Source organism: Nocardia sp. NPDC057663, from assembly GCF_042799895.1.
Taxonomy (GTDB): domain Bacteria; phylum Actinomycetota; class Actinomycetes; order Mycobacteriales; family Mycobacteriaceae; genus Nocardia.
The window spans coordinates 1-227,375 of record NZ_JBHVHX010000005.1 but is presented as its reverse complement, the minus strand read 5'-3'; the positions used below and the strand labels follow the sequence as shown (position 1 = coordinate 227,375).

Annotated in this window: 219 protein-coding genes, 5 pseudogenes and 1 riboswitch (1 of these 225 running past the window's edge); of the genes and pseudogenes, 111 read left to right on the top strand and 113 right to left on the bottom strand. The window is 68.2% G+C overall.

Features of this window, described 5'->3' with window-relative positions; genetic code table 11:
* Both ACFVAV_RS14680 and ACFVAV_RS14675 read left to right on the top strand, forming a co-directional pair.
* Positions 1-745: the 3' portion of an NADPH:quinone reductase gene (locus ACFVAV_RS14680; RefSeq protein WP_379035000.1), read on the top strand. Its footprint begins 296 nt before the window's first position; only the last 745 of its 1,041 coding nucleotides appear in the window; its start codon lies beyond the left edge, outside the window; it ends in the stop codon at positions 743-745.
* Between the two features lie 39 nt (positions 746-784).
* On the top strand, positions 785-1,093 hold the full coding sequence (locus tag ACFVAV_RS14675; protein WP_379034998.1) for a hypothetical protein: 309 nt from the start codon (positions 785-787) through the stop codon (positions 1,091-1,093).
* Here the strand turns inward: ACFVAV_RS14675 and ACFVAV_RS14670 are convergent.
* Both ACFVAV_RS14670 and ACFVAV_RS14665 read right to left on the bottom strand, forming a co-directional pair.
* Positions 1,039-1,650: a class I SAM-dependent methyltransferase gene (locus ACFVAV_RS14670; protein ID WP_379034995.1), complete on the bottom strand. Its 612-nt coding sequence runs from the start codon at positions 1,648-1,650 to the stop codon at positions 1,039-1,041. The genes ACFVAV_RS14675 and ACFVAV_RS14670 overlap by 55 nt on opposite strands.
* Before the next feature lie 39 nt (positions 1,651-1,689).
* The gene (locus ACFVAV_RS14665) at positions 1,690-2,775 is read right to left on the bottom strand and encodes a metallophosphoesterase (RefSeq protein ID WP_379034993.1); all 1,086 of its coding nucleotides are present in this window, start codon (positions 2,773-2,775) and stop codon (positions 1,690-1,692) included.
* Positions 2,776-2,851: 76 nt separating this feature from the next.
* Between ACFVAV_RS14665 and ACFVAV_RS14660 the strand changes: the two genes are divergently transcribed.
* A complete protein-coding gene (locus ACFVAV_RS14660) occupies positions 2,852-3,793 on the top strand; it encodes an AraC family transcriptional regulator (RefSeq protein WP_379034991.1) in 942 nt (313 codons plus the stop codon).
* A gap of 4 nt (positions 3,794-3,797) precedes the next feature.
* Here the strand turns inward: ACFVAV_RS14660 and ACFVAV_RS14655 are convergent, their stop codons facing one another.
* A complete protein-coding gene (locus tag ACFVAV_RS14655) occupies positions 3,798-5,276 on the bottom strand; it encodes a sugar porter family MFS transporter (RefSeq protein ID WP_379034989.1) in 1,479 nt (492 codons plus the stop codon).
* Between the two features lie 193 nt (positions 5,277-5,469).
* Between ACFVAV_RS14655 and ppk2 the strand changes: the two genes are divergently transcribed.
* Complete coding sequence (ppk2, locus tag ACFVAV_RS14650) at positions 5,470-6,405, top strand: polyphosphate kinase 2 (RefSeq protein WP_379034987.1); 936 nt, start codon at positions 5,470-5,472, stop codon at positions 6,403-6,405.
* Positions 6,406-6,410: 5 nt separating this feature from the next.
* Here the strand turns inward: ppk2 and ACFVAV_RS14645 are convergent, their stop codons facing one another.
* Positions 6,411-7,148: a hypothetical protein gene (locus tag ACFVAV_RS14645; protein ID WP_379034985.1), complete on the bottom strand. Its 738-nt coding sequence runs from the start codon at positions 7,146-7,148 to the stop codon at positions 6,411-6,413.
* A 203-nt stretch (positions 7,149-7,351) separates the two neighbouring features.
* On the opposite strand from ACFVAV_RS14645, the gene ACFVAV_RS14640 reads away from it, so the two are divergent.
* Positions 7,352-8,008, top strand: coding sequence for a CPBP family intramembrane glutamic endopeptidase (locus ACFVAV_RS14640; RefSeq protein ID WP_379034983.1), 657 nt, complete (start codon positions 7,352-7,354; stop codon positions 8,006-8,008).
* Between the two features lie 51 nt (positions 8,009-8,059).
* Here ACFVAV_RS14640 and ACFVAV_RS14635 read toward each other — a convergent pair whose 3' ends face one another.
* Positions 8,060-8,944, bottom strand: a complete 885-nt coding sequence (locus ACFVAV_RS14635) for an NAD(P)-dependent oxidoreductase (protein ID WP_379034981.1) — start codon at positions 8,942-8,944, stop codon at positions 8,060-8,062.
* 50 nt (positions 8,945-8,994) lie between these two features.
* On the opposite strand from ACFVAV_RS14635, the gene ACFVAV_RS14630 reads away from it, so the two are divergent.
* Complete coding sequence (locus ACFVAV_RS14630) at positions 8,995-9,402, top strand: MerR family transcriptional regulator (protein ID WP_379034979.1); 408 nt, start codon at positions 8,995-8,997, stop codon at positions 9,400-9,402.
* Here ACFVAV_RS14630 and ACFVAV_RS14625 read toward each other — a convergent pair.
* From ACFVAV_RS14625 to ACFVAV_RS14590, 8 genes are all read right to left on the bottom strand, one after another.
* Positions 9,357-9,848: a DUF5990 family protein gene (locus ACFVAV_RS14625; RefSeq protein ID WP_379034977.1), complete on the bottom strand. Its 492-nt coding sequence runs from the start codon at positions 9,846-9,848 to the stop codon at positions 9,357-9,359. The two genes, ACFVAV_RS14630 and ACFVAV_RS14625, sit on opposite strands and share 46 nt — an antisense overlap.
* A gap of 27 nt (positions 9,849-9,875) precedes the next feature.
* Positions 9,876-11,363 carry a hypothetical protein gene (locus ACFVAV_RS14620; protein WP_379034975.1) on the bottom strand — a complete coding sequence of 496 codons (1,488 nt, stop codon included), beginning with the start codon at positions 11,361-11,363 and terminating at the stop codon, positions 9,876-9,878.
* A gap of 91 nt (positions 11,364-11,454) precedes the next feature.
* Positions 11,455-11,646, bottom strand: a complete 192-nt coding sequence (locus ACFVAV_RS14615; RefSeq protein ID WP_379034973.1) for a hypothetical protein — start codon at positions 11,644-11,646, stop codon at positions 11,455-11,457.
* A 153-nt stretch (positions 11,647-11,799) separates the two neighbouring features.
* Positions 11,800-12,102, bottom strand: a complete 303-nt coding sequence (locus tag ACFVAV_RS14610) for a hypothetical protein (protein ID WP_379034971.1) — start codon at positions 12,100-12,102, stop codon at positions 11,800-11,802.
* Positions 12,103-12,178: 76 nt separating this feature from the next.
* Complete coding sequence (locus ACFVAV_RS14605; RefSeq protein WP_379034969.1) at positions 12,179-12,712, bottom strand: DUF4334 domain-containing protein; 534 nt, start codon at positions 12,710-12,712, stop codon at positions 12,179-12,181.
* A gap of 20 nt (positions 12,713-12,732) precedes the next feature.
* A complete protein-coding gene (locus ACFVAV_RS14600) occupies positions 12,733-14,397 on the bottom strand; it encodes a GMC oxidoreductase (RefSeq protein WP_379034967.1) in 1,665 nt (554 codons plus the stop codon).
* On the bottom strand, positions 14,394-15,842 hold the full coding sequence (locus tag ACFVAV_RS14595; protein ID WP_379034965.1) for a flavin-containing monooxygenase: 1,449 nt from the start codon (positions 15,840-15,842) through the stop codon (positions 14,394-14,396). The genes ACFVAV_RS14600 and ACFVAV_RS14595 overlap by 4 nt, the downstream gene beginning before the upstream one ends.
* Positions 15,839-16,639 (bottom strand): alpha/beta fold hydrolase, encoded by an 801-nt coding sequence (locus ACFVAV_RS14590; RefSeq protein WP_379034963.1) that lies wholly within the window; start codon positions 16,637-16,639, stop codon positions 15,839-15,841. The genes ACFVAV_RS14595 and ACFVAV_RS14590 overlap by 4 nt, the downstream gene beginning before the upstream one ends.
* A 131-nt stretch (positions 16,640-16,770) precedes the next feature.
* Between ACFVAV_RS14590 and ACFVAV_RS14585 the strand changes: the two genes are divergently transcribed.
* Entirely contained in the window at positions 16,771-17,430 is a 660-nt protein-coding gene (locus ACFVAV_RS14585) for a TetR/AcrR family transcriptional regulator (protein WP_379034961.1), read from the top strand.
* 12 nt (positions 17,431-17,442) lie between these two features.
* Here ACFVAV_RS14585 and ACFVAV_RS14580 read toward each other — a convergent pair whose 3' ends face one another.
* From ACFVAV_RS14580 to ACFVAV_RS14570, 3 genes are read right to left on the bottom strand one after another with little or no spacing between them, the layout of a single operon-like run.
* On the bottom strand, positions 17,443-18,081 hold the full coding sequence (locus ACFVAV_RS14580) for a TetR/AcrR family transcriptional regulator (protein WP_379034959.1): 639 nt from the start codon (positions 18,079-18,081) through the stop codon (positions 17,443-17,445).
* 31 nt (positions 18,082-18,112) lie between these two features.
* A complete protein-coding gene (locus ACFVAV_RS14575) occupies positions 18,113-19,201 on the bottom strand; it encodes an NAD(P)-dependent alcohol dehydrogenase (protein WP_379034957.1) in 1,089 nt (362 codons plus the stop codon).
* Positions 19,201-19,671 carry a DUF4334 domain-containing protein gene (locus ACFVAV_RS14570; RefSeq protein ID WP_379034955.1) on the bottom strand — a complete coding sequence of 157 codons (471 nt, stop codon included), beginning with the start codon at positions 19,669-19,671 and terminating at the stop codon, positions 19,201-19,203. Before ACFVAV_RS14570 ends, ACFVAV_RS14575 begins: the two co-directional genes overlap by 1 nt.
* 92 nt (positions 19,672-19,763) lie before the next feature.
* Between ACFVAV_RS14570 and ACFVAV_RS14565 the strand changes: the two genes are divergently transcribed.
* A complete protein-coding gene (locus tag ACFVAV_RS14565) occupies positions 19,764-20,327 on the top strand; it encodes a TetR family transcriptional regulator (protein ID WP_379034953.1) in 564 nt (187 codons plus the stop codon).
* A gap of 36 nt (positions 20,328-20,363) precedes the next feature.
* Positions 20,364-20,972, top strand: coding sequence for a GDSL-type esterase/lipase family protein (locus ACFVAV_RS14560; RefSeq protein WP_379034951.1), 609 nt, complete (start codon positions 20,364-20,366; stop codon positions 20,970-20,972).
* Between the two features lie 2 nt (positions 20,973-20,974).
* Here the strand turns inward: ACFVAV_RS14560 and ACFVAV_RS14555 are convergent, their stop codons facing one another.
* Positions 20,975-21,646 (bottom strand): TetR/AcrR family transcriptional regulator, encoded by a 672-nt coding sequence (locus ACFVAV_RS14555; RefSeq protein WP_379034949.1) that lies wholly within the window; start codon positions 21,644-21,646, stop codon positions 20,975-20,977.
* A gap of 118 nt (positions 21,647-21,764) precedes the next feature.
* Here ACFVAV_RS14555 and ACFVAV_RS14550 point away from each other — a divergent pair, with 118 nt between their 5' ends.
* Positions 21,765-22,691 (top strand): oxygenase MpaB family protein, encoded by a 927-nt coding sequence (locus tag ACFVAV_RS14550; RefSeq protein WP_379034947.1) that lies wholly within the window; start codon positions 21,765-21,767, stop codon positions 22,689-22,691.
* Positions 22,692-22,788: 97 nt separating this feature from the next.
* Entirely contained in the window at positions 22,789-24,231 is a 1,443-nt protein-coding gene (locus tag ACFVAV_RS14545; protein ID WP_379034945.1) for an NAD(P)/FAD-dependent oxidoreductase, read from the top strand.
* Here the strand turns inward: ACFVAV_RS14545 and car are convergent.
* Both car and ACFVAV_RS14535 read right to left on the bottom strand, forming a co-directional pair.
* Positions 24,173-27,682, bottom strand: coding sequence for a carboxylic acid reductase (gene car, locus ACFVAV_RS14540; protein WP_379034942.1), 3,510 nt, complete (start codon positions 27,680-27,682; stop codon positions 24,173-24,175). The genes ACFVAV_RS14545 and car overlap by 59 nt on opposite strands.
* The gene (locus ACFVAV_RS14535) at positions 27,679-29,205 is read right to left on the bottom strand and encodes a carboxylesterase/lipase family protein (RefSeq protein ID WP_379034940.1); all 1,527 of its coding nucleotides are present in this window, start codon (positions 29,203-29,205) and stop codon (positions 27,679-27,681) included. The genes car and ACFVAV_RS14535 overlap by 4 nt, the downstream gene beginning before the upstream one ends.
* Positions 29,206-29,284: 79 nt before the next feature.
* On the opposite strand from ACFVAV_RS14535, the gene ACFVAV_RS14530 reads away from it, so the two are divergent.
* Positions 29,285-30,043 carry a uracil-DNA glycosylase gene (locus tag ACFVAV_RS14530; RefSeq protein WP_379034937.1) on the top strand — a complete coding sequence of 253 codons (759 nt, stop codon included), beginning with the start codon at positions 29,285-29,287 and terminating at the stop codon, positions 30,041-30,043.
* 461 nt (positions 30,044-30,504) lie between these two features.
* On the top strand, positions 30,505-32,286 hold the full coding sequence (locus tag ACFVAV_RS14525; RefSeq protein WP_379034935.1) for a thiamine pyrophosphate-requiring protein: 1,782 nt from the start codon (positions 30,505-30,507) through the stop codon (positions 32,284-32,286).
* Between the two features lie 442 nt (positions 32,287-32,728).
* Here ACFVAV_RS14525 and ACFVAV_RS14520 read toward each other — a convergent pair.
* Both ACFVAV_RS14520 and ACFVAV_RS14515 read right to left on the bottom strand, forming a co-directional pair.
* A pseudogene (locus tag ACFVAV_RS14520) lies at positions 32,729-33,028 on the bottom strand (TetR/AcrR family transcriptional regulator); the annotation flags it as partial.
* Positions 33,029-33,075: 47 nt separating this feature from the next.
* Positions 33,076-33,732 carry a class I SAM-dependent methyltransferase gene (locus ACFVAV_RS14515; protein WP_379034933.1) on the bottom strand — a complete coding sequence of 219 codons (657 nt, stop codon included), beginning with the start codon at positions 33,730-33,732 and terminating at the stop codon, positions 33,076-33,078.
* A gap of 86 nt (positions 33,733-33,818) precedes the next feature.
* On the opposite strand from ACFVAV_RS14515, the gene ACFVAV_RS14510 reads away from it, so the two are divergent.
* On the top strand, positions 33,819-33,965 hold the full coding sequence (locus tag ACFVAV_RS14510; RefSeq protein ID WP_379034931.1) for a DUF1059 domain-containing protein: 147 nt from the start codon (positions 33,819-33,821) through the stop codon (positions 33,963-33,965).
* Positions 33,966-33,970: 5 nt separating this feature from the next.
* Here the strand turns inward: ACFVAV_RS14510 and ACFVAV_RS14505 are convergent, their stop codons facing one another.
* Positions 33,971-34,096, bottom strand: coding sequence for a hypothetical protein (locus ACFVAV_RS14505; RefSeq protein ID WP_379035367.1), 126 nt, complete (start codon positions 34,094-34,096; stop codon positions 33,971-33,973).
* 110 nt (positions 34,097-34,206) lie between these two features.
* On the opposite strand from ACFVAV_RS14505, the gene ACFVAV_RS14500 reads away from it, so the two are divergent.
* Entirely contained in the window at positions 34,207-34,470 is a 264-nt protein-coding gene (locus ACFVAV_RS14500; protein ID WP_379035365.1) for a hypothetical protein, read from the top strand.
* Positions 34,471-34,505: 35 nt separating this feature from the next.
* Here the strand turns inward: ACFVAV_RS14500 and ACFVAV_RS14495 are convergent, their stop codons facing one another.
* Entirely contained in the window at positions 34,506-35,600 is a 1,095-nt protein-coding gene (locus ACFVAV_RS14495) for a CapA family protein (protein WP_379034929.1), read from the bottom strand.
* Positions 35,601-35,658: 58 nt separating this feature from the next.
* On the opposite strand from ACFVAV_RS14495, the pseudogene ACFVAV_RS14490 reads away from it, so the two are divergent.
* Positions 35,659-36,412: pseudogene (locus ACFVAV_RS14490) on the top strand (Mut7-C RNAse domain-containing protein).
* Positions 36,413-36,414: 2 nt separating this feature from the next.
* Here the strand turns inward: ACFVAV_RS14490 and ACFVAV_RS14485 are convergent.
* The 3 genes from ACFVAV_RS14485 to ACFVAV_RS14475 form a co-directional block, all read right to left on the bottom strand.
* Complete coding sequence (locus ACFVAV_RS14485; RefSeq protein ID WP_379034927.1) at positions 36,415-36,570, bottom strand: hypothetical protein; 156 nt, start codon at positions 36,568-36,570, stop codon at positions 36,415-36,417.
* Positions 36,534-36,677 (bottom strand): nuclear transport factor 2 family protein, encoded by a 144-nt coding sequence (locus ACFVAV_RS14480; RefSeq protein ID WP_379034925.1) that lies wholly within the window; start codon positions 36,675-36,677, stop codon positions 36,534-36,536. Before ACFVAV_RS14480 ends, ACFVAV_RS14485 begins: the two co-directional genes overlap by 37 nt.
* Before the next feature lie 178 nt (positions 36,678-36,855).
* On the bottom strand, positions 36,856-37,326 hold the full coding sequence (locus ACFVAV_RS14475; RefSeq protein ID WP_379034923.1) for a hypothetical protein: 471 nt from the start codon (positions 37,324-37,326) through the stop codon (positions 36,856-36,858).
* 43 nt (positions 37,327-37,369) lie between these two features.
* On the opposite strand from ACFVAV_RS14475, the gene ACFVAV_RS14470 reads away from it, so the two are divergent.
* On the top strand, positions 37,370-38,035 hold the full coding sequence (locus tag ACFVAV_RS14470) for a cyclase family protein (protein WP_379034921.1): 666 nt from the start codon (positions 37,370-37,372) through the stop codon (positions 38,033-38,035).
* A gap of 42 nt (positions 38,036-38,077) precedes the next feature.
* Here ACFVAV_RS14470 and ACFVAV_RS14465 read toward each other — a convergent pair whose 3' ends face one another.
* From ACFVAV_RS14465 to ACFVAV_RS14455, 3 genes are all read right to left on the bottom strand, one after another.
* The gene (locus ACFVAV_RS14465; protein ID WP_379034919.1) at positions 38,078-38,437 is read right to left on the bottom strand and encodes a hypothetical protein; all 360 of its coding nucleotides are present in this window, start codon (positions 38,435-38,437) and stop codon (positions 38,078-38,080) included.
* Between the two features lie 46 nt (positions 38,438-38,483).
* Positions 38,484-39,443, bottom strand: coding sequence for a hypothetical protein (locus tag ACFVAV_RS14460; protein WP_379034917.1), 960 nt, complete (start codon positions 39,441-39,443; stop codon positions 38,484-38,486).
* Between the two features lie 248 nt (positions 39,444-39,691).
* Entirely contained in the window at positions 39,692-40,648 is a 957-nt protein-coding gene (locus tag ACFVAV_RS14455; protein ID WP_379034915.1) for a LysR family transcriptional regulator, read from the bottom strand.
* Positions 40,649-40,710: 62 nt separating this feature from the next.
* Between ACFVAV_RS14455 and ACFVAV_RS14450 the strand changes: the two genes are divergently transcribed.
* From ACFVAV_RS14450 to ACFVAV_RS14410, 9 genes are read left to right on the top strand one after another with little or no spacing between them, the layout of a single operon-like run.
* Positions 40,711-41,871, top strand: a complete 1,161-nt coding sequence (locus tag ACFVAV_RS14450) for an XdhC family protein (RefSeq protein WP_379034913.1) — start codon at positions 40,711-40,713, stop codon at positions 41,869-41,871.
* Between the two features lie 57 nt (positions 41,872-41,928).
* A complete protein-coding gene (locus ACFVAV_RS14445; RefSeq protein ID WP_379034911.1) occupies positions 41,929-42,819 on the top strand; it encodes an FAD binding domain-containing protein in 891 nt (296 codons plus the stop codon).
* Between the two features lie 2 nt (positions 42,820-42,821).
* A complete protein-coding gene (locus tag ACFVAV_RS14440; RefSeq protein WP_379034909.1) occupies positions 42,822-43,340 on the top strand; it encodes a (2Fe-2S)-binding protein in 519 nt (172 codons plus the stop codon).
* On the top strand, positions 43,337-45,727 hold the full coding sequence (locus ACFVAV_RS14435) for an aerobic carbon-monoxide dehydrogenase large subunit (protein WP_379034907.1): 2,391 nt from the start codon (positions 43,337-43,339) through the stop codon (positions 45,725-45,727). The genes ACFVAV_RS14440 and ACFVAV_RS14435 overlap by 4 nt, the downstream gene beginning before the upstream one ends.
* 25 nt (positions 45,728-45,752) lie before the next feature.
* Positions 45,753-46,646: an XdhC family protein gene (locus tag ACFVAV_RS14430; protein ID WP_379034905.1), complete on the top strand. Its 894-nt coding sequence runs from the start codon at positions 45,753-45,755 to the stop codon at positions 46,644-46,646.
* Positions 46,643-47,236 carry an NTP transferase domain-containing protein gene (locus tag ACFVAV_RS14425; RefSeq protein ID WP_379034903.1) on the top strand — a complete coding sequence of 198 codons (594 nt, stop codon included), beginning with the start codon at positions 46,643-46,645 and terminating at the stop codon, positions 47,234-47,236. The genes ACFVAV_RS14430 and ACFVAV_RS14425 overlap by 4 nt, the downstream gene beginning before the upstream one ends.
* A complete protein-coding gene (locus ACFVAV_RS14420; RefSeq protein WP_379034901.1) occupies positions 47,233-48,120 on the top strand; it encodes an AAA family ATPase in 888 nt (295 codons plus the stop codon). The genes ACFVAV_RS14425 and ACFVAV_RS14420 overlap by 4 nt, the downstream gene beginning before the upstream one ends.
* A 13-nt stretch (positions 48,121-48,133) precedes the next feature.
* Positions 48,134-48,784, top strand: a complete 651-nt coding sequence (locus ACFVAV_RS14415) for an SRPBCC family protein (protein ID WP_379034899.1) — start codon at positions 48,134-48,136, stop codon at positions 48,782-48,784.
* Positions 48,781-49,980 (top strand): VWA domain-containing protein, encoded by a 1,200-nt coding sequence (locus ACFVAV_RS14410; RefSeq protein ID WP_379034897.1) that lies wholly within the window; start codon positions 48,781-48,783, stop codon positions 49,978-49,980. Before ACFVAV_RS14415 ends, ACFVAV_RS14410 begins: the two co-directional genes overlap by 4 nt.
* Before the next feature lie 229 nt (positions 49,981-50,209).
* Here the strand turns inward: ACFVAV_RS14410 and ACFVAV_RS14405 are convergent, their stop codons facing one another.
* On the bottom strand, positions 50,210-50,437 hold the full coding sequence (locus tag ACFVAV_RS14405; protein ID WP_379034895.1) for a hypothetical protein: 228 nt from the start codon (positions 50,435-50,437) through the stop codon (positions 50,210-50,212).
* Positions 50,438-50,547: 110 nt separating this feature from the next.
* Here ACFVAV_RS14405 and ACFVAV_RS14400 point away from each other — a divergent pair, with 110 nt between their 5' ends.
* Positions 50,548-50,775 (top strand): hypothetical protein, encoded by a 228-nt coding sequence (locus ACFVAV_RS14400; RefSeq protein WP_379034893.1) that lies wholly within the window; start codon positions 50,548-50,550, stop codon positions 50,773-50,775.
* A 219-nt stretch (positions 50,776-50,994) separates the two neighbouring features.
* On the opposite strand, the gene ACFVAV_RS14395 is transcribed toward ACFVAV_RS14400, so the two are convergent.
* Positions 50,995-51,744 carry a helix-hairpin-helix domain-containing protein gene (locus tag ACFVAV_RS14395; RefSeq protein WP_379034891.1) on the bottom strand — a complete coding sequence of 250 codons (750 nt, stop codon included), beginning with the start codon at positions 51,742-51,744 and terminating at the stop codon, positions 50,995-50,997.
* 263 nt (positions 51,745-52,007) lie between these two features.
* Here ACFVAV_RS14395 and ACFVAV_RS14390 point away from each other — a divergent pair, with 263 nt between their 5' ends.
* The 3 genes from ACFVAV_RS14390 (at position 52,008) to ACFVAV_RS14380 (ending at position 55,994) form a co-directional block, all read left to right on the top strand.
* Positions 52,008-53,717 (top strand): glycoside hydrolase domain-containing protein, encoded by a 1,710-nt coding sequence (locus tag ACFVAV_RS14390; RefSeq protein WP_379034889.1) that lies wholly within the window; start codon positions 52,008-52,010, stop codon positions 53,715-53,717.
* 89 nt (positions 53,718-53,806) lie between these two features.
* Positions 53,807-54,280: a hypothetical protein gene (locus ACFVAV_RS14385; RefSeq protein ID WP_379034887.1), complete on the top strand. Its 474-nt coding sequence runs from the start codon at positions 53,807-53,809 to the stop codon at positions 54,278-54,280.
* A gap of 88 nt (positions 54,281-54,368) precedes the next feature.
* On the top strand, positions 54,369-55,994 hold the full coding sequence (locus tag ACFVAV_RS14380; RefSeq protein ID WP_379034885.1) for an FAD-dependent monooxygenase: 1,626 nt from the start codon (positions 54,369-54,371) through the stop codon (positions 55,992-55,994).
* A gap of 158 nt (positions 55,995-56,152) precedes the next feature.
* On the opposite strand, the gene ACFVAV_RS14375 is transcribed toward ACFVAV_RS14380, so the two are convergent.
* From ACFVAV_RS14375 to ACFVAV_RS14365, 3 genes are read right to left on the bottom strand one after another with little or no spacing between them, the layout of a single operon-like run.
* Positions 56,153-56,386: a hypothetical protein gene (locus tag ACFVAV_RS14375; RefSeq protein ID WP_379034883.1), complete on the bottom strand. Its 234-nt coding sequence runs from the start codon at positions 56,384-56,386 to the stop codon at positions 56,153-56,155.
* A 26-nt stretch (positions 56,387-56,412) separates the two neighbouring features.
* The gene (locus tag ACFVAV_RS14370) at positions 56,413-57,138 is read right to left on the bottom strand and encodes a hypothetical protein (RefSeq protein ID WP_379034881.1); all 726 of its coding nucleotides are present in this window, start codon (positions 57,136-57,138) and stop codon (positions 56,413-56,415) included.
* Positions 57,139-57,155: 17 nt separating this feature from the next.
* The gene (locus ACFVAV_RS14365) at positions 57,156-57,653 is read right to left on the bottom strand and encodes an anti-sigma factor antagonist (RefSeq protein WP_379034879.1); all 498 of its coding nucleotides are present in this window, start codon (positions 57,651-57,653) and stop codon (positions 57,156-57,158) included.
* A gap of 183 nt (positions 57,654-57,836) precedes the next feature.
* Between ACFVAV_RS14365 and ACFVAV_RS14360 the strand changes: the two genes are divergently transcribed.
* Entirely contained in the window at positions 57,837-58,622 is a 786-nt protein-coding gene (locus tag ACFVAV_RS14360; RefSeq protein ID WP_379034877.1) for an alpha/beta fold hydrolase, read from the top strand.
* Between the two features lie 12 nt (positions 58,623-58,634).
* Here the strand turns inward: ACFVAV_RS14360 and ACFVAV_RS14355 are convergent, their stop codons facing one another.
* A complete protein-coding gene (locus tag ACFVAV_RS14355) occupies positions 58,635-59,273 on the bottom strand; it encodes a TetR/AcrR family transcriptional regulator (RefSeq protein ID WP_379034875.1) in 639 nt (212 codons plus the stop codon).
* Between the two features lie 202 nt (positions 59,274-59,475).
* Between ACFVAV_RS14355 and ACFVAV_RS14350 the strand changes: the two genes are divergently transcribed.
* The 3 genes from ACFVAV_RS14350 to ACFVAV_RS14340 all read left to right on the top strand — a co-directional run bounded on the left by ACFVAV_RS14350 (position 59,476) and on the right by ACFVAV_RS14340 (position 64,497).
* Positions 59,476-60,891, top strand: a complete 1,416-nt coding sequence (locus tag ACFVAV_RS14350; RefSeq protein ID WP_379034873.1) for an NAD(P)/FAD-dependent oxidoreductase — start codon at positions 59,476-59,478, stop codon at positions 60,889-60,891.
* Positions 60,884-62,665, top strand: coding sequence for an FAD-dependent oxidoreductase (locus ACFVAV_RS14345; protein ID WP_379034871.1), 1,782 nt, complete (start codon positions 60,884-60,886; stop codon positions 62,663-62,665). The genes ACFVAV_RS14350 and ACFVAV_RS14345 overlap by 8 nt, the downstream gene beginning before the upstream one ends.
* A 287-nt stretch (positions 62,666-62,952) precedes the next feature.
* Complete coding sequence (locus ACFVAV_RS14340) at positions 62,953-64,497, top strand: acyl-CoA carboxylase subunit beta (protein WP_379034869.1); 1,545 nt, start codon at positions 62,953-62,955, stop codon at positions 64,495-64,497.
* Positions 64,498-64,552: 55 nt separating this feature from the next.
* On the opposite strand, the gene ACFVAV_RS14335 is transcribed toward ACFVAV_RS14340, so the two are convergent.
* Positions 64,553-66,157, bottom strand: coding sequence for an FAD-binding protein (locus ACFVAV_RS14335; RefSeq protein WP_379034867.1), 1,605 nt, complete (start codon positions 66,155-66,157; stop codon positions 64,553-64,555).
* 198 nt (positions 66,158-66,355) lie between these two features.
* On the opposite strand from ACFVAV_RS14335, the gene ACFVAV_RS14330 reads away from it, so the two are divergent.
* Positions 66,356-67,501: an AI-2E family transporter gene (locus ACFVAV_RS14330; protein WP_379034865.1), complete on the top strand. Its 1,146-nt coding sequence runs from the start codon at positions 66,356-66,358 to the stop codon at positions 67,499-67,501.
* A gap of 23 nt (positions 67,502-67,524) precedes the next feature.
* Here the strand turns inward: ACFVAV_RS14330 and ACFVAV_RS14325 are convergent, their stop codons facing one another.
* Positions 67,525-68,535: an alpha/beta hydrolase gene (locus tag ACFVAV_RS14325; RefSeq protein WP_379034862.1), complete on the bottom strand. Its 1,011-nt coding sequence runs from the start codon at positions 68,533-68,535 to the stop codon at positions 67,525-67,527.
* A gap of 244 nt (positions 68,536-68,779) precedes the next feature.
* On the opposite strand from ACFVAV_RS14325, the gene ACFVAV_RS14320 reads away from it, so the two are divergent.
* Positions 68,780-69,622 carry an acyl-CoA thioesterase domain-containing protein gene (locus ACFVAV_RS14320; protein WP_379034860.1) on the top strand — a complete coding sequence of 281 codons (843 nt, stop codon included), beginning with the start codon at positions 68,780-68,782 and terminating at the stop codon, positions 69,620-69,622.
* Between the two features lie 235 nt (positions 69,623-69,857).
* Here ACFVAV_RS14320 and ACFVAV_RS14315 read toward each other — a convergent pair whose 3' ends face one another.
* Positions 69,858-70,010 carry a hypothetical protein gene (locus tag ACFVAV_RS14315; RefSeq protein ID WP_379034858.1) on the bottom strand — a complete coding sequence of 51 codons (153 nt, stop codon included), beginning with the start codon at positions 70,008-70,010 and terminating at the stop codon, positions 69,858-69,860.
* A gap of 65 nt (positions 70,011-70,075) precedes the next feature.
* The gene (locus tag ACFVAV_RS14310; RefSeq protein WP_379034856.1) at positions 70,076-70,939 is read right to left on the bottom strand and encodes a DNA/RNA non-specific endonuclease; all 864 of its coding nucleotides are present in this window, start codon (positions 70,937-70,939) and stop codon (positions 70,076-70,078) included.
* A gap of 184 nt (positions 70,940-71,123) precedes the next feature.
* Here ACFVAV_RS14310 and ACFVAV_RS14305 point away from each other — a divergent pair, with 184 nt between their 5' ends.
* On the top strand, positions 71,124-71,507 hold the full coding sequence (locus tag ACFVAV_RS14305) for a VOC family protein (protein WP_379034854.1): 384 nt from the start codon (positions 71,124-71,126) through the stop codon (positions 71,505-71,507).
* A 21-nt stretch (positions 71,508-71,528) separates the two neighbouring features.
* Here the strand turns inward: ACFVAV_RS14305 and ACFVAV_RS14300 are convergent, their stop codons facing one another.
* Entirely contained in the window at positions 71,529-71,696 is a 168-nt protein-coding gene (locus ACFVAV_RS14300; RefSeq protein ID WP_189029076.1) for a DUF4236 domain-containing protein, read from the bottom strand.
* 204 nt (positions 71,697-71,900) lie between these two features.
* Here ACFVAV_RS14300 and ACFVAV_RS14295 point away from each other — a divergent pair, with 204 nt between their 5' ends.
* The 3 genes from ACFVAV_RS14295 to ACFVAV_RS14285 all read left to right on the top strand — a co-directional run bounded on the left by ACFVAV_RS14295 (position 71,901) and on the right by ACFVAV_RS14285 (position 73,289).
* Positions 71,901-72,050 (top strand): hypothetical protein, encoded by a 150-nt coding sequence (locus ACFVAV_RS14295; RefSeq protein WP_379034851.1) that lies wholly within the window; start codon positions 71,901-71,903, stop codon positions 72,048-72,050.
* A 115-nt stretch (positions 72,051-72,165) separates the two neighbouring features.
* Positions 72,166-72,540, top strand: a complete 375-nt coding sequence (locus ACFVAV_RS14290) for a hypothetical protein (protein WP_379034849.1) — start codon at positions 72,166-72,168, stop codon at positions 72,538-72,540.
* Positions 72,541-72,641: 101 nt separating this feature from the next.
* The gene (locus ACFVAV_RS14285) at positions 72,642-73,289 is read left to right on the top strand and encodes a TetR/AcrR family transcriptional regulator (protein ID WP_379034847.1); all 648 of its coding nucleotides are present in this window, start codon (positions 72,642-72,644) and stop codon (positions 73,287-73,289) included.
* Positions 73,290-73,304: 15 nt separating this feature from the next.
* Here ACFVAV_RS14285 and ACFVAV_RS14280 read toward each other — a convergent pair whose 3' ends face one another.
* The 3 genes from ACFVAV_RS14280 to ACFVAV_RS14270 form a co-directional block, all read right to left on the bottom strand.
* A complete protein-coding gene (locus ACFVAV_RS14280; protein WP_379034845.1) occupies positions 73,305-74,369 on the bottom strand; it encodes a lipocalin-like domain-containing protein in 1,065 nt (354 codons plus the stop codon).
* A gap of 17 nt (positions 74,370-74,386) precedes the next feature.
* Entirely contained in the window at positions 74,387-75,661 is a 1,275-nt protein-coding gene (locus ACFVAV_RS14275; RefSeq protein ID WP_379034843.1) for an oxygenase MpaB family protein, read from the bottom strand.
* A 123-nt stretch (positions 75,662-75,784) separates the two neighbouring features.
* Positions 75,785-77,596, bottom strand: coding sequence for a multicopper oxidase family protein (locus ACFVAV_RS14270; RefSeq protein WP_379034841.1), 1,812 nt, complete (start codon positions 77,594-77,596; stop codon positions 75,785-75,787).
* A gap of 123 nt (positions 77,597-77,719) precedes the next feature.
* Here ACFVAV_RS14270 and ACFVAV_RS14265 point away from each other — a divergent pair, with 123 nt between their 5' ends.
* A complete protein-coding gene (locus tag ACFVAV_RS14265) occupies positions 77,720-79,087 on the top strand; it encodes a TIGR01777 family oxidoreductase (protein ID WP_379034839.1) in 1,368 nt (455 codons plus the stop codon).
* Between the two features lie 236 nt (positions 79,088-79,323).
* Here the strand turns inward: ACFVAV_RS14265 and ACFVAV_RS14260 are convergent, their stop codons facing one another.
* The gene (locus tag ACFVAV_RS14260) at positions 79,324-80,160 is read right to left on the bottom strand and encodes a MerR family transcriptional regulator (protein ID WP_379034837.1); all 837 of its coding nucleotides are present in this window, start codon (positions 80,158-80,160) and stop codon (positions 79,324-79,326) included.
* A 181-nt stretch (positions 80,161-80,341) separates the two neighbouring features.
* Here ACFVAV_RS14260 and ACFVAV_RS14255 point away from each other — a divergent pair, with 181 nt between their 5' ends.
* The 3 genes from ACFVAV_RS14255 (at position 80,342) to ACFVAV_RS14245 (ending at position 83,009) form a co-directional block, all read left to right on the top strand.
* Complete coding sequence (locus ACFVAV_RS14255) at positions 80,342-80,935, top strand: lipocalin family protein (RefSeq protein ID WP_379034835.1); 594 nt, start codon at positions 80,342-80,344, stop codon at positions 80,933-80,935.
* Complete coding sequence (locus ACFVAV_RS14250; RefSeq protein ID WP_379034832.1) at positions 80,932-82,242, top strand: cryptochrome/photolyase family protein; 1,311 nt, start codon at positions 80,932-80,934, stop codon at positions 82,240-82,242. The genes ACFVAV_RS14255 and ACFVAV_RS14250 overlap by 4 nt, the downstream gene beginning before the upstream one ends.
* Positions 82,243-82,394: 152 nt before the next feature.
* A complete protein-coding gene (locus ACFVAV_RS14245; protein ID WP_379035351.1) occupies positions 82,395-83,009 on the top strand; it encodes a fasciclin domain-containing protein in 615 nt (204 codons plus the stop codon).
* Positions 83,010-83,092: 83 nt separating this feature from the next.
* Here ACFVAV_RS14245 and ACFVAV_RS14240 read toward each other — a convergent pair whose 3' ends face one another.
* The gene (locus tag ACFVAV_RS14240; RefSeq protein ID WP_379034830.1) at positions 83,093-83,638 is read right to left on the bottom strand and encodes a nitroreductase/quinone reductase family protein; all 546 of its coding nucleotides are present in this window, start codon (positions 83,636-83,638) and stop codon (positions 83,093-83,095) included.
* A gap of 135 nt (positions 83,639-83,773) precedes the next feature.
* On the opposite strand from ACFVAV_RS14240, the gene ACFVAV_RS14235 reads away from it, so the two are divergent.
* A complete protein-coding gene (locus tag ACFVAV_RS14235) occupies positions 83,774-84,727 on the top strand; it encodes an enoyl-CoA hydratase/isomerase family protein (RefSeq protein ID WP_379034828.1) in 954 nt (317 codons plus the stop codon).
* A gap of 120 nt (positions 84,728-84,847) precedes the next feature.
* On the top strand, positions 84,848-86,053 hold the full coding sequence (locus tag ACFVAV_RS14230) for a glycoside hydrolase family 76 protein (protein ID WP_379034826.1): 1,206 nt from the start codon (positions 84,848-84,850) through the stop codon (positions 86,051-86,053).
* A 50-nt stretch (positions 86,054-86,103) separates the two neighbouring features.
* Here ACFVAV_RS14230 and ACFVAV_RS14225 read toward each other — a convergent pair whose 3' ends face one another.
* Positions 86,104-86,499 carry a hypothetical protein gene (locus tag ACFVAV_RS14225; protein WP_379034824.1) on the bottom strand — a complete coding sequence of 132 codons (396 nt, stop codon included), beginning with the start codon at positions 86,497-86,499 and terminating at the stop codon, positions 86,104-86,106.
* 57 nt (positions 86,500-86,556) lie between these two features.
* Between ACFVAV_RS14225 and ACFVAV_RS14220 the strand changes: the two genes are divergently transcribed.
* On the top strand, positions 86,557-87,018 hold the full coding sequence (locus tag ACFVAV_RS14220; protein ID WP_379034821.1) for a MarR family winged helix-turn-helix transcriptional regulator: 462 nt from the start codon (positions 86,557-86,559) through the stop codon (positions 87,016-87,018).
* Between the two features lie 42 nt (positions 87,019-87,060).
* Here ACFVAV_RS14220 and ACFVAV_RS14215 read toward each other — a convergent pair whose 3' ends face one another.
* From ACFVAV_RS14215 to ACFVAV_RS14200, 4 genes are all read right to left on the bottom strand, one after another.
* Entirely contained in the window at positions 87,061-87,966 is a 906-nt protein-coding gene (locus ACFVAV_RS14215; protein ID WP_379034819.1) for a D-alanyl-D-alanine carboxypeptidase family protein, read from the bottom strand.
* Positions 87,967-88,152: 186 nt separating this feature from the next.
* Positions 88,153-89,826, bottom strand: coding sequence for an alpha/beta hydrolase (locus ACFVAV_RS14210; RefSeq protein WP_379034817.1), 1,674 nt, complete (start codon positions 89,824-89,826; stop codon positions 88,153-88,155).
* 86 nt (positions 89,827-89,912) lie between these two features.
* Positions 89,913-90,707 carry a helix-turn-helix transcriptional regulator gene (locus ACFVAV_RS14205; protein WP_379035349.1) on the bottom strand — a complete coding sequence of 265 codons (795 nt, stop codon included), beginning with the start codon at positions 90,705-90,707 and terminating at the stop codon, positions 89,913-89,915.
* Between the two features lie 234 nt (positions 90,708-90,941).
* Complete coding sequence (locus tag ACFVAV_RS14200) at positions 90,942-91,358, bottom strand: nuclear transport factor 2 family protein (RefSeq protein WP_379034815.1); 417 nt, start codon at positions 91,356-91,358, stop codon at positions 90,942-90,944.
* Positions 91,359-91,742: 384 nt separating this feature from the next.
* Between ACFVAV_RS14200 and ACFVAV_RS14195 the strand changes: the two genes are divergently transcribed.
* The 5 genes from ACFVAV_RS14195 (at position 91,743) to ACFVAV_RS14175 (ending at position 96,709) form a co-directional block, all read left to right on the top strand.
* Complete coding sequence (locus ACFVAV_RS14195) at positions 91,743-93,281, top strand: FAD-dependent oxidoreductase (protein WP_379034813.1); 1,539 nt, start codon at positions 91,743-91,745, stop codon at positions 93,279-93,281.
* Between the two features lie 10 nt (positions 93,282-93,291).
* A complete protein-coding gene (locus tag ACFVAV_RS14190; protein WP_379034811.1) occupies positions 93,292-93,915 on the top strand; it encodes a carbonic anhydrase in 624 nt (207 codons plus the stop codon).
* A gap of 165 nt (positions 93,916-94,080) precedes the next feature.
* Positions 94,081-95,121 (top strand): multicopper oxidase domain-containing protein, encoded by a 1,041-nt coding sequence (locus ACFVAV_RS14185; RefSeq protein ID WP_379034809.1) that lies wholly within the window; start codon positions 94,081-94,083, stop codon positions 95,119-95,121.
* Positions 95,121-96,302, top strand: a complete 1,182-nt coding sequence (locus ACFVAV_RS14180; RefSeq protein WP_379034807.1) for a ZIP family metal transporter — start codon at positions 95,121-95,123, stop codon at positions 96,300-96,302. Before ACFVAV_RS14185 ends, ACFVAV_RS14180 begins: the two co-directional genes overlap by 1 nt.
* On the top strand, positions 96,299-96,709 hold the full coding sequence (locus ACFVAV_RS14175; RefSeq protein WP_379034805.1) for a Rieske (2Fe-2S) protein: 411 nt from the start codon (positions 96,299-96,301) through the stop codon (positions 96,707-96,709). The genes ACFVAV_RS14180 and ACFVAV_RS14175 overlap by 4 nt, the downstream gene beginning before the upstream one ends.
* 71 nt (positions 96,710-96,780) lie before the next feature.
* On the opposite strand, the pseudogene ACFVAV_RS14170 reads toward ACFVAV_RS14175, so the two are convergent.
* From ACFVAV_RS14170 to ACFVAV_RS14160, 3 genes and pseudogenes are all read right to left on the bottom strand, one after another.
* Positions 96,781-98,167: pseudogene (locus ACFVAV_RS14170) on the bottom strand (styrene monooxygenase/indole monooxygenase family protein).
* A gap of 44 nt (positions 98,168-98,211) precedes the next feature.
* Positions 98,212-99,294, bottom strand: a pseudogene (locus ACFVAV_RS14165) (NtaA/DmoA family FMN-dependent monooxygenase); the annotation flags it as partial.
* 45 nt (positions 99,295-99,339) lie between these two features.
* Positions 99,340-100,563 (bottom strand): acyl-CoA dehydrogenase family protein, encoded by a 1,224-nt coding sequence (locus ACFVAV_RS14160; protein ID WP_379034803.1) that lies wholly within the window; start codon positions 100,561-100,563, stop codon positions 99,340-99,342.
* Between the two features lie 96 nt (positions 100,564-100,659).
* Here ACFVAV_RS14160 and ACFVAV_RS14155 point away from each other — a divergent pair, with 96 nt between their 5' ends.
* The 3 genes from ACFVAV_RS14155 (at position 100,660) to rph (ending at position 105,761) form a co-directional block, all read left to right on the top strand.
* Positions 100,660-101,955, top strand: coding sequence for an MFS transporter (locus ACFVAV_RS14155; RefSeq protein WP_379034801.1), 1,296 nt, complete (start codon positions 100,660-100,662; stop codon positions 101,953-101,955).
* 4 nt (positions 101,956-101,959) lie between these two features.
* Complete coding sequence (locus ACFVAV_RS14150; protein WP_379034799.1) at positions 101,960-102,970, top strand: glutathione S-transferase family protein; 1,011 nt, start codon at positions 101,960-101,962, stop codon at positions 102,968-102,970.
* 112 nt (positions 102,971-103,082) lie between these two features.
* Positions 103,083-105,761 carry a rifamycin-inactivating phosphotransferase gene (rph, locus tag ACFVAV_RS14145; RefSeq protein WP_379034797.1) on the top strand — a complete coding sequence of 893 codons (2,679 nt, stop codon included), beginning with the start codon at positions 103,083-103,085 and terminating at the stop codon, positions 105,759-105,761.
* Here rph and ACFVAV_RS14140 read toward each other — a convergent pair.
* On the bottom strand, positions 105,695-106,612 hold the full coding sequence (locus ACFVAV_RS14140; RefSeq protein ID WP_379034795.1) for an SDR family NAD(P)-dependent oxidoreductase: 918 nt from the start codon (positions 106,610-106,612) through the stop codon (positions 105,695-105,697). The genes rph and ACFVAV_RS14140 overlap by 67 nt on opposite strands.
* Before the next feature lie 136 nt (positions 106,613-106,748).
* Between ACFVAV_RS14140 and ACFVAV_RS14135 the strand changes: the two genes are divergently transcribed.
* Positions 106,749-107,636 carry a helix-turn-helix transcriptional regulator gene (locus tag ACFVAV_RS14135; RefSeq protein ID WP_379034793.1) on the top strand — a complete coding sequence of 296 codons (888 nt, stop codon included), beginning with the start codon at positions 106,749-106,751 and terminating at the stop codon, positions 107,634-107,636.
* A gap of 31 nt (positions 107,637-107,667) precedes the next feature.
* Complete coding sequence (locus ACFVAV_RS14130; RefSeq protein ID WP_379034791.1) at positions 107,668-108,024, top strand: hypothetical protein; 357 nt, start codon at positions 107,668-107,670, stop codon at positions 108,022-108,024.
* Between the two features lie 99 nt (positions 108,025-108,123).
* Here the strand turns inward: ACFVAV_RS14130 and ACFVAV_RS14125 are convergent, their stop codons facing one another.
* Positions 108,124-108,420, bottom strand: a complete 297-nt coding sequence (locus tag ACFVAV_RS14125; RefSeq protein WP_379034789.1) for a hypothetical protein — start codon at positions 108,418-108,420, stop codon at positions 108,124-108,126.
* 201 nt (positions 108,421-108,621) lie between these two features.
* Between ACFVAV_RS14125 and ACFVAV_RS14120 the strand changes: the two genes are divergently transcribed.
* The 4 genes from ACFVAV_RS14120 (at position 108,622) to ACFVAV_RS14105 (ending at position 111,439) form a co-directional block, all read left to right on the top strand.
* The gene (locus ACFVAV_RS14120) at positions 108,622-109,317 is read left to right on the top strand and encodes a DUF2993 domain-containing protein (protein WP_379034787.1); all 696 of its coding nucleotides are present in this window, start codon (positions 108,622-108,624) and stop codon (positions 109,315-109,317) included.
* A gap of 63 nt (positions 109,318-109,380) precedes the next feature.
* Positions 109,381-109,447, top strand: a riboswitch (guanidine-III (ykkC-III) riboswitch).
* Positions 109,448-109,457: 10 nt separating this feature from the next.
* The gene (locus ACFVAV_RS14115; RefSeq protein WP_379034785.1) at positions 109,458-109,772 is read left to right on the top strand and encodes a DMT family transporter; all 315 of its coding nucleotides are present in this window, start codon (positions 109,458-109,460) and stop codon (positions 109,770-109,772) included.
* A 300-nt stretch (positions 109,773-110,072) separates the two neighbouring features.
* Positions 110,073-110,729, top strand: a complete 657-nt coding sequence (locus ACFVAV_RS14110) for a cyclase family protein (RefSeq protein ID WP_379034783.1) — start codon at positions 110,073-110,075, stop codon at positions 110,727-110,729.
* A gap of 41 nt (positions 110,730-110,770) precedes the next feature.
* A complete protein-coding gene (locus ACFVAV_RS14105) occupies positions 110,771-111,439 on the top strand; it encodes a hypothetical protein (protein WP_379034781.1) in 669 nt (222 codons plus the stop codon).
* A 95-nt stretch (positions 111,440-111,534) separates the two neighbouring features.
* On the opposite strand, the gene ACFVAV_RS14100 is transcribed toward ACFVAV_RS14105, so the two are convergent.
* From ACFVAV_RS14100 to ACFVAV_RS14075, 6 genes are read right to left on the bottom strand one after another with little or no spacing between them, the layout of a single operon-like run.
* Entirely contained in the window at positions 111,535-112,779 is a 1,245-nt protein-coding gene (locus ACFVAV_RS14100; RefSeq protein WP_379034779.1) for a cytochrome P450, read from the bottom strand.
* 15 nt (positions 112,780-112,794) lie between these two features.
* Positions 112,795-113,919: a hypothetical protein gene (locus tag ACFVAV_RS14095; RefSeq protein WP_379034777.1), complete on the bottom strand. Its 1,125-nt coding sequence runs from the start codon at positions 113,917-113,919 to the stop codon at positions 112,795-112,797.
* 37 nt (positions 113,920-113,956) lie between these two features.
* Positions 113,957-114,736 (bottom strand): acetoacetate decarboxylase family protein, encoded by a 780-nt coding sequence (locus ACFVAV_RS14090; protein WP_379034775.1) that lies wholly within the window; start codon positions 114,734-114,736, stop codon positions 113,957-113,959.
* A 2-nt stretch (positions 114,737-114,738) separates the two neighbouring features.
* Positions 114,739-115,539 carry an SDR family NAD(P)-dependent oxidoreductase gene (locus ACFVAV_RS14085; protein ID WP_379034773.1) on the bottom strand — a complete coding sequence of 267 codons (801 nt, stop codon included), beginning with the start codon at positions 115,537-115,539 and terminating at the stop codon, positions 114,739-114,741.
* 17 nt (positions 115,540-115,556) lie between these two features.
* Positions 115,557-116,801, bottom strand: a complete 1,245-nt coding sequence (locus ACFVAV_RS14080; protein WP_379034771.1) for an NADH:flavin oxidoreductase/NADH oxidase family protein — start codon at positions 116,799-116,801, stop codon at positions 115,557-115,559.
* Between the two features lie 34 nt (positions 116,802-116,835).
* Positions 116,836-118,218, bottom strand: a complete 1,383-nt coding sequence (locus ACFVAV_RS14075) for a flavin-containing monooxygenase (protein WP_379034769.1) — start codon at positions 118,216-118,218, stop codon at positions 116,836-116,838.
* A gap of 110 nt (positions 118,219-118,328) precedes the next feature.
* Here ACFVAV_RS14075 and ACFVAV_RS14070 point away from each other — a divergent pair, with 110 nt between their 5' ends.
* Positions 118,329-118,967 (top strand): TetR/AcrR family transcriptional regulator, encoded by a 639-nt coding sequence (locus tag ACFVAV_RS14070; protein ID WP_379034767.1) that lies wholly within the window; start codon positions 118,329-118,331, stop codon positions 118,965-118,967.
* Between the two features lie 33 nt (positions 118,968-119,000).
* Here ACFVAV_RS14070 and ACFVAV_RS14065 read toward each other — a convergent pair whose 3' ends face one another.
* Positions 119,001-119,879 carry a helix-turn-helix domain-containing protein gene (locus tag ACFVAV_RS14065; protein WP_379034765.1) on the bottom strand — a complete coding sequence of 293 codons (879 nt, stop codon included), beginning with the start codon at positions 119,877-119,879 and terminating at the stop codon, positions 119,001-119,003.
* Positions 119,880-119,967: 88 nt separating this feature from the next.
* Between ACFVAV_RS14065 and ACFVAV_RS14060 the strand changes: the two genes are divergently transcribed.
* The 4 genes from ACFVAV_RS14060 to ACFVAV_RS14045 all read left to right on the top strand — a co-directional run bounded on the left by ACFVAV_RS14060 (position 119,968) and on the right by ACFVAV_RS14045 (position 124,514).
* Positions 119,968-120,759, top strand: a complete 792-nt coding sequence (locus ACFVAV_RS14060) for an SDR family oxidoreductase (protein ID WP_379034763.1) — start codon at positions 119,968-119,970, stop codon at positions 120,757-120,759.
* Positions 120,760-120,769: 10 nt separating this feature from the next.
* Positions 120,770-121,879: a diacylglycerol kinase gene (locus tag ACFVAV_RS14055; RefSeq protein ID WP_379034761.1), complete on the top strand. Its 1,110-nt coding sequence runs from the start codon at positions 120,770-120,772 to the stop codon at positions 121,877-121,879.
* Positions 121,880-122,004: 125 nt separating this feature from the next.
* Positions 122,005-123,315: a DUF1254 domain-containing protein gene (locus ACFVAV_RS14050; protein WP_379034759.1), complete on the top strand. Its 1,311-nt coding sequence runs from the start codon at positions 122,005-122,007 to the stop codon at positions 123,313-123,315.
* Positions 123,316-123,449: 134 nt separating this feature from the next.
* Positions 123,450-124,514, top strand: a complete 1,065-nt coding sequence (locus ACFVAV_RS14045) for a fatty acid desaturase family protein (protein WP_379034757.1) — start codon at positions 123,450-123,452, stop codon at positions 124,512-124,514.
* A 37-nt stretch (positions 124,515-124,551) separates the two neighbouring features.
* On the opposite strand, the gene ACFVAV_RS14040 is transcribed toward ACFVAV_RS14045, so the two are convergent.
* Together ACFVAV_RS14040 and ACFVAV_RS14035 are read right to left on the bottom strand one after the other, a co-directional pair.
* Positions 124,552-125,706: a DUF2254 family protein gene (locus tag ACFVAV_RS14040; protein WP_379035347.1), complete on the bottom strand. Its 1,155-nt coding sequence runs from the start codon at positions 125,704-125,706 to the stop codon at positions 124,552-124,554.
* A gap of 36 nt (positions 125,707-125,742) precedes the next feature.
* Positions 125,743-128,100, bottom strand: coding sequence for an arylsulfatase (locus ACFVAV_RS14035; protein ID WP_379034755.1), 2,358 nt, complete (start codon positions 128,098-128,100; stop codon positions 125,743-125,745).
* Positions 128,101-128,229: 129 nt separating this feature from the next.
* On the opposite strand from ACFVAV_RS14035, the gene ACFVAV_RS14030 reads away from it, so the two are divergent.
* The gene (locus ACFVAV_RS14030) at positions 128,230-129,186 is read left to right on the top strand and encodes a formylglycine-generating enzyme family protein (protein ID WP_379034753.1); all 957 of its coding nucleotides are present in this window, start codon (positions 128,230-128,232) and stop codon (positions 129,184-129,186) included.
* Between the two features lie 27 nt (positions 129,187-129,213).
* Here the strand turns inward: ACFVAV_RS14030 and ACFVAV_RS14025 are convergent, their stop codons facing one another.
* Both ACFVAV_RS14025 and ACFVAV_RS14020 read right to left on the bottom strand, forming a co-directional pair.
* Complete coding sequence (locus ACFVAV_RS14025) at positions 129,214-129,597, bottom strand: hypothetical protein (protein WP_379034751.1); 384 nt, start codon at positions 129,595-129,597, stop codon at positions 129,214-129,216.
* On the bottom strand, positions 129,594-130,178 hold the full coding sequence (locus tag ACFVAV_RS14020; protein WP_379034749.1) for a TetR/AcrR family transcriptional regulator: 585 nt from the start codon (positions 130,176-130,178) through the stop codon (positions 129,594-129,596). The genes ACFVAV_RS14025 and ACFVAV_RS14020 overlap by 4 nt, the downstream gene beginning before the upstream one ends.
* Before the next feature lie 174 nt (positions 130,179-130,352).
* Here ACFVAV_RS14020 and ACFVAV_RS14015 point away from each other — a divergent pair, with 174 nt between their 5' ends.
* The gene (locus tag ACFVAV_RS14015) at positions 130,353-131,561 is read left to right on the top strand and encodes an amidohydrolase family protein (RefSeq protein WP_379035345.1); all 1,209 of its coding nucleotides are present in this window, start codon (positions 130,353-130,355) and stop codon (positions 131,559-131,561) included.
* A gap of 77 nt (positions 131,562-131,638) precedes the next feature.
* Here the strand turns inward: ACFVAV_RS14015 and ACFVAV_RS14010 are convergent, their stop codons facing one another.
* Together ACFVAV_RS14010 and ACFVAV_RS14005 are read right to left on the bottom strand one after the other, a co-directional pair.
* Positions 131,639-132,019, bottom strand: a complete 381-nt coding sequence (locus ACFVAV_RS14010) for a pyridoxamine 5'-phosphate oxidase family protein (RefSeq protein WP_379034747.1) — start codon at positions 132,017-132,019, stop codon at positions 131,639-131,641.
* Positions 132,020-132,076: 57 nt separating this feature from the next.
* Positions 132,077-132,988, bottom strand: coding sequence for a TIGR03619 family F420-dependent LLM class oxidoreductase (locus ACFVAV_RS14005; protein WP_379034745.1), 912 nt, complete (start codon positions 132,986-132,988; stop codon positions 132,077-132,079).
* Between the two features lie 155 nt (positions 132,989-133,143).
* On the opposite strand from ACFVAV_RS14005, the gene ACFVAV_RS14000 reads away from it, so the two are divergent.
* The 6 genes and pseudogenes from ACFVAV_RS14000 to ACFVAV_RS13975 all read left to right on the top strand — a co-directional run bounded on the left by ACFVAV_RS14000 (position 133,144) and on the right by ACFVAV_RS13975 (position 139,911).
* Positions 133,144-134,397, top strand: a complete 1,254-nt coding sequence (locus tag ACFVAV_RS14000; RefSeq protein WP_379034743.1) for a CaiB/BaiF CoA transferase family protein — start codon at positions 133,144-133,146, stop codon at positions 134,395-134,397.
* Complete coding sequence (locus tag ACFVAV_RS13995; RefSeq protein WP_379034741.1) at positions 134,394-135,194, top strand: enoyl-CoA hydratase/isomerase family protein; 801 nt, start codon at positions 134,394-134,396, stop codon at positions 135,192-135,194. Before ACFVAV_RS14000 ends, ACFVAV_RS13995 begins: the two co-directional genes overlap by 4 nt.
* A complete protein-coding gene (locus tag ACFVAV_RS13990) occupies positions 135,191-135,907 on the top strand; it encodes a TetR/AcrR family transcriptional regulator C-terminal domain-containing protein (RefSeq protein WP_379034739.1) in 717 nt (238 codons plus the stop codon). Before ACFVAV_RS13995 ends, ACFVAV_RS13990 begins: the two co-directional genes overlap by 4 nt.
* Positions 135,908-135,919: 12 nt before the next feature.
* Positions 135,920-136,972 (top strand): annotated as a pseudogene (locus tag ACFVAV_RS13985) (AMP-binding protein); the annotation flags it as partial.
* 162 nt (positions 136,973-137,134) lie between these two features.
* A complete protein-coding gene (locus tag ACFVAV_RS13980) occupies positions 137,135-138,685 on the top strand; it encodes an AMP-binding protein (RefSeq protein WP_379035343.1) in 1,551 nt (516 codons plus the stop codon).
* On the top strand, positions 138,682-139,911 hold the full coding sequence (locus tag ACFVAV_RS13975; protein ID WP_379034737.1) for a CoA transferase: 1,230 nt from the start codon (positions 138,682-138,684) through the stop codon (positions 139,909-139,911). Before ACFVAV_RS13980 ends, ACFVAV_RS13975 begins: the two co-directional genes overlap by 4 nt.
* A 25-nt stretch (positions 139,912-139,936) precedes the next feature.
* On the opposite strand, the gene ACFVAV_RS13970 is transcribed toward ACFVAV_RS13975, so the two are convergent.
* Positions 139,937-140,845 carry an HpcH/HpaI aldolase/citrate lyase family protein gene (locus ACFVAV_RS13970; protein ID WP_379034735.1) on the bottom strand — a complete coding sequence of 303 codons (909 nt, stop codon included), beginning with the start codon at positions 140,843-140,845 and terminating at the stop codon, positions 139,937-139,939.
* A 161-nt stretch (positions 140,846-141,006) separates the two neighbouring features.
* On the opposite strand from ACFVAV_RS13970, the gene ACFVAV_RS13965 reads away from it, so the two are divergent.
* Complete coding sequence (locus ACFVAV_RS13965) at positions 141,007-141,834, top strand: TetR/AcrR family transcriptional regulator C-terminal domain-containing protein (RefSeq protein ID WP_379034733.1); 828 nt, start codon at positions 141,007-141,009, stop codon at positions 141,832-141,834.
* Positions 141,835-141,847: 13 nt separating this feature from the next.
* Here ACFVAV_RS13965 and ACFVAV_RS13960 read toward each other — a convergent pair whose 3' ends face one another.
* Both ACFVAV_RS13960 and ACFVAV_RS13955 read right to left on the bottom strand, forming a co-directional pair.
* Positions 141,848-142,648, bottom strand: a complete 801-nt coding sequence (locus ACFVAV_RS13960; RefSeq protein ID WP_379034731.1) for an enoyl-CoA hydratase/isomerase family protein — start codon at positions 142,646-142,648, stop codon at positions 141,848-141,850.
* 40 nt (positions 142,649-142,688) lie between these two features.
* Positions 142,689-143,537, bottom strand: a complete 849-nt coding sequence (locus ACFVAV_RS13955) for an SDR family oxidoreductase (protein WP_379034729.1) — start codon at positions 143,535-143,537, stop codon at positions 142,689-142,691.
* A 202-nt stretch (positions 143,538-143,739) separates the two neighbouring features.
* Between ACFVAV_RS13955 and ACFVAV_RS13950 the strand changes: the two genes are divergently transcribed.
* Entirely contained in the window at positions 143,740-145,425 is a 1,686-nt protein-coding gene (locus ACFVAV_RS13950) for an FAD-dependent oxidoreductase (protein ID WP_379034727.1), read from the top strand.
* 69 nt (positions 145,426-145,494) lie between these two features.
* Here the strand turns inward: ACFVAV_RS13950 and ACFVAV_RS13945 are convergent, their stop codons facing one another.
* The 7 genes from ACFVAV_RS13945 to ACFVAV_RS13915 form a co-directional block, all read right to left on the bottom strand.
* Positions 145,495-146,265 (bottom strand): SDR family NAD(P)-dependent oxidoreductase, encoded by a 771-nt coding sequence (locus ACFVAV_RS13945; RefSeq protein ID WP_379034725.1) that lies wholly within the window; start codon positions 146,263-146,265, stop codon positions 145,495-145,497.
* Positions 146,266-146,315: 50 nt separating this feature from the next.
* Positions 146,316-147,077, bottom strand: a complete 762-nt coding sequence (locus ACFVAV_RS13940) for a crotonase/enoyl-CoA hydratase family protein (RefSeq protein WP_379034723.1) — start codon at positions 147,075-147,077, stop codon at positions 146,316-146,318.
* A gap of 37 nt (positions 147,078-147,114) precedes the next feature.
* On the bottom strand, positions 147,115-148,296 hold the full coding sequence (locus tag ACFVAV_RS13935; protein WP_365011428.1) for a thiolase family protein: 1,182 nt from the start codon (positions 148,294-148,296) through the stop codon (positions 147,115-147,117).
* Positions 148,297-148,378: 82 nt separating this feature from the next.
* Complete coding sequence (locus ACFVAV_RS13930) at positions 148,379-149,650, bottom strand: NAD(P)/FAD-dependent oxidoreductase (RefSeq protein WP_379034721.1); 1,272 nt, start codon at positions 149,648-149,650, stop codon at positions 148,379-148,381.
* Positions 149,647-149,838: a rubredoxin gene (locus ACFVAV_RS13925; protein ID WP_379034719.1), complete on the bottom strand. Its 192-nt coding sequence runs from the start codon at positions 149,836-149,838 to the stop codon at positions 149,647-149,649. The genes ACFVAV_RS13930 and ACFVAV_RS13925 overlap by 4 nt, the downstream gene beginning before the upstream one ends.
* A gap of 3 nt (positions 149,839-149,841) precedes the next feature.
* On the bottom strand, positions 149,842-150,690 hold the full coding sequence (locus tag ACFVAV_RS13920) for a mycofactocin-coupled SDR family oxidoreductase (RefSeq protein WP_379034717.1): 849 nt from the start codon (positions 150,688-150,690) through the stop codon (positions 149,842-149,844).
* A gap of 49 nt (positions 150,691-150,739) precedes the next feature.
* Complete coding sequence (locus tag ACFVAV_RS13915; RefSeq protein WP_379035341.1) at positions 150,740-152,203, bottom strand: aldehyde dehydrogenase family protein; 1,464 nt, start codon at positions 152,201-152,203, stop codon at positions 150,740-150,742.
* A gap of 169 nt (positions 152,204-152,372) precedes the next feature.
* Between ACFVAV_RS13915 and ACFVAV_RS13910 the strand changes: the two genes are divergently transcribed.
* The 5 genes from ACFVAV_RS13910 (at position 152,373) to ACFVAV_RS13890 (ending at position 156,990) form a co-directional block, all read left to right on the top strand.
* Positions 152,373-153,593 (top strand): CaiB/BaiF CoA transferase family protein, encoded by a 1,221-nt coding sequence (locus tag ACFVAV_RS13910; protein WP_379034715.1) that lies wholly within the window; start codon positions 152,373-152,375, stop codon positions 153,591-153,593.
* Complete coding sequence (locus ACFVAV_RS13905) at positions 153,590-153,748, top strand: DUF1059 domain-containing protein (protein WP_379034713.1); 159 nt, start codon at positions 153,590-153,592, stop codon at positions 153,746-153,748. The genes ACFVAV_RS13910 and ACFVAV_RS13905 overlap by 4 nt, the downstream gene beginning before the upstream one ends.
* Positions 153,749-153,800: 52 nt before the next feature.
* A complete protein-coding gene (locus tag ACFVAV_RS13900) occupies positions 153,801-155,099 on the top strand; it encodes an amidohydrolase family protein (RefSeq protein WP_379034711.1) in 1,299 nt (432 codons plus the stop codon).
* A gap of 74 nt (positions 155,100-155,173) precedes the next feature.
* The gene (locus tag ACFVAV_RS13895) at positions 155,174-156,691 is read left to right on the top strand and encodes a class I adenylate-forming enzyme family protein (protein WP_379034709.1); all 1,518 of its coding nucleotides are present in this window, start codon (positions 155,174-155,176) and stop codon (positions 156,689-156,691) included.
* Positions 156,688-156,990 (top strand): hypothetical protein, encoded by a 303-nt coding sequence (locus tag ACFVAV_RS13890; protein ID WP_379034707.1) that lies wholly within the window; start codon positions 156,688-156,690, stop codon positions 156,988-156,990. The genes ACFVAV_RS13895 and ACFVAV_RS13890 overlap by 4 nt, the downstream gene beginning before the upstream one ends.
* 74 nt (positions 156,991-157,064) lie before the next feature.
* Here ACFVAV_RS13890 and ACFVAV_RS13885 read toward each other — a convergent pair whose 3' ends face one another.
* From ACFVAV_RS13885 to ACFVAV_RS13835, 11 genes are all read right to left on the bottom strand, one after another.
* Entirely contained in the window at positions 157,065-157,682 is a 618-nt protein-coding gene (locus ACFVAV_RS13885) for an isochorismatase family protein (protein ID WP_379034705.1), read from the bottom strand.
* Between the two features lie 25 nt (positions 157,683-157,707).
* On the bottom strand, positions 157,708-158,718 hold the full coding sequence (locus ACFVAV_RS13880) for an aromatic ring-hydroxylating dioxygenase subunit alpha (RefSeq protein WP_379034703.1): 1,011 nt from the start codon (positions 158,716-158,718) through the stop codon (positions 157,708-157,710).
* Between the two features lie 61 nt (positions 158,719-158,779).
* Positions 158,780-159,928 carry a thiolase family protein gene (locus tag ACFVAV_RS13875; RefSeq protein ID WP_379034701.1) on the bottom strand — a complete coding sequence of 383 codons (1,149 nt, stop codon included), beginning with the start codon at positions 159,926-159,928 and terminating at the stop codon, positions 158,780-158,782.
* Between the two features lie 18 nt (positions 159,929-159,946).
* Entirely contained in the window at positions 159,947-160,363 is a 417-nt protein-coding gene (locus ACFVAV_RS13870) for a Zn-ribbon domain-containing OB-fold protein (protein WP_379034699.1), read from the bottom strand.
* Positions 160,363-161,277: an alpha/beta hydrolase gene (locus tag ACFVAV_RS13865; protein WP_379034698.1), complete on the bottom strand. Its 915-nt coding sequence runs from the start codon at positions 161,275-161,277 to the stop codon at positions 160,363-160,365. The genes ACFVAV_RS13870 and ACFVAV_RS13865 overlap by 1 nt, the downstream gene beginning before the upstream one ends.
* Positions 161,274-162,938 carry a zinc ribbon domain-containing protein gene (locus ACFVAV_RS13860; RefSeq protein WP_379034697.1) on the bottom strand — a complete coding sequence of 555 codons (1,665 nt, stop codon included), beginning with the start codon at positions 162,936-162,938 and terminating at the stop codon, positions 161,274-161,276. Before ACFVAV_RS13860 ends, ACFVAV_RS13865 begins: the two co-directional genes overlap by 4 nt.
* A gap of 20 nt (positions 162,939-162,958) precedes the next feature.
* Positions 162,959-164,161, bottom strand: coding sequence for an acyl-CoA dehydrogenase family protein (locus tag ACFVAV_RS13855; protein WP_379034695.1), 1,203 nt, complete (start codon positions 164,159-164,161; stop codon positions 162,959-162,961).
* A gap of 15 nt (positions 164,162-164,176) precedes the next feature.
* Positions 164,177-165,223, bottom strand: coding sequence for an acyl-CoA dehydrogenase family protein (locus tag ACFVAV_RS13850; protein ID WP_379034693.1), 1,047 nt, complete (start codon positions 165,221-165,223; stop codon positions 164,177-164,179).
* 27 nt (positions 165,224-165,250) lie between these two features.
* Positions 165,251-166,090 (bottom strand): amidohydrolase family protein, encoded by an 840-nt coding sequence (locus tag ACFVAV_RS13845; RefSeq protein ID WP_379034691.1) that lies wholly within the window; start codon positions 166,088-166,090, stop codon positions 165,251-165,253.
* Positions 166,087-167,712, bottom strand: coding sequence for an AMP-binding protein (locus ACFVAV_RS13840; protein WP_379034689.1), 1,626 nt, complete (start codon positions 167,710-167,712; stop codon positions 166,087-166,089). Before ACFVAV_RS13840 ends, ACFVAV_RS13845 begins: the two co-directional genes overlap by 4 nt.
* Entirely contained in the window at positions 167,709-167,861 is a 153-nt protein-coding gene (locus tag ACFVAV_RS13835; protein ID WP_379034687.1) for a hypothetical protein, read from the bottom strand. The genes ACFVAV_RS13840 and ACFVAV_RS13835 overlap by 4 nt, the downstream gene beginning before the upstream one ends.
* 255 nt (positions 167,862-168,116) lie before the next feature.
* Between ACFVAV_RS13835 and ACFVAV_RS13830 the strand changes: the two genes are divergently transcribed.
* A complete protein-coding gene (locus ACFVAV_RS13830) occupies positions 168,117-168,926 on the top strand; it encodes an enoyl-CoA hydratase/isomerase family protein (protein ID WP_379034685.1) in 810 nt (269 codons plus the stop codon).
* Positions 168,927-168,971: 45 nt separating this feature from the next.
* Positions 168,972-170,099: an NDMA-dependent alcohol dehydrogenase gene (locus tag ACFVAV_RS13825; protein ID WP_379034683.1), complete on the top strand. Its 1,128-nt coding sequence runs from the start codon at positions 168,972-168,974 to the stop codon at positions 170,097-170,099.
* 50 nt (positions 170,100-170,149) lie between these two features.
* On the opposite strand, the gene ACFVAV_RS13820 is transcribed toward ACFVAV_RS13825, so the two are convergent.
* Positions 170,150-171,646 (bottom strand): acyl-CoA carboxylase subunit beta, encoded by a 1,497-nt coding sequence (locus ACFVAV_RS13820; RefSeq protein WP_379034681.1) that lies wholly within the window; start codon positions 171,644-171,646, stop codon positions 170,150-170,152.
* A gap of 74 nt (positions 171,647-171,720) precedes the next feature.
* A complete protein-coding gene (locus ACFVAV_RS13815) occupies positions 171,721-172,956 on the bottom strand; it encodes a cytochrome P450 (RefSeq protein ID WP_379034679.1) in 1,236 nt (411 codons plus the stop codon).
* Positions 172,957-173,114: 158 nt separating this feature from the next.
* Between ACFVAV_RS13815 and ACFVAV_RS13810 the strand changes: the two genes are divergently transcribed.
* The 3 genes from ACFVAV_RS13810 (at position 173,115) to ACFVAV_RS13800 (ending at position 176,034) form a co-directional block, all read left to right on the top strand.
* On the top strand, positions 173,115-173,900 hold the full coding sequence (locus tag ACFVAV_RS13810) for an SDR family oxidoreductase (RefSeq protein WP_379034677.1): 786 nt from the start codon (positions 173,115-173,117) through the stop codon (positions 173,898-173,900).
* 163 nt (positions 173,901-174,063) lie between these two features.
* Positions 174,064-175,230 carry a cytochrome P450 gene (locus tag ACFVAV_RS13805; protein WP_379034675.1) on the top strand — a complete coding sequence of 389 codons (1,167 nt, stop codon included), beginning with the start codon at positions 174,064-174,066 and terminating at the stop codon, positions 175,228-175,230.
* Between the two features lie 39 nt (positions 175,231-175,269).
* The gene (locus ACFVAV_RS13800) at positions 175,270-176,034 is read left to right on the top strand and encodes an SDR family NAD(P)-dependent oxidoreductase (protein ID WP_379034673.1); all 765 of its coding nucleotides are present in this window, start codon (positions 175,270-175,272) and stop codon (positions 176,032-176,034) included.
* 60 nt (positions 176,035-176,094) lie between these two features.
* Here ACFVAV_RS13800 and ACFVAV_RS13795 read toward each other — a convergent pair whose 3' ends face one another.
* Positions 176,095-176,994, bottom strand: coding sequence for an enoyl-CoA hydratase/isomerase family protein (locus ACFVAV_RS13795; protein WP_379034671.1), 900 nt, complete (start codon positions 176,992-176,994; stop codon positions 176,095-176,097).
* A 56-nt stretch (positions 176,995-177,050) separates the two neighbouring features.
* Positions 177,051-177,743, bottom strand: coding sequence for a hypothetical protein (locus ACFVAV_RS13790; protein ID WP_379034669.1), 693 nt, complete (start codon positions 177,741-177,743; stop codon positions 177,051-177,053).
* 111 nt (positions 177,744-177,854) lie between these two features.
* Between ACFVAV_RS13790 and ACFVAV_RS13785 the strand changes: the two genes are divergently transcribed.
* The 6 genes from ACFVAV_RS13785 to ACFVAV_RS13760 are packed head-to-tail and all read left to right on the top strand — an operon-like array spanning position 177,855 to position 183,670.
* Positions 177,855-178,658, top strand: coding sequence for an enoyl-CoA hydratase/isomerase family protein (locus ACFVAV_RS13785; RefSeq protein ID WP_379034667.1), 804 nt, complete (start codon positions 177,855-177,857; stop codon positions 178,656-178,658).
* Positions 178,655-179,452, top strand: a complete 798-nt coding sequence (locus ACFVAV_RS13780) for an enoyl-CoA hydratase/isomerase family protein (RefSeq protein ID WP_379034665.1) — start codon at positions 178,655-178,657, stop codon at positions 179,450-179,452. The genes ACFVAV_RS13785 and ACFVAV_RS13780 overlap by 4 nt, the downstream gene beginning before the upstream one ends.
* Complete coding sequence (locus ACFVAV_RS13775) at positions 179,452-180,924, top strand: class I adenylate-forming enzyme family protein (RefSeq protein ID WP_379034663.1); 1,473 nt, start codon at positions 179,452-179,454, stop codon at positions 180,922-180,924. Before ACFVAV_RS13780 ends, ACFVAV_RS13775 begins: the two co-directional genes overlap by 1 nt.
* Positions 180,925-180,929: 5 nt before the next feature.
* Positions 180,930-181,352, top strand: a complete 423-nt coding sequence (locus ACFVAV_RS13770) for a PaaI family thioesterase (RefSeq protein WP_379034661.1) — start codon at positions 180,930-180,932, stop codon at positions 181,350-181,352.
* Positions 181,353-181,355: 3 nt separating this feature from the next.
* Positions 181,356-182,879 (top strand): nitric oxide reductase activation protein NorD, encoded by a 1,524-nt coding sequence (locus tag ACFVAV_RS13765; RefSeq protein WP_379034659.1) that lies wholly within the window; start codon positions 181,356-181,358, stop codon positions 182,877-182,879.
* Complete coding sequence (locus tag ACFVAV_RS13760; RefSeq protein ID WP_379034657.1) at positions 182,876-183,670, top strand: AAA family ATPase; 795 nt, start codon at positions 182,876-182,878, stop codon at positions 183,668-183,670. The genes ACFVAV_RS13765 and ACFVAV_RS13760 overlap by 4 nt, the downstream gene beginning before the upstream one ends.
* A 25-nt stretch (positions 183,671-183,695) precedes the next feature.
* Here the strand turns inward: ACFVAV_RS13760 and ACFVAV_RS13755 are convergent, their stop codons facing one another.
* Entirely contained in the window at positions 183,696-184,205 is a 510-nt protein-coding gene (locus ACFVAV_RS13755; RefSeq protein ID WP_379034655.1) for a DoxX family protein, read from the bottom strand.
* A 151-nt stretch (positions 184,206-184,356) separates the two neighbouring features.
* Between ACFVAV_RS13755 and ACFVAV_RS13750 the strand changes: the two genes are divergently transcribed.
* Positions 184,357-185,538 carry an acyl-CoA dehydrogenase family protein gene (locus tag ACFVAV_RS13750; protein WP_379034653.1) on the top strand — a complete coding sequence of 394 codons (1,182 nt, stop codon included), beginning with the start codon at positions 184,357-184,359 and terminating at the stop codon, positions 185,536-185,538.
* Positions 185,539-185,593: 55 nt separating this feature from the next.
* Here ACFVAV_RS13750 and ACFVAV_RS13745 read toward each other — a convergent pair whose 3' ends face one another.
* From ACFVAV_RS13745 to ACFVAV_RS13735, 3 genes are all read right to left on the bottom strand, one after another.
* Entirely contained in the window at positions 185,594-187,267 is a 1,674-nt protein-coding gene (locus ACFVAV_RS13745; RefSeq protein ID WP_379034651.1) for an acyl-CoA synthetase, read from the bottom strand.
* A gap of 64 nt (positions 187,268-187,331) precedes the next feature.
* Positions 187,332-188,864, bottom strand: coding sequence for a coniferyl aldehyde dehydrogenase (locus tag ACFVAV_RS13740; protein WP_379034649.1), 1,533 nt, complete (start codon positions 188,862-188,864; stop codon positions 187,332-187,334).
* Positions 188,865-188,888: 24 nt separating this feature from the next.
* Positions 188,889-189,698 (bottom strand): NAD(P)-dependent oxidoreductase, encoded by an 810-nt coding sequence (locus ACFVAV_RS13735; RefSeq protein ID WP_379034647.1) that lies wholly within the window; start codon positions 189,696-189,698, stop codon positions 188,889-188,891.
* A gap of 265 nt (positions 189,699-189,963) precedes the next feature.
* On the opposite strand from ACFVAV_RS13735, the gene ACFVAV_RS13730 reads away from it, so the two are divergent.
* Genes ACFVAV_RS13730 through ACFVAV_RS13705 form a run of 6 tightly spaced genes read left to right on the top strand, consistent with a single transcriptional unit; the run spans position 189,964 to position 195,338 of the window.
* Entirely contained in the window at positions 189,964-190,785 is an 822-nt protein-coding gene (locus ACFVAV_RS13730; protein WP_379034645.1) for a mycofactocin-coupled SDR family oxidoreductase, read from the top strand.
* Positions 190,786-190,806: 21 nt separating this feature from the next.
* Complete coding sequence (fabG, locus tag ACFVAV_RS13725) at positions 190,807-191,535, top strand: 3-oxoacyl-ACP reductase FabG (protein ID WP_379034643.1); 729 nt, start codon at positions 190,807-190,809, stop codon at positions 191,533-191,535.
* Entirely contained in the window at positions 191,532-192,422 is an 891-nt protein-coding gene (locus tag ACFVAV_RS13720; protein ID WP_379034641.1) for a hypothetical protein, read from the top strand. The genes fabG and ACFVAV_RS13720 overlap by 4 nt, the downstream gene beginning before the upstream one ends.
* Positions 192,415-193,626, top strand: coding sequence for an acetyl-CoA C-acetyltransferase (locus tag ACFVAV_RS13715; protein WP_379034639.1), 1,212 nt, complete (start codon positions 192,415-192,417; stop codon positions 193,624-193,626). The genes ACFVAV_RS13720 and ACFVAV_RS13715 overlap by 8 nt, the downstream gene beginning before the upstream one ends.
* A 2-nt stretch (positions 193,627-193,628) precedes the next feature.
* On the top strand, positions 193,629-194,087 hold the full coding sequence (locus ACFVAV_RS13710) for a MaoC family dehydratase (RefSeq protein WP_379034637.1): 459 nt from the start codon (positions 193,629-193,631) through the stop codon (positions 194,085-194,087).
* A 60-nt stretch (positions 194,088-194,147) separates the two neighbouring features.
* Entirely contained in the window at positions 194,148-195,338 is a 1,191-nt protein-coding gene (locus ACFVAV_RS13705) for an acyl-CoA dehydrogenase family protein (protein ID WP_379034635.1), read from the top strand.
* 9 nt (positions 195,339-195,347) lie between these two features.
* Here the strand turns inward: ACFVAV_RS13705 and ACFVAV_RS13700 are convergent, their stop codons facing one another.
* The 10 genes from ACFVAV_RS13700 to ACFVAV_RS13655 all read right to left on the bottom strand — a co-directional run bounded on the left by ACFVAV_RS13700 (position 195,348) and on the right by ACFVAV_RS13655 (position 205,782).
* A complete protein-coding gene (locus ACFVAV_RS13700; protein WP_379034633.1) occupies positions 195,348-196,013 on the bottom strand; it encodes a hypothetical protein in 666 nt (221 codons plus the stop codon).
* 42 nt (positions 196,014-196,055) lie between these two features.
* Positions 196,056-197,354, bottom strand: coding sequence for an MlaD family protein (locus tag ACFVAV_RS13695; protein ID WP_379034631.1), 1,299 nt, complete (start codon positions 197,352-197,354; stop codon positions 196,056-196,058).
* Positions 197,351-198,457 (bottom strand): MCE family protein, encoded by a 1,107-nt coding sequence (locus ACFVAV_RS13690; protein WP_379034629.1) that lies wholly within the window; start codon positions 198,455-198,457, stop codon positions 197,351-197,353. Before ACFVAV_RS13690 ends, ACFVAV_RS13695 begins: the two co-directional genes overlap by 4 nt.
* The gene (locus ACFVAV_RS13685; protein WP_379034627.1) at positions 198,454-199,560 is read right to left on the bottom strand and encodes an MCE family protein; all 1,107 of its coding nucleotides are present in this window, start codon (positions 199,558-199,560) and stop codon (positions 198,454-198,456) included. The genes ACFVAV_RS13690 and ACFVAV_RS13685 overlap by 4 nt, the downstream gene beginning before the upstream one ends.
* A complete protein-coding gene (locus ACFVAV_RS13680; protein ID WP_379034625.1) occupies positions 199,557-200,609 on the bottom strand; it encodes an MCE family protein in 1,053 nt (350 codons plus the stop codon). The genes ACFVAV_RS13685 and ACFVAV_RS13680 overlap by 4 nt, the downstream gene beginning before the upstream one ends.
* Before the next feature lie 8 nt (positions 200,610-200,617).
* Positions 200,618-201,655 (bottom strand): MCE family protein, encoded by a 1,038-nt coding sequence (locus ACFVAV_RS13675; RefSeq protein WP_379034623.1) that lies wholly within the window; start codon positions 201,653-201,655, stop codon positions 200,618-200,620.
* A complete protein-coding gene (locus ACFVAV_RS13670; RefSeq protein ID WP_379035339.1) occupies positions 201,652-202,908 on the bottom strand; it encodes an MlaD family protein in 1,257 nt (418 codons plus the stop codon). The genes ACFVAV_RS13675 and ACFVAV_RS13670 overlap by 4 nt, the downstream gene beginning before the upstream one ends.
* A 10-nt stretch (positions 202,909-202,918) precedes the next feature.
* Entirely contained in the window at positions 202,919-203,773 is an 855-nt protein-coding gene (locus tag ACFVAV_RS13665) for an ABC transporter permease (RefSeq protein WP_379034621.1), read from the bottom strand.
* A complete protein-coding gene (locus tag ACFVAV_RS13660) occupies positions 203,773-204,603 on the bottom strand; it encodes an MlaE family ABC transporter permease (RefSeq protein ID WP_379035336.1) in 831 nt (276 codons plus the stop codon). The genes ACFVAV_RS13665 and ACFVAV_RS13660 overlap by 1 nt, the downstream gene beginning before the upstream one ends.
* A gap of 381 nt (positions 204,604-204,984) precedes the next feature.
* Positions 204,985-205,782 (bottom strand): SDR family NAD(P)-dependent oxidoreductase, encoded by a 798-nt coding sequence (locus ACFVAV_RS13655; RefSeq protein WP_379034619.1) that lies wholly within the window; start codon positions 205,780-205,782, stop codon positions 204,985-204,987.
* A gap of 387 nt (positions 205,783-206,169) precedes the next feature.
* Between ACFVAV_RS13655 and ACFVAV_RS13650 the strand changes: the two genes are divergently transcribed.
* The 4 genes from ACFVAV_RS13650 to ACFVAV_RS13635 all read left to right on the top strand — a co-directional run bounded on the left by ACFVAV_RS13650 (position 206,170) and on the right by ACFVAV_RS13635 (position 209,410).
* Complete coding sequence (locus ACFVAV_RS13650; RefSeq protein WP_379034617.1) at positions 206,170-206,778, top strand: TetR/AcrR family transcriptional regulator; 609 nt, start codon at positions 206,170-206,172, stop codon at positions 206,776-206,778.
* A gap of 340 nt (positions 206,779-207,118) precedes the next feature.
* On the top strand, positions 207,119-207,796 hold the full coding sequence (locus ACFVAV_RS13645) for a hypothetical protein (protein WP_379034615.1): 678 nt from the start codon (positions 207,119-207,121) through the stop codon (positions 207,794-207,796).
* A 28-nt stretch (positions 207,797-207,824) separates the two neighbouring features.
* Positions 207,825-208,247, top strand: coding sequence for a hypothetical protein (locus ACFVAV_RS13640; protein WP_379034613.1), 423 nt, complete (start codon positions 207,825-207,827; stop codon positions 208,245-208,247).
* Positions 208,244-209,410, top strand: a complete 1,167-nt coding sequence (locus tag ACFVAV_RS13635; protein WP_379034612.1) for a phosphotransferase family protein — start codon at positions 208,244-208,246, stop codon at positions 209,408-209,410. The genes ACFVAV_RS13640 and ACFVAV_RS13635 overlap by 4 nt, the downstream gene beginning before the upstream one ends.
* Positions 209,411-209,425: 15 nt before the next feature.
* On the opposite strand, the gene ACFVAV_RS13630 is transcribed toward ACFVAV_RS13635, so the two are convergent.
* Positions 209,426-210,502: an enoyl-CoA hydratase/isomerase family protein gene (locus tag ACFVAV_RS13630; RefSeq protein ID WP_379034609.1), complete on the bottom strand. Its 1,077-nt coding sequence runs from the start codon at positions 210,500-210,502 to the stop codon at positions 209,426-209,428.
* Between the two features lie 250 nt (positions 210,503-210,752).
* Here ACFVAV_RS13630 and ACFVAV_RS13625 point away from each other — a divergent pair, with 250 nt between their 5' ends.
* A complete protein-coding gene (locus tag ACFVAV_RS13625) occupies positions 210,753-211,964 on the top strand; it encodes a CoA transferase (RefSeq protein WP_379035333.1) in 1,212 nt (403 codons plus the stop codon).
* Positions 211,961-213,358 carry an amidohydrolase family protein gene (locus tag ACFVAV_RS13620; RefSeq protein WP_379034607.1) on the top strand — a complete coding sequence of 466 codons (1,398 nt, stop codon included), beginning with the start codon at positions 211,961-211,963 and terminating at the stop codon, positions 213,356-213,358. Before ACFVAV_RS13625 ends, ACFVAV_RS13620 begins: the two co-directional genes overlap by 4 nt.
* Here ACFVAV_RS13620 and ACFVAV_RS13615 read toward each other — a convergent pair.
* Together ACFVAV_RS13615 and ACFVAV_RS13610 are read right to left on the bottom strand one after the other, a co-directional pair.
* On the bottom strand, positions 213,339-213,662 hold the full coding sequence (locus ACFVAV_RS13615) for a hypothetical protein (RefSeq protein ID WP_379034605.1): 324 nt from the start codon (positions 213,660-213,662) through the stop codon (positions 213,339-213,341). The genes ACFVAV_RS13620 and ACFVAV_RS13615 overlap by 20 nt on opposite strands.
* A 48-nt stretch (positions 213,663-213,710) precedes the next feature.
* Positions 213,711-215,327 carry an MFS transporter gene (locus tag ACFVAV_RS13610; protein WP_379034603.1) on the bottom strand — a complete coding sequence of 539 codons (1,617 nt, stop codon included), beginning with the start codon at positions 215,325-215,327 and terminating at the stop codon, positions 213,711-213,713.
* Between the two features lie 68 nt (positions 215,328-215,395).
* Here ACFVAV_RS13610 and ACFVAV_RS13605 point away from each other — a divergent pair, with 68 nt between their 5' ends.
* From ACFVAV_RS13605 to ACFVAV_RS13595, 3 genes are all read left to right on the top strand, one after another.
* Positions 215,396-216,262: an acyl-CoA thioesterase gene (locus ACFVAV_RS13605; protein WP_379034601.1), complete on the top strand. Its 867-nt coding sequence runs from the start codon at positions 215,396-215,398 to the stop codon at positions 216,260-216,262.
* Between the two features lie 187 nt (positions 216,263-216,449).
* Entirely contained in the window at positions 216,450-217,655 is a 1,206-nt protein-coding gene (locus ACFVAV_RS13600) for an amidohydrolase family protein (RefSeq protein ID WP_379035331.1), read from the top strand.
* Between the two features lie 197 nt (positions 217,656-217,852).
* A complete protein-coding gene (locus ACFVAV_RS13595; protein WP_379035329.1) occupies positions 217,853-218,719 on the top strand; it encodes an alpha/beta hydrolase in 867 nt (288 codons plus the stop codon).
* 70 nt (positions 218,720-218,789) lie between these two features.
* Here the strand turns inward: ACFVAV_RS13595 and ACFVAV_RS13590 are convergent, their stop codons facing one another.
* The 3 genes from ACFVAV_RS13590 to ACFVAV_RS13580 all read right to left on the bottom strand — a co-directional run bounded on the left by ACFVAV_RS13590 (position 218,790) and on the right by ACFVAV_RS13580 (position 223,688).
* Positions 218,790-220,295: an aldehyde dehydrogenase family protein gene (locus tag ACFVAV_RS13590; protein WP_379034599.1), complete on the bottom strand. Its 1,506-nt coding sequence runs from the start codon at positions 220,293-220,295 to the stop codon at positions 218,790-218,792.
* Positions 220,296-220,365: 70 nt separating this feature from the next.
* Positions 220,366-222,153 (bottom strand): AMP-dependent synthetase/ligase, encoded by a 1,788-nt coding sequence (locus tag ACFVAV_RS13585; protein WP_379034597.1) that lies wholly within the window; start codon positions 222,151-222,153, stop codon positions 220,366-220,368.
* 50 nt (positions 222,154-222,203) lie between these two features.
* Entirely contained in the window at positions 222,204-223,688 is a 1,485-nt protein-coding gene (locus tag ACFVAV_RS13580; protein WP_379034595.1) for a flavin-containing monooxygenase, read from the bottom strand.
* Between the two features lie 108 nt (positions 223,689-223,796).
* Between ACFVAV_RS13580 and ACFVAV_RS13575 the strand changes: the two genes are divergently transcribed.
* The 3 genes from ACFVAV_RS13575 to ACFVAV_RS13565 form a co-directional block, all read left to right on the top strand.
* Positions 223,797-224,864, top strand: coding sequence for an AraC family transcriptional regulator (locus ACFVAV_RS13575; protein WP_379034593.1), 1,068 nt, complete (start codon positions 223,797-223,799; stop codon positions 224,862-224,864).
* 127 nt (positions 224,865-224,991) lie between these two features.
* The gene (locus ACFVAV_RS13570) at positions 224,992-226,215 is read left to right on the top strand and encodes a TetR/AcrR family transcriptional regulator (RefSeq protein ID WP_379034591.1); all 1,224 of its coding nucleotides are present in this window, start codon (positions 224,992-224,994) and stop codon (positions 226,213-226,215) included.
* A gap of 220 nt (positions 226,216-226,435) precedes the next feature.
* On the top strand, positions 226,436-227,375 hold a 940-nt coding region (locus ACFVAV_RS13565), incomplete at its 3' end, for an acyl-CoA dehydrogenase family protein (RefSeq protein WP_379034589.1).

Here is a 227,375-nt window from a genome sequence, read left to right as displayed (position 1 = left end):
GTTCACCGTTGTGCCGGCCGGGCAGGCCGTGCCGCTGCCGGACGAGGCCGGTTTCGATGTCGGCGCCGCCCTCGGTGTTCCCGCGCTCACCGCGCACCGTGCACTCACCGTCGCCGAGGACGGGCCGCGCCGGCTGCGGCCCGGCGCGCTGGCGGGCAAGGTGGTACTCGCCGCGGGCGGGGCCGGGGCGGTCGGGCACGCGGTGATCCAGCTCGGCCGCTGGGCCGGTGCCACTGTGATCAGCACGGTCAGCAGCCCGGAGAAGGCCCGGCTGGCCACCGCCGCCGGCGCTCACCACGTGGTCAACTACCGCGAGGGTGATCCCGGCGCCGAGATCCGTGCGATCGCGGCTGACGGCGTGGACATCGTCGCCGAGGTGGCGCTGGGCGTGAATCTGGCCCTGGACCTGGCCGTGCTGCGGCCGCGCGGCACGATCTCGACCTACGCCAACGACGGTGGTCATCCGGTCGAATTGAACGTGCCGCAGAACATGGTGCGCAACACCCGCCTGCAGTTCCTGGTGCTCTACACCGCCGGTCCTGACGTCCGCGCCGCGGCCGTCGCAGACGTCGCCGCCGCCGTCGGTGATGGAGCCCTACCGGTTGGTGAGGAGCATGGCCTGCCGCTGGTCCGCTTTCGACTCCACCGCACCGCGGATGCCCACCGGGCAGTCGAGGGCGGCGCGGTCGGCAAGGTCCTGGTCGACATCATGTCGCGACGGTCCTCCAGCCCGCTCGTTATGTAGGTCCGTCTCGATGACGACGGGGACCTGGTGATCTCACCGTTGACTGCCGAAGATGCGCCGGCCGAGGCGGCCGAACTCGAGGCGGAGCTGACCGAGATGCTGCCGTTCTTCACCGCCGCTGCGGACGCTTCCACCGGCCCGGTCGCAAGCCACCGCAATCGCGACATCTTCAGCGAGACATCGGTGACCAGCAACCCGTCCAGCTCCTTGAAGAACCGGTACAGCGATTACTACCGGAACCCCTGGAATCCCGGGCGCACCGCGTCGTCGACGCCGAAGAAGCCGCGGACATGTCAGCACGCGACACCCAACGACAACGCGGCGAAGGCCTTCGGCACGCCGGGGTGATAGAACCGGTCGAGTTCGACGGTCTCGAAACCGGCGTCGCTGATCATTCCGGGAATGTCGCGAACGAGGTGGCAGCCGCCTGCGATCCGCTGCTGGATCGGATCGAGCCGGTGCTGCCAGGTCCGGACCGACGCGTCGGGAGCGAGGCCGTGTTCGACGAAGTGGAACGTTCCGCCGGGCTTGAGCACTCGGCGGATCTCGGCCAGCGCGGTCGCGACGTCGGGGATGGTGCACAACGTGAATGTCGACAGCGCGGTATCGAAGGTCGCGTCCGGAAACGGCAGCGACTGACCGTCCAGCCCGGCCCGCTCGATCGGGACCTGGCTCGCCGCGACCCGCTTCGCCGCGATCTTCCATGCGGTGTCCGCGGGTTCGACACCGCTGACCCGCTCCACCGCAGCCGGGTAGAACTCGACATTGGTCCCGGACCCGAATCCGACTTCGAGCACCGCGCCGTGCAGACCCGCGCAGGTGCGGCGGCGCAGGGGATCGTTGTTGGCCACCCCGCAGACGATGTCGACGATGTGGGGCAGGATCCGGTCGGTGTAGAAGCCCATCCCCCGATCATCCTCCTGTGCGCAGCGAATCGCCGACTGTCAGGCCAGGCGGCGGTCGAAGACCTGGGTGCCCGCGCCCGAGCCCGGGTCGACCGTGACCACGCGCAGGTTCACCTTGTCCGGGGTGAGATCCATGACCATGAAGCCCAGTTCGTGCTGGGTCTCGTACAGAGCGGGGTGTCCCGATCCGGCCGCAGCGTGACCGCTCGCGGTCTTGCCCGCCGCACCCGAGATGATCTGGCGCGTGCCCTTCGACGAGGCGGTCGGTTCGAGCACCTGCAGGGTGTGGTCGTGGCCCGAGAGCAGGAACGACACCTTGCCCAGCACGTGGTCTTCGAAGAACCGCTTGGCGTGCACACCGTTGAGCGGCTCGATCGGCAGACCCTCGTAGTTGCCCGCGTCGCCGTGCGGCCCGTTGCTGAGGTACGGGTGGTGGGTGCAGGCGATCTTCCACTGCGCGGTGGATTCGGCGAGGGCCCGGTCGAGCCAGGCGCGCTGTTCGTTCATGTACTGCCCGTCCACCGACCAGTACGGGTGGAGCAGCGGCGGGATGTAGGCCGCGAGCGGGTTGACGTCGAGGACGAAGAACTCGACCACCGGGTTTTCCTCGGGCACCCGCACCGAGTAGTAGCGGCTCGGCATCCACCACCGCGACGATTTCGCGTGGTATTCGACCTCGTGGTTGCCGCGGACCAGCCAGCCGCCGTCGCCGGGGAACACCCCGGAGGTGTCGTGGTTGCCGAGCACCATCGCCCACGGAAAGTCCAGTCCCGCATTGGGATCCTCGAACTTCGTGGCGAACTGGACGTCGTCGGGTCCGTTGGGGCCGGACTCGTAGATGTTGTCACCGAGGCCGACGGCCATCGTGAACGGCTCGCGGGCATGGAACGCGCGGGCGGCGTCGGCGACCGCCCACTGGGTGCGGCTGCCCGTTCCGGCGTCACCGGTGATCAGGATCCGGGCGTTGCGGCCCGCCCGTGGCGCGAACTTCGGCACCTCGGCGGGGACGGCCGCCGCCGGCGTCAGCCCGACGAGCGTGATGCCCGCGACGACGCCCGCCGCGCCGGCCAGAACTTCCCGTCGGCCGAGCCCGGCCGGGATGGAATCGGTGGTGGAGTGCGACACGTGGGGGAAACTTACACCGCCGTGGTGATGACCCCGATCGGGGGACAACAACGATTGCTCGTTGGATACTGGGCCCATGTCCGACCGGATGTCTCCCCTCGTGCTGAGCACCGAGAGCGTTTCCGCCCGCGAGGCTTTCGATTATTGGCGCGACAGCGTGTGCGCGATGTACTTCCGGATGCAGGTCGATCCGATGACCGCCGCGGACTTCAATGCCCGCATCGAGTACGCCACGCTGGAGAACTCCGTCGGGCTGTCGCGGGTCCGCGCCGACGCCCAGCGGGCGCGGCGGCGTCCCGTCGACCTGCGCGCGGATACCGAGGAGTGCGTGCTCGGCGTCATCACCCTCGACGGGCACGCGGTGCTCGAGCAGGACGGCCGTATCGCTGATGCCAGGCCGGGCAATCTGGTTTTCCTCGACAGCTCCCGCCCGTATTCGGCGACCTGGACGGCGACGTACGAGGAGCTGGTGGTGCAGGTGCCGACGCGCACTCTCTCGGTCGCCGACACCCGGTCACTGACCGCCCAGTCGTTCGGGCCGGGCACGGTCGCACCGGTCGTGACTTCGTGCTTCACTTCGCTTTTCGATCTCGTCACCACCGACCCGGCGCAGGCCGCTCCCCTGATCCCCCATGCGCTCGGCTTGTTCGGCGCCGCCGTCACGGCCGCAGCTCGCCGCAAGAGCGAGCCCGAGGAGATCACGGCGGTCCTGCGACAGCAGGTGTTCGACTTCCTGCACGCCCACGCCTGCGACCCCGAACTCAGCGCCGACACCGTCGCCGCAGCGTGTGGGGTCTCCCGGCGCACGCTGTACCGGATCGTCGGCGGCGGCATCGCCGGGCACATCCGGATGATCCGGATCGACCGCGCCAAGAAACTGCTCCAGCGGGAGCGCTACCAGTCGATGGGGGCGATCGCCGCGGCCTGCGGTTTCGGCAGCGAGTCCGGGTTCCACCGCGCGTTCCGGGAGTCGGTCGGCGTGACACCGGCCGACTACCGGCAGATGGTGCGTCCCTAGGCGATCAGTCGGCCGACGCGGGCCGCCCGACCCCGGTCGCGGCATCCATGTCCTCGAGTGACATACCCTTGGTCTCGGGCACGAACCGGGCCACGAACAGCAGCGACAGCAGCGCGAACGCCGCGTACATGCCGTAGCCGAAGCCGAGCGAGAAGGTCTTCAGGCTCGGGAACGACACGGTGATCGCCCAGTTCGCGGCCCACTGCCCGGCCGCGGCGAGCGAGAGCGCGGCACCGCGGATCCGGTTCGGGAACATCTCACCGAGCAGCACCCACACCACCGGGCCCCAGCTCATACCGAAGAACACGACGAACAGATTCGCCGCGACCAGCGCGATCGGACCACTCGCACCGGTCAACTGCGGCTCCAGGGTGCCCTCGGCATTCGGCACCTGGTCGGCGGTGCCGAAGCACACCGCCATCGTGGCCAACGTGATGGTCATGCCGATCGAACCGATCAACAGCAGCGGCCTGCGCCCGATCCGATCGATGAGCATGATCGCGACGATGGTGGTGGCGATATTGACCACCGAGGTGAACACGCTGATCTGGAACGACCGGGACTCCTCGAATCCGACGGCCTCCCAGAGCACATTCGAGTAATAGAAGATCACGTTGATGCCGACGGCCTGCTGGAACACCGACAGCAACAGACCGACCCACACGATCGGATAGATCCCCCCGGCGGGGCGGCGCAGGTCCTTCCACGACGGCTGCACCTCGCCCACGAGACTGGCCTCGATCCGGCCGATGGTGAGTTCGAGGTTCTTCTCGCCGAACAGCAGCGTCAGCACCGTGCGCGCTTCGGGGATGCGGTGCGTCGCGACGAGGTAGCGCGGTGATTCCGGAATCGTCGAGGCCAGTACGCCGTACACGACCGCGGGCACCATCATCGACAGGAACATCCACCGCCAGGCGTCGAGACCGAACCACAGTGTCTCGCTGGCACCGCCCGCGATCTCGGCGAGGACGTAGTCGACGAGCAGTGCCAGGAAGATGCCGAGCACGATCGCGAGCTGCTGCAGCGATCCGAGTCTGCCGCGGATGCGCGCCGGTGAGGTCTCGGCGATGTAGGCGGGGGCGATGACCGAGGCGACACCGACACCGAGGCCGCCGATGATGCGGCCGATCACCAGGATCCAGACGCTGGGCGCGAACGCGGTCACCACCGCGCTGAGGAAGAACAGCACGGCCGCGATCTTCATGACCTTGATGCGGCCGATCCGGTCGGCGATGCGGCCCGCGGTCATCGCGCCCGCGGCGGCACCGAGCAGGGCCGAGGCCACCGCGAAGCCGAGTACCGCGTCGTCGACACCGAATTCGTCCTGGATCGCGGCGACCGCGCCGTTGATGACCGCACTGTCGAAGCCGAACAGCAAACCACCCAGCGCCGCGACGGAAGCGATCCGGATGATGTGGCTGCCCGGTGCGCCTTCTTCGTCGGGAGCAGCGGACTGATCGGTGCAGGAACCTCCGTCGGACATCGGCGTCGTCCTCTCCGCGGCGCGGCACCAGATGCCACGCTGATCGCTGGTGGGTCAGGTCGCAGTATGCCCTGACCTGCGGACCGATGTCGTCGAGGACACGCACGCGAGCGCCGCGCCGGCCGCACCGGGCGTCGGCGGCCCACACCACGTGTTCATCTGGGCGACACGGTCATCGGTTAGCGTCCGGCAGATGACCGATGTCGAGACGCGCACGATCCCCCGTGATCTCAGCGAGATCGCCGATCTGGCCACCGCAGTGAATCTTGCCGACACCACGGCGTTCTCCGTCGATGACAGCGACGACGACGATCCCCTGCTGCTCACCGAGCCCGGCGGCCTGATCGTCGACACCTGGCGGGAGGGCTACCCGTACGACGAACGCCTGTCGCGCACCGGCTACGAGCTCGACAAGCGGCTGCTGCAGATCGAGTTGCTGAAGCTGCAGAACTGGACCAAGGCGACCGGCCGGCGCATCGTCATCGTCTTCGAGGGCCGCGACGCCGCGGGCAAGGGCGGCACCATCAAACGCTTCATGGAGCATCTGAATCCGCGCGGTGCGCGGGTGGTGGCGCTGGAGAAACCCTCGGCCCGCGAATCCACCCAGTGGTACTTCCAGCGTTATGTCGAGCACCTACCCGCGGCGGGTGAGATCGTGCTGTTCGACCGCTCCTGGTACAACCGTGCCGGTGTCGAGCGGGTGATGGGTTTCTGCACGCCCGAACAGCATCGGCGCTTCCTCGCGCAGGCGCCGTTGTTCGAGCGGATGCTCGTCGACGACGGCATCGATCTGGTGAAGTTCTGGTTCTCGGTGTCCCCGCTGGAACAGCGCACCCGCTTCGCGATCCGCCAGGTCGACCCCGTCCGGCAGTGGAAGCTCTCGCCGATGGATCTGGCCTCGCTGGACAAATGGGACCAGTACACCGCGGCCAAGGAAGAGAACTTCGAGCACACCGACACCGACCACGCGCCGTGGATCGTGGTCAAGAGCAACGACAAGAAGCGGGCGCGCCTGAACGCGATGCGCCACGTGCTCAACCTTTTCGACTACGAGAACAAGGACGACGAGATCGTCGGCACCGCGGACCCGCTGATCGTGGGCCGCGGTCGCGACGTCCTCGGTTCCTGACCGGGTCAGCGCACCAGAACCACCCGGTGGGCCGCGGTCAGCAGCGTCGCCAGCTCGTCGCGCTCGCCGGCGTCGAGTACCTCGAAGCAGGGGGCGATGAGCTCGTCGGTCAACGCCTCGGCGGCCTCCCATCGGGTCCGCATCTCCTCGGTGACCTCCTCGAACGGCTCGGACCACCCGAGCATGCGCGCGTGGGTCGGCCCGTCCGACATCGGTGAGCCCGCGATCAGGATCGCCTGGAGCGGGGTCAACCCGTTGGCGGTCACGGCGATGAAATGCAGACCACCGCGCAGTTCCCGCAGGACGTGGCTCAGCTGCACGACCGCGGCTCTGGCGTCGTCGGGCAGCGGCATCGCGCGCCAGCCGGCGAACAACGGCAGGCCCGCCGACGACGCGGCGTCGACGACGCGGCGCAGCAGGTGCGCGAGGCGTTCGGCGTCGTCGAAGGCGGCGAGCTTGCGGCGACCGAAGTCGTGACAGGCGGCCAGGTAGGCGACGGCCGCGTCGGCGGCGGGCAGCGGCACCGATTCCCATGCGGCACGGATACCTTCGGGTTCGAAGAAGCCGAAGGACGCCGAGACCACATCGGCGTCGACGTCACCGAGGACGCCGCCGCGCCCGCGCGTGTAGGTGCCGTGGAATCCGGGCACCCCGACCGTGTTTCCGAGGTCCCTGACTTCGCGCGAGAACATGAACGCCCCACCGAGTTCGAGCACCTGCTGTTTGACCGCTGTCGCCGTCATCGTCTGTCACCTTCCGCTGTTGTCTACTCCAGGCAGACTTTAGCGTGCCATAGCCAGATTGGGCAGCCCCCCGGCTGCCCTACGCTGAATCCATGGCCGTCACCGCCTTGGCTGCCACCGGGGTCGCGGTGCGAGTGATCACCTGGCCACGCTCGCCTGACTCGACAACGGCACGATCCGGGCGGCGCGGCTAGTCTCGGGGTATGACCGTCGATACCGGCCTCGGCAGCCGGAAGACATGGCTCACAGTCGAATTCGTTGCCCTGTTCTTCGGGGTCGCCGGCGTGTACGCGGTGTTCCTGCGCGGTGTCGGCCCGCTGCCGTTCCTGCTCGTGGTGGCCGGGTGCGTGGTGGTCTATCTGTGCCGGACCGGGTTCGACCGTCGCGATTTCTGGCGCGCCGATGCTCTGCGCGCCGCGTTGCCCGGCATGCTCGGGTTGTGGGCGGTGGCGGCGGTCGTGCTCGGTGTCGCGGTCGCGGTGCTGCGCCCGGCGGCACTGTTCGAGCTGCCGCGCGAGCGCCCGCTGATCTGGCTGCTTGTCCTGGTGTTCTATCCACTGATCAGCGTGTATCCGCAGGAATTGTTGTTCCGCGCGTTCCTGTTCCAGCGCTACGCCCCGGTGTTCGGCGACGGTGTGCGGATGGTCGCCGCCAGTGCGGCCGCGTTCGGGTTCGTGCATCTGATGTTCGGCAGCTGGTTGTCGGTGGCGCTCAGCGCGGCAGCCGGATGGCTGTTCGCCGAACGCTACCGCCGCACCCGTTCGCTGCTGACCGCCTCCGTCGAGCACGCGCTCTACGGCTGCCTGGTGTTCACCATCGGCCTCGGCGACTTCTTCTATCACGGCGCGGCGGCCACCTGATCCGCGAATCAGGCTGCCGCCCAGCCGATCTCGACGGCACACCGACCGCGATCAGCTGCCGTGGGGCTTGACGAACTCCTCGATCAGCACGGGATACTGCTCCCCACCGTGTCCGGCGGCGATCGACCGGTCGGCCATCGCCTTGATCAGCCTCGGCAGCTCGGCGTTGACACCGAGTGCCTCGCTCTCCTCGACCAGGTGTGCCATCGCCCGCGCATCGGTCGCCAGCGCCGACACCTCGGCGGGAAACGCCCCACGGTCGATCTGCTCGGCATAGCCGGGCAGCCACTCGGCCACACCGGTGGCGATCAGCTGCGCGAACGGCGCATAGGTCGCGGCGTCGACACTGGCGGTCCGCAGCATCGCGGTGCCCTGCAGCCAGGCGTTGAGCACGCTCCACATCATGGCCAGGCCCGCCACGTCGTACAGGGACGCGAGCCCGTGGTCGGCACCGAGGTAGCTGACGCCACCGAGCGCTTCGAGTGCCGGCCGGTGTGCGTCGAAGTCCGCCTGCGGCCCGCTGTGCAGGATCACGGCCTCGGCGGTTCCGATCGTCGACGGGATGGCCATGACGGCGCCGTCGAGGTAGCCGGCGCCGCGCTGCTCGGCCCACCGCGCGGCGTCCCTGGCCTGGGCCGAATCTCCCGAGGTCAGGTTGACAACGGTCGTGCCGTCGAGCGGAACGTCGCTCGCGCCGAGCAGTTCGCGCACTGCGTCGTAATCGGTGACGCAGACGATGGTCAGCGGACTCGCTGCGAGCGCGTCGCCGACCGTCGGCGCCAGTCGGGCACCCTGCGCCACCAGGTGGTCGGCCTTGGCGCTGGTGCGGTTCCAGACGGTGGTGAGATGCCCGGCCGCGAGGAAGGCGCCGGCGAGTGCCTGGCCCATCAGGCCGAGTCCGATGACGGTCACAGGTGTGTCGGTGGTGTCGTTCATGGGAGCATCGTCAACGTTGATACCGGTGTGAAGGTCAAGTGAGGGGTTCGATGCGGATCGGGGAACTGAGTCATCGCACGGGCGTCAACGCCCATCAGCTGCGCTACTACGAGGCCCAGGGGCTGCTCGAGGCCGACCGCAGCGCCAACGGCTATCGCGACTACGCCGAACATTCCGTGCTGCGGGTGACGCAGATCCGGCATCTGCTCGGCGCGGGCCTGTCCTCGGAGGACATCGCCTACCTGCTGCCCTGCGCCCAGGGCGAAGTTCCCGAACTACCCGGCTGCCCCGAACTCCTGGCCGCCATGCAGTCACGGATGCAGCGCCTCACCGACCAGATCGACCGGCTCGCGCGGTCCCGGGACGCGCTGGCGGCCTATATCGCGGCGGCCGAGCAGACCGGCGCTGACAGCTATCCGCCGTTCGACGGCGCCGACCGCGAACCCGTTCCGGCCTGAGGCTTCACCGGCGCGGAGGTCCACCGGATAGCAGGGGGTTTCACTCTCGCGCACACCGGGTTTCCGGTGGCGTCGGTGAGTCCGAGTCGGGCCTCGAGGACACCGGACACCGTCGCCGCCGTCATGACCTCGGTGGGCACGTCGGCGAGCATCAGCTTCGCCCGGCGGAACATCGCGAAGGTTCCGGCATCGTCGACGGTGCCCCAGCTGAGGTAGACGAACCGCGCACCGGGGCGACCCTGCACATACGGTCCCCGCACGTCGGCGCCGTCGACCGAGCACTCCAGCGTCCAGGTGACCGACTCCGCGTCACCGCGCTGTAGATCGAGCAATTCCTCCGGCCGGTTCCTGCGCTGCACGCCGACATGGATGTTCGTGTAGGCCGGGGCTCCGGCGGGTTGACAGGACGAGCCGGGCAACCCGGTCCCCACGATGCGGATCAGCACCAGGCCATCCTCTCGCACCGGCGGAGCTCACGGCTGGAACTGTGTCGCCCCGATCCGCAGCAGCGACCAGACCAGCAGTGCGCCGACACCGATCGTGAAGAACACGATCATCGGAAGATCGCCGTCGTCACGGGCTTTCGTCATGATCTTCACCGCACCCGACTCGACGAAGAAGGCCAGCACGATCACCGCGTTCACCGCCACCGCGGCCCACATCGCGCCGGGCTGGTACGCCCAGTAGCCGAGGATCCAGCCGAGCAGCAAGGTGATCGGTAGCCCGAACAGCATCCAGCCGAAGCCGAGGACCACCAGGTTCTCGCCGTGCGCCTTCGGGTCGGTCTCGGGCGCGTCGTCCATCGATGCACCGGGCACCGGCCGGATCCGGCCGATCTGCACGACAGCGTGCCCGAGGCAGGCCACCGCGCACGCGATGACCAGGGCGAAGTATCCGTCGGCAGCGTCGAGTGGGGGTTCCCACGCCCATCGCATCGGCAGCCACCCGGCCCACACCATCAGCACGACCGCCGCCAGGGCGGATCGCCGCGCCCGCAGCCGTCTCCGCGCATACCCCGCGGGGAACAGGCGCTTCTCCCGGCCGTACAGCCAGCCGGCCCACATCGGAGCCATCACACCGACGACGACGGTGAGCCAACGCCACTGCGCGGGCGCCAGGAACATCGACACCATCGCGAGCAGCCAGCTCGCCACCACGATCAACACCGCGGGCCGAGCGAGGGCCGTCCACAGCGTGTCGGCGCGCGCACGCAGCGCGACCACGGGGTCGGGCACCGGATCCGGTGGCGTGACAGTCTGTTCCGGCTCCCACCAGTCAGCCGTCACCTCGTGGGACGGCTGCTCCCACTCCCCTTCGAACGCCGATCCCGGACACAGCACGGGGCTGTCGTCGTCGCGATAGTCGTAGTCGACATCCACCTCGCCGTAGGTGCGCATCTGTTCCATGTGCGTGGTGATCGCGAGCCCGTGCCAGGGCTCGTCGCAGTAGGGGTTCGGGCAGTCCGGGTAGGTCGGATCGTCGTAGTAGTGCCCGACTCGCGGCTCACCGTCACGCATGCTCTCCTCGACGAGCTCGTCGATCTCGTCCAGCAGCCGCTGCACCGGTTCCCCGGCCGTGACAGGTTCGGCGGGAACAGATTCCGGCGCGACACCGCCCGCCGAGACCAGGGCGTAGTCGACCATCCTGACGTCGGCATCCACCACCTCGACCGGCGCGGGCCGTCGCCAGACTCGGCGAAACCACAAGTGCCGCACCAGCACCGCGTGCACGGTGCCACCGACCATCAGCAGGAACAAGCTGATGTCGAACACGGTCTCGTGCGTCCGGAACGTGCACAACTCCAGGACGAACAACCCCAGATATCCGAGTGCGGCGCCTGCCACCGGCCACGACCGCGCCCGCACGGCCAGGACCGCGAACAGCGGCCACGTCAGGAAACCGAGCGAGAGCAGCGGGACGAAGGAGACGACCCAGCTCGAGCCCCTGAGTACGGTTGACACGACAAATCCCCCCACTGCCCGGACCATGATCCGCCGATCCTAGGGTCGGCCCCGCACCGAGTCCAGGCGTTTGCGCTCGTCTCGCGCGCGCTCAGGACCTCGGTTCGGGATCAGGCGTCTCGGCGCCACGGCGGCGGTCCCGGACGACGAGGACCACGGCGGCTACAGACCAGATGACACCGTAAGCGACGGCACGCATCGGGCTCCAGTTGGTGATCAGCAGCAGGACAGCGACGCCACCGAGTAAGCCGAGCAGCCGCGGGGTGTTCGCTTGACCTTTCATGCGGCAGATCATCGCACGATCGCCGGTCCCACCACAGGTCAGCTCGAGAGGGGGTGACGCGGTCCATCCGGTGTGACAACCAGGCGCCGGACCCGACGCAACGACTATCGCCCGGGCAGACGTTCCTGCCCGGGCGCGGACCAGCCGGTCACCTCAGTGGCCGCCCGGGTCACTCAGATGCAGTCCCTCACCCAACTTGATCCGGCGATGCTCCGCGAGCACGATCATCACTCCCGACAGCAAGCACGCACCGCAGATCAGGCCTGCGATCACTGCCCACCCGACGAAGCCGGATCCCGCGGCGGTCAGCGTCGCGGCGAGAAAGACGATGCCGACACCGATGAGGAACAGTCCGGGCCAGTTGAGCGAGTCCTGGATGGACTCACCCGCGTGGGAGCGGAACGTGCGCTCGGTGTCGGGGAACTTGTGTACATGCGGATCGTGGTGTGTAGCCATGGCCTGCCGTCCTTTCGACCAGCCGTTCCCTATTCCATGAGTACCCCCGATCGCGGCGAAGCACCACCCCTGACCGTCAGTCGCGGGCCAGGACGAAGAAATACGGCTCCGGTAGGTCACGGAAGTCCATCAGACCGAGCACGGTATCGTCGTCGACCCGGCGGAAGACGTCGATGATCGCCAAGTGGTCGTAGACCATCGCCGCCGTCACGACCCCACGGTGTTCCACCGCGCGCAATCGCGCCCGGTACCTGCGCGTGCGCAGGACTGGTTTGAGCACCCCGAGCAGGCCACGCCCGCGCTCGACGAGCGCGGGCGGCACCTTGTCGGCCACACCGAGCGGCACCTTCTTCGGGTCGACGGCGAAGATCTCGCCGTCGGGGTCACAGAACAGCAGCGGATGCACGCTGTCGACGCCGTCGAACTGTTTGCCGTACCAGCCCGACGCCGCGAGCAGCCCGTCGAGCGGGTGGCCGGTGGCCAGTTCGCGCCCGTGCCAGCGGCCGGTGAGCTCGGTCGCCGATACGGGCGGGAGGCTGTCGAACAGCGCCAGCGCCGCGTCCCGGCCACAGGCGGGCTCGAGAAGGGTGAGCTGAGCGGTGGCGGTCATGGATTCCTCTTTCGGAGATGTCAGGCAGGCAGGCGCAGCGCGCCGGGCGCGGACGCGGGCACCGCGGGCTGGGCAGGGGCGACCGGGCTGATCCGCCGGTAGGGGGCACCGAGGTCAGGACGCGGATCCGCCTCGCCCTTGTTGGGCCAGAACGCCATCGCCCGTTCCGCCTGCGCGGTGATGGTGAGCGACGGGTTCACGCCGAGATTCGCGGTGATGGCGCTGCCGTCGGCGATGTGCAAACCGGGGTAGCCGTAGACCCGCTGGTAGGGATCGATCACCCCGGTCTCGCGAGAGTCACCGATCGTGCAGCCGCCGATGTAGTGGGCGGTCGCGGGGATGTTGAAGATATCGGTGGCGACATTGCCGCTGATGCCGTCGATCTCGGACGCGTACTTGCGGGCGATGTCGTGCGCCAGCGGAATCCACGCCGGATTCGGTTCCCCACTGCCCTGTTTGGTGACCAGCCTGCGCCCCTTCAGATACGAAGTGAGCGAGTTGTCCAGCGACTGCATGACGAGCAGGATCACCGACCGGTCCGAGGCGCCGTGCGCGTTCTGCGAGCGCAGGAACTGCACCGGATGCAACAGGATCGTCAGCAGCAGCCGCAGGAACCGGAACGCCCCACCGTCGACCATCGGCACCGTCTGCAGGAACAGTGCGTTCTGCCCCGACCCGTAGGTGCACACCTCCACGTGGGTGTGCGGTTCCGGGTGAATGGAGGAGGTGATCGCCACGCCCTGGGCGAAGTCCTTGCGGGACTTGCTGGTGACGCCGATGATCGCCTCGGAATTGCTGCGGGTCAGCTCGCCGACGCGCGGCGACAGCTGCGGCAGAGTGCCGTCGGCGCGCAGCGTGTGCAACAGCTTCTGGGTGCCGAGCGCGGCCGCCGCGAACACCACCTGCCCGGCGGTGAACGTGCGCCGCTCCTTACGCAACCAGCCGTTCGACGCGACGGTCTCGACCCGGTACCCGCCCACGCCGTCGGGCGCCACCGAGGTGACGGTGGTCAGCGGATGCACCTGCGCCCCGCGGCTTTCCGCCAGATGCAGGTAGTTCACCGTCGTGGTGTTCTTCGCGTTGTGCTTGCAGCCGGTGAAACAATCCGAGCAGTGGATGCAGCCGGCGCGGCGCGGTCCGGCGCCGCCGAAGTAGGGGTCGTCGACCTCGGTGCCCTCGTTGCCCTCGTTGAAGAAGACCCCGACCTGGGTGCGGTGGAAGGTGTCGGCGACGTTCAGGCCACGCGCGACATCCAGCAGCACTTCGTCTTTCGGGCCGATCCGCGGGTTCTCGACGACGCCGAGCATCCGCTTGGCCTGGTCGTAGTACGGCGCCAGCTCGGTCTTCCAGTCGGTGATGTGCGCCCACGCGCGGTCGCGATAGAACTCGGGCAGCGGCTCGTAGAGGGTGTTGCCGTAGATCAGCGAACCACCGCCGACACCGGAGCCACTGAACACCAGGCACTTGCCGAGCACGCTGATCCGCTGCGGCCCGGTCAGCCCGAGGCGCGGCGCCCAGATCGCCTTGGGGATGTTCCAGTTGGTCTTCGGGTAGTCCTCGGCGTTCCAGCGCCTGCCGGATTCCAGAACACCCACCCGGTAGCCCTTTTCGGTCAGGCGCAGCGCGGTGACGCTGCCGCCGAATCCGGAGCCGACGACGATCACGTCGTAGTCGTACGCAGTCATGCAGAGATCACCTCGTAGTCGGCGGGGTCGAACCGCGCCTGTTTCTTGTATTGGAATCCGAGCAGTGGCCAGTTGGTGGTGATCCGGCCGTCGGCCTGCCGGTACCAGGACGTGCACTGGCTCCACACACTGTTGGTCAGGTGTGCCTGGATCTGTGTGTCGTAGGCCTGCTCCACCTCCGGGCGCACCGTCAGCGGTTTCCCGGTCGCGGCGAGATGGTCGACATAGTCGCCGAGGTATTCGGCCTGGGCCTCGAGGAAGTAGATGATCGAGCCACCACCGGTATTGGTGTTGGGCCCGTACATGATGAACAGGTTCGGGAACCGCGGCACCGTCATGCCGTAATAGGCGTGCGCCCCGGTCTTCCACTCCTGCTCGAGCGGGTGCCCTTCCGCGCCGGTGATCGTCATCGGCGCCAGGAATTCGGTCGTCTTGAACCCGGTGCCCCAGATGATGACGTCGACCTCGTGTTCACGCCCGTCGGCGGTGCGCACCCCCGCCGGGGTGATCCCGGTGATCTTCTCGCCGGTGACCTCCACATTCGGCTCGGCCAGCGCGGGGAGATAGTCGTCGGAGAACAGGATTCGCTTGCAGCCGATCGGATAGTCGGGCCACACCTGCTCGAACAGGCCGGGCTTGGCCTTGGTCTGTCGGCGCATGTGCTGCTTGGACATCGACTTGACCACGGCAGCGAGCGATTTGGAATACACCCAGGCGACGCTGAGGCCCTCGGTCACGCCGTACCAGGTGCCCCGTTCGGCGAGTGCGGTCACCGGCAGTTTCTCGAACACCCGATGGTGGAACGCGGAGAACTCACGGTCGGGCCGCGGGATGATGTAGGGCGCGCTGCGCTGGAAGACGGTCAGTTTCGCGACCTTGGGCTGGATCTCGGGGACGAACTGGACCGCGCTCGCCCCGGTCCCGATCACGGCGACCCGCTTGCCCGTCAGGTCGACGTCGTGATTCCACTCGGCGGAGTGGAAACTGTCCCCCGCGAACGTGTCCCGGCCCTCGATGGCGGGCAGCGCCGGCCGCGAGAGCTGGCCGACCGCCGACACCACGACATCGACCACCACGGTGTCCCCGGTGCTCAACCGCACGGTCCACCTACCGGTCGCGTCGTCGAACTCCGCGGCGGTGACCTCGGTGCCGAAGCGGATGTGGCGGCGCACATCGTATTTGTCGGCGACGGTGCGGATGTAGTCCAGAATCGCCGGTTGCCGGGAGAACCGGTGCGGCCAGCGCGGATTCGGTTCGAACGAGTACGAGTAGAACGGTGAGGGCACATCGCAGGCGGCGCCGGGATAGGTGTTCTCCCGCCAGACGCCGCCGACCTCGTCGGCCTTCTCGAAGACGACGATGTCGTCGAACCCCCGCTTCTTCAGCGCGATGACAGCGGCCAATCCGCCGAAACCGCTCCCGATGACCGCGATCGACGGTGTCATGAGGTCCTCCGGTTCTCGAGGATGATCCGAGTGCACAGCTGCGGGTCGTCACTGAACGGCAGGTGACCGCAGCCGGGGAGATCCAGGTGCCGCGCGAACGGCAGGACTTCCCGCGCGCGAGCGCTCTGGGTGCGATGGATGAGCACGACGTCGCGGGTACCCCAGGCGATCGTCACCGGGATATCGCGCAGTGACCCGGAGTCGTCGTCGGGAGCGAGGATGTAGGTGGCGAAGTCGTCGCGCGCGTCGGTGAACGAGGTCGCGCCCGCCAGACCGGCCAGCGCGACGCGCGCGGCGTCCGGGTCCACGCGCTTCGGGCGACCGAACATGACCGACAGCAGCGCGGCCCGGCCGAGGGGATGCTCGACCGCGCGGTCGAGCGCCGGACCCACCTGCCGCGCTGCTGCGCGCATCGCGGTCAGCGAACCCTGGACCCAGCGCAGGCCCGGCCTGCCGTAGAAGCCGACGGGCGAGAACGCGGTGACGGCGGAGGCGACGCCGGTGCGGCCCAATTCGATGCCGATACCGCCGCCCATCGAGCTACCGACGACATGCGGCCGTCGAATCTCGTTGTCGTGCAGCCATTGCGCGAGCCAGCTCGCGTACCCGCGTGGTCCGGGCCGGATGCCGGGCAGCGGCGGTGACGCGCCGAATCCGGGGAGGTCGACGGCGATCACCTCGTGCTGTTCGGCCAGCAGGTCGATGACCGGCGCGAAGATCTGCCAGCGACTGCCGAGCCCGTGCACGAGCACGATCGGCGAGCCGGTGCCCCGGCGAACATGAGAGATCTGCGTCATCGCAGCCCTTCATCCAGAAGAAACAGTTACTGCGTACGGTTTGTTGATTGCATCAGGTCATTGCTGCTGCGTCAATAGTCAAAGTACGCGGCATTCACCGATCTTTACCGTCACGGCGTACGATTTCTTGAGTGACCGTGCAACAACCGCGCCGTACCCAGGCCGAACGCCGGGCCTCCACCAGGGCCCTCATCCTCGACTGCACCGCGCAATGCCTGCTCGAACGCGGCTACGCGGCGACCACCGTCAGTGCCGTCCAGGAACGCGCCGGACTCGCGCGCGGCACCGTGCAGCACCACTTCCCCACCCGAACCGACCTGCTCATCGCGGCCACCACCCGGGTCGTCGACCTGCGGCTCGAACAGTTCCGCCGCGAGGCCGAACTCCTGCCACCCGGCCGCGACCGGCTGCAATCGGTCGTCGACCTCGCCTGGCGCGACCTCAACAGCCCCGCCTTCTTCACCGCGCTCGACCTGTGGGTCGCGGCACGCACCGACACCGAACTGCGCGAGCGCCTCGTCCACGAGGAACGGCGGGTGTTCACCGAGATGCGCAGGCTCTACCTCTCCGTCGTCGGCGAACCGTACGCCTCCGACCCGCGTGCCGAGATCCTGGTCGAATTCACCATCGACCTGCTGACCGGCCTGTCGATGACGGCCATGCTCACCGGAACGCTCGGTGAGCGCGAAGCGGTCGTGCGCCGCTGGAAGCGCGCGCTCGCCGTACTGATCGGCAGACTACCCAGCGACGAACTGCTCGACGGCAGCCCGCTGCCCGCAGTCGCCGGCTGAGCGAACCCGGCGTCAGCCGATCCCGGACAATCCGTGCCAGCACAGCGCGACCGTCGTTTCCACGGCGACGCGCTTGGGGATCGGACGGCCCGCGTCCAGCCACTGACGGGCCGCCAGATGACTGGCCCCGACCACACCGAACGCACACGTGTACGCCCGGGCGTCGTCCATGCCCGCCGCCCGCAACTCGGCACTGACCAGCACCGCGCACTCACCGAACGCGTGCCGCGACCGCCAGCGCACGCTGGGTTCACTCGGCACCGGCGACTCGAAGATCAGGACGTGGCCGTCCGGGTCCTCGTCGACGAAGTCGAAATAGGCCTGCACCGCCCGCCGCACCTTGTCCTCCTGCCCGGTCGCACCGGCCAGCGCGTCGCGGATGCCGCGCACCATCCGGTCCAGATGGTGTTGCAGGACAGCGAGATACAGATCCAGCTTGTTCGCGTAGAGGGTGTAGATGACCGGCTTGCTCATCCCGGCCCGCGCGCTGATCTGATCCATACTCGCGCCGTGATAACCGTGCGCGACGAACACCTCGCGCGCCGCGTTCAGCGCCGCCAGGAGCCGTTCCGCGCGGGCCGCGACAGTGCCGCCGGTCTCGTTGGCGTCGTCATCCTCGGGGAGCAGGATGTCGCTGTGCAGGACTGTCATGAGACCAGCCCTCCTTCGCAGGGTCGTTCGGTCACCATGTCAACACCGGCTTCACCACGCGTCCGGCCCGCTGATCGGCCAGTGCGGCAGCGATCTCGGTGTGCGGGTACCGGCCGATGAGCCGCTCGACCGGGAACCGGCCGTTCGCGTACAGGTCGAGCAGCTGCGGAATGAAGGTGGCGGGCACACTGTCACCTTCGAGACACCCGCGAATCGTCTTGCCGCGCAGCACGATATCGCTGACATCCACCGGCGGGGCGCCCGCACCGAGACCGACCGCGACCACCGTCGCCCCGGTGGTGAGCGCTGCCACCGCATCCGCCAGGACCGCCGGGACACCCGTGGTGTCCAGCGCGTGGGTGACGCCACCGCCGGTGAGGTCACGAATCCGCGGCACCGTCGGCCCCTCGGCTGGATCCAGCGCGACCTCGGCACCCAGCTCGAGCGCGAGTTCCCGCCGGGCAGCCGACGTTTCGACCACCACCACACGCACTCCGGCCACGCTGCGGGCAGCCAGCAGCGCGGCCATCCCGACCGCGCCCGCACCGTACACCGCCAGCCAGGCGCCCGATTCGGGGCGCAAAGCGTTGAGCACCGCGCCCGCGCCGGTCTGGAATCCGCACCCGAACGGCGCAGCCGCCGCCAGGTCGATCGCGGGATCGACGACGATGGTGTTGTCCTCGGTCGTCAGCGCGTAGCCGGCGAAACTCGACTGGCCGAAGAATCCGTCCAGCACCGGGGTGCCGTCGAGCAGCACGCGCGGTGTGTCGTGGGCACGGCGACCGAACTGGTTGAGCGCGATCGAGCGATGACAGTACGCGGGGCGACCGGCCAGGCAGGTCGCGCACGCGCCACAATGCCGGAAGGTCAGCACGACATGATCACCGGGCGAGACCGTGCCGACGCCGGGCCCGACCGCGGCCACCACGCCCGCGCCCTCGTGGCCGAGCAGGATCGGCCGGTCCGCCGCACCTGCGCGCCGGGTCACCAGGTCGGTGTGACAGATCCCGGCGGCGGCGATCCGCACCAGGATCTCCCCGGCCCGCGGCTCGTCGATCTCGACCGGTTCGATCGAGAACGCCGCGGCCGGGTCGCGCGACAGGACCGCCGTGGTACGCATCAGGACACCCGTTCCAGCAGGAAGTAGAAGTGTTCGCCGCGCGACAGCACCAGCTCCGGTCGACCGTTCATGATGCCCATCAGGGTCCGCTCGTCGAGCCACTTGAAGTGGTCGAACACGGCGCGACCGTCGTAGACCATCGTCGCGGTGACCTCACCGCGGAACTCGATGTTCCACAGCGTCGCCTCGCCCTGTCCCAGTTCGACATTGGAGAACAGGGTGCCGTCCTCGGCCCGGCAGATCAGCGGTTTGGCATCGTCGAGGGCGAGGAAGGTCTTGCCGTACCAGCGGCTGGCGGGCAGCGCCCGGCACAGCGGGTGTCCGGTCTGGAAGGCGCCGCCGCGCCATTCGCCGAAGATGTCCTCGGCGCGGGCAGGCCGTAGCCGGGTCCAGAGCGCGTCCAGTTCCTCGGGGGAGACGCCGTCGGTCTCGTCCCGCAGTTGCTGCCAGCGTGGCTTGTCCGCGCCCATGATGTCCTCGTCTCGCCGATTTCAGAACCATCCGGTTCCAGAACGGACCATAGTTCCGAACCAGATGGTTCGGCAAGGGGTACGATCCGGCCATGCGGGCAGCAGGTGAGGCGACCAGGGAACGAATACTCGCCGCCGCCAAGGCCGAGTTCGCCGAATTCGGCATCGCCGGAGCCAGGATCAACCGCATCGCGGACGCCGCCCACGCCAGCAAAGACCGGCTCTACGCCTACTTCCCCGGCAAGAACGAGCTCTATGCGGCCGTCACCGAACGCTGGACCAGCGAAACCGCCGTCGAAACCGCCCTGAGCGCCGACGACCTCCCCGCCTATGTCGGACGCCTCTTCGACCATTTCGTCGCCCACCCCGACAACGCGCGCCTGCAGGCCTGGTCCGATCTCGAACCGGCGGGCGCCTTCTTCGGCGCGATCCTGCGCGACACGATCGACGCGAAACTCACCGAACTCCGCCGCGGACAGCGCGAAGGCCTGATCACCGCCGAGATCCCGGCGCCGATCCTGCTCCGGATGCTCTCCGACCTGGCTCGCACCAACGCGATGCGGGCCGGGCTCGCCGCCGAGAAGGGCGACACCGACCAACTGGCATCGCGCCGCGCGGCAACCGTCTGCGCGGCCGCCCGCATCGTCGCGCCTTGATCGAGCGCCGTCTTCGTCTCCTCGTACTGTCGTCCGGTGAACGAAAACCTGCGCATCTTCTTCCTCGGCGATTCCTTCGTCCAAGGCATTGGTGATCCCGAGTACCGGGGCTGGGCCGGGCGGGTCCTCGCCGAAACCGGCACGGGGATGACGGCATTCAATCTCGGGGTCCGTCGCAACACCTCCGACGATGTCCTGCGACGCTGCTGGACCGAGATCGAGACCCGTATAGCGCCCGACGCCGACCATCGGCTGGTTTTGTCCTTCGGCAGCAACGACGCGGTCGAACAGGACGGTGTGGTCCGGGTCGATCCGGACCGCTGCCTGGCCAATCTCGCGACCATCCTGGACGGGGCACGGCACCGCGCGATCGCGCCGCTGATCGTCGGCCCACCACCGGTTGTCGACGCAGGCGAAACCCACCTGCGCAGAACAACCACGCTCGCCGAACGAATGGCGGCCCTGTGCCGCACCCACGACGTGCCGTTCATCGCCACGACAACGACCTTGGCCGAGGACCCGACCTGGCGGGCCGAGGCGCTCGCCGGCGACGGCGCCCATCCTGGTAGCGGCGGCTACCGGCGACTGGCCGACATCGTTCTCGTCGGCGGGTGGCACGAGTGGATCGCCCAGCCGCGCCGGTGACCTCAGCGAGCGGGCGTCGCGCGGGGGCTTTCGGTGCGCGGGACCTGGAGTAGCTGGCGGGCGATGAGGTCGGTGAGGTGTTCGCGCGTGGTGTCGAATTCCCCGCGCATCCACGCCGCGACCAGCTCGAGGGTGCCACTGACCACGACGTAGGCAGACATCGCCGAGTCGAGCACGTCGTCCGAGGAATCCGGGAGGAGTTCCCGGGCGACCGCGGCCATGGCTGTGGCGATCGCGTGCTGGGTGGACAGCCGCGCGGTTTGCAGCGCTTCGGTGCTGTGGGCAGTCAGCAGCAGCGCGTGCCTGCGGGGGTCGGCGATCAGGAACCCCAGCGCGGCGCCGGCGGCGGCATGGACCTGGCTGTGGATATCGGGCGCCGCCGCGTGGGTCGCCGCGACGACGGTCGCGATGCCTTCCGCGGTGAGTTCGTCGACCAGCGCCGACAGCAGGGTGTCGCGGTCGGTGAACTGCTCGTAGAAATAGCGGTCGTTGAGCCGCGCGCGGGTGCAGACCGCCCGCTTGGTGACCGCGGGCGCGCCGCCCTCGGCAAGGAGGTCCAGCGCCGCGTCGAACAGTGCGGCACGGCGCCGGGATCGACGCTCGTCGGCAGCCACCCCCGCGTAGGCGCGGGACGTCGCCGTGCTGTCGGAGTGCTCACCCGTGCTCTTGACCATCCCACCATTCTGGTGCACTCTGACACCATACGAGTTTTTGGTGTCACTTGGCACCAGATTGGCGCCGAGGCGGCGCCCGTGCCCGTATGTCCTCGACGCTGGAACAAAGGAGTTCCCGATGACCTGTCCCGTGCCTCACATCACCGAATCGACCGCACCCGAACACCTTTCCGGTGCCGTCGCGCGATTCGAGCGAGTGGGCGGATCGGTACTGTTCGGCCTGTTCGCGGTAGGCCTGTTCGATCAGACGATGCTGCCGCCGGTCTCCGCCGCACTGGAAGACACCGGACGTTCGCGGAATCAGCCCTGGGCGCGAGCGATCCGCACCGCCGCCGCCGACCAGCTGATCTACCACGGCGAAGACCCCGAACGTGCCACCGAAGCACACCGGCTGATGGTGCTGCACCGCGATGTCAAAGGCGTCGGCCCGGACGGCGAACGGTACTCCGCGCTCAACCCGCAGGCATGGAACTGGATCCTCTACTCGACGTTCTTCGTCCAGCGCGGCGCCTACATCGCCCTCACCGGCACCGAACCCTCACCCGCCGAGAACCAGGCGATCTGGGACCACTACCGGCACAAGACCGACGGTTTGCACCTGCCCGGCAAGTCCCGGCCGATCGAGGACTACACCGAACTGGTCGCCCACTACGAGCGTATGGCCGCCGACGAACTCCGCTGCACACCCGCACTCGCCGCCGCCACCACCTCGGTCCGGCAGGCGCCGCTACCGGACTTCTTCCCCGCCGCGGCAGGCCCGCTGTGGCGGCTGGGGTCCCCCGCACTCGGCCACGTGGTGATGGTGCTCGGCTGCGGCATCATGCATCCCGACGTGCGCGCCCGCATGCCCATCACCTGGACCCGCCGCCACGACCGCGAATTCGCGGCGATCACCGCCGTGCTGCGAGTCGCCTTCGACCGGCTGCCCGCCTCGGTCACCGACTCCCCGATGGCGCGCAACCGGCGCAAATACCGCAAGCTGGTGACGCAGTATCGCGATCTCGGACTGACCTCGTTCGCGCCCGACCCCGCCGTCAGGTCCTGAGCGAAGGGCCCGAATCAGGCCCTGTTGACAGCATTCGACCCCCACCGGATCATCTTCTCGGACACTTGTCCGAGACTCGATGCCAGAGGCGGTACCCATGCTCGATTCCCCCGTCACCTCGGCCGAACAGGCCGACGTCGTCGTAGTCGGCGCACGCTGCGCCGGCTCCGCGACGGCCGTGACGCTGGCACGAGCAGGACACCGGGTCGTCGTCCTGGACGCCGCTCCCCTGCCCTCGGACACGCTGTCCACCCATCTGCTGTGGCCGGCCGGACTCGCCGAATTGCAGCGGCTGGGTGTACTCGCCGAAGTCGAGGAACTCGGTGCGCCCCGGCTGACCCAGGCCTACGCCGAAGGCGCCGGATACGGCATCGAATCGCCGTTCCCCACCGTCGACGGGATCGACTACGCGATGTGCGTGCGGCGCACCGGCCTCGACGGCGTCCTCGTGCGCGCCGCCATCGCGGCGGGCGCCGACGTCCGCCCGCGATGCCGGGTCACCTCCGTCGTCTGGGCGCAGAACCGTTGTGCCGGTGTGCGATACACCGACCAGTCCGGTGCCGTCGTCGAAATCACCGCAGCGCTGGTCGTCGGCGCGGACGGCCGCAACAGCACCGTCGCCCGATCGGTGGGCGCCGACCAACCGTTCCTCACCACGCCCAGCGGACGCGACTGCTACTACGCGTACTGGCGTGACAACACCGGCAACCCACGCCACACCGCCGCCCAATGGCGCCACGGCGCCGACCTCGGCACCGCGTTCCCCTGCGACGACGGCCTCATCCTGAGCCTCGTGCAACCACCCGCGGAACCGGGCCGATCCGGTCCGGCCGAAGCCGAACGGCGCTATGCCGAAGCGGTCGAACGGATTCCCGCGCTCGCCGCCCGGCTCCACGGATGCGAACGCGTCGGCCGGGTCCGCGCGGCGACCGGCATCGCCTCCTACTTCCGGCGATCCGCAGGCCCCGGCTGGGCACTCCCCGGCGACGCCGGACACTTCAAAGATCCCGTCACCGCCCAGGGCATCCGCGACGCCCTGCACTACGGACGACTACTCGCCGAAGCCGTCACCGAGGTCATCGACGATCCGCGCGCGCTCGACCGGACACTGCTGGAATGGGAGCACCGGCGCACCATAGAATGCCGCGACATCTTCCACTGGACCAACCGGCTCGCTCGCGGAGAAGCCATGCGCCCCTTGGAGATCGAGCTGTACCGCAGCGCCATCGCCGACCCGGAACTGGCCCGCATCACCACCGGCATCTTCTCCCGCACCCGCAAACCCGCCGAGCTGTGCGCCCCGCCGCGCGCAGCACGGCTGGTCCTCGGCGCCCTGCACCACCAGCGCGCGAACGCCCTCGCCGTTCTCCTCGATCTCGCCCGCGAGATCCGCGAGGGCACCCGCAACTGGTTCACGAACCGAACCGCCCTGCGCGGCAACATGCCCCACTCGACCACACCGGCCAAGCCGCCTCGGCAGCCTACGCCGAGCCCGCCTGTTCTCGAAGGTCCAGCAACCCGAGGCCGACGAGGTCACTGACGTACTTCTCGATCAGTTCCGGGCGCAGGTGCGGGATATCGTGCTCGGCCCCGATCCGTGCCGCCCGCACCGCCGCCTGGAAACCGTCGGCGGGCAACGCGGAACCGGGTAGCGGCCGACCCGGACGGCGGTGTGCGTGCAACAGCGGAAGCAGGGTGTGTTTGCGCTGCTCCTCGGGCAGAGCCCGCAACGCGGTCCCGAAACGCGCGAACCATTCGCCGTAGTCGTCGATGCGGTCCACCCGATGACCCGCCTCGATCAGCCAGTCGACGAACACATCGAGCGAAATGCCGTCGTCGTGCGGGTTGACGACATCGTAGGTGCGATACCCCTCGGTCGCCGCCGCACCGAGCCCGGTCACAGCGGCAGCGACGAAGTCGGCAGGCAGCCCGTCGTAGTGTGCGCGTTGCCGGCGACCACGGGAATCGGTGACGTAGAACGACATCGGCGCGAGACCGGTCACCAGCACACTCAGCAGCAAACGGGTGAACACGTCGGGCACATTCAGCTGACCCGGATACCCGCTGTGCGCGAGGATCATGTCCGAACGGAACACCACCACCGGCAACCCGAAACGGTCCGACGCCTCCCGCAGCAGCACCTCGCCCGCCCACTTGCTGTTGCCGTACCCGTTGGCATAGGTCTGGTCGAGGCGGCGCACGGGACTCATGGTCCGCACGTCACCGTCCTCGGCGAAGGACACCCCCTGTGCCGCGACCGCCACCGTCGACAGATAGCTCACCGGCTTGCGTGTCGACGTCAGCGCGAGCCGGATGACTTCCGCGGTACCGACCACATTCGGGCCGAACAGTTGCGCATAGGGCAGCACGTGATTCACCAGCGCCGCCGAGTGCGCGATCAGGTCGACCTCCTCTGCCAAGCGCTGCCAACTCGACGAGTCGAGACCGAAATTCGGTTCCCCGATATCGCCGGGCACCACCTCCAGCGCGCCGGCGGCGAGCGCGCGGAAACGCTCGCGCAGGTCGCTGTCGGTATCGAAGGCCGCGTCGAGTCGCGCCCGGGCGGCACCGGCATCGCCGCCCCTGACCACGCAGATCACCCGGCCGCCGACCGGCGCCAGCCGTTCCAGCCAGGTCAGCAGCAGAAACCGGCCGAGATAGCCGTTCGCGCCCGTGATCAGCACCGTGTTCGCCGGCGTCGGCGCCGCCCGAACGCCCGGCGCCTCGGCCAACGTCTCAGCGTCGAGAAACTGTGCCAAAGTCAGGTCGGTGGCACGGATCGTGGTCGCGTGTGCGCCGTGCACCGCGTCGATATCGATTCTGCGCGTGCCCGGTTCGCGTTCGCGACGGACATAATCGGCGATCCGGGTCAGGTCACTGTCAGGTCCGAGCAGCACGCTCACCGGAACGTCGACATCCAGGAGTTCCCGCAGCAGTGTCGAATACGACAGGGCTGCCAGCGAATCCCCACCCAGATCACCGAACCGCATGTCCGGGCGCAGGTCGGAAGCCGCGCAGCCGAGCACCGCCCGCGCGGCACGAGCGACCGTGTCGAACAGCGGAAGGCCCGCGGCGTCGCGGCGCAAACTCGCCAGCTCCGTCTCCTGATCCCGCGCCACCTCGTCGTACAGCGCTTCCAGACGCTCGTCGTAATGCTGCTTCAGCTTGGGCCGCAACAGCTTCCCGACACCCGAGAGCAGGCCGTTGGCGATCGAGAACGGTTCCGGCTCGATCAGGAAGTCACGCGGGATCTCATACGGCTCCAACTCCGCGATGGCGGCGGCACGCTGCAAGGACGCACCCACCGCGGCCCGCAACCCGTCGGCCGGTCCGGCGAGCGCCGCCTCGGTCGGCACGACAACGGCCAGCAGATACGCGCGTTCACTGCTGCCGTACACATAGATCTGGCGCACCAGGTCGGCACCGGCGAAGATCGCCTCCAGCCGCGACACCGTCACGAACTCACCCTGCGACAGCTTCAGCACGTTGTTGCGGCGATCGACATAGGCCAGCCGGTCGGGCGCCAGCTCGGCGACCACATCCCCCGTACGGCAGAAACCGTCCTCGTCGAACACCTCGGCCGTGACCTCGGGACGCCGGTAGTAGCCGGCGATCATGGTCGTCGTCTTCAACAGCAGCTCACCACGCGGATACGGCTTGTCGGTGCGGAAATAGCCGAGCTCCGGCACATCGACGAGCTTGTAGTCCAGCACCGGCGGCCGCATCACCTTGGTATCGAAGATGACGCCCCCACCGGTCTCGGTGGAGCCGTATCCGTCGTGCAGCCGCAGCTGCAATACCGACTCCACGAAACTGCGCAGATCCGGCGCGATCGGCGCGCTCCCGCACAGCACCGTCATCAGCCGGCCACCCAGGAACTGTTCACGCAGTTCGGTTTTCACCTCGTCACCGAGCGCGTCCAGGTCGACACCCGGCCGCGAACGCCGACCGACCTCGCGCCGGAACCGCTGCAGGATCATGTCGCACACCCGCGGCACCAGGAAGATCTCCGTCGGCCGCACCAATTCGATGTCCTCGAACAGGGTCGACATATCCGCTGCCGCGGCGAAATACGCGGTCCCGCCACGGGCGAGCACACCGGTCAGCGTCAGCCGGGCCGCGATATGGCTCATCGGCAGAAAATTCACATTGATGACGGCGTTCGGCCGGGCAACCTGCCACCCCACCGCGACGAGGCGATGGGTATACATCGCGCCCTTGGGTGTGCCGGTGCTACCGGAGGTGTAGATCAGCATCGCCAGCGGATCCTCGCCGACCGCAGGCACTGCCAACGGTGCGGGATCGAGCGCCCGGCCTCGGTCGACCGTCTCGTCGACGGTGTGTAGCGCGACCATGGAACCTGCCGCGGACAGCCGCGCGCGAGCCGCGGCGAGTGCGTCGCGATGATCGTCGTCGTCGGCGTGACAGTCGAACACCATCAGCGTGTGTGGTGACGCACCGCCGAGAACAGCATCGACCGCGATCGCCAGGTGCGCGGTGTCCACCGCGAACACCCGCGGCGCCGTCTCGTCCAGGATCGAGCGCAGTTGCGCCAGACCCGCACCCGCCTGCAACGGAACCGCGACCGCACCCAGGTGGATCGTCGCCAGATCGAGCACGGTGTAGTCGGCGCCGGTGAACCCGAGGGTCGCGACGAAGTCGTCCGCCGCGACACCGGCTGTGTGCCAGGCAGCTGCGAGAGCACAGGCCCGCTCCCACACCTCGCGGTAGGTCAGCAGTTCGAACTCCGGCAGCAGACGCCGGGTCGCGCGACCACCCTCGGACACCAGTTCGGTGCGCCGGACGCCGAGCGCGGGCCGGTCCGCGTACGCGGTCATCACCGTCGACACGATCTCGGCCAGTGGGAGACCGGGAGTGGTGACCGCCGCGTGGACGTCCTCGTCGGGTGCCGCCGCGTGGATCTGCGCGTCTTCGGCGTAGAGCGTCCTGATGCGATGAGCCAGCCGCTCGGCGTCGAAATCGACCGTCATGCCTCGGTCTTCCGATCGGCAGTGCCCGGCAGCGAGATCCGAACCCCGTGCCACGCTTCCCGTTTCGCGGCATCGGGGTCGATCAGCACGCGGGACGGATGGTCGATGATGCAGGTTGCCCTGCGCTCGGCCGTGTAGGGCGACCAGGTCGGCAGCGGTCGGCCGGTACGGGCGAAACTCAGCCAATTGTCCTGGACCAGATCCTGCACGGACCGGAACGCGCGCCGCCCGCCCGCCGACGTCATCGCCCGGCCGACCGGAGTATCGACCCACCCGAACACCGGAACCAGGTCGAGCGCGTGGGTCGCACCGAAACCGGCCAGCCGCACCGCGCGCGGCGCGAAATCGAAGCGGTAAGCGTAGGTCGGCGCGAACCGGCTGTGACCTTCCAGCACGGCCAGCGTCGGACGCCAGAACATGAAATCACCACCGATCCGCACCGCGGTCCTGGCCGCGGGATAGCCGGGGTAACTCCTGATCACGCGCTGCTCGGCGCCGGGATCGCAGCGCCCGAACGCAGTCGCCAGCTGCTCAGGTGTATGCGGGACCGACTTCATGAACCGCTGGAACAGCGTCGCCTCGTCCCGGTTGGTGCCGATGATCAGCGGCACCGGGTGGGCACGACCCGCGGTGATCGCATCGATCGGCGCCTCGGGCAGGAAGCCGCCGTCGACCACCGGCGTGTACGGGAAACTGCCGGGCTGCTCACGCAGGGACCGGCCCAGCGCACGGTCGGCCGCCCGGCACAGCTCACTCGCCCGTGCCGTAGTCAGGACGGTCGCGGCGCCGGCGGGATCGGCGCCCAGCCGTTGCAGGCAACTGCGGGCGAACCGGCGCGCCTCCTCCGGTTGTGCCGTCCAATCCGCCGGTGCACTCTGCGCGATCCCCCGGTGGAACAAGCCTCGTGCCGCAGGGGTCGCCAGCAGCGTGACCACCGCGTTCGCGCCCGCCGATTCACCGAAGACGGTGACATTGCCGGGATCGCCGCCGAACGCGGCGATATTGCGCTGCACCCACTCGAGCGCCGCGACCTGATCGCGCAGGCCCAGATTCGACTCGAACGGCCTTTCCGGCGTGGAGAACTCGCTGAAGTCGACATAGCCGAGCGCGCCGAGCCGGTAGGTCACCGACACCACCACGACATCACCGCGCACCGCCAGCCGCGCACCGGAATACATGCTGGCCGCGCCGATGACATACCCGCCGCCGTGAATGAACACCATCACCGGCCGCGGGCTCGCCGACGGCGTCGCCGGGGCGGTCACATTCAGGGTGAGACAGTCCTCGCCCGTGGGCTGCCAGGTGCGCGGCCCGGTGCGGGCACCGTTGGGATGCTGCGTCGCGGCGAAACCGAACTCCGTCGCCGAGCGCACCCCCGTCCACGGTTGTACTGGTTGAGGGGCGCGGAACCTCAGTTCCCCGACGGGCGGGGCCGCATAGGGCAGGGCACGCCAGCTGACGACTCGACGGCCCGCACGACCGCGCACGACTCCGTCGGCGGTCACGATCTCGGTGGACACCATTCCTTCACAGTACGTGGTACCAGCGGTACCGCGCAGGCGGTTCGGTCGTCTAACGGTTTCGGCGGATTAGACTGGGCCGATGGCCGGCGACGACCCGGAAAACGCTCCACTCGCAGCAGGGAACGCCCAGACCATCGCCGAACTCGACTGCCTGGTCTCCACCTGCCGCGCCTGCCCGCGCCTCGTGGCATGGCGGGAAGAAGCCGCCCGCGTGAAACGAGCCGCCTACCGCGACGAAGAGTATTGGGCCCGGCCGGTTCCCGGATTCGGACCCGACGATGCCGAGATACTCGTGGTCGGCCTGGCGCCTGCCGCCAACGGCGGCAATCGCACCGGACGGATGTTCACCGGCGATCGCAGCGGCGATGTCCTGTTCGCCGCGCTGCACGCCGTCGGCCTGGCGACCGGCGCGCATCCGGTCAGCGTCGACGACGGCATCGAACTCGTGAACACCCGTTTGACCGCACCGGTGCACTGCGCACCACCGGAGAACAAGCCGACCAGCGAGGAACGACACCGGTGCGCGCCGTACCTGAGCCGCGAACTGGAACTACTCGGACCGTCGGCGAAGGTGATCGTCGTACTCGGCGGATTCGGATGGCAGGCACTGTTCACCGTCCTGGGCGAAGGCGGCTGGAACATCCCCCGGCCCCGGCCGCGCTTCGCCCACGGCGCGCAGGTCACCATCACTCATTCGGACGGACGCGCAATCACCGTCCTGGGCTGCTATCACGTGAGCCCACACAACACCTTCACCGGACGGCTCACCCCCGCCATGCTGGAGACCGTCCTCCTGGCCGCGAAACAGATCGCCGAATCCGCACGCACAGTCGCCTAGGCTCGACGAGCGCCGACTGCGTAGACGATCGGCCATTCGCCCCTGTCGTCCTGAGCTTGTCTTTTGTGCTGGTTGTTTTGTTGTTGGTGACCTAGGTTGAGGGAGATTCATTAGTAGATGCGCATATCTACGTATCAAGATGTCTTTTGTTCCCTCTGCCGGGTCACCCAAGTGATTCAGCCTCTCAGTGCCAACGAGTCACTGCACGTGCGCGCCTCCCTGACCCACGACCGCCGCGCACCGCGCCCTCCCCCGGAGTTGAGTGCCCGCCGCCACTCTCCCACTCCCCCAGGGGTTCTGGGATGCGCAAGCGGCGCTGCGGTGCGGCCACCACCCCGGTCGCGTAACTGCGGTTTCGACGACGCCGACCTGGGCATATCGGCACCAGGAGGCATGCCGATCCGTAGACGGCCGACGGGTCCCCCGTCGACGCGGCGGCTCCCGAACAGCTGGAGGTGGTCATGGGTATCGAAGTGGGCGACCACATCGTCGCGCGGCTCCAGGAGTGGGGAATCGAGCAGGTGTTCGGCTATCCCGGTGACGGAATCGGCGGCCTCATCGCCGCGTTCGGGCGGGCGGGCAGGCCGACGTTCGTGCAGACCCGGCACGAGGAGATGGCGGCGTTCGCCGCGACCGGGTTCGCCAAGTTCAGTGGCCGGATCGGCGTCTGCGCGGCCACCTCGGGAGCAGGTGCCGTCCACCTGCTCAACGGCCTCTACGACGCCAAACTCGATCACGCACCGGTGCTGGCGCTGGTCGGCCAGACCGCACGCAGCGCCCGCGGGGTCGGTTTCCAGCAGGAGATCGACCTGCAGAGCCTGTTCAAGGATGTCGCTTCCGAATACCTCGTGGAAATCGACGTGCCGGACCAGCTGCCCGCCGCGCTCGACCGCGCGATCCGGGTCGCCACCACCCGCTCCGCGCCCGCGGTGATGATCGTGCCCGCCGATGTGCAGCGGGAACAGTTCCGCCCGCCGGAAGTCGGCTTCGGGCATGTGGGTTCGAGCCCGCCCGACGCCGTGCACCGGCCCCGCGTCCTGCCACCGAAGGAAGACATCGCCGCAGCCGCGCAGCTGCTGAACCACTGCACCCGGCCCGCGATCCTGATCGGCCAGGGCGCACACGGCGCGGCCGACGAGGTGTTCGCCGTCGCCGAGCGACTCGGTGCAGGTGTCGCGAAAGCCTTGCTGGGCAAGGACGTCCTGCCCGACGACATCCCCTTCGTCACCGGCGCGATCGGCCTGCTGGGTACCCGGCCGAGCTACGAGCTGATGCGCGACTGCGACGCCCTGCTCATCGTCGGCTCCAACTTCCCGTACACCCAGTTCCTGCCCGAGCCAGGATCCGCCAGGGCCGTGCAGATCGACGCCGACGGGACCCGCATCGGCATGCGCTATCCCACGGAGGTGAATCTGATCGGCGACGCCGCCTCGACCCTGTCCGCACTGACCGAACAGCTCTCCAGCGATCGCGACCCGAGCTGGCGCGACCAGATCGAGAAGAACGTGGCGAGCTGGTGGGAGACCGTAGAACGCCAGGCCATGCTCGACGCCGACCCCGTCAATCCGATGCGGGTGGTGTGGGAACTGTCGAGCCGGCTGCCCGAGGGCGCGATCGTCACGGCGGACTCCGGCTCCTCGACCACCTGGTACGCCCGCTGTCTGCGGTTTCGGCACGGGATGCGCGGATCACTGTCAGGCACCCTGGCCTCGATGGGGTCGGCGGTGCCCTATGCGGTCGGCGCGAAATTCGCCCATCCGGATCGCCCGGCGATCGCCCTCGTCGGTGACGGCGCGATGCAGATGAACGGACTGGCCGAGCTGCTGACCATACGCCGCTACCGGGACCGATGGCCCGACCCGCGGCTGGTGGTGTGCGTCTTCCACAACAACAACCTCAGCCAGGTCACCTGGGAGCTGCGCGGCATGTCGGGAGCACCGAAGTTCACTGATGCACAGGAGATTCCGGATGTGCCGTATGCCGAGATCGCCAGCACGGAGGGACTGACCGCGATCGCGGTGGACCGTCCGGAGAATGTCGGACCGGCGTGGGACCAGGCGCTCGCCGCACGGGAACCGGTTCTGCTGGACGTGCGCTGCGACCCCGAAGTGCCCCCGATCCCGCCGCACGCCACCCTCGAACAGATCGAGCACACCGCGGCGGCCGCCCTGCGCGGCGACCCCAATGCCTGGCACCAATTGGTCCAGGGCGCGAAAACCACAGCGCGAGAACTTTTCCGCTGACCGCCCACCATCCGAAGGAGGCCGATGTCGATGACCCAACCCCCACTCCCCAACCCACCGGAACCCATTCCACCGACCCCACCGGAGCCCGCCCAGCCTCCCCCACCCCGGCCCGAACCGATCCCCCCTGTACCGGCCCCACCCGGACCCGAGCCTGATCCGCCCCCGCCCGGCCCGAGCCCTGACCCTGTTCCCCCGATCACCACCATGGCTCCGCCGCTGGAGTAACCGACCGCATACAGCGGCTGCCACGACAGGGTCGCGACAGCCGTGCCGATCGGCTTACATCGGCATATTCGGGAACATCATGTTCCACATTCCGCGAAGCATCTGCATCATCTCCATACACATCGGCATCGGCACCTCACCTCCTCTACCCTTGCCGCACTATGCGCATGCCCGGTATGGAGGACGCCAACCGCAGAGCGGCCGCAGGATCAGGTCAGCCGGCAGCCGCCGGCGGGCGCTGCAGAATCCGCAGGGCAGCACGCTCGATCCGGTCGGCGATCTTCGAATACGACTCGTAGCCCATCCCCGCACGCACCAGCGCCCCCGCGTAGATCATTTCGAGCCATTCGATCACTTCCTCGTCGGCGTCCGGACCGAGCGCTCGGGCGATCCTGCCGCGGATCTCGACCCCGATGCGGGTCCGCAGGTGCTCGACATCCGGGTCACCACCGAGCAGCGCGCTGGTCACCGCGCCCGACAACGCCTGCTCGTCGGCCACCAGCAAGGCGATATTTCCGCCGCCAACGGCATCTTCCGCGACGGCGTCTCCGACTGAGGCGGTCAGGTGCAGGCGGCGGTGCGCTGCAGGATCCGCAGGGAACCGGTCATCGAGAGTTCGCGGAACTTTCCGCTGTCGAGGGCACGGCGATAGATGTCGAACGGGGCGCGGCCACCGTCGGCAGGATCGGGGAAGACATCGTGGATCGCCAGCAACCCACCTCCTGCCACCCAGTGCACCCAATTGTCGTAGTCGCGCTGGGCCGCCTCCTCGGTGTGGCCGCCGTCGATGAAGAGCATGCGCAGTGGCGTCCGCCAGATGCGTGCGGCGGCCGAGGAGGACCCGATGATCGCGATGACGGTATCGGTCAGGCCGGCACGAATCATGGTGCGCCGGAATGCCGTCACGGTGTCGAAGACGCCGGTCTCCGGGTCGACCAACGTGGTGTCGTGATACTCCCAGCCCGGCTGATGCTCCTCGGAGCCGCGATGGTGATCGACGGTGAAGACGGTGGCGCCGGTCTCCCGGGCGGCGGCGCCCAGGTAGATCGCCGACTTGCCACAGTAGGTGCCGATTTCCATGATGGTTCCGGTGCCCGCGTAGTCGCGGGCGGCCGCGTACAGCGCGCGCCCCTCGTCTGCCGGCATGAATCCGGTGACCCGCTCGGCGAGGGCGAACAGCTCACCGGCCTCGGCGGAGATCTCGTCAACAGGTCCCATGCCTCACGCTAACACAGAAACTGGAATACACTCCGGGCTACTGTCCAGCAGGCCGCCGGCCGCCCGAACCTCACAGGAGAACACCGATGAAGACCCGCCTCAACTGCCCGTGCGGAGCCCATATCAACGGCGTCGACGAAGACGATCTGGTCACGCAGACTCAGGCGCACCTCGCCGCGAACCATCCCGACCACGACTACACCCGCGACGAGATCCTCTTCATCGCCTACTGACCCGGCTACTTCGTCGGCAGTGTGTTCTGCAGCCCGCCGACCTCGGCGATCCGCCACCCCGCGGTGCGGTCGATGTACACCGGCGGCACCACCGGCATGCCCAAGGGCGTCATGTGGCGCCAAGAGGACATGTGGCGCGTTCCGGGCCGTGGTTTCGACTTCTACAGAAGTTCCCCTCGACGATGGTCTCGGACGCGCGGCCGATCACACGGCCGACTGATTCAACGCGCCGGGTTGCCGTGTGGACCCGGCCTATCGGACTCGCGGCACCGCTCACCACAGCCAGGCGAAGACCGGTGCGCTCGCCACCGCTCCCGGCGGCGGACCCGGGGCGCCGCTGCCACCCGGTCAGCACCCGCCACCGGGGGCGCCCCCAGCACCGCAATCCCCGCCGCCGGTCGATCCGGCGAAGCTCGCTGAACTCAACGCGCAGATCGAGGCGATGCGCGTGGCTCTCGAACGTCTCCAGCAGCAGCTGAACGAACTCGGCATTCCCGGTCGATAATCGTTGTCCCCGACGACATTCACGCGGTCACCTACTCATCGATCCCCGAATCGGTACACCACAGGAAGCTCGTCGGCTCGCGCGGCGACGCGGGTGTCGAATCCACGGCTGATGTGCGCGATCGTCTCGCACAGCCAACGGGATTCGTCGTGTCCGGCCGATTCGAGGCGCATGCGCCGCATCCGCAGCGGGATCATGCGCAGCTCGACCCCGGAGTCGACCGAGACGAGGAACAACAGACGAAGATGCTTGCGGTATCGCTCATAGCCGTGGATGCCCTCGTAGTCGTCGACGACATCGCCGCACCCGTACAGGATCGGTTTGCCACGGTAGATCTCGATCGGCCGCGGATGGTGTGCGGAATGCCCGTGCACCACATCGACCCCGGTATCGATCAACCGATGCGCGAACCGTCGTTCGCTCGGCGTCACCCGGTAACCCCAATTGGGTCCCCAATGGATGGAGACGATCGCGATATCCCGCTCGCGGGCGCACGCCGACACCACCGCCGACACCTCGTCGGCCGCGGCGATACTCGGGTCCTCACCGATTCGCCACAGTCCCGGCCGGTCGCGCTGTGCTGCCCAGTACTCCGGAACCCCACTTGATCCCGCGGCGACCGAGACGATCACCACCCGCCGCCCGTCGTCGAGTTCGGCTGTCGCGGGCACCCTCGCGCCGTCGAGATCCGTGCCCGCTCCCGCGTGGTGGATGTCCGCCGCATCGAGCGTCTCCAGCGTGTCGGTCAGCCCGTGCACGCCGAAATCCAGCACGTGATTGTTGGCCAGCGCGCAAACCACCGGGGCGATGACGATCAACACCGGCACATTGTCCGGGTGCATCCGATAGTGGATGCCCTTGGCGGGGGCGAAGGTACCGTCGGCCGTGATCGCGGTTTCCAGGTTGATCAGTCGCACATCGGCCCGGGTGAGAAATGGGAGGGCATCACCCCACGGCGCGCGGAATTCCACGGGACGTGCGAACGCGCCGTTGGCATCCTCGGCCAACTCCACATACGTCCGCGCATCGTCGACATATCGTTCGCGCAGCGCCGGATCGCCGGGATGCGGCAGGATCTGATCCACCCCGCGGCCCAGCATGACGTCGCCGCCGAGCAGCACCGTCGCCATACCACCATTGTCGATCACCGATCCGCCGCCCGCCTCGGCCCGGGACGACAATGGTCGTATGACCGCCGGTGTCGAACTGCGCGTGTACGCCGAACTGAACGATTTCCTGCCTTCAGATGTCCGGTTCACGGCGCAGCGGCGGCCGGTGCGACCGCACCAGACCGTGAAGGACATCGTGGAGGCCGCGGGCATCCCGCATACCGAGGTCGATCTGCTGCTGGTGAACGGCGCATCCGTCGATTTCGGCCACCACCCGCGCCCCGGCGATCGGCTCGCCGCGTACCCGATGTTCGAGACGCTGGACGTCGGGCCGCTGACCCGGGTGCGCGCCCGCCCGCTGCGCGATCCGCGTTTCGTCGTCGACGTCAATCTGGGCGGGCTCGCGCGGCTGCTGCGGCTGCTGGGACTGGACGTGCGCTGCGAGTGGGATGCCGAGGACGCCGTGCTGGCCGAGATCGCGGCCGCCGAGCATCGCATCCTGCTGACCCGCGACCGCGGACTGCTCGAACGCCGCAACGTCACCCACGGCGTGTTCGTGCACGCGGATCGTCCGTTCGAGCAGATCGTCGAGGTGATCCGCCGTCTCGATCTGACCGATCGGCTCGCGCCGTTCAGTCGCTGCCTTCGCTGCGGCGGCGTCGTCACCGACGTGGCTAAGAACGACGTCTTCGACCGGCTCCCGCCGCTACTACGACACCTTCCGCCGATGCACGGCGTGCGACCGCATCTACTGGGCGGGCTCGCATCAGCGGCGGCTCGACGACCTGGTCGCCCGGATCCGCGCCGCGACCGCCGCCGGATCGGCGCGCTGAGATCAGCGGGCGTTCGCCTGGCCCGCGAGGAACATGTAGCTCTTCTCCTCGACGCGCCACCGAATGCGCGACTCCCCATCGACGCGGGCGAAGGCGTCGAGGTACCACAGCTCGCACAGCATCAGCGTCTGCGTGCCGTTCTCTCCTGTGACGAGCATATCGGGTTGCGGCACATCGTGCGGGCGGTCGCGGTGTCGCCGTCCACCGAGATGGCGGAGTTGCTGATCAAGTGCTGGAAGGCGGGGAAGCCCTCCAAGGGGCTCATCGAGCGATAGTCGCTACGACAGTGGCCGAGCGTAAGTCCGATTCGACGTCGGCCCGCGGCTGTCCGATCGGCGGCATCGCACAGAGCACTCGACGAAGTGCGCCGACCGGACGGATCACTCGAATGATGACGCCAGATCCGGCCGTGCCGGAACATGTCGCGTGACCGCGCTAATCGCTCAACGCGAAACGCGATGCGCGCGAAGGATATTCCAGCAACCGGGCGAGCTCGTCGCAGCCCGGTCGGCGTGGTCGCGGGCCAGCGCACCGGTCACGTCGAACGCGCCGCTCTCCTCGACGATCCCGACGACCTCGTCGACATCGGCGTCCGTCAGGCGCTCGCGACGAATCAGGTTCGCCAACCGGCCTTCCGGAGTGTGGCGCAGCGCGCCCAGCACCGAATGCGACAGCGCGCCGTCGCGCAGCCCCGCAGTCGCCGCGTCGTCCGCTGGTTGCGCGGCCCGGGCGAGCCTGCTCATGTCCTCGGTCAGCCGGAACGCGGCGCCGAGCGCACGGCTGTAATCCGCGAGAGCCGCGACATGTTCTCGATCGAGTCCGGCCAAGTGGGCGGGTCGGATGTCGAGGATCTTCCGCTGCAGCCCAGCATCGAGCTTCGCCCAGACATCCGGCGGTATCGGTGGGGACATCATTTGAACGAGCGCGACGACCTTCCCTGCCGGTACGGTCCCTAGCATGAGCAAGGCGATCGTGGAACTTTCTCATCCGATCTCGGACGGCATGCTCACCTACCCGGGCCTGCCGCGGCCGCGAGTCACCACGGATGTTTCGCGGGAGCAGTCGCCGCTGATCGACATGACGTACGACATCGGACGCATAGATATGGTCGGCAACACCGGGACCTATATCGAGGCGCCCTTCCATTTCCATGCCGAGGGCGCCGATGTCGCCGAGCTGCCGCTGGAACGGCTGTTGAACGTGCGGATCGTGATGATCCGTGCGGCGGGGATCGGCGCGGTGGGACCGGATGTGCTCGGCGACCCGGCTCGGCTGTGGGGCAAGGCGGTGCTCGTGCACACCGGGTGGTCGGCGCGGTGGGGTTCGTCGGCGTATCTGGGCCCCGGGCATCCGTTCCTGGTCGGTGAGGTCGCGGATGCGCTGGTCGCGGCAAATGTGGCGCTGGTCGGCATCGACTCGCTCGACGTCGACGACACCTCGCTGCCGACGCGGCCGTGCCACCACACTCTGCTCGGTGCGGGAATCCCGATCATCGAGCATCTGACCAATCTGGACGCGGTCCCCGACACCGGCGCCCGGCTGGTCGCACTGCCTGCGCCGGTGCGGGGGATGGGCACGTTCCCGCTGCGCGCTGTCGCCTGGACCGATCACGGCTGGGGCTGATCGACGCCGCACTCCGCGACCGGCGCGGCGTGCAGGTGTGCATCAGCCGCAGCAGAAGGGGTTGTCGCACGGATCGCCGACTTCGCTGCCGTAGGCGACGAAGCTCTGGATGGGCGCCAGGATCTCCTCGACTGTCTCGGCCGCCAGCGACGGGGTGGAAGGATTGGCCGGTCTGCCCCATGTGGCGGGCGTGTCGTCGATATCGAAACGGCGCAGCCCGTCGACGAAGAGCGTCCAGAGCGGGTGATCGGGAAAGCCGTTGATCCGCAAGACCCACCATGAGCCGTCGACGAACGCCGCGACTGGGAAGTGGGCCTTTCCGGTCCTTTGCCACCGAGGTTGTGCGGTGAGCTCCGGGTGCGACATCCCCACAGTCTCCTCGATCGCCTTCGGCCCCGTCACCCACCGTCGTTCGGAAGAGGTGCTGCCCGCAGGGATATGTGCGCGGCTACGAGTGAACACCGCTGCCCGACAGGGACATAGTCTGCACCTCACCCGCGCCGGATCCGAGGCGTTGTTCGAGCCCGAGCTGTACGCGCCCGAAGAATCCTGGAGCGGGCTCGGCTCGGAGGGTGGGGAGCGCCGATCCAGTGCAGGAGTTGATGGACGGTTTCGTCCGCGAGGCGGTATCGCACGATGCGGCCGCTCTTGTAGTCATTTCGACTCCAAAGAACAGGTTGTCGAAGCGGTCATCACCAGGTTTCGTACCACCCGGGTACGTCAGCGCCCCGTCGAATGAGCGGCTGCCGGTCGTAATCGCCCGGTATGGGGTTCCGGTAGTAATCGCGCGAAAAACAACGGCAATGGCTCGACCAGGGGTTATGCCGCTGTATCGGCTGCGGCCAGAACCACAGTGCAGGTGCGCCTCGATGTGTTTGGATCCAACCGCGATCAGTAACGGTCGGTCTTCGCCCTGTGGCTTGGCCTGTCGGCTCGAGGATTCCCGGCGGTCGCCATCAGGCACTGTGATACCGACCTCAGAGGCCAGACCGATCGCCTCTGACAACCCGCTGCCGGGCCCACCGGCCGAGGGCAGCGGCACCCGGCACACCGCCAGCAGTTCGGTCGGCATCTGCGGGCGCGGTGGAAGAGCAGCACCGAACTCCGTGGTGGCGAAGTAGTCGCCGAGTTCATGGTTGTAGCCCAGCTCCATGAGCACTCGACCGTAGGCGTCGGCAGCCGTGGCGACTTGGCGGACCGAGTCGATCAGCTTATTGGCTTTGGTGTCGTATTCCGCGGCCCACGTGGTGGCCTCCTCGTAAGAGCCGCACATGCTGCCGCAGTCGGCCAGCGCAGCCCACTGGGCGTCGATGGCAGTCCACCACGAATCGGCCGCAGCGCACAGTGCCTTCCCCGCGGTGTAGTAGGTGTCGGTATCGACATCGACATCGACATCGACGAGCGTCACGCCTGGTCCCGCCAGCGCTCTGGCCGCCGTCGCGGCCGAGCAGGGCCCTGTTCGCAACGATGGTCGCGGTATAGGAGTCGTGGGCGGCGCGGGCCGCAGCCCGCATCTTTTCGATTCCATCTGCTGCAGTGCGCGCGGAGGTGAGCCACTGGACGTGCGCGGTGTCGTAGGCATCCGAAGCCGCCCCGCTCCAGTCCAGTCCGCCCGCATCGTGTTCACGGCGTGCGGCTGTTCGCCGATGTCCGCGTTCAACTCCACAGCGTCACATGCACTTTCGGGCGGAACCGCGTGACGCCCACACCGGACCCGCGGATCATCGCCTGGATGCATCGCGGGGTGGTGATGAACCGCAGCAGTTCCGATACCGCGGGCTGGCGGGTGTCGGGCGGCAGGGTGGTCGCGCACCACTCATCGGATACCTGAAGGCCGGGTCCCTTGATGTGGCTCAACCGGCCGGTCGCGAGGTCGGAGGAGACGGCGAAGCCGACGGTCAGGGTGATGCCCCCGACACGGCGGACCTCTTCGAGGGCGGCAGCGTCGCTCTGGAAGATCCGCTGGTGTGATTCGGGAATGGCCAACTCGCGCAGTATCGTCGCGATGTGCCCGTCGACACTGCCTGCGCTGGGGCCCAGCATCCATTGCTGCTCCCGCAGCAGCGCCGGATGCGGTGCGATGTCCGCCAGCGGACTGTCGGGGCGCGCGACCGAAATGATCTGATACTTCAGGAATGGCCGGGCGGTGACGGTCGTGTCGGCGCCGTCCGGCCCGGGCCCCAGCGCGATGTCCACCGCACGGGTCTCGATCAGCCTGCGGAACTGGCTGGTGGGATGCACACTCAGCTCGACCGACAGATCCTTCGCCCGCGCCGCGAACAGGTCGATGAGGCCGGGCGCGGCATGTTCGGCGAATGCGCTCGATGCCGCGATGCGCAGCAGCCGTCGGCCGTGCGCCGCCTCGCTCACCTCGATGGCGGTCTGGCGCTGCAGACCGAGAATCTCGATTGCCCGGCTGGCCAGGCGTAGCCCGCCGGGCGTGAATGCCAGTCCCGCCGCCGCGCGGGTGAACAGCGGGTCGTCGAGCTCCTTGCGCAGCTGGGCGATGTGCATCGAGACACCGGCGTCCGACATCCCCAGCTCTCTGGCCGCCGCGTGGACGGAGCCGAGCCGCACCACGGTCGAGTAGGCCCGAAGCTGGGCGGGCGTCACAATTCGAGTCTACGTTGGAGGTTGACGTAGCGCCGACAGTCGCATCGTGCCTGGAGGACATCGTGCAGGACGTGCTCACGGATCTGATGACAACCTGGAACGCCGGGGGCACGGCTGGGGTCGCGACGGTCGTACGGACGTTCCATTCGTCGCCGCGACCGCCTGGTGCGGCCATGGTCGTCGCCCCGGACGGGACGGTCGGCGGTTCGGTCTCCGGTGGTTGTGTCGAGGGCGCGGTCTACGACCTCGCCGCCGACGTGATCCGGACCGGTCGTCCGGTGCTGCAGCGGTACGGCCTCTCCGACAACGACGCGTTCGCCGTTGGTTTGACCTGCGGTGGCATCATCGACATCTTCGTCGAAGCGATCTCGCGGGAGACGTTTCCGGAACTCGGCGAGGTCGCCGCGGACATCGCCGACCAGCAGCCGGTCGCGATCGCGACCGTCATCGAGCACCCCGACGCCGCCCGGGTAGGGCGACGGCTGCTGATCCGGCCGAGCAATGCGCACGGCACGCTGGGATCGGCACGCGCCGACGGTGCGGTGATCGATGACGCAGGCGGGCTGCTCGCGGCGGGCCGCAGCGAGGTGCTGTCCTACGGCCCGGACGGGCAGCGTCGCGGCGAGGGCATGGCGGTTTTCGTCGCCAGTTATGCCCGGCAGCCGCGGATGCTGGTGTTCGGGGCGATCGATTTCGCCGCCGCCGTCGCCCAGCAAGGATCGTTCCTCGGGTATCGGGTGACGGTGTGCGACGCGCGGCCGGTCTTCGCCACCTCCGCCCGGTTCCCGACCGCCGACGAAGTCGTCGTCGACTGGCCACACCGCTACCTGGCCGCGCAGATCGCGGCAGGCGCGATCGACTCGCGGACCGTCGTCTGCGTGCTGACCCACGATCCCAAGTTCGACGTTCCGCTGCTCGAGGTGGCACTGCGCGCGCCGGAGATCGGCTATGTCGGCGCCATGGGGTCACGCCGCACGCACGACGAGCGGCTGTCCCGGCTGCGACAGGCCGGGCTCACCGACGAGCAACTCGCCCGGCTTGCCAGCCCGATCGGGCTGGATCTGGGCGGCCGGACACCCGAAGAGACGGCGGTGTCCATCGCGGCCGAGATCATCGCGCGACGCTGGGGCGGACACGGCCGCTCACTGGCCCAAACCGGCGGCCGGATTCACCACACACCGGGCGCGAACAGCGAATTAAGTGATTCCTTAAATCGGTCTTGACGGCTGCGCCGGCGGGGCAGAGGGTGGCCTTATTCCCGCTTATGTGAGGTCGATCACATGCAAGTTCCTGGGCCATTCGAATACGAGCGCGCAACGGGCGTGGACCACGCCATCGGACTACTGGACCGGCTGGGGGAGGAGGCGCGCATCATCGCGGGCGGGCACAGCCTGCTGCCGATGATGAAGCTGCGTCTGGCCAATCCGGAATACCTCATCGACATCAACGACCTGGCGGCCGAGCTGGGATACATCGTCACCGATCCGACCCTGGTGCGAATCGGTGCGATGGTCCGGCATCGGAACCTGCTCGAATCGGACCGCCTCGCCGCGGTGTGCCCGATCTTCCGTGACGCCGAGCGCGTGATCGCCGATCCGGTCGTGCGCAACCGCGGCACGATCGGCGGCTCGCTGTGCCAGGCCGATCCCGCCGAAGATCTCACCACGGTCTGCACAGTCCTCGGCGCCACCTGTCTGGTGCGCGGACCGTCCGGCGAACGGGAAATCGCGATGGACGACTTCCTGGTCGGTCCGTACGAAACCGCCATGTCGCACAACGAAATTCTCATCGAGATCCGAATTCCCGTGCGGCATCGGACATCGAGTGCCTACGCGAAGGTGGAGCGCCGGGTCGGCGACTGGGCGATCGCGGCGGCAGGCGCGACGGTGACACTGCACGGCGGGACGATCGCGGCCGCGCGGATCGGTCTGACGGCGGTCGACCCCGATCCAGCGGCGCTCGCCTCGTCGGTGGACGTACTCCTCGGTGAGTCGCCCACCGAGGAGGTCTTCTCGGAGGCGGGCCGCCGGGCGAGCGCAGCGTGCTCACCTGCCTCCGATGCGCGCGGCACCGCGGACTACAAGCGCCATCTGGCGTCCGAACTGACGATTCGCGTGCTGCACACCGCGGTCGAGCGCGTACTGAATGCTTCTGCGCTGGAAGGGAATTAGCCATGCAGGTAACCATGACCGTCAACGGCGAGCCGGTGACCGCGGAGGTCGAGCCACGCACCCTGCTCGTGCATTTCCTGCGAGATCAGTTGCGGCTCACCGGAACCCACTGGGGCTGTGACACCAGCAACTGCGGCACCTGTGTGGTGGAGGTCGACGGCGAACCAGTGAAGTCGTGCACCATGCTCGCCGCAATGGCGAGCGGCCACGCGGTGCGCACCGTCGAGGGACTCGAGGTGGACGGACAGCTCGATCCCGTGCAGGAGGGCTTCATGCAGTGTCACGGGTTGCAGTGCGGATTCTGCACGCCCGGAATGATGATCACCGCCCGCGCCCTGCTCGACCGCAATTCGAATCCCGACGAGCAGACCATCCGGGAGGCGATCTCGGGCCAGATCTGCCGCTGCACCGGATATACCACCATCGTGCGGTCGATCCAGTGGGCCGCGGCGAAGCAACGAGGCGAAGCGGCGGAGCCCGAACCCGCCGCCACACCAACGCCGGTAGGGAGCACGTCATGACCGCCGTCGAGTCCCGGCCCGAAGACCGTGTCGACAACGACCACAAGCCGTGCGGTCACGGCAGGATGCTCCGCAAGGAGGATCCGCGGTTCATTCGCGGACGCGGCAATTATGTCGACGACGTGTCGCTGCCCGGCATGCTGCATTTGGCGATCCTGCGCTCGCCGTTCGCGCACGCACGCATCGTGAGCATCGATATCTCTGCGGCACAGGCACATCCGAAGGTCAGGGCGGTTGTCACGGGTGCGGATCTGGCGGCGAAGGGGCTGGCCTGGATGCCGACGCTGTCCAACGATGTGCAGGCGGTGCTGGCGACGGATAAGGTCCGGTTCCAGGGCCAGGAGGTGGCTTTCGTCGTCGCCGAGGATCGCTACTCCGCGCGTGATGCGTTGGAGCTCATCAACGTCGAGTACGAGATGCTCGATCCGGTGATCGACGCCCGGACCGCACTGGCGCCCGATATGCCGGTGATCCGCGACGATCTCGAGGACAAGCGGGACAACCGGTGCTTCGACTGGGAGACCGGCGACGCCGCCGCGACCGAGGCGGTGTTCGCGCGCGCCGACGTCGTGGTCAAGCAGGAGATCGTCTATCCGCGAGTGCATCCCGCCCCGATGGAGACCTGCGGTGCCGTCGCGGATCTCGATCGTGTGACGGGGAAGCTCACGCTGTGGTCGACGAGCCAGGCGCCGCATGCCCACCGCACGCTCTACGCGTTGGTGGCAGGACTGCCCGAGCACAAGATCCGGGTGATCTCACCCGATATCGGCGGCGGGTTCGGCAACAAGGTACCCATCTATCCGGGATACGTCTGCGCCATCGTCGGGTCGCTGTTGCTGGGCAAGCCGGTGAAGTGGATGGAGGATCGCAGCGAAAACCTCACCAGTACCGGGTTCGCTCGCGACTACATCATGGTCGGCGAGATCGCCGCCACCGCCGAGGGCAAGATCCTGGCCATCCGGTCGACCGTGCTCGCCGATCACGGCGCCTTCAATGGCCAGGCCGCGCCGTTGAAGTATCCGGCCGGCTTCTTCGGCGTCTTCACCGGTAGCTACGACATCGAAGCCGCCTACTGCAAGATGACCGCGGTCTACACGAACAAGGCCCCCGGCGGTGTTGCATACGCGTGCTCGTTCCGGATCACCGAGGCCGTGTACTTCGTCGAGCGGTTGGTGGATTGCCTCGCCTACGAACTGAAGATGGATCCGGCCGAGCTACGGCTACGGAATCTCCTTCGCCCCGAACAGTTCCCTTACACGAGCAAGACCGGCTGGACCTACGACTCCGGCGACTACGAGAAGACCATGCGCCTGGCGATGGACATGATCGGCTACGACGCCTTGCGAAAAGAACAGCAGGACAAGCGCACCCGCGGCGAGTTGATGGGCATCGGGATGTCCTTCTTCACCGAGGCGGTCGGCGCGGGTCCGCGCAAGGATATGGACATCCTCGGACTCGGGATGGCCGACGGGTGCGAGCTGCGCGTCCATCCGACCGGCAAAGCCGTTGTGCGCATATCGGTTCAGACCCAGGGGCAAGGGCACGAGACGACGTTCGCCCAGATCGTCGCCGAGGAACTCGGCATACCACCGGACGACATCGACGTCGTGCACGGCGACACGGATCAGACTCCGTTCGGCCTCGGCACCTACGGCACCCGGTCGACACCGGTCTCGGGCGCCGCTGCCGCACTGGTGGCGCGGAAGGTGCGCGACAAGGCGCGGATCATCGCGTCCGGCATGCTCGAGGTCTCCGTCGCCGACCTCGAGTGGGAGAAGGGCTCGTTCCATGTCAAGGGCGATCCGTCCGCGGCCGTGACGATCCAGCAGATCGCGATGCGCGCACACGGCACCGATGATCTGCCCGAGGGCATCGAGGGCGGACTCGACGCACAGATCTGTTACAACCCGGAGAATCTCACCTACCCGTATGGTGCGTACTTCTGCGTCGTCGACATCGACCCGGGGACGGCCGTGGTGAAGGTCCGGCGCTTCCTGGCTGTCGACGACTGCGGCACCCGGATAAATCCGATGATCATCGAGGGCCAGGTGCACGGCGGTCTCACCGACGGCATCGGCATGGCGCTGATGGAGATCATGGCCTTCGACGAGGACGGCAACTGCCTCGGCGGATCCCTGATGGATTACCTCATCCCGACGGCGCTCGAGGTTCCGCATTTCGAGACCGGGTACACGGTCACCCCTTCGCCGCACCACCCGATCGGCGCGAAAGGTGTCGGCGAATCGGCCACGGTCGGATCGCCGCCGGCGGTGGTCAACGCGGTGGTGGATGCGTTGGCGCCGTTCGGAGTTCGGCACGCCGACATGCCGCTGACGCCGTCGCGGGTCTGGGAAGCGATGCAGGGGCGGGCCACACCGCCCATCTGAGTAGGTGCGAGCGATAGGATCACCGATGAAGATCGCCGAGCGTGTACAGCAGCTGGTCGGCTCCCGGACGCCGTTCGTGCGCGCGACCGTCGTGCGCGCACAGCAGCCGACCTCGGCGCACGCCGGCGACGAGGCGATCCTGTTGCAGGACGGGACGATCGAAGGATTCGTCGGCGGCCAATGCGCCCAGAACTCGGTCCGCAAGGCGGCGCTGGGTGCCCTCCAGTCGAACGAGAGCGTGCTGCTGCGTGTGCTACCCGACGGCGATCTGCAGTTTCCGGAGGCGCCTGGCGCTGCGGTGGTCGTGAATCCCTGTCTGTCCGGCGGAGCGCTGGAGATCTTCCTCGAGCCACAGAACCCAGCACCGCTGATGCGCATCTGCGGCGCGACACCCATCGCGGACGCCCTGGCCGAAATGTGCGAACTGGTGGGATTCGGGGTGCAGCGCAGTGTTGCCGACGCCGACTCGCTGGATTCGCCGACCGACACGACGGCGATGGTGATCGCGAGCCACGGTGGCCCGGAAGCCGAGATGATCCGCGTCGCGCTCGACGCGGGTGTGGGGTATGTCGGGTTGGTAGCCAGCAGGATTCGAGGCGCATCGATTCTCGACGAACTCGGATTGACCGACGCCGAGCGGGCTCGTGTGCGCACCCCGGTGGGTTTGCCGATCGGCGCCAAGACGTCCGCGGAGATAGCAGTCTCGATTGTCGCGGAACTGATCCAGGCGATCCGCAAGGGCGGCTTGGCCGTCCCGGCCCGCCCGGCGAGCGTCGTGTTCGAGGCCGTCGATCCCGTGTGCGGTATGACCGTGACGGTCGGGCCGGTCACACCACGTCTCACCATCGACGATGTCGACTACTGGTTCTGTGGCGCCGGCTGCCGCATGTCTTTCGCAGCGACGAAGACAGGCTCATGACAATCGGGTTCGTCACCGGAGTCGTACTTGCCGCGGGAACCTCACGGCGTCTCGGCACGGCGAAACAGGTCTTGCCGTACCGGAATACGACGGTTCTCGGCGCGACCCTCGACGTGGTGCGATCCTGCGCTTTCGATCAGATCATCGTCACCCTCGGCGGCGCGGCGGCGGCGGTCCGGCAACAGGTCGATCTCACCGGACTGGAGATCGTCATGGCCGAAGACTTCGATTCGGGCTGCTCGTCGTCGTTGCGTTCGGCACTGAGCGTGGTGCGTCCCCAGGCCGCCGGAATCGTGCTGATGCTCGGTGATCAACCAGGCCTGTCGGCGGCGACCGTCGACCGACTGATCGCCGAAGGAACGACCGCTGCGATCACGGTCTGTCGCTACCACGACGGTATCGGGCACCCATTCTGGCTGAGCCGCAGCGTCTTCGGCGAGTTGTCCCGACTATACGGCGACAAGGCCGTGTGGAAGATCATCGAGTCGGGCCGCGTCACGGTGTCCCGACTCGACGTCGACGCACCGATGCCCTTGGACGTGGACACCTGGGACGACTACGAACGCCTGCGCGCCGCGGCATCACCATGATGTCGCCGTTCGACGATGTCGAGGACGTGGTGCGACGATTCGACGCCGACGACTACCTGCTCGATACCGGGACCGCCGCCGCCTTCTATCTGGCCACCACGTTAGGTCGGCCACTGCTACTGGAAGGCGAACCGGGAGTGGGCAAGACGACGGCGGCGAAGACCCTCGCCACCGTGCTCGGTGCACCGCTGATACGCCTGCAGTGTTACGAGGGCCTCACCGTGAGCGAAGCGCTGTACGACTGGAATTACCAGCGTCAGCTGCTCAGCATCCGGCTCGCCGAGGCGCGCGGCGCCGACCTCACCGAAGCCGACCTGTTCACCGAGGCATTCCTGGTGGACCGCCCGATCCTGCGCTGTGTCCGATATCGCGGTCCGACGCCCCCGGTGCTGTTGGTCGACGAAATCGACCGCGCCGATGATGAATTCGAAGCGCTACTGCTCGAATTCCTCGGTGAGGCCACGGTGACAGTTCCCGAGCTCGGGACCTTTGTCGCCGAGCACCCGCCGCTCTCGGTGCTGACCTCGAACCGCAGTCGTGACCTGCACGACGCGCTGCGGCGGCGCTGCCTCTACCACTGGATCGACTACCCGGAGCCGGCCCGCGCGGTGGCGATCGTGCGACGCACCGTGCCCGGGGCAACCGACGCGCTGATCGAGCACGCCACCCGATTCGTCGGCCGCGTCCGCGATCTCGATCTCGACAAGCCGCCCGGCGTCGCTGAGACCATCGACTGGATCGCCGCGCTGGCAACGCTCGACGTCGCCGATCTCACCGCACCGGAGGCGGTCGCCGCGCTGAGCGCACTGGCGAAGACACCCGACGATCGCGACGCCGTGCATGCGGCATTCGTCGAATACACCCGAAGCCTGGCTACCGGATGAGAGGGATACACCGATGAAGATCGCCAACGAGTTCACCGTCAACGCACCCGTCGAGCAGGCATGGGAGGTGCTGACCGACCTCGAACAGGTGGTCCCGCTCATGCCTGGCGCACAGATGCTCGGCTGGGAGGGGGACGACTTCCTCGGCAAACTGAAGGTCAAAATCGGCCCGGTGACCAGCGAATTCACCGGGAAGGCGAATTTCGTCGAGCGCGACGAACACGACCATCGCGCGGTCATCAACGGCAGCGGCCGAGATTCACGCGGATCCGGAAACGCAGCGGCGACCATCACCACGCAACTGCGTGAAGACGGCGACAAGACCCGCGTCACCGTGGACACCGACCTCAAGATTGTCGGCAAGCTTGCCCAATTCGGCAGTGGGATGCTGCAGCAGGTGTCCGAGAAACTCGTCGGTCAATTCGTCACCTCTCTCGAAGCGAAACTCGCGGCGGGCGATTCGGCTGCCGCGGAGGCGGTCGTCGGACCGGACAGCCGAGGGATGCGGCCGCAACCGGTCGCACAACCCGAGTCGGCACCGCTCGACCTAGTCGATCTGGTCGGGCCCGCGATGATCAAGAAGTTTGCGCCGGCGATCGCGTTCGTGCTGGCGGCCGCGCTCGCAATTGTCCTGGTACGCAGGTGGATGCGCGGGAAACGATGACACGAGCGGTACTGCTGCGCGGCATCGATCTGGCCGCATTCGCTGTCGCGGTGGTCGCGCGGCTGCGTCGCGGTGGCGTCGCGGTGGCGCCGAGCGGGCCCGCGCTGTTCGTGCAAGCCTTGCGCCGCATGGCGCCGCGGTCGCGCACCGAGTTCTACTGGGCTGCGCGGCTCACGCTCGTCGATCGCATGCAGGATCTCGCTGCCTTCGACGCGGTCTTCGCGACGGTGTTCGCCGATGCGGTGCTGGGCGTGGACCCGCCGAGCCGAACGCACGGGCTGCCGACCGAACGCGCGTCGGCGCCGCGCGTGGGCGGTCGGGGGCAGTCTCGGCAAGGCAGCGAAGTCCCCTGGGCGACAATGGGATCGGCGATCGTCGCGGACCGATCGACCGACCAGGGTGTGGCAATACCGGACGTGCTGCCGAGCCGGTTCGCGGCACGAGCACAGGAACCGTTCGACCACTTCGACCCGGACGATCTGCGGACGGTCGGAGCCTGGCTGGAGCAGGCGTCGGCGCACTGGCCGCAGCGCAGCAGCAGGCGCTACGAAAACCATCCGCACGGCAAGCGCATCGACTTCCGGGCAACGATGAACAATTCCCGCCGCACCGGCTGGGAGTCGGCGGTGCTGGTCCGCACTCGTCCCCGGCGCCGCCCGCGCCGAATCGTCATGATCTGCGACGTCAGCCGCTCGATGCAGCCGTATTCGACGATCTACCTGCACCTCATGCGGGCCGCGATGCAGCGCCGTTCGCCCGATCGCCCCGAGGTGTTCGCCTTCTCAACCTCGCTGACCAGGCTGACCTCGGTGCTGGCGCACCGTTCGCCGGATGTCGCGGTGGCCCGGGCCAACGACAAGGTGGTCGACCGCTACGGCGGCACGCACATCGGCCGCTGCCTCGGCACGCTGCTCACAACTCCGTCCGGCAATGCGGTGCGCGGCGCCGTCGTCGTCATCGCATCGGACGGCTGGGACAGCGACACCCCCGATGTCCTCGCCCGTGCGATGGCCCGGATCCGACGCCGGGCTTGGCGCGTCATCTGGCTCAATCCCCGTGCGGGCGACGCCCGATTCCAACCGACCACCGGTGCGATGGCGGCAGCCCTGCCGTACTGCGACATCATGATGCCCGCGCACACACTGGCGGACATGTACGCGTTCATGCAAGCTCTGGCGTCGTCGATTGCTACCTGAGACGGGCTTGCGCGAAGTCGGGTGAATTTCTCGTGCCGAGCCCGCCGAGCCCAAGCAGAATCACGACGGTAGCTCGTCGGCGTCCATGATGTCCTCTGCCGCTGGGTCGGCTACCCGCGTGGCGAGCCGCTAGCGGGGCTGGGAAAGCCAGGTTTGTCACCTATCCGTGCAGCAGTCCCGCTCTCGCATCGGCCACTGTGGCTTTTCCGGGCAATGCCATATGACCAGTTCAGGCCGATCGGCGTACGGTGACCAGGAGGTACTCCCACTCCATCCACCCGTTGCCAAGATCGTGCTGGGAAGCGAGATCCACGAGTTCCCGGTCCAACCGCGCGATCCGGTCGGGTTCCGCGGCGATGGCCTTGTACACGGCGACCGTCGGTCCGTAGTAGGCCTTGAAGAAGTCTCGGAACTCGGCGCCGTCGGCGACGGCATCGAGGTGGATCATGGTTCCCATGAACGACTCGTGGAAGTGGCAAAGGTCGCTCGACGAGATCAACCGAGACCCTCAAGGGTTCCTCGACAGTTGACCGCTCTCGCTACCCGTACTCGACGAACCCGCCACCTTTGATCAACTACCAGTATCGACGCCGCGCGCTGGAAGCCTGGTTCATCGACGAAACCACCTGGAACGACCTTATCTTCCGGCTCCCCTCCGGTCGCAGTTCACAGCAACCTGAACTCGGCGACCGCAAGCGCCAGGTCGCCTCGATCTATGTCTGGGTCCAGCTGACCTCCGGAGAACACCACTTCGCACCGCCACACAATCCAAGCCGCGCAGCCCCCGGAGATTAAACAAGTCTGGAAACGGCAGCTGAAGGGCCTATGGCACCTGATGCACCACAGCCACCGTTCCCTTCCGCACTACATCAGCCTCAAAGCCGAACTCGACAGCCTTGCCAACATTCTCGCCGAAACGATCGAGCATCGGTAGGATCGTTGGCCACAGCCCAGGTAACAAGACATGGTTACCGCCATCTTTGGCTGGACGTCGCACGTCCAGGCCTGCGTCGATCAGATGACCTTGGCATCGATGAGCATGGCCCAGACATCGCCCTGGTCGACCACCTCGACGCCGAGCTTCTCGGCCTTGGCCAGCTTGCTGTCACCGACTCCCGCGCCGGTGATGAGCATGTCGGTGTTCGCGGGGACCGAAGATACGGTCGTTGCCCCCGCCTGCTCACAGAGACGCTGAAAGGTTGGGCGGGCGACCTTCTCGCCGGAGCGTGGATCGCTGATCGCACCGGTGATCACCACCGTTTTGCCCTCGAGTGGCGCGCCTGCCGTGATCACCGGCGGCAGGTCCTCTTCGCGCACGTCCAAGGAGACACCTAGTTCGCGCAGGCGATCCAGTTCGGGACGCAGTCGCGTCAGGTGTGAGACCAGGGAGGCGGCGACCTTCGGGCCGATGTCTTCCACCGTGACGAGGCGTTCCTCGCCCGCGTCTGCGACCTCCTCCAGGGAGCCGAAGCCCGATCGGGCGGCGGTGCCGTCGGAGGCCATCGGGATGGCGAGGCCGATCAGAGCGCGGCGAAGGCCGACCTGGCGACTGGCGTCGATCGAATCGATCATGCGCGCGGCGGAGACCTCGCCGATGCGGTCGAATTCGAGCAGCCGCTCCTTGGTCAGCGTGTAGAAGTCCGACGGGCTTTCGAGGATGCCTGCCTCGGCGAGACGTTCGATCCACACTCCCCCGATGGCGGCAGCCACGCCACGCAGATCCGGCGATGAGTCGGCGAAACAACAGGTCACCGGTTCGTTCACGGCAGCCGATGATCCGCTTCGCCGGTGAAAGGCCGGCTGCCGATACGGCGGCGGCGGGTGAGTGAAACTACGTCAGCGCAGGGTTTCAGACGGATCGACTATGAATCCCGATGAAGGGCTGAATGTTTCGCTTAGAATGGGTGCTGGGTGAGATCCTCGGTCACCCGGTGCCGATTCTCTGGCACCAGCGTCACCCCGCCGACACGGCGCGGGTACGAGCGTGAGCTATGCCAACAGATATGCAGTCATGCAGGGGGTCAACCATGTCTACAGCTGTCGATTTCGCCGCCCGTCTCATCGATCCCGCCGCGATCGCGGCAGCGGGGCACTCGGCGGTCCTCGCCTACGTCGCGCCCAGCAGACCCGGGGCGAATTTCGGCGCCAAACCGATCACCGCCGAGTACGCACGCGCGCTCGCCGCGGCGGGCCTGGATGTCGTATCCATTTGGCAGTACGGCAAACCGGGCAATGCCACCCCGTCCGACTGGACGACCGGATTCGACGGCGGCAGGCGGATGGCCGAGCAGGCGCTGGCCACCCATCTCAGCGTGGGCGGTCCCCGGCAGGCCCCGATCTTCTTCGCCGTCGACGAGGACATCTCGCTCGCGCAGTGGAACCAGACAGCCGTCGAGTTCTTTCGTGGTGTCAACGCGGTGCTCGGTACGGAATGGACCGGAATCTACGGACATTCGCGGGTGTGCGCCTGGGCGATCGAGGACAACGTGGTCGGCCGTCGCGGCGACTTCAGCTGGGTGTGGCAGACCCGCGCCTGGTCGGGTACCGAGCGTGAGCCCAGAGCGGTGCTGTACCAGCGGATCATCGATACCCCGAGCAATCCCGGCCCGCTCATCGACGGCACCCACGTCGACGTCGACGACATTCTGGCGCCCGACTTCGGGCAGTGGAGCCTGGACCGCTCGATCCCGATACCGCAGTTCACCGAGCTCGACCGGCTCGGGCCCTCGCATTCTTCTCGCGACGGAGCGCGGATCACCAACTTCCTGCTGCACACCCAGGAGGGCAACGGCACCGCCGAATCGCTGGCCGCCTACCTCAACAACCCCGCCAACGGCGTCTCCTACCACTACACCCTGCGGGACGAGATCGTGGTGCGGGTCGTGCCGGAGGAGCTCGCGTCCTGGTCGGTGCTCTCGGCCAATCCGTTCACGGTGAACCTGTGTTTCGCGGGCAGCCGGGTCGCGTGGTCGCGGGCGGCCTGGTTGTCCATCGACGACGACCTGCGCATCGCGGCGTACCTCGCCGTCCGCAGCGCGCACCGGCACGGCTATTCGACGGCGGTCATCGCCCCGGATTACCACGTGGGCGACGGCATCGCCGATCACCAGTATGTGACCCGAGCGCTCGGCATCGGCACGCACACCGACGTGGGCCCGAACTTTCCCTGGGATGTCTTCGCCGGCCACGTCGCCGCGTTCGCCGGGGCCGCGCCCACCGCCATCGATGCCAGGGCGGCGGCATCACCCTGGCTCGGCAGACGACGGACCGACGGCGAACTCGCGACGCCCGACGGCATCGGCCGCTTCGCCGAGTTCGAGCACGGTTACGTCTACTGGCACCCGGCCACCGACGCCCACGCGATCCCGACGGCGATCATGACCAAGTACGCCGAACTCGGTTGGGAGGCAGGACCGCTGGGCTACCCGATCGCCGAGCACGCCGAACTGCCCGACCCGCGCGGCACCGGTCCCGGTCTCACGCAGGCCTTCCAGGGCGGGACCGTCTACCGCCGGGCCGGGCACCCCGCGTATCGCGTCCACGGTGCGATCGGGGCACGATGGTCGGCGGCCGGATTCGAGAACGGCGAGCTCGGCTGGCCTGCCTCGGATGAGATCACCCACGACGACGGGGTCTACCAGGAGTTCGAGTTCGGCCGGATCTACTGGGTGCCGGAACAGATTGTCGCGCTACGCAATTCCGGCGACCCCGACACGCCGCTCGCGCGTCCCGCGTGAACGGGCGAGCGACCGTGTCGCCGCACTGACTACGCTGGCGGCGTGCCGCGCGCGAACGTGGCACGCCGACCCGTGAGGAGAACCGCACCATGTGGCCGACCGACTGGCCGTCGTCAGCTCGCACGATCGCTACCACCGTCGAGGCCGCCGTCGCCGCGGCGCACGCTGCCGACGAACCCGGATTCACCGAGGCGGTGGCGGACCTCGCCGAACTCCCCGCCGACCAGGTGAGCTCGGTACTGGCGGCGATCGTGCGGGAACTGCTGGAGACCGCACATCCCGACGGGCTCACCGGCGACGACGTGCGGGCCGTGCTGGACGCGGTGGTGCGGCAGTCGGCGACGTGGTTCTCCCGAGTCGATGTCGCCGCTGTGGTCGGCGCGCTCACCGGCGCACTCGGGGTCGACGACGCGAACGAGCCCGACCACGCGGCGACGAACCCGCAGCCCGCCGCCGTGCTGCTCATCGCCTACCTGGCCGGGCTCGCACGGGTACCCGCACAGGACAGCATTCGGCGGGCTATCGAGGAGATCGCCAGGGCCGAAACGGTTGAAATGCCCTGAGCGACCGAATGCGGTGTTCCCACGACCCCCGGGCGTACGATCGGCAACCAACACTGACGCGGATTCTTCCAGCACGAGGTGATGTCGCATGGTGGACACGGAGGTCCTCATCGTCGGCGCCGGTCCGGTGGGATCGGCAGCGGCCGTCGAATTGGTTCGACGCGGTGTGCGATGCCGGATCGTCGACGCGCTGGCCAGCCCACCGCGGTATGCGAAAGCGGTCGGGATCCAGCCCCGCACGCTGGAGCTCTTCGAGGCGATGGGTGTCCTCCGGGAGATCCTCGACGCCGCGATTCAGCTGCGCGGTCAGCTCGTCTACGTCAACGGGGTCGAAGCAGGCCGGTTGGAACTGAGCTTGCCGCCCGATGTGCCGTTCGGGTTCATCGGAATCCCCCAGTACGAGACCGAACGCATTCTGTGGCAGCGCTTGGCGTCGATGGGGACGCAGATCGAGCGAGGAGTCACGCTCACCGGGTTCACACAGGACGACGACGGCGTCGACGCCAGACTCCGCGGACCCGACGGCGAACACACCGTCAGGGCGCGGTATCTGGTGGGCTGCGACGGCGCGCACAGCACCGTCCGCAAGGCACTCGGCCTGAGCTTCGAAGGTGCGGCATTCACCGAGCAGTACATGCTCGGCGATGTGGAACTGGACTGGTCGCAACCGCCCGGCTACGGCGTGCGGGCGATGCACCGGACCGACGGCGTCACCGATGACGTGCTGGTCTGCATCCCGCTGCCGGGCCATCACCGCTATCGGGTTTCCATGCGCGTGCCACCGGAGCTCGAGATCACCGACGGCGACAAGGTGGCGCACGGGATCAGCGGCGGACCCGCGCCCGAACTCTCGCACATCCAGGCGGTACTGGACCGGCTGGCGCCCGAACCGACGACGGCGTCGCGGATGCGCTGGTCGTCGGTGTTCCGGATCAGCCACCGCATCGTCGATTCCTATGGGCGGGCGCGGGTTTTCGTCGCGGGCGACGCGGCTCATATTCATCCGCCCACGGGTGCTCAGGGCATGAACACCGGTATCCAGGACGCACACAACCTTGCCTGGAAGCTCGCGCTGGCGGTCGCCGGAGTGGCCGCGCCGGACCTGCTGACGAGCTACGACGCGGAGCGCAGGCCCGTCGGGGAGGAAGTCGTCGGCCGCACCGTGCGCCATGCCAGGGAGGGCATCGGCGCCGGGGAAACGGACCCCGACCGGGTTCTGCGGCGCGAAGCCCAACTGCTGATCGACTATCGCGACAGTCCCATCGTGGCCGAATCCGCCGCCGGCGCACCGGCACCGTCGGCGGGCAGTCGCGCCCCGGACGCGACCGGGCTGACCCGAGCGGCGGTGACCGACTCTTTCCGGCTGTTCACCCTGCTCACCGGCCCGGACCACACCGTCCTCGCGTATGTCGACGGCACCTGCGACGCTACGGCGATAGACACCATCGAGGCCTGGGTCGAGCGCATCCGGACAGTGACCGGGGGCAGGCTGGATACCTACCTGGTCGCCGCACCCGACGCCGTAGTCGCGCAGACAACGCTGCCGGTCATCCGTGACCGTGACGGCGACTTCGCACGCCGGTACCACGCGGGTCCGGGCGCCGTCTATGTCGTGCGCCCCGACGGCTATCTGGGATACGCCGCCTGCCCCGTCTCGGCGCACGACGTCACCCACCACCTCGCCTCGATTTTCGCTCCGGTGAAAACAGCCTGACAGCGGCGCAGGTTCGCGCACTCGTCTATGCCTCGTCGATCGGCGCGTACTCACCGTGCGACGACGACCGCCGGGTGCCGGAAAGCTGACCCACCGACGGCCGGCCCAGTGCCGGGTCCATTCGCGAAAAGGCTTATGCCGAAAGGCGTGGTCTCGGCTTACGCGCTGTCGACCAGTTCGTCGTGGCCGGCCATGCGGGCGCAGTTGGCGCAGCAGTACACGGTGCCGGTCGCTTCGACGCCGTGGCCGAGGACCCGACAGCCGCAGTGCGCGCAGCTCGGCGCAAGTTTCGAGGCGGCGCATTCGATGCTGTCGAAGGTCCAGCTGTCGCCGTTACGGCTGACAGTGAAGGATCGGGCGTAATCGTTGCCGCAGGTTTCGCAGACGGCCATGGGTGATCACCTCTCTCGGATCGATGTCAGCGTTGACGTACGAGCGCGGCCACGCCATCCTCCGACGGCAGGCCACCGGATACCGTGGTCACCTCGGCCCCCATCAGGAGCGCGGCGACGGGAAGTGCTTCATCGGCTCGGCAGGTCTGATGTGGTGCTGTGCCTGCGGTCCAGCTCGCCGGTCCGTCCGGACCGGCGACCACCTGTGCTCGGTCGGCCCCGACCAGCACGGTGCGGTCACCGAGCCGGTCCGGGTCGATCAGCAGACGATCGACATTGGCCATCCGCAGCGCATCGGCGGTCGCACCGAGGCCGGCGACGGCCAGGCCGCCTTCGCGGCCGAATTCGGTGGCGAAGGTGTCGAGCACCTCCTGCTGCTGCCTTCTGGTGTCGGGGCCGCTGCCTGCCGACGCGTGCTGTCGCAGTAGCGGTATCAGGTACGGCAGCGCCGAGACCCGGACGACCTCCCGCGCGGGTGGCTCGGGCAGGTACTCGTCGGCATGGACCGTGTTCTCGTCCAGGATCAGCAGCCTGCCCGCCCAGCCGCGCCGCGGCGGGCTGTCGGTGATCGCGCGGTCGAACTGATCGAGCATTCCCTGGCTCGCGCCCGCGGTCACCAGCCGTTCCCGGATGGATCGGCAGCGTAGGTCCCACGGCTGTGCGGCGTCATCGAGGTCGGGTGACGCGTCCATGTACACGACGGCGAAGGGCCCGCGCCGCTCCGCTATCTCCAGCAGGTTCATGTCAGTCACACGGCGCGCGTACCCGGTCACGGGAACCCGAATCGGGTTGTCGCCGATTTCGGCAGACGAAGTTCGGGTGGGGCCGGGTACTCGGATGGTGGCCGGGAAGGTGGGTCGGTGAACGCGGGAGGAGCCCCGGCCGTGGCATCGGCCAGGTCGGTGTACAACGGCAACCATTCGGTGAGGCCGGCGGCGGTGACGATGCGGTCGATCGTCGAGCGCGCGGGGTTGACCACGCTCATCCGCGCGCCGCCGCTGCCGTACAGCTTGGCGCAGGCGGCCATGTCGAAAATGGCACGGCACGACATGAACGTCACGTCGCTGATGTCGACCACCAGGTGCCCGCGCTCCCCGGCGGTCCGCACCGCGTCGTCGAGGATGTCCCGCCACCGGGCCGCGGTGCAGGCATCGATCTCGCCGTACACCTGCAGGACGGTGGCCGCGCCGCCGGTGACGATCTCGGCGCGCAGGCGTGATTCTAGGTCGACGGACTGGTCGTCGATGCGGCTGGAATTGGTGTCCACGAGTCCCACTCCTCGGCACCGGCAAGCTCGCGCTGCCCCACCGGTCCTGGCTGGTCAAGATCGGCTGGTTTCCCATTCCAGCACGCCGGATCGGCGCTGTCACCAGTTGTAATCCACCTGATGCGGGAGCAGCGGAATCCCGTGATCCGATGAGTTTCGGCGATCAGACCCGTCATCACCACCATGAGGACGACTACATCCAAGGACGGCACGGAACTCGCCTACGACGTGTCCGGCGACGGTCCAGCGCTGATCTACATCACCGGCGCGACGTGTTTCCGGACGTTCCGGCCCATCGCCGCCGATGCCGAGGTGTTCGCCACGGAGTTCACCGTCTACAACTACGACCGCCGCGGCCGCGGCGACAGTGGGAACACGCTGCCGTACGCGATGGTGCGGGAGATCGAAGACATCGAGGCCGTAGTCGACGCGGCGGGTGGTTCCGCGATCCTCTATGGGCATTCCTCGGGCGCCGCCCTGGCTCTCGAAGCCGCGGCGAGGCTGCCGCACAAGATTGCCGCGGTGGCGATCTACGACGCGCCCTACGTGCACGACGAGGCCGAACGGGTTTCCTACGCCCAGTTGGCCGAGAAGGTGAACGCCCTTCTCGCAGCCGACAAGAACGCCCAGGCGCTGAAGGTCTTCCTCCGGGGAATCGGCATGCCTCGCGCGTTCATCGCGCTACTGCCGTTGTTCCCCGGCTGGAAAACCATGAAGGCCCTCGCTCCGACGTTGAGGTACGACATCGGCCTGACCGAGGTGCTGCCACCGCTGGAACGGTTCACGAGTATCGACCTGCCGGTGCTGGTCGCGGTCGGCGAAAAGAGCCCTCCTGGCCTGCATCAGGTGGCAAGTCAGCTGGCGCAGGCCATCCCGCACGCGACCCCTCGGATGCTGGCCGGACAGAACCATATGGTCAGCGCGAAAGCATTGCTGCCGATTCTGCGAGAAGCCGCGGTGAACGACTGACCGGCAGCCCGGCTAGGGCGCGTCGCCGTAGATGACGAGCCAGATCGCGCGGCCCAGCGCCTCGGCCAATTCCTCGTCGCCGATACCGGTTTCGGCGGCGAAGGCGACGGAAATCGTGCGCTCGACCATCGAGGTGAGCACCAGCGCGGAGGCTCGCGGATCGAGCTGCTGCCCGACGCGGCCCGCCGTTCGTTCGGCCTCGAGCCGCGCGCGCACCAGTTCGGCGAAGGTCGTGACGCGGGAACGCCAGTAGGCGCCGACTTCCCGGTCGTAGGAGGCGACTTCGCTCAGGGCGAGCAGCAGATAGCGGTGGTCGCGGAAGCCACCGATCATCGCGCGCATGGCGTGCACGACACCGGCCTGCTGATCGGTGTGCTCGGCGCTCCACCACAGTTCCGCCGCCGCGAACAGATCGGTGGTGGCCAGCTCCGCCATCCGGATCAGCAGCCGGCTCTTGTCCGGAAAGTAGCGGTAGAAGGTCGATCTGGCCGCGCCGGAGGCCGCGGCGATCTTCTGCACGGCGATCTCGGTGAACGGCGTGCCGTCGGCGAGCAGGTCTTCGACCGCGGTCAGGACCCGGCGCTCGAACTCGGCACGCCGGTCGTCGGCGGGTTTGCGCGCTGATCGCGGGACGCGGGTCAGCGAGGGCATCGGCGGACCGTTGCCGGTGTCGAGGCTGGTGCGCTGGCATTGACCATGCGCCCATTGTGCCCTTCGCGCACCGGGACGGATCGGCGGCCGGGTGCGGGCACCGGCAATCCTGTTGCGCGGGTTCGCTATTGACACCTTCGCGCCGATCACCTCATCATCAATCGGACACACTGTCCGAGACTTGTTGACCGAGGCGGTTCCGATGGTCGATTCCCCTGCCACAGCGGTCGAACGGGCTGACGTCGTCGTGGTCGGCGCGCGCTGCGCGGGGTCGGCGACGGCAGCGACGCTGGCAGGGGCAGGCCGCGATGTCGTCGTCCTGGACGCCGCCGCCTTCCCGTCGGACACGCTGTCGACCCATCTGCTCTGGCCCGCCGGTCTGGCCGAACTGCAGCGTCTCGACGCGCTGGCGGCAGTCGAAGCCCTCGGTGCGCCACGGTTGACGACGGCCTTCGCGCAGGGTGCGGGCTACGGCGTCGGTTCCGCGTTTCCCGCGGTCGACGGCATCGACTACGCGATGTGTGTGCGCCGTACCGGACTCGACGCGGCGCTGCTGCGCACCGCGGTGGCCGCGGGCGCCGAGGTTCGGCCGCGCTGCCGGGTCACCTCGGTGGTGTGGGACGGAAACCGTTGTGCCGGTGTGCGCTATCTCGACAGCGCAGGCCGGGTCGTGGAGATCCGCGCGGCGCTCGTCGTCGGGGCGGACGGGCGGCGCAGCACCATCGCGCGGGCGGTGGGCGCCGAGCAACCGTTCCTGACCGTGCCCAGTGGGCGCGACTGCTACTTCGCCTACTGGCGTGACACCACCGACGCCCCGCGCCACATCGCCGCCCAGTGGCGCGAGGGCGCCGACCTCGGCACTGCCTTCCCGTGCGACGACGGCCTGGTGCTCAGTCTGGTGCAGCCGCCCGCTGTCACCGATGGCGCACGCGGGCCCGGTGCGGCGGAACGCCGCTATGTCGAAGCCCTGGCACGGATTCCGGACCTGACCGACCGGCTGCGCGGCTGTGCGCGGGTGGGCCGTGTCCGGTCCGCCACCGGCATCTCTTCCTTCTTCCGGCGCTCCGCGGGTCCCGGCTGGGCACTGCCCGGCGACTCGGGACATTTCAAGGACCCCGTCACGGCGCAGGGCATCCGGGACGCACTGCACTACGGACGGACGCTCGCCGAGTCGGTCGTCGAGGTCCTCGACGACCCGCGCGCACTCGATGCGGCGCTGACGGAGTGGGAGCGCCGTCGCATCACCGAGTGCCGCGAGATCTTCCACTGGACCAACCGGCTGGCACGCGGCGAGGCCATGCGCCCCTTGGAGATCGAGCTCTACCGCACGGCCGTCGACGATCCCGAACTGGCGGAGATCACCACCGGCATCTTCTCCCGCACGCGGAGGCCCGCCGAGCTGTACACCCCGGCACGGGCGCTGCGCCTGGCCGTGCGCGCGCTGCGCAATCAGCGAGCCCCCGCCGTCCTCGCCGATATGGCGCGCGAGATTCGCGACGCGACCGGCGAATGGCGCACCACGCGAACAACCCTGCGTGGCACCGTACCTCGCTCCGCGGCACCGTTCCCGCCGCGCGCTGTCCTCACCACCGCAGGTCCAGGAGAACACCATGCCTGATCAGCCGACACCGTTGTCAGCACCGATCACCCGGCGCACCGCGTTGCGCGCCGGACTCGTCGCCGGAGCCGCACTCGCGGTCGCTCCCCCGGGCGCCATGGCGGCCCGCCGCTCGCCACTGTTGCGATCCGGCGGCAAGGCGGTGGCGATCTTCGGCGGCGGCATGGCCGGCCTGAGCGCGGCCCACGAACTGGCCGAGCGCGGATACGAGGTCACCGTCTACGAACCCGCGTTCCTCGGCGGCAAGGCGCGCAGCATGGGTGTGCCGGGGACGGCGTCACCCGGTCGCGAGGAGTTGCCGGGCGAGCACGGATTCCGGTTCTTCCCCGGCTGCTATCAGCATGTGCCCGACACCATGAGCCGAATTCCGTTCCCCGGCAACCCGAACGGCGTGCTCGACAATCTGGTGCGGGTCGAAGGCACCGTCGCCGGATTCCAGGGCCTGCCGCCGATCTTCACGCCCGTCGAGCTCGGCGGACTGGGTCAGCTGACGCCGGAACTGGTGCAGAACAGCATCATCGGCGCACTGGGCTTCGTCCCCGACCTGCCCGCGCACGAGCTGGCGTTCTTCGCCAAACAGATGCTCGTCTGGTTCACCTCGAGCACCGAACGGCGCTTCGGCCAGTGGGAATACGTGACCTGGGAACAGATCATGCACGCCGAAGGCAAGTCGCCCGCGTACCGGAAGTACTTGGTGAACGCGCTCACCCGGATCACCGTCGCCGCGAAACCGCAGACCAGCTCGGCGCGCACCATCGGCACGATCGGCGAGGCACTCGTCCTCGCCGCGTCCGGCACGATCCCGCAGTTCTCCGGTGGCGTCGACCGGATCCTCAACCGCCCGACCAATACCGCGTGGATAGATCCGTGGGTCGAGTACCTGCGCTCGCTCGGTGTGCGCTTCGTACTGGGAGAGGGAGTTTCCGCACTGCGGCTGGCCGGCGGCCGCATCGCCTCGGCGACGGTGACCGGCGCGCGGGGGACCTCCACGGTGACCGCCGACCACTACCTGTGCGCCATGCCGGTCGACCGCGCCGTCGACCTGCTCGACGGACCGATCATCGACGCCGATCCGCGCCTGGACGGCATGCGGAACCTGGTCACCGACTGGATGGTCGGCATCCAGTACTACCTGCGCCGCTCGACCGATATCCCCGAAGGACACATCGCCGCCCTCGGCTCGCCCTGGGCACTGACCGCGCTGCGCCAAGCCCCCCTGTGGGTCGGCGATTTCCCCGCCACCTACGGCGACGGCTCGGTGCTGGAATGCCTGTCGGTCGACATCTCCGACTGGGACACACCGGGAATCCTCTTCGGGCGCACCGCCAAGGACTGCACCGCACCCGAGATCGCCGCCGAAGCCTGGGCTCAGCTCGAGGCCTGGCTCAATACCGGCACCGGCTGGTTGCGCGGCGAGGACATCCATTCCTGGCATCTCGACCCCGGCATCACCTGGTCCGGCGACGGCATCCACAACGAGACCCCGCTGCTGGTGAACACCGTCGGCTCCTACGACAATCGCCCCGATGCGCACTGCGCGATTCCCAACCTCTTCTTCGGCGGTGACCACGTCCGCAGCCACATCGACCTGGCCACCATGGAAGGCGCCAACGAATCCGGTCGCGCCGCCGCCAACGCCATCCTCGACGCCGCCGACGACCCTGCTCCCCGCGCCCAGATCTTCCCGCTGGTCTCCCTGCCCGCCTTCGCCGCCGCCAAAGCCATCGACGCAGACCGCTTTCGAGCCGGCCTCCCCCACCTTCTCGACGGCTGAACCGCACGTCCCCTGGTCGCGGCCGGGACAAGTGAGCACCTGATGCCACGATGCACCGACTGCAGCAATTACATGGCTAGGCCACGGCGTCGTCGGCGTGCTCACCGGCGCTATGTCGCCTACGACCATCTGCGCGGAGCAATCGTTCCCCGGTAGGGACACCGGACAGCAACTGGTGAAGGGTCACAACCCTGGGCGACTGTGTCATCCCCGTCGGCCCCGGTACTGTGACTTACGCCCACCGGACGCGGTGACGGCGACCACTGCGACCAATCTGGATGTAATTGATGAGTGCTACTGCCGAAAAGCTTGCCGACCTGCGGGAAAAGCTGGAGCTTGCGCAGGAACCGGCCGGAGAGGCGGGGGCCGCCAAGCGAGCCCGCAAAGGCATCCCGTCCGCCCGCGACCGCATCAACATGTTGATGGACCCGGGCACCTTCATCGAGATCGGCGCCCTCGTGCGCAACCCCACCGACAAGAACGCCCTCTACGGCGACGGTGTGGTCACCGGGCACGGCCTGGTCGACGGGCGTCCGGTCGCCGTGTTCTCCCATGACCAGACCGTCTACGGCGGCACCATCGGTGAGATGTTCGGCCGCAAGGTCGCCGCGATCATGGATCTCGCGGGCAAGATGGGCTGCCCGCTGGTCGGCATCAACGACTCCGGCGGCGCGCGCGTGCAGGAAGCCGTGTCGTCGCTGCGCTGGTACGGCGAGCTCGCGACCATGATGGAGCCGCTCTCGGGCGCGGTGCCGATGGTCTCGCTCATCCTGGGCAACTGCGCGGCGGGTGCGGTGTATCAGCCGATCTGCACCGATGTCGTGGTCGCCACCGAGAGCGCGCACATGTTCGTCACCGGTCCCAAGATCATCGAGGACGCCATAGGTGAGAAGGTCGACATGGAGGAACTGGGTGGTGTCTACAACCAGGCCGCCTACGGCAACATCCACCATGTCGCCAAGGACGAGCCCGCCGCCTTCGAATGGGTGCGCACCTACCTGAGCTACCTGCCGTCGAGCTCCACCGAGTTCCCGCCGATCGTGAATCCCGGCCTGGAGCCGGAGGTCACCGAGTCCGACCTCACGCTGAACAAGCTGGTCCCCGACTCCGACAACATGGTCTACGACATGCACGATGTGCTGCTGCGGATCTTCGACGACGGCGAGTTCCACGAGATCGGCGCCGCCGCCACCGAGAACATCATCACCGGCTTCGCCCGGGTGGACGGCAGGCCCGTCGGCGTGGTCGCCAACCAGCCGACCGTGCTGGCCGGCGCGCTCGACGCGAAGGCGAGTGACAAGGCCTCGCACTTCATCCACATCTGCAACGCCTTCGAGATCCCGCTGGTGCTGGTCGTCGACACCCCCGGCTTCCTGCCCGGCGTGGAACAGGAGAAGGCCGGTGTGATCAAGCGCGGCGGCCGGTTCCTGTTCGCCTACGTGGAGGCGACCGTCCCCAAGGTGACCGTCGTGATCCGCAAGGCCTACGGCGGCGGCTGGGCCGTCATGGGCGCCAAGGCGCTGGGCTGCGACGCCTACCTGGCCTGGCCGACTGCGCGCATCGCGGTCATGGGTGCGGAGAGCGCCGTCGGCCTGACCCAGCGCAAGATTCTCGACGCAACCCCCGAGGACCAGCGCGGCGCGATCCGTCAGCAGATGATCGACTTCTACAACGCGACCATCGCCACCCCGTGGATCGCCGCCGAACGCGGCTACATCGACCGCGTCATCGAGCCGTCGGCCACCCGCCTGGAAATCCGCCGCGCCCTGCACCTGCTGCGCGACAAGAAGGTCGTCCGCTACCCCCGCAAGCACCACCTCCTGCCGCTGTAATCCGGTGAGGGCAGGTGCGAATTACGCACCTGCCCTCACCGATTCGCGGTTTCGGTCAGCTGTGCGGGGCAGGCTGGACGCTGTGTGCGCCGGCGCGGCGGCCGGAGAAGACGCAGTCGGCCAGCGACAGGCCGCTGACGTAGGAGTTCGAGCAGATGCCGACCGCCGCGCGCCCCGCCGCGAAGAGGCCGGGGATGACGCCACCGGATTCGGCGCGAACGGCGCCGGTGTCCTCGTCCACCAGCAGACCGCCGAGAGTGAGCATCGGCATCGGGTAGGTGAGCCGTGCGGTGAACGAGATATCCAGCAGCGCAAAGGGACCGGTGCGAATCGGACGCCGGATGTCGTCGGGCTTACCCAGCGGATCGGGCCGATTGTGCTCGATGGCCTGGTTGTGCGCGTCCACGGTGTCGCGCAGGGCGACCGGGTCGATACCGGCGCGGGTGGCGACCTCCTCGACGGTACGGCCCGAGACGCGCCCGATCCGCAACAGCCGCTCGGTCTGCATACGCTGGAACCACACCGACTGCGGGCCGATCTGGGTGCGGGCTTCGGCTTCCAGCTTGGCGTCGACGAGCAACCAGGCCCGGTTGCCGGGACTGGCCGCGACGGCCGCGCCCAGTGCGGCGCCGTAGCGGGATTCGTCGATCATGCGCTGTCCCAGGCGATTCACGGCGATCGAACCGAACAGCGCACTGGGCGGTGCGATGAAGCGCCAGGTCGACATCGCATCCATCTTGCCGCTCGCCGCGCCGATGTCCTGCGCCATGGTGATGCCGCTGCCGTCGTCACCGGCGGTGCCCAGCGGCAGCCCCTGCGACCACGGATACGCGGGGGCATGCCGGGCGACCATCGCCTGGTTGGCGATGAACCCACCCGTCGTGAGCACCACCCCGGATCTCGCCTGGATCCGCACCGGCCGTCCGTGCTTCCGCTCGATCCGGGCCAGCAGCGACTCCACCGCCCGGCGCAGACCCGGGTGGTACACACCGGGTTTCGCCGAGATGCGCGCCAGTGCGGCGAACCGGCGCCGCACCGCCGCGGGCGCACCGTCGATCGTGACGGCCTCGACACCCGTCACCCGCCCGTCCTCGACAACGAGACGGGTTGTCCTGGTACCGGTTCGGACACGAACACCACGCCGGGCCGCCGACTCGGCCAGCGGCCCGAACAGCGCCTTGCCGGACACACCGGGGCCGTGCGCGCGGTGGCCGCGCTGCCGCGGCTTCGCGAGTTCCCGGTAACCGCCGGAGTTCTCGCTGCCCGAGTAGTACAGGTAGTAGTCGTCGGACGGGTAGGACGTCTTGTACGGGCACACCGACGGCTGGAACGGCACACCATGCGTGGACAACCAGTCGATCAATGCCGGGGATTCCTCGCAGAATCGGCGCAGCGTCGGCGCGCTCACCGCGTCACCGACCTCGGCCTGCAGATAGGCGAGCATGTTCTCGACGTCGTCGTCGATGCCCGCGGCGCGCTGCACCCAGGTGCCACCGCCCGCGTACACGATGCCACCGGACAGCGCCGTCGCACCGCCGCCCAGGTAGCGCTCGACCGCGAGCACCTCGGCGCCTGCTTCGCGCGCGGCCAGCGCCGCCACCACACCCGCGCCGCCGTAGCCGACGACAACGACGTCGGCTGACAAATCCCAGGTCCGCACCTGTACCACCTTCCGAGCGGACGCTTTGTCGACTTCGTCGCCGCCTGGAGCCGACTATAACGTGTTCCAGAAATGGGGACTGCCGACCTTCCCGGTCGATCCGGTTCACGACGACCGGTCGGGTGACGCGGCGACACCGAGCACACCGGGCCGCGTCGGTGCCGAGAAGCGGGCTCGCCCGGGGCGACACTGGGAGCCGTGGACAACGACTCCCCGGAGAAACCGCAGGCGAGCGCGCGCACCCTGATGCCGCCGTGGCTACCCCGGGCGATGGCGCTGGCCCTGGTCTTCTTCGGGCTGTTTCTGCTCGCCGACTGGGCATTCCACCGGCTGCTCGGCCTCCTGATCATCCTGCTGGTCGCCTTCTTCGTCTCCCTGGCGATGGAGCCTGCCGTCGCCGTCCTGGTGCGGCGCGGTGTGCCGCGCGGACTCGCCACCGGCCTGGTGTTCATCGGCACCTTCGCCTGCGTGCTGGCCTTCCTCGCCGCGCTGGTGACGCTCCTGGTGGAGACGACGACGAACCTGGCCCACGAGACACCGCGATTGCTCGACGAGGGCATCGGCTGGGCCAATCGCGTCTTCGGCCAGCACTTCACGATGCACGACCTGAGTCAGCGGCTGCTACGCGAGTCCGACCTGATCGAGGGATATGCCCGGACCGCCGCCGACAATGTCTGGGGCGTGTCGACGACAGTGCTGGGCGGGCTGGCCCAGGTCCTGACCATCGCGCTGTTCAGCGTCTACCTCACCGCCGGCGGCCCGAAGGTGCGGCGCACCGTCTGCTCGATGCTGCCGCCCGCCCATCAGCAGACCTTCCTGCACGCGTGGGATCTCGCCATCGACAAAACCGGCGGCTATCTGTACTCGCGGCTGCTGCTCGCCATCGTCTCCGCGATCGCGCACGGTGCGTTCCTGGCGATCCTCGGCCTGCCCAACCCCATCGCGCTGGGCGTGTGGTTCGGCGTGATCTCCGCGTTCATCCCGACCGTCGGCACCTACATCGCCGCGATCCTGCCGGTGTTCGTTGCCTTGTCGGTCGATCCGCTCGACGCGGTCTGGGTCATCGCGTTCGCGGTGGTGTACCAGTGGGTCCAGGACTACCTGCTGCAGCCGCGCATCACCGCGCGCACCGTCGACGTCAATGCCGCGATCGCGCTGCTGGCGGTGCTGGCCGGTGGCGCGCTGCTCGGCGCGGTCGGTGCGCTGCTGGCCATCCCGGCCACGGCGACGGTGCAGGCGTTCCTGTCCGAGTACGTGAAACACTATGCGGTGACCGAGGATCCGCGCATCGAACAGACGACAGCGCGCCGGAAACGGTCCGCGAAAGCACCCGCCGCCGACTGAACTGTTCCGGCGCCGGGAGCGTTCTATTCCTCGTTCGACCCGAGCTCGGCGCGGATGACCTCGGCGAATTCTGTTGCCGCCGAGCGTGCTTGCGGATCGACGAGCGTGCTGGCGAAGCCGTGCGGGAGGTTGTCGAACTGGCGGAGCTCGATCGGGACGCCGGCGGCACGGAGCCGATCCGCCAGGGCCGTCCCCTGGTCGCGCAGGACATCCATCCCGGCTGTGGCCACATAGGTCGGCGGCAGCGCGGTGACGTCGTCGGCGGACAGCACGGAGAAGCGCGGATCGACGCGGTGCTGCCCGGTGCCTGCGTACCAGCTGATGGCCCGTTCGACGCAACCCTTGTCGAGCGGGGTGGTGAACAGGTCGCTGGAGATGTGGCGGTCGAGGTCACCGTCGAGAACCGGGTAGAGCAGCGAAAGATGCGCGGGCCGATACCGGGCAGGCAGATGCAGCGCCACCGCGGCGGCCAGATTCCCACCCGCGCTGTCGCCACCGAGGCCGATCCGGGCGGGGTCGGCCCCGAGCGTTTCGGCATTGTCGACCACGTAGCGGAACACCGCGCCGACATCGTCGTAGGCGGCCGGGAACGGGTGTTCCGGGGCCAGCCGGTAGTCGGCCGTCAGCACCGTGACACCGGACCGGTCGGCCAGGAATCGCGCCAGCCCGTCGTAGCCGTCGATGCTCCCCACGTGCCATCCACCACCGTGGATGAACACCAGCAGCCCACCGTTCGCGCTGTGTGGCGTGTAGATCCGCGCGCGCAGAGCACCGGGGATGGTGATATCGGAAGTCTCGACCGGGCCCGTCGGCACGGCGGTCGCCAGGCTCATGAACCAGTCCAGCCGTCGCCGCCGGGCAGCGGTGGGCGGAGTGAGCGCCAGCAGGTCGCGCTTGCCGATGGCGGAGAACATCTGCATCCTGCCGCTGAGCCGTTGCCCGTCGACGACGGGACGGCGAATCGGCAGCAGGTCGAAGACCGCGCCGGGCGCGGACAACACCTTCCCTGCGGCGCCCCGAACGATTGTTTCCACCAACGACACGACTCCACCATGGCTTTCGTCCGGCCCGCCGATCGCTCCAGCGGGCTCGGACCTGATTCTGTACCACCGAACCGACCGGCATCGATGATTCCGGTCACCCCGGGTAGCGAACCGTGCGTATCGGGCGCAAGATGAAGTATTCGCCGACTCACAACTACGGGGGACCTCTGGTGAGTCGCGCGCCATCGACGCCGCGTGTCAGGCGAGACTGCTGATACCGCAAAGGAGTCCGCCGGTGGGCCACGCATTCTTTCGCGCGATATCCGATTCGCGCACACACGCCGAGGTGTTGATACCGGAACCGCACGCCGGCAGCGGCTGGGACGGCGGCCAGTTGCGGGGTATGGCCGTCGGAGCCGCCCTGGCACGTGCGGTCGAACGCGAGGTCACGGCCCGGGGGCGCTCCGACCTGCGCCCGGTCCGGTGGACGCTCGACCTGTTCCGTCCGGTGTTCATGCGCCCCTGCCGGACTCGGATCACCGTGGTTCGCGACGGGCGCAGGCTCGCGCTGTTCGACGCGGTCCTGATCCAGGACGACAGACCGGTCGCCCGGGCCGGTGCGCTGTACCTGCGTCCCGGGCCCACGCCGGACGGCATCTGCTGGTCGCCCGACACGACCGCCGATCCCCCGCCGACCGACCGTCTTCCCGCACCCGGCCAGGATCGTGTGTACTTCAGCGAAGACGCGGGCTGGGGTCCGGATCCGCGTACCCACCACAACACCGGGCGCACCGGGATCTGGCACCACCCGGTCACGGTCGTGGCCGGTGAGCAACCGACGCCGTTCCAGTTCGTCGCGGGACTGGCCGACGTCACGAACGTGATCGCCAATCTCGGCAGCAACGGCCTCGAATACATCAATGCCGACGCGACGCTCACCCTGACCCGGCTACCGGAGGGCGGCGAGGCGGGGCTGATCGGCCTCGACCGGATCGCGCAGGACGGCATCGCGATCGGCACGGCGGCGGTCTACGACCGCAAGGGCGTGTTCGGCACCGCGACGGTCAGCTCACTCGCCAACGCGCGAGGCCCTGCCGACCTGACTGTCATCGGCGCCCCACCGAATGCGGTGTTGTAGGTCGGCGTTCGTGACCACTGCTACCGAGGCGGACAGACACTAGCCACCGGTCTGCCCCGAGCGAACGACACCACGCCATCGAGGTCTTCGCACTCACCGCGCTGCTCCTGCTGGCCACCGCCCAGGTAACCCGGTCTATCGAGTCGGCTGACGACACCAGCGGCACCACGTCGATGCCCCGCTGATCCGGGGCGCGCCGATTCCGGCCGGTCCCACGCCGCCTACCTGTTTCGAGTCAGCACAGCGGGGTATCGCCGACCTGGATCACCCACAGACCGCCGCCGGGGACGGGATGGCCGTTCTCCTGGACCGGCAGGCAGGCGGTTGCCGCGCACCAGCGCGCCCACCGGGCGCTGCCCACACCGGGCCCGGCAACCGCCACCTCCACTCACCGAGAGCGGACGGCCGCACGGATTCGGGACGGCTACCGGGTCGGCCGGCAGCGCCCGGTGGCTACCACCGGATATCGGCGGTGGACTCCAGCGGTTCGCGCACAGCTGTCAGCTCGGTCGTCGCGAGGGTGTCGGCAGTGTGCAGGGCGGTCGGGAAGCGGAGCTGCGTGCGCTGTTCGACCTCGGTCAGCGCGACCTGGAACACCCGGAATTCGTCGAGTTCGAGCGCTTCGCGCAGGTCGAGTTGCTGAGTCAGCAGGAACGCCCGGCAGGTGAGCCTGCCCTCCTCGACGAAGCAGATCACCTTCCAGTACTCCTTCGGCAAGGCGACCCCACGGTGGACGCGGTCGTCGGCGCGGAAGACGGGTCCCCCGAACACCGTCACCTTCAGGTCGTCGACGTCGACATCGGCGAACACCGCGTCTTCGAGCTGACCCCATACCCCGCGGCGGCTGCTCTGATTGAAGTCGTCCATCTGCGGGGTGATGTTGGTGTAGAAGAACGAGTCGATATTGGCCTTCTCTGCTTCGCGCTCGCTGCCCCACAGCAGGTCCGCGCGCCGCGCCAGGTGTCCACGATCGAGCCGATTGCCTTGGTAGAGCTCATTACCCACCTGCACGTCGGCCGGGATGCGCGCGTCTTTGACGAAGTCGATACCTCGGCGCCCGATCCTTTTCATCGCGGCACCGTCGATATTCCAGCCCACCCAGAACGCGAAGCGTCGTGGGCCGCTCAGTGCCAACGAGAAATGCGTGTACCCGATGACTTCGGAACCGTCGAGGCGCACCGCGTCGCCGCGAACCGCCGCATCGAGTTCCGGAACCTCGATGCGGCGCCCGAGGAAGCCGGGGTCGTACCCGGTGGGCGCCGCTTCGTTCACCACTGCGGAGTCGCCGGTCCGGCTGGTATTCGTGTCGGCGGTCATCGTCAGCCCTTTCCGAAGTGACGGATGCTGTCTGTGCGCTCAGCGAGCGTGCACATCATCGTCGTCGTCGCGACCGACGACCTCACGAGTAGTCGACTACCCGCATTCCGTGCGCGCGCACTCGTCCCCGCGATGACGGGGCGATACACCGTGTCGAACGGCCCGCGCGCGTACTGTCGCAGGCATGGCCTGCCGGATCACCGAACTCGTCATCGACTGTGCCGACCCGCGACTGCTGGCGGACTTCTGGTGTGAAGTCCTCGGCTACGTCGAAATCGACGAGGAGGACGGCTATGTGGAGATCGGCCCGCCAGGATCGGTACCCGGCGGACCACAACCCACTTTGGTGTTCAGCCCCGGTGCCGAGCCGAAACGCGAAAAGCTGCGGCTGCACCTGGATGTGAATCCCACCGACCGCGATCAGGACGCGGAGTTGCAGCGGCTGCTCGCCGCGGGGGCACGCAAGATCGACATCGGACAGACCGGCACCGAATCATGGCACGTGCTGGCCGACCCGGAGGGCAACGAATTCTGCCTGCTGCGGCGCCGGGTCGAGGCCGCGCCGTGACAGCAGTTGATCAGGGTTCGCTCAGCGCTGGCGCCAGCTCAGCGGGCCGGGAAGGTCGACGCTGTTCTTCCTGGTGCGGGAGTTCCAGGTCCACGGACCGATCTTGATACTCCACGAGGACAGTCCGGACTGGGTGAAGTTGAGTTTCAGCGGGCCGAAGGACTTGCGCTGACGGAATCTGATGGGCATGCGGAGCCTTCCTGAATCGCCCCCAGGATAGCCGATCAAGTTGAGCCCCCAAGCCTTTCGTGCGGACGGTCGAATCGCCCGGGCAGGATTTCTCGCAATGAGATGGCAAAACAACTGTCGGTACGAATTGCGTTTGCCCGCTGGTCATCCGGGCATGCCATAGCCATGACCAACTCACGTAGTCGGAATCCGAGTACGACGAGCATGGATCTGCCCAGCATCGCGATCGTGCTGGCCACCTGCGTGTTCTTCCTGTTCGGACTATCCGTCCTCACCGAATCCATCCTGCTCGCCGCCGCCGGAAGCCTCGGCCTCGCGGCCGCCATGGTGATCACGACGCGGGTAACGACCTGAGGCACCGAATCGGCACCAGGTTTTGTTTAGAATCTGGATTCTGCGGTACGGCCACCATGTGGCCGCGCTCCGACGGCCACCATCGATGGTCATGCCGGTAGCAAAGGAGAACGCCGTGGTATCTCGGGACATCGTCGCTCAACTGCGACAGGACATCACCACCGCCGGCGACGCCGGCGACCAAGAGACGGTTCAACGATTGCGCGACGATCTGGCGCAGGCCATGCAAGACACCGGCGAACCAGCGTCGGGATGCCACGTCACCGAAGCCGACCTGCACCGATTGCTCGACAACTCCGCACCCGACGCGCGCCTGGTGCTGTCGGAAGGCCACGTCGGCATTCGATCCGGTGGCGGGGACGACGACGGTGGCCTCCTCGTCATCTCGCGGGCCGACCTCCTCGATCGCGTCGGGGACGCGCCGGAGAAGCGCGTCCTCGTCGAACAGGCGGCGGTGCTCGACACAGATATCGGTCTCCTGGGCGCGTAGCGAACGACAATCCATACCTACAGGTAGGTCTGGCCGTACTATTATGTACGGCCACCTGCCCGTTCCCCGGTCGTGGCTCTGCCGGGCGATAGGCTGGCGCGGTGCCGACACGGAAGGCGACCATGACCGAAGGTGCCAGCGACCCGCGGCCGACCGCACCGGTGTCCAAACGCAAGGCGGCGGCGGCCGGACGCGCCGCACGCAGGCTCGGCGTCGAGGACTGGACCTCTACCGCACTCACCGTGCTCCTGCGTGACGGCGTCGCCGCGATCACCATCGCCAAGTTGTGCGATGAGCTCGGGGTGACCAAAGGCAGCTTCTACTGGCATTTCGACGGCATCGATCAACTACTGGAAACCACGGCACAGTTCTGGTGCGCCGATCAGAACGACGCGGCACGCGGGTTCCACGGCCTCGACGAGCTCCCACCGCAGGAACGCCTGGCCCGCATGGGCGAGTTGCTCACCGCGGAGCGGGTCTGGCAGGTCGAACTCGCGGTCCGGGACTGGGCCCGCGCGAACGCCAAGGTGGCCGAGGCCGTGAAGGCACTGGATCAGCGGATCTTCCACGCGCTGTCCGACACCCTCGTCGACATGGGGTTCTCCGCAGAGCAAGCGGAGATGCGGGCGGGCCTGATGTGCTTCGCCGGGATCGGCTTCGTCCACGGGAACCAGAACCTCCCCGTGCCGACCGAAGATCAGCGCCGCGAGTTCTTCCGATTCATCACCAGCAAGGAAACGCCGGGATGATCCGCGCCCACCGGTTCACGTCAGCGCGACCAGTTCGTGCAGGGTCGAACCGGTCCGTCGCCGGGTTCCCGTTTCGGTGCGCACGGTCAGATCGAAGGTGGACTCGAACCGGAAGTAGCCCGGATGCCCGACCAGCCGGTGCACCAGCGGCTTGATCAGGCTCGACCGCACCACGGGAAGATCGTCGAGCAGGTCGTGGGCATGGATGACCCGCACCACGTCCAGGCGCAGTTCGAGCCGGTCCGGCACGTGCAACTCGACCCACTCGGGGTAGGTCCGCCCCGCCGTGGTCTCGAAACGCGCCGGTCCCTCGGTGAGCCTGGTCTCGCCGGTGGACAGCACGATCTCGTCGTGATGGGCGAGCATCAGCGGGCTGATCTCGTGCCCGCCTCGGCGCTGCTGGGTCAGTACCGAGGCGAACAGCAGCGAGTAGTCCTCGACATACAGCCGTCCCCAATGCCAGCGCTCGATGATCTTCTTCATGTCGCCGACGCCCCAGTTGTGGTCGTGATACCCACGCCCGGTGACCTCGTGCCGCACGCCGTCGAGTTCGATCGCGCCGGTCACCCGTGCCCGCGGGGCGCCGACCATCCAGCCGAAGGAATCCTTGGCGCCGAAGCGGGTCTCGCCCTTGCCCGGCATCCAGCTCGGTACTTCGTTGTGGAACTGCAGATCGAAGACGATGCCGCCTTCGGCCATGTGCAGGTGGTGGGTCGGCAGTCCGTCGGCCCGGAATTCGGTGCGCGCGGTGTTGTGACCGACACGCACATCGCAGGCGTCGGTGGAGAACGAGGTGGCCGAGCGGGGATAGCGCTGGGACACCTGGCGGCGGGTGCCGTCCGGCGCGTAGACCATCATCTCCACCCAGGGCCGGGCGATGGGCAGATCCTCGGGGCGGCGTTTGGTCAGGAAGCCGATCACCACGTGACCGGTGTCGAGGTGCGCGTCGAAATACCAGTGTTCGAAGGCCAGCTTGCTCGGCGACGGATGTAATCCGTTGTGCCAGGGCTCGACCGGGGTCAGCACGCCGTCCTGACGTCCCGGCCCGTTCCATACTTCGACGATGTCTGCGGTGCTCATGGCTGCTTTCGGTGGGTTCATCGGCGCAGCGCGCCACTGGCGTCGAAGGCCGCTTCGCGACCCTGCATCTGGGCCCGGTACCAGTTCTCGCGATGCGCCAGCATGAGCTTCTCGTGTGCCCGCGCGAACGGCGGGCAGATCCGGCGCCCGATCTCCATCGCGGTGATCGCCGGAAAGCGCAGGATCGGAATGAGGATCCACGGAAACGCGGGCGGCATGGTGTAGCGACGGCGAGTGCCCGGCGCCATGTACATGGCGGAGTAGACGGAATTGATCCGGTAGTTGTACATCTCGCGCAACCGGGTCAGGCCACGGTGACCGTCCCGGGGTGCGAACGCCGCCGGATAGGACTCGATCAGTTCCGTCCCGTGCTGCCCCGCGTCGTAGGACCGCGACGCGATCGTCATCGCCAGCACCCGCAGCGCGTCGAGGACGGTCTCCGGGTACCAGCGCAACCGCACGCCGAGCAGATGGCCCATGTACTTCTGGAAGTGCAGCAGCGCACGGATTTCCGACGGCGTCGTCTGATAGCCCAGCGCCCACAAGCCGAGGCCGGGCGTCACACTGCCGCCCAGCAGGGTCAGCATCTGGTAGGTCTGGCTGATCGGCAGACCCCAGCGTTCGATGTCCCACTCGGGATGCTCGGCGACCTTCGCCCGCACCGAGACGTGCATGACCCGCACCTTCAGCGCGGTGGCCCGGCCTGCCGACCCCGGGGTGAGCAGCGCGTCGGGGGCGGAGACGTCCATCCAGAAGCGGGTGGTCTCCAGGAACCGGCGCAGCGCGCTGTCCCCGGCATACCCGCCTGCCAGCGACAGCGGCGTCGCGACCGCGGCTTCGGTGTACATCTCGAGGGTTTCGGCACCGGCGAAGCTGAACAGCATCGTGCCCCAGCGCCGCCAGATCGCCGCACCCTGTTCCACCAGCTCGGGCACCACCCAGTCGGGTACTGCCTCGAACTCGGCGAACAGTGCGCGCATGGATTCCGGTGCGTCCGGCACCGCTGCAATGCCTTCGGCGAGGGCCGTTTCCAGCATCCGGCGACCAGCTTTCGATCCGATCTCGCCGTGCATCACCTCGGCGACGAACCGTTCGGCCACCGGGTCGCCGGTGAACAAGTCTTCGCACAGAGCTGCCGCCTGCTCGTCGCTGGGGAACAGCGGTTGCCTGGTCACTGCCGCGAAGATGCGTTCGATCCGGCGCACCGTCGGCGTGCCGCGGGCCTCCCGATAGCGAAAAGCGTTGGGGCATTTCACCGTCCGCTGGACATGATCTTCGACGATATCGGCCACTGTCGGCCTCCTGACATGAATTCGCTCATCGACGGCGATCGGCGTCGCGATCATCCGACCATACTACGAAGCACACATGTCCGTACCTGAAAGTATGGAATGGTGATCGCCTGTCGCCGCCCCTCACGGCACGATGCGGTATTTGAGCATCATGTCGTGGTCCTCGTGGTCGAGCAGGTGACAGTGCCAGACGTAACCCTGCAGGTCGTCGTGGTGCCGGCCCGCATGGTCGGCGACGCGGTGTCGACCATGGCTGTCCGCGCCGTCCAGTTCGGTCGTGGCCCGGCGCGGGAAGGTCGCATCCGGATCGAAGCCGAGTTCCGCCGCGGTCGGGAACCGGACGATGATGCTGGTGACCGTCCCGCCGTCGACCCGCACGATGTCTTTGCGGCCCGCTTCCCATGGCCGCGGCGGCTGCATCGGACCGGCCAGGAACCCCCGCGCCGACGGCGCCCACTTCTGCCCGACCGGCGGCTGCGGATGGGCCAGCTGATAGTCGACCGTCCGCAGCGGCGCCCGGCCGAGAATGCGAAAAGTGACCAGGTGCAGGTGGATCGGGTGCGGATCGGGCGTGATGTTGACGATGTCCCACTGCTCGACGGTGCCCTGTCGTGGCATTTCGATGTCGGGGCTGGCGAAAGTGAGATTGTTCAGCGACATGATCGCGGGCGGCACCCGCAGCTCGTAGGGCTGACTCACCGTGACGGTGCGAATCACCGTCGGCGTCTCGATCGGCGGCAGCACCGGTGGCCCGAATACCCCGCCGCGCAACCGTTCCGGCACCCCACCGGAGAAGCCCGGCCGATCCTCCACCCGGAACTGACAGAACATCGGCATGGCGATCTCACCGAGGATCGCGGCCTGGAACACCGGCGCCTCGTCGTTGCGCAGTTCCACCGTCTCACCCGGATCCAGTTCGGCGAAATCGACCAGCAGATCCACCCGTTCACCCGGCGCCAACCGCAGCTCGTGTACCGCGACCGGCCCGTCGAGCAGTCCGTGATCGTTGCCGATCACCCAGAACCGCATCCGATTGCCGAAGAACAGATTCCACACACTGAATGCCGCCGCGTTGAGCACCCGGAAGCGGTAGAGGCCGCGAGCGACCGGCAGATACGGCCAGATCTTGCCGTTGACCACGCCGATGTCTCCGACGGCACCGCCTTCCCAGCTCCCTTCAGGCACGACCGGCGTCGACCGGACCGACTGATGCCCGTCGGCGGTGAACAGTTTCTCCTGCAACACCAAAGGCACCTCGAACTCTCCGGCGGGCAGACCTGATGGGTTACCCGGTTCGCCCGTGTCGAATTCGTCACGGAGCAGCAGCATTCCGGCCAATCCGGCATAGACGTTCACGCGGGTGATGCCCATCGCGTGGTCGTGGTACCACAGGTGACCGGCATCCTGAGCCAGGGGGAAATCGTGGTCGATGCCGTCACCCGGGTAGACGAGCTGCTCGGGATGCCCGTCGCTGTCCGGCGGTGTCACACCACCGTGCAGATGCAGCGAGGAAGGCGGAGCGGCGCGGAAACTCTCGGCGACACCGTGCAGGCTCGTGTCCATGTCGGCCGCGAGCGGGTGCGTGGTCATCCGGTTCTCGAAGCGCACCCGCAGCGGCGACCCCACCGGATGCTCGATCGTCGGCCCCAGATAGCTCATCCCGTTGTACCCCAGCGCCGGTGAATCCGGCAGCTCGCGATGGAATCGGTGGGTGGTGGTCGAGGCGACGAGATCGAGCCGGGCACCGCGGACCACGGGCAGTCGGGGCATCTCGTCGACGAACGGTTCGACAGCCGGGGAATGGAACAGCAGTGGACTGCGCATTCCCGGCGGTGCGACGGGAGCCGCGGAGGCCGGAGCCTCGATCAGCACCGCACCGAGCAGACCCGCGCCGGCCACACGCAGAAATCGACGGCGTTCGATCGGATGTTCCATGGTCGAGCCCTTCCGTGCTGCACCGTTGCACGCACGATGGGCGACCATACCATCGGGTATAGTCACCAGTACCCCTTTGGATGTAGAGGTTCCGCGATCAGGGATTCTGGCTACTGTGGAGTCATGGGCATCGAGTGTTCTGCCGTCGTCGCAACACCCCGGGCCGAGGTTTTCGCCTGGTTTGCTCGTCGCGGCGCGTTCACGCGCCTGGCACCACCGTGGCAGCCGGTGACCTTGCTCGCCGAAGCGGATTCACTGGCCACCGGCCGGGCGGTCCTCGGCTTCCCCGGCGGACTGCGCTGGATCGCCCAGCACGACCCCGGCGAATATCTGCCGCCCGAGCGGTTCGCCGACGCCGTCGCGGCGGAAGGCCCGGCCTCACTCCCCCTCACACGACTGCTGCCGTGGCGCCACCTTCACGAGTTCGCCGCAGTCGACGACGAGCACACCCGCGTCATCGATCGGGTGCAGACACCGGTGCCGGAATCGGTGTTGCGACCGATGTTCGACTACCGCTACCGCCAGCTGGCGAACGACCTCGCCGCCCACCACCGCGCGACCGAATCCGGCTACCAGCCGCAGACGATCGCGATGACCGGCGCGTCCGGCCTGGTCGGCACCGCACTCAGCGCTTTCCTCAGCACCGGGGGCCACCGCGTCGTGCACCTGGTCCGGCATCCCGCACGTCATCCCGGCGAACGGCGATGGGACCCTGCCGATCCCGCCGCCGACCTGCTGGACGGCATCGATGCCGTCATCCACCTGGCCGGCGCGTCGATCGTGGGGCGATTCACGGCCGCGCACAAGCGCGCGGTGGCCGACAGCCGTATCGAGCCGACCCGGCGACTCGCCGACATCGCCGCCGCGTCGGGGGTCGGTGCCTTCGTCAGTGCCTCCGCCATCGGCTACTACGGCTACGACCGCGGCGAGGAAGCGCTGACCGAGCAGTCCGAGCGCGGTGACGGATTCCTGGCCGATGTGGTCGAGCAGTGGGAGTCGGCCTGCGCCCCCGCCGCCTCGGCGGGAGTTCGCGCCGTTCAGGTGCGGACCGGCATCGTCCAGTCACCGCGAGGCGGCACGTTGCGCCTGTTGCGTCCGTTGTTCACCGCTGGACTCGGCGGGCGGATCGGCGACGGCAGCCAGTGGTTGTCCTGGATCGGCATCGACGATCTCGTCGACGTCTATCACCGCGCACTCTGGGATAGCACCCTGACCGGCCCGGTCAATGCTGTTGCACCACAAGCAGTTCGAAATACCGAGTACACCCGCGTGCTGGCTCGGGTGCTGCACCGACCCGCGTTGCTACCTGTCCCCGGTTTCGGACCGGCACTCCTGCTCGGCAAGCAGGGTGCGCGCGAACTCGCCGAGGCGAATCAGCGGGTGATTCCGTCACGACTGGCCGACGCCGGACACACCTTCCGGACCGAGGAACTGGAGGAGACCCTGCGACACCTTCTCGGCCGGACCACGACACCCACCCCAGCAGGCTGAATCCCACTGCCGGACATCCTGACAGCGCGCTGGGCCGCTGTCCGGCACGCACCCGTTCGAGTTCCATACCGGGCCTGACCGTGGCGCGGATCAGAGCTGGACGCCACGCTTACTCACCAACCTGAACCCCGCTATTCCTCGATGGCACCAGGATCTACCCATGTCGACGCACCCCTTATTGCATCGATTTCGCATCATTTTACGGATCCACGCAGCAGCATGCCGCTATTCCGGGGTCAGCTGAGGGCTTCCACCGCGTCGGCCAGGCAACCGATCCGCTCGACCTGGTCGGGCAGCACCACGACATCCCAGCCCGGCCCGCCGACGAGCACCCGCGCCCCGGCCGCTGCGCAGGCCAGCACCGCCGAGGTCAGTGCGGTCGATTCGCGCTGGGACCACAGCAGCACCGTGGGCGCGCTTGCGTGCCGGGTCAGCGCGCCGGACAACGCGTCGGTAGGAACGTCGGCGCCCAGCATGCGTGCACCGACCCCAGCTTGCGCCAGCGCGGCACGCACAACGTCCAGTGGCAGCGAATGCGTTTCGCCGCTGGTGCACGCCAGCAGCACCGGCGCACCACCCGGCGCGGGTGTCACCCGCTGCATAACCGCCGCGATCGACCACGACAGGAGATGCTCGACGTCGATACATGCCTCTCCCGCACCCTGGCGCGCGACGATATCGGCAAAGGCGGGACGGCACAACGAATCCCACGTCTGCACGACACCGTAGGCCCGCACGTGCGCATCCAGATGAGCGCAGGCGGTGGTGGTGTCCAACGCGAATGCCGCGTCGAGCAGAGCCGCGCGGTCGCCGAGCGCCGGCGCGGGCCCACGCGCTGCCGCCGCGGCGCCCGCCGGACTGGCGCCGCCGCCGATCAGTTCGAGCATGTCTTCGAGTACGGCGATGTCGGCATCGGAGTAGAGCCGATGACGACCCGGACGATCTTGCGCAGGTCCGATCCCGTAGCGGCGGTTCCAGCTCCGGAGGGTGGCGGTCGGGATGCCGAGGCGTTCGGCCACCGCGCGCACCGTGTAACCGGCCACGGCGGAGGCAGGAGCGGAACCGGCGGGCATCGCTTCATTCTGCCCCGAACGCCCCGGCCCGCGCGCCACGGCCGGGTCCGCGCGCGTCGGCGTGGCCCGGCCGGTAGGCCGGTCCGGCATCGTGGCATCCCACCGAACCGGCCGACTCATGAATCAATTATGCATCGTTTTCTGATATTCTGGCCATACCACCGATCTCGAGGAGCTTCCCGTGCGCACTCGACGTAACCCATGGACCGCTGCCCTGCTGCTCGCCGCGACCGCGAGCCTCACCGGGGCCGGCGTCGCGGCCGCCGCACCGCCCGCGCCCGTACCGCGGCTCGATCTCGAGCGTTATCTCGGCCGATGGCAACAGCTCGCGGCGATACCGCAGGTGTTCAACCTCAACTGCGCACGCGACACCACCGCCACCTACACCCTCGACCCGCAAGGCGATATCGGCGTCTACAACCGCTGCCACACCTGGACCGGCGGTGTCGACGAGATCCGCGGCACCGCCACGGTGAACGACCCGGTCACGAACGCACAACTGCACGTGAGCTTCCCCAGCGTTCCCGGTCAGGACGAGCGCGAGGGACCCACCAACTACCTCGTCACCGCGCTCGGCCCGGACTACTCGTGGGCATTGGTCACCTCCCCGAGCCGGCTCTCCGGTTTCGTCCTCTCCCGTACCCCAGCGCTGGACGACACCACCTGGCAGCAGGTCGACGACGCGATCCGGGCAGCGGGCCAGGATCCGTGCGTGTATCTCATCTCCCCCACGACCGGCGGCCGGGCTGATGCGCGGCTCCTCTGCGCGCGATGAGCATCGCTATCGCGCTGTTCACCCGTGACCTGCGGGTGCACGACAACCCGGTACTCACCGCAGCGGCCCGGGCAGCCGACCAGGTGGTACCACTGTTCGTCGTCGACGAGGCGCTGGTACCCGGCCGCTGCCCGCCGAATCGCGCACACTTCCTCGCGGCGGCACTGGCCGAGCTCGACGGAGAACTGCGCGCGCGAAGCGGTGTGCTCGTCGTGCGACGCGGTGCGGTGGTCGACGAGGTGGAGCGCGTCGTCGAGGAGACAGGCGCCGCGAGTGTGCACCTGGCCGAGGACGTGAGCCGCTACAGCAGAGCCCGCGAGCAGTCGCTGCGCGGCAGGCTGAACGACGCGGTGAACTGCCACTCCGGCTCCGTGACAACCACTTCCGCTGAGCTCGTGCCGTCGACTGGGCGGGATCACTTCGCCGTGTTCACCCCATATTTCCGGCGCTGGAGCGAGGCTCACCGCCGCAGCCCGCTCGCGGCACCCCGATCGCTGTCCGTACCACCGATCCGCAGCGACGCACTGCCCGGCGCGAAGGATCTCAGCGCCGGGGAGCCGTCGCCACGGTTGACGGTTGGCGGGGAAACGACCGGCCGTGCACTACTCCGTGATTGGCTCGACGGCCCGATCGACGGCTACGCCCGCGACAACGACGATCTCGCCGCCGACGCGACCTCCCGATTGTCGGCGCACCTCCACTTCGGATGCCTGTCCCCCACCGAAGTGGTGCGCCGCGTCGACACCACGACCGACGGCGGGCTCGCCTTCGCCCGGCAACTTGCCTGGCGAGACTTCCACCACCAGGTGCTCGCCGCCCGCCCCGATGCCGCCTGGTCGGACTACCGGCGGCGCACCACAGCGGGCCCGCCAGACGACAAGGCCGTCGCCGCATGGCAGGACGGGCGCACCGGCTATCCCATCGTCGACGCGGGCATGCGGCAACTACGCGCCGAAGGCTGGATGCCGGGGCGAGCGCGCTTGATCACCGCGAGCTTCCTCGCCAAGTCGCTGCGCCAGGACTGGCGGATCGGCGCGGCACACTTCCTGCACTGGCTCGTCGACGCCGATCTCGCGAACAACCAGCTCAACTGGCAGTGGGTCGCGGGCACCGGCACCGACACCCGCCCCAACCGGGTCCTCAATCCCCTGCGCCAGGCCGACCGCTACGACCCCGACGGCACCTACGTGCGGCGGTGGCTGCCCGAGCTGGCGCACCTGGCCGGCGCGCGAATTCACCGCCCGTGGCGCGAGAACATCGATCCGGCAACGTATCCCGTGCCGATCATCGATTGTGCAGGTCGGTGAGGCCGGCCTGGCATTTCTTCGAGCGGAAAGAGGTAGCCATCCGAGCGGCCCAGCCAGCCCGACTCCGTGGCATCCACACCAGTGCGGCACCGTGCCGCACCCGACGGAACGGAAAGACCATGCGATACCTGCGCAGTACGCTCGTGACGGTCATGCTCCTCGGCTCGACGCTGGGCGTCTCGGCCTGTGCCGACGACGGCTCGAACACGACAGCGCCGACGTCCCTCGCACCGATGACCTCGGCGCCGAGTACCACCGGTGCGGACGCCGCATCCGGTCTCGTCGGGCCGGGGTGCGCCGAATACGCCGCCCAGGTTCCGAGCGGTCCCGGCTCGATCAGCGGGATGGCCCAGGACCCGGTGGCCACCGCCGCGTCCAACAACCCGATGCTCACCACTCTCGTGTCGGCGGTCTCGGGCGAGCTCAATCCCGAGGTCAACCTGGTCGGCACCCTCAACGGCGGCCAGTTCACCGTATTCACACCCGTCGACTCCGCCTTCGCGAAGATCGACCCGGCCACCATCGAGACGTTGAAGACCGACTCGGCCACCCTCACCGAGATCCTCACCTACCACGTGGTCCCCGGCCAGATCCCGCCACAGAGCATTGCCGGCACCCACACGACCGTGCAGGGCGCCGATGTCACGGTCACCGGGTCCGGTGACGCGCTGAAGGTCGGCGACGCGAACGTGGTCTGCGGCGGTGTGCGCACCGCGAACGCCACCGTGTACATGATCGACAGCGTGCTCATGCCGCCCGCGGCGTGATGTCGACGAGGGTCGCGCCCTAGCCCCACGACGGCCGTTCCTCGATGGCCCGCCGTCGAGAGTCCGTTGCACAACCACCGAGCTCAAACGTTCAGGTCTATGGCGACGGCCCTCCCGGTGCGGAACCAGTAGGCGTGCAGGTCGCGGATCTTCGCCCGGGACGGCAGCCCACGCAGGTGGATGGCGCATTCGCCGAAGTCGAGGGGGACGATGGTGTCGCACAGCAGGGCGCGGGCGGTGTCGAGTTCCGCGGGATCGGTAATCTCCCTGGCCGTCCCGCTATGGGTACCGTCGCACAGTTCCACGGTGACCCGGGGATCGGCCCGAACATTGCGCAACCATGCGTTGACGGCGCCCGGCTGCTCGACCGTGATCTGCGGTGGCATCAACTGCACGAGGTACGCGCGATCGCCGTCGCGCAGCACCCGCACACACTTCGGCCGCGGCAAACCGGTCTTGCGGCCCGTCGTGGTGAGGACACCGTAGCCACGGGGAACCCGGAGCCGGAACAGCGGCAACATTCCCGCACTGAGCAGCTTGCCGTCCCGCGCACTGCGAATCAGCCGACCGTGCTTGCCGATGACAGCCTGCGCCGCCGCCCGGCGCGCTTGCTGGTCCGCGTCGTCCATGTCCTCCATGATGCGCCCACCCGACACTACGATCCTGTCTTATACGCATCGCATCGATCTGTGCATGACCGCCTGCGCCACCTCGCTGCCCCATGGCCGAACTGGAACGACACCCCACCGTCGAAAGGCACTCGCATGGAGTTTCTCCGCACCGACCGGCACGGTTCAGTCCAAACGATCTGGTTGGACAACCCGCCCTACAACTTCCTCACCGATGCCGTGATGGGCGAATTGCTCGAGCTACTTCGAGTCATCGACAGTGACGACGACGTCCGTGCGGTTGTGCTCACCAGCGCCGTCGACGGTGTCTTCGTCAGCCACTACTCGGTGTCGGAGATATTGGACGGCGTCGAGGCCACATCGGTGACACTGAACCCGCGCACGGCGGGCGCCGCCCTGCGGATGAGCGCCCTGGCCGACCATGTCCCCGGTGGGCAGGCAGGTTTGGCTCGAGCCGGCGCGGGTGGTGTCACGAATCTGCGGCGCTACCATGAGGTCTGCCGCTTGATGCGCGAGTCCAGCACTGTGTTCGTCGCCGCGCTCAACGGGCGCGCGCTCGGTGGGGGTTGCGAGTTGTCGCTGGCGTGCGACCTGCGCCTGATGGCCGATGGTCCGTTCGAAATCGGCCAACCCGAGATCTTGGTGGGCACCATTCCCGGTGGCGGCGGAACCCAAATGCTGACCCGGGTTCTGGGCGCGGCTCGCGCCCTGGAGCTGTGTCTCGAAGGTGCTCCGATCAACCCGAGGCGGGCATTGGAGATCGGACTGGTGCACCGGGTGGTAGCTCCCGACGATCTGCTGGCCGAGGCACAGTCGACCGCCGCCCGGCTGGCCAGGCGCTCCCCTGCTGCCGTCCGCGGCATCAAACATGCTGTCTACCACGGTGGTTCGACGTCTCTGGAGAAGGGCCTGCACATCGAACGCGCCCAGTTCCTGACCACGGCTTCCACACCGTCGGCCAAGCGGGCGATGGCCACCTACCTCGCCGAGGTCGAATCGACGATCGACCAGGGTCGCGACCTATCCGACTTCGTCGCGGACAGTCTGCCGGGCTGGATCGACGGAACCAAGGTCGAATTCACCGAGTAGGTTCCGACAACGTTTTCGCGGCAAACCTGAACAGTTCAAGTGTTGGCCATTCCGGCACCGGACTCTGGCGGTACGGTTCTCGGCTCCGACGTCGTTGCCCAGCAAAAGGAGCCCCAACGGATGGATGGCCGGCACGACGGGATCAGCCGACGCAGTGTGCTGTTCGCGGCCGGAGCCGCGATCGGGCTCTCTGCACTGGAGCAGCCGGGGCAGGCGGGCACGATCACCCGGAACATATCCACCGCCCCCGCGGAGTCCGCGAAGCGGGCGGAGCTGGCGGAACAGGCGATCGTGGAGCGGCACGTACGCCCGCTCTGGGGTCTGCCACAGCGAAAGCTGGGCGCGCTCGTCTGGCCGGCGTCGGTGACCGAACAGTCGTTCGCACGATGGTGTTACTGGTGGCAAGCTCAGCTGCTCGACTGTGCGGTGGATGCCGCGTGCCGCGCCCGCACTCCCGAACGCGTCGACCGGGTCGTCGCACTCGCACGGGGTATCCGAACCCGCAATATCACCGGCTGGACCAACCGGTATTACGACGATATGGCGTGGCTGGTGCTGGCGCTCGACCGCGCCGACCGGCTGCTCGATATCCGGTTCGGCGATGCCGTCGACGACCTGCGAGCGGAGTTGATCGACGGCTGGAACCCGGCCGTCGGCGCGGTGCCATGGCGGTCCGGCGACGACTACTACAACACCCCCGCGATCGGTCCGACCGGCATCGCCTGGGCTCGCCTGGGCGAGGTTTCCCGCGCCGGGCACCTTGCCGACTTTCTCCATACCCGACTGCGCGACACGCACAGCGGCTTGATCCTCGACGGTGTCCACGAGCCCGGCGGCAGCGTGAACCGGACCGTCCACACCTACTGCCAGGGCGTGACTATCGGCCTGGAAACCGAACTGGCGCTGCGCACAGGGGAAGCGGGCCACCGCCACCGGGTGACCACGCTCGTCGCCGCGGTCGGGGACGGGCTCACCGACGCCGGGGTGATCACCTCGGCCGCCGGGAACGATTCCGGGCTGTTCATGGGTATCCTGGCGCGGTATCTCGCCGAAGCCGCACTGTCCCTGGGCGACACCACCGCCGCGGACATCGTGCACGCTTCCGCGCGGGCGGCCTGGGAACACCGCGCCGAGGTGGACGGGCTACCGCTGTTCGGTACCGACTGGACCCGCGCTGTCACGGTCCGGGAGTTTCCGGGCACCCTTCTCCAGCTCGTGGACTCGTCCGCCGCGTCGTCGGCGAACCTGAGCCGCGATCTCTCGGTGCAGTTGAGCGGGTGGATGCTGCTCGAAGCGGACCACCGGCTCACCGCCGCGGGACGCTGAGCGCACGAGGCGTCCGCGGCGGTGAACTCGACCGAAGCCGGCTCGATCCGTCAGATCGCCGCTCGGCGCGCAGCCGGGCGCAGCCGCAGCACGATCAGGCCGATCAGCAACAGCACGGCCAGCGAGTCGAACACCGTGCTGAACATCGGGGCATCCGGCCGGGTGGTCGAATCCGACAGCGTCAGCACCAGATTCGTCGTCTTGGTGGTGATCGCGGCCAGCGCCACCGGCACCTGAACCGCGGGGACGAACGCCGCCCAGACCAGCGCGGCGCCCAGTACCAGTTGCATCACGCCGCGGTGCCGCAGCAGGGCCTCCTCCATCGGGGCCAGGTGAGTCAGTCCGTAGTACTCCAGGGCGGCCGGCGTAACCAGTGCCAGCACCGGCGTCATGGTAATCAGGCCAAGGACCACGAGGGCGACCTTGACGACTCTGCCGTCGGGCATGTGGGGCTCCAATCATCAGTAGTGCTGACGATCAGCGTACGTGACTAAGATGAGCTGATGCGAGAGACGACTGCAGTGGAACAGATCACCCAGGCGCCGATCTTCATGCTGTTCCGGGTCGGCGATGCGGCCCGCGACGCCGTGGAGCAGTCGCTGGACCGCTACGGCCTGCGCGGCAAGGACTTCCGCGTGCTGTCCTACGCCAGTACGGGCGTGTTCTCCCAACAGGATCTGTCCCGGGTAACCGGTCTCGACCGCACGACCATGGTCGCCGTGATCGACCGCTTGGAGCGGACCGGCATGGCGTCCCGCGAGCGTGGCGACGACCGTCGCACACACGTCGTGGTACCGACCCCGAAGGGCCTACGGACACTGACCGAGGCTTTCGCCGACCTGGAACAGGTCCAGGAGGAGTTCCTCGCCGCCTTGAGCCCGACCGGCAAACGCGCCATGGAAACGGCCCTGACCCGCCTGTTCACAGCGCACGATCCCTCGTGCCGCCCACCGGACGAAACCTGATGCGCTGGATCCCGGCCCAGGTCATCCGGGCGGACGCGGCACTCAGCGTGCGGGTTGCAGCACGTTCAGGATCGGGTCGTAGGCCCAGTTCAGCATTCGCTCGGCGTCTTCTTTCGCCGTGGCGCTGCTGTGGGGTGAGCTGTGCAGCACCACACCGATCAGCGGAATTCCCGCCCGGACCGTCTCGAACAGCAGGCAGTGTCCCGCGGCGTCGGTGTTTCCGGTTTTGATGCCGAGGGTGCCGGGATACTCGAGCAGCAGCCGGTTCGTCGAATTCCAGTGGTGTTCGCGGTTACCCGGACCGGCGGGAACGTGAAAGGTCCGCGAACCGACGATGTCGCGGAACACCGGCAGACTCATCGCGCGCACGCCCAGCGCCACGAGATCCACCGGTGTGGAATAGGTGGAGTGGTCGGTCGGGTTCGGCAACCCGCTGGGGTCGGTGAAATGTGTTCCCGCCAGGCCCATGCCACGCGCGGTGTCGTTCATACTCGCGATGAAACCGTCCTGGCCGGGCCCGTAGGCCTCGGCAAGCGCATAGGCGGCGTCGCAGCCGGAAGGCAGCAGCAGCGCATACAGGAGCTGCCGGGCGGTGAGCACCTCGCCGGGGGCCAGCCCCGCGGTGCTTCCGTCGTGCCTGCCGCAGTAGCCCATGACTTCCTGCGGCACGGTCACCGGCCGCTCGAGGTCACCGGCGACGATCACGACCAGCGCCGTCATCACCTTCGTGATGCTGGCGATCGGGACCGGGGTGTGCGCCTCCCGTGACCACACCACCGTTCCGGTGATGCCATCCGCCAGCGCCGCCCCTGTCGCCTGCACTCCGTCCGGGCCGTGCACAGGCCAGGGCAGCAGCTGCCCATGGTCGGCACTTCCCACGGGCACAGCGGCCGCGACACCGTGGCCAGCCGCGACGACCAGAACTCCAGCGATGACAGCGTGCAACATCCTGGCAAATGTCCGCATGGCGACATTCTGACGTACAACTCCGCCGGCAAGTGGGATTTCACCGCCCCCATTTCGCCCACGTCGGAGATCGTTCCAGATCAACGGTGCCGCGATTGCAGTGACGGCCAGAAACCACGCCGGCATCAGCAGACCGAGTTTCCTGTAGTCCCCGAATCGGTGTGGCGTTCATTCGGTGCCACGCAGGATCGCTCGCAAGCGCTCGGTGTCGGCCGCGGTCCATCCGGCAGGCGACAAGATCGCCGCCCAGGCGTCGGCGATGTCGGCGTGGAAGGTGTGGCCGTGTCCGTCGGGCACATCGGTCGAGACGGCCATGTCGGCCGACACTTGCAGGAACGTCACCACCGGGATCCAGCGCGTACTCGGCAGGACGTCGTGACCACGTTCCTCGCTGAGCCAGTCGGGCTTCTGGAACAGCAGTTGCGGTGTCCACCAGGTGATCGGGTCGGACGCGTGCTGGAGATAGACCACTTTGGGCGATCCCCACTCGGTGTCGGGGCGGGCGAGATCCGATGCGTCGGCGACGAATCGCACAGTCTGTCCGTCGCGGTAGATCGGAAGCCATTGCGGCGAGCCCGGGTCGCGTCGCGCGGTGGCGTCGCGCCACACGGGGTTGGTCGCGGTGGGGCCGACGAACAGGACACCGTCGGTGCGGGCCGCCATGTCCTGGATCCCGGCGAACGCGGCCTCGCCACCGAAGGAACCGAGGCTCTCGCCGAAGACAACCAGCTTCGGCCGTCGATCCTCCGGCAGCGTGTCCCATTCGGCGTGGACCGCCTCGAACAGTGCCTGCCCGGCCTGCCGGGCACGTTCCTGGTCGACGACGAACGACAGCCAACTCGGCAGGTAGGAGTACTGCATGCTCACCAGTGCGCTGTCGCCGTTGGCCAGATACTCCAACGCCGACGCGGTCGACTCGTTGATCCAGCCGGTACCGGTCGTGGTCGCCACACCGAGCACGGCTCGGTCGAATCCGCCGGTACGCCGCAGCTCGGCAACCGCGAGATCCGCTTCGGCCATGATGTTCTCCGCGGAGTCGAGCCCGGTGTAGACGCGGATCGGTTCCCGTGCGGGTTTGCCGCTGAAGACCGTCAGGTCGCGCGGGGTCGGGCCGTTGGCGACGAAGATCCGCCCCTGCCTGCCGAGCGAATCCCAGCTCACCAGCGATCCGGGACCGCCGGAGCGTTCCGGAACGACGGGTTCTTCGGTATCCGGCGAATCTTCTTGATTGACAGCCTTGAACGTCTCGTTGAGCATCGACATCGCGACGTCGGCCACCACCCCGTTGACCGCGGCGACAGCCACCACGGCCACCACCACACCGCCCAGCACAGCGGCGACGCGCGTGGGCAGCACACGCCCCAGTAGCCCACCGACCCAGCGCGACAGCGCCCAGCACAATCGCGACACCCCGAGCAACACGGCGAACACAACGGCGCTGATCGCGACGATGATCGGGTAGGCGTGCCAGGCAAGGCCGCTCACCCCCATGAGCGAACGCAGATCGCTTTGCCACTCGGCGTACCAGGCCAGGACGGCGACCGTGCCGAGTGCGGCGACGATTCCCCATCCCCACCGGACCACCGTGGGCGTCGGCCCAGGCTGTCGTTCCAGCATCCACCGGAGCAGCGCAGCGACCGCGAGGCCGAGACCGTATCCCATGGCCGCCGCCGCGCCGGTGACGACTCCCTGGAACAGCGGTCCCCTCGGCAGCAGTGACGGCGTCAGCGACAGCCACACCAGCACCAGCGCGCCGATCGCCCCGCCGAGGTGGAAACCCCGGCGCCCGGACGCAGGTGCCGTGTCGCTGTCCTCTGGATCGAGCCCGCGCGTGGAATTCATTTTGTTCCCCTGTGACTCGACCAACGATCCACCGGTGCACACATTTCGCTGCCGAACCCGTTGCGGCGCTGCGTATCAATCGAAGGTCACCGGCAATTACTCCATTCGGTGCAACCATTGGGCACAGTAGCGGGGAGGTCGCATGGCGTGCCGAGGAAGATTCGCACCCAACCCGGGTGGTCCACCCTGTCGACGTCGAACACCTGCACAGTGATGTCGACCGGTCGCGCAGTGATCGGGTCGCGGAGTCGCATCGGCGACAACCCCGTCGAAAACGTCACTTCGCCTTCGCTCCACATCGCACGGAACTCCGGGTACATCCCGAGCTCGCCGAGCAGCCGCTCCGGCCATCCGGCCTGACCGTAGGCGCCGATTCGCCCGCGCAGTCCGCTCACCGCTGCTCGCGCGACGTCGTCCCAGTTCACGACCACCCGCCGAGCCAGCTGGTCGCCGAACAACCAGTGCAGCCCGTTGCCGCCCTCGCGCAGTCCCGGCAGCATCGTGCGAGCGGCCGTGTTGAGCGCCAGGATATTGCCGCGGGAGTCGAAGTATCCCGCCACACCGCCACGGTGCGTGTCGAGACTGCGGAGCGCATCGTCGCCGATGCCGGCGCGCAGCTGGCTCATTGTGGGAGTCGTCATAATCGGCAGCCCCGCGAGGTCGAACAGATGCCTGCGCTCGGTCACCCGCAGCGTCCGGGCACGATCCAGGCATTCCGCCAATGCCTCCACGACCGCACGCGCGGGATGATCCCGGTCGCCCCACTCCAAGTGCGTGATGTAGCTGGCGCTGACTCCCGCCGACATCGCCAGTCGCTCGCGCGACATTCGGCGATCATCGCGCAACCACCGCAAGAAGCTGCCGAATGTCGGCGGTGCCACCAGCGCCGTATCGCCAGACCTGGTCAGCTGCTTCACCGCACCCACTCCCGTCAGAACCTCGCCCGCACCCGTGCACGATAGCGCTCACCGCACCACGCAGTCCGGAAAACACGCAGCTACACTCGCGTGTCCTATGCGTCGCAAGCGAATTCGCGGCCCGGAAACCCGCATCCTCCAGGGGTGACAGACCAGATTTCCGGTGAGCGTGCGCGCCTGGAAGGGCCGCATACCTGATCAAACGGGACTGTCGACAGGGGCCTTCGTTGTGGTGATCTGGGTCAGCAGGCACCGCCATCCGCCGTCGCCGTGGAGGAAAGCGTCCGTGGTCCATTCGTCGGCGTCGAACCGCGTACCCCGGTAGTGGGCGGTGTTGACGACGCGGGTCGTCAGGAGCGCAATCCGGCCGTAGTAGCGGATTCTCGCATCGCCGACTCGCTCCATGGCCGAGTGCGTGAGGTCACCCGATCGGACGAATGCCAGGAACTGTGCCGCGGTGGTGACGCCGTTCTCGGACACCATCACCCACTCGTCGGTCATGAACGAGCCGATGCGGTCCGCGTCATCGGCGACGATGGCCGCCTGCCATTCGTCGAGCACGGCGAGGAGTTGGTCGTCGACCGATCGTCCTGTGCCGGAGTGTGTTGCTGTCATAGTCCGACGGTAGGCCGGGCAACTTCCGCTGGTCTTGGAACAATGGAACGATCGCCGGGCGGCTACCCGAGGACGGTGGTCAGGTCGACGTGGCTGAGCCGGTCCCGGTCGGACCGGATGTCAGTGTCGATGGCGGCCGGAGCGTGCGCGTCGTTGTTGCGGTGTAGTCACAGAGGCTGAATACGAAACGATCAGTTTCGATATCAACAGTCTCGCAACTCGCCGGGTGGTCCACCCGCCCGCACAGTACGATCAATCATGTGATCCAGGTCTCACCTCACGGTGTAGCCCGCATGTCGCCGGGCAAAGGAGATCACCTGCCGAACCTTGGTGGGCGACGACGTGCTTGCCGAGCAAACCGTCACCGCGATGAAAGGGCCGCGCATGTCCCGAATACAACAATCTGCGGATACGACCCCGGGCATCGTGACAAAGACGTGCGATGTGTGCATTGTGGGCGCGGGCATCGCCGGGATGAACGCATTGTGGGTCGCCGGCCAGTACCTCGCACGCGATCACAAGGTCGTCCTGGTCGACAGCAGAAAACAGGTCGGGGGGATGTGGACCGACACCTATCCCTACGTGCGATTGCACCAGCCGCACGCCATGTTCACCGCGGGAAACATCGCATGGACCCTCGGTCGGGATCGTTCGTACCTGGCGACGAAACCTGAGGTACTCGATCATTTCGAGCACTGCCTCGACCTGATCAAGCAGCGGGTCCAGGTCGACGAACTCTTCGGGTGGACCATGGTCGCGCACGACGAGACCGCGGGCATCGTTCGGGTCACCTGTGAGTCCGCGGACGGCTCGACCGTAGTGGTCGAGGCGAAGCGGCTGATCAAGGCCTACGGGTTCCGCATCACCCCGAACGAACCGTTCGATGTCTCCAGCACGCGGGTGCGGTCGGTGTCTCCCGACTTCTGCGATCTGCACGGCGACGACATGCGAAGCAGTGATGCCCCGGTATGGATTATCGGTGGCGGCAAGACTGCCATGGACACCGCGCTCGAACTCATCACGGAGTACCCCGGTCGCGAGGTGAATCTCGTAGCCGGATTGGGGACGTTCTTCCACAGCCGTGAGCGGCTCTTCCCTTCCGGTGCCCGAAGGTGGTGGGCCGGTGATCTTTCCAGCAGTGTCCTCAGGGAAACCACCCGCCGTTTCGACGGGACCAACGAGGCCGCCGTGTGGGACTGGCATCGAAGGACATACGGCACCTGGGTTACCCCGGAGACCGGCAGCTTCCTGCTGGGAATTCTGTCGGAATCGGAGAATTCGACGATCTCCGCGGGATTGCGTCAGGTAGTCATGGACTACCTCGTGGATGCCGTCGACGACCACGAGGAGACACGACTGGTCTTTCGCAGCGGTGCGACCACGACCATCCCGCCGGGCAGCTGGATAGTGAACTGCACCGGTTACGTCCTGCGGCAGGATCACCCCTACGAGCCCTACGTCTCCAGCGACGGAGCGGTCCTGTCGATACAGCCCCGATCTGCCACCTTGTACATGACCTCGATGATCGGCTACTTCCTGACGCACCTGATGTTCTTGGACCGGATCAGCGACATCCCACTCTACGAACTCGATGTGCCGGAACTGCTGAGCAAGTCCAAAACCGTTCCCCCGTACGCGCTGTTCGCACTCACCCTGTACAACGCAGGCCTCATCTACGACAACGTTCCGAGCGCGGTGTTTCGCAATTTCGGACTCGACTTCGATCGCTGGTATCCCCTGCCACGCCGCATGGCGGCCATGACGAGGTTCGCGCTCATGCACCGCCGCGAACGCGAACACCTGCGGCACACCCTGGACACCGTGCGCGACCGCTTCGATGTTCGATGTGGCCCCCTGGCACCGGAAGTTCGGCACAGCGACACCACCGAGGTGCCGAACCGAGGGCGCGGCGGGACCATGTAAAACTGGACATATGCCGCATACCAGTCCCGTTACCGCCTGGAAGACACTCCGCGACGGAAACGATCGCTTTGTCGAAGGCACACTGCAGCATCCCAACCAGGGCGCAGCCGACCGTGCCGAACTGACCGCTGGGCAGCATCCGTCGGCGATCCTGTTCGGCTGTGGCGACTCCCGGGTCGCCGCCGAGATCATCTTCGACCGCGGCCTCGGCGACATGTTCGTCGTCCGCACCGCCGGTCACGTCGTCGACGGTTCCGTGCTCGGATCGATCGAGTACGGCGTCCAGGTGCTGGGTGTGCCGCTGATCGTGGTCCTCGGCCACGACAGCTGCGGCGCGGTCCGCGCGACGATCGATGCCCTGGATTCCGGCGCCGTTCCCGGTGGGTTCATCCGCAGCGTCGTGGAGCGGGTCACCCCCTCGATTCTGCTCGGCCGCCGTGAGGGACTCACCACTGTCGACGAACTCGAGGCCCGGCACGTGGAGGAGACAGCGCTGCTGCTCACCCAACGGTCGAGCGCCATCGCGGAGAAGATCGCAGCGGGTGAACTCGCCATTGCCTGCGTCACCTACAACCTGTCCGACGGCCGCGCCCAGTTGAACCGCGTCATCGGGAACATCGGCGAACTCGAGTAGCACGATCGAGCGACGTGGACGGCGAGCGGCAGCGAAAGCCGCTCGCCGTCCGTCACGCACAGGACAGACCGGGGCTGCCAGGTCGCGATTCAGCTGTCTTCCCGCCGGTCAAGAGGACTTCGGCCCATTGAATCATATTTTTCGGTGTGCCAAACTATTGGGACTATGAATGATCCGAGCCGCCGTGTTCTCTTGGGCGGTGCACTGGCCGGCACCGCCGGATTGGCGCTGGCGGGCCGCAGTCTGCTCGACGCGTCCCCGGCCGAAGCCCAAGCACCAGCCCCCACTGGCCACAGTGGCGCCCACGGCGGCGGAGCCGACGGTCCCACCTTCCGCATCGGGCAGACCGTCGATCACGATGCCAACGGGTTCAACCCCACCCAGGTACTCCGCGACTTCGACTACGGCACCACCACGCGGTTGCCCGATGGCCGGACCTTGCGTGAGTGGGAGGTCTTCGCCGGCGACGAAGACATCGAAGTCGCTCCCGGTGTCACCTTCCCCGCATGGACGCTCAATGCGCGCATCCCCGGCCCGACCCTGCGATGCCGTGCGGGGGACCTGTTGCGGGTGCATTTCCGCAACGGTTCCGAGCATCCGCATACGCTGCACTTCCACGGCATCCACCCTGCCGAGATGGACGGCATCGCCGGACTCGGCGCCGGGATCATCCACCCGGGACAGTCCACGACCTACGAGTTCGACGCGACCCCGTTCGGGCTGCACCTGTTCCACTGCCACGTAGGACCGCTGGCCGAGCACATCGCCCGCGGCATGTACGGCACGTTCATCGTCGACCCACCCAGCCCGCGCCCACCCGCGGACGAGCTGGTGATGGTGATGCACGGCTACAACACCACCTTCGACGGTGAGGGAAATCAGCTCTACGCGGTCAACGGGATCCCGTTCCACTACATGCACGAACCGGTGCGGGTGAAACGCAACGAACTGGTCCGCATCTACCTCGTCAACGTGCTCGAGTACGACCCGATCAACAGCTTCCACGTCCACGGCAACTTCTTCGACTACTACCCGACCGGGACCCGGCTGCAGTCTTCGGAGTTCACCGACACGATCGTGCAGGGCCAAGGCCAGCGCGGGATCTGCGAGATGCGGTTCCCGCATCCGGGCAGGTACATGTTCCACGCTCACAAAACCGAATTCGCCGAACTCGGGTGGATGGGGTTCTTCGAGGTGGTCGACTGATGGACGTCACGACTACGCGGCGGCCGTGGCTGCTCGGCCTGGCGACCCTGATCCTGTTGGTGCTGGCCCTGATCGGGATCGCCCTGTTCGGCGGGGCGAGCCTGCCCGACCGGGCCGGCCCCCCGGTCGAGGAAGTCGGCGTCGAACGCGTGATTCTCGAGCCCGGATCGATCGAGCTGAACCTGCGCAATACCGGCCCCGACCCGGTCGCGGTCGCGCAGATCTTCGTCAACGACGCCTACGTCGACTTCACCGGCCCCACCGAACCGATCGGGCGGCTGTCCTCGGCGCACCTGGTGCTGGACTACCCGTGGCAGACCGGGCAGCCCTACAAGATCTCGATGCTCACCTCCACCGGACTGGTCATCGAGCACGACATCGCCGCCGCGGTCGAAACCCCGGAGGCCGGGGCGTCGTTCTTCGGGTTGATGGCATTGCTGGGCACCTACGTCGGGATCATTCCGGTCGTTCTGGGGATGCTGTTCCTGCCGTTCCTGCGCTCTGTCGGCACCGCCACCGTGCGAGTGCTGCTCGGGTTCACCATCGGGCTGCTGGTCTTCCTCGCGTGGGAGGGCACCCGGGAAGGGTTCGACGTCGCCGAGGCCTCCGGCGGGCCGTTCGGTGGCGCCTCCTTGGTTGTCCTGGGCGCGATCCTGGCGTTCTTGACGCTGACCGCGGTCGACCAATGGCTGCGCGGTCGCCGCCACGCCGCCGCGGAGCAAGGGACCGCGAGCGGTACCCGGTTGGCGTTGATGATCGCGATCGGCATCGGTCTGCACAACCTCGGCGAAGGCCTGGCCATCGGATCCGCTTACGCCATCGGCGAACTCGCCCTCGGGACCTTTCTCGTCATCGGGTTCACCATCCAGAACACCACCGAGGGCCTCGCCGTCGTCGCACCGCTGACCCAGCACCGTCCGCCCCTGGCGGGCCTGCTCGGGCTGGGCCTGATCGCGGGAGCACCGGCGATCCTGGGTGCGGTCATCGGTGCCGGTGCGAACAATCCCGAAGTCTCGGCGCTGCTGCTCGGTGTCGGCGTCGGCGCGATTGTCCAAGTGATCGTGCAGATCATCCCCAGTGTGCGCGAACCCGGTACCACCATGATCGGTGCCCGCACCCTCGCCGGGATCGCCGCCGGTGTGGTGACGATGTGGGCGACCGGACTGCTGGTGACGGCATGAGTACCGATCCCTTCACCACGGCACCGGTCACGCGGCGCACCGCCCTGGCCGGTGCGTGCACGGTGTGCGCGGTCGCGGTCACCGGCTGCGCGACCGGGCAGGCATCCCAGGACGACGGCCGACCGGTGCGGGTACCGCGCGCCGGGATCGACATCGGCGGCGCCGCGGTGTTTCCCGAACACCGGATCGTGGTCACCCAACCCAGCGATGGCGTGTACAGGGTGTTCTCCGCGGTGTGCACCCATCAAGGTTGCGCGGTCACCGACCTCGACGACGACGTCGTGAAGTGCCCGTGCCACGGCAGCAAGTTCCGCCTCGCCGACGGATCGGTCGTCAAGGGCCCGGCCCGGCGGCCGCTGCCCGAACGCACTGTCACCGTCGAAGGCAACATCCTCACCATCACCTGAACGGCACAACCGCAGGCCGCGGCCGCTCCCCCCACTGGAGCGGCCCGCGACCACGACGGTGCGCCGACCACTCAGGCGCGGGTGAGCGCGCCCCCGTATTCCGAACGCGCGAACCTGCCCGCGGGCTGGAATCGGGCGAGCACCTCGGCTGCGGGCAGACCGGTGACCTGCTCGATGTACGCGCCCGCCTGCTCGACGGTCTCGATGCCGAGGAGCGGCTGCGGATGGTGCAGCAGCCCCACCAGCGCGCTCGCGAACCGCGGCTCCACCGCCGCGGTGGCGAAGAACTGCCCGCCGATGTCGGCGAACTCCGGATCGCTGAGGAACAGCCGGGTCACGTTCGCGGCGGCATCGCTGCGCGCGGCGAGGAATTCGGCGTAGCGCGCGGCGATCCAGGGCTCGTCGAAGGCACCGTCGTGCACCGCGGCCGCGGCCACCAGACGCTGCGCCTGGACCAGGCCGCTCTGCGCGCCCTGCCCCGCGATCGGGTCGTAGGCGACGGAGGTGTCGCCCAGCGAGGCCACCGGGTGGCCGCTCGCCGTGCGTCCCACGCCGGCGCGCACCACCGGCCGCACGGCGCCCTTCAGCCACGAGTGGCGGGTCGTCCTCGATCACCTGGGTGGCCAGGACTTCCGGCAGATCCCAGTCGATGTAGTCGCGGTACAGCTCGGTGACGACGCGGTGCGCCGAGGCCGCCGAATCGGCCGCGCCGAAGCGGCGCTCCCAATCGCTGCCCGGCCGGGCCCAGCCCAGGAACGCCCAGCTCGGACCGGCGTCCTTGTGCAGGTAGGGACCCCACCAGCCCTCGCCCTGATCGGCGAAGATGGAGAACCCGCTGTGCGCGCCGCCCGCGGGACTGCGGTGGGCGAACACGCTCGGGTCGTGGCCGAGACCCGTCACCGTGACGGTGAGCAGCGAGCGCTGCGGCGCATCGTAGACCGTCCGTGCGGTGTCGATCGCGAACAGGTCGGACAGGCCGCCTCGACCGGTCGCGACGAGGGTCAGATCATGCTGGGCGGCAATGCCGTCGAGGGTGTGCGGGGTGACCTGCTCGACGACGAAGCGGCCACCGCGCTCGCGAAAGGCTGTGAGCCGCTCGTCGGCCTTGAGCCTGGTGTCGACCGCGACGCCGACGTAGCCGTCGAACACGCCGTCGAAGGCGATCAGTTCGGTGCGGTCGGGGTCGGCGATCCGGACACTGAGCCCGGTGTGGCGGGGCGCCCTGGCGGTGTAGGTGTCCAGGCCCAGCGCCAGCTCGGCCTGTTGTGCCACACCGAATTCCAGGGCCGTGCCGGTGGCGGGGACGTCGTCTCGGAGGGCCGGCTGGTCGCGGTCGCTGTAGAGCGTGACCTCGAAGCCGGCGTCGAGCAGGCCTAGCGCCGCGGTGACGCCGGTCTGTCCGGCGCCGACGATCGCGGCCGAACGCGTGGAACGTGAAGCGGGATTCTGCGATGTCATATCGGAATGGTGCTCGATTCCGCGCCGCCGCAGCAGGGTTGCGATCAGCGCGAATCGATGGCCGCGACGGTGCCCGGCCGGGACTCCGATTCCGGCAGGACGGTCGAATTCCGGCCGCCCACACGATAACTCGCCCCGCGATGACCGGCCGGGAGCCGGTCCCCCGCCCCGAACAACGCGTGCCGCAGCGTGCCCCGCTCGTACTCGGTGGCGTAGGCGCCGCGTGTGGTGAGCACCGGAACCACGTGCCGCACAATGTCTTCGAAGGTGCCGGGGGTGATCGCGTAGGCCAGGTTGAACCCGTCCAGGTCGGTCTCGTCCACCCATTCCTGGAGCTGGTCGGCCACGGTCTCCCCCGACCCCACGAAAACCGGGCCCATGCCGCCGATACCGGCCCAGCGGCCGATATCGCGCACGGTCCATTCGCGGCCGTCGTCGTCGAACTCCTGGAAGGCGGCCACCGCCGACCGAATGGCGTTGCTGTGCACCTCGCCGATGGGATCGTCGAGGTCGTAGCGCGACAGGTCGATACCCATCCAGCCGGACATGAACACCAGCCCGCCCTCCACGCTCGCATAGGACAGGTACTCCTCGTGTTTGGCGCGCGCGGCCTCGTCGGTGGCATCGGTGACGATGGTGGCCAGCGCGTAGATCCGGGCGGAGTAGCGGTCACGGCCCGCTTCCTCGAGCGCGTCCCTGATCCGCGAAACGGTCTGGGTGAGCACGCGTTTCGACGGCGCGGCCACGAAGATGGCCTCGGCGTTCTCGGCGGCGAAGCGCACACCGCGCGGGGAGGCGCCTGCCTGGTAGATCACCGGGGTGCGCTGCGGTGACGGCTCGGACAGGTGGATGCCGGGCACGGTGAAATGCCGCCCGCGATGGCCGATGTGGTGCACCTTCGCCGGATCGACGTAGACGCCGCGCTCGGTGTCGCGCACCACGGCGTCGTCCTCCCACGAGCCCTCCCACAGCTTGTAGAGCACTTCGAGGTATTCGTCGGCCTGGTCGTAGCGATCGTCGTGGTCGAGCTGGTCGTCGGCGCCGAGATTGCGGGCGGCCGAGGGCAGATAGCCGGTCACCACGTTCCAGCCGATCCGGCCGTCGGTGAGATGGTCGAGGGTGGAGATGGGCCACACAGTTCATGTCGAAGGCGTTGAACCGGATCCGGCGGGTCATCGCGCCTGCTCCCCGGCCGGAACCCGTTCGCCCGCGCTCCAGCCGAACGGCAGCTCGGTGCCGTTGAGCAGGTGATCGCCCACCGCCCTGGCCTTCTGGATGGCGGGATTGTGCACGGAGATGGTGCGCGCATTGCGCCAGTGCCGGTCCAGGCGCAGGCCTTCGGACACGATGGACGCGCCGCCCACCTCGAACAGCAGGCTCGTCGCGGGCAGCACGGTGTCGATCACGGCGAGCTGAGCTTGCGCGGCGGCGAGTTCGACTGTGGTGAGCGCGGTGTCGTCTTTCGCTCCTGCGGCGAGCACCTCGTCGAGGAGATCGGCCACCGCGAGCACGGTCGCGCGTGCGGAGAACGCGGCCGCCGACAGCTTGCCGATCACCTGCTGCACCAGCGGATCGTGGCGGGGCAGGTCGGCGGCGGAGTGGGTGTAGCCGCGCGTGCGTCGTGAAACCCAGTCCCGCACATCGCTTTCGGCGCGCTGGGCGATACCGGCGAGCACCGCCAGCTGGACCAGCTGCAGATACGCGGTCGCGTAGGTGGGGCCCGGCACGCCGTATCCGGGGCCGAGGATCTGTTCCCCGGTGACCCGCACGGCGGTGAATTCGGTGGTGCCGCTGGCGGTGAGCCGCTGTCCGAAGCCGTCCCAGTCGTCGTGCTGCCGCACGCCTTCTGCGCGGGCGCCGACCAGCACACCCACCCGCTCACCGTCCCGGTCGGCGGCCACGAGGATGTGGTCGGCGTACAGGGAACCGGTGCTGTAGAACTTGGTGCCGTCGAGCCGCCACTGCTCACCGTCGCGGGTGAGCCGGGTGCGGTACCGGTCGACCGCGCCGACACCGGGTTCGGTGATGGCGTTGCCCACCAGGGTGCCCTCGGTCACCGCGCGCAACCACTGGTCCCGCACCGGGCCCGGTGCGGCGAGCAACTGGTCCTCGACGAAGGAGAAGTGCACGCGCAGGGCTTGCGGCAGGTTCGATTCGGCGGCGGCGAGGTCGATGAGCAGCCGGAACAGCTGGCGCACCGTCGCGCCGTAGCCGCCGAACTCCACCGGAACGCGCAGCGCGCCGAACCGGGCAGCGCGCAGGGCGGCGATCTCGGTGTGGGCGAGTTCCCGGTCGGTTTCGCGGGCGACGGCGCCCTCGGCGATGCGGTCGAAGATCGGGCGGAAGGCGTCATCCAGTTCGGAATCGGCCACACGTTTCGGCTCGGTGGATGTCATGACCCCACCATGACGCCGTCGGTCTGCGCGCTCACTGGTTGCGCGCAGCGGGATCACAAAGGGTGCGGGGCGCGGGTGCTCTGCGACGATGTCCCCATGAGCACCGCCACCCGACCGGGTGTGATCACGACAGGCACGCTGGTTCTGCTGTCGGCCCTGTACTTCGCGCAGGGCCTCCCGTTCGGCTTCTTCACCCAGGCACTGCCGGTGGTGCTGCGCGAATCGGGCTTTTCGCTGGTGGCGATCAGCGCCTCCGGTGTGCTGTTCCTGCCGTGGGCGCTGAAGTTCCTGTGGGCGCCCTACGTCGACCGCTACAGCACCCGACGTACCTGGCTGCTGGTGCTGCAACTGTCCGCGGCCGCGGTCGCGATGGTGCTGGCCTGTCTGGACCTGTCCTCTTCTTTGCGCTGGCTGTTCGCCGGCATCGTGGTGGTGAACCTGCTCTCGGCGACGCAGGACGTGGCCACCGACGGTCTCGCCGTGAACCTGCTGGGTCCGCGTCAGCGCGGGCTGGGCAACGGCATCCAGGTCGGCGCCTACCGCGTCGGCATGATCGTCGGCGGTGGCGCCCTGCTGTGGATGTTCGCCGTGTCCGGTTGGCGAATGCTGTTCCTCGCCATGGCGGTACTGATCGTGCTGACCACGGTGCCGGTGTGGCTGCTGCGCGAACCGGTCGCCGACCGCCCGCCGCACCCGCATCCGGCACAGCTGCTGGGCGCCTGGTGGGTTCGGCTGCGCCGCCCCGGCATCCTCACCTTCATCGCGCTGATCAGCGCATTCAAGTTCGGCGATTCGATGGCCTCCGCGCTCACCGGCCCGTTCCTGTCCGACGCCGGTCTCGACCTCGGCCAGATCGCCTTGATCAAAGGCGTCCTCTCCTCGGCGGGCGCCCTGGCAGGCGCGGCCCTCGGTGGCTGGCTGGCCTACCGCTTCGGCCGCCGCAGTGCGCTGTTGATCGGCGGTGTCACCCAGACCGCGAGCATCGCGCTGTATCTGTTCGCCGCCCTCGGCCTCGGCGGTGTCGAACTCCTCGTCACTGCCAGCCTGGCCGAACACGTCTTCGGCGGCGCGGCCACCGTCGCCGTGTTCGCCCTCATGATGGACGCGTCCGATCCCGACTACGCAGGCAGCGACTACACCCTGCTCGCCTGCGCCATCGTCGTCGTCCAAGGCGTGGCGGGCATGGCAGCGGGCATCGTCGGTGAGCTGGCCGGCTATCCCGCCCTCTTCACCACCAGCCTCGCCCTTTCCGGAATCGGCTGTGCCGCACTCGTTCTCGGTCTGTCCCGAGGAATGGGTCCCGACAGCCTGCGCCAGGCCCTCACCCACACCCGCCCGATGCAGGGGATCGGTCGGCGCTCGGCGCACCGGCAGGTGGATCTGCGAGACTGAGGAGGTGAGCGATGCCCAAGCGGGGAGCTATGTCGAGGCCGGCGAGTTCCGTCGCGACACCAACTACATCACGACGCGGATCACCGCCGACGGCCGCGACGGTTACCCTGTCGAACCCGGCCGCTACCGGCTCGTCGCGGCCAGGGCCTGCCCGTGGGCCAACCGCACGTTGATCGTGCGCAGGCTGCTCGGGCTCGAACCGGTGCTGTCGCTGGGCCTGTGCGGGCCCACCCACGACAAGCTCAGCTGGACCTTCGATCTGGACCCGGACGGAGTCGATCCGGTGCTGGGCATTCCCCGGCTGCGCGACGCCTACCTGGCCCGGTTCCCGGACTATCCGCGCGGCATCACCGTGCCCGCGGTGGTCGACATCCCGACCGGGCAGGTCGCCACCAACGACTACGCCCAGATCACCCTCGACTTCTCCACCGAATGGGCCGCCCACCACCGGCCCGGCGCTCCGCAGCTGTACCCCGAACCGCTGCGCGCCCAGATCGACGAGATCAACGCCGAGGTCTTCCGCGACGTCAACAACGGTGTCTACCGCTGTGGTTTCGCCGGTGCGCAGGACGCCTACGACGCCGCCTATACCCGGCTCTTCGACGCCCTCGACCGGCTCACCGAGCGGCTGAGCGCCCAGCGCTACCTGGTCGGCGACACCATCACCGAGGCCGACGTGCGGCTGTTCACCACGCTGGCCCGTTTCGACCCCGTCTATCACGGTCATTTCAAGACCAACCGCAGCAAACTCAGCGAGATGCCGGTGCTGTGGGCCTACGCCCGTGATCTGTTCCAGACCCCAGGCTTCGGCGACACCATCGATTTCGGGCAGATCAAGGAGCACTACTACGTGGTGCACCGCGACATCAACCCCACCGGAATCGTCCCCGCGGGACCGGACCTGTCGAACTGGCTGACCCCGCATCACCGCGAGGAACTCGGCGGACGACCCTTCGGCGACGGCACCCCGCCGCCTCCGCCCCTGCCCGCCGAGCAGGTACCCGCAATCCCCTGATCTCGACCTTCCCCTTTTCACTGTATACACGATTCGGGGCCCTCATGAGGCGCCGATCTGTGGTCCATAATCGCTCGCGAAACACCGAAATCACCAGGTGGGGAGTAGCGGGATGGCCTCTGTACTCGACTTAGGGGAGATCGACCGGACGCAGGTCGCGATCGTCGGCGGCAAGGGCGCGAACCTCGGTGAGCTGTCCCGCATCGACGGTGTCGAGGTGCCGGACGGCTTCTGCGTGACGACGGACGCCTACGCCCGGACAGTGGCGGGCGCGTCCTCGCTCGACGATCGGCTCGACGAGCTGTCGCGCCTGGAACCGGAGGATCGGGAAGCGATCCGCGTGTTGAGCGCGGAGATCCGACGTGCGATCGAAGAGCTCGTCATTCCCGATGATGTGGCGGCCGAGATCATCGCCGCGCACGCGCGGCTCGGTGCCGACGGCGCCTACGCTGTCCGATCCAGTGCGACAGCCGAGGATCTGCCCGCCGCGTCCTTCGCCGGCCAGCAGGACACCTCTCTGAACGTCGTGGGACCGGCGGCGATCCTCGAGCACATCAGCCGGTGCTGGGGCTCGCTGTTCACCGAGCGGGCCGTCACCTACCGCCTGCGAAACGGTTTCGGCTCGAAGACGATGCGGATGGCGGTGGTCGTGCAGCGGATGGTGTTCCCGCGCGCCGCGGGCATCCTGGTCACAGCCGACCCCGTCACCTCCGATCGGACGGTGGTTTCCATCGACGCCGGCTTCGGTCTCGGTGAGGCTCTCGTGTCCGGCCTCGTGAACGCCGACGTCTACCGGGTTCGCCACGGCGATATCACCAGCAGGACGATCGCCACCAAGAAGCTCGCCGTCGAGCCGGCGCCGACAGGCGGAACACGGGTGCGCGAGATCGCCCTGGAGCGCCGCAACGAGCCGGTGCTCTCCGATGCCGAGGTGCTCCGGCTCGCGCGGCTGGGCCGGTGCATCGAAGCACATTTCGGCAGCCCCCAGGACATCGAATGGTGCCTGGACGGCGATGACATCCGCGTCGTGCAGAGCAGGCCGATCACCACGCTGTTCCCGATTCCGGTGGCCGCCGACGAGGAGAACCGCGTCTACGTTTCGGTCGGCCATCAGCAGATGATGACCGATGCGATGAAACCATTGGGGATCTCGCTGTGGCAGTTGACGAGCCGGGCGCCCATGCGTGACGCGGGTGGGCGGTTGTTCGTCGATGTCACCGAACTGCTGTCGTCGCCGGCGAAGCGCGCACGCCTGATCGAAGGGCTCGGCAAATCCGATCCGCTCATCGGGGACGCGCTACAGACCGTGACCGATCGCGGTGACTTCGTTCGTCAGGTCCCGGACGAGGATTCCGTCGAGGTATCGGCCGGTGTCGCATCGGCGCCGATCGAGGCCGATCCCGACCTCGTCACCGAGCTGATCGTGACCAGCGAGGACTCCGTCGCAGCCCTGAAACGCGACATCCGGTCGGAGTCCGGACCGGCGCTGCTCGACTTCATCCAGGCCGATATCCAGGAGCTGCAGCGGGTCCTGTTCACCCCGCGCGGTGTACAGGTGATCACGGCCGCCATGGACGCCACGTGGTGGCTCAACGACCAGCTGCAGGAATGGCTGGGCGAGACGAACGCAGCCGATGCGCTCACCCAGTCGGTTCCCGGGAACGTGACCTCGGAGATGGGCTTCGCCCTGCTGGACGTCGCCGATGTAATCCGCCCTCATCCGGACGTGGTCGCCTACCTGCAGCGGGTCGAGCAGGAGGGGCGCGGGCGGGGCGGCTTCTTGGCCGAGCTGGCCGAACGCCCAGGCGGTCTGCAAGCACGTGCAGCGATCGAGGACTTCCTCGACAAGTACGGCATGCGCTGCGTCGGCGAGATCGACATCACCAGGCCACGCTGGAGCGAAAGCCCCACCACACTCGTCCCGACGATCCTCGGCAATATCAAGAACTTCGGATCCGGCGCGGGCAGGCAGCGCTTCGAGGACGGCTTGCGCGACGCCGAGCAGACGAAACAACAGCTCCTGCAACGCTTGCGCGCCCTGCCGGACGGAGACCGGAAGGCCGAGCAGACCGAACGGATGATCGATCGGGTCCGCACCTTCGCCGGTTATCGGGAGTATCCGAAGTACGGGATGGTCAGCCGCTACTTCGTCTACAAGCAAGCCCTGTTGGGGGAGGCCGCGCGTCTCGTGGCGGCCGGCGTACTCCGCGAGCCCGAGGACATCTTCTACCTGACATTCGACGAGCTCGGCGAGGTGGCGCGCACGCACCGTGCGACTGCGGAGCTTATCGACGAGCGCAAGGACGCGTTCCGCGCGGATCAGGCGCTCACCCCGCCGCGGGTGCTCACCTCCGACGGCGAGACCTTGACCGGGGCGTATCGGCGCGCGGACCTGCCCACGGGTGCGCTACCCGGAATGGCGGTGTCCGCCGGGACGATCGAGGGTCGTGCCCGCGTCGTGTCGGACATCGGGCAGGCCGACCTCGACGCGGGCGACATCCTGGTCACCGCCTATACCGATCCGAGCTGGACCCCGCTGTTCGTCGCGATCGCGGGTCTGGTGACCGAAGTCGGTGGCCTGATGACGCATGGCGCGGTGATCGCCCGCGAGTACGGCCTGCCCGCCGTCGTCGGCGTGGAGCATGCCACCGAGCTGATCCGCGACGGGCAGCGCATCCGGGTGAACGGCACGGACGGATACGTCGAGATGCTCGCGTGCGCGAATCAGCTCGATACCCCGACGAAACGTTCGCCTGCATGCCATATTTCGGCTTCGCGCTGCGGGTCATAGGATTCCTCCGACGACCGGGTCACCTGGTTGCGGTCGACGTAGGACCCGGTTGGTGCCGCGATGTCACCGAGCACGACGTCCGCGAGGTATCGTCCCGCGGCCCTGCGACTGGTTGCCCACGGAGTCAGCGTCATGATCGGCAGGACGTAGCGCATCGCGAACCGGGAAGCGGGGTCCGCGTCGCGGGCGAGGTCGGTGCCGGGGACGAATCCCGGGTTGTACGCGACGGCATCGATCCCGGCAGGCAGCCGACGGGCGTACTCGTGCACCAGATAGATCGCGGCGAGTTTGCTTGTCGAATACGCGGTTCGGCCGGCGACTGCGGTGTCCGGCTCCCGGAAGGCACCGATGCGGGCCAGCACATCCGGAGATTGCCAGGCCGGGCCGGGAACCATGCCCATGTTGTGCCGGAAATCGCCGAAATGGGTATCGCTCACGGTGATGACGATGCGACCGGGCGCCGTGAAACGATCCCCCAGTACCCGGACGAAAAGGTGATTGGCCAGCACGTTGACGGTGAATGTCGACTCGAACCCGTCGGGGCCTGCGGTCTGCGCGTTCGTGTACTGAATACCCGCGTTGCCGACGAATCCACGCAGCGGCGGAAGATCACCGGCGTCGAGCCGATCCCGGATCTCGGTCGCAGCGGTTCGGACGCTCGCGAGCGAACCGAGATCGGCCGAGACGGCGGAGACCTGGTGCCCGTCCGCGCCGAGCGCTGTCGACAACTCCGCCCCCGATGACCCTCGCGCGACAACGACGAGGTGCACATCCGGCGAACGTCGCAGGATCTGCTCGGCGGCGATCCGTCCGATCCCGCGGCTCGCGCCGGTCATCACGATGGTGCGCATGAAAACTCCTCGACTGGATTCCTGTTCAGGGCGTCACCGACATTCGCCGCTCACGATCGGTCGAACCAGTGCCGTGACCGTCACCAGGACCAGCAGTACCTAGGCTCAGCGTAGGCCGAGCAGTGAGAATGGGCCCATGGCTTCCGCCCGTCTCGGCTTCGGCGAACTTCTGCGTAGCTGGCGCGACCGTCTGTCACCGCTCGACGCGGGCTTCACCGTCACCGGGACCCGTCGCGCCCCGGGGCTGCGGCGCGAGGAGCTCGCCCAACTGGCCTCGCTGTCGGTCGACTACCTGCTGCGCCTGGAGCAGGGCCGCGCCGTCAACCCCTCACCTCAGGTCGTCGCGGCACTCGCCCGGTCACTGCAGCTCTCCCGGGCCGAGCGCGATCAGCTGTATCGCAGTGCGGGACAGCTACCGCCACAGGACGGCATCATCAGTGACCACGTTCCCGCCGGCATTCAGCGACTCACCACTCGCCTCGGTGACATCCCGATCGGCGTGTTCACCGCCGACTGGTCCCTCGTGTGGTGGAACAGCATGTGGACCGCTCTGCACGGCGATCCCGCCGCGATCCCGGCACCCGAACGAAATCTCGCGCTCGCGCTGTTCGGCCGCGGTGCCGCGCGTGCGGCGATGCGGCCGATTCGTTCCGAACGCGGAGACGAGGCGTTCGCGGCGTCGATCGTGGCCGACCTGAAAGACGCGCTGACCCGCTATCCCACCGACGCCCGCCTCGCCCGACTCGTCCAGGACCTGCGAGAAGGTTCGCCAGCCTTCGCTCAACTCTGGGCGACGGCGACCACAGCCCAGCACGTGACCGATCAGAAGACGATCATCCACCCGGAAGTCGGAGAACTCCGGCTCGACTGCGACGTGCTCGTGGTGCCGGGCGCCGACCTGCGCATGGTGACCTACACCACCGCCGCCGCAACCCCCGACGCGGGCAAGCTCGAGCTGCTCCGTGTCACGCGGGTGCACCGGCGCGGCTATTTTCCCAGTTCGGGGGTGGTCGAGCGGCGTTAGGATTGCAGAGGGGTGCGAGGAGTAGAAAAGGATGAGCACCACCAGTGTGATCGTGATTGTCGTCGCGGTGGTAGTCGTTGTGCTCGTGGCCGGCGCTTGGCTGTTGATGCGCAAACAGCGTGAACACCAGCGGGCCGAGGCCGAGAGCATCCGTGACCGCGCGGCGGAACAGGAATTCGAGGTCGATCAGCGAGAGGCGCGGGCGGAGGAGATCGCCGCCAGGAGCCGGGCGGCAAAGGCCGAAGGCGAGGCCAAAGCCGCGCAGGCCGAGCAGCTCGCCCAGCAAGCGGACGTGCATCGCAGCGACGCGGCGGATTCGCGAGCCGACCTGGACAAGGAGCGGGAGCGCGCGGACGAGGTCGACCCGGACACGAAGTCAGGTCCCTGAAACCGATAAACACATCGGGCGGGCTCATGCACGGCTCGCCGGCACCCGAAGGCGCCGCGGTGAAGCGCCTCAGCGGCACGTCCCAGGCGGGCTCGTGCCCTATTTCGGCACCAGCACCCCGGTCAGATCCGCTTCCCGGATCGGTGTATCCGGATTCGCCTGGGCGCTGCACATGAGATTGATCGCCGCGACCGCCAGATCGACGGTGTTCTGGTCGATCGACGCGTCGTCGCCGCGCTCCTCCTCGAGAAACTTGGTCACCGTAATGTGCTTCTTGGCCGAGTCTTGCGCGGTGTACTCACTACACCGCGTGTCACCACCCTTGTTGACCGCCTTCTCCACCTCGTCGCAGCCCGTGGACATACCGAGCACGGCCAGGATCAACCCTGTCGTCACGACTGTTCTTCGCACCTGCATGGTCACTCTCGTCCCTGTAGTCGATCGCCGCGAGGGCCCGATACAACAGGCATTACCACTCTGACCGAAGGTAACCAGCGGGTCGGATCCATCCCGGCTCGTAGCGGTGAGCCGCTGCTCGATCGACCCACCCGACCCCGATGCACAGCATGATGGTGGGATGGCCGAGAGGGTGAGCGTATGCGCACAGTGCTGATACTGATCGTCGTGGCGGTGATCGCGCTGATCGTCGGCGATCGGGTCGCAGTCGTGTTGGTGCAGAACGAGATCGGCCGCAAAGTCGCGGCCGAGTACAACCTTGCGCACCCACCGAATGTCGATATCCACGGTTTCCCGTTTCTGACTCAGGCCGCCGACGGCACCTATCCCGAGATCGACATCCGGGTCGGCGACTGGAGTGGGCAGAACATCTCCGTCCACCACCTCGAGGTCGTGCTGACCGACGTCTCCGCGCCGCTGAGCGACATACTCGGCAACCGGACAGCGAACCTCGTCGCCGCCACGGCGACGGCGACAGCCGTGGTCCCCTACGACGTCGTGCGGAGCTTCGCACCGTCGGGAGTGGAATCGATCTCCGACAGCCCCGACGGGCTGCGCGTCACCGGGACATTCCCGGTGGCGGGGATGTCGGTGCCCGCGACAGTCTTCGTCACCGTCGCACCCACCGACGACGGCATCGAGGTCACTCCGGTCTCGGTCCAGGCCGCGGTCGGCGGACCGACCCTCTCCCTGGCAATGCTGCGCCGAACCCTGACCTTCGTCGTGCCGCTACAGCAGCTGCCGCTCGGTGCACGCCTGACGGCCATCCGGCCGGGCGCCGACGGCCTCCACGCGACCGCCGTGGCTCACGACGTGCGCTTCGCCGACCTGCCGTGACGAAGAGGTGGTGAGGTCAGGCACCATCGCTTGCCGCCCGGTAGCCGGCGTGACATGGTGAAAATCGAGCCCGGGAAAAGGGCTTCCGGACGAGGGGTGCCGTACCCGGAGCGCGACAAGACGGCCCGAGGAGGGCTGTCATGTCGTGGATTCTGCTCGTCGTCTCCGGATTGCTGGAAGCCGTGTGGGCCACTGCCCTGGGCAAAACCGAAGGCTTCACCCGGCTCGGGCCCTCGGTGGTGTTCTTCACCGCCTTGGCGGCGAGCATGGCCGGCCTGGCCTTCGCAATGCGCGAGCTGCCCGTCGGCACTGCCTACGCGGTCTGGGTCGGGATCGGCGCGGTCCTCACCGTGGCCTACGCCATGGCCACCGGTGACGAGCCCCTCGCGGTACTGAAGATCCTGTTCCTGGCCATGATCGTCACCGGCGTCGTCGGGCTCAAACTCGCACACTGACCTCGGCCTGCTCACTTCTCCCCACCCGGTCCGTCACCACCGACCGCACCGGCCGACCGGCCCCACGTCGGAGGGTCCACGACGGTCGGTGGTGTCTCAGCCGGCGGCCAGGTCGTCCATGCGGCGGCAGCCGCGTGTTCGGCGACAGATTTTCCCCAGTTCCACATCGCTTCGCCCCTCCCCAGAGCTCATTCGCGGGTCTCACCAGGCTATCCGGCAATATTGTGGTGCGCTAACGATTTTCGACGTGGCGGGACGAGCCGCACGCCTTGCGCGCAGCGCGCCTCGTACACTCCCCGTGTGCGCCTGATCGACCTGACCCTGCCGATCCACACAGGCATGCCGGTGTTCCCCGGTGACCCGGAAGTCCTGCTGGAACCGGCCCTTCGGGTCTCGACGGATGGGGTGAATGTGCTGCGTGTTCATCTCGGGTCGCAATCCGGGACGCATGTCGACGCACCGGCTCATCTCGACGACAGTCTGCCGACACTGGACGAGCTACCGCTCGAACGCTTCATCGGGCCCGCACAGATTGTGGACGCGCGCTCCGTCCCGGCACGCGGTGCGATCGGGGTCGACCTGTTCGACATCGATCTGGCCCCGGGTTCCGTCGTGTTGATCGCCACCGGGTGGTCGTCCCACTGGGGAACGGTCGACTACCTCACCCACCCGTATCTGGAGCCGGATGCCGCACAAACGTTGGTGGACGCCGGGATCCGGACCGTCGGCATCGACGCACCCAGCATCGACCCGTCCGAGGCCGACGATCTCGACCTGCCAGCGCACCGCATCCTGTGCGGCGCGCACGCGGTGATCGCCGAGAACCTCACCGGTCTCGATCAACTGGTGTCCGCACAGGCGGCAGGCGAGTCGATCGAGGTTTCGCTTTTCCCGCTACGGCTCACCGGGGCGGACGGGGCGCCGATCAGAGCGGTGGCACGAGTCGGAAGCCGGTAGCGTTCTGGTGGGAAACCACGACGGAGCGACAGGGAGAACTCATGGGACTCGAGAACGAGGAGTTCGATTGTGACAGTCCGCCACTGGCGCTCTCCCCCGACGACGCCCGCCGGTACCGGCTCGAACACCGCCACCACGACTGCCGGCTCGGCGCCGCCGCGCACGAGGTCCTGAACGGATCCCGGGCCGACCCGTGGCCGGAGGCATCCCGACTACGGACCGCCCAGGACTGGCTGCGTGCCTACCAGGACCGAGGACTACCTACCGAAATCACCGCCGACGGAGCCGGTGTCGAGCTGGTATGCGACGACACGGTCACCGCGCTGCTCATCCCGGCCGGGCTTGCCGCCGCCACCTACGACCGCACTGCGCCGGCGGTACCGACACTGGCCACGGCGCCACCCTATGTTCCGCTGCACCGGTGGGCGATGCTCACCCGGGCCGCGGCCCTGTCCGACGACGCCACCGGTGTCCTCGCCGATCTCCATGTCACCGCCCTCATGCCCGGAGATCGGCTGCAGCTGCCCACAGGACCCGGCACCTGCGTGGACCCACCGCACTACTGGTATGAATGGCCCCGTCAGTCCCACCCGGGCAAGCCATACCTTGTGCAGTTGCTCCAGGTAGCCAATCCGATCCTGGCCGGCGTCGGGTCCAAGCGCTACCTGGCACCGACCGGAGGCAGGCTCGAAGTCGTGACCCGCCGCTGACCGTCGGTGAATTCGTGTGGCGCAGCGGCCCTTCCGCTTTCGTACGCTGGGTCGAGGACAGCGCCGGGCTGGTTGCCGAATGCCGGGGTGGCGGGTCAGGCGATATCTGTGAATGCGACCGGCATGGCCGCGGGGCCGCGAAGCGTGATGTGGTCTCGGTAGACCGGCGGGTCGACAGCGAGGCGTGGGTTCTGGACGCGGCGGGCGAATCGGGTGATGGCGACGGAGGTCTCCAGGCGCGCCAAGGGTGCGCCGAGGCAGAAGTGCTGGCCGAGGCCGAAGGCGAGGTGGCGATGGGCGCGTGCCGGGTCGAACCGGGTGGGGTCGGTGAAGACCGCGGGGTCGTGGTTGGCGGCGGCGATGAGCATGATCGCGAGATCACCTGCCGCCAGCTCGATTCCGGGAAGGTTGATGGGTTCGCGGGCGATGCGCGGCACCAGCTGTACCGGCGGGTCGTAGCGCAGACTCTCTTCGATCACCGCGGTGGCGAAGGGCGCAGCGACGCCGAGGATCGCGAGGTAGTGGCGATGGCGCAGCAGGGCCAGGGTGGTGTTGGCGACGAGGTTGACTGTTGTTTCGTGCCCGGCGATGAGCAGCAGTACGCAAGTGGAAATGAGTTCGTCGTGGGTGAGCGAGTCGCCGGATTCCTCCGCCGCGATCAGCGCGGACACAAGATCCTCACCTGACCGGGTGCGGCGGCGGACGAGTTGTTCGAAGTAGTCGTGGAGTTCGTTGCTCGCGCCGACCAGGTGCGCGGGATCGGGGCGGCCGGCGGTGACGGTCGCCGAGATCGGATCGAGGCTGCGCGCCAACAGCATCGACCACTGCCGCAACTGCGGTTCGTCGTCGAGTGGGACGCCGAGCAGTTCGCAGATGACCGTGATCGGCAGTGGGTAGGCGAGATCGGCGACGATGTCGAGGTGTCCGCGTTCGGCCGCGCGGTCGAGAGCGGCATCGGCGATCTCGGTGATGCGCGGTTCGAGGGTGCGCACCACGGCAGGGGTGAACGCCTTGGCGACCAGCCGACGCAACCGGGTGTGGTCGGGCGCGTCCCGGAACAGCATCGAGGCGGTACCGGCAAGCGACGCCGCGTGCTCCCCGGCGAGGTCGTGAACGGGAGTGGGCCCCAGCGGAATCGAAGCGTGGTGGCGTTCCACGCTCGCCGCCTTGTGCCGGAGCACGGTCACGCAGTCTCGATAGGAGGACAGCACCACGACCGGCGTCCGGCCGAGCCGGGTCGGCCCGTGGGCACGCATGTCGGCGTAGAGCGGATACGGGTCGCTGCGCTGCGCTGGATCGAGTAGTCGAGCGAAGAAGCCGGAGCCGGCCGTGGTGGTCATGGAGTCCGCCCTGGGTCAGTCGTGCCGGATCGCACGGTGGCTGAATGTGGGTGCCGTGCCGGGGTTGAGCAGCGCACCGGTCAGTTCACTGGACGGGAAGAACTGCAGAAACCGTGAGTCCTGCTGCGACACATCCACGATGGTCTTCTCGATGACCATCGAGTTGTATTGCTCGTAGGTGGTCTCGATGGTGTTCGCATTGAGCACGACCTCGTGTCCCCAGGACTTCGCCGTCCGCGCCAGACCCGGGATGCGGGAGTTCTCCGGGGTCAGGCATTCGGTGGCGATCGCGTTCTCGCTGATCGCCCAGATCCCGGTATCGGTATTGAGCACCAGAGACTGATTGCCCATGGCGTGTCCGGGTGTGGACAGCAGCGCGACGCCGGGCCCGAGCAGTACGCCGCCGTCCAGCGGCACGATCTTCGCCGGCGGCAGGTCGACGAAGGTGGTGGGCTGATACCAGGGCCGCTGGTAGGGGTGCAGATCCGCCATCGCTTCCAGTTCGTCCCGCTGCGCGAGGAGCTTGGCGTTCGGGAATGCCGCCACCACCGGCTCGTTCGGGCTGATGTCGGGCTGTGGGCGGGTGGTGCCCAGCCACCGCCGGACGTCTTGCGTGTGCAGGTGGTCGAAGGCGAGGTAGTCGACCTCGGCCGGATCGACCCCGGCGCGGCGGCAGGCGGTGAGCACATCGGAGTGCTCGGTGACGAACAGGTTGCGCACCGGCCCCGGCGTGTACCGCTGGAGTTCGGCGAAATAGGGCGTGTAGGAATCGAGTTCGTGATCGCTCGGTTCGAACAGCAGGGTGCGGCGGGTGCCATCGGTGTCGGTCCAGCGCACGATCAGCATGCGGTTGGTGATGGTGAGGAACGGTGCCGGGCTCACGGCCGCCCGGAACAGTCCGTACCGGGTGGGATACGGCAGTGAGATCAGGTCGCAGGTGCGTACCGAGTCGGGGCGGCCGGTGGCGGCGAACTCCCGGCGGAAGGCCAGTGCGGCGGTGCGCGCGGCGCGCAGCCGTGGCCCGAAGCCGCCGGGGGCGGTCAGTGCCTTGTCGAAGGTGTCGATTCGGGTGAACGGCGCAGTGGTGGCCGGTCGGGGGATGGCGAGCGGCTCGGTGGCGAGACGGTCGGCGATGCTCATGCGAGCCTCCTGGCTGGAGCGATCGAGGGCGTGGCGGTCACAGGGTCCGGGGCCGCAGACGGCTGGCCGCGAAGAGCGGTGTGAGCGGACGGATCGGAATCGGGGGCACCCGGACTCCCAGCAGGTCGACCCGGTGCAGCCTGGCCTCGATCACGCGGCCGATGCCCATCTGGTCCAGCGGATCACGTTCGGAGCCGTGGACTGTCAGCCGGAAGTCGTCGATCCGGCGGACCTCGACAATGCGCTCGCGCGGGGTGAAACCCACCAGCCAGGACGGGAAGACACCGGCGAGGCCGACCACATTGCGATGCGGGCGGGCCAGGATCGGCGGCGGATCGGTGACGGTCGCGCCGAGCTTGCCACTCATGCTGAGCAGTGTGTGCCCACGGCGGGTGGCCTCCGCGCGGATTTCGGTATCGGTGACGGTCCAGTCGATCTCGCCCAGCTTCTTCGGGTAGCCGAGCAGTTCCCGGCCGATGATCAAGGCCACATCGTCGTCGAGAATCATCCAGGGACAGTGGATTCCGGTGCCCTGCACGGTTCTGACGTGCACGAACAGACCGGCCTCGTGGTAGCCCTGCGAACCGAAGTTGTTGTCGGGAAAGCACGCGGTGAACAGGTCGGCGCGCGCGGGTTCGGTCAACCGGACGCCGGCGGGCAGCCACTGTCGCATCCGATCCGGAGCGATCTCGACGGTCGCGCTGAAGTAATGGGCGTCCCGGTAGAGGCTCTGGCGCGGGTCACCCATCGTGAGCACGCGGCGCAGGTCGGTGTCGAGCGAACGGCCGACGGTGCGGATGGCGGGTTCCCAGCCCATGGCTACGTGACCTTTCGGTAGACGGCGCGCAGGACCGGCCCGACCAGAGCGCGCGGGGTGTACTGGCCACCGACGGTCTGCACTTTGGCGAACAGACCGGGCACCACCCGGCGCCGTCCGGCATCCATGCCCGCGATCGCCTGCGCCGCAGCCTGTTCCGCGCTCACCCACAGCGGACCGGGGACGATGCGGTCCAGGTCGGGTATCTCGGCGGCCTCGGCGTATTCGGTGCGCACCGGGCCGGGCGCGAGCAGTGTGCACTGCACCCCGGTACCGGCCAGCTCGCCGTGCAGCGATTCGGCCAGGGTGTTGGCGAAAGCTTTGGACGCGGCGTAGGTGGCATTGTTCGGGCCGGGCTGATTGCCTGCGGTGGAGCCGGTGATGAGGATCGCGCCCGCGCCGCGCTCGACCATGCCGGGCAGCACAGCGAGCGTGAGGTCGTGCACGGCAACGGTATTCACCTCGACCTGCCTGCGTTCACGAACCGGATCGGCAGTGGCGAGTTCACCGTAGGTGGCGAATCCGGCGTTGTTGCAGAGTACGGCGATGTCACGCCCGGCCAGCTCGTCGCACAGTGCTCCGCGTCCACCGCGGTCGGCCAGGTCTACGGCGCGGACCTCGGATTCGATGCCGTAGCGGGCGGCGAGCCGGCCGGCCAGTTCGTGCAGGCGATCTTCGCGGCGGGCTACCAGGATCAGCGAATATCCGCGCTGGGCGAGACCTTCGGCGAGCGCGGCACCGATGCCGGAGGAGGCTCCGGTGATGACTGCCCTGGTGCTGGGGGTGGGGGTGGGTAGAGACATGGGTTGCTCCTCGGCGATCAGAACTGAGTGAGTGCGCGCGCGGTCACGGTGGTGCCCGCGGCGGCGAGGGTGCGGACGGCACCGGGACCGCTCACCTGCTTCTCCCCCGCCGCGATGCGCCGCAAATTCGCTGCGTGCCAAGCGAGTTGGAGGTACGAGTTGACCGGCGTGGCCGCGGCGAGCGGGATGCGCGGCGCGGTGGGCACGCTCTGCGGCTCTCCGGCCCCTGCCAGCAGGTCCGCCGCGATGCCGGGCCGCACAGCGAACGGGCGGCCCAAGCCGATCACGTCGACCGTGCCCTGGGCGAGCACCTCGTCGATGAACTCGCGGGTGCGGATGCCGCCGGTGAGCATGAGCGGCATCCCCGAGCGGGCTCGCAACTCCTGTGCGTAGCGCAGGAAGTACGCTTCGCGCTCCCTGGTGCTGTCCTGCACGACGCCGGTCATGGCGGGTGCTTCGTAGTTTCCGCCGGAGATCTCCAGCAAGTCGACTCCGGCCTGTTCGAGCGCGCGGGCGACATCGAGGGATTCCGCTTCGGCCAGTCCCCCGTGCTGGAAGTCGGCCGAGTTGAGCTTCACCGAGACGACGGCGCCGGGACCGATCGCCTGTCGCACGTCGGCCACGACTTCCAGTAGCAACCGACGACGGTTCTCGGGGCTACCGCCGTAGCGGTCGGATCGCTGGTTGGCGACGGGTGAGAGGAACTGCGACAGCAGGTATCCATGAGCGGCGTGCACCTGCACTCCGGAAAAACCCGCTGCCACGGCGAGTTCTGCGGTCCGGGCGTAGCGGCGGCGCAGGTCGGCGATGTCGTCGAGGCTCAGCGCACGGGGCTTACGGAGGTTGAAGCCGAGCGCCTGCGGCCGCAGCGCCGATGGGCCGACCGGGCGACGGTACAGCGGTCCGACCGCGACGCGACCCGGGTGATTGATCTGCATGACCAGCACCGAGCCCTCCTGGGATCCCGCACGCGCCCAGTTGCCGACGGCCTCGAGGTGCCGCTCGTCCTCGAGCGTCACATTGCGCGGCTCGACGTAGGCGCGGCGGTCGATCATGACATTGCCGGTGACCAGCAGACCCGCGCCGCCGCGCCCCCAGGCGCTGTAGAGCCGGGTCAACGTCTGGCTGGGCGCGCCGGTGAGCTCACCGAGCTGTTCGCTCATGGCGGCCTTGGCGATCCGGTTGGGCAGGGTCACCCCGCACGGCAACGTCAACGGGCTGCCGACGGTGACGATGCGGGGCGAACGATTCTTGGGTGGCATGGCGAACTCCTGGTGTGCCGGAAAGGTTTCGGGGTCAGGCGGTGAGACGGGCGGCGGCAAGGATCGGGCGCAGCAGGCCACGCCGTGCCGCGATCTCGGCGGACGCGGTCGGCTGCGCCGCCTCCCGGGTGAGCTCGGCGGAACCCGGCAGCAGAGCTCGCACCGTCAACAGCTGGCCCAGCGCGCGCACCAGCCATCGGCCACGCACCACCTCCCAGCGCAATTCCGGTCCGCCCGCCAGGATTTCGGCGGACGGCTCGGAGATGCGCGCGTAGAGGTCGCCGGCCGGGGTGCGCATCCGCTGTTGGAGCAGGGCGGCTTCGGCGAGTAGCCGGGAGCTGTTCATCAGCAGCATGCCGGCGCCCGAGCGCGGCGCGACCAGTCCGGCGAAGTACAGGTTCGCCAGGCCGGGCGCGAAGGTGTGCGACACCAGTCGTGGCTGCCCGTTCTGCCATTCGAGCAGCCCGTCGCGCAGGAACGGGAAGGTGGTCTTGAACCCGGTCGCCCAGACGATGGTGTCGTAGGTGCCGCTGGTGCCGTCGGTGAAATGCACGGTGCGACCGTCGAAGCGCGCGATTTCCGGCCGGACGGTAATCCGGCCGTGCTTGAGGAAATACGGCAGCTGCTGGTTGACCACGAGATCCTGATCGAAGATCCGGTGCTCGGGCTTGGCCAGTCCGAAGCTCTCGTACCTGCCCATGCCGAGGGTGACGATCGACCGGAAGATGGCCTCCTGCACCAGCCGCGGCACCGGCACCGAACCGACATCGAAGTTTCCGCTCGGAATCCCCAGGACGTATTTCGGGATGAACCAGTAGCTGCGGCGCAGCGAGATCTCGGCGTTGCCGAAGGTCACCGCCGCCTCGACGGTCAGGTCGCAGCCGGAGTTGCCCGCGCCGACCACGAGCACACGCGGGCCATCGAGGTCGGCGGGGCGCTTGTAGTCCTTGGAGTGGATCTGTTTGCCGGTGAATTCGCCCGGATAGGAGGGGATGTTGACATCCCAGTAATGGCCGTTGGCGACCACGACCCCCTCGTACTCACGCACCGCGCCATCGGCGAATTCGACCCGCCAGCCGGCCAGGCCCGCATCGTCGAGTGGCGCGACATCGGTCACCAGGGTGTCGAACTCGATGCGGTGATCCAATCCGAACTCGGCCGCGAAGCTGCGCAGGTAGTCACGCATCTGCGCCGCACTGGGGAAGTCCGGGTAGTCGTCCGGCATCGGGTAGTCCGGGTATTCGGTGACGCCCTTGGAACTGATCAGGTACGTGGAGTCGTACACCCCGTGCGACCAGTTGCCACCGATCGCCGCCGTGGCCTCGACATGGTCATAGTCCAAACCCAGATCCGTGTAGGCCTTCGCCACCGCCAACCCGGTGTAACCGGCCCCGATGATGCAGTATCGCCGCGCCATTGCCACCTCCCAAGAAAGCTACACTGACTGTAGCTACAGTGTGTGTAGTATTGGCGGCGGCACTGCCGGATGTCAAGCAGGCCCCCGCAACGGAGAGGTGGAGCGCGACCATGGCCGAACGGCGGAACCGCACCTACGCACCGCGAATGGCACCCGAACAGCGGCGCGAACAACTGCTCGACGCGGTCCTGCGGGTCATCGTCGAGCAGGGCGTGCACAAGGTGTCCATCGACACCGTTGCCAAGGAAGCCGACGTCAGCCGCCCCGTCGTCTACGGATTGTTCGACGATTCCGACCAGCTGCTGCGCGCCTCACTCGATCGGGAGGAAACCGCGGCGCTGGCACAGATGGCCAAGGCGGTTCCGCTCGCCGCCGCCGGTAACCCGGCCGAGGCGACCTCGGAGAGTCTCGAACACTTCCTCACCGCCGTACAGGCCGCACCCGATCGCTGGCGCGCCATCTTCCTCATCGCGGACGCCAGCACCCCCACCTTCCGTGGTCGACTCGAGCGGGGACGGCAGGCCTTTATCGCCGCACTGGCCACCTTCGTCCGGGAATCGTGCCCACCCGAACGGCTCCCGACCCTCGATGTCGAACTCACCGCGCGCACCCTGTACGCGCTGTTCTGGGAAGCGGGCCGCCTGGTCCTGGCCGATCCCGAAGCCTTCCCACCACAACGGATTCGCGACTACGCCGACACCCTCATCCCCGCCCTCCCAGCCTTCCGCGACCCGAGAGCACCCCGATGACACCGGGCCCCTCTCGCCACGCGCGGACGATCGTTACCCGCGCCGCTCGTAAGCCATCGACATCGCCTCCGCGCCCTGTCGGATGGTGTCGACATACCGCGCACGGTCGGTGTGGCTGACCGCGGAGCGCAGCGGACCGATCTGGACCTCGTAGGGCGCCTCGGAGCTGTCGAACACCGGTGCCGACAGATAGCTGACGGGCAGTGACTCGTCGCTGGTGAGGTCGGCTTCTCGATAGGGGCGCGCGGTGAGACGCGCCAGCTGGCGAAGTACCCGAGCCCGGAGTTCGGGCTGCACCACCTCGGCCCCTACCGCACCGAGCAGCTCCGCGAGCACGTCCACCAGACCGGCGTCGTCGGAGTCCGGGCGGAACACGGCGCATCCGTGGGTGGTGACGAACCGCAGCAGCGCGGGAGCGTCCCGCCGCGCCTGGCCGGTCGCTGTCGCCAGCCACGCGCTGCGTTCGGGCTCGCCCCGCCATGGCATCACCGCGGCGCCCGCCGGATAGGCCAGTGGAATGGATTGCCCCACAGCGAGTCCGGGCACGATGCGCGCGCCCAGCGCATACTCCTTGGCCACCACGGTGAGCCGGCCGTCGGTGATCCGGCTCAGTGTCGCGCCGCACTGCGCGGCCACGGCCAGCGCTTTCAGTTCGGCGCGCACCCTCGCATTCGGAATCTCGGGGTCGGCGGTGGACAGCGCGGCGAGTGCGGGGCCGGGGCCGAAACGGCGATCGCGGTCGCGGCGAACCCAGCCGGCGTCGGTGAGTTCGGTGAGTACGGCGGTGACGGTGGCGCGGGCGAGGTCGAGCGCCGACGCGACTTCCGAGGCGGTCAGCGGTCGGTCGCTGCGGGTCAGCAGCTCCATCACCGCGACGACCCGGCGAGTCGGTGGCGACGCGGATTCCGGCATGACACCTCTTGTCTGCGGGTGCGGCCCGCCCTACACTGCTTCGACTATTCGCCACATATTAGTCGAGTATTCGACACAGGAGGTGATCATGATTCTCGACCAGTTCCGGCTGGACGGCCGGGTAGCCGTAGTCACCGGCGCGGGACGCGGCCTCGGCGCCGCGATAGCGACCGGTTTCGCCGAGGCGGGCGCCGACGTGGTGATCGCCGCGCGCACCGAGGCCGATCTGCGGCGAGTCGCCGAGCAGGTGGCGGCGACCGGTCGCCGCGCGCTCGTCGTGGTGGCCGACCTCGCCGACCCGGACGCGGTCACCGCGCTGGCCGACGCCGCGGTCGAGCAGTTCGGCCGCCTGGACATCGTCGTCAACAACGTGGGCGGGGCGCTGCCGCGGCCGCTGCTGGACACCTCCCCCGACGACCTCGCCGAAGCCTTCGCCTTCAACGTCGGGACCGCGCACGCCCTGGTGCGGGCCGCGGTGCCGAAGATGCTCGCGACGGCGGGCGGCGGATCGATCATCAACATCACCTCGACGATGGGCAGGCTGCCGGGGCGCGCTTTCGCCGCGTACGCCACCGCCAAGGCCGCCCTGGCGCACTACACCCGCAGTGCCGCCATGGATCTGAGCCCACGGATCCGGGTCAATGCCATCGCGCCGGGCTCGATCCTGACCTCGGCGCTGGAAATCGTCGCGGGCAATGAGCAGATGCGCACCGCGATGGAGCGGGCGACACCGCTACAGCGCCTCGGCGAGCCGACCGATATCGCCACGGCCGCACTGTTTCTCGCCTCACCCGCGGGCGCTTTCCTCACCGGGAAGGTGCTCGAGGTCGACGGTGGGCTCATCGCGCCGAATCTCGACATCCCCCTTCCCGATCTGTGAGGACGACACCATGGTTCACCGCGTAGTGCACTGGGGCACAGGCAATGTCGGGCGGCACGCACTGGCGGGGGTGCTGGCCGATCCCCGGTTCGACCTGGTCGGCGTGCACGTCTCCGGGCCCGCCAAAGCCGGCCGCGACGCTGCCGAACTCGCCGGAACAGCCACGCCCACCGGCGTGCACGCCACCACCGATACCGCGGATATTCTCGCGCTGCGTCCGGACTGCGTGGTCTACACCGCCATGACCGACAACCGGCTGCTCGAAGCGCTGGCAGACCTGCGCACGCTGCTCGCCGCCGGTATCAATGTGGTGGCCAGCGCACCGGTGTTCCTCCAGTACCCGTGGGATGTACTTCCCGCCAATCTTCTCGAACCAGTGGAAGAAGCAGCAGCACAGGGCAATTCATCACTGTTCGTCAACGGAATCGATCCCGGTTTCGCCAACGATTTGTTGCCACTGGCATTGCTGGGCACCTGCCGTTACGTCGAGCAGGTGCGCTGCCTCGAGATCGTCGACTACTCGACCTACGACAATCCCGCGGTCATGTTCGACATCATGGGCTTCGGCCGCCCGATGGACGAGACTCCCCTGCTGTTGCAACCCGGGGTGCTGTCGCTGGCGTGGGGCAGCGTGGTACGCCAACTCGCCGCCGGACTCGACCTCGAACTCGACACCGTCACACAGGGTTTCGAGCGACTGGCAGCGCCGGAAACGTTCGAGATCGAGTCGGGCACCATCGCCGCGGGCACCGCGGCTGCCCTGCGTTTCGAAGTGCGGGGCATGGTCGGCGACCGGGCCGTGACCGTGCTCGAGCACGTCACCCGCCTGCGTGCCGACCTCGCCCCCGACTGGCCGCAGCCTGCCCGCACCGGCGGGTCCTACCGCGTCGAGATCACCGGCGAGCCGCACTACACACTGGACCTGGCCATGTTCAGCGACCACGGCGACCACAACCATGCCAGTCTCGTCGGCACCGCCATGCGGCTGGTCAACGCCATCCCCGCCGTCATCGCCGCACCGCCAGGCATCCGAACGACGCTCGACCTTCCCCTCGTCACCGGCGCCGGCCTGGCGGATCCGGCCAGATCTCGCGGGGGAGTTTCCAGGCTGAGGAAGTAGACCTGGCCGTGTCGGCACGACACCGCAGTTGTCCAGCAACTCCATGTCACTGCGTCGTTACACATCCCTGATACGTTCGGAAAGCAGCTGAATCCCGACAGGATTGCGATCCACATGGAGGCGTCGTGAGCGTGTTGTCCAGCGATCTGCAAACCCTGAGCTATGAAGCGTATGTCTACCTGTACCCGCTGGTGACGATGGAGGTCACCCGTCAGCAGCAGACGAACTCCCCGGTCGGCTCCACCCCAGGTTTCGGACCTCCGAACCAGTTCCACCACATCCGCGAGTTCCCGGATGCCGAATTTCGTGCGGTTGTGCGGCCGAATTTCGACACGCTGTATTCCTCGGCGTGGCTGGATCTGACCCGCGGTCCCGTCCGCGTCCATGTTCCCGACAGCGGTGACCGGTACTTCATGCTCCCGATCCTGGACGCGTGGACCGATGTGTTCGCCAACCCGGGCAAACGGACAACCGGCACCGCCGAACAAGACTTCATCGTCGTGGGGCCCGGATACAGCGGCGACCTGTCTGCCGGTGTCCCGGTGATTCACGCCCCCACCCCCCATGCCTGGATGATCGGTCGAACCCAGACCAACGGGCCCGCCGACTACGCGGCGGTCAACAAGTTCCAGGACGGACTGCAGATCACCGAACTGGCCGACGCGACGCCGTTTCAGCCGGACCCCGCCCTGGTCACCAAGACCGAACCACTGCGGCAGGTCAACGCGATGTCGGCGACGGAATTCTTCGGCCGCGCCGCCGCGGCGTTGAAGGTCGACCCGCCACACAGCACCGACTTTTCCCAGCTCGCGCGCATCGCACTGCTGGGCATCACGCCCGGCCAGGACTTCGACGAGACTCGCTTCTCCCCCGAGGACCTCGAAGCGATCGAAGCAGGCGTCGCCGCTGCGCGGGCGGCAGTGGCCGCGGCTCCGACCACACTGGCCGCGCCCGTCAACGGGTGGGTCAGCGTGCTGGGCACCATCGGCGTCTACGGCAACGACTATTTCAAACGGTCCACCATCACGCTGGCGGGCCTGGGCGCCAACCCGCCCGAAGATGCGATCTATCCGCTGCTGGCCACCGACGTCGACGGCGATCCACTCGTCGGCGACACCGACTACGTGATCCACTTCGACACAGGGAAACTGCCACCTGCTGCGGCATTCTGGTCGATCACCATGTACGACGCCGAAGGGTTCCAGATCGCCAACGAACTCGACCGATTCGCTCTCGGCGACCGAGATCCCTTGCAGCACAATCCGGATGGATCGCTCGACATCTACGTCTCCCGCAAGAACCCGGGGCCTGACCACGAATCGAACTGGCTACCAGCGCCCAGCGGCCCGGTCGGTATCACCATGCGCCTGTACGCTCCGCGCGCCGAGGCTCTCGACGGGACCTGGACCCCGCCACCAGTCCACAAAGCACGCTGACGCGGACACCCGGTCACGCGCTGCGCGTGCACGAGCCGCAGCCCCAGTAGACACCCGGCATCACACCACAGTCTGATTCCGTGCCATACCAAGGGATTACGAGCAACGAGAATCCGGTCGATAGCTTCGGATTCATGACGACATCTGCCCTGGTCCCCGAGTCATCTCCACCGTCACCGCGGCGCGGCGCCGACGGTGATTACGCCCGTCTGCTGCGCCGGATCTCCGACGCGCGGCTGATGAACCGGCGTCCCGTCTATTACGCCGTCCGGCTCAGCCTCGTCGGGATCGCGTTCTCGGCCGGCTGGGCGGCGTTCGTCCTCGTCGGTGATTCGTGGTGGACGCTGCTGGTCGCGGCGTTCATGGCCGTGACGTTCGCTCAGATCGCACTCGTCATGCATGATGTCGCACACCGCCAGGTCTTCCGGCTACGGCAGCCGACGGAGCTCGTGGGGCGACTCGTCGGCAACGCCGGCATCGGCCTGGGCTACGGCTGGTGGCAGGACAAGCACACCCGGCATCACGCCAACCCGAACCACGAGGAACTAGACCCCGATGTCGCGCCCGACATCCTGGTCTGGTCACAACAGCAGGCCCGGTCCAGTCGCGGTCTGCCTCGTCTCATCGGGAGGGCGCAGGCGTTCCTGTTCTTTCCCCTCTTGTTGCTGGAAGGCCTGAACCTCCATGTGGCCGGCGTGCGAGCACTCGGACATCGATCGGTCAAACATCGCGGATGGGAAGGCGCACTGCTGTTCGGCCACTTCGCCCTCTACCTGGCCACACTGTTCGCGGTTCTGCCCGCCGACAAAGCCCTCGCGTTCTTCGCGGTCCACCAGGGCCTCTTCGGCCTGTACATGGGCTGCATCTTCGCCCCGAACCACAAGGGCATGCCGACCTTGACCGGCGAGGACCGCCCCGACTATCTCCGGCGCCAGGTCCTGACCTCTCGCAACGTCCGGGGCGGCCGGTTGATCGACCTCGCCCTCGGCGGACTCAATTATCAAATCGAGCACCATCTGTTCCCGAGCATGCCGACGCCGAACCTGCGTCACGCCCAGGTGATCGTCCGCGACTACTGCGCCGAAATCGGCGTGCCCTACCACGAAACCGGGCTGATCTCCTCGTACCGCGAGGCGCTGACCCACCTGCATCGCGTCGGCGCTCCCCTGCGCACCCCCGACGCGTCGGCAAATACGTGAAATGACCGCTGCGGTGGTGCCCGTGCTCGTCGCGGGCTCAGGGAAGGTTCCGCTCGGCCACCCTGGCATCGAGCCAGGTCAGCCGGCGGTCGATCAGTTCGGTGCGGCCGGGATCAGCGCGGTCGCGTACTCGCCGAAGCATGTCTCGGAGACCTGTGACGACCATCGGCGAGTTGGCGGCGTTCGCGATGTCGTCGACACCTGTGCGAATGAACGCCTCCCATCCCGGCAGATCGACGACCAGCCTTTCGACACCGTCATGGTCGGTGAGGCGCAACGGATCGAGCCGTCTCGCAGCGGTGGATGCGAGCAGATCCCCCAACTGGTCGCAGGCTTGTACCGCGGTCGCCGGGTCGTTCACCGCCGAAGACAATGCGCGCAGCGCGATATCGGCCAACAGCCGGAACGCGAGCAAGGGGTCCTGCTCGAAAGTCCGTTCGTTTCCGACGATCAGCCCCCGCAGCACACTGGCTTCGGCCAGCTTCCCGCCGTAGATCTCGGCGACGCGACTGTTGCGATGCAGTGTGGCGCCGGGACTCTGCCGCACGACGATGACCACGTCAGCCGCTGTCGCCGCGTCGATCAGCCGGTCGACCTCGATCCGTTGCAGCACCATCGGAGGGTGCCGCCAGCCGACCGACATGTGCGGTGGCGGCAGCGGAGAGCGGGCCGGCGAGACCGCGCTGCGCACGGGGTACACGGCGTCGAGCACCGCTCGCCCGCGGGCGGCGATCGAGCTGAGTGCGGGGGCCAATTGAATGGCGGCAAAGGCCCGCAGCAGCAATGTTTGCAACAGGGCGACCTGCACCAGCAGAAGCAGCATCGCCAGGAGCGGCACGACCGCCGAAACCTCGGGTTGTTTGCCGATGGCCAAGGCAGCGGTGACGCAGAATACGGCAAGTCCGAGGGCGAAGCCGAATGTCCGCCAGACGATCGGGTCGTCGCGGAACAGCATCAACCGCGGCGTGAAAGTGGTGGTCACCCACTGCACTACCAGGAACAGCAGCGAGAAGATGACCGCCACCGCACCGAGGAGACCGAGCCCGATCGCGAGGAGCGTGTCGATCACCTGGGCACTCGACAAGCGAGGGCCCCGAGCTATCCGCGGGACGACGAGGCCGGTGCCCAGCCCGACGAGTACGAAAACGAGCTGGGCAAGGCCTGCACGCACGCGGCGGCGGGTTCGGACCACCCGGGGCAGGACGGCCACAGCTGACCTCGGTGCCGGCTACTCGCGCGACAGCATCGCGACGGCCTCGCGTTCGAGATCGACATACGGTTCACCGCTCACGTCGACAGCCACCCGATGCAGGGTTCCGCCGGTGAACGTCCACGGTCGCGCTCCGGGATAGTCCTGGCTGACGGCTTCGCCGCTGTCGCGTCCCGCATTGAGCCCCTCCCCGGTGAGGCTGAATTTGCCGGGCTGGGTGCGGATTCGGCCTTCACCGACCTTTCGGTCGCCGTAGTAGAGGCTCAGGCGCCCACGGGCGGTGCCGGGCGGATCCTCGCCCTCCTTGTCGAAGGACGCCGCCAAGATCAGGTTCTCGCCGGTCGGCAGATCCTCGGTCGCATCGACGCGCTGTTCCTCGCTGCCCAGGAAGTTGTACACGTAGTGCAACCGGTTGTCCTTGACATACAGCGCGTGCCCGCCGAAACGACCACCGTGGGAGAACAGGACACCGGCGGCGCCCGGTCCGGGCAGATCGACGAGCGCGCCGATCGAGTACGAGCGGTTGCGGATGTTGACTGCCACCGCCTCGGGTACCTCCGCGCCGCCGGGACGGTAGACGTAACGGTTGCGCGGTGGCGCGAGCTGGGGGCGCGGGGTGGTGAGGATTTCCACGGCGGACCGGTCGTCGAGCGGGAACGCCTGGTTGGTACCCGCCTCGTAGAACCACAGGCCGATGAGTTCGGCCAGTCTGCCGGGCTCCTCGGCGGCGAGGTCGTGCATCTCGGCGCGGTCCACCTCGGTGTGGTAGAGCTCCCAGGTGTCGTCAGGGAAGTGACTCCAACCGCTGAGGGTGGGGTGCGTGGTGACCGCTTTCCAGCCGTCATGCCAGATCCCGCGCCCGCCGAGCATGGAGTAGAACTGCGTGTGTTTGGCGGTCGGGATGGTGGGCGCGTCGAAGCTGTAGCGCATGCTCACCCCCTGTAGCGGCACTTGAGCATGCCCCTTCACCATGTCGGGAAGGTCGGCACCGAGGCAGTCCAGGAGCGTCGGCACCAGGTCGACGGCGTGATGGTATTGATCACGGGTCTCACCATGGGCCGAGATCCCGGCCGGCCAGGAGATCACGCACGGATCGCAGGTGCCGCCGTTGAACGAGTACCGCTTCCACATCTTGAACGGGGCGTTGAAGGCCATCGCCCACCCGTTCGGATAGTGGTTGTAGGTCGTGGGACTGCCCAGCTCGTCGAGCTTGGCCATGTTCTCGGCCAGATCGTCCGGAACACCGTTGGCGATCTTGTTCTCGTTGACCGAGCCGTCCGACCCGCCCTCGCCGCTGGCACCGTTGTCGGAGACCACCACGATGATGGTGTTGTCGAGTTCCTCGATCCGCTCCAGATAGTCGAGCAAGCGGCCGATCTGGTCGTCACAGTGGGACAGGAAACCCGCATACACCTCGGCCATGCGGGAGAACAGTCGCTGTTCGTCACCGGAGAGGGTGTCCCAGGGGCGGGTGTAGTCCAGCGGCGGGAACGGCTGGCCGTCGGGCCCGCTACGGGTCTCGGGCGTGCCGATCGGGTTGAGCGGTGGCAGTTCGGTGTTCTGCGGGACCAGGCCCATCCGCTTCTGCCGCTCGAGGGTCTCGGCGCGCATCACCTCGTAGCCTGCATCGAACTTGCCCCGGTAGCGGTCGGCCCATTCGCGCGGCGCGTGATGCGGTGCGTGCGCGCACCCCGGGGCGTAGTAGAGGAAGACCGGACGGTCGGGAGCGATCGCTTTGACGTCGTCGATGTATTCGATGGCCCGGTCGGTGATGTCGACGCTGAAGTGATAGCCGTCCTCGGGCATCGACGGCTGTTCGACCGGATGGTTGTCGTGGACCAGATCCGGATACCACTGATTGGTCTCGGCGCCGAGGAAGCCGTAGAAACGCTCGAAACCGCGACCGATCGGCCAGTTACGTTTGCTGGACGCCAAGTTCATCTCGTCCTCGGCACACAGATGCCATTTGCCGACCATCGCCGTGCTGTAGCCCTGCTCGACCAGAACCTCGGCGAGGGTGGCGCACTCCGGCGGAATATGGCCGTTCGCCCCCGGAAATCCCACCGCGCACTCGCTGATACAGGCCATTCCGTTGGTGGTGTGATTGCGGCCGGTGAGCAGGCATGAGCGGGTCGGCGAGCACAGTGCAGTGGTGTGCCACTGGCTGTAGCGCAGACCTTTCGCTGCGATCCGATCGATGTTCGGCGTCTCGATCGGGCCGCCGTAACAACCCATCGCGCCGAACCCGACATCATCGAGCACGATGTAGACGATGTTCGGCGAGCCCGCCGGCGCCTTCGGCTGCTGATAGGGGCCCCAGTCCGGGACCGAATCACGAATATCGAGGTTGACAACACCGCGGAATGGAATGGCCATGGGGCAGACTCCTGGGCTTCGGATATCGTCTCGATGTCGATTCTTATACCGGCCGGTCCTGCAATCCGTTCGACAGTACAACCCGAACTACCTCCCGCGATATCCGTCGGTCATCGGAAGGGCAACGATATGAGCAGGATCGCCGGCGAGCCACCGCCGCACAGTGATCGCCCTCGACAGGAACACCTGGTGTGGATCGAGGGCGGCACCTTCACCATGGGCTCGGACCACCATTACCCCGAGGAAGCACCGGCACACCCGGTCGCGGTGCCCGGATTCTGGATCGACCCGCATCCGGTGACGAATACCGAGTTCGCCCGCTTCGTCTCCCGCACCCGCTATGTCACGGTCGCCGAGCGCGCCCCGGCTGCGACGGACTACCCCGATGCCGACCCGAACCAACTGGTCGCGGGCTCGTCGGTGTTCATCAAGCCGGATCACCGCGTGCGCCTGGACCAGCCCTACCAATGGTGGCATTGGGTTCCCGGAGCGAATTGGCGACATCCGCAGGGCCCGGGCACCTCCAACAAGAAGCGACCCGACCACCCGGTGGTGCACATAGCCTGGGACGACGTCGTGGCATACGCCGAGTGGGCCTGCAAGGACGTACCGACCGAAGCCGAATGGGAATACGCCTGCCGCGGCGGGCTCGACGGCGCCGAATTCGCCTGGGGTGACGAATTCGAACCCCACAGCACACTGATGGCCAATACCTGGCACGGCGAATTCCCCCACCACAACACGCGAATCGACCGATACGAAGGGACCTCGCCCGCCGGATCGTTCCCGCCCAACGGATATGGGCTGTCGGACATGGTCGGCAACGTATGGGAATGGACTCAGGATTGGTACTCCGAGCACAAGAGCCCGGCCCATTCCTGCTGCGTCCCCGAAGATCCGCGCGGCGGTACCGAAGAGAACAGCCGCGAGAACGCTCGATCGACTATCGGTCGCCGCGTCATCAAAGGGGGCTCACACCTGTGCGCTCCGAACTATTGCCGGCGGTACCGGCCTGCGGCCAGAATGGCCCAAGCTGTGGACACCTCGACCTCACATCTGGGATTCCGGCTGATCGTTCGACCGTAACGGCAGCGCAGTCGGTAGGTACGTCTCCTACGCCCACCAACCCCCGAGCCCGGCCAGAATCGCCACCGGCGCCAGCAGGAGCCACTGAGGAAGGCGCAACAGCGGCGCCCGGCCCGGCACACACAACGCGATCACCACGAAAACGACCGTGTACGCCGCAAATCGAGCGGCGGTCAGCATCGCGACCAACTCGGTGCCCACCGGCTGCCACCACGCCACCGCGAGCAGAGTCGACGCGGTGGCGACGAGGTCGACGCTCACCATGTGCCACACCGCGTGCATCGTTCGCTTCGGGACAACGGCCAACGAGCTGGCCAGCAGCGGCCGCACCGGATCGACGTGCCCGGCGACAATGTGGATCGCCGACACCACCGCCGCGGTCAGGCCCGCGGCCAGCAGATACCCGTTCATCGCGGCCCGATCCCGGCGGTGATGATCCGGGCGAGCTGAGCGGCCAGTTCCGCCGTCACCGGCTCCCCGAGCACACCCAGGTGGAAGAAGACGGCGCCGGCGACGGTATCGAGGACGAGCTCGACCGCGACATCCTCCCCCACCTCACCGCGGGTCCGCGCGCGCTCGAAGATCTCGATCATCCGTAGTTTCGCCGGGGCGAGGAACGAATCACGCAGCACCGTCCGCAGTTTCGGATCGGCGGCGAAGTCGGCGAGCAGACCCGGCAACGCGGCGGCCGCGGCGGGCGCACTGAGCTCGGCGATCAATGCCGAGACCAGCGCGGTCACATCGGCTTCCACCGTCCCCTGATCGGGTACCGGACCCATGTCGACGCGGGTGAACAGAGCTTCGTATATCAGTTCGGGTTTCCCCGACCATCGGCGGTAGATCGCGTCCTTGCCGACACTCGCGCGCGCTGCGATCGCGGTGACCGAGGTCGCCGAGTAGCCGGTCTCGACGACGAGCTGTTCGGCGGCGTCGAGGATGGCCGTGTGGGTGCGGTGATCGCGGGGGCGCCCGGCAGAAGCTTGCGAACTCATACCCATAACAATACGGGTCTACCCGTATTGAAAGTCAAGCATGCGCGGACGGGAGACCTCGCCATCCGATGCTCGAAGTGCAATACTGGAAGCGATACAGTATGGCTGACCACAGCGTCCGCGACGGTCTGCCGCGAGGCCTCGATGGCGGTATCTGCAACGAAGGGACAGGGAATGACAACGCTGGACTATCTGGCCATTGACGTCGACAACCACTACTACGAATCATTGGATGCGTTCACCCGCCACTTGCCCAAGGAATTCAGGCAGCGCGGCGTGCAGATGGTCCAGGACGGCAGACGCACCCTCGCGATCATGGGCGGGAAGGTCAATCACTTCGTCCCCAACCCGACGTTCGACCCCATCATCGAGCCCGGCTGCCTCGATCTGCTGTTCCGCGGTGAGATCCCGGACGGCGTGGATCCCGCCTCGTTGATGAAAGTCGACCGCCTGGCGGACCACCCGGAGTACCAGCAGCGCGACGCCCGCATCCCTGTCCTGGACAGGCAGAAGCTCGAGACCGTCTTCATGCTGCCCACCTTCGCCTGCGGCGTCGAGGAAGCCCTCAAGCACGACATCCCCGCGACGATGGCCTCGCTGCATGCCTTCAACCTGTGGCTCGACGAGGACTGGGGATTCGACCGGCCCGACCATCGGATCATCGCGGCGCCGATCATTTCGCTGGCCGATCCCGTGGCCGCGGTCGAAGAAGTCGAGTTCGTGCTGAACCGGGGCGCGAAGATGATCTTGGTCCGCCCGGCGCCGGTGCCCGGCGTCACTCACCCACGATCGCTGGGCGACCCGTTGCACGATGCGGTGTGGGCCCGCTTGGCCGAGGCGGGGGTGCCGGTCGGCTTCCATCTGTCCGACAGCGGATACCTCGCGATCAACGCATTGTGGGGAGGCAAGGCCCAATTCGAGGGATTCGGCAAGAAGGATCCGCTGGATCAGATCCTCCTGGACGACCGCGCGATCCACGACACCATCGCCTCGATGATCGTCCATCAGGTCTTCACCCGGCACCCGAAGCTCAAGGTCGCGAGCATCGAGAACGGCTCGTACTTCGTCTACCGCCTGATCAAGCGTTTGAAGAAGGCGGCGAATACCGCGCCGTACCATTTCACGGAGGATCCGGTCGAGCAGCTGAAGAACAATGTCTGGATCGCGCCCTACTACGAAGACGACGTCAAGCTGCTGGCCGAGACGATCGGCGTCGACAAGATCCTGTTCGGCTCCGACTGGCCGCATGGCGAGGGCCTTGCCGATCCGACCACCTTCACTGCGGATATCCCGCAGTTCCCGGAGTTCTCCTACGAGGACACCCGAAAGGTGATGCGTGACAACGCGCTCGAACTGATCGGCGCGAAGATCACACTGGACTGACTCGGCGGACCCACCGCATCAGGCCGCCTGCCCAGCACCGCATCAGGCATCGACGGTGCCGGGGCAGGCGGCTGTTCTCATTTGACCGTGAACCTGGTGACGTCGAGAATCAAGACGACACGGTCGTACACATCGGCGGGCAGTCCGCCATCGGCGTCACCGTAGAGTTCATTCAACTCCTGATAGAACTCACCCTTCTCATCCCCCAGTACGGTGACCAACCACCCCCGGGTCTCCAGGCATCGCGACGGAGCATCCGGATCCGTGATCAGGAACGAGTAGTTCGGATTTGCTTGCAGACTGGTGAACTTGCGGCGCGGAATCGTATGACTCATCCGCAGATGCGCGCCGTCCCATTTGAAGCGCATCGGCGACAGATCCGGAGCACCGTGCGGAGCGACTGTGCCGAGAACACCGACAATCGGCCGCCGGAGAAGGTCCTCGAGCTCGGCGGGCACCTGTGAGGTCATGACACACTCCATCTTCGGTTCGCTGTGACGATTTCCATGTCGCGCCTACCCCGCGATCACCGAGTCCGCGAACGCCCGGATCGACCGGACAGCGGCATCGGGACTCGCGCTGTCGGCGTGCACGACGGCCCAGGTGGCCCCTCGCTTCCCGAGGTCCTCCAGTACTTCGATCGCGGCACGTACCGAGGAGCGATCGGTGAAATCGACCACCGGGCAGACGATCTGGATGTCGACCGAACCCGGATCGCGTCCGGCGGCGGCCAGTTCGCGACGCAGGCCGTCGACGCCGCTGGTGAAGTCCTCGGCATTCTCGATCGCCGTCGTGCGCATCGCCGCGGCCATACCTCGATCGGCGATGATGGGCATCCATCCAGCACCGTGCCGGACGACCCTGCGCCGGGCTGCGGCCCCGTTTCCGCCGATCCACAGCGGTGGATGGGGCCGCTGAACCGGACTCTGCATCCATACCGGTCCGGGCGCGCCGAAACCTTCTCCGGTGACCGGAGATTCGGGCTCGGACCAGATCCGGCACACCGCCTCGAGCGACTCATCGAGCAGTCGGCCCCGCCGGGTGTGATCGATGCCGAGCGCGGCGAACTCTGCGCGCAGGTATCCGGCTCCGACACCGGCGATCAGCCGGCCCCCGGAGACGATGTCCAGACTTCCCAGCGCCTTCGCCGACAGATACGGGTTGCGGAAAGGCAGCACGTACAGATTGGTGAGTAACCGAATCCGTGCGGTCACGCCGGCGATGTAGCTCAGCGCCGCGATCGGGTCCAGCGTGTTGTGCCCACCGTTGCGCCGCCACTTCAGCGACGGCGCGGGGTGCTCACTCAGCGCCACCGCGTCGAATCCGCACTCCTCGGCCGCGACCGTGAGTTCGCGGATCACCTCGGGATGCAGAAACGCCTCCGACGCGCCGGGACGCTCACTGGGATATTCCAGAACGTACTTCATCGCTGACAACCTCTGTCTCACCGATCCTCGCGCAGTCGTGACCCAGCACGGTCACCCAGACGACAGTAGCCCTTGTAGTTCCATCTACTGTATATATTACAGTACATACCTTCGCGGTCGCTTTCACCGGCCCGACGACGCAAACGAGGTCAGCTGTGCAGATTTCCGCCGAGGCAGAACCGGGAGGACCGCTGTCCGGGCTCACCGTGGTCGCGCTGGAGCAAGCGGTGTCGGCACCGATGTGTACGCGCGTCCTCGCCGACTTCGGCGCCCACGTGATCAAGATCGAGAATCCGCGGGGCGGCGACTTCGCCCGGCACTACGACGATGTCGTCCACGGCCTCGCCGCGCACTTCGTATGGGCGAATCGTGGCAAGGAGTCCGTCGCTCTGGATCTCAAGGATCCCGACGGCCGGGCGATCCTGCGACGGATCCTCAGGACCGCCGATGTCTTCGTGTCCAACCTCGCACCGGGCGCGACCGCCGCACTCGGGTTGTCGGCCGAACAGCTGGCGGCGGAATTCCCGGAGCTTGTGGTGATGGAGATCGACGGCTACGGCGCGGGCGGGCCGCTGTCACACAAGCGGGCGTACGACCTGCTCATCCAGGCCGAGTCGGGCACCTGTGCGGTCACCGGTACCCCGAACGCACCGGCGAAGCCCGGACCACCCATCGCCGACGTGAGCTCCGGCCTGTACGCCGCACTGACGATCCTGGCGCTGATCTGCGCCAAGCGCGCCCCGGACAGCCGATCCGCCGTGCCATCCAGCGCGTCGGTCAGCCTGTTCGACACCGCGACCGAGCTGATGGGCTACCACCTCACCTACACCCGCCACACCGGGGTCGACCAGCAGCCACTGGGCATGAGTTCTCCCGCGGTCGCCCCCTACGGCGCGTACCGCACCGCCGACGGTGAGACGGTCGTACTCGGCACCACCAACGACCGGGAATGGCAACGCCTGGCCCGCGACCTGATCAACCGGCCGGACCTGGCGGCCGACCCCCGGTACGCCACCAACGCCGACCGGGTGCGGCTGCGCGACGAGCTCGACCGAGAGATCGCCCGCTGGTGCACCGGCCACGATGCCGACGCCGTCCAGGAGCAGGCGGATGCGGCCGGTATCGGCAATTCCCGGTTCCGAACGCCCGGCGAGGTCATCACGCATCCGCATCTGGCGGCCCGGCGGCGCTGGCGCGACATCCCGACCCCGGCAGGTCCGGTCACCGCGCTGCTGCCACCGCCGGTCATCGCCGGCTTCGAGCCTCCGATGGGCGCGGTACCGGCACTGGGTGAGCACACCGAAACCGTCCTGACGAGAGCGGGTTTCACGCCGGAGGAGATCGAGGAGTTCCGCAGCCGAGGCGCGCTCGGGCCCGCCCGGAACAACGACGAAAGGACGATCCAGTGACCGCAGAACCCACCTTGCTCATCGAACAGACCGACGGGGTGCGCACCCTGACGCTGAACCGCCCGCACCGCAAGAACGCGATCAGCTTCCCGCTGTGGCACGCGCTGCGGGCAGCGCTGAGCGACATCGCCGGAGACGAGACGGTCCGTGCGGTGATCCTCACCGGTGCGGGCGAATCGTTCTGTGCCGGTGCCGATATCGCCGATGCGGAGGGCATGGACGAATTCCCGGATCCCCGCGCGGAACTCGCGACCATCAACGACACCGTGCGCTTGCTGCACGAACTGCCCGTGCCGACGCTGGCCAAGGTTCGCGGTGTCGCCGTCGGCGCGGGGTGGAACCTCGCGCTGGCCTGCGATCTCGTGATCGCGACACCGGAGACGAGGTTCTGCCAGATCTTCGCCCGCCGGGCGCTGTCACTGGACTGCGGTGGTTCCTGGCTGCTGCCGCGTCTCGTCGGCCTCCAGCAGGCCAAACGCCTCGCCTTGCTGGCAGAGATGATCGACGGAACGCAAGCCCTCGAGCTGGGCTTGGTCACCTGGCTGCACACCGCCGACACGATCGACGGTGTCGTGACCGACCTGGCCCAGCGCCTTGCCGCCGGTCCGCCCTTGGCACTCCGGCAGACCAAGGACCTGCTCAACACGGGTACCGGTCGCACCCTCCCGCAGGCCCTCGACGCCGAAGCCGCAGCGGCCGGTGCCAATCTCGCGGGACCGGACGTGCTCGAGGCCTTCGCCGCCTACGCGGAAAGGCGCGAGCCGCGCTACACCCGCACCACGGAAGTCACCGCGTGAGCGGCCGTCAGGGCAGCGCGCCCCGCCGCAGGCGCGAACGTGGCTCGCTCAATCCGGAGGACATCATCGACGGCGCCTTCGAACTGGCCGAGCAGGTCACCGTCGACGGCCTCAGCATGCCGTTGCTGGGCAAACACCTCGACGTCGGAGTGACCAGCATCTACTGGTACTTCCGCAAGAAGGACGATCTGCTCAACGCCATGACCGACCGCGCGCTGCGTCAATACCTGTACGCGGTGCCGTTTCCCTCGGTCGAGCCGCACAATTGGCGCGACTCGCTGGCCCGGCACGCACGGATCATGCGCCGCACCTTTCTCGACAACCCGATCCTCTGCGACCTCGTCCTGATCCGCTCGGCGCTGAGCCAGCACGCGGCGCGACTGGGCGCCGAGCAGGTGGAGCGGACCGTGGCGAACCTGGTCAGCGCCGGGTTGTCGCTCGACGACGCCTTCACCGTCTACTCGGCGGTCAACCTGCACGTCCAGGGATCGGTGGTGCTCCAGCGACTCCATGACAAGAACCAGGAGCTGGGCAGCGAGGCAGCCGCCTACTACGACGTGATCCGTATCGAACCCGAGACGACACCGCTGCTCGCCGCGGCAATGGCCGAAGGTCGCCGCTCCGGCGCCCCCGACGACCACAACTTCGAGTGGGGTCTGGCCTCGGTGCTCGACCGTGCCCAGCAGGCCATCGCGATGCGAAGCAGCCCGTAGCGACGGACGGCCATGTGTGACAGGAGAACCTGGATGGAAGGCGGTACCGAGGTGGAGCCGACACGGCAGGCACCCGGCCCAGAACCCACAACCCTGGGCGGAGTGCTGCGCGCGCACGCACGCGCGTTCCCGGACAAGCCGCTGCTGGATCGAGAGGGCGAGCGGTTGACCTTCGGTGCCGCCGAACGCCGTTCGGCGGTCCTCGCCCGCGGTCTCGCCGGACTCGGTGCGGACAAAGGCGTGCACATCGGGCTGCTGTACCCCGATGGGCCGGAATTCGTCGTCGCGCTGCTCGCCGCCGCGCGCATCGGGGCTGTCGCCGTACCGCTGCCCGCATCCGCCGGCCCCGTCGAAATCCGGGATCTACTGGCCCACAGCGATGTTCGGATTCTCCTGCGCGCGCAGGAGAATCACCTGCCCAGCGCGGCCCGGGTGGTGTCGGAGGCATTGCGCGGCGCGGAATTCGATGCCGAGGGGAGGTGGTACTGCACGGCGGCACCACAGCTGCGCCACGTGGTGACCGACAGCATGACCCCGGCACGGTACGCCCCGGAGGTCAACCGATGGGCCGACGCCGTCGACGACGCGCAGCTCACCGCACTCGAAGACGATGTCCATGCCGCGGATCCGCTGTGCCTGCTCTACCTCCCCTCGACCGGGGACTCGCTCACCGGTGCCGTGCATACCCACGGCACGCTGCTCGGTGGTCATCGTGTCCGCAACCGGACACGTGCGCTGACCGAGGCGTCCGTGCTGCGTACCGATCACCCGCTCCCTTCTCCCGCCGGGATCCTGTCCGGGTTGCTTCCCGCGGTGCTCGCCGGCGCAACGCTGCGGAGCCCCGGCCCCGCCGACCTCCTGGAGGTCACCGCTGGCGCCGCCGGTTCGAGTGATCGACCGGGCTCGGTGGAAGCGGGCGGTTCGGTCCTGTTCGACGGGGACGCGGGCCGGACCGGTGGAATTCCGGTGCCCGGCTTCGATATAGCGGTGCTCGACCCCGACACCGGTACCGCGGTCGATCCGGGAGTGGTCGGCGAGTTCTGTTTCCGTGGACCGTTCGTCATGCGGAGCTACCACCGGCGAAGCCGTGAGGAGTGCTTCGATCCCGACCAATGGTTCCATACGGGCGAGCTCGTCTATCGCGACGAGGACGGCGCCATTCATCCGGTCGGTCGCGGCATCGAGCCACCGACGCCGGCAAACCCGGCCGACCATGCAGCCACGACCATGGACCGGCTCATCCGCGATCGGGCGGAGCGGTTCGACGATGGTGCGGCGGTGATCGAGCCCGGTGGCCGGCTCACCTACGGCGAGCTCGACTCGCTCACCCGGGAGCTGGCCGCCGTGCTCGTCGACTCCGGTGTCGGCAAGGGAACCCGGGTGGGCCTGCTGCTGCCGAACGGCATCGACTGGGTGCGGATCGCGGTGGCGCTCACCAGGATCGGTGCGACGCTGGTGCCGCTGAGCACGCTGTTGCGTCCGCCGGAGTTACGAGCACAACTGCGGGTGGCCGCGGTCGGGATCGTGGTGACCGTGCCGGAATTCCGCGGCCGGAACTATCTCGAGGACCTCCCACCGACACTCACGGACGGAGCGGTCGAGCCCGATCCGTCGCTCCCGGCGCTCCGGCAGATCTGGACCGCTGACCGCCTCCTGGCAGCGAAGCCGACCGGCCGGGCGGTTCGGATCGCGACGGCGCTGGCCGAATCCGTCTCGGCTGCCGATACATTCGTCATTCTCTTCACGTCGGGAAGTCGTGGCATGCCCAAGGGAGTCCTGCACTCCCACGGCAGTGCTTTCGGCGCTGTCCGGGCCGGCTTGCCCGCGCGCGCCATCGACGCGAGCACCCGCCTGTACCTGCCGATGCCGTTCTTCTGGGTCGGTGGCCTCGGTGGCGGGGTGCTGTCGACACTGCTCGCCGGTGCCACGCTCGTCACCGAGGCCGTCCCCAGCCCGGAATCCACCCTCGAGCTGCTGCGCAGGGAACGGGTGACGCTGTTCCGCGGCTGGCCCGAGCAGGCCGAAGCCCTTGCCCGGGCAGCCGCTGCCGGCGATATCGCCGTCACGACGCTGCGGCCGGGCAGCCTGGATGCGTTGCTGCCCGCCGATCTACGACCCAGACCCGGCGCTCGCGCCAACCTGTTCGGGATGACCGAATCATTCGGCCCGTACAGCGGGTATCCCGCAGACACCGACATGCCCGCGCCGGCCTGGGGCAGCTGCGGGCAGCCGTTCGCCGGGATGCAGGTCCGGATCACCGACCAGGACAACGGATCTCCGCTGCCCGCCGGAGACGTGGGTGTCGTCGAGCTCCGCGGACCTCACCTGCTGCGCGGTCTGTGCCTGCGCGAGCGCGCCGACTTCATGACACCGGACGGCTTCTACCGCACAGGTGACCTCGGCCACCTCGACGACCAGGGCTTCCTCTTCTATCACGGACGGGCCGATGACATGTTCAAAGTCAGTGGCGCGACGGTGTATCCCAGCGAGGTCGAGCGGGCACTGCGCGGTGTCGACGGCGTCATCGACGCCTGCGTGACCGATGTCGCGGGCGAGCACGGCGCGCGGGTGGGCGCGCTCGTGGTCTGCGACAGCGCGACCACGCCCGATACACTGCGCACACAGGTCCGGGAGTCGTTGAGCGCCTTCAAGATACCTACCGTGTGGGTGCTGGCAGATTCGCCCGAACGGATACCGCGCGGTGCGACCGGCAAAGTCGACATCCGCGGTCTGCGCACCATGCTGCAGTCCACCCAGCCGGAAGGAGCCGGTCGGTGACCGAGCACCAGCAGTCCGCGACACAGCCGCTGGCCGGGGTCCGGGTGGTCGAGATCTCCAGCTTCGTGGCCGCACCGCTGGCCGGGATGACCCTGAGCCAACTCGGCGCCGAGGTCATCCGGGTCGACCCGCTCGGTGGCGCGGCCGATATCCACCGCTGGCCGTTGACCGACGACGGCGCCAGCATCTACTGGACCGGCCTGAACAAGGGCAAACGCTCGGTCGCGGCCGATCTCCGGTCGCCGGCGGGACAGCAACTGATCAGCCGGCTGATCACGGCGGGTGGCCCCGCGGGCGGAATCCTGCTGACCAATGTGTCCGGCCGCGACTGGCACAGCCACGCCGCCCTGGCCGCCCAGCGGCCCGATCTGATCCATCTCGAAGTCCTCGGCCGTGCGGACGGGTCGACCGCCGTCGACTACACCGTGAACGCGGCCACCGGCTTCCCGCTCGCCACCGGACCGGCCGACCACGCCGAACCGGTCAATCATGTCGTGCCCGTGTGGGATCTGCTCTGCGGCCTGTACGCGGCGCTCGCGATCGCCGCCGCGGTCCGGCACCGCGATGCCACCGGGGAGGGCAGCCGGATCTCGCTGCCGCTGGAAGACGTCGCCCTGGCCACGGCGGGCAACCTCGGGTTCCTCACCGAGGCCATGGTGTGCGAGCGCACCCGTCCCCGGCTCGGCAATGCCATCTACGGCCAGTTCGGTGGGCATTTCACCGGAACCGACGGCGCGACCTTCATGGTGGTGGCACTGACCGCCCGGCACTTCCGGGATCTCACCGGGCTCACCGGGACCGGCCACGTCGTCGACGCGCTCGCCGCCGCGCTGGCGGCGAACTTCGCCGACGAAGGGGATCGCTATCGCCATCGCGAGGTACTCACCGGTCTCTTCACACCGTGGTTCCGGGCCCGCACAGGCGCGCAGATCGCTGCGGGGCTGGCAGGCACATCCCTGCTGTGGGAGCGCTACCGGACCTTCGGCGAAGTCGCCGCCGACCCGAAAGTCACCGCGAATCCACTGTTCTCGCCCCTGGATCAGCCGGGCATCGGCACCTATCTCGCTCCCGGCGCTCCGGCCTCGATCAACGGCACCCACACGCCCGCACAGACCGCGCCGTCACTCGGCCAGCACACCACCGCCGTCCTGCGCGACCTGATCGGACTCTCGACCCCGTCCATCACGGACTTGCAGAAGGCATCGGTCCTGGCGGCCGACACCTGATCCGCCTGCGTCGCCGGTCGCCCGGTCAGCTCCGGCGCTGCCTCGCGAGCAGCGCCTGGGCCCGGGTGAGGTGCGGCCGGTCGAGCAGGGCACCGCGGTGGCCGATCGCGCCTGCCGCCGGGTCGGCGGCGAACAGATCCACGATCTCCTGGGCGGCGGCCAGTTCGTCCTCGGTCGGCGAGAACACGTCGTTGATGATCCCGACCTGGTCCGGATGGATCGCCAGCATGCCCCCGAAACCGTCCTGCCGGGCGCGGATACAGCGTGCCCGCAGCCCAGCGGAGTCGCGATAGTCGGCGTGGATGGTGTCGACGGCGACCGCACCGGCGGCAGCGGCGCCGAACAGGCACAGGCTGCGCGCCGTTTCGAGGACGGGGCCGAACCGTCCGTCGGCGCCGCTCACCGCCTCGGCGCCGATCTCGGCCGCGAGGTCGGCGACACCCCAGGTCACCGCCGCCAGCCGGGGCGCACCCCGATAGGTCCCCATGGTGTGGACCGATTCCGCGGTTTCCGGGGCCAGCGCGATGACCGCAGTGCGTCCGGGCGGTGTTCCGCCGGCGACTTCCAGTGCGGACAGATAGTTGTCCAGCGTCCGAAGATCCTGGCCGCCCCGTGCTTTGGGCAGCATGATGCCGCCGGGCCGGGCGGGCATCACCGCCGCCAGATCCGCCAGTGTGTGCGGGCCGTCGAACGGGTTCACCCGGACCCACAATCGCTGCTGGTCCGCGGCGGAGCGGCCGGCCAGGAATTCCGCGCACAGGGCACGAGCGTGGGCTTTGCGATTCTGCGCCACCGCGTCCTCGAGGTCGAGGATCACGATGTCGGCCGAGCTCTCCGTGGCTTTCGTCATCTTCCGCTCGCCGTCGGCGGGAGCGAACAACCACGATCTCCTACCGAGGCCGGCACCTGCGTCCGGCACGTCACTGAATATCATCCCGTTAATGATACTGTATTCGTTTCGGTCGATCACCGCCGCGCCTGCTCGCCCGCGCGCCGAGCAGCGGAAATCCCATCGGTAATGGTTACTGTGGTAAATAACAAAAGCCGCGCACCGATATAGAACCCGGACCAAAGACTTCACAAAGGTGGCCACAGATGACGAAACGAGCAACCACGGACAAGCGCCCCCGGCGTGAGCGGGGTTCGCTGAACCCCGATGACATTCTCGACCGCGCTTTCGAGCTCGCCGAGGAGGTCTCGCTGGACAACCTGAGCATGCCGCTGCTCGGCAAGCACCTCGGCGTCGGCGTCACCAGCATCTACTGGTACTTCCGCAAGAAGGACGAACTGCTCAACGCGATGACCGACCGGGCGTTGCAGCAGTACGAGAATGCCGCGCCGTTCATCGAAACCGATGACTGGCAGGACACCCTGCGCAACCACGCGCGCACCATGCGCAAGACCTTCCTGAGCAACCCGATCCTGTGCGATCTGATCCTCATCCGCGGAGCACTGAGTCCTCGCGCGGCACAGGTCGGAGCCGTGATGACCGAGAAAGTCGTCGCCAGCCTGGTCGACGCGGGGATGTCGATCGATGACGCCGTGGACACCTATTCCGCGGTGCAGCTACACACGCGAGGCTCGGTGGTTCTGCAGCGGCTGTACGACAAGAACAAGGAATCCGGCGACGAGCCGGGTGCGTACTACGAACACCTGCAGATCTCACCGGAAAGCACGCCGCTGCTGGCCGACGCCGGTGCCCGGGGCCACCACAGCGGCGCCCCGGACGAGCACAATTTCGAATACGGGCTCGACTGCATTCTCGAGCGAGCGGTTCGCCTGATCAGCACACCGGCCAAGAAGGCCCCGGCGAAGAAGACACCCGCGAAACCTGCCAAGAAGGCCACCGCGGCGAAGAAGACCGCGACGGCCCGGAAGGCGGCTGCCCCACGCCGCACCCGCGCGGCGGCGGGCGCCGGGTAGCCGACGCCGGCCGCTACGACAGCTCGTCGGGCCGACGGACATTCCATCGGCCGGTGAACGCCGTCTCCCGTTTCTGCGCGAACGCCGCATAGGCCTCCGGCAGGTCCGCGACGGCGAAATTGACTGCCTGCGCGCGCGATTCGCCGGCCAGGGCCTCACGCAGGGAGCGGTCCACTCCCTCGTTGAGCAAAGCCTTGGTCTGCGAGATCGCGATCGGCGGGCCCGCGGCGAGTCGCTGCGCGATCCCGTCGACGAACTCGTCGATCTCCGCCTCGGGCCTGATCCAGGTGAGCAGGCCGAGTTCGCGCGCTTCGGCCGCGTCGATCGTTTCTGCGAGCAGCGCGAGCCGCTTGGCCTGCTGGACGCCGACGAGCTTGGGCAGCAGCCACGACCCCCCGCAGTCGATCGAGAGCCCGCGCCGGGTGAACACCTGGGAGAACGTCGCGTCCGGTGTCGCGACGACCAGGTCGCAGCCCAGTGCCAGGTTCCATCCGGCGCCGACCGCGACCCCGCGTACCTTCGCGACGGTGGGGACCGGCAGGTCGTGCAGGTACTGGGCGACATCGGTGATAGCCCGTAACTTCCGGAACGGCGCGGCGTAGGGGTCGCTGTCGACGACGTCGGCGCCCGAGCAGAAAGCTCCGCCCGCCCCCGTGAGGACGACGGCCCCCACGCCGGGGTCGTGGGCGATCGTGTCCAGCGCACCACGCAGCGCGTCCCACAGTTCGAGGGTGATTGCGTTCTTGCGGCGGGGCCGGTTGAGCGTGAGCGTCACGACGCGGCCGTTGCGCTCACGGCGCAGGATGTCGGTCATCGGATCGGGTCCTTCCGCGCCGGTATCACCCGGTGCGCTCTCACAGGAAGAGGTCGGTGTTGAGCGGAGCCAGGCCCGGCACCGCCCGGTATCGGCCGAAGTCGGTGACGCCGTGCTCGGCCAGCACGTCGTCGTCGATGAGAAACCTGCCCGTGAACTTTCCGGGTGGCGCGGTGAACACCAGATAGGCGGCGTCGGCACAGATCTGCGGAATCCGCGAGGTGGCCACGCGCTGTTCACCACCGGGCCGGTTGCGGATCGCCGCGGTCGCGATCGTCGTGCGCGGCCACAGGGAGTTGACCCAGATGCCGCTGCCGCGCAACTCCTCGGCGAGCCCCAGCGTGACCAGCGACATGCCGTACTTGGCGATGGTGTAGCCCAGATGGGCGCCGGCCCAGCGCGGTTCGAGGTTCAGCGGCGGCGACATGGTCAGGATGTGTGGATTGCGCCCTGCCCCAGCCGATTTCCGCAGGTGCGGCAGCGCCGTCTTGGCGAGCAGGAAACTGCCACGGCAGTTGATGTCCTGCATCAGGTCATAGGCTTTCATCGGCAGGTCCTCGGTGCGCGACAGGTCGATCGCGGAGGCGTTGTTGACCACGATGTCGATCCCGCCGAACCGCTCGACGGTCTGCTCGACCGCCGCCGCGACGACCTCGTCCCTGCGGACATCGCCGATCACCTTCAGCACGGTGCCGCCGGCCGCCTCGAGCTCCTCGGCGGCGGTGTGGATGGTGCCGGGCAAACTCGCGTGCGGCTGGTCGGTCTTGGCGATCAGCGTGACGTTGGCCCCGTCTGCGGCCGCCCGCCTGGCGATCTCGAGTCCGATGCCGCGGCTGCCGCCGGACATGATCATCGTTCGCTGCGCGAGAGCGCTGTCACCGTCGGGCATCGGCCGGTCTCCGATCTGCTCGCCCCGTCGGCCAGGCCGGCGGGTGATCATACTGTTGTAGTTACAGTACATACCTCTGGAGACTGCGTCCAATCACACTTACTGTAATACTGACAGTATATCTTTCCTGGCCGAATCCGGCCTGCGCTCTCGCCCGTCGACGACGGCTCACCCCCACCCTGCCCCTGAGGAGCGGAACACCATGGCCTACGTCATCACCCAGCGCTGCTGCAACGATGCCAGTTGCGTCTCCGACTGCCCGGTCGACTGCATCCGGCCACGTCCGGGCGAACCGGAATTCGCGACCGCCGAGATGCTCTACATCGATCCCGACACCTGCATCGACTGCGGCGCATGCGCGGACGCGTGCCCGGTGGACGCCGTCTTCGCCGAGGACGAACTGCCCGACGTACTGAGCAGATTCGCCGACATCAACGCCGCGTACTTCCGGCAGCATCCGCTGATGCCCGCGTCCGATCCCGCCGCCGCGCCCCTGCGGGTACCGAAAGACCTCGGCCTACTGCGGGTGGCCATCGTCGGCGCGGGTCCTGCGGCCTGCTACGCCGCCGAGGAACTGCTCCAGCGATGCACGGCCGAGATCGAGATCTTCGACCGGCTACCCACCCCGTGGGGCCTGCTCCGATCCGGGGTGGCTCCGGATCATCAGAGCACCAAGGCGGTGACGACCAGGTTCGAGTCGGTCCTGAAACGCGATGCCGTCGGACTCCATCTGAATGTCGAAGTGGGCGTGCATGTCTCGCATGCGGAGCTGCTGGCCGACCACCACGCGGTGCTGTACGCGGTCGGCGCCTCCGGCGACCGCGGCTTGGGCATCCCGGGCGAGGATCTGCCCGGCTCACATTCCGCCACGGAGTTCGTCGCCTGGTACAACGGCCACCCCGACTACGCCGACCGGGAGTTCGACCTGTCGGGTCCGCGCGCGGTGATCATCGGCAACGGCAATGTCGCCCTGGATGTGGCCAGGATCCTGACGATGCCGCCGGATCTGCTCGAGCGCCGGACCGATATCGCCGAGCACGCGCTCACGGCCCTGCGGGCGAGCGGCATCACCGAGGTCGTCCTGATCGGGCGGCGCGGTCCGCTGCAGGCGGCCTGCACCGGTCCGGAATTCCTCGCCCTGGGCCACCTCGAGGGTGTCGACGTCGTCGTCGAGGAGGCCGACCTCGACCTGGATCCAGGAAGCCGCGCCCTGCTCGACGATTCCGCGGCCGAACCGTCGCTGCAGCTGAAGTATTCCGTGGCACAGCAATACTCGAAGTCAACCAGGACACCTGGACATCGCCGCATCGTTTTCCGCTATCTCGCCTCTCCGACCGGACTGACCGGCGACGGCAAGGTCGAGTCCGTCCAGCTGGTCCACAACGAACTCACCGAACGGGACGGGCGCCTGCATGCCCACCCCACCGACCGCACCGAAACCCTCGCGGCCGGACTCGTACTCCGCTCGGTCGGTTACCGGGGCACGCCGCAACCCGACCTGCCCTTCGATCCATCACGTGGCGTGATCCCCAACGAGCACGGCCGGGTTGTCGGGTCGGACGGCACACCGGTGGACCGGGTCTACGTGACCGGCTGGATCAAGCGAGGTCCGCAGGGCGTCATCGGGACCAACCGTCTCGACGCGCAGGAGACGGTCGAGGCCATCCTGGCCGACTTCGCCGCGGGGCGCCTGGCATCGCCCAGCGGCGACCGGGCCGCACTCACCGAGCTGCTCGACCGCAGGCAGCCCAACCGCATCGACCGGGACGGCTGGGCGGCCATCGATCGCGCCGAACGTGCCGCGGGTGCCGCCACGGGTCGGCCGCGGGTCAAACTGACCACTCGCGCCGCACTGCTCGCCGCGGCCATCGCACCCCCGCAGTCCTGACAGCACTACCGCCGCTCCGGGTCACGGAGCGGCGGTAGTGGTTTCGGGCGGCCGTGGTGACGGCACAGCTCACTTCGGCTGGAAGCGCTGACCGCCGTCGATACGCACCACTTCCCCGTTGATGTAGGGGTTCTCGAGCAGGTGCTGGGCCAGCAACGCGTATTCCGTGGGTGCGCCCAGCCGCTTCGGGAACGGCACGGACGCGGCGAACTGCGCGAGCTTCTCCTCGCCGAGGAAGTCCATGATCGGGGTGTGCATGGTGCCCGGGGCGATGCTGTTGACCCGGATACCGACCGCGCTCAGATCGCGAGCGGCGACCAGCGTCAGACCGTTGACGCCGCCCTTGGCCGCCGCGTAGGCGGACTGGCCGATCTGACCCTCGTAGCCGGCGATCGAGCTGGTCATCACCACGGAACCGCGTTCCCCGTCGGCCTTGGGCTCGAGCTTGGCCATCGCGGCCGCCGCGAGCCGCAGCACGTTGTAGGTGCCCGTGAGGTAGAGCGCGATGGTGTCGGTGAAACCCTTCAGCGTGTGCGGGGATCCGTCCCGGTTGACCACCTTCTCCAGCACACCGAAGCCACCGTGGGCGATCACCGCGTAACGCAGCGTGCCCAGGTCGGCGGCCGCGGCGATCGCGTTCTCCACCGAGTCCTCGTCGAGCACGTCGGTCCGCACATAGACGGCCTTGTTGCCCAGCTCGGTCGCCAGGGCGTTGCCCTTCTCGTCATTGAGGTCGGCGATCACCACGGCCGCGCCCTCGGCGTGCACCTTGCGCACCGTCGCGGCACCGAGGCCACCGGCACCGCCGGTCACCAACACCACTTCACCTTCGAACGACACTGTTTCTCCTCACTTCTCGGTTCGACGGCAGACAAGGCGGCCGTACGGCCTCACTTGCCCGTCCACTGGGGGGTTCGCTTCTCGGCGAAGGCTTTCGCGCCTTCCTGGGCGTCCTCGGTGGCGAAGACCGGGCCGATGAGAGCCATCTGCTTCTGCCACATCTCGTCGGGCTGCCACGCGGCCGCCTCGACGATCACCTGCTTGGTCACCGCGACGGCGACCGGCCCGTTGGCGGTGATCCGCTCGGCCAGAGCCAGCGCCCGGTCCAGGGCTTCGCCCGGTTCGGCCAGTTCGTTCACCAGACCCCACGACGCGGCGTCCGCGGCGGTGAAGGTGTCGCCGGTCAGGGACAGCTCCAGGGCCTTCTGGTAGGGGATCCGCCGCGGCAGCCGCAGCAGTGCGCCGCCACCGGCGACCAGGCCGCGCTTGACCTCGGGGACACCGAACTGCGCGGTGCGCGCGGCCACGACCAGATCGGTCGCCAGCACCAGTTCGGTGCCGCCGGCCAGGGCGTACCCCTCGACCGCGGCGATGATCGGCTTACGCGGCGGCTTTTCGGTGAAGCCGAGACCTCGACCGGCGACGTACGGGTACTCCCCCGCCGCGAAGGCCTTCAGATCCATTCCGGCACTGAAATTTCCGCCACTGCCGGTCAGCACCGCGACCGACAGTTCGGGGTCGCCGTCGAGTTCGTCCATGGCGTCGGCCAGCGCCTGGCTGACCGCGAGATTCACCGCATTGCGCGCCTGCGGCCGGTTGATCGTGACGACCAGTGTCCGGCCGCGTCGTTCGACCTGTACTTCGTCCGACACAGGTACCTCCTTGTTCTGTTCGCTGATTGCCGGGTGCTCAGACTTCGATGACCAGGGCGCCGCCCATACCGCCACCGGCGCACATGGCGCTGACGCCGATCCCGCCGCCGCGGCGGCGCAGCTCGTAGATCAGCGTCGCCACCTGGCGAGCACCGGAGGCCGAGATCGGGTGGCCGAGGCTGCACCCGCTGCCGGAGAAGTTCACCTTCGACTCGTCGATGCCGTGCTTGCGGCAGGCGGCGATCGGGACCGAGGCGAAGGCTTCGTTGATCTCCCACAGCGCCACATCGGAGACCTTCAGCCCCGCGCGATCGAGCACCTTGCCGACCACCTCGACCGCGGCGATCCCGTTGTCGGCCGGTGTCACAGCGACATTGGCCCAGGTGCGGACCGTGGCCAGCACCTCGAGACCGGCACCAGCGGCATAGTCGTCGGCAGTGACGGTGACCGCGGCAGCCGCGTCGTTGATCCCGCTGCTGTTGCCCGCGGTGATGGAGAAGCCCTCGATCCCGGGGTGCAGCACCGGCAGCGAGGCCAGCCGCTCGAGGGTGGTGTCGCGGCGGGGATGCTCGTCGACCGCGAAATCGAGCACCGAGCCGTCGGCCTGGGCCACCTTCAACGGCAGGATCTCCTCGGCGAAGCGGCCCTCATCGATCGCGGCGATCGCCCGCTGGTGGGAGCGCAGCGCCCACTCGTCCATCTCCTGGCGGCTGATGCCGACCTTCTTGGCGGTGTTCCAGCCGACCGTGATCGACATGTCGGTCGCCGGGGCGTCGGGGGTCTCCGGATGCGACGGCGGGATCCAGGGCTCGCGGAACTCGAGATCGGGGCCGACGCCGGGCACCCGCCACTTCATCAGCGGGGCCGTCGACAGCGACTGCACACCACCGGCGACGATGACCCGTTCCACGCCTGCGCTGATGTGGGCCGCGGCGTTGGCGATCGAGGTCAGGCTGCCCGCGCAGTGCCGGTTCACGGCCTGGCCGGGCACGCCGGTCATCCCGGCGGCCACTGCGGCGTGCCGGGCGAGATCGCCACCGCCGTAGTTCAATTCGGCGAGGATGACATCGTCCACCTCGGCCGGGTCGATACCGGAGCGGCGAACCGCCTCGGTCAGGATCTCGGTGGCGAGGGTCTCCGATGCCACATTGACGAGCGCGCCTTTGAAGGACCGCCCGATCGCGGTCCGTACCGCGCTGACGATGACCGGTTTGGCCATATCTCTCAACCTTCGTCTCTCTGGGCCGCACCGGGCGGTGCGGCGTTGGTCTGTTCGGTGACAGCAGTGGGGTTGCGGGGCGTCACGACGCCGCCAGTGCGCCGGTGGAACGGAGCGTCGCGGCGGCCGCCACCAGATCGAGGTCGTCGGCGCCGAGCAGGTCGCGAGGGAGCTGGGCACCGCCCCCGATCAGCTCCTGTGCGGCGCGAACATCTTTGGGCCTACCGACTCCGAGGACACCGACCAGTCGGTCCTTCTCCAGGGACAGCGCAAGGAAGGAGCCGCCGTCGACGTCACCGTGAACGACGAGTTCGTCACCGCGAGTCGGCCATCCGGTGATCTGCAGGGTGCGGCCGAACTGGCTGGTCCAGCACCACGGGACGTCGCGGTACGGCGATCCGTGACCGAGCACGCTCCGTGCCGCGGCACTGCCGTGTGCCTGGGCATGGTTCCAGTGCTCGATCCGTTCGGTCCCGCCCAGGATCGAGTTGGGGAACCGGGCAACATCTCCGGCGGCGAACACCGCAGGCGCCGAGGCCGCACAGTACTCGTCGACGACGACGCCGTCGGCGACGGCGAGCCCGGCTGCCTCGGCCAGGTCGGTCTCCGGCGCCATCCCCACTGCGACGATCACGACATCGCCACGCCAGGACCGTCCGTCCTCGGCGGACACCGTGGTCGCTCCGTCCTGGATGTACGCCGAGACGAGCCGCACTCCGGTGTACACCCCGACACCGCGATTACGGTGCAGGCGTTCGTAACTCGCCGAGATCGCCGGTGGCAGTACGCGCTCGAGCACCCGGTCGGCAGCTTCCAGCACCGTGACGTCGGCCCCGGTACCGCGCACGGCCGCGGCCACCTCCATACCGATCAAACCGCCGCCGATGACCAGCACCGACAGGGTCTCGCCGACCGGTGCGGCCGTGCCGAGCACCGGCCGCAGCGCATCGACATCAGCCAGCTGCCGCACCGTGTACGCACCGGGAACGAGGTGGTCGAGCCGTTTCGCACGGCCACCGGTCGCCAGCACCACAGCGTCGTATGCCACCTCGGACCCGTCCCCGAACTCGACACGGGCAGCATCGGTATCGACGCGGGTGGCGATCGCGGCAGTCCGTAAGTCGATGCTCATGTCCGCCCAGAAGGCCGGCTGTTCGAGCCGGGCCCGCTCCGCACCGACCGCGCCGGACAACAGTTCCTTGGACACCATCGGTCGCCGGTAGGGTTCCGCCCGTTCGGCACCGGCCAGCACGATCGACCCCGCAAACCCTTCCGTACGCAGAGTTCTGGCGGCGCTGACACCGGCGATGCCGGAGCCGACGATCACGACCTGCCCGCGGCGTGGAACCGTCACCGCGCGACCTCGATCATCTCGAAGTCGGATTTCTCCGCGCCGCAGTCCGGGCAGGTCCAGTCGTCAGGGATGTCAGCCCAGCGGGTGCCCGGAGCGATGCCGTCGTCGGGCCAGCCCAGTTCCTCGTCGTACTCCCAGCCGCAGATGACACAGCGGAAGAGTTTGTGGGCCGTGGTGGTGTTGGTCATGGTTCACTTCCCCCAGGGCACGGCCTTGACGAATCCGCCTGCGTCCACGCGGATCTGGCTGCCCGTCACGAACCGGGCGGCGTCCGAGGCCAGGAACACGACCATGTTCGAGACGTCCTGCGGCTGGATGTAGGGCACGGGCATGGCCTGCATGGCCGGGAACGCCTGCTCCGCGTCGGCGCGGGTCGGGGCGTCCTTGTCGGGGCGGAAGATCTTGTACATGCCGTCGTTGTGCAGCATGTCGGTGTCCACGTTGGTCGGGTGGACCGCGTTGACCCGGATCGATTGCTTGGCCAGCTGGATCGACAGATCGTTGACGTAGTGCGCGACGACCTGCTTGGCGAAGCTGTAGGCCGAGCCGCCGGGCCCCTGCTTGGTGGAGCTGCCCAGCTGCGCGGCCAGCGAACCGGTCGCGATGATCGAGGCGCCCGCGCCCAGGTGCGGCAGACTGGCCTGCACTACATTGAACACCCCGACCAGGTCGGTGTCGATGGTGTCCGACCACGATTGCATGCTCTGCCCGCTGCCCAGCGGCGCGATGCCCGCGTTGGCGACCACGATGTCGAGGCGGCCCAGCGCTTCCGCGCCGGCCGCGACCGCGGCCCAGACCGCGGTGCGGTCGCGCACGTCGACGATCGCCGGGTGACAGCGCCTGCCTTCCTTCTCGACCAGCCGGGCGGTCTCCTCGAGATCCTCGGGACGGGCCAGAGGGTAGGTGTTCCCCTCGAGATCCGCGCAGATGTCGAGGGCGATGATGTCAGCGCCCGCGGCGGCCAGGTTGACCGCGTGCGAGCGTCCCTGTCCCCGGGCCGCGCCCGAGATGACGGCGACTTTGTCGTCCAAACTTCCCACTGATGGCAACCTTTCAGTACTTCTACGGTGGTCGGGTGTGCTCGCGGGCTCAGTGCTGCCGCGGGAGTCGGGAGCCGATGGTCTTGGTCTCGAGGTACTGCTGGAAACCCTCGATGCCGCACTGGCGGCCGACTCCGCTGTTCTTGTAGCCGCCGAACGGCGCGTCCGCGCCGTAGAACATGCCGCCGTTGACGCCGACCGCGCCGGTGCGCAGGCGACGCGCGATCGCCATCCCGCGTTCGTCGCTGCGCGAGAGCACAGCGCCGGCCAGACCGAATGCGGTGCTGTCGGCGATGCGGACGGCCTCGTCGTCGTCGGTGAACGGGATGACGACGAGCACCGGCCCGAACACCTCCTCCTGCGCGATCGCCAGACCGGGATCCTCGGTCGCGAAGACCGTCGGGGAGAAGTAGTGCCCGCCGGCCAGGTGTCCGGGCAGATCGGTGGGTACCTCGCCGCCGGTGACCAGGCGCGCACCGTCGCGCACCGCCCGCGTGCACGCGGCGCGGACCCGATCCTGCTGTGCGGCACTGATCAACGGACCGACGAGGGTTTCCGGCAGTGCCGGATCGCCGACCGGGACCGCGGCGAAGGCCGCCGCGACTGCCTCGACCATGTCGTCGTACATCGAACGGTGCACCAGCATCCGGCTCGTCGCCGCGCAGGCCTGACCCGCGTGCACGCAGACCCCGATGGCGCTGCGCAGAGCCAGCTCCGGTTTCGCGTCGTCGAGCACGATCAGCGCCGACTTCCCGCCGAGCTCGAGGAACGTCCGCTTCATGGACGCCGCGCCCTGGCGCATGAGCAGGCGCCCCACCTCGGTCGACCCGGTGAACGAGACCAGATCGACGCGCGGATCGGTGGACAGCAGTCCGGCCACCTCGTTCGACGGCGTGGTCACGATGTTCACCACACCCGGCGGGAAGTCGGTGTGCTCGGCGATCAGCCTGCCGAGCCGGGTGGCGTTCCACGGCGTGTGCGGATCCGGTTTCAGGACAACGGTATTACCCGCCGCCAGGGCGGGGCCCAGCTTGTTGAGCACGACTTCGACGGGGAAGTTCGACGGGCAGATCGCCGCGACGACACCGACCGGTTCCTGCACCACGGTGCGCTTGTTCCGATCACCGAAGAGACCGCCGCCCGCCAGCACCCGCTCCCAGGCGAATTCGTCGATGAGCCCGGCCGGATACCGCAGCGCCTCGGCCAGTGGCCAGTCCAGTTGCGCGTTGTGGGTCGTCATGACCGGGCAGCCGACCTCGGCGACCAGCTCGGTGCGCAGCAGTTCCTTCTCCGCTTCCAGCGCGCTCTGCAGCTGTTCGAGACAGCGGCGGCGCAGCGCCCGGTCGACCGGCCAGGAACTGTGATCGAACGCCCGCCGCGCGGCGGCGATCGCCCGCGTCATGTCCGCCTCCGCCGCGGCGGCGGTGACGCCGAGCACCGACCCGGTGGCCGGGCTGTGGTTGTCGAACGTCGCGCCCGAACGCGCGCCGGTCAGCTCACCGTCGATGAGCATGCGTGACTCGGCCTGCGCGGCGGCCACCAGCCCCAGTTCCGGACTCAGTGCGGCCCGCTCGCCGACGACCTCGCTCACATTGCCTCCCGATGACCATCCTGGATGATTAACTGTAATGATTACCGTATAGTACTTCGGGACACGTATCAATCGCGGGAAAGGAGCACCGATGTCCGGATTGCTCAGTGGCGTCACGGTTGTCGAGCTGGCGTCGTGGACCTATGTGCCGAGCGCGGGCGCCGCACTGGCCGACTGGGGCGCGAACGTCATCAAGGTCGAGGACACCCGGGGCGGAGATCCCTGCCGCAACCTGACCATCGGCGGCCTCGACGGCACCGGCACCGCGGTCCAGGCCAATTTCATGATGGAACTCGGCAATCACGGCAAGCGCAGCATCGGTGTCGACATCAAATCCGAACAGGGCAGGCAGATCCTGGGCAGGCTGATCGCCGAGGCCGACGTCTTCTTGACCAACTGGCTGCCCGCCCCGCTCCAGCGCGCGGGCTTGACGGTGCCGCAGATCCGGGAGTTCAACCCGTCGGTGATCATCGCCCGCGGCAGCGGCCACGGCAGCCGCGGCCCGGAGAAGGACCGTGGAGGTTTCGACGCGGCCAGCTACCTGGCCCGCGCGGGCGTGGCCTACGCCCTGTCCCCGACCGACGCCGAGTTCCCGATGGCGCAGGGCCCGGCCTTCGGCGATCTCCAGGGCGGCATCACCCTGGCGGGTGGCGTCACCGCCGCGTTGTTCCACCGCGAGCGCACCGGCCACGCGCCGATCGTCGACAGTTCGCTGCTCGCCCAGGGCATGTGGTCGGTCGCGCCCGACATCGCCGCCGCCGACTACTACGGCATCGACCGGATTCCGGCCGGCGAAGCAGGCACGGCCCTGAACCCCGCCGTCAACCGTTACCGCACCCGCGACAACCGCTGGGTCCAGCTGGTCCTGCTGCAGGCCGACCGGTTCTGGGCCGGGTTCTGCGAGCGCATCGGCCGCCCCGACCTGGGCACCGACCCGCGCTTCACCCCGCTGGCCAACCTGGTGGTCAACCAGGAGGCCGCGACCGCCGAACTGCGCACGACCTTCGCCGAGCGCGACCTCGCCGACTGGCAGAAGGCCCTGGCCGACGAGCCGGGCGTGTGGGCCACCATCGCCAGCCCCCAGGAAGTGCTCACCGACCCCCAGGTCGCTGCCAACGGCTACCTCATGACGATGACCGACAGCGGGGGCACCGAGTACCGGACCGTCGCCGCCCCGGTCCAGTTCGACGAGACACCCGCTCCGGCCAGCCGCGCACCCGAGTACGGCGAGCACACCGAGACGATCCTGCTCGAACTCGGCCTGAGCTGGGACGACATCGTCGCCGCCAAGGACAGCGGGGCGGTCCTGTGACCGAGACCCAGAAGCGTTATCTGAGCTGCCCGTGCGGCGAGTGGCTGACCGGCGCCGATGAGAACGACCTCGTCGCGCGGGCCCAGCAGCATCTGGCCGAGCGGCATCCCGACCACAGCTACACCAGGGAACAAATCCTCTTCCTGGCCCACTAGCAGGCGGAATCCCTATAGTAAGTCTTACAGTAACTCAGTTAGGAGAGTGCTCGTGGACAAGAACGATATGATCCTGATCAGCGTCGATGACCACATCATCGAACCGCCGGACATGTTCGCCCAACACCTGCCCAAGAAGTACGTCGCCGATGCACCGCGTCTGATCCACACCCCGGACGGCGCCGATGTCTGGAAGTTCCGCGACACCGTCATCCCCAATGTCGCCCTCAATGCCGTGGCGGGGCGGCCGAAAGAGGAATACGGCCTCGAGCCCGACGGCCTCGACGAGATCCGGCCGGGCTGTTTCGACGTCCACGAGCGCATCAAGGACATGAACGCGGGCGGCATCCTGGCCTCGATGAACTTCCCCTCGTTCCCCGGCTTCGCGGGCCGGCTGTTCGCGACCGAGGATTCGGACTTCTCCCTGGCCCTGGTCCAGGCCTACAACGACTGGCATATCGACGAGTGGTGCGGCGCCTACCCCGGCCGCTTCATCCCGATGGCCCTGCCGGTGATCTGGGACGCCGAACTGTGTGCTGCCGAGGTGCGCCGGGTCGCGGCCAAGGGCGTGCATTCGCTGACCTTCAGCGAGAATCCGGCGGCGCTGGGTTACCCCAGTTTCCATGACCCGTACTGGAATCCGCTGTGGAAGGCCCTCGTCGACACCGACACCGTGCTGAGTGTGCACATCGGGTCCTCGGGCCGGCTGTCCATTCCCGCGGTCGACTCCCCGCCGGATGTGATGATCACGCTGCAGCCGCTCAACATCGTGCAGGCAGCGGCCGATCTGCTCTGGTCCCGGCCGGTCAAGGAATACCCGGACCTGAAAATCGCCCTGTCCGAGGGCGGCACGGGCTGGATCCCGTATTTCCTGGAACGGGTGGACCGCACCTTCGAGATGCACTCGACCTGGACGATGCAGGACTTCGGCGGCAAGAAGCCGTCGGAGGTGTTCCGCGACCACTTCCTCACCTGCTTCATCAGCGATCCGGTCGGTGTTCGCCTTCGGCACGAGATCGGCGTCGACAACATCTCCTGGGAGATGGACTACCCGCACAGCGACTCCATGTGGCCCGACGCTCCCGAGGTTCTCGCCGACCTGCTCGAGCAGGAACAGGTGCCCGACGACGAGATCGACAAGATCACGCATCTGAACGCGATGCGCTGGTACTCCTTCGACCCGTTCCAGCACATCCCCCGGGAACAGGCCACCGTCGGTGCCCTGCGTGCCGTTGCGGCCGACCACGACGTCAGCATCAGGTCCCGCAGCCAGCGGACCAGCTCGGCCGAGGACAAACTGGCCTCGTTCCAGGCGCAGATCAAGGCAGCCACCGCGCACACCGCGAGCTGACCGGCACGACCGCGCGCCACCCCGGACCCGGATTCGGGGTGGCCGCCTCCGCTGTGAACCGATGAGGTGAGATTTTGAGCATTTCCGTGCTACTCGAGATGGCCGCCGCCACCTGGCCCGACCACAACGCCGTCGTCGCCGACGACACCAGGGTCACCGTGGCCGAGATGAGCGAGCTGGCCGACCGCGCGGCGGGACTGATCAGCTCGGCGGGTGTGGGCCATGTCGCCTACGTCGGCACCGGCGGAATCATGCTGCCGCTGCTGCTGTTCGGGTCCGCGCGGGCGGGCCGCGCGTTCACTCCGCTGAACTACCGGCTCGGCGCGGCCGCACTGCGGGAGCTCATCGAGCGGCTCCCCACCCCACTGGTCGTCGCCGACGACGAATACGCCGACATCGTCGCGGGAACCGGCAAGCAGGTCATCGGCTCCGCGCTGTTCTGCGCTGCGGTCCGCACCGCGTCCGGCGACACCACGATCACCGAGCCAGCGCCCGAGGAGACGGCGGTCCTGCTGTTCACCTCGGGCACGACCGCCCAGCCCAAAGCGGTGGAACTCACCCACGCCAACCTGACGAGCTACGTCATGGGCACCGTCGAATTCGGCTCTGCCGCACCGACGGACGCGGCCCTGGTCTGCGTCCCGCCATACCACATCGCCGGTGTCGGTGCCGCACTGTCGAATCTCTATGCCGGCCGAACCACGGTGTACCTGCGGCAGTTCGACGCGCAGCGCTGGATCACGCTGGTCCGCGAGGAAGCCGTCACCAACGCGACGGTGGTGCCGACGATGCTCGACCGGATCGTCACCGCCCTGCGCGCGGCGCCCGGGACCGGGCTGCCGAGCTTGCGCACGCTCGCCTACGGTGGTTCCCGGGCGCCGCTCCCGCTGGTACGCGCGACCCTCGAACTGCTGCCGGAGGTCGGTCTCGTCAATGCCTACGGGCTCACCGAGACCAGTTCGACCATCGCGGTCTCGACACCGGAGGACCACCGGATCGCCTTCACAGCAACCGATCCCGCGATCGCCCGCAGGCTCGGTTCGGTCGGACGGGCGGTGCCCGGCATCGAACTGGAGATCCGGGCCGAGGACGGAACCGTCCTGCCGCCCGACGAGATCGGCGAGCTCTTCGTCCGGGGCCCACAGGTATCCGGGGTCTATCGTGGCATCGGCTCGGTGCTCGACGACGACGGGTGGTTCCCGACCAGGGACCTGGCCGCGGTCGACGCCGACGGCTATCTGTTCATCGGTGGGCGCTCCGACGACACCATCATCCGCGGCGGGGAGAACATCGCCCCGGCCGAGCTCGAGGATGTGCTGGTCGAGCATCCCGAGGTGGCACAGGTGGCCGTCGTCGGTCTACCGGACCAGCAGTGGGGCCAGATCCTGGTCGCCGTCGTCGTGCCCGTCCCCGGCGCGGCGCCGGACCCGGAGCAGCTGCGCGACCATGTCCGCGCGAATCTGCGCGGCTCCCGCACCCCGGACCGGGTCGTCTTCCGTACCGACCTCCCGACCAACCCCACAGGCAAGATCCTGCGGCGCGATCTCGTCGACGAGCTCTGCGCCGTGTCCACCACACGAGGAGCATTGTGATCACCAGCGGAACCCGCCTCGAAAGCCAGGTCTGCGACACCCAGGTCATCGTCATCAAAGCCACCAACGCCATTCAGGGCTTGCGGTGCGGTGGCACACCCATGGTGACCCTGGGGACGGCCAAGGACACACAGGCAGTCATCGACCCGGATTTCGCCGGCGGGACCGCCGTGGGCAAGCGGTACGTACACGCCACCGGCGCCGAGATCCTGGTCACCCGGGCGGGTATGGGCACCCTCGACGTGGATGCTGTGCCCCTGGATCTCAAGGAAGCCAAGCAACTTCCGTCCAGCGACTGAGCGGCGCACGAAACATCAACGGCGCTCCTGCACGAGAGGCAGGAGCGCCGTTGATGTTTCGTGGGCCGACCGCGTCAGCGCCAGACGGCCATCAGTTCGTCGGTCGTGGTGATCGTGGCGATCATCGACAGTGTGTTGTCGATCATCGCCGCACCGTATTCCCGGGGGATGCCGGCCACGGCGTCGCGGGGCACCACCACGTCGTAGGCGGCGTTGACCGCGTCCATCACCAGATTCGGGATGGCCACGTTCAGCGAGACGCCCACCGCCACGACGGTTGTCACCCCGAGGTTCCGCAGCACCGCGTCGAGATCGGTGCCGCCCATGGGACCGAGCCCGTGTCTGCGCCGCAGCACCAGATCACGCGGCTCGGGCCCGAATTCGGGCAGCAGCGCGGTGGCCTCGGTGTCCGGATCCAGGGGCACTCCGCGCGTGCCGAGGGCGAACAGCTTCGCGTTGTGGCTGGAGCCGAGCCCGTCGGGTCGACGCCAGACCAGGCAGTGCACCACGTGCACGCCGGCGGCCCTGGCCGCCGGGAGCAGTGCGCCGATGGCGGGCAACGCGGTGTCGCGGGCCTCCTCGGCCAGCGCGCGCAGCCCGGCCGACGCACCGACCACCGCACCCTGGAGTTCCTGGGTGACGATGGCGGTGCGGCCGGGCGCCACGAGCTCGGCCAGGGACCTACGCGTCATACCCGGACCTGCCCGCACAGCGCCGTCATGTCCGCACCGGCGCGTCCACAGGCGGCACGTCGTAGAACTGCGTCGCCCACTTACGCAGGGAGAGATACGGTTTGGCGTCCTTGGGCGAAAGCGGCGGGTGCTCCACGTACTTCTGGTACCGCCAGATGCTCAGGTCCTCCCAGACCGTGACCAGGAACTGTTTCTCCACCCGCGCCCGGACTTCCGGTGGCGGAACATCGGATTCGTCACCCGGATTGCGCGGCCACCAGATCGAATAGAACAGGTCCGAGGATTCGTCGTCGACCGGTGTGGTGGCGAAGATCAGCCGATGCCGGGACGAGCCCTCGAACGCGCTGATCGAACCACCGAGACCGAACATCTGCGCGTGGATCTTCAGCGCCATCTTGTTCGGATCGTCGCTGCGCGCGTCGGGCCAGCCGGTCAAGAACGACCAGGTGTGATCGACGGCGCTGTAGTCGAGCATCTGCGGGGTGACGGTCGCACCGTGGACATACTCGAAATGCAGGCTGTCCGGTCCGTTTTCGAGCACGACCTGCGGATGCACCGGCTCGCGTTCGGTCTTGCTGGAGAACTCCGGATAGGGCCGGTAGTAGTCGGCGGGATCGGATCCCAGTTCCGGGAACATGCGCAGGATATCGGGCATCTCCCAGGATGGTGCTTGCCCTTCGGGGTGGTGCCACATGAAGACACACCCATTCTGCTCGTTCACCGGGTACACCCGCAGTTTCAGGCCGCGGTTGACCCGGTTCTCCCCGGGGATGTGCCTGTTAGTGCCGTCCGGACCCCACCGCCAGCCGTGGAACGGGCACTCGACGCAGTCACCGACGACTTTGCCGCCGTGGCCGAGGTGCGCGCCCAGGTGCCGGCAATGACCGGTGAGTATGTGCAGTTCACCGGCCTCATCGCGATAGGCGACGAGGTCTTCGCCGAAATAGTGCAGCGGCCGCGCCTCCCCCTGCGGGAATTCGGCCGACCAGCCGACCATGAACCAGCCGGTGACTTTCCAGGTGAAGGGGACTTTCACGGGGGACCTCCTGTGTCGGATGTTGTCCTCGGATATTCACTACAGCGCACGGCAGGCCCGCTCAGGTCGTCACGATGGTCGCGCCCGCGGTGCCGGGCGCACCGTAGAGCAGCGCGAATCCGGCCTTCGGTCCACCGGCGACCTGACGCTCTCCCGCGGTGCCGCGCAACTGCAGCACCAGCTCGTGCAGCTGGCGCATACCCGAAGCGCCGATCGGTTCCCCGTTCGCGATGAGCCCGCCGTCGGTGTTCACCGGCAGCGTTCCGGAGATCTCGGTCGCCCCCTCGGCGATCAGCCGTTCCTGCTCACCGTCGGCACAGAAACCCGCCTCGGCCATGTGGATGACCTCCGCGCCCGCATCGGTGTCCTGCAACTGGACCACATCGATGTCGGCCGGTGCGATCCCGGCTCGCTCGAACGCCGCGCGGGCGGCATACACCGACGGCGAAACGTCCTCCTGCACCGGCGCATAGGTGGTATTGACCTCGTAGGCACCGTAAGTCCGGGTGCGCACCTCGACCGCCCGGACATAGATCGGCGTACTGGTGAACCGGTGCGCGATATCGGCGCGGCACATGATCACCGCGGCGGCGCCCTCGTCCGGCGCGCAGAACATGTAGTGGGTCAGGGGATAGTTCAGCATGGGCGCGGCGAGGATGTCGGCCTCGGCGACCGGCTTGCGGCGGAAGGCATTCGGGTTGAGCACGCCGTTGCGGTAGTTCTTGGCGGCCACCTTCGCGAGGGTGTCCACCGAGATGCCGTGGTCGTGGAGGTAGCGGTTGGCCTTCATCCCGAAGAACTGGGTGGTCAGGTACTGACCGTTCTCGCCATACCATTTCGGCATCCCGACCAGGGTGGGGTCGACGGTGAACGCACCGCGCGGATGTTTGTCCATGCCGATCGCGATGCCTATGTCGTATTTGCCGAGCCGGATGGCGTCCGCACAGGCCTCGGTGGCCGACGCCGAGGTCGCACACGCGTTGAACACGTTGGTGAACGGAATACCGGTCAGGCCCATCAGCGACACGATCGCATCGGGGTTGGCGACCTCCCAGCTGCCGCCCACCGCGAATTGTATGTCCCGCCACTCGAGGCCTGCATCGGCCAGGGCCGCGCGGATCGCGTCGGTCCCCATCTGCATGGCGGTCTTGCCGGGAAAGCGACCGAACGGGTGCATACCCACACCGATGATCGCGACATCGTTGGTCATCTCAGAAGTTCCTGTCCGTCAGGCGGGCTGGAAGGCGAAGGTGAATACCTCGTTGCCTTCGGAGTCGGTGCCGAGGGGGATGCTGGTCAGCACGACGCTCATCCCGAATGTCAACGTCGCCGGATCGTTCTCGGTGAGCCGCCCTTCGATCCGGATGATGTCGCCGAGCTGGACCAGCCCGACCCCGAACGGCACGAATGTCTCCGCGGTCTCGTCGCCGAGATACGGTGCGCCGGGGAGGAATCCCTGCGTGGTCCAGGCGACGAGTGTGCCCGTGCGTGGCAACGTGATCGGCTCGATCGCGGGCTTGCTGCAGCGCGGGCACAGGTCCTGGATCGGGAACACCGAGGCGCCGCAGTCGCCGCACGATCCGGCGATCAGCTGGAAGTCCGGCTCCGGCCAGGTGGAGATCTCGGGGGCGATCATTCTCTGCATCAGTCGTTCCTCTTCGTCGAATTCGTCACCAGGTCTCCGGCTCGCACCGCGCACTCCTCGACGAAGGCCAGCAGGCCGAGGTGATAGCCCGCGGCGCCGAAGCCGACGCTCATGTTGTGGCCACATCCGGCCTGTTCGTGGTTCACGACCCGGGGCGCCTCGGTGAACAGGGCGCCCAGCGCGCCCACCGCGACGGGATCGGTCCGCCACACCCGTTCGTGCTCGGCGTGGGTCAGCCGCACCGGGACCCGCACCTGTTCGGCCAGCACCGGGAAGTCGGTCGGCCACTCCTGCACGACCACGGTTTCGTACCTCGGTGTGGCCGAGGACAGGGACCGGCCGCCGAACACTTCGGGTGGGTAGCCGTCCGGCGGGCTCCACAGCAGGTCCCGGATGCCGCCGGGGCGCCGGGTGCGGTGGATTTCCTCGATGACCCGGATGGCCGCGGGCTGCTTGTCCACGCCGGTGCCTGCCAGTTCGAGGCCGAGCAGGTCGTTGCCACGGGGGTCGGCGGCCATCCGTGCCGCCAGATCGCAGCCGGCCGAGTGGCCCATCACGAAGGCACCCGCGCCGCGCGGACTTGTGCCGAGCAGTGCGTCGATCGCGGCGAAGGTCGCGTCGACCCGATGCTGAGGCGTGTCGAAGGTTCGATCCCAGGGCGCCGATTCGCCGTAGCCCGGTCGGTCGAGCGCGATCACGGTGAATCCCAGCCGCGCACCGAGCTGGAGCAGCGACAACCACGGCCGGTCCGGCAGGTCGAAGTACTGGGCGGTGGTGGCACCACCGTGCAGGGCGACCACCACCGCACGTGGCTCGGCAACCTCGGCGCACAGGGCCGAGAACCGCATGCCTCCCACGTCGACCGTGCGTGCGGTCACCGGACCGGTGGTGGCCGGACCGTTCTCGATACTCATGTGTCCCTCCGCAACAACATCACTCCGCTGGGGGTCAGTCCCCCGCTGCTGACGACCGCCACGCGGGCGCCCGGTATCTGTCTCCGGCCCGCCTGCCCGCGCAATTGGGTCACCGCTTCATGGATCAGGCCCATGCCGTGGGTGCGCCCGTGCGAGAGCTGACCACCGTGGGTGTTGAGCGGCAGGATGCCGTCACGGGCGATGTTCGTGCCGCCGTTCAGGAAGTCCTTCGCCTCGCCGATGCCGCAGAAGCCCAGGGCTTCGATCCAGGACAGGCAGTTGAAGGTGAAGCCGTCGTAGAGTTCGGCGACGTCGACATCGTCGGGCCGCAGGTCGGTGCGAGACCATAGGTGCGCGGCTTGGCCGAGCACCTGTGGTTCGTGGGTGAGGGTGCTCTGATCCCATTCCAGGCGCTCGGCGATCTGCGTACCGACCGCTTCGACCAGGACGGGCGGCTGTGCCAGATCGGCCACGGTGTCGCGCGCGGAGACGACCACGGCCACGGCGCCGTCGCAGGGTACGTCGCAGTCGTAGAGACCGAACGGGGTGGTGACCAGGCGCGCGGACAGGTAGTCGTCCATGGTCAGCGGATCCCGGTAGATCGCACTCGGGTCGAGGGCCGCGTTGGCGCGCTGGTTGAGCGCGATCCAGCCCAGGGTCTCGCGGTCGGTGCCGTAGCGGTGGAAGTGCCGTTGCGCGGTCTGCGCCAGCAGGTGCGCGGCCGACACGGCGCCGAAGGGCACCAGCCAGGGATCGGTGATGCCGCCCGACGGGGTGATCCGCCCGGTGCGCACGAGTTCGCCGTAGCTCGACTCCCAGACCGTGCGGAAGCACAGGACATGCCGGGCCAGGCCACCGGCGACGGCGAGCATGGCCGCGATCACCGATCCGCCGGGACCGAAGGTTTCCGCGCCACCGTTGTGCCAGGTCGGATACAGGCCCAGCGCCGATTCCAGCGCGGTGACACCGCCCTCGCCGAACGGCCCGAAGTCGCCGGAGCCGGGGTAGGTCGACAATCCATCGATATCGTCGAAGGACAATCCCGCGTCCTGCACCGCCGCCCGGCATGCCTGCACTGTCAACGACATCGGGTCGGCCAGGAGCCTTCGGCCGATCGTGGACCGGCCGACGCCGGTGATCGCGACCCGGTCCTCGAACTTCGTCCTGGTCACCGGCCCACGGATCCGCTCACGCAGCCGTGCCGGTTCCACCGGATCCGTGGGTAGCTCCGAAAGCGGTTCCGCTGCCACTGGATCCGCCGGCCGGAACAGTGGCAGCCAACTCCGGCCCGCCTGGTGGAATTCCACGATCATCCGCTGTCCCAGTACGAGATCGGCCGGGTCGGCGCCGATCACGTTGGTGGTCAGCCGAACCCGGTCGTCCTCGGCGATCGCGACCTGGGCGACCACGTACGGCGCGGGCAGACCGGGCACCGAGAAGCGGTGGTTGACGGTGAATCCGATCAGCGTGGCGTAGCCGGAGACCGCGTGAATGTCGAAGTCCTCACCCCGGCAGTACCGGCACACCGGCCGCGGTGGGTGAACGAGTGCGGCGCACGACCGGCACTGCCGGAAGCGCAGCCGGCCGTCGGCGCCGGAGGCCCAATAGAATTCGGTCTCCGGCGTCGTCGGTGGTGGCAGCCGCTGGGTGTCCTCGGCCACGGGTGCTCCCTCCGAGCCGGTCAGCTCGCCGTGGCTTTCGGCGTGGCGAGCGGTGCGTAGGTGGGCCTGCCGAGTCCGAGGACGTGCTGGGCGATCATGTTGCGGAACACCTCGAGGGTGCCGCCGTAGATGCCGCACAGCGGCGCCCACCGGAAGATGTATTCCATGCCGCCGTCGTCGGCCGCGCCCTCGGTGCCGATCGGCAGCGCGGCGGCGGGCCCGAGAATGTCCATCAGGTCCGGGGAGATGTCGCGCATGGTCTGGGCGATGGCCACCCGGCCGAACATGTGCGGCGCGGACAGGGCCGCTTCCATCCGGGCGATGCTGCGGCCCAGCCGCAAGGCCACCGACCGGTCGTCGAGCAGCCGCTGCCCGCCGGGCCCTGGCTGCGCCGCGATCTCGGTGACCCGGTCGACCGAGGTCGCCATCATGGTGCCCTGGTGGACGAGGATCGACACATCCTGCAGTCCGTCGGCATCGGCGTCGACCACGCCGTGCTCGGTGCTGAGCGGGCCCATCAGCACCGACCAGCCCTCGTTGACCGCGCCGAGGCGGTACTTGTCGTCGACCCGGACATCGCTGTAGTACACGATGTTCGTGCGGTCACCGTCGACCGTCTTGATGCCCTGGATCTCGATGCCCGGAGTGTTCAGCGGCACCAGAAACATGGTGAGGCTCTTGTGTTTACGCGCTTCGGGATCGGTGTTGGTGATGAGGAAGACGTACTGGCAGTTGTGCGCGCCGGTGGTGAACATCTTCGAGCCGTTGATCACCCATTGGTCGCCGTCGCGCACCGCCCGGGTCTTGCACATGGCGACATCGGATCCGCCCTCGGGTTCGGTATAGCCCAGGCACAGCCGGATCTCGCCGCGCTCCAGACCCGGTAGCACTTCGGCCTGCAGTTCCGCGGAGCCGTGCGAGCGCACCGAGGTGGCCACGATGGCGGTGGTGCCCCAGGTGACCCAGGGGATGTGCACCCGCCGCTTCTCCAGGTCCCACAGGCGCCTGCGCAGCCTGCCGAGTCCACCGTCGCTCTCGCCGGCGAGTTCGGCGGCCAGCCAGCCGGCCGCGCCCAGGGCCAGGTGCACGCCCTCGTCGAAGTTGTCGCCGGTCTCGCGGTCCCGGCGCCGCACCTCGTCGGTGACGTGGGTGGCGAGGAATTCCCTTGCCCCGTCGAGGAATTCCTGATCCTCGCTGGACAGTTCGACGCGTGAGAAATCCATGTTCGTACTCCGTTTCTAGGCGGTCGCCGCGGCGAAGAGTTCGGCGACCTGCACCGCGCTGGCTCCGAGGTCACCGGCGGCCAGCGGCCAGCCCCTGGCCCGGAGGAGGTAGGACGAGGCCGCCGATTCCTCCGACACCCCGAGACCGCCCTGGACGTGTGTCGCTGTGGTGGCCGCTTTGGGCGCCGCTTCGGCGATGTAGACGAAGGCCGCGGCGGGCAGACCGGGCTGCACCGTGGGTTCGTGTTCGAGGAACCAGGCCGCGCGCCGGGTCAGGTTGCGGGCGGCGTGGACGGTGATCGCGATATCGGCCAGCGGGTGTGAGATGCCCTGCAGGGTCGAGATCGGCACGCCCATCGTGTAACGGGTGGTGGCGAACTCCGCGGCGATGCGCAAGGTCTCCTCGACGAGCCCGACGAGGGCGGCCGCGGTGAGTACCCGCCATTCGTCCAGGGCGCGATCGTATTCGGCCAGGGCCGCGGCCCCCTCGGCCAGCACCGTCCGATGGTCGGCCGCGGCGGGATCCACCCACGCCATCGGCAGTTTGCCGATATTGGCGACCGGCGCAGGCCGGGTGTCGAAGCCCAGCTCCACGATCTCCGCACCGTCGCGCACGATGATCCGGTCGGCCGCGGCGGCGGCGCCGACGAGTCGCCGTCCGCTCGCGGAATCGACGCGGGTGTCGAGCGCGACCAGGCGCTTGCCCTCGACGACGGCGCTGCCGGCCGCACCGGTCAGCGCGCCGAGCCGGGCGAGCAGCCGGGCGGCGCAGACGTGGTCGATCCAGGGCACCGGGGCGAGTGCACGGCCGAGTTCCTCGGCGACCAGCGACAGGTCGACCAGGGTCGCGCCGTCACCACCGGCGGATTCGGGCAGTGCCATCGTGGTGGCGCCGGTGGCGCACAGCTGTTCCCACAGGTTCTTGTCGAAGCCGGATTCCTCGGCGGCCCGGACGGTGTCGAGCGGACTCCGCGAGCGGAAGAACTTCGCGTAGACGGCCTGGAGTTCGGTCTGGTCGGCGGACAGCGAGTAGTCCTGCCTGCGCAATTCGTAACGGTCCATTGTGGTTTGCTCCTGATTTCGCCTGCGTCAGCTGCTGACGGGCCGGTCGCCGAAGAAGAATTCCTGGGCGTTGTTGTAGAGGTAGTTGTCGACCACGTCCTCGGGCAGATCCAGCGCCAGTGCCTCGGGCACCACCCGGCGCATGGCCAGGACCGGCCAGTCCGATCCGAAGATCACCTTGTTCTTGCCCCGGGTCCGCATGAAGTGGATGAGGCTGTCCGGCAGGCGTTTCGGTGACCAGGCCGAAGTCATCAAGCGCAGATTCTCGTATTTGAGGAGCAACCGGATGGCGGTGTCCCACCAGGGGTCGGCGCCGTGGATCATGCACAGCCGCAACTCCGGAAACTGGTAGCACACGCGATCGAGGTAGATCGGGTTCTGTACTTCACCGGGAATCGGCGGACCCGGAATGCCCGTGTTCATGCACAGCGGCAGACCCATTTCCGCGCATTTGTAGTAGAGCGGGTAGTACACCGCGTCGGTGGGCGGATACCGGCCGTCACCCCAGAAGCTGGCACCGATGGTGGTGTAGCTGACGGGCAGATCGCGCACGAGCGCGGACAGTTCCCGCAGGGACGGGACCGGGTAGAGCAGGTCGACTCCGTTGACCGCCAGGGAGAATCGGTCCGGTCGCTGCTCGACGAATTTCAGTGCGGTCGTCGACGGCTTGACCATCGAGTACATCAGCACCGCCTTCTCGACACCCTGTTCGTCCATCTCCCCGACAAGGGCGTCGAGTTCGACCGGGGCGTACATCGAGCTGCCGCCCTTGAAGTAGTTGTCGCGGACCTCGAGCATCCAGGAGGGTTGCTCCCGTTCGCCGAAATGCACATTGACCAGGCAGTCGTTGACCTTGCGTTTGCTCATGCTCCGATTCCTTCCGCGGCCGCGTCGGCCGCCCGCTGCATGGCCCACCGGTAGTCCGGTTTTCCGTTGCCCAGCCGCCGGATCTCCTCGACGAAGATCACCGCCTTGGGGACCTTGAATCCGGCCAGGCGCGACCGGCACAGGGCGCGCAACGCCGCTGCGATGTCCTCACCCGGGGTATCCGTGCACGCCAGTGCGACCACTTCGTTTCCCCAGGTGGCACTGGGTCTTCCGACGACCAGCGCGTCGTGGATGTCGGGGTGGGCGCGCAGGACTTCCTCGACTTCCTCGACGAACACCTTTTCGCCACCGGTGTTCACGACCAGGGCGTCGCGCCCGAGCAGTCGCAGGGTCCCGTCGGCGTCGACCGTGGCCCGGTCGCCGGGCACCGCGGTGCGGACGCCGTCGATCTCGGGGAAGGTGCGTTCGGTGGCCTCGCGGTCCTGGAAGTAACCCAGCGGCACCCGGCCGGTCCGGGCCGCCCAGCCGACCTCGGTCTCGCCCGGCGTCAGGAAGCGGGTGCGGTCGTGGGACACCGCGGTGCCGCCGGGCATGGGGGCGAAGGTGTCGACCTCGTTGCCGCGGGTGCTGCGGCCGAAGCCCATTCCCCCAGTTTCGGAGGAGCCGTAGCCTTCGACGATGTAGGCGTGGGGCAGCAACTCGAGCAGGTCGTGCCGGTGCACCGGGTTCGTCGCCGCGCCGCCCGTGCCGATCGCCAGCAGTGCCGACAGGTCGTAGTCGCCGGCGCGCAACGCGCGAACCAGCGGCCCGGCGTAGGCGTCACCGACGATGGTCATGAGCGCGGCCCGCTCGGCCTCGGCGATCTGCAAGGCACGGGCGGCGTCGAAGCGCTCGCGGTCGTCGTAGAGCACCACGGTCTGCCCGGCCAGCAGGCCCGCGAACGAGGTCCAGATCCCGGCCGCATGCGACAGCGGTGACACCGCGAACCACACATGCCCGGTCATCCGCGCCAGCTGGTGCAGCCCGTCCGGCACTTCGTGATCGGCGCCGTTCATGGACGAGACGTACATGTCGCCCTGCCGCCAGAGCACACCCTTGGGCCTGCCGGTGGTCCCGCCGGTGCACAGCATGACCAGGTCGTCGGGCGAGGTCTCGATCACCGGTTCAGGACGGCCGACGGTCACCGCGTTCTCGTACCCGGTCGCGCCGGCGATCTCGGGGATCCGGCTGCCGTCCTCGACCGAGAGCAGCAGGTCGACCCCCTCGGGCATCGCCTCGGCGACGACGGGTCCGAACGAGCGGTGGTAGACGATGCCGCGGGGCCGCAGGTAGGCCAGCAGGTCGCGGATCTCGTGGACGGTGTAGTGGTGGTTGATATTGACCGGTACCACACGGGCTTTCAGGCAGCCCAGCATCACATCGAGGTACTGGTCGTTGCGCATGATCAGCGCGATCCGGTCCTGACCGCAATCCCACCGGTCGAGCTCGGCCCGTTCGGTGTGCAGGCCGAACCCCCGGCCGGCCAGGAAGTTCGCGAACCGGCGGGTGCGCAGCGCCGTGTCACCGAAGCTACGGCGCCGTTCGCCACAGACCGTGGCCGTGCGGTCGGGTACCGCCGCGGCGATCTCGTCGAAGACCGCGCTGATCGACCACTCGCTCACCGCAGCGCTCCGCTGCCGGGACCGCAGAATGCGGCGATGTCGGTGTCGTCCGGCACGGCCTGGGGAGAACGCCCGTCGAAGGTGACGGCGTCGAGCGGCTCGTAGAACTGGTTGCCGACATCGATCGCCGAACAGCTGAGCGCGGTCATCAACATCCTCTCGTGTCACTGGGGTCGCTTCGACATGCGGGCGCCGTCGTGCGGCCACCGGTGCCGATCCACCGCGGCCCGGTGGCCGTACGGCGCACCGCAGCTCGAATAGATATGACTACTGTATACGTAACAGTAGGGTTGAAAGCAAGGAATTCGTACGCAACCGCGAACATCCTCCAGACAGAACGGTATCGTTTACAGTATCTACGACGGTAACTCGGTCGTCGATGATCGGAAGGTGGCACGCAGTTGGTGAGCGAAGATGAGGACACCGCGGGCAGGATCGACGTCACCCGCGACGGGCCGGTACTGCGCCTGACCCTGCATCGGCGCACCCGGCGTAATGCCCTGTCCCCCGGCATGATCGATACCCTGACCGCGGCGCTGACCGATGCCGCCACCGACGAGGAGCTGAGGGTCATCCACCTCAGCGGCGCGGGCGAACACTTCTGCGCCGGTGTCGACTGGGTCTCGACCAACGACTCCGGACGCAGGCCGCCCGCCGGCGATCTGGTCCGCCGGATCCCCCACACCGCCCACCGTGTGATCGAGCTCCTGCACGCCGGCCACCTGCCCGTGGTATGCACCGTGCGGGGATGGGCGGCCGGGCTCGGGTGCAATCTGGCCCTCGCCGCCGACTTCACCCTCGCCGACACCGACGCGGTGTTCTGGGAACCCTTCCTGCCGCGCGGGTTCAGCCCGGATTCCGGTGCCACCTGGTTGCTGCCCCGGCTCGTCGGGCTCGCCAGGGCGAAACGCATGCTCCTGCTCGGGGAGAAAGTCACCGCCACCGACGCCGCGGACTGGGGCCTGATCCATGCCACCACCGCACCCGCCGACCTCGACCGCGCCACCTCCGAGCTGCTCGACCGGCTGGCGAAAGCACCCACGGTCGCACTGGGCCTGGCCAAGCAGGCCGTCCACCGCAATCTCGGCACCGGGCTCCCCGAGGCCATGGACAACGAGCTCTACGCGCTCGAACTCGCTTGCCGTACCGCTGATTTCAAGGAAGGTCTGGCCGCGTTCCGGCAGCGCCGCGCCCCGGACTTCCATGGCCGTTGACCCGGCCGCCAGCACGTCCCAGCTCGAGACAACGAAGAAGGTCCGATGAAAACCAAAGGCGCACTGATCCGGGACCGGCACCAGGCGTGGTCGATCGAGGATATCGAGATCGGCGACCCGCGGTCTGGTGAAGTCAAGATCAGGATGGAGACGGCCGGATTGTGCGATGCCGACCATCATCTGGCGACCGGGGATCTGAGCCTGGCCGGGTTCCCCGTCCTGGGCGGCCACGAAGGTGCGGGCGTCGTCGTGGAGGTCGGCGAGGGCGTCGACGATCTGCGGGTCGGCGATCACGTCGCGATGTCGTTCGTGCCCTCCTGCGGTACCTGCCCGCCATGCCTGGCCGGGTTGTGCAATCTGTGTGACCTCGGAGCAGGCCTGCTCGGTGGTGCCGCGGTCGCCGACGGCAGCTTCCGGGTCACCGCCGGTGGCCGCGATGTGTATCCGATGGCTCTGGTCGGGGCGTTCGCACCCTATGCCGTGGTGCACCGCGCCTCGGTGGTCAAGATCGACCCCTCCATCCCGTTCGAGATCGCCTGTCTCGTCGGCTGCGGCATCACCACCGGCTACGGATCGGCGGTGCACACCGCGCGGATCCAGCCGGGTGACGATGTCGCCATCGTCGGCTTGGCCGGGGCCGGTGCGTCCACGCTGCAAGGCGCGGTGCTGTCGGGCGCGGGTCGGGTGTTCGTCATCGATCCGGTCGCCTGGAAACGCGAGCAGGCCGAGAAGCTCGGCGCCACCGGCGTTTTCCCCGATATCGCCACCGCGACCACAGCCATCACGGACGCGACCGCGGGACGCATGTGTCACAAAGTGATCGCGTCGATGAGCCGCCGCGACGGCCACGATCTGGAGGCGTGGCTGAACCTGACCGCACGAACGGGCACCTGTGTACTCACCGCCATGGGCCCCACCATGGCCGGCGAGGCTCCCCTCACGTTGTCGATGCGCGCCTTGCTGCAGAAGAACATCCAGGCCACCCTGTTCGGCGGTGGCAACCCCCATGAGGACATCCTCGAGGTGCTCGCGCTGCACAAACTCGGCGACCTGGACCTCGACGCGGCGGGCACCAAGGAATACCGACTCGACCAGATCAACGAGGCGTACGCGGAGATCCACCGCACCCCCGGACTGCGCGGCATCATCCGGTTCACCGACTCCGATCACTGAACCACCGACGAGGGGCCGGGCAGCTGCCCGGCCCCTCGTCGTCGCCCGGTTCAGGGCAGGATGACGGTGCGCCCGACCGGCTGGGCCGCCGCCTGCCGGGCGTAGATGCCACGCTGCAGCGACCGCAGCAAGGTGTTGCGCGTCTCCTCCGGCCGGATGAGCTCGTCGAAGCCCATGTGCTCGGCCGAATGGTACGACGCCGTCAACTCCATCTCGCGCAGTTCGGCGGCGAGTTCCTCCTCGGCATTCGAGGCATTGCTCAGCGCGGCCGCGCTCATCGCCCCCATCGTCGCTCCGGGGTAGGCGAATGTGCCCGCCTGGCCGTCGAATCCGATCAGCGACATCACCATCGAGCCGAATCCGTAGGCTTTGCGCAACGTCACGTGCAGTTTCAGCGTGGTCGCCGCGGTCTGCGCGACGAACATCCGCGCGCCGCTGCGCAACACACCTTCCCGTTCGGACTCGCTGCCGGGCAGCATTCCCGGGTTGTCGGCGAGGAAGATGATCGGCAGATGGAAGGAGTCGGCGACCATGATGAAATGCGCAGCCTTGTCCGCGGCGTCGGCATCGATCGACCCGGCCAGCACCTGCGGCTGATTGGCGACCACGGCGACCGGATGACCGCCCAGGTGCGCCAGCGCGCAGATGACGGCGGTCCCGTGGCCGGGCTGGACCTCGAACCAGTCGGTGTCGTCGAAGACCACGTCGAGCACGGCCCGCATGTCGTAGGAGTTGCGGTTGTCCCGGGAGACGATGCGCAGGAGTTCCGGTGTCGCACGGGGTTCCGTCGATTCGTCGGCCAGGTAGACCGGCGGGTAGGACCATGCGCTCGGCGGGAAGTACGACAGGTAGCGGCGGATCTCGTCGAGGACCTCTTCGTCGGTCTCGCCGACGTTGTGGACGACCCCGCTGGGAATCGCCACATCCGGGCCACCCAGATCCTCCTTCGAGACGTCCTCGCCGGTCGACATCTTCACCACCGGCGGACCCGCGGTGAAGATCGCGCCCTGCCTGCTCATGATCGCGAAGTCGGCCACGGGCGCGATGAGCGCACCGTGGCCGGCCGAGGGGCCGAGGACCGCGGTGACCACCGGTACCTTGCCCGAACACTGGGCCTGGGCAAGCAGATCGGTCGGCGTGCGGCCGTAGTGGTCGCCGGTGGGCCGGAAACCCGCGCCTTCCAGCAGCATCACCAGTGGCACCCGGTCGCGCACCGCGAGTTCGGCCAGCCGGTAGCGCTTGGCATTGCTACCGGGGGCGATGGTGCCCGCGAGAGTGGTGAAGTCCTCGGCGCCGACCATGACCGGTACGCCGTTGATCAGGCCCGAGCCGGCCACGATCGCGTCGGCGGCGACCGCGCCGCCGACCAGGGTGCCGAATTCCTGGAAGGTACCCGGGTCGAGCAACCGCTCGATCCGGGCCCGCGCGTCGAGTTTGCCCTTGCCGCGATGCTTGGCGACGCGCTCGGGGCCGCCCATCTCGAGCACACGGGTGCGCCGCCGCTCGAGATCGTCGAGGGTCTCGTCCCAGGTATCGGCATGGTTCATTTCGGGCCTGTCTTCTGTGATGAGCGTGCCGCAGCCGGCACGCGGGGGCGGGGAACGGATCGGCGGGGGCCGGGTCAATCCAGGGTGAAACGGATCGGCAGGCGCTTGAGGCCGCCGACGAATGTCGTTGCGGTGAGCTCGGGTTCACCCGCGAGTTCCACCGATTTCAGCCTGGGCAGCAGTTCGCTGAAGAAGCTGCCGATCTCCATGCGCGCGAGTGCGGCGCCCAGGCAGAAGTGCACCCCGTACCCGAAGGCGACGTGCTTGTTGGGTTCGCGGCCGATGTCGAACCGGAACGGGTCGTCGAACACGTCCTCGTCCCGGTTGGCCGACACATACGACAGCAGCAGCGAATCACCCGCCGGAATCGTGATCCCGCTGATCACCGAATCCTCGGCCGCGGTGCGCATGAAGGCCTTCACCGGGGTCACCCAGCGGATGATCTCCTCGGTGGCCCGAGGCATGAGCCCGAGGTCACCGCGGAGCCGGTCGAGCTGCTCGGGGTTGTCGATGAGCGCGCGCAATCCGCCGGAGATGCTGCTGCTGGTGGTGTCGTGTCCCGCGGTCGCGATGATCGCGTAGTACGACACGATGTCCACATCCGAGAGCGGCTCACCATCGATCGTCGCGTTCGCGATGGTGGACGCCAGGTCGTCGGTCGGCTGTGCGCGGCGCGATTCGGTGAGTTTCTGGAAGTAGGCGAACATCTCGATGAGCGCGTTCATCGACTCGTCCGCCGGGGTCGACCGCGTGAGCTCGGCGTCGTCGTTGCCCATGAGCTCCTGGGTCAGCTTGAGCATGAGCGGGAAGTCCGATTCGGGCACCCCGAGCAGCGACATGATCACATACAGCGGGAAGTTCACCGCGACCTCGCTGACGAAATCGCACTCGCCACCGGTGTCGCGCATCCGGTCGACGTAACGCACCGCGAGTTCCTCGATCCGCAGCTTCATCGCGCGCATGGCCTTGGGCGCGAACCAGTCCGCGGCGATCGCGCGCACGACCCGATGCTGTGGGTCGTCCATGTGGATCAGGGTCTTGATGCCCACCGCGGCCTGCATCTCGTCCGATCGCGCGGTCATCAGCACCGGGCGCGGCCAGTTGGTGAACCGCTTGTCGGCGCGTTCGACCGCCATGATGTCGGCGTGCTTGGTGAGCGCCCAGAACGGCTTGTAGCCGGGCACCTCCACTCGCGCCACCGGATTTCCCGCCCGCAGCGCCGACAGCGCGGTGTGCAGCCTCTTCTCATCGGTGTAGACCGTGGGATCCGCGAGGACGTTCGCGGCTTCGTCGACGACCGGCATGCTCATCAGCACCCTTTCGGATTATCGGCTCGCTCGACCGGTTCGGCGTGGTGCCACGCGGCGCCGGTGAGCGCGTTGTCCAGGACACAACAGTGATTTATAGTTGGGCTTACTGTCAAGCATTCGGTAAATACTTCTGTCGCATCTACGAAGGGGTAGAGTTGATGAGTTCCCAGCAGCGCAGGATCGTCGTGGTCGGTGCCGGATCAGGCATCGGAGCCGCCGCTGCCACCCACTTTCACGAGCGTGGCGACCACGTCCTCGCGGTGGATCTGCGCCCCGGCGACACCCCGGCGGCGCGACGCGAGATCTGCGATCTGCGCGACCCGGCGGCCATCGCCGGCCTGCTCGGCCGGATCGGCGGTGACTGGGACGCCCTGGCCTTCGTCGCCGGCGTCCCCGGCACCGCACCCGCCGATGATGTCCTGGCGGTGAACTACCTCGGTATGCGGCTGTTCGCCACCGGCATGCTGCCCCTGCTGCGCCAGGGCGGCGCGATCGTCACCGTCGCCTCGGTGGCCGCGCTCGGCTGGCAGCAGCGTATCGACGACCTCACCGGACTTCTCGCCGCCACCGACGTCGCGGCGGTGCGGAATTGGCAGCAGACCCAGGATCCGGCCTACCCCGTCTACAGCACGTCCAAGCAGGCCGCGATCATCTTCGCCAAGCGGCTGGCGCCGTCGGCATGGCAGAAGTACGGCGTCCGAGTCAACACCGTCAGCCCGGGCCCGACCGATACCCCGATCCTCACCGACTTCGAGGCATCGATGGGCAAGGACGTCCTGGATGCGGTGAAGGCCACGATCGGGCGGCACGCCACGGTCGCCGACATCGTGCCGGTGATCGACTTCCTGACCGGCTCCGGCTCGCGCTGGATCAACGGCCAAGACGTGCACGTCGACGGTGGTTTCGTCGCGCCGATGACCGTCGGACCGGCCGTCGAGCTCTGACCCCGAGACACAGGCACCGGTCCCGGCCACATTGCCGGGACCGGTGCCGACTCTTATACTGTATGTCTTACAGTAACTACATCTACTCCGCCGTTCGGCGTGACGAAGTCAGAGGTGAGCCGTGAACAGTCCCGTCGAGGACCCAGCAGCGACGGTCGCAGAGGTGCCCGATCCCCATGACCCCTACCCGTTCTTCGCGGCACGCAGGCGCGCCGGCGGCGTGTTCCACGGGACGGTGATGGACTACTCCCGAACCCCAGCGGAACTGCGCCCCACCGACACCTTCGCCGCCGTGTCCTGGTCGGCGGTGAACCAGGCGCTGCGCAACGGATCGGTGTTCAGCACCCAGCTCTACGACGCCACGATCGGGGTGTTCATGGGGCCGACCATCCTGGCGATGAACGGCCTGACCCACAAGGCGCACCGCAACTTGGTGTCGGCCGCGTTCAAACCGCAGTCGCTGGCGACGTGGGAGCCCGAGATCGTCCGCCCGATCTGCGACAAGCTGATCGACGAGTTCATCGCGGAAGGTCGCGCGGATCTGGTGCGCGACTTCACCTTCGAGTTCCCGACCCGGGTCATCGCCCGGCTGCTTGGCCTGCCGGAGGAAGACCTGCCGTTCTTCCGGGAAGCCGCGGTGGCGATCATCAGCTACGCGGGCAACGTACCCCGGGCACTGCAGGCCTCCAAAGACCTCAAGGAGTATTTCCTCGAACACATCGAGCGCCGACGGTCCGCACCCGCCGACGACATCATCAGCAATCTGGTCACCGCGGAGATCGACGGCGAGAAGCTGTCCGATCGCGCGATCTATTCCTTCCTGCGGCTGCTGTTGCCGGCCGGGCTCGAGACGACCTACCGATCCTCGGGCAATCTGCTCTTCCAGCTGCTGACCCACCCCGACCAGTTCGCGGCGATCCAGCAGGACCACGGTCTGCTACCGCAGGCGATCGAGGAAGGACTGCGGTTCGAGACACCGCTGACGCTGGTGCAGCGGTATGTCACCGAGGACACCGAACTCGACGGTGTCGCCATCCCGGCGGGCGCGGTTCTGGACCTGTGCCTCGGCTCGGCCAACCGCGACGAATCCCGCTGGGAGCGGTCGGAGGAATTCGACATCTTCCGGCCCCGGCTGCCGCACATCAGTTTCACCGCCGGCGCCCACACCTGCCTCGGACTGCATCTGGCGCGCATGGAAACCCGGGTCGCGATGGAGGCACTGCTGCGCAGGCTGACCGGGATCACCCTGCTGCCCGACGGTGATCCGCACATCTTCGGCCAGCCCTTCCGCTCGCCGACTGCACTTCCGGTGAGCTTCGATGTCGTCTGATCTCCGACTCCACCACCGTTTCCGAGTTCGAGGAGCCCTGTGAACACCAGCACCCTGTTCGACCTGACCGGCCGTGCGGCACTCGTCACCGGAGCGGGCGGCGGTATCGGTGCCGCCGTCGCGAGCGCACTGGCCGCGCAGGGCGCGACCGTAGTCGTCACCGATATCGATGGCGCCGCAGCCGAAGCCACTGCGGACAAGATCGTCGCCGATGGTGGGCAGGCCACCGCGACAGCACTGGATGTCCGCGACCGGGCCGCCGCCGATGCCGCCGCCGCACTCGCGGCGCAGGCCGGTGGTGGCACGCTCAACATCGTCGTGAACAACGCCGGGATCACCGAGCCCGCGATGTTCGGTGCCACCACCGAGGAGTCGGTGCTGCGGATGCTCGACATCCACCTGCTCGGCGCGTTCCGCTGTACCCAGGCGGCGCTGCCGTATCTCCCGGCCGACGGGACGGGGCGCATCATCAACGTGACCTCGTCCGCGGGTCTGGTCGGCACGCTCGGGCAGGTGAACTACTCGGCCGCCAAATCCGGCATCGTCGGCATGACCAAGTCACTGGCAAAAGAACTGGCGCGCAATCAGATAACCGTCAACGCGCTGGCCCCCGCCGCGGCGACGCCGATGACCGAGACGATTCGCACCGATCCCCGGTTCGCCGAGCAGATGCTCAGCCGCATTCCGATGCGGCGCTGGGCCGAACCACAAGAGGTGGCAGGCGCTTTCGTGTTCCTGGCCTCCGACGCCGCCTCGTTCGTGACCGGCCAGATCCTCGCGGTCGACGGTGGCCTGGTCATGTGACATCGACACCGGCGAGGCCGGTGCCGGCAGAGTTCCGGCACCGGCCTCGTCGTCGATGTGCTAACCCAGGTCGGGTTCGGGGACGTGGAAATGCACGTCGCGCAAGCGGAATGCTTCCTTCGTGCCGTGCTCGGCGCGGGTCTTGACGAAGTTGAACTCGCCCGGGGCGAACTGCAGGTTGGTACCGAAGGCGTGGAAGAGGTAGCTGGCGACTTCTTCCCCCTGATAAGCCTGGCTCTGTTCGACCATCCGGAAGGCCTCCTTGGCGATGACGACGCCGTCGGCGGGCATCTTCGCCGCCTTCTCCGCCCAGTAGCGAGCCCGCGCGGTCACCGCCGCGGGATCACACGTCTCGGTGAACACACCGAGCTGCTCCACACTCGCCGCCTCGACGATGTCCCCGGTCAACAGCAGACGGCGGGCCAGCACCGGGCCGAGCCGGTGGAAGAACATGTGCAGGCTGCCCAGCGCGGGACCGAGGAACCGGGCCGCGGGCATGCCGATTCGCGTGTCACGGGCGATCACCGAGATATCGGTCATCAGGGCCATCTCGAACCCACCGCCGAGCGCGTACCCGCTGATCTCGCCGACGGTGACCTTCGGAAAGCCCAGGAACTCGTGGTAGAAGCCGAAGGACTTGCGGTCCACGGTCAGCCGTCTGCGCTGACTGGGCCTGCGCGGTGCCGTGCGCTCACCGTCGGCGGCGGCGCGCTCGCCGTACCAGCCGTAGGCGTTGTTCATATCGGCGCCGGTGCTGAACACCTGCTCCGCGCCGCGCAGCAGCACCACGGTGATGTCGTCGTCGTCGGCAACTCGGTCGAGACAGCGGGCGATGTCGTCGCGCATCGCGGCATCGTAGGAGTTGCGCTGGGCCGGGTTGTTCAGGGTGATGGTGGCGATCCGGCGGTCCGGATCGAGCTCGTAGAGCACACGGCCGTCGGTGGCAGGGGACACGGTCATCGGCTATCTCTTCCTGGGTTTCTCGGGGTGGTCGGCGGCGGCCGCACGGGTCGCGGTCAGGGACGGGTGGTACGGGGCCCGAAACGCGCTGTGGGCAGGCCGTCGATGGGCACGGCGACGGTGCGTACGACCGCCGAGCACAGCAGTTGCCCGTCGCGCAGGATGCGGGCGGTCGATTCGATCTCGTGGTCGCTCAGCACACGCACGATGTCGAAGTCGAGTTCGGTGAGAATCGGGGTCGGCCTGCGGTAGGTGACCTCCATCGATCGGGTCTTGCCCGCCACCCCGGACGCGCAGCTGTGATGCTGGACCACGGCGTCGAAGAAGACACCGAGGAAACCGCCGTGCGCGAGACCGGGCGGCCCTTCGTGGACGAGGGGGAAGGTGATGCGGCCCCGCGCCGTCGTGGTGTCGAGGTGGTCGAAGACGTACTCGGGGAAACAGGGATTGAACGCGCCGATGTCGAAGGCGTGATTCAGGTACACCCGCCGGTCCGTGGGGTCGCCGGCGAATCGCGGCGCCGGATCGGGCGGCACCGCGGCGGCGAGCTCACGTTCCCGTCCCGACAGCTCGGACAGCATCGCGTCGACGGTCGGGTGCGGGTGCTCCAAGGCGAGCAGCAGGCCGATGACGCGGCGCAGTGTCGCGGCTGCGGCGACGGTCTGTGCCAGGGGTTCCGCGCCGAAGCGGGCCGTCGGCCTGCGGTCGGTTCGCGCCGTGTCCGGTGGCACGGTTCCAGGCTCGGCCATCGCAGCTCTTTTCTTCTCGGGGCATCGCGGCCACCCTGGCGGGAGACCGACGGTATTGTCTACTGTACATGCAACAGTATGTTTCACTACCCTCGTCTCCAGGAGGCAAGCATGCCGTTCGACACCATCGGCTACGAGGTCGACGGGCACACGGCCACCATCACGCTCGACCGCCCGCACGCCCTCAATGCGCTGAGCCCGCACATGATCACCGAGCTGCGGGCCGCCTACGACGAGGCCGAGCGCGACGACAAGGTGTGGCTGCTGATCGTCACCGGGACCGGCCGCGCGTTCTGCACCGGTGCCGACGTCAGCGAGATACCGGGCGACGGCAAGGTGGTCAACGAGCGCCCCTACCTGTCGACCTACGAGCAGTGGGAGGCACCGCAGGAGGGCACGCCTCCGTTCCGCACCATGACCAAGCCGATCATCGTCGCGGTCAACGGATTGTGCTGCGGCGCCGGGCTGGACTGGGTGACCACCGGCGATATCGTCATCGCCTCGGACCGGGCGACCTTCTTCGATCCGCACGTCAGCATCGGGCTGGTTGCCGGTCGTGAGGTCGTGCGCCTGGCCAGGGTGCTGCCCCGGACCGTCGCGCTGCGGATGGCCCTGATGGGCAAACACGAGCGGATGAGCGCACACCGGGCCTACGAACTCGGCATGATCACCGAGGTGGTCGAGCACGACCGCCTGCTCGAACGCGCGCGCGAGATCGGCGATATCGTCAATTCCAATGCGCCCCTGGCTGTTCGGGGCACGCGGTTGGCCATCGTCAAGGGCCTGGACGTGCCGTTGCACGAGGCCGAGATGCTCGCCGAATCCTTCCGGGAGCGGGTCACCCGCACCGAGGACGCCCTCGAGGGACCGCAGGCCTTCGTCGAGAAGCGCGACCCGATCTGGCAGTGCCGATGAGCACCCCCTATTCCACCGTGCTGTTCGAGGTCGACGAGCGCGATCGGGTCGCGACGGTGACGCTCAACCGCCCGGACCGGCTCAACGCCTTCGACCGCACCATGTGCGAGGAGATGCGCGAGGTCTGGCGGCGGATCCGCCTGGACGACTCGGTGAACGCCGTCGTCCTGCGCGCGGCAGGCACGCGCGCCTTTTCCGCGGGCCTCGACATCAAGGTGCCCTACGGCCAGCCGGAGGGGATCTGGCACCACGAGGATCCCGGCGAGGCGCTGAGCCCGAAATGGCAGAAGATGTGGAAGCCGGTGGTGTGCGCCGTGCAGGGGATGTGCACGGCGGGCGCGTTCTACTTCGTCAACGAAGCCGATGTGGTGATCTGTTCGGAGGAAGCCACCTTCTTCGACTCCCATGTCTCGGCGGGGCTGGTCTGCGCGCTCGAACCGATCGGGCTCATGCGCCGCGTCGGTCTCGGCGAGACCCTGCGCATCGCGCTGATGGGCAATGACGAGCGGGTCTGCGCCGACACCGCGCTGCGGATCGGTCTGGTTTCGGAAATCGTTGCCCGCGAACAGCTCTGGGAGCGCGCACATGCCATCGCGGCCGGCATCGCGGCCAAACCGCCGACCGCTACCCAGGGCACGGTGCGCGCGATCTGGGAATCCCTGGACAAGCCCTACCGGGCCGCGATGGAGCACGGTCTCGTCTACACCCGCCTGGGCAATCCGATCGCCACGGCGGAACTGGCCGCCGCCCGCGACAGCAGGCCCGCCACCCCGATCGAACCGAGGATCCGCTGATGACCCAGCCGCACGACCACCCGCTGAGCACCCGGATCCGGCAGATCCTCGACCTCGCACCCGATGCCCGGGCGATCGAGTTCGACGGAACATGGTTCACCTGGGGCGAACTCGCCACCGCGACACACCGCACCGCCGACCACGTACCGCAGGCACAGCCGGTGGGCATCCTGCTGCGCAACCGCCCCGAACATGTGGCCGCGTTCCTCGGTGTCCTGCTCGCGGGCGGCACGGTGGTCGTGATCAACCCCGCCCGCGGTGACGACCGCATCCGCGCCGACATCACCGCCTTGGACCTGCCGCTGGTGATCGGCAACACCGGCGATCTCACCGCCCTGGTCGATCCCGGCACCACCACCCTGGCGGTGGACGGTCTCGAGGGACAACCGGCGCAAGCACCGGCGAAATCCGGTGCGGCGGCGACGAAACCGGTGACCGCGGTCCGCATGCTGACCAGCGGCACGACCGGCCCGCCCAAGCGGGTCGACCTGACCTACGACATGTTGTGGCGCAGCGTGCTCGGGGCCGATCCGGATCGCCATCCGGTACCCGCCGCGCCGCGGACCGGTGTCGCGATCGTCAATGCCCCGCTGGTGCACATCGGCGGCGTGTTCCGGATCCTGCAGTGTGTGCTCACCGCACGGCCGTTCGTCTTCCTGCCGCGTTTCGAGCTGGACCGCTGGGCCGCCGTGGTGCGCGCACACCGGCCCGGTGCGGTCTCGCTGGTGCCTGCCGCGCTCCGCATGGTGCTGCACTCGGATCTCACCGCTGATGATCTCGCCGGTGTCCGGGCAGTCACCTCCGGCACCGCTCCCCTGTCGCCCGCCGACGCCGATGCCTTCCAGGAGAAGTTCGGCGTCCCGGTCCTGACCTCGTATGCCGCCACCGAATTCGGCGGCGGGGTCGCGGGATGGACGCTGGCCGATCATCAGCAGTTCTGGCGGGCCAAGCGCGGCAGTGTCGGACGGGCCAGCGGTGGTGCCCGATTGCGGGTGGTCGGGGACGACGGCACCGAACTCGGCCCGGACAGCCCGGGACTGCTCGAGGTGATACCCGGCCAGCTGGGGCCGGGGACGGACTGGATCCGCACCACCGACATCGCCCGCATCGATGCCGACGGCTTCCTGTGGATCCTGGGACGTGCCGATCAGGCCATCATCCGCGGTGGATTCAAGATCATGCCCGACGAGGTGCGCACGGCCATCGAGGCGCATCCGGCGGTGCGCGGCGCCGCCGTCGTAGCCCGGCCCGACCAACGCCTCGGCGAGACCCCGGTGGCGATGGTCGAACTGCGCCCCGATCGCCGGACCGAGGTCGCCGATCTGCTCGACCATCTGCGAACCCGCTTGGCCCGCTACGAGATTCCCACCGATATCGCGCTGGTCGACGCTATCCCCCGTACCCCGTCGGGCAAGGCGGATCTGTCCGCGGTCCGCGCGTATTTCGCCGGTTCCGGCACCGGCCAGGAGTGAATGCCATGATGACAACCCTTCGCCACATCAGCGGGCTGCTCGATCACATCGGTTTCCGCAAGAGTACCGACAGCCAGGGCACACCGAACTGGGAACTGCCCGTCGCGCCACACGTGGTCAACACCTCCGGAGGCCTGCAGGGCGGCCTGATCGCCACCCTGGTCGACATCGCCGCGGGCACGGTCGCGCTCGAGCACCGGCCACCGAACGCCGGTGTGGTCACCTCGGACCTGAGTGTGCGCTACTTCCGTCCCGTCACCGACGGCGCGGCGCGCACGCAGTGCACGGTCATGCACGCGGGCAAACGCTCGATCGTCGTGCAGGTCGAGGTGTACGGCGGGCCCGACGACAGCCTCGCGGCGCTGGCCACCGTCAACTTCGCGACCGTCGATTTCGCGACCGACCGCACCGCCGTCGCGAGAGACTGACCGATGGATCCCACACGGGCATCCGCGATCGAGCGCAGCTGCGCGGTGACCGCGGTGGCCTTCTCCGAACGCCGTCGCACCGATGTGCGTCTGATGACCGGCGAACACCGGGGATTCGGTCTGAGCGCGGGACGTCGCATCGTACAGGTCCCGTACCCGCCGATCGACGCCGACTGGACTCGCACGACCCTGACCTGCGGTGTCGCACTGCAGTGTTCGCCGTCCAAAGACCGGATCGCCGAGTTTGCGCTGCACGAGTTGTCGCCGCGGCAGCGGGCGGCGCTGTCATTGGTCGAAGGCGGTGTCGCCGCCGCCTGGGTCGGTGCCCGGCTGCCGGGTCTGCTACCTGAATTACGCAGGGTGCTAACTCATCTGGAGTTGCACGAGGAAGATCTCGACGGTGGCCGGATGCTCGATCGGGCACTCGAACTGGCCGGGACCCGGCAGGTACTCGCGACGCACTCGTTGCTCGGCACGCTGCCGTCTGGTGCGGTCGGCCGCGGCGCCCTGGCCTCGGCCGTGCGCCGGGTGTATGCCCGGATGCCGTGGACCTCGGCGCGCAGTGACTCCTACCGCCCGCTGACGGTCCCGGTCGGCGGGGACGGCGGTGCGCGCAACGCGAACCTGCCCCCGCCGAGCAGACCCGAGGACGACGACGTCGAGATCTGGGCCGACCAGCGCGCCGGTATCCCCTACCCGGAGTGGAATCGCTGGACCGGTGCGTTCCTGCCCGACCATGTCGCCGTGCTGGAACGCAAGCTGCCCACCCGCAACACCCCGGTCACCGCCGTGTCGGGCGATGTCCGGCGCTGGTTCGAACACAACACCCACCGCGCGATGCGTACCGGGCTCGAGGACGGATCCGATATCGACATCGACCGCTACGTCGCCTATGTCGCCGACGCCGGCACCGGCCGGGCGCCGCAGCCACGGATCTTCCGCGAACTGGCGCACACGTCCCGCGATGTCAGTACCGCCCTGCTGCTGGACGGCAGCTCCTCGCTCGGTGTGCACGGCGGGCAGGTCTTCCGGCTCGAACTCGACTGCGCGGACGCCCTGTCGCGGGCAATGACCCTGGCCAGGGAGCGGCACGGCATCTTCGTGTTCACCGGCAACACCCGGCACCGGGTGCAGGTGGACTGTCTCAAGGATTTCCAGGACCCGCATTTCGTCGACCCGGGCAGCCTGGGATTGGTCACCGGGGGCTACACCCGGCTCGGCGCGCCCCTGCGCCACCTGACCGCCCGGCTCGTCGATCAGCCGTCCCAGCGCAGACTGCTGATCGTCATCGGCGACGGGCTGATGTCGGACGAAGGTTACGAAGGACGCTACGCCTGGGCCGATGTCGCCCATGCCGTGGAAGAAGCCGAGGACGCCGGGGTCCGGATCTTCTATCTCGGGGTCGGCCCGACCCGGGTCGACCCCCTGCCGGAGGTCTTCGGGCCCCGGCGGTCCCGCCGCATCGGGCGGGTCGACGAATTGCCCAGGGCCCTGGCCCAGATCCATCGAGAGTTGGTAGCCGAATGAACACAGATCCGTACTTCGCCGGCGGCATCGAGGTGCCCCTGTTCGAGGGTGCACATCGCCAACGACTGCCGGTGATGCTCACCGGACCCACCGGGTGCGGCAAGACCCGTTTCGTCGAACACATGGGCAGGCTGCTGGGCAGGCCGGTCGTGACGATCAGCTGCCACGACGACCTGACCAGTTCGGACCTGGTCGGCCGGTTCATGGTCGCCGGCGGTGACGTCCGCTGGACCGACGGCCCGCTCACCCGGGCCGTGAAGTCCGGGGCGATCTGCTACCTGGACGAGGTGGTCGAGGCCCGGCACGATTCCCTCGCGGTCCTGCACGCGCTCACCGACCACCGCCGCACCCTGTTCCTGGATCGCGCGGACGAAGTCGTGGCCGCACCCGATCCGTTCATGCTCGTCTGTTCCTACAACCCCGCCTACCGCAGTTCACTCAAGGAACTCAAACCCTCGTTCCGGCAACGGTTCGTCACCATCGCCATGGACTACCTGCCACCGGATCGCGAGGCCGAGCTGCTGGCCGCCGAGACCGCGGTGGATCCGGCGGTGGCCCGGCGGCTGGTCGGGTGCGCGGTCGCCATCCGCAAGGCCGACGGTGTCTTCCATTTCGAACCACCCTCGACCCGGGTACTCGTGGCGGCCGCGCGGCTCGTCGCGGCCGGGGTGAGCGAGCTCGACGCCGTGCACGCCTGCGTGCTGGCGCCGCTGAGCAGTGACGGCGCCATCCACGACGGCCTGCGCGAGATCGCGGCGGCGAGTCTGGCGGAGGTGCGGTCGTCCACCTGAGAGCGCGCGGCCGACATCCGGCGGGTCAGGACGGTGTCGTGGCAGGCGGCCGGTAGAACAGCGCGAGCTGGCCCGCGCCCGCCGCCAGGCCCACCCCGGCAGCGATGCCGAAACCCCACCAGCCATCGACCTGTTCGCTGCCGAGCAGCAGCCCGTCGATGCTCAGCAGACCCGGGCCGAGGGTTGCTACGCCGATCGCGGCCACCGCGAGCACCAGGTTGTACTCCCAGCCGTTGCCGACGATGAAGAATCCGTGCGCGCGATGCACCGTCCACGCGGCCACCACCATCAGGGCGACGAACCCGGCTGCCGCGAACGGCGTCGCAATGCCCAGTGCCAGGGCGAGTCCCGCACCGATCTCGGCACCCGCGGCCAGGCGGGCGTGCACCGCGCCCGGGCGCATCCCGATGCTGTCGAACCAGCGGGCCGTGCCCGGGATCCGGCCGCCCGCGAAGATCTTGCTGTATCCGTGCGCGGCCATGGTCAGCCCGAGGCACACCCGCAGGATCAGCACTCCGGCATCGAACGCTGTCATCGTCATTCCCGCCTGTCCGCCGGACCGGCGGGTCTCGCCCACCGTTCCAGCACTCTTCCCATATAGGTTACCGATAGTATTACAGTAAATACGAACACAAGCATCTGGACCACCACGGCGACAGCTGCCGTGCCCGAGGAAGGCTCCTGCCATGACCAGCACGACCACCGACCAGGTCACCGACGAGGATTTCCGCCAGATCCTCTCCCAGACGAAAGATTTCGTCCGCACCGTCGTGGTCCCGCGTGAGTCCGAGATCGCCGCGCAGGACCGGATCCCGGACGAGATCGTCGCCCAGGCCAAGGCCATGGGTCTCTACGGGTATGCCATCCCGCAGGAGTGGGGCGGGCTCGGCCTGCATCTGGCCCAGGATGTCGAGCTGGCCATGGAACTCGGCTACACCACCCTGGCCCTGCGGTCGCTGTTCGGCACCAGCAACGGCATCGCCGGGCAGGTCCTGGTGGGGTTCGGCACCGAGGAGCAGAAGGCCAGGTGGCTCGAGCCCATCGCCACCGGCGCCGTGGTCGCTTCGTTCGCGCTGACCGAATCCGGCGCCGGATCCGATCCCGCGTCGCTGCGCACCACCGCGACCGCCACGGGCGCGGACTGGATCATCAACGGCGAGAAGCGATTCATCACCAATGCGCCGGTGGCCGATCTGTTCGTCGTCTTCGCCCGCACCCGGCAGGCCGACAGCTCAGGCCCCGGGATCTCGGTGTTCCTGGTACCGGCGGCCACGCCGGGCGTCACGGTCGGCCCCAAGGACCGCAAGATGGGCCAGGAGGGCGCGTGGACCGCCGAGGTGAGTTTCCGGGACGTGCGGGTCGGCGCGGACGCCCTCGTCGGCGGCAGCGAGGACGTCGGCTATCGGGCCGCCATGAGTTCCCTGGCGCGTGGCCGCGTCCACATCGCGGCGGTGGCCGTCGGGACCGCGCAGCGCGCGCTCGACGAATCGGTCACCTACGCCGCCACGGCCACCCAGGGCGGCACCCCGATCGGGCGATTCCAGCTGGTGCAGGCGCATCTGGCCGACATGCAGACCGGTGTCATGGCCGGACGCGCACTGGTGCGCGCGGCCGCACAGTCCTGGGTCACCGGCGAGGACCGCCGCGTCGCGCCATCGGTCGCCAAGCTCTACTGCACCGAAATGGCCGGTCGCGTAGCCGATTCCGCGGTGCAGGTGCACGGTGGCACCGGGTACATGCGGGGGGTGGCGGTGGAACGGATCTACCGGGACGTGCGCCTGCTGCGGCTCTACGAGGGCACCAGCGAGATCCAGCGGCTCATCATCGGGGGTGGACTGGTGCGCGCCGCCGAACGCACCGCCCGGTGACAACGACCCGGGTGGTGCGGATCGGCCTCGATTCGCACCACCCGGATTCCTCGGCTCACTGCTCGCCGGCGACCTGTTCACGCGCCCAGCGATAGTCGGCCTTGCCCGCCGGGCTGCGGCTGATGGCCGGCCGGAAGACGACCGCCTTGGGCAGCTTGTACCGGGCCAGGGACCCCGCGGCGTGCTCGACCAGTTCGGCGACACCCACCGAGGCGCCCTCGGCGAGCTGCACCACCGCGACGACCTCCTGCCCCCACCGCTCGCTGGGGCGTCCGACGACCAGGACGTCGGCGACGCCGGGATGGGACGCCAGCGCCATCTCGACCTCCTCGGCGAAGATCTTCTCGCCACCGGAGTTGATCGTGACCGCGTCGCGGCCGAGCAGTTCGACGGTGCCGTCGGCGCGGTGACGCGCCCGGTCACCGGGCAGCACGTACCGGACGCCGTCGATCACCGGGAACGTCGCCGCGGTCTTGGCTTCGTCACCCTTGTAACCCAGCGGGGTGAACCGCCGCTTGGCCAGCCAGCCCAGGCCGTCGTGGCCGGGTTCGAGCACCGAGGCGAGATCCTCGGCGACCACGCGGGTGTCCAGGCCTGCCGAGAAGGTGCCGGTGGAGACGAAACCGGCGGCCGAGACGTGATGCAGCTGGGTCCCGGTCTCCGACGAGCCGACCCCGTCGAGCACGGCCAGTCCCGGCACCGCGTCGATCCACTCCTGTTTGAGCACGGGGTTCAGCACCGCGCCGCCATTGGCGATCGCGGCCAGCGACGACACGTCGGCGACGCCGGACCGCACCGCGGCCAGCAGCGGCCGGGCCATGGCGTCGCCGACGACGATGGCGATCGCCACCCGTTCCCGCTCGATCGCCCGCAGCGTCTCGTCCGCATCGATCCGGTCCACCACCGGGGAGAACACCACCGACTGCCCGGTGGTCATCGCGGTCAGCACCGCCCACTGGGCGGCACCGTGCATCAGCGGCGGCAGCAGCATCAGCTTCACGCCGGGATTGGCCGCGGCCCTGGCGCCGATCTCCTCGTAGGAGCCCACGGTGGCGCCGGTGTTGACATCGCGTCCACCACACGCGGCCATGTAGATGTCGTGCTGGCGCCACAGCACGCCCTTGGGCATGCCGGTGGTGCCACCCGTGTAGAGGACGTAGAGGTCGTCGGGCGAGGGTGTCACCGGCGGCGGGACCGGGTCGGTCTCGGCCAGGACTGTCTCGTAATCGACTGCGCCGTCGAGCAGTTCGTTGCCCGAGTCGTCGGCGATCTGGATCAGGACCCGCAGCTGGGGCAGTTCGGCGCGGATCTCGGCCACCCGCGGCGCGAAGGCCGCGTGGTAGATCAGGGCCGTGGCTCCCGCATCGGCGAGCAGATGGCCGAGTTCGCTCTTGACGTAGCGATAGTTGACGTTGAACGGCGCGACCCGGGCGCGGAACGACCCGATCAGGCTCTCGATGTACTCGTGGCCGTTGTGGGCGTAGATGCCGAGCAGATCCTGACCGACCTCGTGACCGCGCAGCGCCGAGCGCTCGGTGTGACAGCCCAGCCCGCGCTGGTGCAGATAGGCGGCCAGGCGGATGGAGCGTTCGGCGGTCTGGCCGTAGGTGTGGCGGTGTTCGCCCTGAATGACCAGTTCCCGGTCCGGCAGCGCGGCCGCGGCAGCGTCGGCGGCTCCCACGAGGGTGAACTGAGCCGGCCCGGGCCCGGTGGTGGCAGCGGACAACATGACTCCTCGAAAGTCGGCCGTCGGCGACGGCGCGTCGGATGGGGGATGTGGGCTTGCGAAACGGTCAGGCATCAGCGGTGGATACCGGCACCCGCCCCGCGACCCGCCGCGCGGTGCGCCACCGGGCGGCGCGCAGGGCCAGGTCGACGATCCGGACTGTCCACTCTCCGAAGGGTGGTGCCGCGAATCCGGTGATCGGGAAGGGCAGATCGGTGCCGGCGACGGTGCGCCGATGGCTGAAGGTGTCGAAGCCGGTCTTGCCGTGATAGGCGCCCATACCGCTGGAACCGACGCCCCCGAACGGCGCGTTCTCCGAGAACATGTGGATCGCGAACTCGTTGCGGGCCACCCCACCGCTGCGGGTTCCGGCGACGAACGCGCGGAAGTCGGCGCGGTCGGGGCCGTACCAGTAGGCCACCAGCGGCGACGGGTGGGCGTTGATGTGGTCGCCGACCTCGCCGAGCGTCGCGTACGGCCGGATGAGCAGCACCGGACCGAAGACCTCCTCGGTGGCGATGCGCATGTCGTCGGTCACCTCATGGATCAGGGTCGGCGGGATTTTGCGACGGCGTGGATCGGGAAGCACTTCCCCTGCCGGCACCACCGATTCCACCCGGGCACCGTGTGCGCGGGCATCCTCGATCAGCTCGACGACCCGGGTGTAGTTCGCATCGTCCACCGACGAGGTGTAGTCGTCGTTGTCGCCGATCGTGGGGAACATGCCCCGCAATTCCGCCCGCAGCGCCTCGGTGAACCGGGCCATGCTCTGCTCGGGCACGAAGACGTAGTCCGGGCACACACAGACCTGGCCCCCGTTGACCATGCGCGCGCGGGCGATCCGGTTCGCCGCGCGCCGCAGGTCGGCGCCGGGGCCGACCACGACCGGATTCTTGCCGCCGAGTTCCAGGGTCACCGGGACGAGGTTCTCGGCGGCGGCGCGCATCACCTTCCGGCCCACCCCGGTCGAACCGGTGAAGAACAGGTGGTCGAACGGAAGCGCGGTGAACGCCGCGCCGACCTCCGGTCCGCCGACGACGATGGAGAGTTCGTCGGGTTCGAAGTATCGCGCGGCGAGCGAGCGGGTGAGTTCGGCAGTGCGCCAGGTGATCTCCGACATCTTGATCATCACCCGGTTGCCCGCCGCGAACGCCGAGGCGGCGGGGACGACCACCAGTTGCAGCGGGAAGTTCCACGGACCGACGATGCCGACCACTCCCAGCGGGCTGGGATGGATCTCGGTGCGGATGCCGTAGGCACGCGAGAGCGGATTCGGTTTCTCCGGGCGCATCCACCGCGCGACATGGGAGCGGGTGTGCTCGAAAGCGGCCAGCATGCCGAGGATCTCGGCGAACAGGGTGCCCGTACGCGACCGGGTGCCGAAGTCCTGCGACATCGCCTCGGCGTACTCGTCGAGGTGATCGAGGACCATGGCCAGCAACCGGTCGATCCGGTCGCGCCGCACTGCGGCCGACGGCTGCCCCTCTCGCAGGAACGCCGTGCGCTGGCGAGCCAGCATCGCCGGCAGCTCCGCCGGGTCCGTCGCGGCCGGGTCGGAGCGGACTCCGGCGCCTGCTGTGTTGGTGGTCGTGATCTCCATGGGCGGTGCCTCTCCGGTGCAGCGTCAGATCAGGTCGAACGGGCCGTCGGCGATCGCGGTGCGCAGGCCGGCGAGGTCGACGCCGAGATCGGCGGTGGCGCTCACACACGCCGCGACGTCCTTGCGCAGGAACGGGCCCGCCAGCTTCCCGAATTTGGCGAAACCGCCGGTCTTGCGGATCGAATCCGCCGCGAAGCTGTTGCCGCTGGCCACCGCCAGCGCGTCGAGGAGCTGGTTCTCCTCGACGCCGAGCTGCCTGCCGACCGCGGCGGCGACCCCGACCAGCTGGGCATTCGCGGCGAAGAGGGCGTTGTTGATCAGCTTCACCCCCAGCGCGCTACCGAGCACACCGGTGGCCATGACCGTGCTCGAATAGGCCTCCAGCACCGGACGGACGGCCCCGGCGGCTTCGGCGGGACCGCCGAGCAGCACAGTCAGCCTGCCGTGGGCGATGTCGTCGGACGAACCACTCACCGGGCCGTCGAGCAGGACCGGCCCCTGCGGGTATTCGGCCGCCAGCGCCTTGACCGTCGAGACCGCGCCGGTGGTGTGCGAGACCACCACCGCGTCGGGCCGGGCCGTCGCCAGCAGACCGGCCGGACCGCCGAGCACCTCGATCAGCTGCGGGTCGGAGTAGAGGCAGGTGATGATCACCTCGGCACGCTCGGCGATCGTCGCCGTCGAGTCGACGACCTCCGCGCCCGCGGCCTGCAGCCGCTCGCGCACGTCGTCGCGGCGCGCGTACACGATGGTCCGGTATCCGGCGGCGACCAGCCGGACCACCATCGGTTCGCCCATGCGCCCCGCCCCGACAAACCCGACAACCTTCGACATCTCGCGCCTCCTCATCGGCCGCATCCTCGCGGCCGGACGTCAGCGCGGACCTGGCGCGCTGCGGACAGATGGTAGTCCAGTAATCCATACTGTAACCCAATCGACCGAGTCGGCGGGGCGAACCGCGTCGAAAATCCGACAGCGGCCACCGGCCGGCCCGGCGCGGACGGAATTCACCTCCTTGCACCCCGCCCACCCCCACAATAGAGTCTGGATGAAAGCCATACCGTTGCCTTTACAATATGGCTAACCAGAGGGAGGTTCAGTGACCGGCCGACACACCGACAAAGTCGCGTTCATCACCGGCGCCGCGCGTGGACAGGGCCGGGCACACGCGGTCCGCCTGGCCACCGAGGGCGCCGATATCATCGCCGTCGATCTCGCCGGCCCGCTGCCCGCGGCAGTCCCCTACGACTCGGCGACGCCGGCCGACCTGGACGAGACCGTGCGCCTGGTCGAGGCGACCGGGCGCAGGATCATCGCCCACCGGGTCGACACCCGTGACCTGGACGGGTTGCGCGCGGCCGCCGACGCGGGCGTGGCGGCGTTCGGCCGCCTCGACATCGTCGTGGCCAATGCGGGCATCTGTATCCCCCAGGTCTGGAACGAGATCACCCCCGCGTCGTTCCGCGACGTGCTCGACATCAATGTCACCGGCACGTGGAACACGGTGGCCGCCACCGCGGGTCACCTCGTCGACGGTGGTCGTGGCGGCTCGATCATCCTGATCAGTTCCGCGGCGGGGGTGAAGATGCAGCCGTTCATGGTGCATTACACCGCCAGCAAGCACGCGGTGACCGGGATGGCGCGGGCACTGGCCGCCGAGCTCGGCAAGCACCGGATCCGGGTCAACAGCCTGCATCCCGGAGCGGTCGCCACCCCGATGGGCGGGGGCGACATGGTGGCCGCCCTCGGACGGGCACTGCACTCCAATCCGCAACTGGCACAGATGGCCACACCGTTCCTGCCCGACTGGATCGCCCAGCCCGAGGACATCGCCGCGGCGGTCAGCTGGCTGGCCGCCGACGATTCCCGGGCGGTGACCGCCGCGCAGATCGCGGTCGATCTCGGCTCCACACAGTACTGACACGGAAAGGAATCCACGCCAATGTCACTTCTGGATGGACGCGTCGCGGTGGTCACCGGCGGCGCCCAGGGCATCGGACTGGCCATCGCCACAGCGTTTCTGCGCGAAGGGGCCTCGGTCGTCCTCGGTGATCTCAATCCCGGTTCCGCCCTGGACGACCTGGGCACGGACCGGGTCCGCGCGACCCGCTGCGATGTCACCAGCGCCACCGACGTCGAGGCGCTGCTGGCGACCGCGGTGACCGAATTCGGGGCGGTGGACGTGATGGTCAACAATGCCGGGATCACCCGGGACGCCTCGATGCGCACCATGCGCGAAGAGGACTTCGACCAGGTGATCGCGGTGCATCTCAAGGGCACCTGGCACGGCACCCGCCAGGCCGCGGCGATCATGCGTGAGCAGGGCCGGGGCTCCATCGTCAACATCTCCTCGCTCTCGGGCAAAGTCGGGATGGCCGGGCAGACCAACTATTCGGCCGCCAAGGCGGGCATCATCGGCCTCACCAAGGCCGCGGCCAAGGAGACCGCCCGGTTCGGCGTGCGGGTGAACGCGATTCAGCCCGGCCTGATCCGCTCCCCCATGACCACGGCCATGCCGGAGAAGGTCTGGGATCAGAAGATGGCGGAGATCCCGATGGCCCGGGCGGGTGAACCCGGAGAGGTCGCGGCGGTCGCGCTGTTCCTGGCCTCGGACCTGTCGTCCTACATGACCGGCACCACCCTCGAAGTCACCGGCGGGCGGTTCATGTGACCGCATGGCAGGCGCACACCGTGGTCACCCACGACTACGTCGATCCCGCCCCGGTGGCCGCACTGAATGCCCTGTTCGACTCGGGTGCGGCCGCGATCGGAGTGGGCGATCCGCTACCGCCGCTGTGGCATTGGGCCGCGCTGGCCCGCTGGCCCGTCTCGTCGGCCATCGGCGCGGACGGTCACCCGGCGCGTGGCTCGTTCCTGCCGCCGGTGGAGCTACCGCGCCGCATGTTCGCCGGCGGCACGGTGTCGTTCCCCGGGACCGTGCACGTGGGATCCACCGTCCGCCGGGAGGCGCGGGTGGTCGCGGTGAACGCCAAGAACGGCCGGTCCGGTCCCCTGACGGTCGTCGAGGTCGAGATACGGTTGTTCGCCGAGACCGGTGCGCTCGCCGTCGTGGAGCATCAGAACCTCGTCTACCGGGGCGCCGCGGCCGCCGCGCCGGTGACCGAGACCGACGCTGGATTCCAGCACCCGCGAAACCCCTTGCAGCGCAGCACCGAATGGGACTGGCAGCTGCACACCGACCCCACGGTCCTGCTGCGGTTCAGCGCGGCCACGGCCAATCCCCATCGTATCCACTACGACCTGCCCTACGCGACCGCGGTCGAAGGATATCCGGGACTGGTTGTGCACGGCCCGCTCATGACCCTGGCCATGGCCGAAACCCTGCGCTGGGAACGTCCCGACCGGCGGCCGGCCCGGCTGCGGCACCGCAATATCGCGCCACTGTTCTGTGGCGATCCCGCCCGTATCCGGCGTCGCGAGACCACCGATGGCGACCTCGCGCTCGCCGTCCATACCGAGCCCACCCCCGACCAGGCGGTCGAGCACACCGTGCTCACCGCCGATTTCACCGTCGACGGAGACCCAGCCCATGCGTGAAACTGTCATCTGCGAGCCCCTGCGTACCCCGATCGGACGCTACGGTGGCGCGTTCGCCTCGCTCACTGCGGTCGAACTGGGCGTGATCGCCCTGAAGGGCCTGCTCGACCGCACGGGCATCGACCCTGCCGTCGTCGACGACGTCGTCCTGGGCCACTGCTATCCGAGCAGCGAGGCACCGGCCATCGGCAGGGTCGTCGCCCTCGACGCGGGTCTGCCGGTGACCGTCGGCGGCATGCAGGTCGACCGGCGCTGCGGCTCGGGCCTGCAAGCCGTCGTCCAGGCGGCCATGCAGGTCGATAGCGGCGCCTGCGATGTCGTCGTGGCCGGCGGTGTCGAATCCATGACCAACACACCGTTCTACTCCACGGATATGCGCTGGGGTGGTGCGCGCGGCGGCGTCCGGGTCCACGACGCGCTGGCGCGTGGCCGCGAAACCGCCGGTGGCCGTTTCCATCCGGTTCCCGGCGGGATGCTCGAGACCGCGGAGAACCTCCGGCGCACCTACGAGATCACCCGCGAGGAACAGGACCGGCTGGCGCTGACCTCGCACCAGCGTGCGGTCGAGGCCGCGCGCAGCGGAGTGCTCGCTGCGCAGATCGTCCCGGTGGCGGTGCGCTCACGCAAGGGCGAGGTGGTCGTCGACACCGACGAACACCCCAGGGCGGACACCACGCTCGAATCCCTGGCCGCGCTGAAACCCGTTCGGGCGGCGGTGGATCCGGAATCGACCGTCACCGCGGGCAACTCCAGCGGCCAGAACGACGCCGCTTCGATGTGCCTGGTGACCACCCGGGCCAAGGCCGAGGAATGGGGGCTGACCCCACTGGTCTCGCTCACCTCGTGGGCCGTGGCCGGGGTGCGCCCCGATGTCATGGGTATCGGACCGGTACCCGCCACGGAAGCGGCGCTGCAGCGGGCCGGACTCACGCTGGCCGACATCGACCTGATCGAACTGAACGAGGCGTTCGCCGCCCAGGCCCTGGCCGTCATGCGGGAGTGGAAATTCGGCGATCGTGATGCCGAACGCACCAATGTGCACGGATCCGGCATCTCGCTCGGTCACCCCGTGGGCGCCACCGGTGGCCGGATGCTGGCCACCCTCGCCAGGGAACTGCACCGCCGCGAACAGCGCTACGGTCTGGAAACGATGTGCATCGGCGGCGGGCAGGGCCTGGCCGCGGTGTTCGAGCGGGTGAACTGACCATGACACTGCGCCGCTTCACCTCCGTCGACGACCTCACCGAAGCCCTCGGCGAACCCATCGGTCCCGGCCCGTGGATCGCCATCGGCCAGGAACGCGTCGACACGTTCGCTGCGTGCACGGGCGACGACCAGTGGATCCACGTCGATCCCGACCGCGCCGCGAGCGGGCCCTACGGCACCACGATCGCCCACGGCTACCTCACCCTGTCCCTGCTGCCCCGCCTCGGCCGCGATCTCTACACCCTCGAGTTCGGCACAGCCCGGATCAACTACGGCAGCAACAAGGTCCGCTTTCCCGCCGCGGTCCGCACCGGAACCCGCGTGCGGGCGGTGGCGATCCCGCTCGCCCTGAGCACCGAGGGCTCGCGGGCCCTGCTCACCGTCAGCTGGTCGGTCGAGAACGAGGACGGCGGCAAACCCGCGCTGGTCGCCGAGACCCTCACCGCGATCATGCTCTGATTCCTCGCCGCCGGTCTGCCCCGGCCGGCGGCGCTGTCCCTTCCACGAACGGATCCATCGATGAAACTCGCGCACACCCACGGACTCACCGACGTGCAGACCGAAATACTCTCCGCTGTCCGGACTTTCGTCGACAAGGAGATCATCCCTGCCGCCCAGCAGCTCGAGCACACCGACACCTACCCACAGGACATCGTCGACCGGATGGCCGAACTGGGCCTGTTCGGCCTCATGATCGACGAGGAGTACGGCGGCCTGGGCGAATCTCTGCTGACCTATGCCCTCTGCGTCGAAGAGCTGGCACGCGGCTGGATGAGTGTTTCCGGTGTCATCAACACCCATTTCATCGTCGCCTACCTGATCGCCCGGCACGGCACCCCCGAGCAGAAACAACGGTTCCTGCCACGCCTGGCGACCGGGGAGATCCGGGGCGCGTTCTCCATGTCCGAACCCGAACTCGGCTCCGATGTCGCCGCCATCCGCACCAAGGCGACCCGCACCGAGGACGGCGGATACACCCTCGACGGCCGCAAGATGTGGCTCACCAACGGCTCGACCGCCACCCTGGTCGCCACCCTGGTCCGCACCGACGAGGGACAGCCACGCGCGCACGACAATCTCACGACCTTCCTCCTCGAAAAGCCTGTCGGCCTGGGCGAAGTCGCACCGGGCCTGACTATCCCGGGCCGGCTCCACAAGATGGGCTACAAAGGCATCGACACCACCGAGATGCTGCTCGACGGCCACACCGTGCCCGCCGAGGCGGTCCTGGGCGGCACCACCGGCCGTGGGTTCAAGCAGATGATGGACGGCATCGAAGTCGGTCGCGTCAATGTCGCGGCCCGCGCCTGCGGGATCGCGATCCGCGCCTTCGAACTCGGCGCCCGCTACGCCCAGCAGCGCAGCACCTTCGGCAAACCCATCGTCGAACACCAGGCGATCGAGTTCTCGCTGGCCGAGATGGCGACCAAAGTGGAAGCGGCGCATCTGATGATGGTCAACGCGGCCCGGCTCAAGGACTCCGGCCTGCGCAACGACGTCGCGGCGGGCATGGCCAAGTATCTGGCCAGCGAGTTCTGCAACGAGGTGACGCAGGCCGGGTTCCGGATCCACGGCGGCTACGGCTACTCCACCGAGTACGAGATCGAACGCCTCATGCGCGAGGCGCCGTTCATGCTCATCGGTGAAGGCACCAGCGAGATCCAGAAGCGCATCATCGCCAAAGGCGTACTGCGCGACTACCGGATCTGACCACGCCGATCAGGGGATGGTCACGCGGCTCGCGAGCCACCGGCCGTCGACCAGTTCCATGGTCATCTGCACGCGGCTGCGGTCGATCCGGGGATCGGTCGCGGCCGCGTTGCTCACCGTCTGATCGATGAACAGCAGCACCTCGACCTTGTCCGGCTGTGCGGATTTCACCGCCGCATCCAGCACGGTGCCCTTGCCTGCCGCCTTGTTCTCGACGAGCAGCTGGCGCAGCTGGCCGCTGGAGCGGGTGTACATGTCCTTGAACTCGCCGGTGGACCCGTCGAGCACCGCGGTGAAGTCGTGGTCCAGATCGGCGGAATCGACACTGGTCAGGGTGACAGCGTAGGCGCGGGCCGCGGCGAGGCCGGCCTCGGCCGCGGACTCGGTGTCGCTGTCCTGCTTCAGTTTCCATCCGAAGACCGCCGCGAGCACGACCGCGACGACGGCGACGACGATCAGCAAGGGGATCCGGATCTTTCGCCAGATCAGCAGGGCGATCATGCGCCGGATCTGCCATTTCGTCGGCAGCACGGCCTCGGGCTGCGTAGCGGCCGTGGGAGATTCGGTGGCTGTGGTGGCAGTGTCGCCGGCCGCGGCACCGGAGTCGGCGGGTTCCTCGGTGCCGGGATCGGAATCGGTGATCTCGTCGGCGGTGGTGTCGGTGTTCTTGGTCATCACGGGTCCTCGCTTCTACGCAACGTACTGAGGGAGCTGTCTTCACTTGGGGGGTGCGGGTATCTCCTGGCCGGAATCGGCCAGTGGCAACGGAATCGGCAGGGAGAAGGGTCCGGTGGGAGTCACGGTGGCGGTCCGGTCGGCAGGCTCGCCGGGCGGCGGCGGGCCGGGGACCCGTTCGCCCGGTGGGCGCGGTGCGTTGTGCGCGCCGCGGACCAGCAGCGACGGATCGGTGTCGGCGCAATAGGTGTAGAGGTAGGGCTCGACGTAGTTGTTGATGGACGGGGCCTGGCGGGGCAGATCGTAGGTGCAGGTGCGCCGCGGATACAGGCTCACCAGCCCCCAGAAACCACCGTCGTGGATCACGGTCACCAGCGCGTCCAGCGTGGAGCCGGAGCGCTGGGTCGGGAAGAAGAACTCCTGCAGGGCCGGTACCCGGGTCGTGGTCATCGACGCGACGGTCGACAGGTTCGTCAGCAATGAAACCACCGCCGTGGAATTGTCCGCCACCATCGTGTCCAGCGCGGCGAGTGTGCCCGGCGTGGTGTGCAGGAGCTCGGTGTAACCGCCGGTCTTCGCCTCGACACCGCGCGCCGAGGTGGCCAGGTCGGCGGCGAATCGGTCGAGCGCGACCGATCCCGACCCCACCGTCGACAGCACCGTCTTGCTGTCGCGGATGAGCGACACCGTCTGCGGCAGAACAGCGTCCAGTGTCGACACCAGGAAGATACCGCCGTCGAGCACATCGGCCAGTTTCTGCGGACCGCCCGGGCCGGAGCCCAGTTCGTCGAGCACCGCGGTGAGCCGAGCAGGATCGACCTGAGCCAGGGTGCTGTCCAGCGTGCCCAGCATCCGCCACAGCGGTGTCGGAACCGACGTGCGTTCCTGGGTGATCTCCGCACCGTCGCCCAGATACGGCCCCTCCGATCGCAGCGGCCGGAAGTCGAGGAACTGCTCACCGGCTGTCGACAGGCTCGTCACATCGACCGAGCCGTCGCCGGGTACCTTGACGCCGGCATCGATGCGGGCCAGCGCCACCACGCCGCCGGGAGCGAAGTCGACCGCCGCGACCTCGCCGATCGGCACGCCCCGCAGGGTGACGTCCTGTCCGGGGAGCAGCCCACCGGATTCGGTGAGATGCACCCGAACCGTGATGGTCGCCGCGGTCGGATCGACGCCGAGGGCACCGAAGACCAGATAGGTGGAGCCGAGCAGCGCGGTCGTGGCGAGTGCGATCGCCGACACCGCGTGCCGATAGCGCTTGCCGCCCCGGACCACGCCGACCAGCAGGCGCGCGGGCAGGTCCGCGGTGGCGGCGACCGCCGCCCGACGCCGGCTCACCGGCCGGGTCCCAGCACGCGTTCGCGCAGGCGCAGCAGGGTATAGGTCAGTGAACCGACCATCGCCTGCCAATCGCTCGCGTCGGGGATCCGGGTACCGGGATCGGCCTCGTGCCCGGGATCGGCCAGCGCGCCGATCGCGAAGTCCTGCAGGTCCACGTTCCCGTGGGCGGAGGTGCCGCTGCTCAGTTTGATGATCGAGGGCAGCAGCGAGTTCATCGCGGCCAGGCTGGTCGACGGATCGAGGATGGCGTCGTTGAGGCCGGCCGAGATCCGGTCGAGATTGCCGATGAGGCCCCCGATCTCACCACCGCGCAGCACCGGGAACTTCGCCAGCTCGGCGGTGACACCGTCGATCCGGCGGACCATGTCGAGCATCTGGGGCGCGTTGGCGTCGACGACGGTCGAGGCTGGGCCCGCCGCGGCGACGAAGTCATCGATCACCTGGCGGTCCCTGGCGAGTTCGCCCACCAGGCGGTCGGTTTCGGCGAGGGCGCGGCGGATGTCGTCGGATCTGGCCGACAGCGCGGTCACCAGGTCCCGGGACTGGTCGATCAGGTCGCCGAGCCGGTCACCGCGATCACCGACGGCCCGGCCGAACCCGTTGACCACAGTGGTCATATTGCGGATCGCGCCACCGTTCACCAGCAGGGACGCCGTCGTCAGCAGCTCCTCGACGGTTGCCGCCGCCGAGGTCTGCCCGACATCGATGGTGTCGCCGTCGCGCATGGTCGCGGTCGAAGGCCCGGCATCGGCCGGGGCGTCCAGGGCGACATAGACATCGCCGAGCGGTGTCGCGGTGCGCAGCTGGGCTCGGGTGCCGACCGGCAGGGCGACATCGGCCCGGATGTTCAGATGCACCACGGCCCGGTAGTCGGCCACCGTCATCTCGCGCACCTCGCCGACATCGGCACCGGCCAGCCGCACCTTGGCCTTGTCGGGCAGATTCAGCGCATTGGTGAAACTCGCGGTGATCGTGTAGCTCGGCGCCCCGGATCCGCGCGCGGACAGCGGCAGATCACCGAGTCCCACACCGCATCCGGTGGTCAGCACGAGCACCGCCGCGGCACAGGCAGTGGTCCCGAGAACGGATCTTCTACTCATCGCGGCAACCTGCTCATCGCTTCCAGCATGTCGGTGACCCCGAAGTCAGGGCCGAAGTCCTGCAATGTCCCTGTGCTGCAACCCAGTTGGCGAAGGCCGAGGATGTTGCAGACTTCCTTGACCATCTGCCCGTCGAACACCACGCTGTCGGTCAGCGCGTGGATGCGCGCACCGCCGGTCTGTTGATCGACCACGTTGTAGCCGTTGGCCATCAGCATCGGGGTGACGTCGAGGAACTCCGCGAGCTGATCGCGGTAGTCGGCCAGGGCTTTGACGACCGTCGCCGAATCGGTGACCGCCGAATGCAGTGCGTCACGATTGTCGACGAGCAGCGCGTCGGCCTGGCGCATGACGGCGACAACCTGAGCCCCGGTGGTGCCCGCCCCGATGTCGAGCTGGGCCAGCATGTCACCGAGTTGCACCGAAGCCGCGCCGAATTCGCGGATGGTCTGGTCACCGCGGGACGCGGCCGCGACCAGGGCCGACAGCTCGTTCACGATCTGGGTCACCGTGTCGCGGGTCTGGGCGCCCGCGTCGTCGCCCAGGCGCAGGGCGCGTGACAACTCGTCCATGGTGGCCCGCAACTGATCTCCGTTACCTGCGGTCGCCGAGGACGCGACCGCGAGCAGCCGTGCGATCGGGCCGTCGCCGGGCTCGGCACCGGAGAGTCCGCCGGACATCCGGTCGGCCATCGAGAGCAGCCGGTCGACGCCGACCGGTGTCCTGGTGTGGTCCGGCGCGAGCACGGCGCCGTCACGCAGTACCGGACCGCCCCGGTAGACCGGAGTGAACTCCACATGCCGGTCGGTCAGCACCGAGGTGGACACGGTCACCGCGGTCGCATCGGCCGGGATCGGGGTCGCCCCGTCGACCCGCATGCGCACCTCGACGTAAGCCCCGGCGGGGGTGATCGCGATAACCTCGCCGACCGGCATCCCCAGCACGGCGACCGCATTGCCGACATACAGACCCGCGGCGTCGTCGAATCGGGCCACCACGGTGATGTCGTCGGGCTCGGTGCGCAGCGGGCCGCCCGCACACCCGGCCAGGACGCAGATCGCGAGCAGCGCCAGCGCGCGCAGCACTGTGGTCGGCGACATCATCGGCACTCCCCGAAGTATTTCGGCAGACTCTGCTGCGCGGCCTGTCCGCTCAGCGCGCACATCCAGGAGTCGACGAGGACGCCGGCGGGGGCGTTGAAGTCGACCGAGTTCCCGTTTCCCGCCGCGTTGGCGAGGTTGCGCACCGACACCGGCAGGATCTCGAGGGTGTTGCGCAGCAGGTCGTCGTGCCGGGCGAGGGAGCCGAGCAGCCCGTTCAGCCCGGCGATCAATTCGTCGACGCGGGGCCGGTCGTCGACGACGATCGCGCGCACTTGTTCGACGAGCCGGGTCGTCGCCGTCATCAGCAGTTCGATCACCTGTCTGCGCGAGGCGATGTCGGTCAGCAGGTCCCGGCCCGTGGTGGCGATGGCGGTGAGGTCGGACTGCTGCGCGGTCACCGTCGCGGTGAGGTTGCGCACCCCGGCCAGCAGCGACCCGAGCTCCCCGCGTCGGCTACCGAGAATGCCTGCCAGGGTCCGGATGTCGCTGAGCACCCCCGGCAGCACGGCCGGAACTCCGTCGAGCTGGGTGGCCAGCAGGTCCAGCGACTGGCCGACCTGCTCGGCGTCGATCTGTTCGAAGGTCGTGGTGGCGTTCTCCAGCGATTGCTGAAGGTCATAGGGAACAGCGGTGCGCGACAGGCCTATTCGGCGGTCGGGCAGCGCTCCGGGTCCGGCGGGGCGCAGCTCGACGTAGCGGGCGCCGAGCAGGGTGGTCAGCTTGATCGCCGCGGAGGTCTCGGCACCGAGGGTGACCTGGTTGTCGACGCGCATCGTGACCACGACCCGGTCGCCCGCCAGGCGCTGGCCGGTGACCTCGCCGACCGGAACTCCCGCCACGGTGACACCGTCACCGACACGCAGGCCGGCCGCCTGGGCGAACTCGGCTTCATAGCTGCGTTCACCGATGCCGAAGGCGGACACCCCCAGCGCAGCCAGGAGCACCCCGGCGAGCACGGTCAGCGCGATGACTCCGAGAACACGGGGACGTTGTTCTTCGAGTGGGCGGCCGGCGTCTACAAGGCGCCGGAGCCTGGGTGGGATCGTCATTGGGTGGTTCACCTACAGATCGGCGATTGCTGGACGGTGCCGGACGGTGTCGCGTAGCGGACGATCGCGGGCACGAGGTCCGACAGGGCGGGGACGGCCGTGAAGCCGAGATTGCACAGGTAGACGTTCATATTCGCGCCCTCCTGACTGACCCGGGCGATTCCCTTCAGCAGCACCGGGAGGTTGAAGCCCAGGTAGGCGAACTGGTCCTTGTTCTCCTCGAAGTGCCGGGTGAAGCCCGGCTCCCGGGTCAGCAGCCGTTCCAGGGCGGGCCGGTCCTCGGCGACGACAGCCGCCATCCGGTCGGCGACCCCGGACGCCTCGGTCAGGGTCGTCATCAACTCGGCGCGGTGGCGGGCCAGCCCGTCGACGATGGCGCGGGTCCGGCTCAGCAAGGTGCCGAATTCCGCACGGCGGGTGTCGAGGTGGGCCACGACCTGGTCGAGGTTGACGATCACCGAGCCCAGCACCTGGTCTGGACCCGCGAGTGACTGAGCGAGCGTGGACATCTGGGCGATGAGCGTGGTCAACGATCCGGCGTCGCCCTGCAGGGCCCGCACGAGCGCGGCGGTGACGTTGTCCACCTGCTGCGGGTCCAGGCCGCTGAACAACGGCTCGAATCCGTTGAGCAGGCCGGACAGGTCGAACGAGGGTTCGGTGCGTTCCACCGGAATCTCTGCGCCGCCGGGCAATTCGGCAGCAGGCCCGGTTGCCGGGCGGGACAGACCGAGATAGCGCTGCCCGATCACGTTCTGGTAGGTGATCGCGGCGGTGGTGTCGGCGTAGAGGCGCTGCTCGACCGCGACCCGGAAGCGAATCCGGGCCATCGTGCCGCTGAGTTCGACGGCGTCGACCCGGCCCACCCGCACGCCCGCCATGCGGACGTCGTCACCGGGCCGCAGGCCGGTGGCATCGGTGAAGATCGCCGAGTACGACCTGGTCGTGCCGTCGACGCCGCGGTGCAGCGTCACGAATGTCATCCAGATGAGCGCGAACGCGACAACCAGAAACATGCCGAGTCCGACCACCGAGCGACGGGACTTCATCGCGGGACACCTCCTGTTCCGGGAATTCCGGTGGTGAGCAGTTGGGCGAGAACCTGTTCGGCGGCATTGGCGTCACCGCCGAGCACCCGGCCGATCAGGTCCTGCAGTTCCGGCGCCAGGACCGGTTTCGGTAGCGAACGCGGGTCCAGCGAGGCGGGCAGGGGTTGCGCGGTGGCCGATTCCGGTGCGGTCGAGCAGCTGGGTCCGGCCAGGTTGCCGTAGCGCGGGCAGTCGGCCCGGGTGTAGGGCGTGTCGGCGCTCAGCCGGATCTGGAACTTTCCGGTCCCGGTCTGGGTCTGCTCGTTCCAGAACTCGGCGAACCACACATCGGACAGCTTCTTGATCCGGCCCGCGATCGGGCCGAAATGTGAACTGCCCGCGGCGAAGACATCGAGCACCGGCGTCAGCTGATCGGTCGCGGTGACCATCTCGTCGACGTGTGCCCCGAGCCCGCCGCCGACCGTCGACAAGGTCGCGGCACCCGCGGTGAGGACATCGCGCAGAGCGGCGTCCTGGGCCACCACCGTCTGCATCGGTATCACCGCATGATGCAGCGCGTCCAGCAGGTCGGGGGCGGCGGCGGCCAGGCCCTGCACCGAATCGGTGAGCGCCGCGATCGTCGAGGGCTCCCCCGGCGGTGCGATCTGCGCGGACAACCCTGCGGTGATCCGTTCGAGCTGAGCGCCCGCCGCAACCAGGTCGCCACCGCGCCGGTCGGTGGCCTTGGCCACCGCGGCCAGCACGCCGACGGTGTCACTGGTGCCGATCCGGGCGGAGGCGGCGACGATGGCGCGCAATTTGGTCAGCGCCGTCTGCAGCTGCACGGTCGACAGGCTGTCGTCCTGCTCGATCGCATCACCCGCCCGCAGCGGCCTGCCCGGTCCGTTCTCGACCAGCTGGACCGAGGACACCGCGAAGACATTGCTCGGCACCACGCGCGCGGTGACCGTACTCGGGACATCGTCGAGTATCCGGGGGTCGAGTTCCAGCAGCGCCCGGCTGGGCCGCCCCTCGGATCCCGGTGACACCTGGGCCACGGTCCCGATGAGGACGCCGCGAAACTTGACGTCGGATCGCGGTGGCAGGCCGTCGCCGACGTGCTGGAGCAACGCGACGACCTCGGCCTTCTCGTCGAACGCGCCCGACGATTTCAGCACGACCACGGTGACCCCGCCTGCCATGAGGGCAGCGAGCACGACACCACGGATCAGCAGCCAGAACAGGGAGGGTCCACGCCCGTCCTTGTCGAACATCACCGGTAGCTCACCCTCCCAGCCGGGCGCTGGTACCGATACCCCACAGGGCCACGGTCAGCAGCAGATTGACGACGATCATCACCGAGATCGCGGCGCGCATTGCCCGGCCCGCCGCGATGCCGACACCCTGCGGGCCGCCGGCGGCGTAGTAGCCGTAGTAGCACTGGATCGTGGTGGTCAGCAGGACGAACACGATGGCCTTGCCCAGGGAGTAGACGATGTCGGGTCCACTGAGCACGAGTTGGAAGTAATGGTGGTAGGTACCCAGCGACAGCCCGCCCGCCGCGCCGACCACGAACTCGACCGCCAGGTAGTTCATCGCGAGACAGACCAGATACAGCGGCACTATCGCCACCACCGACGCCAGCAGTTTGGTGCTCACCAGATAGGGGATCGACCGGATGGCCATGGACTCCATCGCGTCGATCTCCTCGGAGATCCCCATCGCCCCCAATTGCGCGGTGAACCGGCACCCGGCCTGCGCGGCGAAGGCCAGCGAGGCCATGATCGGGGCCAGTTCCCTGGTCGAGGCGGTCGAGGCGACCAGCCCGATCGCCGGCTCCATACCCAGCAGGTGCAAGGCGTTGTACCCCTCGAGTCCCACGATCGCACCACCGGCGGCGCCGAGCACGATGATGACGCCCGCAGTGCCGCCGCCGACGACGATCGAGCCGTTCCCCCAGGCAACGTCCGACAGCGTCCGCAGGAATTCCGCACGATAGTTGCGCAGCATCACCGGAATAGCGAGCACGGCCCGGACGAAAAAGGTCAGCATGTGTCCGAGGCGCATGAACACGACGCCGATTTCCTTCAGGATCACGGCCGCCATCCGCATTCCCGGCGGGTAATAGGTCGAAGCCATTACAACCCCTGCCGCGGGAACAGCATCATGAATATCTGAGTGAACAGAACATTCACGATCATGAGCAGCAGGATCGACGAAACCACCGTAGAATTCACCGAATTCGCCACACCCGCTGATCCGCCCTCGGTCGTGAGCCCCTTGTGACAGGCGACGATCGCGACGATCGCGCCGTACACCACCGCTTTGATCAGCGTCAGGACGAGGTCGCCGACGGTGGCGAACGACGCGAAGGTCGCCACGAAACTGCCCGGCGCGCCGTCCTGCGCGAAGACGTTGAAGACATAGCCGGCGACGAAGCCGACGAAACAGACTACGCCCGTGAGTGATACACCGATGAGAACCGCGGCGGCGAACCGCGGGACGACCATGCGCCGGATGACCGAGACGCCCATGATCTCCATGGCGTCCAGTTCCTCGCGGATCTTGCGCGAGCCCAGGTCCGCGCAGATCGCGGAACCGACCGCCGCCGCCATCAGCAGCGCGGCCACCATGGGGGCGCCTTGGCGGATGACGGCCAGGCCGCTGGCGGCGCCTGCCAGCGAGGTCGCGCCCACCTGACCTGCCAGCAGCCCGAACTGGATGGACAGGGTGACCCCGATGGGCAGGGCGACGAAGATGGTCGGCAGCACCGCGGCCGATGCCATGAAGGCCGCCTGATCCACGGCTTCGCGTACCGCGAACCGACCGGTGAAGATATCGGTGATCAGGAACTGCACGGTGCGCACCCCGAGGACGAATTGCCCACCGACGGTGCCCAGTGCGACGCCCGGGTGCCGGTCGAGGTATCCCCGGAACCAGGAGCCGACTTCCCGGCTGGCCGGCATCATCGGCGCGGCGGGTTCGGCAGTTCGCTGATCCGGCTGCTCATTGTTTCCATATCGCGTTCGCCCGGAATCACCGAGTGCGCCGATAGAATTGGATTTTTTCGACATCCGGCATTCCTGACGAATCGTGGGGACACGCCGAATCACCCATTGTTCAGTGGGCAATTCGATCAGCAGGTCGGCCGCCGTCGGTCAACGTCGGCCCATCGATGTGTACTTCGGCGCAGCCACTGGCGCAGCCGACGATCTCCGCTGCGGGTCCAGCCGGGCCGCACCAGGATCTACATGCCAATACTGTAGCACTTACAGTTACATCCACAACAGAGTTCCGGAACACCCGCCGAAATTCGCGGCACGCCGGACGCGGAGACCATCTCCACCAGCTCAGACGAAGTCGGAACCGCCGTCGACATTGATGTTGGCGCCGGTCATATAGGAGTTGCGCCGGGAGGCGAGAAACGCGACGACCGGACCGATCTCGTCGGGCAGGCCGGCCCGCGGCAGTTGCGCGGGATGCCCGTAGTGCTCACCGATGGCCGCCATCAGCCGGTAGGGATCGTCGTCCTCGATACCGACCGAGCGAGCCCACCCGAGAAGGGCCGGTGTCACGAAGGTACCGGGCGAGACGACATTGACCAGGATCTCCTCCGGCGCCAGCAGCAGCGACAGATTCTTCGAAACGCTCGTGACCATGGCCTTGGCGGCGGTGTAGGCCGCCAGCGATACCGATTGGCGCTGGGTCGAGTGCGCGGAAAAGTTCACGATCCGCGCCCAGGACGCCCGGCGAAGCAGCGGTAGCGCCGCGTTGACGCAATGCACGACGGGCAGGACTCCGTGATCGAGGGCCTCGTGCCATTGTTCGCCGGTCAACTCCTCCACGGTGCCACGCACATCCGGCCCGACCGTGTTGATCAGCGCGTTGAGCGCGCCGTCCCACCGCTCACCCAGTTGCCCGAACACCGCTGCCACCTGATCGACATCGCGCACGTCGGCGACGAGACCTACCGCATCCGCACTCCCCGAGCGGACGAGATCGTCGGCGGCGCGCTCGACATCGGCGGCGGAGCGTCCGACCACCGCGACCCGCGCACCCTCCTGAGCCAGACATCGCGCGGTCGCCAGCCCCATACCCCGGCTACCGCCGACCACGACCGTGGCCGCATCGCGCAACCCCAGATCCATTCCGCACCCACTTCTCATCAAGGAGATCACCCGGGGCGCGACCTCGATATCGTGGCCGACAGACAGGCACACCGGCCTCCTATTCGCCGTTACTGTAAAGCATCCAGTAACGAAGGTGAAGGCCTGTCCGGCATTTGCCGGCGACGGCTCCACGCTGCAGGGATCCACACTTCCCGGCCATCGCCCGACCCCGTAGGTCGCGCCAGCGGCACCGTCGCCCCGGATTCCACACCGGCCGCACTCGCCGGCACCCTGCGACACCCGAGATACCGCTGGCCACAGCGGTTTACAGCCGAACTCGTTGACAATTTTCACTGACATCTGTCAACATCAGCACACCGCTCCACACGTTGACAGCGGTCGAGGGCAGGGGTTAGAACCCAGCCCATGAGCACAAACCCGGAGCAGCACCAGGGCAGACAGGCCCGGCGGCTGCACACACGGCAGCGGGTGTTCGACGCAGCCATCGCCGAACTGATGCAGACCGGCGTGGCCGAAGCCGACATCAACGCCATTGCCAAGTCCGCCGGTGTCGCACGCGGCACCTTCTACTTCCACTTCCCCACCAAGGAGCATGTGCTGCTCGAGCTCGAGCAGCGAGAAGAGTCCCGAATCGCCCAGGCATTGGAACGATTCCGACGCCGATCCCCCGATCTGCGCGACACCCTCATCAGGACCATCCGGCTGGTCACCGAGCTGGAACGGCAGCTGGGCAGCCTGCTGTTCAGAGATCTTCTCGCCATGCACTTCTCGCCGACGAGGCCGGTCGACGACAGCTGGCGTGAGCATCCCCTGATCATCGTGCTGACCGAGGAGATCGCCCGCGCCGGGACACGAGGCGAAGTACAGAACGCCGTCGAGCCACACCACAGCGCGATGTTCTTCCTGCTCGGTCTCTACGGCCTGCTGACCGCGACCACCGGCACGAAAGCCCTGCGGCAGTCCGTACTCGACAGCTATCTCACCACGACACTGCGCAGCCTGGAACCCCGATGAGGGCGCCCCGGCCGCACCGACAGACAGGGAGAACCGAGCATGCTGCTCGACATCGTCCGACTGATCCTGACCTGGGGAGCGATGCTGCTGATCATCGCCTTCTGGTACTGGGTCATGAACAATATCGGCACCTTCTGACGAAGCGCCAGCGAATTCCGCCGCCCCGCGCGGTATCCCACTGCCCGCGCGGACCTTAGAAGAAGAGAGTTCCCGTGAACGAACAAGATCGCCGGCGCAAGCGTGCGCTGATCGTCTTCCAGATCGCCATCTACGGCTTCCTGCTGACGATGTTCCTGATCCAGATGCAGATGTACATGACCAGGGACTGGTAGGGACCGCCATGACCGCAACCGTCACTTTCGACGAGCACCACGAGGAGAGCAGGCTCGCGCAGCGGCACGCCGATCGCTGGCTCACCGCGGGCACCGCGCTGATGGGCACCTATGTCCTCGGGATATTCGGCTTGCCACTGTTCCTGCGCGGGGTCTGGCTCCAGCGCAGAGCCCAGCGATCAGGGCTGTCGGTACGGCCCGTGATCGTCACCCTGATCGGCTATCTCGTCATCCTGGACGCCTTCCTCAACACGGTCGGCTGGGCGCTGGACATCGGCGCCAGCCACACCCTGATCACCCGGGTGTTCTTCACCGCCTGGGGCAATTTCTTCGACGGCGGGTACTGGTGGCACTACAACGAACTCTGGATCGGCGGGTCGGGCGCGCCGGGCGAGAAGGGCTGGGAGATCGCCTGCATCCTCGTCGTGTTCCCGATGCGCGTCGCCGCCGCGATCGCGTTCCTGCAGATGAAGCGGTGGGGGCACCAGTGGCTGACGGTGACCTGCTGGTTCGGCGTGGTCATCTGGGTCGGCTACATCGTCAACATGACCGTCTACGCCGACATCCGGTTCGACAGTGTCGTGCTGCCGGTCATCGGCTGGTGGCTCTACGACATCTTCTACATCACGCCGTTCCTGGCAATCCCCTACCTGCACACGGTCAATCGCGAGATCTTCTCCGACTGAACCCCCGGCCCGTTATCAGGAGTACCCCATGACCGCCTCAGAATCCGGTGCCGGACAGGATCTTCCGCTGGGCACCACCCCGACGTTCGCCCGCATGCACAAGCTCCTCAAGCGCGGCATCTTCGTCTGCCTGTTCGCCCTGGTCATCGAGGGCGCGTTCACCGTGCCCGCCCTGGCGCTCTGGTACGGCTGGCCGACCTTGTCGCTGCACGAGATCTGTGACGAGATGATCAAGGTCCGCTACTCCGACGATGCACTGACCTGTGAATATCCCGCGGCGTTCACTGCGCCGCCGCTGGGTGGCCAACCCGAGGGCGCCGGGCAGACCACCGCACGCGACGAGTGGGGGGTGCAGCCGAAACCCGGGTGGGAGCGCATCGGTTTCCGCGAACTGGTGCGACGCCACGACGAGCGCATCGCCCGGCAACAGCCTGACCAGGCCGGTCGGTGACCACGCAGACGCTGCATCCGGCGCGTGTCCTCGCCGAGGGCACGCGCCGGGCGGTGCGCACCGCCCTGAACAGGATGTCACCCGGTGCTTCGCGGGTGCCCTCGCAGCTCACCGACATCACACCAGCTTGGCTGGCCACCGCACTCGGTAGGCCCGAGGGGGCGATCCAGGGGATCAGTGTTCTCGACTGCCATTCGGGCACCGCGGCCCGTGCCCGCATCGGTGTCGCCGCCGACGACGACAGCATTCCCGGCCACCTGTTCGTGAAGCTGCCGCCGAGCAACTATCTCCAGCACGTCCTGCTCGATCTGTTCGGTCTGGACGAGAAGGAGGTCCTCGCCTATCGGGCGCTGGGCGAGCACCCACCGGTGCGGATCCCGCGATGCTATGCGGCGGAGTCGGATCCACGACGATCGCGTTTCGTGCTGGTGCTCGAGGATCTCACCGTGACCGCGCGGTTCCGGACGGTCGTCGACACGGTGAGCCGCGCGGAGGCCGAAGCGGTCATCGATGCGATGGCGGACCTGCACTCGGCGTTCTGGAACAGCGACCGTTTCGCGGGTGATCTCGCTCCGCTCGCCTACCGCCCGGCGATCGAGAGTCACCTGGGCACCCTGATCCGCCGGCTCCTCCTGCGAAACATCAAGGGGCACACCGCCGACCTGATCCCGGACGCGGTCAAGCGGGCCTGCCGGATCTTCTATCTGCGCGGTGCCGAGATCGATACCGTCTGGGCGGGCCTGCCGCAGACCCTGCTGCACGGCGACCCACACCTGGGCAATCTGTTCTTCGAGAACGACGTGCCCGGGTTCCTCGATTGGCAGATCGCGTCCGCCGGTGCGGGGATCCGCGATGTCGCGTATTTCCTGACCTCGTCGGTGGATCCGGCGTTGCTGCGCACGATCGAGCGAGCACTGATCGAACGGTATGTGGATCGGCTCGCCGCCGCGGGAATCATGGTCGACGGCGCGCAGATGTGGACGCTGTATCGGGCCGGTGCCACCGACTGGTTCCTGGCCGCGGTGTGCACCGCCGAGGCCGGTGCGCGGATGCAGCCGCTGGAGGTGTCCCGGGTCGGTGTCCGCCGCGCGGTCGAGGCGGTCGAAGCCCACGACAGTTTCCGCGTGCTGACCGCGCTCGTGGACGGCCGCCGACTCAGGTGAGGCGGTGGACCGGAGTCAGATCGGGCGGGGCAGAGCCTGGGCTCGCGAGTCGGTGCCGATGTCGTCGATCAGGTTCCAGCGCAACGCCGTCGCGGTATCGATGGGGTCGCCGGTGAGCATCATCCAGGCAGCGCGCCAGCGCCCGATGCGCCGGGGGATGCTCACCGTGCCCCCGGCGCCGGGGACCAGTCCCATCCCGATCTCGGGCAGCCGGAACCGGGTGCCCGGCGCCGCGACCAGCTGCCCGGCGAAGGCCGCCATCTCGATGCCCGCGCCGATGCAGGCGCCCTGGATGTGCACGGTGATCCGGTCGCGCAGCCGGTCGATGATTCGCCAGGGTGCGCGCTCGAGCCGAACCTCGTAGGCGGCGACGACGTCGGTGGCGGTGCCGAACTCGTCGAGATCGCCGCCACTGCAGAACACCGGCCCTGCCCCCGATATCCGCACCCGCTCGATATCGGAGTCGAGTTCGGCCAGGCGCAGTACCTCCAGGAGTTCCTCACGCAGGCGCGCACTCAGCGCGTTGCGGCGCTCGGCATGATCGAGGACGAGCGCGAGCTCTGCACCGGACCGGTCGAATCGCACCAGTGGGCGGTCGGGGAAAGCCACCGGACGCGGACCGCCCCGGTCGCGCAGCCATGTCCGGAACTCGGTGCCCGCCAGCAGCATCGAGTACACGGCGGCCTCGCTGCTCAGTGCCACGGTGGTGTCCGCGACGCCGGTCTGGCGCAGGAGCCTGCCCAATGCCACGCTCGCCCGCGGATTGTGTCGTGTCGCCTGCTCGAGCTGCTGCACCGCCGTGGCGGGATCGGGGTGGGTCACGATCTGCCGGGACACGTCCGGGCGGTCGCTCAGTGTCAGGGTCAGCGCATCCAGCAGCGGGGTCACCGCAGGCGGCGCCGCGCCACGCAGAACACCGACGGTGAGGCGGAGCGAACCCGACAGCAGGGCCGCCGTGTCGGCGATCCGTGCGGGCGACTCGTCGGCCCAGTCGTCCAGCGGCAGGACCAGCAGTGGCTGCACCGGCGTTCCGTCCGCGTCGAGATCGAGTTCGAAGTCCACCGGCGCCGGGTCGGTCCCATAACGGCTCACCGGCCCATCGTGACACGCCGGCCACCGCAGGCGCACGTACTCACCCGTGCCAATCGATCGCACCGCCCTGCACCACAAGGCCCCACGGCGATCGAGCGAGGCGGCACCCGCGAGGTGATCGTCCCCGGGGCCGGGTCCTTCGCCCTACTATCGAGCGGTGCCCTTCACCTGCTCGTCCGAGTCCGGTTCACCGGTGGTGGACTGGTGCGACAGTGGTGTGGTCGCGCTGACCGGGCGACCGGACGGGCCCATGCTGATGCCGCCCGGGCGGGCAGCGACCCGTGCCCGTGAGCTGATCTCCGTCCTCTCCACCGCTGCGGGGAGAACGATCGGGCTCGACGGCGCCCGACTGCTCGGGGAACGCGCCGCGATCACCGGCCTGCGCCGCGGTGGCGCCATCTCCGCGGGCCGCCACTGCCGGCTGCTGCGCACCGCCGACGGCTGGGCCGCGGTGTCCTGCGCCCGGCCCGGTGACCCCGACCTGATCGGCGCGCTCGTCGGCACGGATCTCGGCGGAGCAGATCCCTGGCCCACGCTGACGCGCTGGGCCCGCGAGCACCCCGGCACCGAACTAGGGGAACGTGCCGAACTACTCGGTCTCGCAGCAGGTCCCGTCCGCACCCGGGCCGACACCACGGTCGTCCCGTGCCCACCTGTTGCCGGCGACATCCACCCGTCCACGCCGACGCCCTGGCCCGGTGCGTCGTCCCCGATGGCTGCTCGCGCGGTCGGCGGACTCCTCGTCGTGGATTTCAGCGCGCTGTGGGCGGGCCCGCTGTGCGCGCATCTGCTCGGGCTGGCCGGTGCGCGCATCGTCAAGGTCGAAACCCCCGACCGCCCGGACGGTGCACGACGTGGCAGCCCGGAGTTCTACGCGCTCCTGCACCACAGGCACGAGTCCGTGGTGCTCGATCCCGCGGAAGCGGGCGGCAGGCGGGCTCTGGCCGCGCTCGTCGACGCGGCGGATATCGTCATCGAATCCTCCCGCCCCAGGGCGCTGGCCGGTTTCGGTCTCGACCCCGCGCGCGCGGTCGCCCGCGGCGCCGCCTGGATTTCGATCACGGCGGCCGGCCGATCCTCGCACCGGGTGGGTTTCGGCGACGACATCGCCGCGGCCGCGGGTCTGGTCGCCCACGACATCGGCACGAATACACCGGTGTTCGTCGGTGACGCGATCGCCGACCCACTGACCGGCATCACCGCCGCCGCGCTCGCGGCCTCGGCTCCAGCCGACGGGTCCGGCGTGCTCTGGGACCTCTCGATGACCGATGTCGTCACGGCGACCCTGACCGACGAACCGATCTCGCGCATCCGGCGACACCGCGAGCAGTGGATCGCCGACACCGAGGCGGGCCCGGTGCCGGTGGCCGATCCCACGCCCCGGGCACCGGCCGGCCCCGCGCCGGAATCCGGCGCCGACACCGCCAGGGTGCTCGGCTCCCTGCGGATTCCGGTCCCGTGACCGTCATCGTGATCCGGCACGCGGAGGTCGACGGTGTTCCCGGTGTGGATGTCCGGCTCCGTGACGGACGCGTGGAGCAACTCGGGCGGGCCCTGTCCTCCCGCGACGCGGCGGAAGTGATCGACGCACGCGGTGGTGCGCTGATCCCAGGTCTGCACGACCATCACCTGCACCTGCACGCGACCGCCGCCGACGCGACCTCCGTACGGTGCGGACCACCCGCTGTCCAGGACCGAGCCGCTCTCGCGACGGCTCTGGCAGACGCACCCGGTGACGAACACGGCTGGGTACGCGGCACCGGCTACGTGGACACCGTCGCGGGCGATCTCGACGCACCGGCACTGGACACGCTGTATTCCGCACGCCCCGTCCGCATTCAGCATCGCAGCGGCGCGATGTGGATCCTGAACACCGCTGCCCTCACCGCCGCGGGAATCAGCGGTCCCGCGCACCCGGGCGTCGAATGCGGCACCGACGGTGTGCCGACCGGCCGTATCTGGCGGGCGGATCCGTGGCTGCGCACCCGGCTGCCGCGCACCGGCCCGCCGCGACTCGACGGGGTGGGTGCGACCCTCACCGGATTCGGGATCACCGGAGTCACCGACGCCACGCCGGACCTGTCCGGCCGGTCGCACGCGGCGCTGGTCTCCGCCGTTGCCGAAGGCGATCTACCGCAACGGGTCTCGCTGCTGGGTGCCCCGCTCGGCAGCAGGCCGGAGTACCCCGATCGTGTCGGCGCCGGGCCTTACAAGATCGTGCTGGCTGATTCCGGGCTACCGCTGTTCGACGACCTCGTCGCGCGCATCCGCGCCGCGCACGCGGACCGCCGCGCTGTCGCGGTGCACTGCGTGACCCGCGAGGCCCTGGTCCTGCTGGTGGCCGCCCTGGAGGTCGCCGGCTCGTTTCCGGGAGACCGCATCGAGCACGCGGCGATCGTGCCGGCGGACACCATCGCCGCCCTCGCGAGCCGGGGTCTGCGCGTGGTCACCCAGCCCGGTTTTCTCGCCCAGCGCGGCAGCTACTACCGCGACCACCTCGCCGCCGACGACCTGTCCGACCTGTACCGCTGTCGCACACTGCTCGACGCGGGTGTCGGCGTCGCGCTGTCGAGCGACGCGCCGTACGGCCCGATGGATCCCTGGGCGGTGATGGCGGCCGCCGTGCACCGCAGCCCGGATACGGGCGAGGTCCTCGGTCCGGGGGAATGCCTTTCTCCCACACAGGCACTCGACGCCTACCTCGCGCCGCTCGACGATCCCGGCGGCCTGCCCCGGCGCATCCGGCCGGGTAGTCCCGCCGACCTCGTGCTGCTCCACGAGCCGCTGCGCAGCGGTCTCGCCGCCGGCTCGGCCGCCGTCGTCCGCCGGACGTTCATCACCCGGGCTGTGGCGTGACCGCCGCCCGCCGCCCCACCCCGCGGCAGCGGGTCACCGGCACCGCGTCGACGATCTCGGCCGTCGAGACGTGCCAACCGCAAGGCAGGCCACAGGTACGAAAGACGCTGCGCTCCAGCACACCCCGGGAGAAGGCGCGCGTGGTGACCGACGCCTGCGCCGCATACCCGCAGGCCGGGCACTTCTCGAAATAGTCCAGCAGGTCGTGGGTCGTCGTGCCGATCAGATCACCGAGAACGGGCTCATCGATGCCCGTATCCGGCGATCGAGGCGACCCGGTTCCGGCGCCGTTGCGCTCGGCCATCGAGCACCACCCTTTCGGTCGAAGCAATTACTGTTGATATTACAGTAACTACTCCAATCCACGGCTCGTCTCGCTCGCTTTCTCGGCGATGACGACCGGCGCGTCGTCCGAGGCGGATTCGAACGGCCGCTCGCCCGCCCCGGAATCGGCCACGGCGGGGCGCACTCGGCCGGGCGCCCAGAAGACGGTAACCACAGCCGCGGCGAGCACGCCGGTCCCCAGCACCGTGGCCGCCGCGCTCGAACCGTGGACAAAGGCCTCCTCGACCTGCTCGACGAGGGGACGCGCCGCGGGCCCGAAAACCCGTGCCGCCTCCAGCGCCGCGGCAGGCGAGGCCGCCACCGGAGCGCGTAGCTCCAGCGGCAATGCCGCCACCACCGGGCCGATCCGCTCCCGATACCCGGCAGCGAGCAGACTGCCGACGACCGCGATCCCGATCGCCGCGCCCACCTCACGGGTCGCATCGTTGACCGCCGCGGCGACGCCGTGTTTGTGCGTCGGCACAGCTCCGACTATGGCCGCCGTCGCCGGTGTCGCAGACAGCGCGATACCGAAACCGACCACGACCAGCGCCCACAGCAGTTCGGCATACCCACTGTGCACCGACAGCCGGGCCAGACCGTACATGCCCACACCGGTGACGGCCAGTCCCGACGCCATCATCAAGCGCAACCCGAGGCGATCCGACAGCCAGGGGGCGACCGGCGAGACCAGCATGAGCGGAACCATGATCGGCGCCACCGCCAGCGCCGCGCCCAGCGGGCCGTAGCCGAGCACCAGCTGCAGATACTGCACCACCAGCATGAAAACGCCGAACACCACGAGGAACTGCGCGGTGATGGTGAACGCTCCCGCCGCGAACCTCCGGTCGGCGAAGAGCCGCACATCGAGCATCGGCGCATCGGCCCGCAATTCCACAGCGACGAACAACGCACCCGACCCGAGACCGACACCGAGGAGAACGAGCACGAGCGGATCGCTCCACCCGACCAGCGGCACTTCCGAAGCCGCGAATACCACCGAGCCGACGGCCACCGCCCCGGCCACCGCCCCGGATATGTCGAACCGGGGCCGCGACTCCTCGACCGACTCCGCCACCGTGCACGCGGCCACAGCCAGGACCACCCCGGCACCGGCCATCGCCACGAGAATGGCCGTCCACGACCACCACATGAGCAGGGCGCCGGCACCCAGCAGGCCGATCGCACCACCGCAGGCCACGGCCGCCGCCCAGATTCCGACCGCCAGCCCACGGCGTGACGCGGGAAACTCCGCGGTCAGCAACGACAGGGTCGACGGCATGACCAGCGCGGCGCCGGCACCGGTGACCGCCCGCGCGGCGATGAGCCAGACCGGACCCGACACCACCAGTGGGATCAGCGAACCGGCGGCGAGAATGATCAAGCCCGCCACCATCATCCGGCGGCGCCCGTACCGATCACCGAGCGCGCCACCCGGCAGCACCAGGCAGGCCAGTGCGAGGGTGTAGGAATCGGTGATCCAGGTCAATTGCTGCTGCGAGGCGCCGGTCGCCGTGGCGATGCTCGGCAGGGCACCGTAGAGCGCGACCATGCCCGCGATCACGAGCCCGACCGCGAGGCATGCCACGAGCAGCGCCCAGACACGGGTAGCTCCGAGCAGCTCCGAACCGCGATTGCCTGTCATCCGACCCTCCCACGATCCGCTGCCGAATCTTCTACTGTAATTCTTCCAGTAGAACGTATCATCGGCTCGTGACCGACGTGCTACACGACCTCATGACCTGCCTGGATCTGCACGAACCCGGACCGCGCACGGACCCGGACCGCACCACGCCATCGGTGCCGGGCGAATCGCCGCGGGTCCTCACCGGAACCAATCAGCAACTGCCCCACCGGCGTCTGTTCGGCGGCCAGCTCCTCGCCCAGTTCGTGCGCGCGGCACACGTCTACGCGCCGGACCGGTCGATCAAATCCCTGCACGTCCTGTTCACCCGGGAAGGGCGGACCGACGACCCCGTCACCTACTTCATCGACCCCGTCCACCTCGGGCGCTCGTTCGGCGCACTGACCGTCTCCGCGCGGCAAGGTGAACGATCGATCGCCACCTGCGCGATCTCCCTGCACTGCGACGAGGACGGCCCCGCGCATCAGCCGGACCACCCGGCCCTGTCGGTACCCGAGGCCGGGGACCGCGTCGAGATCGAGCTCCTACCGTGGGACACGCGAGCGATCTCCACACCCGACGACGGCGACGCCACCACCGACTACGACCTGTGGATGCGCCTGCCCGGCAACGATTCCGGCTCCCGTGCGGCCCTGCTGGCCTACGCGAGCGATCTCCATGTGATCGCGACCGCGCTGCGACCGTTTCCCGGCATCGATCAGCACGGCAACGGCAGGGACTTCACCTCCGCCACCACCTCGCACACGCTGTGGTTCCACCACCCGATGCCCACCGAGGGCTGGCTACTGCTCCGCCATCGTCCGGCCCTCGTCGGACACGGCCGCTGCTACGGCCAGGGGGACGTCTTCGGCGAAGACGGGACCCTGGTCGCCTCCTTCGCCCAGGAGTCGCTGCTGCGATTCCCCGTCGGCACAACTCCCCGATCCCGCACTTGATCCGTTACTGTATGGTTTACCGTAAATAAGACAATTACCCGTGGGGTGAACCAGGACCACCGGGCCGTCCCGCCTTCGCCAGACGCGCAGCGCGGCCCGCAGCGAACGACCCAGCTCGAGGAGGGCGACCGTGAGCAGCACCGACGAACAATTCCGTGCCGCACCGATTTTCGATGCCGACCAGCACATGTACGAGAACCCCGACGCGCTGACGAGGTACCTGCCGGACCGGTACGAACGAGCAGTGCAGTTCGCCCAGATCGGCCGTCAGACCCGGATCGTGATCAACAACCAGGTCACCGACTTCATCCCGAACCCGACCTTCGAGCGCGTGGCCGCGCCCGGCGCACACGAGAAGTTCTTCGCCGGGGAGAACACCGAAGGACTCACTCTGCGCGAGATGCAGGGGCCCGCGATCGACGCGCCCCCGGGGACCCGGAACCCGGCGGACCGGATCGCCGAACTCGACCGGCAGGGGGTGGTCGAAGCACTCAACTACCCCACCCTGGCCAGCCTGGTCGAGCATTCGGCCGCCGACGATCCCGCCCTGACCTTGGCGATCATCCACGCGCTCAACCAGTGGATGGCCGAACACTGGACCTACAACTACGAGAACCGCGTGTTCTCGACGCCGATCATCAACCTGTCCGAAGTCGATGCGGCACAACGGGAACTCACCTATGTCCTCGAGCACGGCGCCAAGGCCGTGCTGATCAAACCCGGACCGGTCAACGGACTGCACGGCTGGCGTTCGCCCGCCCTGCCGGAGTTCGATCCCTTCTGGCGCGATGTGGAGTCCGCCGGCCTGCCCGTCGTCCTGCACGCGAGCTACCCGCCGCTCGACAGCTATGTCGCCCGCTGGGAACCGCCGCACACCGCGAACTTCATGGCACAGAGCTCGTTCCGGTGGATGACCCTGGGGCACCGCGAGATCGCCGACATGATCACCAGCCTCATCTGTCACGGGACCCTGACCCGCTTCCCGAAACTTCGCATCGCCAGCGTCGAGAACGGCAGCTCGTGGATCCAGCCGCTGTTCCACGACTTCGAGGACCTCTACAAGAAGATGCCGCAGAACTTCCCCGAGCACCCGCACGAGGTGTTCCGGCGCAACATCTGGGTGAGCCCGTTCTGGGAAGGCTGCGTCGCCGACGTGGTCGACACGGTCGGATGGGACAAAGTGCTCTTCGGGTCGGACTACCCGCACCCGGAAGGCCTCGCCGAGCCCCTCGGCTACTGGAAGTACGCCGAGAACATGGACGTGCAGCGGACCTACGACTTCATGGGCGACAACGCGCGCCGGTTCCTCGGCCTGCCGATCGCGAATCCCGCGCCCACAGTGCGGTCCGCGGCGACCTCGCCCAGCGAATCCGGCGTGGCACAACTTCGATGACCAGCGGGCCGGTGCTCCCCTACCTCGTGGAGAGCACCGGTGGGGGTCGTCGCGACCACACTGGAACACGTTCTATTCCACTTGCTACCATCAGCGACATGGGGAGACCGACCGTGGATCGCGACGCCTTCGCCGCCCGATGGAAACGAATCCGGGCCAGGTTCTCCGTGCACGATTTCCATCCGGATCTGCGTACGATGGCAGCGGTCGCCCCGAGCCGCGCGATCTCCCGCAGGTCGCTGCCGTTGTTGCGCGTGCTCGTTCAGCTGCTGCGGCTGCGCTCCTCGACCCGTGCCGCGGAGGCGACCACTGCTACCGGGGTTCGGATCCGGCTGCACCGCCCGCGCGCCGCGGTGGCCGGTCCGCTGCCCGCCCTGCTGTGGATACACGGCGGAGGATATGTCCTCGGCCTGCCGGAACAGGATGACGCGCTGTGCCGTCGTCTCGCCGAGTCGCTGGGAATAGTGGTTGCTGCCGTGGACTATCGACTCGCCCCCGAGCATCCGTATCCCGCGGGCCTCGAGGACTGCTACGACGCGATGACCTGGCTCGCGCGCCACCCCGACATCGACGCGAGACGGGTGGCGATCGGCGGCGCGAGCGCCGGCGGCGGCCTCGCCGCGTCCCTGGCGCTGCTGGCCCGCGACCGCGGCGAGGTCACGCCCGTATGCCAGCTGCTGGTTTATCCCATGCTCGACGACCGGACATCGGCGCGGTCCGACCTGGACGACAGCCGCTGGCGGCTGTGGGATCGGCGCAGCAACCGCTTCGGCTGGGCCGCCTACCTCGGCGATGCCGACCCCGAGACAGCAGTACCGGCACGCCGCACGGACCTTGCCGGCACCGCCCCCGCATGGATCGGCGTCGGCACCGCCGACTTGTTCCACGACGAGTCCACGGCGTACTCGAAACGTCTGGCCGACGCCGGTGTCCCGTGCTCCGTCGAAATCGTCCCGGGCGCATTCCACGGTTTCGACCTGGTCATGCCGAACGCACCGGTATCGCGCTCGTTCTTCGCGAGCCAGCGCGAAGCACTGCGCGCGGCACTCGCCGACCGAGCTTGATCCCCGGCCCGTCAGAGCGATGCCCACATTCGCGATCAACTGAGAATCACCCCGAACAGGCACAGTGGTGTCAGTGCCTGTTCCCGTACAGGGTTCGTACCGCGCGCTTGACGATGGCCATGGTCGTCGCCGTTCGCTCGAAGGTCAGCAGGGCCATCCCCGGAATCGCGAACCGTTGCCGCGCCAGCGAATGCGGACGGGCGAACTCGCGCAAGCCTTCCCGGCCGTGAATGCGCCCGATGCCCGACTCACCCACCCCACCGAACGGCAGCGACGAGATGGCGCCGAACGCGAGGACCGCGTTGATCGACGTGGCCCCGGCGCGCAGACGACGCGCGATCTCCACCCCGTGCCGCTTCGAGTAGACCGTGGAGGCCAGTCCGAAGCGGGTGCCGTTGGCCAGCGCCACCGCCTCGTCCACGTCGTCGACCGATCGCACGGTGAGGGTGGGCCCGAAGGTCTCCTCCTGCACCGCGGGCGACTGTTCGTCGACATCGAGGAGCACGACCGGGTCGATGAAAGGCGCCCGCACCGAATCCGGTCCCCCGACGACCGCGGTGCCGCCGTCGCGCAACGCGTCGTCGATATGGCTGCGCACCACCTCGATCTGGCCCGGCATGGTCATCGGGCCGTAGTCGGCCGCGGGATCACTGCCCGCGCGCACGCCGTCGAGGTTCTTCCGCAACTCCGAGACGAACTGGTCGCGAACGGATTTCACGACATACACCCGTTCGACACCGACACAGGTCTGGCCGCTGTTGGCGAAGGCGCCCCAGGCGATGTCGCGGGCGGCGGCCTTGACGTCGGCGTCGTCGGCGACGATCGCGGCGTCCTTGCCGCCACATTCCAGCAGCACCGGCGTCAGGGACTCGGCCGCCGCGGCCATGATCTTCTTCCCCGTGGCGGTCGACCCGGTGAAGGCCACCTTGTCGACCCCGGCGGTCACCAGGGCCGCACCGGTCGCGCCGTACCCGTTGACGGTCTGCAGAATCCCGTGCGGCAGATCGGGATTCGCCCGGGCGAACGCGGCGGCGAAGTAGTTGCCGACGCCGGTCGTGTACTCACTCGGCTTGAACACCACGGTGTTTCCGGCGATGAGGGCGTAGGCGATCGAGCCGGTCGGCGTGTACACCGGATAGTTCCACGGCCCGATCACCCCGACGACGCCCAGTGGCCGCCATTCGACCGTGGCCGCGAAGTTCGCCATCAGCAGGCCCGGAAGTTCCCGTCGGGGCGCGAGAACCCGCTCGCCGTGCCGTGCGGCCCAGTCGATGTGGCCCAGCGCCAGGGTGAGTTCGAGGAAGGCGTCGTCGACCGGCTTGCCGTTCTCCTGCTGAATCAGCGCCGTGAACTCGTCGGCGTGGCCGGTCAGATACGACGCCCAGCGCAGCAGCGCCTTGCGCCGCACCGAGAACGGTTGCCCCGCCCAGAATTCCGCGGCAACGCGCGCGCTCCCGACCACCCGCTGGACCTGCTCCGGGGTGTCGATCGGGTACTCGCCGATCGGCGACCCGGTCGCCGGATCGAACGACACCAGAACCTCCGCCGCGACCGGCACCTGCTCGGTTGTACTCATAGTCCACTCCACTCGCCTGCGCACGAAACGATCCGTGCGGTCTGCTGATTCATCGCTGTCGATTCGGGGGTCAGCGCGTGGATGCGTACATCGTGTCGATCTCGGCGGCGTACTTGGCCGTGATCGGCTTGCGCTTCAGCTTTCCGGTCGGTGTCAGTTCGTCGCCGCCCGGCTGCCAGAAGACCGGCGCGACAACGAACTTCTTGATCTGTTCCACCCGGGCCAGCTTCGAGTTGGCATCGCGGATCCCGGCGTCGAGGACTTCCAGGATCCCCGGATCCGCCGCCAGCACCGCCGGGTTCGGTGTCACCCCGTGCGCGGCAGCGTACGCGGCGGCGGCATCGGCGTCCAGGGCGATCAGCGCGGTGACGTAGGGCCTCGCGTCGCCGATCGCCACGACGGATCCGGCGAGCGGACACGCCACCTTGACATAGCCCTCGATCTTGCTGGGCGACATGTTCTTTCCGCCGGAGTTGACGATCAGTTCCTTCTTGCGGTCGACGATCGAGACGAAGCCGTCGGCGTCGATGGTGCCGATGTCGCCGGTGTGCACCCAGCCGTCGGCGTCGACCGCCTCGGCGGTCTGTTCCGGGTCGCCGAGGTAGCCCCTCATCACGATCGGACCGCGGACCAGGATCTCGCCGTCCTCGGCGACCGACACCTCGACGCCGCGCGCGGCGACACCGACCGTGCCGAGCCGCATCCGTCCGGGCCGGTTCAGGGTGGCGATGGCCGACAGTTCCGACATGCCGTACACCTCACCGACCGACAGACCGAGACCGAGGACGAACTCGAGCGCTTCCGGTGCGATGGGGGCCGCGCCCGTCGCGCCGACGCGCAGGGCATCGAGCCCGAGCCGGTGACGAATCTTGGCCAGTACCAGACGATCCGCCACGCGATGGCGGGCGGCCAGCCACGGCGAAACCCTGCCGCCGGGCACGCTCAGCTCGGCGCGCACCTTCTGCCGGCCGATGTCGATGGCCCAGTGCGCGAGATTGCGCTTGACCGAGCTGGTTTCGGCGGCGAGCTGCGCCTCCAGCGCACCCTTGATCTTGTACCAGACCTGGGGCACGCCGACGAACGCCGTCGGCCGGGTATCGGTCAACGCGGTCACGATCTGCTTCGGGTCGGCCAGATCGGTGACCGGTCCACCGCCGATCATCGGGAAGTAGTGGCACGTCCAGCGATTGACGATGTGCGCGTCCGGCAGGTACGACACGGTCCGGTGCTCGAACCACGGATCGAGCATCTCGCGGACGCCGTCGATATTGCTCAGGATGTTGGCGTGCGTGAGCTCGACACCTTTGGGCGTTCCGGTGGTGCCGGAGGTGAAGATGATCGTCAGCACGTCGTCGGCCTGCACCCGCTGCCATGCTTCCCGGAAGTCGAAGCCGGGCAGCGGGTTCGACTCGAGCTCGGCCAGCGACATGGTGTCGGCGGGTCCGGTGTCGACGACCACGACCGTGTCGACGTTCCCGTCGACGGCACGGACCGCGGCGACCTGTGGCAGGAACTGCTCCTCACAGACGACCACCCGGCTCTCGGTCTTCGCCAGCTGATAGGCGATCGTCTCGACCGGGTTGGTGTTGTAGATCGAGAACGGAATCGCGCCCAGGTGCATCGCGGCGGTGTCGACGAGATGGAACTCGGGCCGGTTGGTCAGCATCAGCGCCACGGCGTCACCGGGGGCGACTCCCAGATTCGCCAGGCCTGCGGCGATCTTCTCGACCCGGCGCGCGTACTCGCCCCAGGTGATCCGGGTCGTATCGCCGGGAGTGCGCAGGGCGACGGCGTCGGGCATGCGGGCAGCGGTGCGCTGAAACGCTTCGCACAGGGTGGGCGGCAGCGGAATGGTCATCGGTCGGCTCCGGCTGGTCTCGTCGGTGAATGGCGTCGATCGGCTGCTGTTCACAGCCCGGGGCGGTCGCCGGCAGCGGGGACCACCTGGTAGTCCGGCAACGCGAAGGTGCGGGTTTGCCGGCGATAGCTGGTCACGGTGCCCGGCCAGTTGTTGGTGATGCGCCCGGCCGCGGTGCGGTACCAACTCGAGCACCGGGTCCAGGGTGACCGTTCCAGCCGCTGCTGGACCTGGGTGTCGTACTCCTCGGCGACCTCGGCCCGCACGTCGAGCACGCGCCCCGGCTGTTGCGCGATCTGCTGGACGGCCTGACGGATGTAGCGGGCTTGGGATTCGATCATGTACACGATCGAACCGACGCCGAGATTGGTGTTCGGGCCGTAGATCAGGAACATGTTCGGGAACCCGGGCACGGACATCCCCTGGTAGGCGCGGGCGCCGCCGTCCCACTCGTCCTCCAGCTTGCGGCCGCCACGTCCGGCGATCCGCATCGGCCACAGGAATTCGGTGCCCTTGAACCCCGTGCCGTAGATGATCACGTCCGCGCCGTGCACCACGCCGTCGGCCGTGCGGACGCCCTCGGGCAGGATTTCACTGATCGCGCTCGTCTCGACGTGAGCGTTGGGCTGGGTGAGCGCGGGAAAGTAGTTGTTGGAGAACAGCGCCCGCTTGCATCCGGCCGGATAGTCGGGCAGCAGCGCCGCACGCAGCTCCGGGTCCTGCACCTGGTTCTCGAGGTGCCAGGTGGCGAGCCGCTGCACCATCGGCCGGATCGCGGGGACATCGACGATGCCCAGCGACAGGAACTCGCACAGTGCCCAGAACGCGAATCGCTCCGCCAGCCGGACCGGCGGCGCGTACGCGAACACGGTGTGATGCCAGGACCGATACTCGATGTCCGGCTTGGGCAGGATCCACGCGGCCGAACGCTGGAACAGCGTCAGCCGCTGCACCGTCGGCTGGATGGCGGGCACGAACTGGATCGCGCTGGCGCCGGTCCCGATCACCGCGACCCGCTTGCCGGTGAGATCCACGTCGTGATTCCACTCCGCCGAATGGAACGACTCGCCCTGGAAATCGCCGATTCCGGGGATGTTCGGCAAGGCCGGACGCGACAGCTGGCCCACGGCCGGGATGAGAATGTCGGCGGTGAGCGTCGCACCGTCCGCCGTGCTCACCGTCCAGGTGCCCGCGGCATCGTCGAACTCCGCCGCGGTGACCTCGGCGCCGAACCGGATCTTCGAGATCAGGCCACGCTTCTCGGCGACCTCGCGGAGATAGGCCTGGATGTCGGGCTGCTCGGAGAACCGCTTGGGCCAATCGGTCCTGGGTTCGTAGGAGTACGAGTACAGCGGCGAGGGGATGTCGCAGCCCGCGCCGGGGTAGGTGTTCTCCCGCCATACACCACCCACATCGGCGGCGCGCTCGAGGATGGTCACGTCGTCGAACCCGGCCTTCTGCAGTTCCATCGCCATGCCGAGACCGCCGAAGCCGGTGCCGATGATGACGATCGACGGGGTGGTGCGCGCACTCATGCCAGGACTCCTCTGTCGCTGATGTCATCGACGACGCTACGACCTGCGCAAACGCCGATCACAAACAACGGCGGCCAGCGAATCCATACTTTCGGCCATACTGAGGGGATGCGCACCGTCGAAGAGCCGGGGATCCGGACCTGGGATTTCCCGCGCGGCATCGCCAGCATCGCGGTGATGGCCGGTTGCGCCGCCGATCACGGCGTCTCCACCGACCGCATCCTGGCCGGCACCGGCCTCACCTCGGCCGCTCTGTCCGATCCCGATCTGCAGGTACCCGGCGCAATCGAACTCGTCGTCGTCCGCAATCTCGTTCGCGAACTCGCCGATGTCCCCGCGCTGGGGGTGGAGGTGGGGCGACGCTACCGGATCAGCACCTTCGGCATCTTCGGCTACGCCTGCATCACCAGTCCGACACTGCGCGAGGCGATTTCGCTCGCACTGCGCTACTACCAGCTGGGCTACGGATTCTGTACCCCGGTGGTAGAATTCGACGAAGGCACCGTACTCGCCAGGATCCACCACGACCTCGTCCCCGCCGATGTGGCGCGCTTCCTCGTCGAGCGCGACATCGTCGCGATGCATCGGGTGATGGGCGACCTGCTCGGACACGAATTCGCCGTCTCCCGGATCGAGCTCGACTTCGCTGCGCACGAGGGTGCCGATCGCTTGTCCGAGGTCCTCGGTGCGACGCCACTGTTCGGTCGGCCGCAGACGGTCTTCGCCCTGGACCCGGCGATCCTGGGGCAGTCCCTGCCCCAGGCGAACGCCCAGACATGGAGCCTCTGTGTGGCGCAGTGCGCCGACCTGGTGCAACGGCGCACCGCCCGCACCGGTATCACGGCGCAAGTCAGGAAGCTGATCCTGCCCGGCGGGGACAGCACCGGCATCCCCGCCCCGCCGACCATCGAGCAAGTCGCTCGCGAACTGGGCACCAGCCCGCGTACTCTCCGGCGCCGCCTCGCCGAGGCAGGCACCGGCTATCGAGCTCTGGTGGACGAGGTGCGCTGCACGTTGGCCGAGGAGATGCTCTCCGGCACCCCGTTGTCGGTCGACGACATCGCCATCCGGTTGGGCTATGCCGAAGCGACACCGTTCATCCACGCCTTCAAACGCTGGACCGGCACCACGCCCTCGGCCTACCGGCGCAAGCGCGCCGGCAGCGCTCGGCCGTAACTGTCGATTTCCTGGCCGAAGCCGTTTCCCGTCCCCGGGTCGACCCACCCATGCCAGGCGTGACGGAGAATCGATTCCATGACCGGCCTCGTCGTGGTCTGAGCCGGGTGCGGGCACACTGAGGGGGATGAGATCCGAGGTGACCACCCGCCGCACGCGACCGCGCAACCGTCGCACCATCATCCTCGACGCCGCGTTCGACGCGTTCGCGCACGACGGATATCACGACACCTCGATGGCGATGGTCGCCGCCACGGTGGGCATTTCTCCCGGGGCCCTCTACCGGCACTTCGACAGCAAGCAGCAACTCCTCGGCCAGTGTCTGCTCGCCGGATTGGACGACGCGCTGGCGCGGCTCGAGACCGCATACCGACGGTCCCCCGCCGACGACGCGGTCGTCGTCGAACTGGTCCAGGTGGCACTCGACCGCCGCGGCCTACCGCGGTTGTGGCAACTCGAATTCCGTCATCTGCATCCCACCGACCGGATCGCGGTGCTCGTACGGGCCGCCCGGCTGACGGAGTTTCTGCGCCGCACCCTGCGGGCGCAACGACCGGAGCTACGACCCGCCGATGTGGAACTGCTGAGCTGGGCGACCTTCTCGGTCGCGGCGAGCCCGGCCTACCACCGGCTCGAGCTGCCCGCACCGGTCGCGGCGCGGGTGCTCGTCGCGACCGCGCGCGCGGTCATGGCCATCGAACTCCCGGCGAACGGGACGCGCGCCGCGCATGTGCGCGCGCACTGGGCGGCCAGCGACCGTCCCGGGCTCGACCGCACGGTGCGTCGCGAACGCATACTCGCCGCAGCCGCCCACTTGTTCACCGACCACGGCTTCCCCGGGGTGAGCATCGACGACATCGGTGCGGCCGTCGGAATCACCGGCCCGGCCGTCTACCACTACTTCGACAGCAAGGCTCAACTACTCGACGAGATCGTGCGCAGGCACGACGAGTGGGTCCACCTGCTGGTGTCCCGCGCCCTGTCCCACGGCCGGGATCCCGGCGAAGCGCTGCGAACCCTCACCCGCAACTTCGCCCGGTTCGGCGTCGACGAACCCGACCTGCTCGCCATCACCGTCAGCCAGACCCGGTACCTGCCGGCGGCGGCCGAACGCCGGTACCGGCAGGTCCGCCAGGACGGCATCGGCCGCTGGGCCCGCATGCTGCAGACACTCCGTCCCGAATTGGCGCCACCCGTGGCGCGCATGCTCATCCGCGCGGTGACCACGGTGGTCATCGAAGCGGTCCGCAACCCACGGCTGGCCGGGCGTCCGGACCTGGTCGAGGCACTGGTCGCGGTAGCCGAGCGCATCCAGGCAGTCCCGCTCGAGCCCGCACGACCTGGAAAGTGATTCACGCCACTTACGGGTCGTTCACTGGGGGCCGCCGAGGGCCGGTTACCAGCCGCTGGGCCCTGCCATCCCCGCCGACCCCGTTTTAGCCCCCGTTCACTTATCGTTGCCCACCGCGCAGCCGTGCCGCACAGTGTGCCGCGGGAGCCGCACCGCCGCGCCCCCATTCCTCTCCTCCCCGGACGCGTCGCGTCCCCGGCCCACCGAGAAGGCAACGTTCGTGAGTCATTACAAGAGCAACGTGCGAGACCTCGAGTTCAACCTGTTCGAGGTGTACGGACTCGAAACCGTCCTCGCGGCAGGCACTTTCGGTGATATGGACGCGGATACCGCGCGCTCGGTGCTCAGCGAGGCGGCCCGGCTCGCCGAGGGCCCGGTCGCGGCGCCCTACGCCGACGCCGACCGCAACCCGCCCACGTTCGACCCGGCCACGCACACGGTGTCGCTACCGGAGTCGTTCAAGCGCGCCGTCCGCGCCTGGTACGACGCGGAGTGGTGGCGTCTGGGCAAGTCCGAGGCGCTCGGCGGTGTTCCGGCCCCGGCGATCCTGGAGTGGGCGGTCACCGAGTTCGTGCTCGGCGCCCAGCCCGCCGCGCACATGTACAGCATGGGGCCGTTGATGGCCGACATCCTCGACCGCGTCGGCAACGACCTGCAGCGCGAATGGGCCCGCATCATCGTCGAGCGCAGCTGGGGCGCGACGATGGTGCTGACCGAACCCGACGCCGGCTCCGACGTCGGTGCAGGCCGCACCAAGGCGATCGCGCAGGAGGACGGCTCCTGGCACATCGAGGGCGTCAAGCGCTTCATCACCTCCGCCGACTCCGACGACCTGTTCGGCAATATCGTGCACCTGGTTCTCGCCCGCCCGGAAGGCGCCGGTCCCGGCACCAAGGGTCTGTCGTTGTTCTTCGTGCCGAAGTTCCACTTCGATTCCGCCACCGGCGAACTCGGTGACCGCAACGGCGTGTTCGTCACCAACGTCGAGCACAAGATGGGCCTGAAGGCCTCGGCCACGTGTGAACTCACCTTCGGCAGCCACGGCGTCCCGGCCAAGGGCTGGCTCGTCGGTGACGCGCACAACGGCATCGCGCAGATGTTCGAGGTCATCGAGAACGCCCGCATGATGGTCGGCACCAAGGCCATCGCGACCCTGTCGA

Coding starts and splice junctions, on each gene's coding strand:
- ACFVAV_RS14670 (WP_379034995.1), bottom strand. CDS start 1,650: ATGGGCTTCTACACCGACCGGATCCTGCCCCACATCGTCGACATCGTC.
- ACFVAV_RS14660 (WP_379034991.1), top strand. CDS start 2,852: ATGTCCGACCGGATGTCTCCCCTCGTGCTGAGCACCGAGAGCGTTTCC.
- ACFVAV_RS14655 (WP_379034989.1), bottom strand. CDS start 5,276: ATGTCCGACGGAGGTTCCTGCACCGATCAGTCCGCTGCTCCCGACGAA.
- ppk2 (WP_379034987.1), top strand. CDS start 5,470: ATGACCGATGTCGAGACGCGCACGATCCCCCGTGATCTCAGCGAGATC.
- ACFVAV_RS14645 (WP_379034985.1), bottom strand. CDS start 7,148: ATGACGGCGACAGCGGTCAAACAGCAGGTGCTCGAACTCGGTGGGGCG.
- ACFVAV_RS14640 (WP_379034983.1), top strand. CDS start 7,352: ATGACCGTCGATACCGGCCTCGGCAGCCGGAAGACATGGCTCACAGTC.
- ACFVAV_RS14635 (WP_379034981.1), bottom strand. CDS start 8,944: ATGAACGACACCACCGACACACCTGTGACCGTCATCGGACTCGGCCTG.
- ACFVAV_RS14630 (WP_379034979.1), top strand. CDS start 8,995: ATGCGGATCGGGGAACTGAGTCATCGCACGGGCGTCAACGCCCATCAG.
- ACFVAV_RS14615 (WP_379034973.1), bottom strand. CDS start 11,646: ATGAAAGGTCAAGCGAACACCCCGCGGCTGCTCGGCTTACTCGGTGGC.
- ACFVAV_RS14610 (WP_379034971.1), bottom strand. CDS start 12,102: ATGGCTACACACCACGATCCGCATGTACACAAGTTCCCCGACACCGAG.
- ACFVAV_RS14605 (WP_379034969.1), bottom strand. CDS start 12,712: ATGACCGCCACCGCTCAGCTCACCCTTCTCGAGCCCGCCTGTGGCCGG.
- ACFVAV_RS14600 (WP_379034967.1), bottom strand. CDS start 14,397: ATGACTGCGTACGACTACGACGTGATCGTCGTCGGCTCCGGATTCGGC.
- ACFVAV_RS14595 (WP_379034965.1), bottom strand. CDS start 15,842: ATGACACCGTCGATCGCGGTCATCGGGAGCGGTTTCGGCGGATTGGCC.
- ACFVAV_RS14590 (WP_379034963.1), bottom strand. CDS start 16,639: ATGACGCAGATCTCTCATGTTCGCCGGGGCACCGGCTCGCCGATCGTG.
- ACFVAV_RS14580 (WP_379034959.1), bottom strand. CDS start 18,081: ATGACAGTCCTGCACAGCGACATCCTGCTCCCCGAGGATGACGACGCC.
- ACFVAV_RS14575 (WP_379034957.1), bottom strand. CDS start 19,201: ATGCGTACCACGGCGGTCCTGTCGCGCGACCCGGCCGCGGCGTTCTCG.
- ACFVAV_RS14570 (WP_379034955.1), bottom strand. CDS start 19,671: ATGGGCGCGGACAAGCCACGCTGGCAGCAACTGCGGGACGAGACCGAC.
- ACFVAV_RS14565 (WP_379034953.1), top strand. CDS start 19,764: ATGCGGGCAGCAGGTGAGGCGACCAGGGAACGAATACTCGCCGCCGCC.
- ACFVAV_RS14555 (WP_379034949.1), bottom strand. CDS start 21,646: ATGGTCAAGAGCACGGGTGAGCACTCCGACAGCACGGCGACGTCCCGC.
- ACFVAV_RS14550 (WP_379034947.1), top strand. CDS start 21,765: ATGACCTGTCCCGTGCCTCACATCACCGAATCGACCGCACCCGAACAC.
- ACFVAV_RS14545 (WP_379034945.1), top strand. CDS start 22,789: ATGCTCGATTCCCCCGTCACCTCGGCCGAACAGGCCGACGTCGTCGTA.
- car (WP_379034942.1), bottom strand. CDS start 27,682: ATGACGGTCGATTTCGACGCCGAGCGGCTGGCTCATCGCATCAGGACG.
- ACFVAV_RS14535 (WP_379034940.1), bottom strand. CDS start 29,205: ATGGTGTCCACCGAGATCGTGACCGCCGACGGAGTCGTGCGCGGTCGT.
- ACFVAV_RS14530 (WP_379034937.1), top strand. CDS start 29,285: ATGGCCGGCGACGACCCGGAAAACGCTCCACTCGCAGCAGGGAACGCC.
- ACFVAV_RS14525 (WP_379034935.1), top strand. CDS start 30,505: ATGGGTATCGAAGTGGGCGACCACATCGTCGCGCGGCTCCAGGAGTGG.
- ACFVAV_RS14515 (WP_379034933.1), bottom strand. CDS start 33,732: ATGGGACCTGTTGACGAGATCTCCGCCGAGGCCGGTGAGCTGTTCGCC.
- ACFVAV_RS14510 (WP_379034931.1), top strand. CDS start 33,819: ATGAAGACCCGCCTCAACTGCCCGTGCGGAGCCCATATCAACGGCGTC.
- ACFVAV_RS14505 (WP_379035367.1), bottom strand. CDS start 34,096: ATGTCCTCTTGGCGCCACATGACGCCCTTGGGCATGCCGGTGGTGCCG.
- ACFVAV_RS14495 (WP_379034929.1), bottom strand. CDS start 35,600: ATGGCGACGGTGCTGCTCGGCGGCGACGTCATGCTGGGCCGCGGGGTG.
- ACFVAV_RS14485 (WP_379034927.1), bottom strand. CDS start 36,570: ATGCTCGTCACAGGAGAGAACGGCACGCAGACGCTGATGCTGTGCGAG.
- ACFVAV_RS14480 (WP_379034925.1), bottom strand. CDS start 36,677: ATGAGCCCCTTGGAGGGCTTCCCCGCCTTCCAGCACTTGATCAGCAAC.
- ACFVAV_RS14475 (WP_379034923.1), bottom strand. CDS start 37,326: ATGATGTCCCCACCGATACCGCCGGATGTCTGGGCGAAGCTCGATGCT.
- ACFVAV_RS14470 (WP_379034921.1), top strand. CDS start 37,370: ATGAGCAAGGCGATCGTGGAACTTTCTCATCCGATCTCGGACGGCATG.
- ACFVAV_RS14445 (WP_379034911.1), top strand. CDS start 41,929: ATGCAAGTTCCTGGGCCATTCGAATACGAGCGCGCAACGGGCGTGGAC.
- ACFVAV_RS14440 (WP_379034909.1), top strand. CDS start 42,822: ATGCAGGTAACCATGACCGTCAACGGCGAGCCGGTGACCGCGGAGGTC.
- ACFVAV_RS14435 (WP_379034907.1), top strand. CDS start 43,337: ATGACCGCCGTCGAGTCCCGGCCCGAAGACCGTGTCGACAACGACCAC.
- ACFVAV_RS14430 (WP_379034905.1), top strand. CDS start 45,753: ATGAAGATCGCCGAGCGTGTACAGCAGCTGGTCGGCTCCCGGACGCCG.
- ACFVAV_RS14425 (WP_379034903.1), top strand. CDS start 46,643: ATGACAATCGGGTTCGTCACCGGAGTCGTACTTGCCGCGGGAACCTCA.
- ACFVAV_RS14420 (WP_379034901.1), top strand. CDS start 47,233: ATGATGTCGCCGTTCGACGATGTCGAGGACGTGGTGCGACGATTCGAC.
- ACFVAV_RS14415 (WP_379034899.1), top strand. CDS start 48,134: ATGAAGATCGCCAACGAGTTCACCGTCAACGCACCCGTCGAGCAGGCA.
- ACFVAV_RS14410 (WP_379034897.1), top strand. CDS start 48,781: ATGACACGAGCGGTACTGCTGCGCGGCATCGATCTGGCCGCATTCGCT.
- ACFVAV_RS14405 (WP_379034895.1), bottom strand. CDS start 50,437: ATGGGAACCATGATCCACCTCGATGCCGTCGCCGACGGCGCCGAGTTC.
- ACFVAV_RS14390 (WP_379034889.1), top strand. CDS start 52,008: ATGTCTACAGCTGTCGATTTCGCCGCCCGTCTCATCGATCCCGCCGCG.
- ACFVAV_RS14385 (WP_379034887.1), top strand. CDS start 53,807: ATGTGGCCGACCGACTGGCCGTCGTCAGCTCGCACGATCGCTACCACC.
- ACFVAV_RS14380 (WP_379034885.1), top strand. CDS start 54,369: ATGGTGGACACGGAGGTCCTCATCGTCGGCGCCGGTCCGGTGGGATCG.
- ACFVAV_RS14375 (WP_379034883.1), bottom strand. CDS start 56,386: ATGGCCGTCTGCGAAACCTGCGGCAACGATTACGCCCGATCCTTCACT.
- ACFVAV_RS14360 (WP_379034877.1), top strand. CDS start 57,837: ATGAGGACGACTACATCCAAGGACGGCACGGAACTCGCCTACGACGTG.
- ACFVAV_RS14355 (WP_379034875.1), bottom strand. CDS start 59,273: ATGCCCTCGCTGACCCGCGTCCCGCGATCAGCGCGCAAACCCGCCGAC.
- ACFVAV_RS14350 (WP_379034873.1), top strand. CDS start 59,476: ATGGTCGATTCCCCTGCCACAGCGGTCGAACGGGCTGACGTCGTCGTG.
- ACFVAV_RS14345 (WP_379034871.1), top strand. CDS start 60,884: ATGCCTGATCAGCCGACACCGTTGTCAGCACCGATCACCCGGCGCACC.
- ACFVAV_RS14340 (WP_379034869.1), top strand. CDS start 62,953: ATGAGTGCTACTGCCGAAAAGCTTGCCGACCTGCGGGAAAAGCTGGAG.
- ACFVAV_RS14310 (WP_379034856.1), bottom strand. CDS start 70,939: ATGACCGCCGACACGAATACCAGCCGGACCGGCGACTCCGCAGTGGTG.
- ACFVAV_RS14305 (WP_379034854.1), top strand. CDS start 71,124: ATGGCCTGCCGGATCACCGAACTCGTCATCGACTGTGCCGACCCGCGA.
- ACFVAV_RS14300 (WP_189029076.1), bottom strand. CDS start 71,696: ATGCCCATCAGATTCCGTCAGCGCAAGTCCTTCGGCCCGCTGAAACTC.
- ACFVAV_RS14295 (WP_379034851.1), top strand. CDS start 71,901: ATGGATCTGCCCAGCATCGCGATCGTGCTGGCCACCTGCGTGTTCTTC.
- ACFVAV_RS14280 (WP_379034845.1), bottom strand. CDS start 74,369: ATGAGCACCGCAGACATCGTCGAAGTATGGAACGGGCCGGGACGTCAG.
- ACFVAV_RS14270 (WP_379034841.1), bottom strand. CDS start 77,596: ATGGAACATCCGATCGAACGCCGTCGATTTCTGCGTGTGGCCGGCGCG.
- ACFVAV_RS14265 (WP_379034839.1), top strand. CDS start 77,720: ATGGGCATCGAGTGTTCTGCCGTCGTCGCAACACCCCGGGCCGAGGTT.
- ACFVAV_RS14260 (WP_379034837.1), bottom strand. CDS start 80,160: ATGCCCGCCGGTTCCGCTCCTGCCTCCGCCGTGGCCGGTTACACGGTG.
- ACFVAV_RS14250 (WP_379034832.1), top strand. CDS start 80,932: ATGAGCATCGCTATCGCGCTGTTCACCCGTGACCTGCGGGTGCACGAC.
- ACFVAV_RS14245 (WP_379035351.1), top strand. CDS start 82,395: ATGCTCCTCGGCTCGACGCTGGGCGTCTCGGCCTGTGCCGACGACGGC.
- ACFVAV_RS14240 (WP_379034830.1), bottom strand. CDS start 83,638: ATGGACGACGCGGACCAGCAAGCGCGCCGGGCGGCGGCGCAGGCTGTC.
- ACFVAV_RS14235 (WP_379034828.1), top strand. CDS start 83,774: ATGGAGTTTCTCCGCACCGACCGGCACGGTTCAGTCCAAACGATCTGG.
- ACFVAV_RS14230 (WP_379034826.1), top strand. CDS start 84,848: ATGGATGGCCGGCACGACGGGATCAGCCGACGCAGTGTGCTGTTCGCG.
- ACFVAV_RS14225 (WP_379034824.1), bottom strand. CDS start 86,499: ATGCCCGACGGCAGAGTCGTCAAGGTCGCCCTCGTGGTCCTTGGCCTG.
- ACFVAV_RS14220 (WP_379034821.1), top strand. CDS start 86,557: ATGCGAGAGACGACTGCAGTGGAACAGATCACCCAGGCGCCGATCTTC.
- ACFVAV_RS14215 (WP_379034819.1), bottom strand. CDS start 87,966: ATGTTGCACGCTGTCATCGCTGGAGTTCTGGTCGTCGCGGCTGGCCAC.
- ACFVAV_RS14210 (WP_379034817.1), bottom strand. CDS start 89,826: ATGAATTCCACGCGCGGGCTCGATCCAGAGGACAGCGACACGGCACCT.
- ACFVAV_RS14200 (WP_379034815.1), bottom strand. CDS start 91,358: ATGACAGCAACACACTCCGGCACAGGACGATCGGTCGACGACCAACTC.
- ACFVAV_RS14195 (WP_379034813.1), top strand. CDS start 91,743: ATGTCCCGAATACAACAATCTGCGGATACGACCCCGGGCATCGTGACA.
- ACFVAV_RS14190 (WP_379034811.1), top strand. CDS start 93,292: ATGCCGCATACCAGTCCCGTTACCGCCTGGAAGACACTCCGCGACGGA.
- ACFVAV_RS14185 (WP_379034809.1), top strand. CDS start 94,081: ATGAATGATCCGAGCCGCCGTGTTCTCTTGGGCGGTGCACTGGCCGGC.
- ACFVAV_RS14180 (WP_379034807.1), top strand. CDS start 95,121: ATGGACGTCACGACTACGCGGCGGCCGTGGCTGCTCGGCCTGGCGACC.
- ACFVAV_RS14175 (WP_379034805.1), top strand. CDS start 96,299: ATGAGTACCGATCCCTTCACCACGGCACCGGTCACGCGGCGCACCGCC.
- ACFVAV_RS14160 (WP_379034803.1), bottom strand. CDS start 100,563: ATGACATCCACCGAGCCGAAACGTGTGGCCGATTCCGAACTGGATGAC.
- ACFVAV_RS14155 (WP_379034801.1), top strand. CDS start 100,660: ATGAGCACCGCCACCCGACCGGGTGTGATCACGACAGGCACGCTGGTT.
- rph (WP_379034797.1), top strand. CDS start 103,083: ATGGCCTCTGTACTCGACTTAGGGGAGATCGACCGGACGCAGGTCGCG.
- ACFVAV_RS14140 (WP_379034795.1), bottom strand. CDS start 106,612: ATGCGCACCATCGTGATGACCGGCGCGAGCCGCGGGATCGGACGGATC.
- ACFVAV_RS14135 (WP_379034793.1), top strand. CDS start 106,749: ATGGCTTCCGCCCGTCTCGGCTTCGGCGAACTTCTGCGTAGCTGGCGC.
- ACFVAV_RS14130 (WP_379034791.1), top strand. CDS start 107,668: ATGAGCACCACCAGTGTGATCGTGATTGTCGTCGCGGTGGTAGTCGTT.
- ACFVAV_RS14120 (WP_379034787.1), top strand. CDS start 108,622: ATGCGCACAGTGCTGATACTGATCGTCGTGGCGGTGATCGCGCTGATC.
- ACFVAV_RS14115 (WP_379034785.1), top strand. CDS start 109,458: ATGTCGTGGATTCTGCTCGTCGTCTCCGGATTGCTGGAAGCCGTGTGG.
- ACFVAV_RS14105 (WP_379034781.1), top strand. CDS start 110,771: ATGGGACTCGAGAACGAGGAGTTCGATTGTGACAGTCCGCCACTGGCG.
- ACFVAV_RS14100 (WP_379034779.1), bottom strand. CDS start 112,779: ATGACCACCACGGCCGGCTCCGGCTTCTTCGCTCGACTACTCGATCCA.
- ACFVAV_RS14095 (WP_379034777.1), bottom strand. CDS start 113,919: ATGAGCATCGCCGACCGTCTCGCCACCGAGCCGCTCGCCATCCCCCGA.
- ACFVAV_RS14090 (WP_379034775.1), bottom strand. CDS start 114,736: ATGGGCTGGGAACCCGCCATCCGCACCGTCGGCCGTTCGCTCGACACC.
- ACFVAV_RS14085 (WP_379034773.1), bottom strand. CDS start 115,539: ATGTCTCTACCCACCCCCACCCCCAGCACCAGGGCAGTCATCACCGGA.
- ACFVAV_RS14080 (WP_379034771.1), bottom strand. CDS start 116,801: ATGCCACCCAAGAATCGTTCGCCCCGCATCGTCACCGTCGGCAGCCCG.
- ACFVAV_RS14075 (WP_379034769.1), bottom strand. CDS start 118,218: ATGGCGCGGCGATACTGCATCATCGGGGCCGGTTACACCGGGTTGGCG.
- ACFVAV_RS14070 (WP_379034767.1), top strand. CDS start 118,329: ATGGCCGAACGGCGGAACCGCACCTACGCACCGCGAATGGCACCCGAA.
- ACFVAV_RS14065 (WP_379034765.1), bottom strand. CDS start 119,879: ATGCCGGAATCCGCGTCGCCACCGACTCGCCGGGTCGTCGCGGTGATG.
- ACFVAV_RS14060 (WP_379034763.1), top strand. CDS start 119,968: ATGATTCTCGACCAGTTCCGGCTGGACGGCCGGGTAGCCGTAGTCACC.
- ACFVAV_RS14055 (WP_379034761.1), top strand. CDS start 120,770: ATGGTTCACCGCGTAGTGCACTGGGGCACAGGCAATGTCGGGCGGCAC.
- ACFVAV_RS14045 (WP_379034757.1), top strand. CDS start 123,450: ATGACGACATCTGCCCTGGTCCCCGAGTCATCTCCACCGTCACCGCGG.
- ACFVAV_RS14035 (WP_379034755.1), bottom strand. CDS start 128,100: ATGGCCATTCCATTCCGCGGTGTTGTCAACCTCGATATTCGTGATTCG.
- ACFVAV_RS14030 (WP_379034753.1), top strand. CDS start 128,230: ATGAGCAGGATCGCCGGCGAGCCACCGCCGCACAGTGATCGCCCTCGA.
- ACFVAV_RS14025 (WP_379034751.1), bottom strand. CDS start 129,597: ATGAACGGGTATCTGCTGGCCGCGGGCCTGACCGCGGCGGTGGTGTCG.
- ACFVAV_RS14020 (WP_379034749.1), bottom strand. CDS start 130,178: ATGAGTTCGCAAGCTTCTGCCGGGCGCCCCCGCGATCACCGCACCCAC.
- ACFVAV_RS14015 (WP_379035345.1), top strand. CDS start 130,353: ATGACAACGCTGGACTATCTGGCCATTGACGTCGACAACCACTACTAC.
- ACFVAV_RS14005 (WP_379034745.1), bottom strand. CDS start 132,988: ATGAAGTACGTTCTGGAATATCCCAGTGAGCGTCCCGGCGCGTCGGAG.
- ACFVAV_RS13980 (WP_379035343.1), top strand. CDS start 137,135: ATGGACCGGCTCATCCGCGATCGGGCGGAGCGGTTCGACGATGGTGCG.
- ACFVAV_RS13970 (WP_379034735.1), bottom strand. CDS start 140,845: ATGATATTCAGTGACGTGCCGGACGCAGGTGCCGGCCTCGGTAGGAGA.
- ACFVAV_RS13965 (WP_379034733.1), top strand. CDS start 141,007: ATGACGAAACGAGCAACCACGGACAAGCGCCCCCGGCGTGAGCGGGGT.
- ACFVAV_RS13960 (WP_379034731.1), bottom strand. CDS start 142,648: ATGACCGACATCCTGCGCCGTGAGCGCAACGGCCGCGTCGTGACGCTC.
- ACFVAV_RS13955 (WP_379034729.1), bottom strand. CDS start 143,537: ATGCCCGACGGTGACAGCGCTCTCGCGCAGCGAACGATGATCATGTCC.
- ACFVAV_RS13950 (WP_379034727.1), top strand. CDS start 143,740: ATGGCCTACGTCATCACCCAGCGCTGCTGCAACGATGCCAGTTGCGTC.
- ACFVAV_RS13935 (WP_365011428.1), bottom strand. CDS start 148,296: ATGGCCAAACCGGTCATCGTCAGCGCGGTACGGACCGCGATCGGGCGG.
- ACFVAV_RS13925 (WP_379034719.1), bottom strand. CDS start 149,838: ATGACCAACACCACCACGGCCCACAAACTCTTCCGCTGTGTCATCTGC.
- ACFVAV_RS13915 (WP_379035341.1), bottom strand. CDS start 152,203: ATGCTCATCGACGGTGAGCTGACCGGCGCGCGTTCGGGCGCGACGTTC.
- ACFVAV_RS13910 (WP_379034715.1), top strand. CDS start 152,373: ATGTCCGGATTGCTCAGTGGCGTCACGGTTGTCGAGCTGGCGTCGTGG.
- ACFVAV_RS13885 (WP_379034705.1), bottom strand. CDS start 157,682: ATGACGCGTAGGTCCCTGGCCGAGCTCGTGGCGCCCGGCCGCACCGCC.
- ACFVAV_RS13875 (WP_379034701.1), bottom strand. CDS start 159,928: ATGACCAACGATGTCGCGATCATCGGTGTGGGTATGCACCCGTTCGGT.
- ACFVAV_RS13870 (WP_379034699.1), bottom strand. CDS start 160,363: ATGCAGAGAATGATCGCCCCCGAGATCTCCACCTGGCCGGAGCCGGAC.
- ACFVAV_RS13865 (WP_379034698.1), bottom strand. CDS start 161,277: ATGAGTATCGAGAACGGTCCGGCCACCACCGGTCCGGTGACCGCACGC.
- ACFVAV_RS13855 (WP_379034695.1), bottom strand. CDS start 164,161: ATGGATTTCTCACGCGTCGAACTGTCCAGCGAGGATCAGGAATTCCTC.
- ACFVAV_RS13850 (WP_379034693.1), bottom strand. CDS start 165,223: ATGGACCGTTACGAATTGCGCAGGCAGGACTACTCGCTGTCCGCCGAC.
- ACFVAV_RS13845 (WP_379034691.1), bottom strand. CDS start 166,090: ATGAGCAAACGCAAGGTCAACGACTGCCTGGTCAATGTGCATTTCGGC.
- ACFVAV_RS13835 (WP_379034687.1), bottom strand. CDS start 167,861: ATGACCGCGCTCAGCTGTTCGGCGATCGATGTCGGCAACCAGTTCTAC.
- ACFVAV_RS13825 (WP_379034683.1), top strand. CDS start 168,972: ATGAAAACCAAAGGCGCACTGATCCGGGACCGGCACCAGGCGTGGTCG.
- ACFVAV_RS13820 (WP_379034681.1), bottom strand. CDS start 171,646: ATGAACCATGCCGATACCTGGGACGAGACCCTCGACGATCTCGAGCGG.
- ACFVAV_RS13815 (WP_379034679.1), bottom strand. CDS start 172,956: ATGAGCATGCCGGTCGTCGACGAAGCCGCGAACGTCCTCGCGGATCCC.
- ACFVAV_RS13810 (WP_379034677.1), top strand. CDS start 173,115: ATGAGTTCCCAGCAGCGCAGGATCGTCGTGGTCGGTGCCGGATCAGGC.
- ACFVAV_RS13795 (WP_379034671.1), bottom strand. CDS start 176,994: ATGACCGTGTCCCCTGCCACCGACGGCCGTGTGCTCTACGAGCTCGAT.
- ACFVAV_RS13790 (WP_379034669.1), bottom strand. CDS start 177,743: ATGGCCGAGCCTGGAACCGTGCCACCGGACACGGCGCGAACCGACCGC.
- ACFVAV_RS13785 (WP_379034667.1), top strand. CDS start 177,855: ATGCCGTTCGACACCATCGGCTACGAGGTCGACGGGCACACGGCCACC.
- ACFVAV_RS13780 (WP_379034665.1), top strand. CDS start 178,655: ATGAGCACCCCCTATTCCACCGTGCTGTTCGAGGTCGACGAGCGCGAT.
- ACFVAV_RS13775 (WP_379034663.1), top strand. CDS start 179,452: ATGACCCAGCCGCACGACCACCCGCTGAGCACCCGGATCCGGCAGATC.
- ACFVAV_RS13770 (WP_379034661.1), top strand. CDS start 180,930: ATGATGACAACCCTTCGCCACATCAGCGGGCTGCTCGATCACATCGGT.
- ACFVAV_RS13765 (WP_379034659.1), top strand. CDS start 181,356: ATGGATCCCACACGGGCATCCGCGATCGAGCGCAGCTGCGCGGTGACC.
- ACFVAV_RS13760 (WP_379034657.1), top strand. CDS start 182,876: ATGAACACAGATCCGTACTTCGCCGGCGGCATCGAGGTGCCCCTGTTC.
- ACFVAV_RS13755 (WP_379034655.1), bottom strand. CDS start 184,205: ATGACAGCGTTCGATGCCGGAGTGCTGATCCTGCGGGTGTGCCTCGGG.
- ACFVAV_RS13750 (WP_379034653.1), top strand. CDS start 184,357: ATGACCAGCACGACCACCGACCAGGTCACCGACGAGGATTTCCGCCAG.
- ACFVAV_RS13745 (WP_379034651.1), bottom strand. CDS start 187,267: ATGTTGTCCGCTGCCACCACCGGGCCCGGGCCGGCTCAGTTCACCCTC.
- ACFVAV_RS13740 (WP_379034649.1), bottom strand. CDS start 188,864: ATGGAGATCACGACCACCAACACAGCAGGCGCCGGAGTCCGCTCCGAC.
- ACFVAV_RS13735 (WP_379034647.1), bottom strand. CDS start 189,698: ATGTCGAAGGTTGTCGGGTTTGTCGGGGCGGGGCGCATGGGCGAACCG.
- fabG (WP_379034643.1), top strand. CDS start 190,807: ATGTCACTTCTGGATGGACGCGTCGCGGTGGTCACCGGCGGCGCCCAG.
- ACFVAV_RS13715 (WP_379034639.1), top strand. CDS start 192,415: ATGCGTGAAACTGTCATCTGCGAGCCCCTGCGTACCCCGATCGGACGC.
- ACFVAV_RS13710 (WP_379034637.1), top strand. CDS start 193,629: ATGACACTGCGCCGCTTCACCTCCGTCGACGACCTCACCGAAGCCCTC.
- ACFVAV_RS13705 (WP_379034635.1), top strand. CDS start 194,148: ATGAAACTCGCGCACACCCACGGACTCACCGACGTGCAGACCGAAATA.
- ACFVAV_RS13700 (WP_379034633.1), bottom strand. CDS start 196,013: ATGACCAAGAACACCGACACCACCGCCGACGAGATCACCGATTCCGAT.
- ACFVAV_RS13690 (WP_379034629.1), bottom strand. CDS start 198,457: ATGAGTAGAAGATCCGTTCTCGGGACCACTGCCTGTGCCGCGGCGGTG.
- ACFVAV_RS13685 (WP_379034627.1), bottom strand. CDS start 199,560: ATGATGTCGCCGACCACAGTGCTGCGCGCGCTGGCGCTGCTCGCGATC.
- ACFVAV_RS13680 (WP_379034625.1), bottom strand. CDS start 200,609: ATGACGATCCCACCCAGGCTCCGGCGCCTTGTAGACGCCGGCCGCCCA.
- ACFVAV_RS13675 (WP_379034623.1), bottom strand. CDS start 201,655: ATGAAGTCCCGTCGCTCGGTGGTCGGACTCGGCATGTTTCTGGTTGTC.
- ACFVAV_RS13670 (WP_379035339.1), bottom strand. CDS start 202,908: ATGTTCGACAAGGACGGGCGTGGACCCTCCCTGTTCTGGCTGCTGATC.
- ACFVAV_RS13665 (WP_379034621.1), bottom strand. CDS start 203,773: ATGGCTTCGACCTATTACCCGCCGGGAATGCGGATGGCGGCCGTGATC.
- ACFVAV_RS13660 (WP_379035336.1), bottom strand. CDS start 204,603: ATGATGCCGGCCAGCCGGGAAGTCGGCTCCTGGTTCCGGGGATACCTC.
- ACFVAV_RS13655 (WP_379034619.1), bottom strand. CDS start 205,782: ATGGATCTGGGGTTGCGCGATGCGGCCACGGTCGTGGTCGGCGGTAGC.
- ACFVAV_RS13650 (WP_379034617.1), top strand. CDS start 206,170: ATGAGCACAAACCCGGAGCAGCACCAGGGCAGACAGGCCCGGCGGCTG.
- ACFVAV_RS13645 (WP_379034615.1), top strand. CDS start 207,119: ATGACCGCAACCGTCACTTTCGACGAGCACCACGAGGAGAGCAGGCTC.
- ACFVAV_RS13640 (WP_379034613.1), top strand. CDS start 207,825: ATGACCGCCTCAGAATCCGGTGCCGGACAGGATCTTCCGCTGGGCACC.
- ACFVAV_RS13625 (WP_379035333.1), top strand. CDS start 210,753: ATGCTGATGCCGCCCGGGCGGGCAGCGACCCGTGCCCGTGAGCTGATC.
- ACFVAV_RS13615 (WP_379034605.1), bottom strand. CDS start 213,662: ATGGCCGAGCGCAACGGCGCCGGAACCGGGTCGCCTCGATCGCCGGAT.
- ACFVAV_RS13610 (WP_379034603.1), bottom strand. CDS start 215,327: ATGACAGGCAATCGCGGTTCGGAGCTGCTCGGAGCTACCCGTGTCTGG.
- ACFVAV_RS13600 (WP_379035331.1), top strand. CDS start 216,450: ATGTACGAGAACCCCGACGCGCTGACGAGGTACCTGCCGGACCGGTAC.
- ACFVAV_RS13595 (WP_379035329.1), top strand. CDS start 217,853: ATGGCAGCGGTCGCCCCGAGCCGCGCGATCTCCCGCAGGTCGCTGCCG.
- ACFVAV_RS13590 (WP_379034599.1), bottom strand. CDS start 220,295: ATGAGTACAACCGAGCAGGTGCCGGTCGCGGCGGAGGTTCTGGTGTCG.
- ACFVAV_RS13585 (WP_379034597.1), bottom strand. CDS start 222,153: ATGACCATTCCGCTGCCGCCCACCCTGTGCGAAGCGTTTCAGCGCACC.
- ACFVAV_RS13580 (WP_379034595.1), bottom strand. CDS start 223,688: ATGAGTGCGCGCACCACCCCGTCGATCGTCATCATCGGCACCGGCTTC.
- ACFVAV_RS13575 (WP_379034593.1), top strand. CDS start 223,797: ATGCGCACCGTCGAAGAGCCGGGGATCCGGACCTGGGATTTCCCGCGC.
- ACFVAV_RS13570 (WP_379034591.1), top strand. CDS start 224,992: ATGAGATCCGAGGTGACCACCCGCCGCACGCGACCGCGCAACCGTCGC.